This is a genomic window from Enterococcus sp. AN402, from assembly GCF_040719405.1.
Lineage (GTDB): Bacteria > Bacillota > Bacilli > Lactobacillales > Enterococcaceae > Enterococcus > Enterococcus faecalis.
This window is the reverse complement of record NZ_JBFDTM010000004.1, coordinates 817,672-1,048,357: the sequence shown is the minus strand read 5'-3', so window position 1 is coordinate 1,048,357 and position 230,686 is coordinate 817,672. Positions and strand designations below refer to the sequence as shown.

Sequence of the window (230,686 nt, the reverse complement as noted above, 5' to 3'; positions counted from 1 at the left end):
GCCAACTTTACTTGCGGTAATTTCTTGCCCTTTCAATCCGTCTTTTCTGGCTTGTTTCTCACTCTTGCTTATTCCTTGCACAACCTCCACAGCACCTGCCGCTATGTTTAATCCGGGAATAATTTTTCCTGCACCTTTTGCATTGATTAATGCTTTGGCATCTTTCACAACACCGTTAACGCCAAAAGAAACCCCTTTCTTTAACGATTTACCCATTGATTTTAGAGTTCCCTTTGCGACTCCTTTAATACTTGCTTTACTAAAAGCTTCACCAGATTCTCTTAGAATAGACTTCTTATCTACTAAATCTAATTTGCCTAATAATTTATCTCCTAGTTTAGTAAATTCCTTTGCGGTCCCCGATGCAGTGATACTTAATGACCGGTGACCTTTTGGCACATAATCCTCAATATCTGCTAATTGATCTAATTTTTTTAGCCAGCCTTTTGCTCGTCTCATTACCAATTTTCCATTTGGCAGACGTTTGATACGACTAGAAATGTATAATTTTTTCATATGGTTTATATATTTTTTTCCTGAAACAACACCTTTTGCTATCGCATGATTAATTAATTTATCTAGTTCGTCTAACTTTTCTTCTGTTAAATTACCATCCATAGCCATTAAAATTGGATGGTCTTTTTCAAAAGCAAGTCTATCTTTTTCTTCTTCCTGGACTTTTTTATGCGCTTTTTTTATTTCATTTTTAAATGTTTTATCCGTAAATATTTCCAATGATTTAGGATTGGTATAGCTTAATCCTCCGACGTTCGTGATTTGGCTGGATTGTTTGGCTAGTTTGTCTTTGACAGTACTGCCTGCTTTGCGTCCATTAAAAGTGTCCATGCCTTTCAGCGTTTCCGTCAAGACTTTCTTAGCCTCTTCCATTTTTTTATTAAATTGATTGGATGGTGCGGAAATAGGGACGATATGTGCCACAGAACTGTAGATGTTGCTAATTTTCTTATCTAATTTCGCAAAATTTGATAACGGTGTTGAAAATTTTCCTTTTGCTTCATTTAAGGCGTCTGTATCAATGATGGCTGAGTCACTATTTTCCTTCACACTAGCTTTAAAATCACTAATTGTTTTTTCCATTTCTTGTGCTATTGTATGTAAAAGATCATAATAATTGGTTAGCATCGGTAGTTGGTAATTACCAATTTCACCATTAATAGCTGTTTTGACTTTTCCAGATAAAGCATCACTTCCTTGGACTGTTTTCCAATCTCTTTTGGCACGATTGATTTCTGCTTGTAGTTTATTTCTGGAAGAAGTAATTTTGTTTTTAGCTTCCATTACTTCACGCATATTAATTTTCATTTGCCCACCTCCTCATTAGACATACGTACACGAATATTTTTCATCTTGCGCCAATTGTTTTCTCAAAACTTCAAAAGTAAACTTTTCCTCGTACGCATTAGTAGGCCCTTCTGAAATAACTCGTTTTACCATGACCGAGTTAAAATAAATTGGCTCCACCTCTGCTTGTAATCCAAATGGCCATAAAGTTCCTACGTAATCAATCATCATTTGCGTTTCTGGAATGGTTAATTTTCTCCCTTGAACAGAAACAAATAAACCTAATTCATCTGTAGTAAAAAGCGCTTTAACATCTTCGGTTAATAATTCTTCATCTAATTCGACAATGGTTCCAATTGGATAGATTTCTGTAAAAATTGTATCAACGAAACCCATAAATCGTTTAAATTGTGGCACGGTCAATACAACTTGTTTTTTTAACCAAGCAAAAGTGACTCTTTCCTCTTCATAATCAAAACTAATATGAATAATCGCGCCAATTCTTGGTTTATGTTCATAACTTGTGGTTTGATTGAGGAAACTTTGATAAATATTTTGAGCTAATTGGGGTTGACCGCCCAAAATTAAACCGAGTTCGTTTATAGTGTCCTTTGTTATTTCTCCAGTCAGGTTACTACTTTCTAAAGTAGCCACCCACAACTCCTTTTGTTGTTGATTCATTTTTCTTCACTCCTTATTGACTAATTTTCATAGTAGCAGCTCCCGCTTTATCATCATTGGCTTTATTTTTTCCGGCAGCAATCATTTTATTGGTGCTTCCTTTTGCAAATTCTTTGTAACTTTCTAGAGAAGAATTGATTTGCTCTATCATTGTTTTGAATTCTGTAAAAGGTCGAGCATTTGTTTGAGAAAAAGATACAGTTTTCATTTTGCCAATTCCCGAAATTGTGCTGTTTGCTTTATTGACAGATTGCATCCATTCCGATAAATTTACACCGCTTTTCATTATTTTTTTCACTCCTTTATTAAGAATCCAAACTCATTGCTATTGATAATAGTGCCGAAATTTGTGAATTTAATGAACTGATTGTCATGGCTTCACGTTGCGCTTCTTCTTGTAAGTTAGACAATTTCCGTTGAAACGTTTGTAAATTTTCTTGATTTTTTGTGGCATATTTTGATAAATCACTATCTACTTTTCTAACTTTTTCATTATACTTATTCCGTCGTGTGCCTTTAAAATTACTTCCAGAAATACTCTTTAACTGACTAGAAACGGTTGATTTCAATTGATGAATACTAAGAATCTCTCGACTTAATTCACGAATTGCTTTTTCTAATTCTCGAATTTTCTGATCAATTTGATTTTTGTTGGCTTGTGCCGTGTTGACCTGACTACTTAAATGACTGGCTTCAGCACGCTTTCCGGCTGCCAGTGCTCTTTTTTGCGCTTTTATTGCTTCATCACTCATGAGGTTCCTCCTTTACCGAATCCCTAAAATCGTTGAAATCACTTGAGCCAATACACCACTAGCGGTATTTAAAAATAGATTAGACGTAAAAATTTTCCGATTCATTTTAATGATTGTCTCAAATTGTTTTGCGTCTTTTTCTTCAACAGCTTTTAGCACTTGCCTGTTGACTTGTTTTGTTTCGTCTTCATTTTTCAATGAAGTGATGACTGCTTTAAAATTAGCTTCAAGTACCGGCCAATCATAAACAGGTTGTTCATTTTTTTGATGATTCTGGTTGCCAAATGTCGAATGATGAATAGTACTATCTGTGATATCCCCAACAGTAGTTGACGAATGTTCTTCATGATTATTCGAATGCATTGTATTGCCTTGTTGAATCCCTGTGTTTAGGTTGGCCTGGTTGCCATGAATCACATGGTGATTTCCTTGAATAATTTTTTGTTCCGCAATATTGATTTCTGAATACATATTTTTGTGATTGAATGCTGCTTCAACTGCATTACGGACTTTGTTTAAAAATTCAGCATCTTGAAAATAAAGGGAGTAATTATCTCCAGAATTTAGTTGAAAGATTAAATATTCTTTATTACTTTGATGTCTTTGATAAACCATATAGATATACAATCCTGTCAATCCCATAATAATTAAACTAATCCAACGTAATCCTTCAAACCGAATAGTTCCAAAAGCTAAAACAAAAATGCTTATCGCCATCACAGGAATTCTCATCCGCTTAGTTCCAGCATATATTCTGGAAATGTTACTTAATTGTAAAGTTAGATGATCAAACCTTAAAATGTTATCTTTGATAATAAAATTATTTGTTTCAATTTCTTCTTCGCTCTTTTTCATATCAATTAATTTTGACAATTCATTATTCATAATTCCACTCCTTTTTATTCACTTACTAACTTCACCCGCATTGCTGTTCGACCTTCAAAGAAATGAGATTCATCCAATTCCACGGCAGGTTCATTATAATCACTTTTCGTTTTAACAAAGCTTTGGTCTGCGAGTCTGGTACCAACCATACCCGCTGGGATATTAGCACGTAATAATTTATCGGCATCATTAAAACTGTTTTCCAATAATTTTTGATTGGTTTGGAAAATAAAATACATCGCGACTTGGCTACCTTTTTTCAGTAGGATATTTAGGTTTTCAGCACTAATAAAGGATTTTTCGACAAATTGTTGCGCTTCGGGAATATAAATCAACATCGGTTCATACTCACTAATCATTTGTCGTTGTTCAATTTCCTGTAATAATTCATTGACAAAGCTTCCATATTCAGTTCCTGCGATCACTGTATCAAAGCTATCTGCATAACCGCCAAAACGGTCACTATGGTTAAAGATAATCCGTTCGGCACGCCCTCTAAAATGCTTCATGTCTTCGATAATCACTTTTTCAACAGATTCATTTTGTTGTGGTGTATCATCACCAATCACAAAATAACCATGTTCCGTTGGTTTGAAGCCCACTATGTTAGTCGTTTCTTTATCAAAGGCAATAGGGAACTCCATATTTTCCAGCATTTGTTGAGCGTGTGGATGATTGTATAGATTCGCCATAGCGATTGTTTTCGGTAACATTGGAATTGGTAGTGGTCGTTCACCGCCCCATTTTTGGTTCATCTTTTCAATTTCTTGTTCTAAACGGTTTAAACGAGCGATATCATTTTCCCCTTCTGTTGGTAGATAGATTTGAATTTCTTGCGGCTGTTCCAATTTCACTTGTGCACGTCCCATAATTTCTTGTGGAATCAAAGCTTCTCGTCCAACAACATCACGAATCGCATCTTCTTCTACTAAATACAAACCGATATGTGTTGGGATATTACTTGTCATACTCATTTTAAAGCTATTTGTTCTTAAGACCGTAATAATGGTATACAAGCCAACACTTGCTCCTTCTCGTAGCAATTGATTTAAAACAGATTCAATTGGATCTTCTAATGGGCTTTCTTTGACTGCATCAAACCCATCTACAATCGTAACAATCACTGGTAATTTCTGTCCTGATTTTTCTTCGTATTGATTTAAACTAGCAACACCGTATTCAGTAAAGGCATCTTTACGCTCTTGAATTTCTTTACGAATTCGTTTTAAGAATTTAACCAATTTTTCCTCTTCTTCCAAACGGACTAAATCAGCAACGTGTGGTAATTTTTTCAATGGTAACAACCCATTTGTACCAAAATCAAACAAATTAAATTGAACTTGTTCTGGTGTATTTTTACGAGCAAGGTTCATTACTAGGGTTTGCAAAGCTGTTGATTTACCGAACCCCGGTGAACCATATAAGGCAGTATGATTTAATTCGTGCAAACCGAAATTGAAATTGACTTGTTCTTGTTTTGCTGGAATATCCATAAAACCAAAAGGAACAGAAAGTTCTCGTTGTTCTTGCCATTGCGTTTTAAAAAGTGGTGAAACAATTTCTGTTGCTAATGGAGGTAACCAAGGTTTCTCTGGTAAAGTTGCTTGACTTTCTTCCGCATGCTTGGCAATTTCTTCAACAATTGCGTCTAATTGTGTTAACTCTTCCTCCGTTTTAATAGAAATCTCTTCTTCTTCGGAAAGGTCGGCAGTTAATAATTCGTATTGTCCTAATTGATTAATTGACCAAATCCTTTCATCCACTTTTTCTTCCTTGGTAGCGAATGGATCATAGTTAGCACCACTCCAAGCAGATTGGAATAATTCGTAAATTTCATTATTCCCTACTTGCAAATAAGCACGACCCGGTTGAGTAATACTAGCAGCATCTGGGGTTTTAATAATCTCATTGGAATCATTGGCGTCAGCAACTTTTAATGCCAGCTTAAACCGTGAGTTTGACCAGATTTGGTCATCCACTACGCCGCTTGGTTTTTGTGTCGCTAAAATTAAATGTACACCTAACGAACGACCAATCCGTGCAGTAGAGACAAGTTCTGCCATAAAATCTGGTTCATTGGCTTTTAATTCAGCAAATTCATCACTGATTAAAAATAAATGGGGTAAGGGCTCACTTGGATAGTTTTTCTTTTCTTCTGGGTCAGTAATTTCTTTTCCTTGTTTATATAATTTCGTATAACCATTGATGTGGTTAACCCCGTATTCTCCAAATTTTCGTTGCCGTTTTTGTAGTTCTGCACGAATACTTTGTAATGCTCTAGCTGAACTAGCTCCATCTAAGTTAGTAATCGAACCCAACAAATGAGGTAATTTTGCAAATAAGTTAGCCATTCCGCCTCCTTTAAAATCAATAGGTAAAAAACCTACATCTTCTGGAGCAAAATTAACAGCTAATGACAACATATAACTTTGAACGATTTCAGACTTACCAGAGCCAGTCGTTCCTGCGACAAGTCCATGCGGTCCATGGGCACGTTCATGTAAGTTCAAGTAAACAATGTCATCTTTGCCACGAACGCCAAGAGGAACTGCTAAAGACTTAGAAGTATCGGCTCTTTGCCAACGGTCTGTTACATTTAAATCCTTTATTTCCTTTACATCATATAATTCTAAAAAGTCAATTGCTTCAGGAATAGCATTTTTCTCCACTTCCACATGCTGCAAATTCGCCAAGCGCTGAATCGCATAAGCAAGCGGATATGCACTCGGTAAATGATTAGGAACGAAGTTTTGGTTCACATATTTATTATTTTGATTAATTAAAGTCGCCGCTTCACTACTTTGATACTCAATCAGTGTAGTTGTCGTTTCTGGTAACATATTTAAAGCATCTTTTCCCCAAATAACTGTCACACCATATTGACTCATATCTTCAGCTAAAAATTCATTTAAGCCATGCCCTGACAACCAGCTTTCCTCTAAAATCGACAGAATATACTGTGGTTGAAAGTGAACTTTTTCATTGCCGGCTTCGCGCACTTGTTGTCGACGTTTCGTAATCATTTGATAGAAAGAATTTAAAACCATATCCCTTGTTTGAGGATCATGAACAATCCCACGCAAATTCAGGCTGCGGATTTTGACGTGTGGCAACCAACGCCAAGAATGCCAATCTTTCTGATAATCTTCCTCTGGTACTAAAGTAACAAACTCTACGTCACGATAGGAATGTAAAACAGACACTTGAAATAACAACGTTTGAATGGCTGTCCTTAAAACAGCAGGTGTTCCCGCCAATCCTAAGGTTTGTCCCATTAGTGGTACAACAATCGGCGCCTTTTCTAATTGTTTATATGGCCATACTAATTGTTCTTCAGCTTCTTGACTTAGTGAATCATCTTCCGTTGACTGATAATTTGTCGTAAAACTTGAAGAAATTTCACCAACCCCTAAGCGAACTGTCAAAAAATCTTCATTAGTCATCATGCGTTCATATATTCGCGCATGATACTCTTTTGTCATTAAGGCTAATTCGTTCATGGCAGGATTCATATATTCCAAGGCCTCTTTTTGTTCTTGTTGCAGTATACTTAAATGAGCTTTCTCTTGTATTAAATATTGTTCGTAGCTATTTGTCCGTTCGATATTCTTTTGCTTTGTTTCTTTTTTATTGGTGAAATAACTAGAGACTGAAAAACCAGCCGTCAATAAACTCGCTCCGCCCATACTAAGCATCATAATTGGATTGCCCCCACTTAAAAAGCTTGTTGCGCCACTCAAAACGACCATTCCTAAAGGTGGGACAATCGTCCGTAACAGTTCATTTTTACCTTCTGTTTGCTTGGCTTTTGGGGCAGCAATTTCTATTTGTTTTTTTGGCTCCTTCAAGTGAATCCGTGGACTTCGTCGAAATGACGGGAAATCGACAGGATATTCTGGAATAACCTCCTCTTCTACAATTTGCCAAGGATTCAGGGAATATGTAGCTCCTAGACTTGTTAACTTTAATTGTTTTTCCCGAACTTCAATGATTAAGCCATTGACAACTAATTGATCACCGACTGCAAAAGCATAGCTTCCTTTTTCAACTAAATAATGATTGTAGTAAATCGTATCTTCTCCGGGATAAATCGTTGCTGTATATTCCCCAGTTTCTGATGTTAGTGTAATATTGATGATGGCATCTGTTTCTAATGAAATCGCAGCATTTTTGGCAGAGGCAATTAAAAAATCTTTCTGTGGTTTATTGGTGGTGACAGTAATCAATTCTTCGTGGGGAAAAACAGAAAAATTTTCAGCAGAATCAAAGGTTTCACCATTACAGAATAATTCTTCATTTTCGTAAAAAAATAATTGTTGATTGATTGAAACACTTGGGTTTTTAGCCGTAATTTGACGGTGAAGAAGTTGGGGACCAAAATAAAAAATGTCAAAATAAATCATGCTAGATGTATGAATTTGATCATTCACAGAGACCAATTTTTTACTGATTTTCGTTGTCATCCGTTTTTCCTCCCAAGATTTTCATGTATTTATCAATGGCTTCTTCATATTTTTTTAACAATGCTTGTTTTTTCTCGCCGTTCATTTTGTTATTGGCTTTGGTTGCATCATATAATTTTGTATAGGCATGTAATATATATTGGTTATCGCCTAAATTTTGGGCAATATCTAATGATTTTTCAAAGTCTCCTTTGCCAATATAAATCCAATAAAGTAAGGTATTTTCACTAGATTTTTGAGATAAATTATTTAAAATTGCTGTTTTTTGTTCATTTGATAAATTATCTAGTTGGACAGAACTAACAGCAGCAACATACTTAGCTCCTATCGGTAATTCTTCTGGTGTATCTTCTTTTAATGTTTTTGTAACACTTGCATAGTCATTAGAAATATACTGCGCTTCTGCCAAACTCACTCGCTCTTGGGCTGGTAATTTTTTTAAGACATAAATCCCTGTTGTAGTTGCAAAAAGTAGCGTTAAAGCCAATAACACTAAGCTGGCCCATTTAAAGGTTAAATAACTTTTTTTACTCACTAATTTGGTTTCTGCTTCACGCTTGGCTTTTTGACGAATGATTTGTTCACCAATGATTTGCTCAATTTCATTGATTGTTTTCGCCTCTTGTAATTGTTTAGATAGCGTATCTTTCAGGGTGCCATTCCCTTGAATCAATTGTTCATACTCATACTTTGGATGTAAGATTGCTAAAATCAGCGCTCGATATTGTTTAAAAAATTCTCTTTCATCTGCTGAATAAGGCACAATGACCTGCATAAAACCACGATGAGCAATTAATAATTCTTCTCCCAAGATATAGATGTTTTCTGGATGAATAAAGGGTTGGACCGGCGTACCTAAGAAATCAACCAAATAATGAACTCTTTGCGCTAACAATAATCGCTCATATTGATCCATTTTTTTATCGCTTGTAAAATGGATTGCATATATTGATCCTTATGGTATTGAATCACTAACGCTTCTTCCGTTGCTTGTATTATTTTTCCCGATAAAAATCCACGACTTGATTTTAAAAATTGTTGAAACTGTTCTAGTCTTTCTAACTGATATTGATTTGCTTGTAATGTCACTTGAACATATTCTTTTGTTGCTTCTAACGTGATTGTCTCTGAAATATCCTTTAACTCGCTCATCCATGTGTCTCCTTTATAATTTCTTTTACTACTAGTTGGTCGCCATTCCCTAATGGATAATCTGCAATTAATTGATTATCAGCTAAATGAATTGGTTTATTCAAAACAACCAATTCAAATGATGCTGGCAAACGGTTTGGCAACAGCTCAAACGATTCGAGTAACAATTCTTTTAAACGTGCAACTGATACCTGATTAGGGATTTGCAAATCAATAATTTGATTCGACACATGTAAGCCGATACCAATCGATGTTCTTTTGTTCATGTTTCTTTCACTCCTTAATTTCCGCTTTGTGCACGATGATATGAAAAACGGTTTCCTAGAAAAACACCAACGAATAAAATAACTATACTTCCTAAAAAAATACCACTGTACAACCAAAAGTTTATGGATATTTCTCGGTGAACCTCAAGAGATTCAACGCTTTCAGGAGAAGTGACCGTTGCCGTCTCTTTGAACAGAAAAGGCCTTACCTTTTTATCAACTGCTAATGTTTTTGCATTCTGTTCTGTCCTAAATACATCATTTTTTGCTTCGTTGACAACCCTCGCTTTACTTTGATTGACTTCTTTTTCTTTCTCTTCTTTTATCGGCAAAAACAAATCTGGAATAATGAAATTCACTTCTACGTTTTTTTTCTGCTGATTGTCTTGGTAGATCACTTGATTATTTATTTTTAAAGCGCCTACTTCTTCTGCTTTTGTTTTTGTTGATGACAATGACAAATAGAGCATATTAACACTTAAAACAATCACTATTTTTATTAATTTTCTCATGGCTATTCCTCCGGTCGTACAAACAAGTTAAGGACAACACCTAAAACAAGTAAAACGATTAAAATAAGGTAACTAACCCAACTAATTTGTATCCCATTTACTAAAGCAGTAAAGCCATTTTGGATATTTTGAAGCGGCGATAAACGATAGAGCCAATTGCTTAATGAGCCTACCTTTGTTGCAATGCCTAATAAAGGTGTCAACATGAAAAATAACCCCAGCATAGCTCCATAAACATATAAAGTAAGTTTTTTAAATTGGCGCAAACAAGCACAAACCAAAAGTGCACCGCTAGCAAATACTAAGAAACTATAGATAAACCAAGCGAATCGATTTATTTGAGATACATTGAACACCAGTAGAAGTGAAAAGACACTTCCAAACAAAATAACCGTAATCAAGAGTAATAACAGATTTGGTATATTTTGCCAAACTCTGGTTGGTTCAACCAACGCATCCGCTACAGTAACTGTTCTTTTCTTCATAAAGCCTTGGAAAGTTAGCGCAATAACGAATGTTAAAATACTAACAATCAAGGTAGCGTAATAGGGAATTAAAGAGACTTGTCGTGTTTCGCCAAAGATTCCTTCTCCTTGAATTGGGCTCGCAAGGAAACTAAATACCCGTGGATTATCAGCACCGCCGTCTCTTGTATTAGCCAATACTTTTTCAAATGTTTTGGCATACTCTTCATTTTCTTTGGTTGTTTTCTTTGACTCATCAATTGAATCATTTAAGTTTGCTAAAATATTTTGCGCATGATCTTGAACTTTGGTTGTTGAGGCTTTCAATTCTTTGATAGTCGGGGCAACATCTTTGACTTTGGCTGCTGAATCAGCTGTTGTTAGACTAGTTTCTTTCGTTGTTTGCATTAACGTTTGCATCATTTTAACTAAATTTTCTGTTTCTACATCTAAAGTGCTGGTTTGATTTTCTTCTGGATGTGGATTTCTTTCATCAATTACAGAAGTAGCTCCCACTTTTCCAGCTTCTTGCCAAGTAGCATATGTCGCATTGACTTGTTTTGTTGCTTCATCAAACCATGTATTTAATTTCTCTGCTTCTCGTAATAATTTTTCAGGGACCGTCATTAAATTTAATGTTCCGTAAAGTGTTGTAGGTCGTCCGTCTGTATTTTGACCTGTCTCAGTACCAATTAATTGTTTTAATTGATTAATTTGTTCATCTGTTTCTCGATATAATTGATTTCCTGTTTTTTTATATTCGTCTAATAATTTATCTGTAATCATCATGGTTTGCTCGTTTTCAGTGATATTGTCGTACATCCAGTAAATGGATGTCTCACCTGCTAACTCTTCAATTGTTTTATCCTGATTTTCAGGAGCGGTTAACATTGCTGCATACTCTTGAATAGATAGACTTTGATTAGGCGTACCATATAAAGTCACAATTTGTTGTGATACAGTATCTAAAAGTTGAAATTGCTTCATAATTTCAGGAATATCGGTTACTAATGGTTGGTCCATTGCAATATACACAGCAAACGAACGTGCATTTTGAAGCTCATTATTTACCCGCCAAGAATAATTGATCTGATTAAATGCTGTTTTTTGTTGTTCTGGTGTCAGTTGCCAAACCATTGGTAAGTCAATTGTTAAAGAAAGTTTTTCTGGAAGTGGGGGCAAATCATTTGCTGGCTCAGTTACTTTTTCAGATTCATCTTCGGATTCTTCTGCCAACTCTTCTTGCGTATTTTCTTCGTCCACTTCATCATTCTCAGGAATCTCAGCTTGTATTTTCACTGGTTTGGTAATTGTTAGCTGTGTTGGGGTAATTGCTGAAATATCAATGCTGTAACCTGCACCTGCTAACTGCTGATTCAAAGATGTTTTAATTGTTTGAACTTTTGAATCATCTAAAATAAATGACAATTCGCAATTTTGTGTATTGGTTTGTCGTAATGAAATAACCGACTCTTGATTTGTCGCTAGTGAAAAAGTTACTTTTTCTTGTGGAATCGCTATAGTATCTTCATGAAGTTGTTTAGGTTCCAAATACATAAAGCGGCTTGAATTGGTGAAATCAAGTTCATGTTGTTCTGCATATCGCTGAATAATTTGTAACTCATCACGGAAAAGATTGCCTTGTTCAACTGAAATCCTATTATTCATTTCTAATTCACTAACGAGTCTTTCTAAACTTACAAAAGAAATTTCACTTAGTGATTCTTCCAATCTTTCCTGATAATTTTTATCTAAGTTAGGTATATTTTCTTTTTCGTTCGTAATTAACTGAATAATCGCTTGCTTAATTTGAGTGTCTGTTGCTATCTCAGGTGTTGCTTCAAGATCATTATAATATGTAGCCGCAATTTGCTTTTTTAACGCAGTTAATTGTTCTACTTGCATATGTAGTTCTGCGATTTCTTTTTGTAGTTCGCCAATGCGATTGCTTTGTGTTTCTTGAAATAATTTAGATTCTGATAAAAAGTCAGCATAAATCCCTGAGCCTCCTTGTTCACTTGGTGTGTAGAAGGAGCTAAACTGATTGATTACCGTTCCATTTAGTTGATCGAATTGTTGTTTGTATACTGTCGTGTCACTTTCCCATTGATTAGTCAATTCTTGTTTTTGTCTCTCAAACTGTTCATTAAATTGTGCAATTGATTTTTTTATTTTTTCATTTGCTTCTTTCGAATACTCACCCACTGATTTTTTCGTATCTTCCGTTGTCTTACTAGTTGATTCTAAGCTCTGATTATTGCTTTCTAATAAGGTTTGTACTGATTTTACAAACGCTTCTTGCTCGTTTGTAAATAATTTATTGTCCTCATCTAAAATACTAGCCGTACTTAATACTGTCGTATAATTCATGGGAATTTCTTTAAATGGTTGCTGAATTGTTTCTTCTAATTGATTTTGATACAGCAACTGCGTATCAGTAATTTGGTTAACGTTTTGTTGTGCGATAACTAAATTTCCAACAATACTGGAAAAATACATCTGAATTACGCGTTGGTTAAAATCTTTCAAAATAGTATTTACTTTGTCTTGAATTGCTTGATTGGTCAATTCATTTTGTCCGTCTCGCACTTGGTATTCAACAGAAGCCTGCTCTGGACTAACAGCTTGTAGTGACAATAATTTCTCCGAAAAATCTTGCGGAATAATAATTTGGGCATCGAATTGTCCATTTTCAACCCCAGATGTTGCGATATTCCGAGTCGTTGTTTCCCATCGATTAGCTGTATCTTTGTTAATTAATGTGACAAAATCAGAACCTAATGCATAACGTTTTCCTTCAAAACTTGCGCCTTTATCTTCATTAACTAATGCGTACTGCATCTTTGTTGTCTGATCTTTGCTACTTCGAGTCACGTTCTCATCTTTAAACCCTAAATGAATGAAAAAAAGTAATAACAAGAAAGTTGCTCCAATTGCTAAGGCAAAAGGGATACCTTTTTTTATTTTCCCTTCCATTATCTTCTCTCCTTTAGAAAAAGCGCTAGTGCAATTCATTGCGCTAGCGCTTCAATCTTTGATCAATTAAAAGCCAAATGATCCTGCATCTTGACGGTCACGTTCTGCGACAGTGTCTGCATATTTGTTTAATTGTTGATTAATACTAATCAATAATTCTTCCATCTGTTTGACATTACCTTCCAATTGATTGTACTGTTCCAGATACGCTTGAAATGCTTGCCCTTTCCATTGTTGTGAAATTTGTTGGTTCATTGAATTCACTTTACGAATTGCATCTTGAATTTGAGACGATGCTTGCGAATATACTTTCGCTTGTGATTTCAGTTGTTCTGGTGTTACAGCAATTGATCCTGCCATAAGTAATCCCTCCACATTTTTTATAGTTTTATTACCTGTTACAAATATTATAACTATATATAAAAAATATAGTCAACAACTATTTAAAAATATACGTATTCGCATAAAAATAATTATAACAATAAAATAAACAAATAAAAATACTTAAAAACAACATTTAAAAACCACCCAAATCAATATTTACCAAAATAAAAACAAAAATAACCAATAAATAAAAATTATTTAAAAAATATTTAAATAAAATTTTAAAAAATAAATAAATTCCACTAAATCGTTATTTTTTAACGTCAGATAAATTAATAAGTAAATATGCATTTTATTAAAAAAACAATTTATTTCTTTAGAAAAAAATTAAAAGATAGGAAAACTTATCACATTGATAAGTTTTCCTATCTTTTATTCATTCTTTTTCTCTACTTCTCTAAATAAAACTCAAATCGACTTCCTGCATACTGCGTACGAACATATTCAAAAGGTAGTCCGTTTTCAAAATAGGATACTTGGCGCACACGCAGAATCGCATCGCCTCGTTTAATCTCTAAATATTCTGCGATCTGTTCCGATGCTTGAACAGCAGAGATTGTTTGGTTAGAATGGCCAATTTTGTGGCCAGATTTGGCTTCAAGTGTTTTATAAAAAGAGTTCGTGATTTCAGATTTGCCATATTGCGAGACCAATGAATAAGGAATACTCGCCACCTCAAAACAAATCGGAATGTCATCCGCAAAACGAATTCTTTCCATTCGTAAAATTGAATCTTCTGGACCTAGTTGTAATTTTTCCATCTCACTAGAACTAGGTTTCGCTACAAAATAAGACACCGTCCGACTAGAAGGAACGCGATTTTGAGACAAGGTAATTTCTGTAAAACTAGTGGTACCTGTCATTGTTTCTTGAACTTTCTTACGTGCTACATATGTTCCTGAACCAATTTTTCGTTCTAAAATCCCTTCGTCTGCTAAAGTCTGGATGGCTTGGCGTAAGGTCATTCGACTAACATCAAATTTCAAGGCTAATTCTCGCTCAGAGGGCAAACGATCCCCGATACTCCAGACACCTTTTTCAATATCTTCTTTGATTTTATCGTGAATTTGAATATAAATTGGTATATTTTGAACCATTTACGCTTCCTCCTCTTCGTTCATCTCCTCTTCTATTATAACTGGTATAGACCGTGTAAACAACCAAAAAATGATAAATAAAAGAGGAATTGGAATTTTTATCAAAGTTGGTCTAGTTGCATGCTTTCTTTTTATAACAAAAACATTTGGCTTAGTCAGTAAAAAGTGACCAAGTCAAATGTTTTTAAACGAATTTCTATTAGTTATTATCTTTTTACATTTTCTTCTTTCAACAACTTGTTCGCTGTGGCCATCATCAAACGGATTCGGTTCAACTGATTAACCAAAGATACCCCTGGATCATAATCCACCGCCGCAATATTTGCTTGCGGATATTGACGTCGTAGCTCTTTCACGACCCCTTTTCCAACAATATGGTTTGGTAAACATCCAAACGGCTGCATACAAACGATGTTATTCACCTCATGTTTTAAGAGCTCAATCATTTCAGCTGTTAAAAACCAACCTTCACCCGTATGATTGCCAATTGATAAAATTTTACTTGCGTCTGCTGCCATATCATAAATGGAATGAATGCCATCAAAACGGACCGACTTTCTCAATGCCTTATCCATTGGTTTTTCTACCAATTCAATGATTTTTATCGCAAATTCTGCTAAACGTTTGCTTTGTTTTGACATGCCCATATTTTCGTATTTCCAAATTTGATTGTACAAAGAATAGTTCATAAAGCCAACAATATCTGGCACAACTGCTTCAGCACCTTCTTCTTCTAGCAAACGCACAATATCATTATTCGCTGTCGGCGAATATTTCACTAAAATTTCCCCGACCACACCGACTTTTGGTTTTTTTATCTCTTGTAAAGGAATTTCATCAAACGTCCGAATAATTTTTTTCATGAAGTGATTAAATTGTGTCAGCGAACCATTCCGGACATTGGCTTCCACTCTTTTTAGCCAATCTTGGTGCAGTTGATCCACCATTCCTTTTTCTGTTTCATAAGGTCTTGTTCGATAAACTACTCGTTCGAATAAGTCACCATATAAAAAGGCAACTACTAAGCGCTTGATCATTGGCAACGTAAATTTAAATCCTGGATTGGATTCGACTCCTTTATTGCCCATCGAAACTGAAACTACAGGAACTTGAGAAAAACCAGCATCATTTAAAGCTTTTCGTAATAAGGGAATGTAATTCGTTGCGCGACAACCGCCCCCTGTTTGCGTCATTAAGACACTGACATTATCCAAATCATATTGACCACTTTCCAAAGCTTCAACTAGTTGTCCGATGGAAATAATTGCTGGGTAACACGCATCATTATTGACATATTTTAACCCGACATTCACAGCTTCTTTGTCTTGCGCAGGCAAACAGACGACATGATAGCCAGAAGCTTGTAATGCTACATCGACTAATCCAGATTGATGAATCGGGCTAAGCATTGGTAACAGTAAGGTATGTGTTTTTTTCATTTGTTTTGTAAACACAATTTTCTCCGGCTCTTCCATTTGCATATGCGGAACAAACTGTTGCTTCTCCCGCTCATTGACAGCCGCTTTCAAGGAGCGCAACCGAATACGAATTGCGCCCAAATTCGCACCTTCATCGATTTTGAGGACTGTATAAATTTTGCCAGACCGATCCATGATTTCTTCTACTTGATCGGTTGTCACAGCATCTAAGCCGCAACCAAAGGAATTCAGTTGGACAAGTTCTAAATTTTTCGTCTTAGCCACTACTTTAGCCGCCGCATATAAGCGAGAATGATAGACCCATTGATTCACCACACGTAAATTCTGCACGTCTCCAAGATGCGAGATACTGTCTTCTGTCAAGACATGGAATCCTTCCTGTGTAATGACTTCGGCAATGCCGTGATTAATTTCTGGATCCAAGTGATACGGTCGTCCCGATAAGACAATTCCTCTCTGGCCTTTTTCAGTTAACATGGCTAACGTTTCTTCGCCTTTTTCTTGAATTTCTTTTTTAAAAGCTGCTAATTCTTGATAACCATGATGCAGCGCTGTTTGAATTTCTTCTAAGGAAATCCCTAAATCAGCAAAATTTTCAGCTAAAACTTTGGCAACTGCTGCTTCATTCGCTAAATTAAGATAGGGATTTCGATAATCTACTTGGCCCTCTCTGATGGCATCCACATTATTTCGAATGACATCTGGGTAGCTTTGCACAATTGGACAATTAAAATGATTATCCGCTTCCACTGTTTCTTGCTGTTCAAAAACGACACCAGGATAAAAGATGATTGGCACTTGCGCATCAATTAATGCTTGAATATGTCCATGTGCCATTTTCGCTGGGTAACAAACCGTATCACTTGGAATCGTTTCAAGGCCTTGTTCATAGATTTGCTTATTAGAACGTGGCGATAATTCGACCCGAAAGCCTAAATCAGTAAAAAATGTATGCCACAAAGGATAATTTTCATACATGTTTAGGACTCTAGGGATACCCAAGCGCCCACGAAACGCTTTATTTTCCCGCAAAGGTCGGTACTTAAATAACTTGCGGTACTTATAATCAACCAAATTCACTTTGCGTTCTTCTCGTTTAATTTTAATTCGTGCACCACGTTCACAGCGATTTCCCGTAATAAATTGGCGCCCATCCGAAAACACTGTGACCGTTAATTGACAATTGTTTTCACACAAGCCGCAATGAGTAAATTCCTTTTCAGAGGTAAATGCCGCTAACTCTCCTAAAGAAAGAAGCGTGGTTTCTTCCCCAATTTCATAAGCGTCCAAAGCAATCAGCGCTGCCCCATAGGCCCCCATCAAACCAGCAATAGATGGACGAACCACTTCACGACCGCTAATTTTTTCAAAAGCTCTCAAGACCGCTTCATTGTAAAATGTTCCTCCCTGGCAGACAATCTTTTCTCCCAACTCTTCAGGTCGGCGAACCTTAATGACTTTATAAATGGCATTTTTGATGACTGAATAAGATAGTCCAGCAGAAATATCGCCGACAGAGGCCCCTTCTTTTTGAACCTGTTTCACTTTTGAGTTCATAAAAACAGTACACCGAGAACCTAAATCAACCGGCGCTTGCGATTCTAAAGCCGCCAAAGCAAAATCCTTCACGTTATAGTTTAAGGATCGCGCAAAGGTTTCGATAAAAGAACCGCACCCAGAAGAACAAGCTTCATTTAATTGTATCGAGGAAAGCACGCCATTTTTAATGGTCATCGCTTTCATATCTTGTCCTCCGATATCCAAAATAAAATCCACACCTGGCTGAAAATGGTTGGCTGCTTTGTAATGGGCCATCGTTTCAACTTCACCAATATCGACTTTTAACGCATTTTTTATTAGCTGTTCTCCATATCCTGTAACAGCCGCTTTTCCGATAAAAACTTCTTCAGGCAGTTGTTGATAAAGTGATTTCAGTACTGTCATGGTGGTTTCTAAAGGTTGCCCTTGGTTATTACCATAAAAAGAAAACAACAAATGACCATCTTCATCAATCAATGTGACTTTTGTCGTTGTTGAGCCTGCATCAATCCCTAAAAAGGCCACGCCAGTATGTTGAGATAAAGGTTTCTCCGTTGCTTGGGCTTGCGCGTGTCTTTCTCGAAAATCTGCTAAATCTTCTGCGCTGTTAAATAACGGTGGTAACGTGTCGCTCGGCTGTAAATCAGTAGCCTGGCTGTTCACTAAGCGCTGAATTAATTCTTCCAATGTACATTCGGCTGCATCTTCTGAATAAAGTGCTGCACCCATTGCTACAAACAGTTGCGGTTGTTCTGGAAAAATAACATCTTCTGGCTGAATTGCTAAGGTTTCAATAAACCGTTTTCTCAATTCTGACATGAAAAATAAAGGTCCCCCTAAAAACGCTACTTTACCTTTAATTTTGCGACCAGCAGCTAACCCAGCAATTGTTTGATTAACTACCGCTTGAAAAATACTCGCCGCGATATCTTCTTTCGCTGCTCCTTCATTGATTAAAGGTTGAACATCCGTTTTGGCAAAAACCCCACAGCGGGAAGCAATCGGATAAATAGTTTGATAATTCTTCGCCAATTCATTCACTCCATTGGCATCCGTTTTAAGTAAAACAGCCATTTGATCGATGAAGGCGCCTGTCCCACCTGCACAACTACCATTCATTCGTTGCTCTAAAGCACCATCAAAAAAAGTGATTTTTGCATCTTCTCCGCCAAGTTCAATAGCAACATCCGTTTCTGGGATTATTGTTTCAACAGTTCGTGTACACGCGATAACCTCTTGAACAAAAGGAATCCCTAATACCTCAGCCAGCCCCATACCACCAGAGCCAGTTATGCTCATTGTCACAGGTTGGTCTGCACCGATCCTTGATAGTCCTTCTTTTAAAATGCGTTCCGTTGCTGCTTTGACATCTGAAAAATGGCGTTCATATTTTGTAAAAATAGGCTGATTTTGTTTATTTAAAAATACTAATTTTACTGTCGTTGACCCAACATCAATCCCTGCTCTCATAACCATCAATTAAAATACCCCTTCATTTCCCAACAGTTTGTTGATTATTATACAAACTGTTTGTTATAATAGATATACCTATTTTAGAAAGGTTCTAAATGATTTGCAACAAGCAATTTACCCTATTTTGTGAGATAAACAACAAAGTTTCCGCGAATGTTGACTATCTCGAAAGGAATTTATGATGGCAAAGAAAACAGACCTTAGAGTACAACGAACCAGAAAAATGATTATTGAAGCTTTTTTTAAACTTGTAGAAACGAAAGGCTACGAAGCGGTGACGATTCAGGATATTGCTGATGAAGCTATGATTAATCGTGCGACTTTTTATGCTCATTTTAAAGACAAACAGCATTTATATGATGCAATCTTCACCTTTACGCTTAGTGCTTTTACCGCTATTCTTGATTCGCAACAACTGGTTAATGGCAACCGTGTCCGCGTGAAGCACATTGAAGAACTTCTGACGCAACTCTACATCAACATTCAAGAGAACAAATCTTTCTTCTTAACTATCATGGACAATAATTTCAACGAACACTTTCGAAAACGCTTAGCTGAAATTATCGAAGAAAAATATGCGACGATTTTTTCGCAGTTGCGTATTACCGAAAATGATATTGATGTACCGATAGATTTTGTTATTGAATACATGACCTCTATCTTCATCGGTACCCTTCATTGGTGGATTACTAGCGAGACGGATATGACACCCAACCACTTAGCCCAATTAGTTATCAAATTAGTTGGTAATGGGCATTTAACTGTCTTAGGCATCGAATTAGAAAAATAAAAACACCGGAGTAGACAATAATGTTGTCTGCTCCGGTGTTTCTGTTAAAGACGAGTTAGTTTTTTGAACGCCATTTGATATTGTGGGCTGTATTTCTTGAAGAAGTGACTTTAACACCACTTTTGATGTTGCCTTTTTTACGAGGAATTAAGTCAACTTTGACATCATACTTACCATCGCGTGCTAAATCGTAAACATTTTCAACCATTTCTGTAATTTTTTCTTTAAAGTTCATTCTTATCAACTCCAGACTATTCTTTCTTAATACTTTAGCATATTCTTATATAAATGAAAACTTTTCTAGCCTGTACATGAGGAAAATCTTACCTCATTTTTGTTATATAATTATACAAAAAAAGAACATCTCTCTACCAGAAATGTTCTGAAAACTGGGGTAGCTGGATTCGAACCAACGCATGACGGAGTCAAAGTCCGTTGCCTTACCGCTTGGCTATACCCCAAAAAGAAAATGGAGGAAAGTGGATTCGAACCACTGAACCCTAAGGAACGGATTTACAGTCCGTCGCGTTTAGCCACTTCGCTATTCCTCCAAAAAGTCATTGTCGCTGTAACGACCTGACTTAGTTATAATACAATCTTTTCCAGAAAAAAGCAACCCTTTTTTTAAAAAAATTGTTATTTATTTTTTATTCACTTAAATTCCATTGACGAATAATTGTTTCAAAGGCTTCGTCCAGATTTTTTGCTGTACCTTCTTGCTTGCCATCAATTTCAATGATGAATTTTTTATCATTTTGCGGAATGACACGACCGATTTCTTTTTTACCAATAAATAATTTGTTCATTAAAACATTTGCTCCATTGTATTGGGCTTTTTCTTCTTCAACACGTACTTCAATATCTTTATTCTTTTTTGACATCTCTATCCCTCCAAGAACTCTATGTTATCAGAATCTTTGAAACAAAACAAGCACTCGCTATTTCTCTGTCAGATTGTTCGTTTATCGTTTCAATGCAGCATTAAGGAGTAACGAAATGCGATTCGCTACTCCTTAAAGGCTGATTTCTATTCTTTTTCTGAACCTTCTGCTGCATGATAGTTCACGCTATTTGAGGTACCTTTTTTAGAAAAGTTTTCAATTAGCTCTTTCACGTCGAGACCCGTTGTTTCTTTTAGTGTTTCTTGTGTACCAGCCAACAAGTTTGTTGCATAATTGGTAATACGGTTAGCGCCAGAATTTTCGCCACCTGCGCCTGTATCTACCACTGAAATCTTGTCGATGTTGCCCAATGGTTGTGCTGCTTCTTTCATTAATTGTGGTAACATTTCCATCACCATACTTAACACAGCTGCTTCACCATATTCTTTAAAGGCATCAGCAATCTTTTGTTTGGCTTCGGCTTCCGCTGCACCACGAGCTAAAATAGCTTCGGCTTGCGCTTGACCTGTTAAACGCGTTTTATTGGCTTCCGCTTCGGCTAATGCTTCAACTTTGAAGCGTTCTGCTTCGGCTTCTGCTACTTCGCGTGCTTTTTGAGCAAGAGCTTCTTGTTCGCGTGCGTAACGATCTGCATCGGCTTTTTTCTTCACTTCTGAGTCGTATTGTTTTTCACGACGCGTAATTTCTTTTTCTTCTAACTCAATTTGTTTTTGACGTTCAACGACTTTGACTTCCATTTCTTGTTCCACCACGTGTTGTTGTGCACGGGCGCTTTCCAAGTTATAGGCTTGGTCTGCTTTGGCTTTGGCAATGTCTTGTTCTTGTTTGTATAACGCTAATTTCAATTCTTTTTCTTTTGAAGCTTCTGCAATTTCTGTTTGACGTTGCAATTCCGCTTGTTGTGATTCTTTTTCTGCTTCCGCTTTTTTGATGCGGGTTTCTTTCAAGGCTTCTGCTTCAGCAATATCTGCATCACGTTTAACTTGAGCGATTCTTGGTTTCCCTAATGAATCCAAGTATCCATTTTTATCACGAACTTCTTTAATTGTGAACGACACAATAACTAAGCCCATTTTAGCTAAGTCAACACTGGCAACTTCTTGTACACTTTGGCTAAATTTATCACGGTTTTGGTAAATTTCTTCCACTGTCATTGAACCTAAAATCGAACGTAAATGTCCTTCTAATACTTCACGTGCTTCATTTTCTAATTCTTCTGTTGTTTTTCCTAAAAATTGTTCCGCTGCTGTCGCAATTTCTTCAACTGACGAACCAATTTTAATGATTGATGTCCCATCACACATCACAGGAACCCCTTGTTCTGTGTACACTTCTGGTGTAGAAACATCTAATTTACTTGAAAGCAAACTAATTCGATTTGAACGTTGGAACACTGGTAAGACAAACGCACCACCGCCACGAACGATTTTAATTTTGTTGCCACCTTCGTCTACATGAACATTTTTAGAGCCTAGATAGCTCCCGCTGATAATTAACGCTTCATCAGGTTTGGCTGTCTGATATTTAGAAACAAACACAATTAATAACATTAATAATACTAAAACTGCAATAATAATCGGTAACAAAATCCCCATTTTCTTCTCTCCTACTCTATATTTTTAGACTGCCTTCGTAAGGAATGACATAACAAACCCGTTCTTTCAATTCAATAATCAATACCTCACTACCTCTTGGCGCAGCCACTTCTTGTGGCACATAAAATGCTGCTGGTCGACTTAACGAACCTGTGACACTCTTCAATTGAATCTCGCCCATTCCTTGGACAGGAATTGGGGTAATCACAGTAGCAACACGACCCTCCATGTCTTTTTCCGAAATAGAAATTGTGGCCTCCGAATTTTTCAAAGGGACCAACACATAAAAATTTAGGAAGAAAACAATAATGGTTGAAAGAATACCACTGACAATTAAAATAAGCCAACTATTCACCGCTGTTAATTCTTCCCCAAGGTACCCAAACAGCGAGGTAAAAGCAATCCATGGAATAATCAGCATTGGGTCCACCGGTCCATCAAAATTAAAAACATCCCCAAAAATAATTAGTAAAAAAGCGAGGACCGCGCTCCCCACTAATGCATAAAAATAAACCGTTTCCAATGGTAGACCTTCTAACACTTTTCCCACACTCCTTTCTGTGCTATAACCTAGTAATAGTGTACCAATTTTTAAATAAAAAGAGTAGTAATTTCCAAATAAATCTCAAAAGATACATCTTAAGACCTATTTTTTCTTAATAAAAGAAGCAGCAATAAACGAGCAGTCCTAGAATTATCGAACTTCTACGGACTCCTCGTTTTTAAAATGTGCTATTCATTTGATTTTAACGCTTCAATCATATTGATTTTCTTCAATTTCCGATGCATAATGACCATCACAAACAACGTGAAACACATGGTGATGACTGCGGAATACAGATAACTTGGCCAATGAATAATTGGCGAAAACATAATTAAATCAACTTCAACGGTTGCTAAAATATACTGATGCAAAATTTTCCCAAAGAAGCAGCCAACAATAATACCAATGAACGTTAAAATAATGTTTTCACGGTAAACATAGGTGGTGACTTCACGATCGTAAAACCCTAAAACCTTAATCGTGGAAAGTTCTCGAATCCGTTCAGAAACATTAATGTTGGTTAAATTATATAACACAATTAACGCTAAAGAACCAGAAACAGCAATTAGTACCCAAATGACAATATCAAGGCTTTTCAGCATATCATCAAACGAACCTTTCATCGCAGTTAAAAACGTAACGTTCAACACTTTCGGCTGTTTTGTCAACGCCTCTCCGATTGAGGTTTCTTGTTTTGAGGATAACTTTTTGTCAAAAAGTAGGAATTCTGTATTATACTCCGGCTTCTGTTTCGTCATCGTCTGGTAGAGTTTCGGCGTCATATAGACAAAATGACCCGTGTAGTTCTCTGCAATCGCGGCAATTTTCACGTGATAGGTTTGATTATCACTATTTTCTAAATTTAATTGATCTCCGACTTTATAGCCAAATAATTTAGCTAATTTTTCATTAATGATTACACCGTCATCGTTGAGGGAATATTTTTCTCCAGTGACTCGATCATTAAATAATTGAAACTCAGCCATTTTCGAAGGATCTTGTGGCACATAAAGAGTAATATTTTGAGTTGGTGCGCCTTTGCCCTTCGTTTTAAAGATTTCTGAATATAACGGAATTGTTTTATTCAAACCATCCAGTTTGCGCAACGTTTCTTGATACTCTTTTGTCTCTTCAGCTGTTGTTTGCTCTTTAAAAGTCACGACTGCTTGGTAATGCCAGATTTTATTAAATTGAATTGTAGCGACATCCACAATTGAATCGCGTAAACCAAAACCAACAATTAACAGCCCCATACAACCAGCTATTCCGATAACGGTCATCAGCATCCGTCGTTTATAACGGAACAGATTTCTAGCGGTCACTTTTTGAATAAAGCTCATGCGTTGCCATAAAGGGCGGATTCGTTCTAATAAAATCCGTTGGCCTGCTTTCGGCGCTTTGGGTCTTAGCAAGGTAGCTGGGGTACTTAATAAATCGATTCTTAATGTCACTAAGGCCGCTCCCACAGTACAAGCTAAGGCTACAATGATGCCCCATAAACTGTAATTTAAGTACCACGGTGTAACTAAATCAGGAATATTGTACATTTGACCGTAGGCATCAAAAATTATTTTAGGGAATAGATAATAGCCAACTGCCAATCCTAATAATGCACCTGTTAGGCTAGCAACCGTTGCATAGGTAATAAAAATCGAAGCAATTTCACGATTACGATAACCTAAAGCTTTCAAACTACCAATTTCCATTCTTTTTTCTTCCACCATACGTGTCATGGTAGTTAAGCTGACTAATGCCGCAATTAGGAAAAAGAACAACGGGAACAGCGTGGCTAAAGAAGAAATCCGATCAGCGTTATCTTGATATTCAGAAAATCCTGGATTGTCTTCCCTGGTAAAATAATAATACGTTGGGGCTTTCAAATTGGCTAGCTCTGTTTCTTTTTCAGCCAACAGTTGTTCCTGTTTAGCCAATTCGTCTTTTTGCTTTTCAAGCATCTCAGCTGGAATTCCTGGCTGTTGCTCCAATTGCGCAAGCGCTTGTTTTCCCGTTTCCAGCGCTTGCCGACCTTGATTAATGTCCGGCTGAGCCGAATCACGCAGAGCCGCAATCTGTTCTTCTGGCCGATTTTTCAGTGCCTCTTTTACCTGATTTAAGGCCTGCTCTCTTTTCTTTTCATAATCAGAGGAATACGTATTTTGATGTTTTAATGAACGAAATGAGATTAGCAATTCTGGATACCGTTGACTGTCAAAGGCTTTTTCCGAGACCACGCCAAAAAAGTTTAACGTTCCAGACCCGACCGTTGTGGTTCCCCTGGATGTATTATCAATATATTCTGGTGAATTGATAAATCCAACAACAGTAAAATGAGTTTGTTTCAGCCCTTTTTCTTTAATCGCTGCATCGTTTAAAGTGATTTTATCACCCATTTTATAGTCATATCTAGTTTTCGCTAATGTATCTAATGCAATTTCATTTGTTTGTTTAGGTAACCGACCGTCAACTACTTGATAGTTAACCGATCCTGCTTGATTTTTTCGATAGCCAAACAATTTTACTGCATTATTTTGCGGCCCAATCGTGGCATCTATTGTATACCGCGGCACAACTGTTTCGACATCTTTTAAAGACTGTAGTGTTGTTAAATCTTTCTTTTCCAGTCCCATTGTAGAAATTATTCGCGCATCTGGAAGCTGCTCTTTCTGGTAATAATTATTCGCGGTTTTAATCATATCTGGTCCAGTAGCTTTCAAACCAACAAAGACCATTACACCAAGGAAAATAATCCCCATAATCGATAAAAATCGTGTAGTAGATTGTCTAATTTCACGTAAGCTTGTTTTAATTAGCGCTGTTTTCTTCATTTTAGGCACCTACCATTCAATTTCAGCAACCAATTTAGGCTGATCATTCACAGTCATTTCGCGAACTTTCGCATCATTAATTCGAATTACCCGATCGGCCATTTCTGCAATGGCTGAATTGTGGGTAATAATTAAGACGGTCGTTCCAGTTTCACGAGCAGTATTTTGCAAAATAGTTAAAATTTGTTTCCCTGTTTCATAATCCAGTGCTCCTGTCGGTTCATCACATAAAAGTAACTTGGGCTTTTTAGCAATCGCACGGGCGATGGTTACTCGTTGTTGTTCACCACCAGAAAGTTGCGCTGGAAAATTATCTAAACGTTCCCCTAAACCCACCGATTGTAAAACATTGGTCGAATCCAACGCATCCGCAACGATTTGCGAAGCCAATTCGACATTTTCTTTTGCCGTTAAATTTGGGACTAAATTGTAAAATTGGAAAACAAACCCGACATCATTGCGTCGATAAGTGGTTAATTGTTTCTCTGAAAACTGAGCGATATCTGTGCCATCAATAATAATTTCCCCTTCATCACAGCTGTCCATTCCACCAAGAATATTTAAAACAGTTGATTTTCCAGCACCGCTGGGGCCTAAAATAACCGCTACTTCTCCTTTTTCCACTTCAAAAGAAATGCCGTCATTCGCAGTAATAGTTGTCTCTCCCATTTGGTAACGCTTGTATTCATTTTTGACTTCAATATAGGCCATCCACTATCCCTTCCCTTCTACATTAAAATAGTAACATATCTGAGAAAACAAGTCTTTCAAAGAAAAGCCTTTTTTGATTTTTTAGCAAATTTACGTATAATAGAAAAGATGGTCCACTTAAATTTGGACTATTGCAAGTATAAAATTAGAGGAGCACGTTATGGCAAACAGAAAGAAGAAACCACCATTTAATTCAACCATCATGCTGATTGGCGCATTAATCATTTTAATTTTAGGCGCGGTTGGCGTTAAAGTTCCTGATGCTTTACAAGATTTATTTAATGTTCAACCACAAACAACCACCCCTTCAAGCACACCAGCACCAAAAGGAGATAATCCCGGACCAATTGAAAATGGTAAAGCCACATTTTCAGCAGAGGAATTAAAGGATAACTCAAACGGCTGGATTACTTATCATTCTCTAGATCGTCTAAAACGAGCGACAGGCGCTGATGCGCTATTAAAACCCGCAATGGTCAATACAGGAACTTCCGCTAATAAAGATATTCGACCAGCTGGTTTCATTTCAGGAAAAGCTAATCATTCGCGTGGCCACCTAATCGGCCGTCAAATGGGAGGCAGTGGTGATGATCCACGTAACTTAACCACCTTGTATCAGAATCCTGTCAACACTCCTTATATGACGAAATATGAAAATCAGATTCGGGCAGCTCTTGATCGCGGCGAAACCGTTCGTTATCGCGTGACACCTGTATATAACGGAAACGATTTGTTGGCTGAAAAAATCATCTTAGAAGCCAAAAGCCTTAAAACAAATTCACCCATTGATTTTTCAGTAACTATTTTAAACAAACAATAAGGAGGAACTTTCATTGGATTTTGAACAGCTAAAAGAAACATTACCCGATGCAAAACCACAAACATTTTTGCAAGCAATCCTCTCTCAACCTCAAGAAGAGGATGCTGAATTAACTTTCAGTGAAGAAATTGATGAACAGTTTGTCGAAAATTGTAAATTTTTAGCCTCTCCAGAAACCATTTCTGAAACAGATGTGGAACATTGGCGCAAACAAGAATTTTTAGTTGTCGCCCAAAGTTTAGATGGCGATTATCTAGCAGGTACTCTAGAGCAAACCTTTGTGATTCCTAGCTCCCTTTACAAAGAGGATATTGAGCAATTTGACAAGCAATTAATCGATTTTTTTATTGCCTACGAGAACAAAGAAATCACTTCTGCGATTTTACCAAAAGAATTATAAAAAAAGCTTGCGGATAAATTTCCGCAAGCTTTTTCTTGTGTCTTATGCTCGATAACGTTCAACGCCATCTAAATAAGTGGCTGCTAATTCCATGGTTGGTTCTAATACGATAAAGTCAGCATCGCGACCATTTGCAATCATGCCGCATTGATCATCAATTTTACAGCTGATCGCAGGAACTAATGAAGCCATCATAATTGCTTGTGCTGGTGTTGCAATACCCCAATCAACTACATTTTTAATTGCTTCTTTTAGTTTTAAAATACTACCTGCTAAGTTCCCAGTATCCAAACGAGCCGTTCCTTCTGCTACCACAACAGGAAATTCACCTAAATTGTAGTTGCCATCTGGCATACCGCCAGCCATCATGCAGTCTGTAATTAACGCAACGTGATCATGGCCCGCTTTTTCCATCAATACTTCAGCCGCTTGCGGATGTACATGGTGTCCATCACAAATTAATTCAGAGAAAACGTGTTGTAACGTTAATAATGCACCAACCATTCCTGGTTCACGGTGATTTAAGCCGCGCATCCCATTATATGCATGAACAAAAACGCTAGCGCCTGCTTCAATTGCCACATCAGCTTCTTCTAAGGTCGCATTACTATGGCCTAAAGCAACAACAACACCTTCATCTGTAACGGTTTCAACAAATTCTTTCACACCATTACGTTCTGGTGCCAACGCAATTTTCTTAATAATTCCGCCTGAAGCTTCTTGCCATTCGTGGAATGTATCAAGGTCTGGATCTCCAAAATAACTTGGATTTTGTGCGCCTTTATGTTCCTCAGTAAAGAAAGGTCCTTCAAAGTAAATCCCTTGAATTTTTGCACCAGGTACTTCTTGGTAGACTTGACCAATCGTACGTGCAACATCTGTTAAACGTTCTTTACTTGAAGTTAACGTTGTTGGTAAAAATGAAGTTACACCACAAGATAATAAGCCTTCAGACATCACTTTAATGCCTTCTGCATCGTTATCCATTACGTCATGATTCATGTAACCATGAATATGAGTATCCACTAAACCTGGGGCAATCCATTTGCCTTCCTCACGAATAATTTTTACGTCCCCTTGCGGTTCATCTTTTGTATAATTACCAAAGATACCATCCGTGATTTCTAAATAACCAGGTCCTTTAACATCGCTTTTTAAAAAGAACTTGTCTGCAAAGATAAATGTTTTCATCTTCATCCTTCTTTCTTTATTTTACTTACTTCAAAAGTACTCTTAATCAGTACAAAAGTCAAGAAATGGTGTAGACCTTTTAAGCAATTCTGAGGATTTTTTAAAGATTGCCACTTTCCACATTTTTCATTTGTTGTGCTAAGTTCAGATAACGTTCTGCTTCTTCATGTTTATTCTTTCTCATTAAAACTAAATATTTTAGATTTAATAATTCACTTAAATAATAATAACTATTTTTTTTGCGGGCCCAAGTAATTCCTTGATCCACATAAATTTCGGCATCTTTTTCTGTATAATTTTTAAATAAGAAATCAGCATAATTAAAAAATATTTTCGTTAACTCTGCATTACTGCGTTCATTTGGCAATTGATTAAAATAATGAATACTCAAACTTAAAAATCGTTCTGCTTCTACTCGATTGCCCATGTAACCATAAGTGGCACCTAGACAACTAATTAATTGAATCTCTAAATCAGAAACATTTAACTTATCGGCTTTATAGGTGAAAGATAATCCTTTACGCAAACTAGCAATAGCTTTTTCGTAATCATTTAGAACAAACAATTCACAACTACCTAAATAATAATAATATTTTTGCCAGTCCGTATCTAAATACAATTGTTCTTCAATACGATTTTCCTTTAAATAATTTAATAATAATTGATATTTTTTATGGCGAAAATATTCAGCCATTTTTTCAAATGAATACGTAACAACGTGCACATCACCAGATTTATAACGCATAATCTGGTCAACCGTCACACCTAAACGATCACAAAGTTGTTGCATTACGAGGACATTCGGCAACTCTTCATTGTTTTCAATGCGGCTTAAAACACTTTGCGAACAGATGTCTTCTGATAACATTTTCTGTGTCAATTTTCTATTTTTTCTAATTTCTTTAATAACTGCACCTAAAGAATTCATCACAATAGCTCCTATTTATATCGGCCATTTTCCTTGCAAAATGGGGATTTTGTCAAAATATGCGAATTCGCATTATGCTTTTATTGTACTTTATTGCATAATATACTGCAAGAACATTATCTAAGGTTTTCTTAGAAAATAAATAGGTTCATTTTTATTAAAAAGGAGTGTTATTGTATGGCCGAAGAGAAAAAGGTTCACTTCATTTGGGAAAAAACAAATTATTCAGGCTTTGTGGAGAAGGAGTATGAAAATTCTTATCTCATCGTAGTAGCAAATCCTAGTCCTGATATGGAAGAAAAATATACCAACCGAATGATTATTAGTAAAAAAGCATGTGAAACCGCAGAATAGTATTGTTGATAAAACAAGAACTACCAAAAAATAGCTTCGTTAGAGGCTATTTTTTGGTAGTTCTTTTATTTTTGTTTGTAGGTACTTAAAAATTCACGCATTTTATCTGCTGTAGTTTTTAAGTCTTCCATTTTCGGTAAATAAACAATACGGAAGTGATCTGGTTGTTGCCAGTTGAACCCACCACCATGGACTAATAAAATATGATGTTTGTGTAAGAAATCTAAAACAAATTTTTCATCATCATAAATGTCAAATTTGGCCGTATCAATTTTCGGGAAAATATAGAAAGCTGCTTTAGGCTTCACGGCTGATAAACCAGGAATATCATTTATCGCATTGTAAATAAATTCTCGTTGTTCGTAAATTCTGCCACCTGGTAAAAGTAAATCATCGACACTTTGATAGCCGCCTAATGCGGTTTGAATGATTTGTTGTGACAACACATTCGAGCATAACCGCATGGAAGCAAGCATATTTAGCCCTTCGATATACCCTTTTACTCGTGATTTATCTCCACTTAACACCATCCAACCGCATCGGAAGCCTGCCACTCGATGTGATTTTGACAAACCATTCAATGTTACGACAAATAAATCAGGAGCTAATGTAGCAATCGGTACATGAACCAAACCGTCCATGACCAAGCGATCATAAATTTCATCGGAGTAAATAATTAAATCATTTTGACGTGCCACTTCGACAATTTCTAGTAATAACTCTTTCGGATATAAAGCACCAGTCGGATTATTGGGATTGATAATAACGATTGCTTTTGTATTCGAAGTTATTTTTGATTTTATATCATCAATGTCTGGATACCATTCTGCTTGCTCATCACAAATATAATGAACGGGTGTACCGCCCGCCAAAGAAACAGAAGCAGTCCATAAAGGATAGTCTGGCATTGGCACAAGTACTTCATCGCCGTTATTTAACAAGCCTTGCATACACATGGTAATTAGTTCACTCACGCCATTACCAGTGTAAATATCATTAATCGTTACATTAGGAAATTTTTTTAATTGGCAATATTGTTCAATCGCTTTTCTTGCAGAAAAAATACCTTTTGAATCGGAATAACCTTCTGAATCGCGAACATTTACAATCATGTCGCGCACAATTTCATTTGGGGCATCAAAACCAAATGGCGCTGGATTCCCTGTATTTAATTTCAAAATACGTATGCCCTCTTCTTGCATGCGTTCTGCTTCTTCTAAAACAGGACCACGGACATCGTAACTTACGTTATTTAATTTATCGGATTTTTTAAAATTTCTCACACGGACTCCCTCGCTTCACAAATTTATACTCTAAAGTTACGCCAACTATAATGAAAAAGCAATAATAAATATCAGAATTTAATAAAAAATTGATGGTTTTTCCGTAATAAACAAGAGCGTGGGACAAAAATCACTTTGGATTTTTGCTCCACGCTCAAAAACTGATAAACGGCGGGAACAGAAGCAACTCCTTCTTATTTCTCGGAGTTAAACACTTCTGTCCCGACCTCTTGTTATACTAGTTGATGCAGATGATGGGACTCGAACCCACACGGACATCTGTCCACATGACCCTCAATCATGCTTGTCTGCCAATTCCAACACATCTGCATTTTAAGAGCACTTATTTATCCTAAAATAATTACTGGTCTTTGTCAAGATAACAAAGACCAGAATCGTTAGATTTGTTCTTTTTTCGCTTGCCAGGACAAACGCCCATGACATTTTCCGCAGACATATCGTGTCGTATCAATTCGTCGTTTTCTGAGGATGACTTCTCCACAAGACTGACATTGGTACTGATGGAAAACTGCTTTTTTCCGTTCTACTAGAGGCGGTGCATAACGGGCACCGCCAGTCTTAGCCAATAACTCTTTAAAGTCCTTATCTTTATGCTGATAGCCTTTGCCAGCTAAATGTAAATGATAGTGACATAACTCATGCTTAATGACTTTTTCCAGTTCCTCTTGTCCATACTTTAAAAAGACAGTTGGATTAAAATCCAGGTGATGCGAAGCTAAATGATAGCGACCGCCCGTAGTTTTTAACCGCCGATTAAATGTAGCTTGATGCAGAAAAGGTTTCTGAAAAAATACGATTGAAATTTTTTCCACTAGCGTTTGAAGCGCTTGATCTGTCATCAAGACTGGTTGAGACTCTTTCATTGCTACTCTTTTCTATCAGCCCGAGGCAACATAGTTAAACTAATACGCCCCTTTTTCAAGTCAACATCTTCTACCCAAACTGTGACTACATCACCCACCGCAACAACATCCGTTGGGTGCTTAACAAATTTAGTACTTAACTTAGAAATGTGGACTAAGCCATCTTGCTTCACACCAATATCGACAAACGCGCCAAAGTCAATTACGTTTCGAACAGTCCCTTGCATTTCCATTCCTGGTTTCAAATCTTCCATTGTCAACACGTCTTTACGTAAAAGTGGCGCGAACATCTCATCGCGCATATCACGACCTGGTTGGATTAAACTAGCAATAATATCTGTGAGTGTTTCTGAACCAACTTCTAACTCAGTAGCTAATTGATTCACTGGTAACTGTTTCAATTTTTCGATAGCTTCTGCTGTCCCTAATTCTTTAGAAGCAATCTCTGCTTTTTCTAAAATTGCTTGTGCTACTGGATAACTTTCTGGGTGAATGCCAGTGTTATCTAACACATTTTTGCCATTAGGAATTCGTAAAAAGCCAATTGCTTGTTCAAATGCTTTTGGTCCTAAACGAGGTACTTTTTTGACTTGATTTCGTGCTGTAAAGACACCATTTTCATCACGATAAGTGACTAAGTTTTGCGCCGTTGTTTTATTTAAGCCAGAAATATGTTGTAAAAGTTGAGCGCTCGCTGTATTCACATCGACACCAACTTGGTTTACTGCAGTTTCCACAACAAAATCCAATTGCTCGGCAAGACGTTTTTGCGATACGTCATGCTGATATTGACCGACCCCGACTGCTTTGGGATCAATTTTTACTAATTCTGCCAACGGATCTTGCAAACGACGTGCAATGCTGACCGCACTTCGTTCTTCGACTTGTAAATCAGGAAACTCTTTACGAGCCACTTCACTCGCAGAGTAAACGGAAGCCCCTGCTTCATTAACAATCACGTAAAAGACGTCCCGTTTCACCGCTTTTAATTGCTCTGCCACAAACAATTCAGATTCACGACTTGCCGTTCCGTTTCCAATAGCTACCGTGTCCACTTGATAGTCTTCAATGATCTTTTTAAAGGCTGGACCAGCGGCTTCACGTTTCGCAGCAGTCGCTGGTTTATGTGGATAAATCACTTGAATTGCTAAAACTTTACCAGTTTCATCGACAACTGCTAATTTACAGCCTGTCCGATAAGCCGGGTCAAATCCTAGAACAACTTTTCCTTTAAGTGGTGACTGTAATAATAAATTACGTAAATTTTCACCGAAAATTGCAATCGCTTGTTCATCAGCTTTTTCTGTTAATTCATTGCGAATCTCCCGTTCAATCGCTGGTCCAATGAATCGTTTATAGCTATCTAAATAAGCAGCCTCAATGTATGGAGCAGCTAAACTTGTTGCTTGTTTGCCAATTAGTTGACGTTGGAAATAGTCATTAATTTTTGTTTCATCAGCGACAAGGGAAACCTTTAAAATGTCTTCTTTTTCACCACGATTCGTTGCTAAGACACGGTGCGGCACCATTTTGCTAACTGGTTCTGCAAAATCGTAATACATTTCATAGGTCCGCTTTTCGTCTTTTTCTTCATCCTTAACTACGCTAACGTATTGCGCATGTTTAACCATATAATCACGTAACCATGTTCGGTATTTTGGTTCATCGCTAATACGTTCTGCTAAAATTTCATGAGCACCTTGCAAGGCTATCTCGGCGGTTGCAACTTCTTTTTCTTCATTAATAAAAGTAGCCGCTTTGGCTAAGATATCCGCGTTTTCAGGTAAAGAGAGCAACCAATCTGCTAATGGTTCCAACCCTTTTTCTTTCGCGATAGTCGCTTTGGTCCGACGTTTTTGTTTATATGGTCGATATAAATCTTCCACTTGTTGCATTTTTACTGCTTTTTGAATATCTGTTTTGAGTTCTTTTGTTAGTTTTCCTTGCTCTTCAATTAAACGGAGAACTTCTTCTTTCCGCTTTTTCAAGTTTTGTAAATAATGATAACGTTCTTCTATTTCACGGATTTGGACTTCATCTAAACTTCCAGTCATTTCTTTCCGGTAACGGGCAATAAAAGGAACTGTATTTCCTTCATTTAATAAAGTTAAAACCGTTGTTATTTGTTTTGAACGATACGTTGTCAATTCTTTTTGAAGTAGCGCTACTACTTCTTCGTTATAAGCTTCTGCCATTAACTAGATACCTCTTTTCTTATGCATACTTATCTATTTTAGCATATTTTTGCTTCTAAATATAGAAGTGAGGTAACTGATTCGTGCGATTAAGGAATCAAAATTCTGGTTGCCACGCAGGGGTGCGTTTTTGATATTCGATATCTTGGACAATGCCTTTTTCATTAAAAATCACACCATGCACAGAGCCGCCAAAAATAGCACCACCATCTATCCCAATTTTTCCATCACTTTGCCAAAGGTCCGTGGTCTGCATATCACCATGTAACATCGGGGTAATGGTATGACCAAAAACAATGGTCTTGCCTGTATTATTTTTCCCTTGATGAAAGGGTTCGCGAATCCACAAAAAATCCTTAGGGGCTGTTTGCCGCCAATCTTCCATCGTTAAATCAACCCCAGCATGCACAAATAAGTAATGCTGCCATTCAAAATAAAGCGGTCGTTTTGTTAAAAAATCAATTAACTCTGGATAGCGACTACGGATCATTAAGGCCATTTCTGTTGGTGAGTATTCTGCAGTAGCTCCTGGATGTAAGAGACTTTCAATTGTTTCCTTGCCACCATTGCGAACATATCCTGCAAACCAGTCCTCTGGATTTTGAAGAAACTGCAAAAAATATTCTTCATGATTGCCTCGTAAATAAACAGCGTCGTGTTGCTCGACAAGTTCTTTTCCTTTGAGAAAACAGGCTTTAGAATGCGGACCACGGTCGTTTAAATCACCAATTAAAACTAGCTGATGCTCGACTGGGTCATAGTCTGTGAGTAAGGCATCAAACAAATCTGCTTGTCCATGAATATCACTGATTACATAAACATATGGTTTCATAAATAAGCCCTCCTAACTTGCTTATATTAAGTATACGCTAAATTTTAAAATATTCTCGTAAAATGTTTGGAAATAAGAAACGAAAATAGGACATAAGTCAAAACGACTTATGTCCCACTCTCTAAATCTTAAGATAATCAATTGAACAAAAGCAGCACCTACAATTACTCGTTGCAATTTAGCCTTCGAGAGTGATGAACACTTGGAGCTAACTGCTTTTGTCTCTGACTCTTTTGGTTTATTTTTTCTTCTTACCGCCAAACGCATCTTTCATTTTATCAAAGAAGCCTTCTTCTTGTTGTTCAGTTACATTCTGTCCGCCAGCTTTTGCAAAAGCTCGTAGGGCATCCTTTTGTTCTTCATTAAGATTTTTTGGTGTTATTAATTTCACCTTCACGTGTTGATCACCATTGCCCCCACCACGTAAACGTGGCGCACCTTTACCTCTTAAGCGGAAGTTTGTGCCAGTTTGTGTTCCAGCCGGAATTTTTAATTTCACGTCACCATGAACAGTTGGGACAGTTACTTCGTCCCCTAGAGCCGCTTGGACAAAACTTACTGGTAAATCATAGTAGATTTCTGCGCCATCTCGGTCGAAAATGTCACTATCTTCAACACGAAAGACTACATATAAATCACCATATGGTCCACCATTGGTACCCGCTTCTCCTTGGTTAGCTAAGCGCATTTGTTGGCCGTCTTCTACTCCAGCAGGCACATTTACTTTGACAGTATGTGCTTTTTTCTCATGACCTGTGCCATGACAAGTTGGACATGGTTCTTTAATTTCTTTCCCTGTGCCATGACACACATCACAAGTTTGACGACTCATCATACGACCTAATGGCGTTTGCCGTTCAACATTGATTGTTCCAGAGCCATGACATTTATGACAAGTTTCTGGGTGTGTGCCTGGTTTGGCGCCATTACCGCCACAGGTTGCACAAGTATCTTCTCGATTGTACTTAATCTCTTTTTCGACACCGAAAATAGCTTCTTCAAATTTCAATTGAATTGTATATTGTAAATCGGCGCCTTGTCTTGGTGCATTTGGATCAACAGAACGGCCACCGCCGCCGCCAAAGAATGAATCGAAAATATCTTCGAATCCACCAAAACCACTACTGCTAAATCCGCCGCCACCGAAACCGCCAAAGCCACCAGCGCCGCCACCGTAATTAGGATCAGTTCCTGCATGGCCATATTGGTCATAGGCCGCTTTTTTCTGTGGATCACTTAATACTTCATACGCTTCAGAAACTTCTTTAAATTTTTCTTCCGCATCGGCTTCTTTGTTAATATCTGGATGGTACTTTTTGGAAAGTTTGCGGTATGCTTTTTTAATTTCATCATCTGAAGCACCTTTTGCTAATCCTAGCACTTCATAATAATCTCGTTTCGTCGCCATTGACTTCCCTCCAACTTTCTTCAAACTTTACAATGTGTTTAGAACCAGCCAAATTCATCGATTGCTTTCGGTCTCTCTGGTTGGATTATCTGTCACACCTTGAATCAGTGTTACTAGCTGTGAATAGGTATTTTCAGCTTGTTTAACATCGTTGTAATCATACCACAGTTCTTTCAAAACCTAAATAGTTTCTTGCTAACTTGATTGTGGTTGATTTTCTCACAAAAGACAAGGGACTGGGACATTAGTCATTGTACTAATGATCCAGTCCCTAAAATCAATTGTTATTGATTATTTGTCATCACCATTTACTTCTTCAAAATCAGCATCAACAACATCATCAGCGCCACCTTGGGCAGCTTCAGGATTTTCTTGTGCTTGTTGTTGCGCAGCTTGTTCGTAAAGTTTTACTGTTAAGTTTTGGACGATTTCATTCAATGAATCACGTTTTGCTTTCATTTGTTCGATATCGTTTGCTTCGATGGCTGCTTTTAATTCATCACGCGCATCTTCTGCTTTTTTCACTTCTTCAGCGTCTACTTTGCCTTCTAATTCTTTCAATGTTTTATCAACAGTGAATAATAAAGCATCTGCATCGTTACGTAAGTCAACTTCTTCTTTACGTTGTTTATCTGCTTCAGCGTTTGCTTCAGCATCTTTCACCATACGTTCGATTTCATCATCAGATAAACCTGAAGAAGATTTAATCGTGATTGTTTGTTCTTTTTGAGTGCCTAAGTCTTTCGCACGAACATTTACAATCCCGTTTTTATCAATGTCAAAGCTTACTTCAATTTGTGGCACACCACGAGGAGCCGCAGGAATATCTGTTAATTGGAAACGACCTAATGTTTTATTATCAGCGGCCATTGGACGTTCACCTTGTAAAACGTGAATATCAACAGCTGGTTGATTGTCAGCAGCAGTTGAGAAGACTTGTGATTTACTTGTTGGAATCGTAGTGTTACGATCAATTAATTTTGTAAATACGCCACCCATTGTTTCAATCCCTAATGACAACGGTGTTACGTCTAATAAGACAACGTCTTTAACATCACCAGTGATTACGCCACCTTGGATTGCAGCACCCATTGCTACTACTTCGTCAGGGTTAACTGATTTGTTTGGTTCTTTGTTTGTTTCTTTGCGAACAGCTTCAACTACAGCTGGAATACGTGTTGAACCACCAACTAGGATAACTTCGTCGATTTCAGAAGGATTTAAACCAGCATCTTTCAAGGCTTGACGTACTGGTACTTTTGTACGTTCAACTAAATCACTTGTTAATTCATCAAATTTTGCACGAGTTAAGTTCATTTCTAAGTGCAATGGTCCTGCTTCGCCAGCAGTAATAAATGGCAAGCTGATTTGTGTGCTTGTTACGCCTGATAAGTCTTTTTTCGCTTTTTCAGCAGCATCTTTCAAACGTTGTAACGCCATTTTATCGTTAGCTAAGTCAATGCCATTTTCTTTTTTAAATTCTGCAACCATGTAGTCAATGATTTTATTATCAAAGTCATCCCCACCTAGGTTGTTATCACCGGCTGTTGATAATACATCGAAAACGCCATCGCCTAATTCAAGGATTGACACGTCGAATGTACCACCACCAAGGTCAAAGACAAGAATTTTTTCATCTTTGTCTGTTTTATCTAAGCCATAAGCTAAAGCTGCTGCTGTTGGTTCGTTAACGATCCGTTCTACTTCTAAGCCAGCAATTTTACCAGCATCTTTTGTTGCTTGACGTTGCGCATCGTTGAAATATGCAGGAACTGTAATAACTGCTTTTTCAACTTTTTCACCTAAATAGTCTTCAGCAAAACCTTTTAAATATTGTAAGATCATTGCAGAAACTTCTTGTGGTGTATATGATTTCCCTTCAACATCAACTTTGTAGCCAGCTTCACCCATGTGACGTTTAATAGATGAAATCGTGTTAGGATTTGTAACAGCTTGACGTTTTGCTACTTCGCCCACTTGAATTTCACCGTTTTTGAATGAAACGACCGAAGGAGTTGTGCGGTTACCTTCTGGGTTTGCAATAATTTTTGCTTCGCCGCCTTCTAGCACTGCGACAGCTGAGTTTGTTGTTCCTAAGTCAATACCAATAATTTTACTCATAGTGAATATCTCCAATCTGTATTAGTTTTCTATAATAATATATTTTTAATTAACGTTTGTTATTGTGCGACAATGACCATTGATGGTCGTAACACACGATCTTGTAATTTGTACCCTTTTTGTAGAACTTCAACAATGGTATCTGCTGGGGTTTCTTCAGAAGCAGGGACTGTTTGAACGGCTTGATGTAAATTTGGATCAAAGGTTTCACCCATTGCCGGGATTTCTTCAATTCCTTCTTCTTTTAAAGCCACAGTAATACTTTCTAGCACCATCGAAATACCTTTTTTCAAGCTTTCGCCTTGTTCATCTGATACTTCAATAGCCATTGCTCGTTCTAAATTATCAATGGATGGTAAAATCTTTTTACCTAAATCTTGTGAGCGGTAACGAACTAATAATTCTCGTTCGTTTTTATTTCGATTGCTCATATTAGCAATTTCGGCTCTTGCCCGCAAGAACTTGTCTTCCATTTCGGAAAGCTCTGCTTTAAGATTTTCAATCTCTGTTGCTTCAACTTCTACTTCAGAAACGCCAGCAGCATCAACAGCTTCCATTTCTTCTTGTAATTCTTCTTGCTTCTCTTCTTTTTTACTCACTTCAGCAACTTCCTTTCTCTTTATGCATCTACTTCTTATCCTAACAAGGTTTGCTTAATTACCTAAAAAACGGTAATAGTCACCTAGTTGTGAAGCTAGCTCATGTCGAAACGTGTCTACCAAACCGAATATTTTTGAATACGGCATACTGGTTGGTCCTAGCAGGGCAATTGTTCCTTTGCCATGTCCTGATACTTCATACGTAGCAGTGATCATGCTCATATCTTCTAAGAGATTGTTGCCAATTTCTGAGCCGATACGAAAAACAATTGGATTTTCTGTTGTTGCAGAACCATTTAATAAATGCGTCAGCTCATCAGAATTTTGCATAAAGGAATAGACAGATTTCAATTGTTCAATATCTTGTTTGATGCCAAAATCTAACAAATTCATGCGACCACCGACAAAGACTTTTTCTTCAAAGGCATGTCCTAACATCTCATCGAATAAGTTCATCATTCCTTCTGGCGTTTGGAAATAGCGATGTAAAATCATCGGAATCTCCGTCCGCAAACGATGATAAACGGTCAACAAAGGTTGTCCAACCAACTTATCATTGATGATTTGTGTCATTTTTTCAAGATCTTGGCTAGAAACAGCGGCAGGAATGGCAAATACTTGGTTTTCAACATTGCCTTTATCTGTCACTATAATAGCAAGGACTTGCCGATCATTCAAAGGAACCATTCGAAAGCCGGTTAATTTCCGTTCTTTCACTTCAGGTCCTAATGAAAAAGCAGTATAACTTGTCAATTCTGATAGAATTTCAGCTGATTGTCGAATAATATCATTAATCTCATGAAATTCTTTTCCAAAAGATTGACGGATTCTTCTAAGTTCGTTCTCTTCTACTTGTGTTGGTTGTAAAAGATGATCCACGTAGTAACGATAACCAGCCATTGAGGGGATTCGCCCTGAAGAAGAATGGGTCTTAGCTAATAAGCCGTATTCTTCTAATGCTTTCATATCATTACGAATTGTGGCAGAACTAGAGGCAATGCCATCCTCCATCAATTTCTTAGAACCGACAGGTAAGCCCGTGTTCGTGTAATTTTGGATGATAAGTCTCAAGATATTTTGTTGTCTTTCTGTAATCATCGTTATTACCACCCTTCATTAGCACTCTTAACATCTAAGTGCTAACTACATATACTAATATAACAAGTCCTTACCTTTTTGTCAAGGGAAATACGCAACTTTTTAGCACTCTTAACGCAAGAGTGCTAATCGCTGCAAACCACCTTCAAAAACCATCAATACCAACTTTTGTAATAAAAAAATCATCGAAATGCTTTGTCACACTTCGATGATTTTTTTATTTTTTTACTCTTTTTCACTTAACAAAAATGCTTCAAAAACATTATTCCCCACAAATAGTCCTTTTTTCGTTAAACGTAAGATATCTGCTTCTTCAATTAATAATTCTTCTTTGATTAAGCGTTGAATGACCTCTCCATAAATCGCTTCAATTGGTTCATGAAATTTTTGTTGGAATTTTTGTTTAGAAATGCCTACTTTTTTACGTAAGCCTAAAAATAGCTCTTCTTCTATTTGATTTAGACGAGTTAATTCTTCAGTCTCCACAATTGGCAATTGATTTTCTCGCAAGGGTTTCAAATAATGTTGGATTGGACCGTGATTTTTGTAACGAGTTTGCCCAAGATAGCCGCTGGCACCTGCGCCAAATCCATAGTAGTGGTCATTATTCCAATAAGCCAGATTATGCTGGCTTTCTTTTCCTGTTAAAGCAAAATTACTGACTTCATATTGATGACGTCCTTTTTTCTCCATTGCTTCAATCGTTTCGTCAAACATTTGTGCTTCGATTTCTTCTTCAGGCAGCTGTAACCGTCCTTGACGAACCCAGTTCATGAACATTGTTTTATTTTCAAGAATTAATGAATAAAGCGAATAGTGCGGCAAGTCCAATGCTAAGGCTCTTGTCAAAGTATCGCGAAAACTTTCCAATGTTTGTCCAGGTAAAGCATAGATTAAGTCAATACTGACATTGGTAAAATTTTCTTTCTCTAAAAATTTCATTGTTTCATAAACATCTTCGGCGGTGTGCTTGCGGCCGATTTTTTTGAGCAAGCGATCATCAAATGTCTGAACGCCCATCGAAAGACGATTGACGCCATAGTTTTTCATGACTTGTAATTTTTCTTGGGTTAAATCACCAGGGTTTGCTTCCACCGTAAATTCATTTCGGTCATCAAACGTTAGCTGTTCGCGAACCCCTTTTAGTAGCACATCTAACTGTTTCGCTGATAATGAAGTTGGCGTGCCTCCGCCAATATAGATGGTTTTCATTTCTTGTTCTGGATACAATGCTTGCGTAAGTTGAATTTCTTTTAATAAACTCTGAATATATTCATCAACTGGTTGTCCTTCTAAAAAGACCTTGTTAAAATCGCAATAATAACAAATATGCTCACAAAATGGAATATGAATATAGGCCGACCGATCGAACATCGGCGTTGAAGTTGAAAGTTGGTTTGTTTTGGTCATTAGCTCGTTTTATCTCCTTATTACCAAAAAGCTCGTTCTTTTTGGAAAGTCTCTACTAGCCATACTAACTGTAAATGACAAATAAATCCATAAAAAAATTCGCGCAGCCACTTAAAACAACAACGAGGAGCTGTCATAAAAACCGACACCTCCTCAACCTTGAAAGAAAAGTAAAAAAATTTTTCTATATATAATAGTACAAATCAGTTACAGTAATTGACCGTAACGTTTGACGTATAAAACTTTAATGAACGCAACCAGTGCTAAATAAGCAACAATTGTCGGGATTAAATACAAGAAATAGCTTGGTGATAAACCGACAAATCCTAGTTCTGCTCCGAAAGCGGTAAAAGGTAAAACAGTTCCGAGAACAATCCCTGCTGTAGTGACTAACGTCATAATTCCAGAAGCACTACTTTGAAGGAAAGGCATTTTTTCTGTTCGTAGGAAATGCAAGACAAGCATTTGGGACCATAAGGACTCAATGAACCACCCTGCATGGAAAATACCAATAAAGAGCAATTGATCTGCTCCATTTAATTCAAAGAATGAGCCACCTAGGATAGCCGGGCACACAATGAAGTACATAAATAAATAGGTAACAATATCAAAAATAGAACTCGTTGGACCAAACCAACGCATAAAATTACCAATTGATTTTGGTTCCCATTTTTTTGGTTTTTCTACGTATTCTTCATCTACTTTGTCCCAAGGAACTGACATACACGAAGTATCGTAAATTAGATTTAATAATAGCGATTGAATCGGAGCAATCGGTAAAAATGGTAAAAAGATACTTGCTGGGATCACGGAAAAAACATTGCCAAAATTAGAACTTGCTGTTAATTTGACGTACTTCATCGTGTTCGTAAACACGCGCCGTCCAGATAAAATTCCTTTTTCCAAAACCATTAAATCTTTTCTCAATAAAATTACATCCGCCGATTCTTTCGCCACATCGACAGCTGTATCAACAGAGATTCCTACATCAGCAGCACGCATTGCTCCAGCATCATTTATTCCATCACCTAAAAAGCCAACAGTTTGACCATTTTCAGTTAACGCATTTACAATACGAACTTTTTGGTCAGGCGTAATTTTGGCGAAAATATTATACGCTTGAACGGTTTTTCTTAATTCTTCTTGGTTTAATTGTTGAAGTTCATTTCCTGTAATAATTTTTTCGCCAGCCAGACCAACTTCTTTACAAACAGAATGCGTCACATACTGATTGTCCCCCGTTAATACTTTCACAGCTACATTATGTTGATGCAAGGCGTGAATAGCTGCCGCTGCTGTTTCTTTTGGCGGATCCAAGAAGGCAAGATAACCTTGTAAAATCAACTCTGATTCATCTTTAGTTGTATACTCCCATTCAGCCGCTTCGACTTTTTTATCGGCAATTGCTAGAACGCGCAAACCATCTCGATTTAAAGCTTCAACGTCTTTGGTAATTTTTTGACGTAGCGTCTCTGTTAAGGGCACAATTTCGCCATTTAAAAGTACCTGTGTGCAGACCAAGAGCATTTCTTCAACCGCCCCTTTGGTAATTAAGCGTGTTTCTCGCGTTTTAAACTCTTTGATAATCACACTCATTCGACGTCGATTGAAATCGAAAGGAATTTCATCTACTTTATAAAAATCATCTGATTGTATATCACTTTCTTGCGTCGCCGCTTGAATAACGGCGTTATCCATTAAATTACGCAAGCCCGTTTGAAAATAACTGTTTAGAAATGCTAAATCCAAGACTTTTTGATCTTCTTGGCACCCAATATTATAGTGGTATTCTAAAATTACTTTATCTTGTGTTAAGGTACCTGTTTTATCCGTACAAAGTACATCCATCCCGCCAAAATTTTGAATGGCATTGACATTTTTCATAATCGTGCCTTCTTTAGCCATTTCTCGAGAACCTTTGACTAAATTGGTTGTTACAATCATAGGTAACATTTCTGGTGTCAAGCCGACAGCTGTGGCAATCGCGAACATTAATGCTTCCACCCAATCGCCTTTTGTTAACCCATTAATTAGAAAAACAGTCGGCGTAATGACCAACATAAAGCGAATCAGCACCCACGTTGTTTTATTAATTCCTGTTTCAAAACTCGTCTGCTGCTGCTCTTCTCCGTTATCAGAAGCCATCCGTCCGAATAAAGTTTGATTACCAACTTTAATGACAATGCCTAAACCAGTGCCACTAATTACATTTGTTCCTAAAAACAAAAGATTGTCGTATTCTGTATCAATTTGATCACTATCTTTTTGATGAGTCGCGTGTTTTTCAATGGGAAAACTCTCTCCAGTCAGGGATGATTGGGAAACAAATAAGTCCTTAGATTGGATTAAACGTAAATCGGCTGGAATCATATCGCCAGCGGATAGTTGGACTAAGTCGCCACACACAACTTCCTCAATAGGAATTTCCATTTGCTTCTTGTCACGAATGACTGTCGCTGTAACTTTAATCATATTTTGTAATTTTTCAACTGCATTGCTTGATTTGACTGATTGAACAAAACTCATCGTGCCGCTTAAGATGACCATCGCTAACATAATTAACACGCCAGTAACATCTTTTTCCTCTGGCGCAGCATAGACATATTCTGTAAAAAATGAAATCGTGGCTAGTGCTAATAACACCAAAGTAAACGGCGTGATATACGATTTTATAAAAAGTCGCAGCCGTGAAGCTTTTTTTTCATTCATAATTTTGTTGCGGCCATAACGTTCTTGTAATTCTTCAATATCTTGGTGTTTAATGCCATCCCAAGTTGAGCCGAAACGTTGTAAAACTTTTTCTACTTCTGAATGGGCAAACTTTTTGTAACTATAGTCATGGCCCAAGTGACGCATTTTCTTTTCCATTTTCTTTCACCTCATTTATCTGTTGTTGACTTGAATTGACGATCGGTTCATCTTCCATTTTCCTCACCCTTTCCACAAAAAAAGACACGCTGAAAACTCAACGTGTCAAAGAATAATCGTTCTTATCGTTGAGCTTTAGCACTATACAACGTAAAAAGCGATTGCTTTTAGCTACCTTAAGAAAAGCCTTCATTCGACAGTTCCTGTTCTACCCATTGGCGTCTCTCGACATTTTTGGGCAGTAGCCTATGTTTGTATAGGAGCCTCACCTAACAAATCTTATTTAATTACAACAGCAAGTATAATTCTTCCTTGAAAAAATAACGATATAGAAAAAGTTTTTAGCAGATAACTTTTTGTCCATTCAGTAACAAAAAGAAAAATAATCCGCTTATTTACTATGGTTTTCTGGTATGATTCGTATTTATTCATAGAATCATAACTGGTTAAATTAATCTAAAGACCGTCAGATAGCCTTGTCGAGAAGCTTTTCTTCTGCTATTTTTTGTATAGTTAAAGAAACGGCGGTGAGGAAAATGAAATTACAACAACTAGAATATTTTATGGCAGTTTCAAAGTATGCGAGTTTTACTTTAGCTTCTCAAAAGCTCCATACGAGTCAACCTTATTTAAGTACCCAGCTCAAGGAGTTGGAACGTGAATTAGGTGCTTCATTAATTTTAAGAGACAAGAAACATTGTCGGCTTTCTCCAGCAGGCGAAGTCGTCGCCAAGCGAACAGAAATGATTTTTGCACTCATTAAGGAAGCGCAAGAAGAGATTAATGAATTAGTGACCCAAGGATCGACAACGACCATTCGGATTGGAACAAACTTAATTGATATAGATAAAGCATTTGGAGAAGTCTTGTTGTTATTTAATCAATCCTATCCGTATGTAAGTATTGATTTTAAGTATTATTACGATCTTGAAACAGCCTTGGAAACAGATTTAATTGACATTGGGATTGGGATATTTTTGGATACCTCGATTCCATTAGAGAAAGAATTAATTTATACAGAAAGCTATCTCCTTTGTGTCAATAAAAATCATCCTTTAGCCCATGCCGATAGCGTAACGATTGACGAAATTCGTTCTTTACCTTTTGCTGCATATTCCGATCAAGTATATGAAAAAAAAGTGTTTAAACGTTGGGAACGTAAAATCAATTGGGAAAATCGGCAAATCGTCATCGAACTTCCTTCTCTTCATTTAGTCTTAGACATGGTCCAACGAGAAAAAGCCTGTAGCATCCTTCCCTATTCACTCACTGATGAACTAAACAGACGTAACTTAGTTGGTATTCCTCTGGAAGATAGTCCAGAACGAGCCATCTATTTAGTTCAGAATAATCATCACGGACATTGTGAAGCACACCGTTATTTATTTGAACAATTACGTTATTTATTCTAGGAATAGAAAAAGGAGGAATTCCCATGGAACTATTTCGTTTACATTATTTTTTAGAGTTATGCAAAGTGAAACAATTTACTAAAGCAGCCGAAAATTTAGCAATTTCTCAAGCTGCATTAAGTAAGCAAATAAAAATTCTTGAAGCAACGTTAGGCGCGGAACTTTTTAATCGCCAAGGTCAAACTACCACCTTAACACCAGCTGGATTAATTTTAGAAAAATATTGTTGGCGCATCACCAATGAGTTGGTCTCAATTGAAGAAGAGCTAAAAGAAATTAATCATTCTTCCAACCATATTTATGTAGCCACTTATCTCTGTGATTTAGAATATAAATTGAATGACTTACTAATGACAACATTAACGGATCGTTCATCCAACTTACAAGTCCATACTATTATTACAGAAAATATTCTTCAATCCTTGGAAACAATGGATGCAGATTTTGGTATTTCCTTTGCTGACTTACCATTACCTGAACATATTGGTAAAATTGATTTATTTACAGCAAATTATCAATTCATTTTAAGAAACGATCATCCAGCTTTGGCAAAAGCTACGACGGAAGAAATTTTAAAAGAACTAACAATGTACCCCTTCGTCCGTTTAAATACCGAATTTTCCGAGCAAAACAAATTAACCAATTGGCTAGATACTACGTTTTCTAATTTTTCTCCAGAGAAAGTCATTCAAGTGGATACTCTTTCACTTATTACTCACTTGGTGTCTCATTCCGATAGTTTCGCTATTGTCCCCGAATACACAAATATTCAACTTTTAGACAATTCGATCCATACACTAACTTACCAAGAACTACCTAAACGAAACATGGCAGTTTATTATTTAAAAGAACGTTACATGAGTCGACAACTTCAACAACTTTTGGCTGAATGCCAAAAACAATTTCAATAGTAAAAACCAAGACTAGAGCTTGTCGGCAAGCGAGTTCCAGTCTTGGTTTTTATTTGTGTTTTCAGGTAGTGGCTTCTCTTCCTTTGACAAATCCTAAAGAAGTGATAGCCATCACTAACGAAGTGCCTCCTTGACTTAAAAACGGAAGCGGAATACCTTTTAACGGCAACAGTCCAATCACCGCACCGATATTCTCCACCGTTTGAAAGACCAGCGAAAAAATAAGAGCGACACAGATGTACATACAGAAACGCGAATTGCTCCGCAAGCCAGCTACTAAAACTTGATAAAACAAGTAAAAATAGAGAAAAACAACGGTGGCACTGCCCACAAAGCCCCAGGCTTCCCCAATAAAAGTAAAAACCATATCAGACTCACGAACAGGAACATACACTTCAATCCCATGCACACCCTTGCCAAATAAACCACCCGAACCAATTGCCAATAAGCCTTGTACTTGTTGATAGGAGATTTTATCGACATAATCATAGGGATGAATCCATGCTAAAATTCGATCCAATTGATATTGTTTAAAATGTAAAAAGAAGAGTACTTTGTGCCCCCACTCTGTAAAGACTAACAGAATCAAGACCACGCCTAACGTTGCTAAAGCACTGAAAATAATGATTAAAATTTTGCGATCAATTCCTGAAATAACTAAAAGAGATAGAATAATCGTTACGAAAACAAGGGATGTCCCAAAATCTTTTTGTACCGCCATCAAGAAAAAAACAGGGACACTAACCGCAACGATTTTTTTTAGAAGTTGCTTGTCTGAACGCCATTTATCGGACCAGTCTTGTTGCTCATGTTGGACAATAATTTTTGCCAACATTAAAATAAACGCAATTTTCGCAATTTCTGATGGCTGAAATTTAATAAACCCTAAATCTAACCAGCGCTTTGTGCCCGTCAATAAATACATTCCTTTGTCATAGGAAAAATACAAAGCACTCATTAAGATTAATGAAAACCCATAGAAAAAAGGAGCTACTTTCCAAATAAACTTCTGTGACAGCCGACTAGCTAAAAACATGCCTGCATAGCCAACAAAAATAAAGAAGAGTTGTTTTAATGCTGGCACAGTTCCGTCTTTTCCTTCATTAACGGCAATCCAATATTGCACACCAGAAGATAAAAGTGTGAGTAAAAAAATGGGCAATAATAAATCATAATTAAGATGTAAGTTGAATTTTTTTGTATTGACCATTTAACTGCCGCCTTTCGTTTGCAATAATTTTAATGACGATTCCTAATACCACTGAAAAGATTAAATAACTTGTCCCACCGTAACTAACAAACGGTAAAGGAATTCCCGTCATTGGAATCAAACCCAAAACGCCACCAATGTTAATCGCCGTTTGAGCTAAAATCAAGGTCCCGACCCCTAACAAAAACAAGCCGTAACAATGATTTTTTATTACACAACTACTCCGCAAAATCGAGGCCGCTAAAAATAACAAAAGAAATAGCAATAGTAAGCCGCCAATCAAACCAAGTTCTTCCACAATCACCGCAAAGATAAAATCGGTTTGACCTTCTGGCAAGCCACCTTTTTTTACCATACCATTGGCTAGTCCGGTGCCCCAAAACCCACCGTTATACATCGCCAAATAGGCCATTGAAGGCTGAAATCCGCGATCATGAAAGGATAAAAACGGATTTTTCAAAACAACTAAGCGGTCATACACATGCGCAAAAAAATGTGGTAAGTACTGGTGATCCCCTAGAAAAATAATTATTTTAGAAAGAAGCGCCGCGCTAGCAACGACAATCCCCGCAGCAATTACACTAAATTTTGCATGAATACTTGCTGAGAAAATCAAGACACTGCCAATAACTAAAATAAGAATAGCCCCGCCAACTTTGGGTTGGATCAAAACTAAAAATGCAACGACCAAAACAAACAGCCATTGTTTCCTTAACTGCTTCGTTGTCAAGCCATTTTCTTTTTCACCTAAATAACAACTCAAGTAATAAATAATCGCAAAATTACAAAGCTCTGATGGCTGAAATTGGATTCCAAAGAGAGAAATCCAACGTTGTGCGCCATTCGCTGCTACACCAAAAAAAGGTAGTCGAACCATTAACAGTAATAGTACCGAAACTAAAAGCAGTCCAATCGCAATTTTCTTATTAAATAACACTTCTAGTCGAACTTTGTAGATCACGAACATTAGCACCCAGCTGAGACACATAATAATACCTTGTTTAATAAACACAGCAGTGGGCTTCACGCCTTGCATCAGCAAGTCATAGCTACTGGCGCTATAAATCATTAACGCGCCAATAATACTTAATATAATAAAGGTCAAAAGAATTTTTGTTAGACCTAAAGTACGTAGATTCATTCTCTCACCTCTATCTTTTTCTAATTAAATCAATCTTACCAGTCTGAGTTAGAAAACAAATAGAGAGTTTTTTATAGAACTATTACTAAGCTTACATAACAAAAAGTAGCTAGACTTGGTTCATTTCACCTAGTTTCGCTACTTTTAAAAAAAGACATTTATATAATTTTTGTGTGTTGCTCACATTTCTGATAAATTTTTCCAAACTTATCTCTTTCTAAATACTGATAATCTACTAAATACCGTCTCAAAAGTGCATAATCTTCATAGATTTCTCTAAGTCGCTGATTGACTTCTTTTTCCGTATATTCTTTCCCAAATTCAAATTGGTTGGCCACACGTTGAAACTCTTGGACTTTTTTCGCATTTTTCTTGGGAATAACCAGCAACTTTCCTTCTTTAAAAAAATTTTCAACCATGTTTATTCTCCTTTTTTTGTTTTGACTATTGTTTAGAAAATTGATGATTCAGTTTTTCTTTCTGTTTATCAATCCATTTGCCAGCGACTTCATTGACAATTGTTTCAGCAAAATCACCTACTTTTTCTCCCGTAATATTTTTGATAGGTGTTCCGTTAGCAGCTCCTTCTTCAAACAAATCAAGTAAATCAGTCAACGCATTGAACATATTGGCTCCGCTATGATCTGAAAAATGCCATGCATATTTTTCAATTTCTTGAAATACTTGTCGATACTCTGCTGGTAATGCTGCAATCCGTCGTTTATATTCTTTGTACTCTTTTTTATCCCCAACAACTTTTTTGATCAACGCTTTAAAATCTGACATGCTCTATCCCTCCATTTTTTTCATCTTGTTTACTTGTTTTGAAAGCAACGTCCACCGCTGCCAAAAATCAGCGAGTTCTGCTTCTCCTGATGAGGTTAAGCGATAGAACTTCCGCATTGGTCCTTTTTCTGAAGGCTTTTTTTCAGCTATAACCCATTGATTTTTTTCTAAACGCAGTAAAATCGTATAAACGGTTCCTTCAACAATTTCAGTAAACCCTTGGTCATTTAAAATTTTTGTAATTTCATAACCATATGTTTCTTTCCTTTGGATGATGGCTAAAACTAAACCTTCTAAAATGCCTTTTAGCAACTCTGTCTGCTTCACTGCTTTTCCTCCCTAAACTACTCTTTAGTACTATGTACCACTACATAATAATACTGAGTACCGGTTCTGTCAACTACTTTGTAATAAAAAGTAGTAAAGGAGCGTGGGACAAAAATCACTTTGGATTTTTGCTCCACGCTCAAAAACTAATAAACGGCGGGAACAGAAGCAACACTACGCGTTGCTCCGATCTCAACAACTTCTAAGGTGTTTTCTCGACATGCGTCTCGTCACAGTACAGCCTTCAAAAGAGCTACAGCTCTAAGAGTTGCGATGTTTCACTGTGAAGCATGAACAGATGAAATCATCGTACCTACTTGGTGAAGGTCCTTCGGAAATAAGCCGAAATTGTTGAGAATCACGAAGAACGTAGTGATTCGATGATGAACAATACCTACTTGGTCTCCAAAAATTATAGAACAATTTTCGGAAATTCCTTCTTATTTCTCGGAGTTAAACACTTCTGTCCCGACCTCCTTATTATTCTTTATTCATTTATTCCGAGTTCTGCTTCAAAGGCTTCTAATTCTACAAGGTGTGTTTCTGGATAAGCAAAGCATGTTGAAAAATGCCACTCCCCACCACTTGTGCTAAAATAACCTGGCAGTAATTCCAAAGCCAATAATGCTTCTGATGTTTCTTTTTCCGGTAACGTAATCTGAAAAGTAGTCGCTGGAACAAAACCGAACTTCGTATAGTAAGTTGGATGGCCCAGGATAATCAATCCGCCGACGCCTAATTCTTTGGCCTTCTGTACAGAATGCTTAATTAACGCTGAGCCTACGCCCGTGTTCTGTGCTTCTGGATGGACACTTAGCGGCCCAACGGTCAAAACAGCCTTTTCTGTATGATCAGGTAATCGTAGTTTGGCTTTCGAAGACATAATATGACCCGTTAATTTTCCTTGATCAGTTTCTGAAACTAAGGACAACTCCGGAATAAAGTCGGCACTTTCTCTTAATAAATGCACGATAAAATGCTCTGTGGGACGCCAGTTTTCGGTCAAGTTTAATTCCTTGAACGCTTGATACGTTAAACGTTCTACAGCTTGATACTCTGCAGGTTTTTCTTGACGAATCTTCATTATTTGTCCTCAGATTGTTGGAAATAGTCAGCCGTATCTCGTTCATCTTGTTTTAATTGGTCGATCAAGGCTTCAGCCCCATTGAATTTCACTTGGTCACGTAAATAATGATTCCAACGAACCACCACTTGCTCACCATAGATGTCTTGATGGAAGTCCAAAATATAGACTTCCACGGTTAAATCGCGTCCTTCTCCAAAGGTGTCATTATGACCAATTGAGCCCATGCCGACATACCATTTGCCACCGACTTCGATTTGCACAGCATAGACACCAATTCTTGGTAAGCGCACGGTGCTTTTCACTTTGACATTAGCGGTCGGGAAACCCAATAAACGGCCACGAGCATCGCCATGGACAACTGTTCCTTCTGTTTCATAAATATATCCTAACAACTCCGTGACCTCCTCCATTTCGCCGGCTTCCATTTTTTCGCGAATTCTTGTTGAGCTAATTTTGGCACCAGTCATTTCTTCTTTTGGTACTGTCACCACTTCAAAACGGCCTTGCGCATAAGTTGGTAACTGTTTGACTCCAGCGATTTCTTTAGGACCATACGTATAATCAAACCCAGAGACTGCCACTGCACTATTTAAATTAACGATATACTGATCGACAAAATCTTGCGGTTTTAATTGAGCAAACGCTGAAGTAAATTCGACAATATATAAAATATCAACGCCCAAGTTGGCCATTAGGCGTTCTTTTTGTTCCAAGCTAGTTAAATATTTCATATTTTCTGGTAAAACTTTTTGAAAAACGATTGATGGGTGTTGGTTGAAGGTCATCACAGCTAACTTCAAGCCTTTTTCCTCAGCAATCTTTTTACCTGTTTCAATTACTTTTTGGTGGCCTTTGTGAACACCGTCAAAGAAGCCTAGGACCATCACGACTTCTTCATTAGGAATTTGATTGGGTTCATAGGGATGATGTAGTTGAATAACTTGCATGTGCAAAAACTTCCTTCTTTTTTATTTAATTATTCCGTAGAACTTTACTTGGTTTCAATAATTTATCATGCGTTGGGTGTGGCATGTATAAACTAACCACTTGATTTTGGTAAAATAAGGCAACTAAGGATTCTGGCATTGCCTTTATTCCTAATTCTTTTTTGTGCAAACGCATGCCATTTTTTACTTTTTGATACAATTCATCTGATAAATCAATTCGTGGGAATTGTTCTACTACTGTCTCAATGGGCAACAGGCATTGATCAATTGTTTCAGCAGCCATTTGTTTGGCTACTTCTTCTAACGTTAAGCATTGCGCAGCTTGCAAACCGCCACTTGCCGTTCTCGTTAAATCCGACATATGGGCAGGATAGCCTAATTTTTTGCCAGTATCCACGGATAGTGTCCGCACATAGGTTCCTTTGCCACAGACCACTTTAAACCGCCAACTTTGTGTTTGAGCAGATTCATTAAAAATTGGTTCACTAGTACGTTCAAATGAATAAATCATAGCTTTTCGTTGGGGCCGTTCAACTTCTTCCCCGTTCCGGGCATATTCATATAAACGTTTACCATTGACTTTCACCGCAGAAAACATCGGTGGGATTTGTGTGATTTCACCTGTCATTTCGGCCATTGCTTGATCAATTTGTTCAGTTGACAAAGGTGCTGTAACTGGTTTTTTTTCAACAATTTCGCCACTAACATCTTCGGTTGTCGTAGCAAATCCAAGTGTAATTTCACCTTCATAGGTTTTGCCAGAATCTACCATGTATTCGATCACTTTCGTTCCTTTGCCAACGCAGATGGGTAAGACCCCTTCGACATCCGGATCTAACGTACCACCATGACCAATTTTTTTGGTATGTAAAATTTTTCTCAATTTAAATACGCAGTCATGACTTGTCATGCCACGTTCTTTCCATAACGGTAAAATGCCGTCCATTATAGTTCCTCCAGTTCCGATAATACTAACTTTGTCATTATAGCATAAAAGTACCTAGCTTCGCAGTCTCCGTTGCTTATTCCCTTTGGCAAAATCTCTGCTAAATGCACAAAAAGCCACAAACTCTGCTTTTATCAGAGTTTGTGGCTTTTTTTAGCTAGCAAATGATCCCCATGTATTCCGTGCGTTGCCATCGTTTGGTCCGATTGGCAAATAAATTCTCGCGCCTGTTGTATCTGTCCCACCAATAAAAACATACCCATCTGCAATATAAAACGTATCGTAATAAAAGCGAGTATTTTTGGGCCAGATACCATAAATGGGTGCTGACAAACTAGGTTGTCCTGCTCTTAAAACAATGCCTTCGTCCACACCAATTAGAAATGATTTCTTCGTTTGCGGGCGCCAAAGTTCAGCAATGTCGCCGTCGTTCACATAACCTAACAAATGTCCGCTATTTTCAATACGGTAAAGGTTTTGTCGGTCCGGTAATTTCGCTGTAATTGTTCCTACCTGTGTCCAAAGTGCCTCTGCTGATAGATGTTCATTGATTAAAGCATCTGGTGTTGGATAGATTGAAGTGAAACGAATTGCTTGTCCTACTTGATATTTTGGTGCATTAGGTTTACCCGGCTGAACAATGACAGTCTCACCTGTTTCAGAAACGCCCGTTTGTAAATCTTGTGCCAACTGCGCTTTACTAATCCCCCAACGCGCTAAATAACCATAAGGATCTGTATGATCTCCCCACCAATTTTTTGTAATCCAATCATGAGTGACTATTCCATAACCTGTTCCATCGTCCAGCGAAAAATCAGCACCAATGTTCTGAGCCAAATCACGGGCCAAATTAACATAGGCAGCATAATCTTTTTTAAATGTCGTCGCATTATTCGTTCGAGCCAATTCGATTTGCGCATAGGCTTTTTGATTAGCTAAAGAACCTGCGCCATATTGAATTTGGCCAGCAGGAGCTAATTGTTTCACTCGTCCACCAGATCCGACAAAATATGAGACATAAGCATTTGACCAATTTCGTTTCATATAGGCCACTTCATTGTCTAAACTGTGTGGTCCTAGGTTCCGCTCGTTTCCTGATTCATGTAAAACAATTAATTCATTGGTTGCAGAGCCGGGAAAATAAGTAAAGTTGATTGGATCCGCTTCGATGGTGTAAGCGCAAGCCGTCATCGGAATCGTTAAACTTAAGCCGATTACTAAAGCAAGTTGAATCATTAATTTTTTAAACATAGCATGCTCCTTTCTTAAAAAAGCCATGAAAAGAAAGTCAAAACAACTTCCCTTCCACGGCTTAAACCTGCAGATAAATGGCGGGACAGAAGTAATTTCTTCGGCAATCAGCCGAAAGTTCTACGTTTGTCCCGACCACTTCTACTTAATCATCTTTATTTTTTAACTGAATAAATAACTCTTTTAACTTTTTCGGCATAGGAATAAAGGTCGCAATGTTTTCAAAAAAAGAAAGTCCTTCGTTCGCAATGTAAAAAATCAGAACCATTTCCCGAATTGGCAAATTGTTCCCCACAACTTTTTCAACACGAACCGCTACAGCAACCACAAATAACATCGTCACTTTTTTCGCAATTCCGAGCATACCAATCCGACTGGACAATTCTTTTGTGGCGATTGCCTTAATCCAACCTGTGATGAAATCGACAATAATTAAAAAGAGGAAGACATCCAACAATTGATCTAATCCACCTAATAAACGTACGACAATCCCACCGAAAATGCTTAAAAGCATTGTTATTGTGTTGAGATAACGTTCCATCTAAATCACCCTATTTTGATTAGCGTAGCAGATTTAATTCCTGCACTGTTTACTTCACCCGTATAATTTGTCTCGATTAGTGCAGAAAGTTGGTCTCCTTTCTTAAAATTACGTATGACCATTCCAAGTCCATCTTGACGATTTTTCCAACTGGTACCTCCGAGTCCCCAAAAACGATCTGTTGGACCACCAGCTCGTACACCATTAATAGCAAAATTAAAGTACCAATAGCCATTTACCGTTGTTATAGGCTGTACCCAAAAGTGCACAATTAAAATATACATTCCATCTTCTTCAATAACTAAACGGTTGTTATTTTTATTTAAATTAGCAAGTTTTGCTCGTTCGTCAATGTAAGAAAAATCACTACCAAATCCTACTTCTTTATTATTCATATTTCCAATGACTTTTGTAAAACTACCTTCTGTTCCGTTTATACCTACGAGGTTAAATTTGCCTAGACTAACTAAGGGAAGATTTTTGAATAAAGGAGCTTCGGAAAAATTCTTCACCCCAGCAATCTCTTGATCACCTGTTTGTGTCACAGCTTGACCTTTAATCGCTTCCGCAACGTTTTTCGGGTGCATATATTTACTCGTTAAAGTTCCCGCGACTGCTTCGCTGTCTGATGCGAAGCCATAATTTTCTACATTGCCCAGCCCCACTTGTTCAGCGGTTACTTGGTGCGGATTATCCTGATTTTCCACATGGGTATTGAGTTGCTCTGCCTGAACAAAACCACTCTTCGCTAAAACCGCTTGGGCATCAACAGACAGACCAATATGAAGTCCCACGTAATCAACTTCTACGCTGGCTGGCGTCACCCCATTCGATGAATCTGTATAGCTCATTAAATAAATGAAACCTTCATCTGTGATAAAATTCTGATCATTGATTTGAATTGAAAAATCGCTGAACTCTTTTGCTGATTCTTGGATTTGAGTTACCCAATTATCCGTAGTTGGTAAATACGCAGCGATTTTAATCGTTTGATTATTGGGCGCAGCGGCTTTCACACGTTGATTAATCGTAAAAAATTGAACGTTCTGGCGAACAAATGCCACCGCCTCGTCAGTTGTGAATGTTTCAAACATTTGTGGAATTAATTTTTTTGCGGCTTCAACGAGATTGAAGGCCGCTAACTGTTGTGGAATTACACCACTTTGGGTGGAACCTGTTTTCACACCCTCATCATCACGGCTGGCCATTTTATTGTAGTCCGCTTGGGAAACTTCCTCCCAAACGTCTGTTGGCTTCTTAAGAATTTTAGCCGTAAAATCAGTGGAATAACTGTTTGCATTGGTGGCTGTATTGCCGGCCGTTTTACCGTTAAAGTCTAACTTCAATTTGACAGTGGTTGGCTTAGCCAATAAAGAAATACCATCTGCTTTTGTCATGCGGTCATTCAAATCAATTTGAAGACGATTCGCTAGAGTAGCTTGTTTGATGCCTTGTGTATCTGTGCGTGCTTGGACAATTTCTGGATTACTATCACCCGCTTCTGCTACTAATTGATCAAAATCATTTCGCAAAGTATCAAATTCTTGTTTATTATTATTTGCCGTTGAAACTGCATTTCCTGCAATCGTAATTGCTGTTTTGGCATTGTTCATCGCTTGGTTGGCTGTTTCATTTGCTTGATTGCCTGCATCGGTAGCAATTTGTACGGCTTCTTTGCCAGCTTCATCTGCGATGTTTTTCGCTTCAGAAATTCCATTCGTTAACTGGACTTGGTAAGCATCTACTTTCTCAGCTGATGCATTCGACTGATCCAAGATTGCATTGATTTTAAGGCGACCTTGATTCAGGGTATCTAATTCTTCAATATGTTCTACTGACATTTCGTCACACTCCTCTAGTTTTCATTATTTTATTAAAACTGGCCACCCAATTGAGATTGAATATACACACGACAGATGACCGAAGCATCCAACCATAGTGGCTGATGAGAGAAAAATTGAAGCGTGTGATTGCCGCGTTCGATTTTTCCATCTGTTGTTTTTCGTAAATAACTCAAAATGTTTAGCCGTTGTTGTTGCAATGATAGTTGGGGTAATTTTTTGCCATCCACTACCAAATCAATGTTCGTTACAGAATGCGAAGGTCCTTTAGCAGTTGCCTTGAACGTTAATTCTGCGGTGTTTATATAAAGAATGTCCTCGTCAAAGTATAAATTCAGCTCCACTGGCTGTGTCTTGCTAAGTTCTCCTTGTATTGAACGATTTAAAAGTGTCGTCGCCCCTTGTGCGTAAGTTTCGCTAATCTCTTGTTTCCGACTGAAAGCTGTCATGGTACTATGAATTGTTTCTTGCAGATTTCCCAACTCTAGCTGAATGTCTTGGGGGGCACCAAAGACATCTTTTTTACTTTCTTTTTTGATACGAAGGTTGACACTCCCAAATTCATTCGTATTAATCATGATAACCGTACCCAACCGCAAACGATCGATTGCCAAAGGTTGATCTGTTAATTTAATTAAATCAGCTGCAGTCACTACCCAAGAAACTTGTGGTTTGGTCCATTCTTCTAACATTCGCAAAGCATTTTCCTTTAATGCCTTGGGATCAGAAAAACGCTGTTCCACCCAAATTGACTCCAATAAACCATAGCGGTCAATTGCGGCCTTGTTCTCTAAATACGGAACCCCTTGATTGACCGAGCGAATATTGACTTTGTTAACACCTTCGCCTGAACCTAATGGATAAATCCGATTGATTAGCATCTTGGGATTACGTTCTATTTCAAATCCTTGCATGTTGTAACCTTCTTGAATTCGCGCAACTGGTTCTGTTGGCGGTTTGACTAATGAAAGTTCAAAAGGATAGACCTCTGTATTCCATTGCCAAAGATATTCCTCTTCGAAATCGGCTGGGATGCTAAATAAAGGCTCGACTAGCCCGTTTTCATTCTCCCATTTATAGGTTAATTTCCTTGAAAAATCACATTTTTTTAGGACCCAATGCTTTGTTTTTTGTTTATTCAATAGAAATTGAATGGCCTCTTTCGTTGTTTTGTTTTTAATTTCTTGACAACCAAAAAGGACAGTATCACCTAAGGTACATAATGCTTCTGTGGCAGAGTAGTGAATTTGATTATTGTTCGCATCTTTCTTAATTGTGGTTGGCATCACGCGATATAAACCAATATATTCATTCTCATTGTCGGTCAGTTCCACCCATTGCATTTCTTCAATAAATTCATTTTTAGGATCATCTAGTGGCATGGTAAAATCTAAACTCCCAATTTTGTTCTCTATTTTTTCATAACTGACTTGATAGGCATTATCCAAGATTGCCGTATATGTTCTTTTCAAATCCAGCGCCATTAACATTTAATCACCCTCCTACACAAATCGGTTAGGATAGCGAATCGTCAAGCGGAAGTCGCTATCTTTGGCTTGAATATACAGCGGTTCATTGGGATATAGATAAAAATCGTTCATTGGTCGAATCATCGGTGCACCATTTTTTGTCAGATAAAAATTTTCAGTATCAATGATAATTTCCGAACGATCAAAGTCTCCTAAGTTAATTGTATCGTTCCGTGTTTTAATCCAAACACCACGTCCGGTTCCTGTTAAAATAATGGTCGGTTTGACTTTTAATCCTTCGACCGTAGGATAAATTTCAATTGGCCGAACTTCTTTGCCTAAATCCCCCATCGTGTAAGCCCGATTTTGAAAGGTAATCATGGTTGATCCCCAATAAGCCCCGCCTTCAATTAAAATTGGAAAATCAACTGCACCTGAGCCTGTATTCCCCATTAAGTAATTCGCTTGAAATGTAATGGTTGGCGAATCCCACATCACACTAGTCGCATCACTCCGTGTGTATTTATACGGATCAGAAAGCAATAAAGTAAAGTTGCCTGTTACTTGGTTAACGCCTTCGGGTACATCACTCACTGAAGACTTACTGCCAAACCACAGCATTTCCGGTTCATCGTTAAACCAAATAGAAACGTCTTTTTCCGTAAACAAAGCAACGTTTAAATGATTAAATGCATCTCGAAACGCTTCATTATTCACAGCTGAAAGGCGATATTTGACTGTTAATTCTCGTTCTGGAATTCGCGCATAAACGTGACGTTTACCATCACGAATCCCTAATTGATAGCTTTCAATTTCGCTTGGAACTAATTCTCGTCCTGAAACTGATAATGTTTGATAGCCAGGGATGACTTTTTCTAAAAATTGGCCGTTAAAATTCAACGCTTCTGAAGGAAGAGGCGTTGAATGAGTTGCTTGATTGGTATCAACAAATTTATACATGTTATCCTCTCCTTCCTAAGCGGTTATTTTGTTTCACTTGTTGTCGTTGTAACTCTGTTGCTAAATAAGGCGCCGTAGTTGCTGCGACAACTTTTCCATCTAACGTTGACTCTACTGTCACAAATAATGGTCGATTGTATGCATCATTTTCTAAACGATGGTCAATCGTTGCCGTGAAGTTTCCTCGACCAGCTAAGTCCAAGGCAAAATCATTTAACAGCGGTAAGTCTAAAATAGAAGCCATTGCTCTACTAACGGCTGTTTCGCCTGCATAAATCCCCGTGGCAATCGTGCCGCCGAAATTCAATTTATGCAAATCAGATAAGGGACCTTCTTTTGCTGGTGAAAATGGTAAAAAGTTACGAATTTTACTGACGACCCCATCGATTGCTTCTTTGGCTTTTCCTATTGCGCCTGTAATTCCATCAGCAATCATGCCGACAATATTCGCACCGGCATCGGTGAATTTTGAAAACCAACCTTGGATTGCTTGCCAAGCACCTTCAATTACAGAACCAATGGCATTTTTTACCTGATCGGCTGCATTGGTAACCCCATTTTTGATATTTTCAACTAACTGTCCGCCCGAAGCTAACAGTTGACCAAAATAAGAACCAATCTTCGTGATCATTTGTGAGATTAATGTTCCTGCTGCGGACAGCAAGGCACCCAATAGACTGAGTACACCATTAATTAAGGCTTGAATCAGTTGAATCCCAGCACTTAACAACTGTGGCAACGCATTGATTAACGCACCCATTAAAGCGGTAATTAGCGTAATTGCTGCAGTAACCAGTTGCGGTAAAATTGAAATAATCCCTTGGATCAAAGCCATTAGCAATTTGACGCCTGCGCTGATGATTTGTGGCAAGGCACCAATTAAGGCATTTACCAATGTCAAAATTAAGGTAATAGCTGCCGCAACTAAGGTTGGTAAAATCGAAATAATTCCTTGAATTAACGCCATTAACAATTTGACACCTGCGCTGATAATCTGTGGTAAGGCACCTATCAACGCTGTCACTAACGCTAGAATAATCGTCAGCGCTGATTGAATTAACTGAGGTAAAATCGTCATAATCCCAGTGATTAATGCCATCAAAATTTGTAAACCAGCAGTCAAAATCAACGGTAACATAGTAACAAATGCATTGACTAAGGCCGTGATAATTGAAACACCTGCTGTAACTAGCATTGGTAACGCTGTGACAAAAGCTGTCACTAATGTAGTGATGATGTTAATCGCTGCAGTTGTAATTGTTGGCAAGGCGGTGACAATCGCATTAACTAAAGTCATTAATAAGCTCAAACCAACTTCTATCAACATTGGTAAGACTGTTGTAATCCCCTGAATCAACGTAGTAATAATTTGTGTTGCCGCTTCAATTAAGACTGGCAAATTGGCAACGATCGCACCAACAATTAACGTAATTAAACTAGATAACGCGGTTACGATGCTTGGAATAGCTTCTGTTATTTTCCCGAGAATACTGGTTAAGACTGTTGTAAAAAGTTGTATAACTTTCGGTAGATTAGCTGCCAGCATTGTTGTAACCGATGTAATCGTGTTACCTAAATTATCAAAGACTTGGGTAATACCACCCGCACTCAAATCACCGGTTTTCATCCAGGCCGTCACGAATGAAACAATCAAGGAAATAATTAGACCAAACGGCCCAGAAATTCCTAATGCAGCCAGTGCAACCTTTGTCAGAACTTTTACCAAAAGACCAACCGCTAAACCAGCTTTGTCAAAGGTGCCACCAAATTGCCCTAATAAGTTACTACCTAATTGCAAACCGCTGGCAAAAACGCCTGTTAGCACACGACCAATTGTTGAAAAAATAGTCGCCATTTTCTCTAAGCCTACTGCAAAAAATTGTTTAAAAACTGCCATTACTTGCTGAAAGGCCGGCTGGATCTGTTGTAGCAGTCCTACCAATTTGCCAAACGCTGCTACCGCTGCTAAAACGGCTGCTACAATTAAAATTAATGGTCCTCCACTTAAGGCACTAAAACTAGCACTTAGTTTTGATAAGCCACCACCTAACTTCCCAATGTTTCCTTTTACAAGAACCAAACCATCACTAAACTGTTGAAATTTTTGCTGAGCCATCGTTACCATAATCAACATGGGCCCAATGGCGGCTAAAATGCCCATAATGGCAACAATAAAAACTTGGACGGGTTTTGGTAATTTGATAAATAAATTCACCAAAGCTGTAATGCCTTTGACGACTGTGATAACCACTTGAACCAAAATTTCCATTCCTGGAGCCATCACGCTTTGAATCACTTGTGCTGCCGCTTCAAATGATTGATTCATCTGAGTCAATGCCCCTTGCAACTCGCCTTGCAATGAATCAGAAATCCCTCCTGCACTGGCCATAATCAGTCCTTGCATTCCTTGAAATTCGCCACTGACCCCAGCACCGACGCCCATAGCTGTTTTTAAAACGTTCAGCATAGGTAAGGAAACGGCACTAGTCATGGCCGTCCCAAAGCTCAGCATATTATTTTGTGCATTAGTAAAGCCATCAGAGGTTTCTTTCCCCGCTTTTTTAGCTGCTTCACCGGCTTGTTCAGCAGAATCTGTTAACGCTGTGTTCATTTGATCTGCTGCCTTTGCTGTTTCGTCTCCTGTTTTTTTCACTGTTTCTCCAGATTGTTGCATGACGGTTTTAAATGTGTTCATGACCGTGGCTGACTGATTGACACCCGCACTAATTTTCCCTAAATATCCACTTAATAAGGCATACTCACCGCTCATACTTTTTAATGCTTGTTGGACGCCTGCAAGGCTTTTCTTTGCCTCCGATAACGGCGTTTTTTCTTTGTCATTCTCCATCTACTCTCCTCCCTTCTCGATAGCGGTGTAGACGCTCTGCCACAGTAGCAAGTTGCGTTTTTTTCCGCTCATTTAATTTCGTTCGTTGTGGCTGGTTAGCTGCCAGAACTTCAGCAACTCGTTTTTCATAATCATAAAAACTTTTAAAGCTTTCAAAAACGGGTTTTCCTTTTTTGTTTGTCGCTTGCGCTTTAACATTTAAGTAGGCAAGCTCGTGCCTTTTCCGCTCTTCATCTACTTCTGCTAAATTAAAAGCAATCATTCGTAATTCAAATTCAGACATGGTCATCCGATCCACTTCTTCAAATGAACGACAGCCTAAGTAGCGAAAAGCAGAAAGAGCGATGTCGTGATACACGTCATCGCTCGTTTTAATTAGTTGGTCGCTTGCGCTTCTGCTTTCTTCGCTTCTTTGTTGAACTGATCGATCATTGGTTTTGTAAGAGGTTGCTTTCCCATTTCTTTAAGCAAATCATCTGAAAGTTTTTTGACATCTTGGGTCATTAACCATGCTTCAATTTCCGACTTACCTATTTTTAATTGCCCACTTTGTAAAGCTTCCATGATGTCAACTAAGATTACTGGATTGTATTGGCGTAAATAAATCATTGCTGAACTGATGCCCATGCCGAATTTGGCAGCGCCATTTTCAATTTGGTAACGTTTATCTAATTCGCGAATCGCGCCAATCGTAAATTTCACTTCAATTGTTTTTCCGTTAATCTCTAAATTCATTTTTTATCCTCCTAAAATTCAACACTTTTTTGATTATGCGCCAGGTTGTGGTGCTTTCTCTGGAACGGTATCTTGGAACCCATATTGTGCTTCCGCAATAATATCTGCTTCTACTGTTGCAAAACCATCTTGTGGTTTGCCATTAATAGAGGCTTCTGTTTCGATTTCTACTAATTCTTCTACATTGGCTGGTAAACTCCATGAATTTACATAACCTTGGGCATAAATTGCTGGATATTTACCTTCCGCATTTTTTTCACCTTTTAAATCAACATCCCAAAATTCCATTAAGATGCCATCTTCAACTGCGTCTTTCATGTATAAATTTTCATCATCTCGAGAGGCTAAACCGCTTAACGATAACGTAACTTCTAAACCAGAAACAGCATTCGCAACGCCATCTTTTGTTTGCGTACCGCTCGATTCACGTGAGAATTCCCATTCATGTTCAATTTGAAATAAGGGTTTCATTGCTTTCTTTGTCGCTGCTTCATCCAAGCGACGAACTAATAAAATACGGTCTTTTCCTTGCATAACTTCTCCCATTGATAATTCCTCCTAGTAAAATTGCATGTGTAATGGTAGTACAGCATGCCAAATTGTTTTTTTCATTTGTTTGGTATCTTTTACCATTTGTGCTTTGACTTCTTGATGTTTGATACCCCAATTAAAATGAGCCGTTCGTTTTAAGTTACTGGTTGCCTGCCGTAAAATCGTTCCTTTAATTGTAGAAATTTGTTGTCGTTCAGATAACGCACCATAAACATGCATTACTAATTCAATTTCTCCCAAAATAGCTGATTTAGTTGGCTTAGGTAATTCTTTACTATCACCTAAGTAAACAAATGGCTGATCTGGTAAATCTGTCGGCAGTTCCTCTAGCAACAAAAATCCTGACGTCTGGCAGATTGCAACAAGGGCTTCATATAACTCTTGTTCCGCTTCATTCATTTTTAGCGCCACCTTTCCATTCAAAAAATTCAGGATTGGTTAACAAATTGGCTCTCTTCTAGTCAAAATGAAGGATTTTGAAAGTAGCCGGCATTTTCTGCTCCTTCATAGCTGACACAAGAAAGCAGTCAAAATTATAGAATTACGTGTCTTCATTTTTTGGTTGCCTCACGTTTATCTATCTCTTTCGACACTATTAATTTACCATGTTGACACCTGAAAAAATTCCACGCTTTTTCCATGTTTACATCCCTAGTTCATCCGCCACCGCTTCAAAGAAATGATTTCTTAATTTATAGGCTTGGCTTTTACTAATAAATAATTGCTGGGCAAGTCCAATTAATGTTAAAGAGGGCCGTTTTTTCATATATAGTTCTTCAATAATCACGCGCGTTTGTTCATCCGCTTCAGCTAAACAATTTTTGATAATGTCTCGATTTCTCTCTAAGTTCCACAGACGACGATCCATAGCTATCGTAATCGCCATTCGTTCGGTCACTACAGAGTGAAGTCCTTGTCCTCTAATACCAGCATTTAAATCTGCTTCTTGATAAGGGTGCCGTAATTCTTCTTCCCGTTGACGGATATACTCATCTGTTTTATAAAAGTCTGCTAAAATATCTTTGATATAATTAAATGTTGACGTACGCATTGGTTAATCTCCTTTACTTTTATTCATTTAAAAGTGTTAATCGATAAATAAAATAACACTCTTTCGACATGTCTAAGCCGTGACGAATCGCTTCATCTGAATAACCGAGCCAAATTAAATAGAGATACTCGCTTTTTGTAAACGATGCGGCCTTGATGGATTGGATGGGTCTTGATTGATCCATCGACCAATTACCGATTGCTTGTCCTAATTCTTGAATTTCCTGCATAATAAGTTTATTTTTTTGACTTGCCCAATCGGGATATTGATTCATTAGTTGTAAGAGTCGTTTTCTTTTTTGTGCTTTTTCGCTTTGTTGCTTTGAAATATCTTTAAATACAACGCTTTTCATTTCAAATAAATCTTTTTTACGTTTTGTTAAATTACTCATGTTTACGGCCTTCTCTTTCACCAATTAGATAACCTAACATCAGTGTCATTGTCCAAAAGATAAACCCAATAATAATTGTTAACATATTTATTTCACACTCCTCATTCGTTTGTCTGTTGTGTCTTTATATTGGAAAACATAGCCACTGGCGTGCTTCATTAGACGAGAAATAATGCGTGTTCCATAGGCCTCCACCAGTTGTTTTCCAGAAAAATTAGTAGTAAAAATAGTTGCTTTATTCTGTCTAGCTTCTAAAATTCGGTTTAAGATATCATTATTAAAATCCGTACTAACTTTATTTTTAATTCCTAATTCAGCACCTAAATCATCTAAGACCAAAACGTCTGCTTTTTTCATTCTAGTAATATACGCTTGAGCCTTTGCTTGGCTTTTGGCCGATTCATTCATGGACATTTTTAGTTTTTCTAATAACTCAGAGTAGCTGACAAATAAACAATACTTTTGATATGCAGAGCGTTCTAAGACTTCAACTAAAATACTGATAGCCAAATGACTTTTACCGACACCAGGTTTCCCTGAAAAAATAACGTGAATTGGCTTTCCTTCAACAATCGCTGAAACTGCTGCTAAGGCCCGTTCTTTTGCTTGTCTTGTTTCTAATTCAGTGGTTTGGTAATTGGTTAAACGACATTGCCGTAGCGCATCATCAGCAATTAAGGACCCTTGATGAAAAAATTTTTGTGTACGCGCTATAAAACTCTCTTGAGCACGTTGTTGAGTGGCTTCTTGTTCATGTTTTTTTAGCATTTTATACCCACACGACCAACAAGTTGGGGCACAACGTTCTGTGCCATCTTTATTTTTTTGTTGCCAAACATATTGTTCACTGCCACATTCAGGACAACGGTCTTCAACTTTTTCTAACAATTGACTCAATAGTATTTGAAAAGTTTGATCTGTCGCATGCATACTGATTTCCTCCTTTCTTTAAAAACCTAACTCTTGATATTCTTCTGTCATTTGCGGCGCATGCTCCGACACTTGTTTTTTATCATTTACCAGAACTTCATGTACGGATAAATAATTTTGTTGCTCCCAACTTTTCAAAATAGCATTTACATAGCCGTAATTCCGTTTATTTCGATCGACGGCAATTCCTAAAGCATGCAAGATTAATTGGCATGCTTCCTCTTGGCTAGACCCTTTTTGTATAAAATCTTGCAACCAATACTTAAAATCTTGGCTTGTTTTTGAGGCCAGTGTACCAAAGCCGTTTTCCTCATAAAAATGATAAATCATCTTCAAACAATCGTTTTCTGAACTACTACCTTGACTCTGACCTAACTTAGACTGGACTATGCTTTCCTGCGGTAACCGTTGGTAGTCAGTTGGTTGACCACTGACAGACGATTCTGCTTTAAACGTATAAGCTTTGCTATTTTTTTCAACAATCTGATTTTTCTCTTCTTGATACAAGGTTGGTTTGTAACGATCACTGCGAATATAATTATGAATTTTCCAATGTTTGATAACGATCACACCACTTTCAAATACTAGAATAAATTTTTTAACCATTAGCAATTTTAGATCGTCTTCCCCACAACCAACCATTCGCTGCAATTTTTTGGGATTATTGATAAATCCATCATCATCGGCACGCATCGCTAAATGAAAATACAGAGCCTGACTTGATAAGGGCATATCTAAAAATGCATCACTATCAATAATCGTTTTTGCAAACATGCGTCGTTCTGCCAATCCTCTTCTCTCCTTTTGACTAAATTATTGTTACTCTGTTAGTAATTCCATGAGGCCAATCATACCAATCACGATGGCCCCAATTTTTATTGAGACACTGCTTATTAATAAAATAATTGCTAAAAGTAACATATCCGACAACGTTTTTTTATAGTTTTGACTCATTTCTTCACCCTTTCTACAAAAATACGGTTTTCCGAACAAAGTGTTCAAAAAAATAGTTCAGTTAACCGAACATTTGAATGGCTCTATCTTAGCATCAAATATTTTCACTGTCAACTCATAAGTTCGGTTTTGTGAACTGCTAATTTTAATTGCGATTGTTACTTGCCTTCTCTAAACAGGTATAGTATACTTTGAGGCAATAGGAGGTTCGGAAATATGAACATTTTTGCTGTCCGTTTAAAAGAGGCTTTAACAGCCAAGAACATCAAACCTAGTGATTTAGCGAAAAAAACTGGCATCGGTAAATCTTCGATCAGCGATTGGCTAGCTGGTCGTTACGAAGCAAAACAAGACAAAGTTTATCGCATTGCAGATGCATTAGACATTAATGAGGCTTGGTTGATGGGACAAGAGGTTCCCATGGAAAAAAATGCCTCAACTATCGACCGCATTTATAAAAAATTAGAACCCCAACGACAAGCCATCGTTTATCAATTTGCCGAACAACAATTACACGAACAACAAACGCAAGCAGAAATTCTCTCATTCCCTCGCCGTGACGAAATGACACTGGCTGCCCACGCTGGGGATCCAGAAAAGATATTTTCAAAAGAAGAAATCGAGAAAATTCACGATTACTTGGATGAAATTGATGCCAAATATCAACAATCGATTTCTTCTGACAAAAAAGAGGATTAACTTCCCATCTACTCTTTTTATTAAGTAATGGCAGGTGAATGGTAAAGTGAATGATTATGAAAAACTCGTCAGTTCCATTCAAAAGGATGTGACGGTTTTAGAAATTGATTTATACAATCAAACAGGTTGTTATGGGTTGTATCGAAATGGCAAAATTTATATTGAAAAAACATTGAGTACCCGTCAAAAGAAGAACATTTTAGCCGAGGAATACGGGCATTATCAAACATCCGTTGGCACTATTTTAAATCAAAATTGTACAGAAAATCGGAAGCAAGAGTTGAAAGCCCGCAATGTGGCCTTAGAGCAATTAGTTACATTAGACGATTTAATTCGTTGCTCTGAAGCTGGCTTAAGCAACCATTATTCTTGTGCTGAATTTTTGGAAATCGATGTTGAGACATTAAAAAATGTGATTACGTACTATCGACAAAAGTATGGCGCCACTTATCTTTATAAAGGACGGATTTTTGAATTTAGGGATTATTCTGTGATGGTATTAAATACTGGGTTAACTTAAAAAGCATGGAACAAAATCAATAAGGATTTTGTTCCATGCTTAAAAGTATTCTGGAAAATTCAAGAGCGATTTTTGTACCAATGGTTAATATGTCCGACGCCAATCATAAGATTTGGGACAAGTATGAGGACGAATATAAATGACGGCCAAAATCCGATGAACTGAATAATACGTTCCCGCATACTATGTAGTACAAAGAAGAAAAGAAAAAAGTACAGGGAACTCTTGCCTGAACCCATTTCTTTTAAATAACGATCTCCATTTTTATAGAAAGCAACAATTCTTTTCATCTTTGCACCTCCATGACTATTTTATCAAGAAATCATGAAAAGAAAAAGCACACCATTCGTCTGGTGTGCTTTTTCTTTTTAATTATTCACCTTGATTCAACTTACGAATCAACTCATCAATGTGATTTCCGTATTGGACAGATTCGTCTCTTTCAAAAATCAACTCTGGTGTTTTATACAAGGTTAACCGTTGTCCTAATTCTTTACGAATCAGTCCTTTGGCTTTGTCTAATCCTTGTTGAGCTTTTTGTTGTTCGGAAGCTAAATCAGATAACAAGCTGTAATAAATCGTTGCTTGTTGTAAATCACCGGTCACACGAACATCTGTAATAGTGATGCCTTGGACGCGTGGATCTCTGATGCGTTTGTTCAAGATATCATTCACTTCACGCATGATTTCTTGACCTACACGACGGTCACGATAATTTGCCATAGTGTCTTCCTCCAATTACTAAAATTATTGTTTAATTTCTTCCATAATGAAGCCTTCAATCGCATCATCTACACGTAAATCATTGAAATTTTCAATCATAGCGCCACATTCAAAACCAAGTTTGACTTCTTTCACGTCATCTTTAAAACGTTTCAAGCTTGCTAATTTACCTTCATAAATAACAATACCATCACGAATGACACGCACGCCACTATCGCGGCGAATAAAGCCTTCTGTAACATAACAGCCAGCGATTGTGCCAACTTTAGATACTTTGTACAATTCACGAACCGTCATTTGACCCGTAATTTTTTCTTCAAATTCTGGATCTAATAACCCTTTCATCGCTGTTTCGATTTCTTCTAGAGCTTTATAGATAATACGGTGTAAACGAATATCAACTTCTTCTTGTTCTGCTTGTTGTTTTGCTTGTGGTGTTGGGCGAACGTTAAAGCCGATAATAATCGCATTACTTGCTGCGGCTAAAGTTACGTCGCTTTCATTGATTGCCCCAACTGCCGCGTGAACAATTTTCACACGAACGCCTTCTACATCAATTTTTTGTAAACTTGCTGAAACGGCTTCGGCAGATCCTTGTACGTCTGCTTTGACAATGATATTAACTTCTTTTAATTCGCCTTCTTTTAGACTTTCAAATAAGTTATCCAATGTCACACGGCTACTTGCTGAACGTTGTTCAAGTAACGCACGTTTAGCCCGTTCTTCCCCTGCTTGACGTGCTGTTTTTTCATCTTCAAAGACCACAAAACGATCACCCGCTTGAGGAACATCATTTAATCCGGTAATTTCCACAGGAGTTGCGGGTCCTGCTTCTTTATCACGGCGGCCCATGTCATTGGTCATCACACGAACACGTCCGTAAGTATTACCAACAACGATTGGATCACCAACATGTAAAGTTCCTTGTTGAACGAGTAATGTCGCAACCGGACCTTTACCTTTATCTAAGCGCGCTTCAATCACTGTTCCAATTGCTTTTTGCGTTGGATCAGCTTTTAAGTCTTCTACTTCAGCAATCAGTAAAATATTTTCCAATAGTTCATCAATGTTTTGATTGAATTTCGCTGAAATATTGACGAAAATCGTATCTCCGCCCCATTCTTCAGGAATTAATTCATGTTCACTTAATTCTTGTTTCACATGATCAGGGTTCGCACCAGGCTTATCAATTTTGTTAACTGCTACAATAATCGGCACTTTTGCCGCTTTCGCATGGTTAATCGCCTCGATTGTTTGTGGCATTACTCCATCGTCCGCTGCAACAACTAAGATGGTAATATCAGTGATGCTGGCACCACGCGCGCGCATACTTGTAAAGGCCGCATGTCCTGGTGTATCTAAGAACGTAATTGGTTTGCCATCAATATCTAACTGATAGGCACCAATATGCTGCGTGATACCGCCCGCTTCACCTGAAGTCACACGAGAATGGCGCAATGTATCTAATAATGTCGTTTTCCCGTGGTCTACGTGTCCCATGATTGTGACAACAGGGGGACGTGTAGTTAAGTTTTCTTCAACAACTGCTTCTGGTTCGAAGAATTTATCAATGTCCGCAATGTCAACTTGGACTTTTTCTTGTGGTTCCATGCCATAGTCCACAGCTAATAATTCAATTGTATCTTTATCTAAGGCTTGGTTTTGGTTAACCATGACACCCATCATAAATAATTTTTTGATGATTTCCGCTGGTTCGCGGTGGATTTTTTTCGCAATATCCGCCACGTTCATACCTTCTGTATATTCTAAAACATCTGGTAATTCACGGAATTTACGTGCTGGTACTGCTGGCTTCGCTGATTCTTGTTGATGTTTGCCTTTTTTCCCTTTTTTATTGAAACGATTGCGGTTTTGGTTATTAAAGTTATTCCGGTTATTACGATTTTGACCGCCACCAAAATTGTTGTTACGGTTTTGGCCGCCACGGTTTTGGTTGTTCCCGCCATTGTTATTTTGGCTGGTCCGATTTTGATTCGTTGTAGAACCGTTATTGTTTTGGGTATTGCGGTTTTGATTGTTTGTATTTGTTTGATTGCTACGGTTTTGTGTGTTGCTTTGGCCGTGACGATTTTGGTTATTTCTTTGTTGTCCATTCGTTGATTGATTGTTTGGACGATTTTGGTTATTTCTTTGTTCACCAGGTTTATTGTTCATTGGTTTCTTATTGGCTGGTTTATTTTGTGTTGTTTGTTGCTTTTGGTTGTTTGTTGCTTTTGATTGAGTATTTACGGTACTTCCTCCTCCGAATGCTTGACGAAGCTTTGTTTCTTGCTCGGAACTAATTGCGCCCATATGGTTTTTAACATCCATACCTAATTGATGCGCTTTATCGACAACGTCTTTGCTTGCTTTATTCATTTCTTTTGCTAGTTCATAAATTCTTTTTTTTCCCATGCAATCACCTTCCTAACCTTTTAGTAATTCCTTGATTTTGGTGGCAAATCCTGCATCAGTTACTCCGATAACCATTCGTGGTCGCCCAATCGCTTGGCTGAGCTCGAATTGACTGAACAGTTCGCTAACAGGAACATTATAATAAGAACTTTTGTCCTTGATTTTCTTTCTAGTATTCTCACTGGCATCTTGCGCAACAAACACAAATTTCGCTTTGTTTGCACGAATATCTTTAAGGGTTAATTCCTCACCTGTGACTAATTTACCGGCGCGCATTGCTAAACCTAAAAGGTTCAAAATTTTGGTTTTATTTTCCATCGCCAAACAACTCTTTGCGGGCTTTTTGGTGTGTTACATAATCCAATAGTTCTTGATAAAATTCATCACTTAATTTTGTTTCTAAGACACGATCAAGAATTTTTTTATCCCAAGCTTTTTGGACTTCCGCAGGATCCAAATCAACGTAAGCGCCACGTCCAGGTAATTTACCAGTTGGATCTAAGGCCACTTCACCTTCTTTGGAGCGAGTAATTCTGACTAATTCTTTTTTCGGTTTCATTTCGCCTGAAACAACCGATTTACGCATTGGAATTTTTCTCTTTTTCATTTTTTCACCCTCCAAAAACGTTATTCTTGTTCAGGTAATTCTTCTGTAATTTCTGCTTCAACAACTGCTTCTTCAGCAGCCAAGTTTTCGTAATCATCTGCCGTCATATCTGAATGGACAATTGCTTCATCCATTTCTTCTGCCACTTCGGCAACTTCTTGATTGGCTTGTTGTTCATAAAATTCAGCCATATCAGATTCTGATTTGATATCAATTTTATGGCCCGTTAATTTAGCAGCTAAGCGCGCATTTTGACCACGTTTACCAATTGCTAATGACAATTGATAATCAGGTACAACAACTGTACATGCTTTGCTATTTTCTGGATCAAAAATAACATCTAATACTTGAGCTGGATTCAAGGCATTACTAATATAAATAGCTGGATCTTCGTTCCATTCCACAATATCCATATTTTCGCCTTTTAATTCATTCACAATCGCTTGGACACGTTGGCCTTTTGGACCAACACAGGTACCCACTGGGTCAATATTAGGATCTGTTGAACGAACGGCTACTTTTGAACGATCGCCAGCTTCACGAGCGACGCTTACGATTTCAACAATTCCATCATAAACTTCTGGAATTTCTTGTTCAAAAAGACGTTTTAGTAAATCTGGATGACTACGGCTTACAAAAACTTGTGGGCCTTTTGATGTGTTTTCAACACGTGATACGTAAACTTTAATCCGATCATGCGGTTGGTAAAATTCATTTGGCATTTGATCTTGTTTTGATAAGACTGCTTCGATTTTACCTAAGTTTACATAAATATAACGACGATCTTGACGTTCAACAATTCCTTGCATGATGTCATTTTCATATTCGCTAAATTCATTATAAATAATTGTTCTTTCCGCTTCACGGACACGTTGTAAAATTACTTGCTTTGCTGTTTGGGCAGCAATGCGGCCAAAGTCTTTTGGTGTAACTTCAAAACGAATTTTGTCGCCGATTTCATATGCACCATTTAATGCAACGGCATCTTTTAATGAAACTTCCAATTGTGAATCAAATACTTCTTCTGTTACTTCTTTGACAGCATACACGTGAATATTGCCTTTTTTTGGTTCAAATTCAACTTCGACGTTGCTTGCTTGTCCATAATGTCTTTTATATGCAGAAACTAAAGCTGCTTGTAACGCTTCAATCACCGTATCTTTAGGAATCCCTTTTTCAGCTTCTAATACGTCTAATGCATTTAACATTTCTTTGCTCATTGTTTTTCTTTTCCTCCTATGGATTCGTTAAAGCTGAACGAGTGGTTCTTCTTCCAAGGGAAAAACTTCTCGTTAAAACTTGTCACAGGCCTAGCTAAAAGTAAAACTTTTAGTGGACCCTTTTTTACATTCGAGTCTGTTGATTAAAATTGAATGGCTAAACGAGCTTTTGCGATATTTTTACGTTCAAAAGTCATTTCCTTCACTCTGGTTTTAATTTTTACACTTAATGTTAATTGTTCTGAATCAAGATGGACTAAGGTACCCTCAATCTGTTTTTCTCCATCAACTGCTTGATAAAGAGAAATATGAATGTACTTACCTACCGCTTGTTCATAATCGCTTTCTTTCTTTAACGGACGTTCTGCTCCCGGAGAAGAAACTTCCAGAAAGTACGCTTGCGGAATTGGATCTGGATCCATTGCATCTAGTTTTTCACTTAATTTTTCGCTGACAAAGGCACATTCCTCAATATCAATGCCACCTTCTTTATCGATAAATACTCGTAAAAACCAATTTTTTCCTTCCTTAACAAACTCTACTTCCACAAGTTCAAAATTTTGTTCTTCTAAGATTGGTGTGACTAACTTTGTTACAGTTTCCACAGCACTACTCAAAATTTTCGCCTCCTTCGAGATTGATGTAACGAACCGTGTCCTGATGACTTTTCCATCAAAAAGAGTGAGCAGAAATCCGCTCACTCCCAACTAGTATCATTACGCTAAAGATAGTATAGCACAGAACCATTCCAAACTCAAATGAACAAGCTAAATCTCTCGAAATTTGCACATTTTGTCTCGATTACTGAAACTATCTAAGCGATTATTTTTTCGTTTTAAAATAGATAAATACTCCTTGAATCAAAAGAAGGCTACCTAAGAAAAGAAACGCGTTTTCTTTTGTTTCTCCTGTTTTTGGCAATTCTTTATTACGAATCGCCTGTTTTTCAATGGTTATTGAAGTAGTTTCTGTGGTTGAATTCGTGGTAGTATCTGTTGTCCCACTCGTTGGTGGTGTGGTACCCTCTATAGGTTTTTCTGGCGTATAGTGATTAGTAAATACTTGACCTCCATCATACTGAGTAGTCGCCACAAGATTTCCTAAAAGCGCCTCGACGGTTACTTGAACTTGAAGGTTGTGCGTATCGTAGGAAACACCTGCCTGTTGCGTGTTTACTTCCCGAATGGTGTATTGATAGTTTCCAGGAGTTTCAAAGGTTAATGGTGAAAATTGAATTTTCCCTAAAGTATCGTTACTAACCGTTTCTAGTACTGTGCCTTTCTCATCTAACAATTCAAATTGAAATTCAGCATCCTTCAGTGGTTTTCCTAAAAGAACTTTTCCAGCTAAAAATGAAGCAGCGACTGGTTGATATGAAATCTTATGATTCACAACAGTTTTCAGTGCAACTAAGTTTTTACCAAAGTCTTCAGGCGTTATTGGAATCTTGTTTTGCGAAAGTTGGTAACCGGTAGGTGCTTTGGTTTCTTCTAAAGTATAGTTATCTTTTAACAAGCCTTTAACAATCGCTGTTCCGTTTTGATCTGTTGTGATTTTGGCCACTGTTTGATTGGTTGAGTTACGAATGAGTTCAAACTCTGCACCTGCTAAACGCTGGTCTGCTTCATCTTCTTTATGAATTTCAACAACATATTGTTCACCATTGGCTTCTCCACCACCCGTTTGTGAGACACGACTCACTTCGACTTCTTCCACCACCGTTTGATTTTCTGTTAATTTTGCATAATTTGTGAAGGTTTCACCTTTTTCGGGAAGATGATCGATTTTGGTTTTATAGGTGATACGATATTCGTTAGTCCCAATATTGCCAAAATGCACCGAAAAATTACGGTCATCAGGACCATACTGGACAGCCAACTGACCAGTTATATCTTCCTCTGGCGTGAACTGCCAAATAGCGTTTCCATCCAGTTTCCATTGTCCTCGTTCAATTTTCATAGTGTCTTTCATATAACTTAAACTTGCTGTTTTTAGCACATCTTCTACTTCTAAATCAGTATACGTTTGCCCTGTTGGATTAATCCGTAGCACATTGTAAATTTCGGTTGGATCGTCTTCGATAAACCACGAATACTTGCTAAATTTTTCGTTAACATCATCGCCTTCACCTTGGTAATCAAGATCGCCAGCAAATATTTTTTCCCCTTCAACCGTGACGTAAATAGGAATCTTGGATTCATTTTCGACATTTTCGAAATCAATCAAACTTGTAAAATATAAAGACCCACTAATATTAGCATGGTTTTCTACGTAATCTGTATACGTTAACGTGACCGTTTTATTTGCTACATCGGTCTGTGCGATTGCAACCACAGCACCTGTATCATCTACTACATTAAAGGTCATATTTTTCTCGAGACGTAGCTCTTCGGGTAAAGTGATCACACTCGTATCCCCACTATTAACGGTATTATCCGGTAAGTTGAACTCAATTCGGAGGTAGATGTCTGTATATTGATTAATGGTCCCAAGCGGGTTTCCCTCTTTGTCCGTTAGTTGAATCGCTGTCACAATGTTGCCCACTTGCTTACGCGGTACTACGTTTGGCGTAGCAGAAATTTGATTGGTTTCACTGGTACTAGTTGGTTCCGTTTGTGCATATCCTGTTTCAAGTTTCAGAAAAGGCGTTATCAGCATCGACAAAAGAATGAAAAACATTCCCCAATAGACAAAACTTCTTTTTTTCATTTTTATTCAATCCTTCCTACCTAAAATAATTGGTTAGGTTTATACTATCAAGGATTAACTAGGTACAAGTGTTTTTATTTTTCCCAACAATAAAAAACAAAAAACACCGAACCAAAATAATTTGGCTCGGTGTTTTGCTCCTAATGTCTTTTCTTATAAAACCATAATTGAACTTTTTCAGAAATGGTTGATAAATGTTGGAAAGTTGAGTCTGCTGCAAAGAAAAGAATGGCTAAAAGTAACAAGGCTGTTGGCGATACCGAAGTTAACGAGAACAAGTTTTTCATGGAAATACTTGTAATAACCATTCCGATTAAACAGCCAATCATTACGCGCTTGCGGTAACGATTCATTGGTGAACTAATTTTATAAAGAACCATAAAGCCGACTGAAACTAGCAACAATGTTGCAGTCGTTGAAATGTCCGTTTTTTGAAGTGCAAGAATATCACCACAAATTAGTAAGGCACCGACTACTAACATATCCGTTAACCCACCAGGAATTGCTTTTGATAACACATTGAAAAGAAATTTCCCTTCAATGCGACGATGATTTGGTTCCAAAGCTAGAAATGTCGAAGGAATCCCAATTGTAAATAAACTAATCAATGTGACTTGTGTCGGTTGTAAAGGATATGTCACGGCAAAAATCATAGCAAAGACAGACATCAGCAAGGAGAAAATATTTTTTACAAGGAATAAACTTGAAGAGCGTTCAATGTTATTAACTACTTGGCGGCCTTCAAAGACAACCTCCGGCATCGTTGAAAAATCAGAATCTAACAACACAACTTGCGAGGCTTGTGCTGTAGCTTGATTTCCTGAAGCCATGGCAATACTACAATCTGCTTCTTTCATGGCTAAAATATCATTGACTCCATCCCCTGTCATCGCCACTGTATGATCTAATTTTTTCAACAATAGTACAAATTGTTTCTTTTGTTCTGGCGTGACACGACCAAAAACGGTGTATTTTTCTAAAGCTTCTGTCTGGGCTTCCATTGTAGTTAATGTTCGCGCGTCCACATAATTTTCAGCACCAATAATGCCTGCCGCTTGTGCTACATTGGATACTGTTAAAGGATTATCACCAGAAATGACCTTAATAGCCACATTTTGTTCAGCGAAATATTCAAAAGTTGCTTTGGCTTCTTTACGAATCGGATTCCAAAGAAGAATGTAGCCTAGAGGTTGAACCTCTGCTGCCAACGTTTCCTGAAATTCTCCTAAATACTTTCCGAACACCAATAAGCGATAGCCTTGACTTGTATAATGTTCCACTTCAGATTGATACATTTCATAATTGTCTCTCAAAATCATCTCTGGCGCCCCAAGAATATACGTCGCTTCTGGGAAAGTCACGCTACTAAATTTTTCGACAGACGAAAACGAGGTGTAGCTAACGGCTTCCCTCTGATTATTAGTAACAAAAAATTCTTTCATCGCTTTCATCGTATCGTTGTCAGCTGACATTGTTCGGCAAAAATCGCCAATTAATTTTTCGACATTGGTTAAGTCTGTACCATCATTTTCGATACTCACCACAGGAACCAACTCTTGGACTTCCATCGTGTTTTCAGTAATTGTTCCTGTTTTATCTACACATAACACATCAACACGTGCTAAGGATTCGATACTTTTCATGTTGTGCAATAAAACGCCGCGCTTCGCTAAGCGCATTGTGCTGGCAGCTAATGCAACGGTTGTTAAAAGGTACAACCCTTCCGGAATCATCCCAATCAAGGCAGCTTCCATGGAGACAATGCTGTCATGAAGCCCTTGATGGTTGATGAAATAACTTTGGAAAAATAGAACACAGCCGATCGGGATAATAATAATTCCTACCCATTTCACCAAACGGTTAATGGAACCGACCATCTCTGATTGTTCCCCTTTTTTAATTGACTTCGCTTCAAGCGTTAATTGATGAACATAGGCCTCAGCACCAATTTTATCAATTCTTGCATAACAAGAACCTGACACAATAAAGCTACCTGACAAAAGTTGACTATCTGCTACTTTGGTAATCTCATCAGATTCCCCAGTTAACAAGGATTCATTCACACGGACTTCACCAGATAAGACAATTGCATCCCCAGAAATCTGTTCACCCGATTTAAAGAGCACCACATCATCCAAAACCAGTTCATCTGGCGAAATTTCTTGTTCTTGGCCATCCCTTACAACGGTTACTTTTGTAGCGTTTAGAATATTTAAGCTATCTAATACTTTCTTCGACTTAATTTCTTGGTAAATTCCAATGACCGTATTAATGATTACTACTGGCAAAAAGGTCATATTTTTATAAGATTGTACCAGCATTAATAACACACCTAGTACCACAAAAATTAAGTTGAAATACGTAAATACGTTATTAATAACAATCTGTTTCGTGGTGATAAACTCTGTATCGACGGCGGCATTGACTAAGCCTTTTCGCTGTCTTTCTTCAACTTGTGCGGCCGTCAAGCCTTGTTTATCTTCTGGATAATAGCGTTCCGCGTTAGCAGTCACTGCTATTGGTTCATTTTCTTGCATTTCTTTTTTTCTTCTCAAACACATCACCCCTTGTTCTAGTCGACTCTTTCATCGTCTCCTTCTCTCCCACAGTATAGCACTGAATAAAAATTTAGATAACAACTAGCGCCCAACTATAGAAAAAAATTATACATTTCCTAAACATTATCATTTTCAGGAACAAGCTAACGCAAAACCTTTTCATTTACTTGTTTTTCCTTTACTATAGTAAAGAAGAAATATCAAGAAATGAGGAACAATTGATGGCACAGAATCACGTAATTAAAGTTAGTAAAAAAACATTAGCAGAGATGACCACTGTTTATCAACCCAATCGTTTAAATAAAACGGTCCCTTATACTGTCTTTGTGGCCAAGGTTGGTACCACTACCATCACTGCTTATCAATCAGGTAAAGTCATGTTTCAGGGACCTCAAGCTGAAAAAGAGGCCGCTCGTTGGGAAGGAACGAATACCACACCAAAGAAAAAAATTTCTCCCCAGACTACTACACTGCCTGCTGATTTTGGCAACTGGTCTGTGATAGGTTCCGATGAAGTCGGTAATGGTAGCTATTTTGGTCCAGTAACTGTCTGTGCTGCCTATGTTGACAAAAGCATGATTAGCAAACTAAAAGCATTGGGTGTTCGTGATTCCAAAGAATTAACCGACCCACAAATTATTCAATTGTCACATGTCATTAAAGAACTGATTCCTTACAAGTTATTAATCGTTGAACCAAAAAAATACAATGAGATTCAACCAAACTACAATGCTGTACACATGAAAGTCGCTTTGCATAACCAAGCGATTTATCTGTTGCTACAAGAATTGGCTCCCACAAAGCCAGAAGGGATTTTAATTGACCAGTTCACCCCTGAAAATAATTATCGGAAATATGTTCGTAATGAAAAAAATCAAGTCACTGAAAAATTGTTCTTCGTCACTAAAGGAGAGCAGTATCATGTTGCCGTTGCTGCCGCCTCTATTATTAGCCGCGCTGCTTTTTTAGAAGAGTTAGATAAAGAATCTGCAGAATTGGGTTTCTCTGTGCCCTCTGGTGCTGGCAGCAAATCAGACCAAGTAGCCGCCCGTATTTTGAAAAAAGGCGGCCTAGACTTATTAGCAAACTACGCGAAGCTGCATTTTGCAAACACTCAAAAAGCCCAAAAGTTACTATAAAATAAACACCAAGCAAAAGTCCCAATACCGATTAGCGGCGCTGGGACTTTTGCTTGGTGTAAAAAATTATTTTTCAATTTCGATAAACAGGACTTTTAAGTAATTACCTTCTGGAAAATTAGGATTCACTTGAAAGTCTGCCGGTAATTGATACGTGTCCGTAATCTTGTAACGGACATTTTTCTCTTGCAAGGCAGTAATCACCATTTTTTGATATTTGGCTAAGGATAAATTTGCCGCATTGGTTGAGGCAATAAGCGTTCCCTTATCCGTTAAAATATCAATAGAATCTTTCACTAGCTCCCCATAATTTTTAGCAACGGAAAAAACTTTCTTTTTGTTGCGAGCAAAACTTGGCGGATCCAAAATGATCATGTCATAACTCAAGCCTTTACGTGAAGCATATTTAAAGTAGTCAAAAACATCCATGACAATAATCTTTTGCGCGGCAAGATTTAAATGATTGACTTCAAATTGCTCAGTCGTTTTCGGTAAGCTTCGTTTAGCTAAATCCACACTAGTGGTGGCCACGGCACCTCCCATAGCGGCAGCTACTGAAAAAGCACCTGTATAACTAAACATATTTAAGACTGTTTTACCTACTGCAAAACCATCTACTAATCGACCACGAACTTCTTTTTGATCTAAAAAGATGCCTGTCATTAATCCTTCGTTTAAATAGGTAGCAAATTGAACGCCATTTTCAGTGACAAGTAATGGCTCGGGTGCTTGTTCGCCATACAAAAACTGTGATTCGGGTAAATTTTTTGTGGAAAAGCGAATCTTTTCGTAGGTACCAATAATGTCAGGGTAAACTGTGCGAAACGCCGTCAAAAGTTCGGCTTTTTTCTGATAAAGGGTTTCATTATACCATGAAAAAACGGCGTAATCTGCATAGCGATCGATGATTAGACCCCCAATGCCATCTCCTTCTCCATTAAATAATCGATAAGCGGTTGTCAGCGAATCCTTTTCAAAAGACGTCCGCTTCTCACGACTTATTTCAAAGAGTTGTTGAAAAAAAAATTGATTAATTGGTCCATGCCATGACAGCAACCAACCAATGCCTTTATTTTGTTCGCCTAAATATCCTTCAGCTAAGCGCTGGCCTTTACTATCAATCAAAGTAAGCCAATCTGTTGGCAACGGCGCCGGCACTTGTTGCAAATCTTCTTTCTGAATTAAAGGATATCCTTTTTTAAATTTATGTTCTGCTTTTTTAGTTACTTGAAGTTTCATTCTGTACACCTACTTTTCAAAGTCCTATCTAGTATAGCAAAAAAAGGCCCATCTGTCTTTAAAGGATTCAAGCTTCACGTCATTTAACGAACTAAAAAGTTTAAGGAAATAGTAAGTTTTCTTTAACATCATCATTCCTCACTTCGGTAAGAATTGACATAAAATTTGTGAAAGAGTAAAATTAAAGTGATATTGTAAAATACGAAATTTACCTAATTTTACTTTTATAGAATCATCGTTTAGAAAGGACGTTTATTTTGAAAAAATTATTTAAAACAAATATTTTGAACACGCGACTGGGGTTATTCTCGCTAATCGCCATCTTACTGTGGCTAAAAAACCTCTTTGCGTACGCCGTTGATTTCCATTTACGTTTGGAAAATATTAACGAGTATTTCATACTCTTAATTAATCCAATTGCCACAACGGTCTTTTTATTAGCCATCGCTTTGTATGTTCGCCGTAAAAAAGCTTCTTATATTACAATGATGATTATTTACTTCTTGATGAGTTTACTGCTCTTCTCAAATGTCGTGTATTATCGAGAATTTACTGACTTCATCACAGTTAATACGATGCTTGGTGCTGGCAAAGTAGCTAGCGGTCTTGGCGAAAGTGCCTTACGTCTCTTTAGACCTTATGACGTCATTTATTTCTTAGACTTCATTATTATTGGCGTATTATTATTAACGAAAAAAATTAAAACAGATGCGCGTCCAGTCCGCGCACGTGTAGCAGTCTCTGTCACACTCCTTTCTGTTGTCTTTTTCTTATTCAATCTATTTATGGCTGAAACAGAACGTCCCCAATTATTAGGACGTCAATTCTCTCGTGACTATATCGTGAAATTCTTAGGCTTAAATGCCTTTACCGTATACGATGGCATTACAACTTACCAAACAAACCAAGTCCGTGCCGAAGCCAGTGCTAACGATATGAAACAAGTTGAAGATTACGTGAAACAACAATATGCGGCACCCGATGATAGTAAGTTTGGTATTGCAAAAGGCAAAAATGTAATTTATATCCATTTAGAAAGTTTCCAACAATTTTTAGTTAATTACAAATTAAAAGATGAAAATGGCGTAGAACACGAAGTCACACCATTTATCAATAGTCTTTACAATAGTAAAAGTACCTTTAGCTTTGATAACTTCTTCCACCAAGTTGGTCAAGGAAAAACAAGTGATGCCGAAACGTTACTTGAAAATTCACTATTTGGTTTAGACCAAGGTTCACTTTTTACACAAGTTGGTGGGAAAAATACGTTTGAAGCAGCACCCGATATTTTAAAACAAACGCAAGGTTACACTAGCGCTGCTTTCCACGGAAATGCCGGTAACTTCTGGAATCGGAATGAAACCTATAAACGTTTAGGCTATGACTATTTCTTTGATGCTAGTTATTATGATGTTAATTCAGATAACTCATTCCAATATGGGTTACACGATAAACCATTCTTTAATCAATCCGTTCAATATTTAGAACATTTACAACAACCCTTCTATTCTAAATTTATTGCTGTATCCAATCATTATCCTTATTCTCAATTTACAAACGATGAAGCAGGATTCCCAATTGCAAAAACCTCTGACGAAACAATTAATGGTTATTTCGCAACAGCGAATTATTTAGACAAAGCGGTAGAAGAATTCTTTAACTACTTGAAATCTTCAGGTCTCTATGAAAACTCAGTCATTGTTCTTTATGGCGATCACTATGGGGTTTCTAATTCAAGAAACCAAAACTTAGCAGAATTAGTAGGTAAAACCAAAGCAGATTGGAACGATTTTGACAACGCCAATATGCAACGTGTTCCTTATATGATTCACGTTCCTGGTCAAGAAAATGGCGGTGTGAACCATACGTATGGCGGCCAAGTTGATGCCTTACCAACCCTTCTACACTTGCTTGGTGTCGATACGAAAAACTACATTCAGTTAGGCCAAGATTTATTCTCTAAACAACACAATCAAATCGTTGCTTTCCGCAACGGCAATGTTGTAACACCTAAATATACTATTTTAGGTTCTAGCATTTACGATACTAAAACAGGCACTTTAATTACAGAGCCAACCGAAGAAGTTAAGAAAGAAGTCGCTGATTTAAAAGCCAAAGCGACGAAACAATTAGAAACGTCTGACCAAATTACTAACGGTGACTTGCTTCGTTTCTATACCAATAGCGGCTTAAAACCAGTTAACCCAGAAGACTATGATTACAAGAACCAATTGCAACAACTGGAAGCAATTGAAAAAGAAAAAGGTGAAAAATCAACGAGTGTTTACAGTAAAAACAATAATAAATCAACCGTTGATGAATATCACACTGACAGTTATCAAGGCTATCAAAAAACTGGTAAATAAATCTTCAAAAAGCTTGAGCAATTTGCTCAAGCTTTTTTGCTACTTTTTCATAATTAATTCATATTATTTCACTATACTAAAGATAGTTTAGAGAGGTGAAAGTTGATGAGAAGTGTCCGTTACGCTACAGCTAGTAGTTTTTATCATAAAAAAATCACGTTAATCACTGCACTCTTCTTCTTCCTGTTCTCTTTCTTATTGACTGGGCTGTTTAACTTGATTGATTTTGAAAAAGAGTTTTTACGAACGATGCCAGACTTTGTCGATATTGAAAAACAAACTAGTTACCATTACCAACTGATTCAATACTATTGGCACCTCTATCTAGGTAGTGTCATTTTCTTTGGTGTTACTTTTCTTCTGTTGATGTATGTGACATTACGCATAAAAAAGGAAGAAATACATACATGGTATCACATGCACTTTTCAAATATGTATGTCACCAAACAGCTCTTACTAGAGTTATGTTTACCGGCTCTATTAGGAATTTTCAGTTTTTTACTTTTCACTTTAATGTTTCAAGAAACGTATAATACTGTTCTTTGGGCTGCTCGTGATGCTATTTTACAGTGGTCTCATTTGGAAACTCCAGCATTTTTAGCTAAAAGTACCGACCAGGATGTCACGATTACAAATATCCAGCATTTAGGGATTCAAACGATCCAAGCATTTTCTTTTGATTTTAAAAGTATGCAGTCGCTTTATACAATCCGTAATTGCTTTGTTAACTGCTTAATCTTGCTTGGCATTCCTCTTGTTTGCGGGACTCCTTTCACGTTGATTTATTTACGCACACATAAGAAATAAGGGAGGGATTTTCTATGAATGTCACACCATCATTCAAAAAAATAACCGAAAAAAAATCCTCATTCGACGCGTTAGCTTTGCGAGAAGTTTATGGAATCATTTATTCTGCTCCAGAACAAGAACTCGCATTGGCCGATTTTTTTCAAACAAATCAACTAACCATTACTAGGCTTTCTTCTAGTGAAACCTTTCTGCCCTACTTGCCATTAGAAGAAAATTTATTTATCGCTAGTACAATCAAAGAACGGGATCGAAAAGTAGTTCTAGCCGAAGCTTTCCAGATGTTCCAATTAGAACCTGCCTTACTTGGTCGTTCCTTTACTTCTTTTACGACTTTTGAAAAAATTAAAATGCGGATAATACAACTTTTGCTTTCAAAAACAAGTACGTTAGTGATTGATGACATCTTTTCTTCATTAACGATTGGACAACGTCAAGAAATTTTACCTCAATTAAAAATAGCAGTTCAAAAAAGAAACAAGCGCTTGCTATTTCTGACAAAAGATCCACAAATTATTGATAGTCCCTATGTGCACCCCCTGTCTCTACATGCGTTATTAAATTAAAGAAAACGTCTGGCACTGATTGTGACCAGACGTTTTCTTTAGTTTTCAGTAATTTCAACATCAGGAAATGAAATAATAAACGTGGTGCCTTTACCAGGTTCACTCTCAACATTGATTTTCCCTTTATGCAAGCGGACCAATTGTTGAACGATTGGTAAGCCTAATCCTGATTCTCCATATTTAGTATTTTTACGGGATGGATCTACTTTGTAATAACGATCCCAGATATTCAAAATTTGTTCTTCCGTCATGCCGATTCCTGTATCAGAAATACGGACAATAGTTTCTAAATAGCCTTTTTCTAAAGCAATATGAATTTCGCCATTTTCAGTAAATTGGATAGCATTTTGAACAATATTGACAACTACTTGAACGAAACGATCATAATCGGCATACACATCAATTGGTTCGGTGGTGTCTAAATACAATTGATTACCGGCGGCTTCAGCTTTGGCCGTTAGTTGAGTCACAATATTTTCTAAAGCTTCTGTTCCGTTGAACTTCTTCACAACAATTTGAATCTGGTTGGTCCGAATTTTTTCATAATCAAGATTTTCATTGACTAAGCGAATCAAGCGAGCGGTCTCATTTTGCATCAGTTTAATCGCATTCTCTTTTTGATTTTCAGGAATAGCATTATACTGCAATCCCTCTAACAAGCCATTAATAGTTGTTAAAGGCGTCCGCATTTCATGAGAGGCATCCGCCATAAATTGACGACGGCGCTCTTCTTGACGATTGATTTCTTCTTGTGATTCTTTTAAAGACGCGGCCATTTTATTAAAATCTTCTGCTAGGTCATCAAATTCATCTTTGTCATGGACTGGTAATTGAATATCAAAATTTCCACTAGTAATTTCTTTGGTGGCTTTACGCATCCGATTAATTCGTTTCACTTGGAAAGTCGCAAATAGATAACTTAGTAACAAGGCAATCACACCAGAAAAAATAAAGCCTTTAATCAAGTTTTGTGTCACGGACTGGACACTTCGGTCAACGTTTTTGGCAGGTTGTGTAATAACTATTGCACCAAGCAGATTATTAGTATTTTTATCACGCACAGGCAGCATCACATAAGCTGAAGTATTCTTTTCCCCATAGATATCAATATTTTCTGTTGCATAAACACGATTACCTTTCATGATTTGATCCCAATTTTTATCGATTAAGGAAAAGTCTAATTTTTTTGTGCTATCAACTGGTGGGTACTGCACTACGCGGTCCTTGTTAATAAACACAAATTGCACATCTTGCTTCTGGAGTACGCGCTCAGTCAACTGAAATGAATAGGATAAAACATCTCGATCTGAAACACCTGCAACATTAATAAAAAAGTCACGTGTTTCTAAAGCCGATTCTGCATAACCATACAGCTGTTCATAGTTATTTTCTTGCATTGTGCGCTTGGTCAATTGTGTGAAAGACGTTCCGACAATGAGAATAATCAGAGCGATCACACCTATAAAAGCAAGTAATTGTTGATACAAATACTTCATTAAGCAACACCTGAATCGTCGAATTTATACCCTACGCCCCAAACCGTTTGGATGACTTGAGGACCCACTTTTTCAATTTTTTGTCGTAATTTTTTGATATGGGCATCAACTGTCCGTTCATCGCCAAAGTATTGATAGTCCCAAACCAATTCTAGTAGTTGTTCGCGTGAAAAGACTTGGCGTGGTTTTTTTGCTAAAGTGTATAGCAAATCAAATTCTTTAGGTGTTAAGCCTTCGATTAATTGATTATCTAAATATGTTTCTCGTGTTTTCGTATTCATTTTAAAATGATCCGTAATCACATCAAACGTTTCATCTGTATTCTCAGACGTATCATGCGCAGCCTCTGCCACCTCGGCACGACGATGTAGAGCTTTCATCCGTGCAATCAAAGTTAATGGACTAAATGGTTTTGTCACATAATCATCCGCACCCATTTCAAGGCCAATTACTTGGTCACTTTCAGAATCACGAGCGGTCAACATAATAATGGGAACATTGGCTGAAACTTTGCGAATTTCACGACAAACAGCCATCCCATCCATACTAGGTAAGTTTAAGTCTAACGTAATCATGTCCCATTTTTCTGGCGAAGCAAGAAAAGTCGCCAATCCTTCTTTGCCATCATCTTTAAAGGTAGCTTCCCACCCTTCATTTAAGAAAAACATTTGCATCATTTCTGAGACGGATTCATTGTCTTCAATCATTAATATATTCATTTCATTCACTCCTTATTCACTTTTCATAAAACTGCTCTATTGTAGTATACTCTAAAATTGAATTTGTACCAACCGATTCTATATTTCTTCAAAAATCCTTTACAGAACCATCAAAAATCACTTTTTTTCCTGCTCTTTTAAAGAAAACGAAGGGAACCCATTGTCTTTTCAGAAAAGTTTGTTAAAATAACAAGCGTAGAGAGGATGTTAGGGTATGGATAAAATGAAAGCTATTACTTTTTTTGATTTAGATGGAACTTTGTTAGATGGAACATCGCAAATTACTCCTGAGATTACCGCAGCAGTGGCGGCCTTGAAAGACAATCAAATTTTACCTTTAATTGCGACAGGACGGACCTTGTGTGAGATTCAGCCAATCATGAAAGCCAGTGGTATTGATTCTGCGATTGTAATGAACGGGCAATTTATTCATTATGAAGGAAAAACGATTTATTCAGATGAATTTACAACAGAGGAATGTGTTTCACTGCATGAACATGTCAAACATCGTGGTCATGAATTGGCTTTTTACAATGAGCGCCGTATTTTTTGTACAGGGCATACTGGCACAGTGAAACAAGCCTATGATTATATTCATTCAGCTGTTCCAGAAATTGATCCCACAGGTTATGAGAATGATGCCGTCAACATGATGTTGGTCTTAAGTCAACATGGCGATGATGATGAATATTACTATGAGCGGTTTCCTGAATTGACCTTTTATCGCAATGGTCCTTTTTCAATTGATATTGTTCGTAAAGGGGTCTCTAAAGGCTCTGGTGTCAAAAATCTTTTTAACACCTTGGGATTAAACGGCATTCCCACTTATGCCTTTGGTGATGGCATCAATGATTTGGCGCTGTTTGAGGCCTGTGATTATGGAATTGCCATGGGTAATGCGCGAGAAGAACTAAAAGAAAAAGCCACCTTTATTTCAACTAAAAATACTGAGAATGGCATTGTTAATGGCTTGAAAAAATTTGATTTACTATAAGAGAAAACTACCTTCTTCTATTGATGTACTTTAGAAGAAGGTAGTTCTTTTGTATGTTCATTTTTCTTTTTCTGCTGAGCACAGAGAGCTACTCCCACTACTTGAATCAGCAAAATCGCTCCCAACAAACAACTTAATACGATGTTTCCTGATAGGATTGTTCTTCTGATTAAAATAATTAATACGACACTGCTAATTCCGTAGAGTAACCATTGGTTGTCCATTTTTATTGACCCCTTTGTTTTTCTATGTTTAGGATAGGATGTTTCCTACTAAAATGCAAGGAAAGATCCTAGATTCTTACAACTAACCCATAATTTTTACTAATTCCTTATTTGTTTTCATTTATTCTTAAGATTCGTTTCATTTTTGTAAAAAATCACACTTTTTTTCTATCTCTGTTTTAAATTGCGTACAGTTCTTAAAAAAAATGATACACTAAAAGTGAACTCGAAATGAAAGGAGCCATTCCTTTGGTTAATAGCGAAAAAAGAAAACAATTAATTATTGATACATGCATTTTAGCTGGAAAAATTATGCTGGAAAGCGGATCTGAAGTATATAGAACCGAAGATACAATTACTCGGATTGCAGCAAATGCTGGTGAGCCAGAGAGCGTTTGTTACACGACGGCTACAGGGATTTTCGTGGGTTTTCGTTCCAGTAATTATACGCAATTAGAAAACATCCCCCAGCGCTCGATTAATTTGGAAAAAGTTAGCCTTGTCAATCAGTTATCAAGAGAATTTGCGCAAAAAGAGATTACTCTACCAGAGCTTTATCAGCGCTTAACTCTATTAGAAACAGATACCCCCACTTTTTCAATTTCGTTACGCTTGTTAGCAGCCGGAATTGTTAGTTGTACGTTAATGTACATTTTTGGTGGCACTTGGCAAGATTTTATTGCAACTTTTTTTGTTGGCGGGATTGGCTATGCCAGTTATCTTTTTACCCAAAAGTTATTCCAAGTTCCTTACCTCGATTCATTCGCAGCCGCTTTTGTCATTGGTTTGTTGGCCTATTTGGCTGTGCATTTTCGCTTAGCAGTCAACATCGATAATATTATTATTGGTGCGGTGATGCCGTTAGTTCCAGGTGTGGCGATTACGAACTCTTTTCGCGACATTTTAGCCGGCCACCTCATCAGCGGGACGGCGCGAGGGACAGAAGCTATTTTTATTGCTGGGTCTGTTGGCCTGGGAATTGCCTTGATTTTTAAATTATTTATGTAAGGAGTGTTCAAATGGAACTAATTTTTCATCTTCTCTTTAGTTTTTTAGCGACTGTGACGTTTGGTATTATCACGAACATTCCTCGTAAAGCACTGGTGGCTTGTGGCATTACTGGCATGACAGGCTGGATGATTTATTATCTCTTAACGCAAACTTTTGATGCTAGTCAAACCTTTGCAAACTTTTTAGGAACGGTCGGATTAGGAATCGCTAGTATCTTTTTTTCCCGTTACAAAAAAATGCCGATGATTATTTTTTATATTCCAAGTTTGGTTCCTTTAGTGCCAGGAGGCCCTGCCTATCAAGCGGTTCGGAGCATTTTATTAGGAAATATTGATGACGGTTTGCAGTTGATTTTAAAAGTTGTCTTTACTGCTGCAGCTATCGCAGCGGGCTTTATGGTGACCTCGCTACTGGAACGAATTGTCAAACGTTTTTTCCCCAAGCGACTCTTCCGATTGGTCAAAAAATAAAAAAACAAGCTCATTTTCTGAGCTTGTTTTTTTATTCTACTTCTTCAAAGAACAGCAACAAATCTTGTAGCGTTAATTGTGCTTTTTCAGCAGCGTTTAAATCTTGAACAATTTTACCTTTTTGTAAAACAATTAAACGATTGCCATATCGTAAAGCATCTTCCATTCGATGGGTAATCATTAAACAAGTTAAGTGCCCTTCTTCAATCCGTTGTTCCGTTAAGTGCATCAACTGCTTGGATGTTTTGGGATCTAAGGCAGCAGTATGTTCATCTAAAAGTAATAATTCTGGTTTTGTGATAGTGGCCATTAATAAACTTAAGGCTTGGCGTTGACCGCCAGAAAGGTTACCTGTCGGTGTATCCAGATGATTTTCCAAGCCATTGCCAACTTCTTGACAGATTTTTGTAAACAAGGCGCGTTGCTCATTTATCTTCCGTAATGTTAAGGGACGTTTTTGTCCGCGTTTCATGGCAAGCAATAAATTTTCTGCCACAGTCATTCTTGGTGCTGTCCCCATTTTAGGATCTTGAAAAACACGCGCTAGAGATTTGGCCCGTTTGACTTCAGAAAGATTGGTGCGATTGACTCCTTCAATTAAAAATTGTCCTTCTGTTAGTGTCAAAGTTCCTGCTAAACTATTGAATAGCGTACTCTTGCCTGCGCCATTTCCACCTAAAACAGTAATGAAGTCCCCAGGATAAATGGCTAAGTTCACATGATCCAAAATCACTTTTTTTTCATTCATCCCATTATCAATGATTTTTGTCGCATTTTTTAATTCAACAACTGGTTTCATTTCGTTTCCCCCTTATCAGAAAAGCCGTGTAGTCGTAATGCTTTTTTTAATTGCGGGATCATTAAACAGATTGCTAAAATCACTGCTGAGAAGATTTTCAAATACGTTGTATCAAAGCCTAATTTAATCACTAATAAAATCAATAGTTGATAAATAATACTGCCTACAACAATCGCCATCAACCGTTCACCAAACGTTAATTCTCCAAACAGTACTTCACCAATAATGAGTGAAGCTAAGCCAATTACAATGACACCGGTTCCTTTACTTACATCCGCATATCCATCATTTTGGGCAATCAAAGCGCCAGATAAGCCAATCAAGCCATTTGATAAAACCAATCCTAAAATTTTCATGCGATCCGTTTGAATGCCAATCGAGCGAGCCATTTCTTCATTGTCGCCTGTCGCAATATAGGCTTGTCCTAAACTAGTATTAAAGAAAAATAACAGTAAAATCATTACCACAGCCAAAACACTAATCCCTAAAAAAATAGTATCATAATAATCTGGTAAGGCCATTTTTTGAAAAACATCTTGAATCTTCGGTTGGTTTAGTAAAGACTTATTTGGCGATTTCATCACAAATAAAATCACGGAATTTAAACCAGACATCACTAAAATTCCTGCTAAAATAATTGGAATTTTTCCTTTTGTAAATAGTAAACCAGTCACTAAACCGGCAAGCATTCCTGCGCCGACCCCTAAAAGAGTCGCTACAAATGGTGAAACCCCTGTTGTAATGGCAGTTACACAAACCGCCCCTCCTAACGGAAATGAACCTTCTGTGGTCATATCTGGAAAATTTAAAATACGATAAGTCATAAAGATACCTAGACCTAACAAGGCCCATAACATTCCTTGTCCAATTGCTGAAACAATCATCGCTTCTCCTACTTTCTTTGATAATTAGTTAATCAATTTCGATTTTTTTGCTAACTCTGCGGGAATCGTAATTCCTAACTTTTGCGCTTGTTTTTCATTGATAATTGTGTCGCCTGTATTAAAGGTATAAATGGGTGTAGTTGCTGGTTGACTTTTTCCAGACAGAACCTCTGCTGCCATTTTGCCGGCTTGTACCCCCAACGCATGTTGATTAATCCCAACAGTTGCTAAACCGCCTTGTTCTACCATTGTATCCACCGAAGGAATAATCGGCGTCTTAGTTCGATTTGCTTCTCCGACTACCGTTTGCATGGCATTAGCAATCGTATTATCAGTTGGTATATAAATCACATCTGTTTCCTTAGTCATCACTTGAACCGTTTGTGCAATTTCATTACTTGATGGCACAGCATATGTTTTCACTGTCAATCCTTTGGCTTCAGCTGCTTTCTGCGCTTCAGCTACTTGGTATCGAGAGTTTTCTTCTGAGGAAGCATAGAGAATACCTATTTTTTTGGCAGCTGGTATCAATTCTTTTAGTAAATCCATCTGGGCTGACAAAGGAGATTGATCACTAACACCCGTAATATTACCGCCTGGCTTTTGATTGTCTTTCACCAATCCTGCACTAACAGGGTCCGTAATGGCGCCTAAAATGATCGGGATTTCTTGGGTAGTGTTGGCTAACGCTTGCGCAGCTGGCGTGGCGATGCCAATTAAAACGTCTGCCTTTTTTTGTACTAATTGTTGACTCATGATTGCTAACTTACTCTGGTCGGCTTGACCATTTTGAAAAATAATTTCTAAGTTTTTGCCTTTGTCATAGCCATTTTCCTTTAACCCTTCCTCAACACCTTTATAAATTTCATCCAATGCGGGGTGACTGACAAACTGCAAAACCCCTACAGTAACTATGTCTTTCTTTGAATTCGTCACTTTTTGATTCACAAAAAAAGCACCAATTAAATAAATAGCTAATAAAGACACGACAAACGTTAAACGTTTATTTTTCATTTTGCATTCTCCTAACTGCCCTTTTGTTTGGCAACTTTTTCTTTTTAATAATAAAACCATTATCTATAGGGCGTTTCTTCCGTTGAAAGTGAAACTGAGATTCATAATCCTCTGCTTAGTCAAAATCCTAGGAACACTTTTTTACAAATGTCAGGATTTAGCTGCGACGAGGATCGCAATTTTGGTGAGAATCGCAGGAGCACTTTTCTACGATTGTGACAACGTTCTCTTCGCTCACCTTGTACTACTCATCACTCTTGAAGGCCAAACTGCGGCGAGTATACGCAGCCTGCATCTACTCTGTCACTTCGTGTCAATCGTAGTGCTTGTCAGGATTTAACTGCGACGAGGATCGCAGGAGCACTTTTTCTACGATTGGGACAACGTTCTCTTCGCTCACCTTGTACTACTCATCATCTACTCTGTCACTTCGTGCCAATCGTAGTGATTCGTAGCAAAAAAACAACGACTTATCCTAAGTGTTTAGGAGTGGTCGTTGTTTTTTTGCAAAACAAAAACCACATAGATGGGTCCTCTATGTGGTCGTTTTTTCTTCTTGAATATAACCAGCATAGATACACTTTTTAGAATAAGTCTTCTAAAGTTGTATCTATGAAAGAATCATACATACAACTATCTACGCCAGTTTTGCCATGATTGGTGCATTTCTTTTACGTTAGATAATTGTGTCATGTATTTTCCCTCCTAGTTATGTTGTTAAAGGTAGTCTACACTATATTGATTTTGTTCGTCAAGAAAAAGTTTTTATTTTCTTGCATTTCTTTTACTTCTAAAAAACGAGCCACTCTTATGAGAGGCTCGTTTTTCTTTATTTCAGCATATTTACCACTTAATTGTTTCGGTTTCTTTCAATTTTCACGGGAACTTTAACTGCTTGTTTTTGCGATTGAATCAGCCATAAACTTACTAAAATCGTCATTGAAATTACTAATGCCATCGAAAATCCCCTCTTTCTAATTCCTTAAAACTTTCTACAATCTAAGTTTAACATAGCTAGCTATTATTCACCAGTTTCTGGTACTGTATCAGTGCTTTCTGTCGTCGTTTCAGTAGATTGAGCAACGCCAGTCGTGCTGGTCGTCGTCTGTGTTTCAGCGGTCTTTGCTGCTTCTTTTTCAGCTTCTTGCGCCGCTTTTTGCTGGTCTTTCAAAACGCCAGCCATTGGTAATCGATTTAATTCTGGTATTAATTGTGTTTTTAAATCCATAGATTTTTCGACAACCGTCCGTGTCTTTTCTTTGCCATTTTCAAAGAAAACAAGCGTAATCTCATCGCTGCTAACATTGTATTGCTCTTGTGCTTTGCCAGCATTATAAATTAACGGATAGATATACAGCGAACGATGAAATTCATTCATTTTATCTGAATTAAACAGCTTCACCATTTGATCGTATTGCTTGCCAGATGGTTTAGCAAACATGACTGACATGGCTCCTGTTTCTTGGATTTTCTTGTCTGCTGTTTTGTAATCTAAGACACTGACTTTCTCTGATTTGATGGGTCCTGCGACTAACGATTCAACTTGAGCAGCTCGAATATTTTTTTGCATCGTTGGAATAAAAATGATTGAGCCAATTATTAATACTAATGCTACAATAGCGGTAATCATTAACAGTTTTCTTTGTCTTAATTCATAAAGTGCCTCTTTTAGTTCTTCCATAAAATTATTCAACTTCTAATCGCTCCTCGCTTTTAGTTCTTATCTATTATACTAATCATTTTCTTTCTTGCCTACCCTTGCGCTTTAATTACTAAAAAAACCAGCAAACTTCCCCAGCTTTCTAAGGAAAACCCAACTCCTTTTTAACAAGCTTCTTTCTTAAATTCAAAAACTCCGCTATAATAAAGCTATTAGTCGGAAAGAAACGAGGGATTTATTATGTCATTTGATGGCGTATTTACTCATAGCATGGTTCATGAGTTGACAGAAACACTCGTAAGTGGCCGGATTTCAAAAATCCATCAGCCTTATGAAAACGAAGTCGTTTTAGTCATTCGTGCGAAAGGTAAAAACCATAAATTATTATTATCAGCACATCCTAGTTATGCGCGCATACAACTATCTACAATTACCTATAGCAATCCAGAAACACCTCCTAATTTTGTGATGATGTTACGAAAATTTCTAGACGGTGCCATTTTAGAAACGATTCAACAAATAGAAAATGATCGCGTGATTCACTTCACCTTTTCAAAAAGAGATGAACTAGGTGACTTACAAAATATTGTTTTGATTGTTGAATTAATGGGACGTCACAGTACTATCGTTTTAGTTAACCAATCTTCTGGAAAAATCTTAGATGCGATAAAACACATTGGAATGAGCCAAAATAGTTATCGTTCGTTGCTTCCTGGAGCAACTTATATTGAACCGCCAAAACCAATGGGACTTAATCCGCTCACGGCCTCAAAAGAAGAAGTCTTTGCGCTTCTTTCTACAGCTCCTGAATTAAACGGACACTATTTACAACAACATTTCCAAGGTCTAGGCAAAGATACAGCAGACGAATTAAGTGCCCGTTTACTTGCACAACCAAATGAAAAAATGGCCATCTGGACGGAATTTTGGTCCTCAGTCACTGAAGCTGTTGTACCGACATTAACAGTTACTGAAAAAAAAGAATATTTTACGCCCATTCCTTATCAATCATTAGTTGGTGAACAAACAACGTATGCGACACTCAGTGAATTACTAGATGCCTTTTATTCTGGTAAAGCAGAGAAAGACCGTGTCAAACAACAAGGCGGCGAACTAATTCGCAAAATTGAAAATGAACTAAAAAGAAATCAAAAGAAACTTAAAAAATTACAACAAACCTTAGCCGATACAGAAAACGCTGAAAATTACCGTCGCGACGGAGAACTATTAACAACCTTCATGGCACAAGTCCCAAAAGGAGCCACCGAGGTGGAATTACCAAATTATTATGAAGAAAATGCACCGTTGCGTATCTCGCTAAATCCTGCACTTTCACCTAATCAAAATGCACAAAAATATTTTCAAAAATACCAAAAATTGAAAAATGCTGTCCGAGTTGTTAAGACACAAATTCAGCAAACACAACAAGAAATTTCTTATTTAGAGTCAGTTGTGGCACAACTTGAAATTGCGACACCAATGGACATTGAAGTGATTCGTGAAGAACTGATTGAACAAGGCTATTTAAAACGTAAAAAAAATAAAAAACAAAAACAGCCGAAAAAAAGCCAACCCGATCTTTTTTATGCCACAGATGGCACACCTATTCTCGTTGGAAAAAACAATTTGCAAAATGATCAATTGACTTTACGAACCGCTAAAAAAACTGATTATTGGCTCCATGCCAAAGATATTCCTGGATCTCATGTAATTATTCGTGACGCACATCCTAGCGAAGAAACCCTTACTGAAGCCGCACTTCTAGCAGCTTATTTTTCAAAATATCGACTTTCTTCACAAGTGCCTGTTGACTATGTCCAAGTAAAACATGTGCATAAACCCAATGGAGCAAAACCAGGTTATGTGATTTATGAAAACCAACGAACGTTATATGTGACGCCAACAGAAGAATCGATCAAAAAAATCCAGCAAAATAAGGTTTCTGCTTCCTAATTATATTAAACTAAAAAACAACGTACTGCCGATTGATCGTACGTTGTTTTTTTGCATTGGTAAAAACATTTATCAAGTGATAAATAACACAAGTAAGCTCAATTAGTTTACAAACTAGCTATTTCTCTCTATACTGACTGTTGGAGGTGAAATTCATGGTCTTTTTACACATTATTTTTGGGATGTTTGCCTTTATTGGCGCTTTAGGTTTAGGTGTCGCCTTCCGCGATAGCTTTACAGAACTTTCAACACCAAAGAAAGCAGCGATTATTTTATCTTACGTAGGTGCGATTGGTTCAACAGTCCTAGGGTTCACATCAGCAACAAAAAATCCATTTGTTTTAGCTGCAACAGTTGTCTTAGTTGTCGCCTTTTCTATTGCTCTTTTCAAAAAAAGCAGTAAAGAAACAAGCAAATAACAAAACCTTTGAAGAGCGGCATAGCGACAAGCTACCCTCTTCCTTTTACATACTATTTAAAGGAGTGAGGCAAATGTCTCTGACTATTTCTGAAGAAGTAAAACAACGTTTAGCCCCTTTCTTAACTGAAACGAACACCTTCTTGTTGGTAGCAAATGACGGCTCTAATCCTTATTCTTCCGCAGAAGGTTGTTGTATGATTGGCGATCGTTTCATTATCGTTCCTGTTGATCAAGCAGAAGCGCCTTATACTGAAACAATTGCTAATGATTCTTTTCACGTCTATACTTCGACGTATGACCAAATGTTTTTAACAGGGCATTTACAGCTAGTGATTCATCCGAATGCGGGAACCATTACTTTAAAAAATGAAAGTGGCATATTAGATAGTAATGTGGACATTTATCAACACTAAAAAAGCAAACAAAACGTTTACGCGTTTTGTTTGCTTTTTTAGTGTTGAAAGGCTTGAAAGGTAGTAATGATTACGTACATCATCCCCGATGCAATAATCGGACCAGCTGCAATTCCTTTTAAAAAAACGACGCCAAGAATCGTTCCAAAAACTAAGGCCACCGTAATCTCAGGCGATTGATTAATTAAACCTACTCCTTTTGAGGATAAAACAGCTACCAGAATTCCACAAAGTATCCCCAGCCATCCCATCGGTGTTTTGAATGATTGGATTAAATCCTTTAAGCCAATTTGTCCTGTAGCAATCGGGACTAAAATGGTAATTGAAATAATTGTGACACCTAAATTAATGCCTTTATCTGACAACCACGACATGATTTTCGCACTATTTGGTAAAGCTTTTAAAGCAAGCACAACAACTGACGCAATTAATAAACTTTGATTTTTTGCAACAAACGCAATCAAGGCAATCAGTAGTAAAAAAAGCCAACTTTCCACTGGTTGTCCTCCTTTCTGATTTGGTTCTTTCGTTAACCAAACTTTCTTGTCTTTCCTATTTTAGCAAAGAACCTCTTTAATTACCATTCAGCTTCAGTAATTATTGTCTTTTTCACCCGAATCTTGCTTAGAAAAAACGAGTTAAAAATTAATTTTTTCTCATAACAAGCCTTTTTCTCTTTGAAAAATTATTTTATGAAGTATACTAATATTAACTATAAAGTAGTTTACTTGCATTTATACTGGATATTCGATATCCTATTTAAGGCTCTTCAATTGAGCGAGCATCACAAAAGACATTTTAGTAGCAATTCTTGGGGAAGTAGTGCTACTAAGATGTCTTTCCTTTTTTTATTTTTACTAACAATATACGTTTCTTATATTAAAATTCACAATTCTTTATAAATAAAAGCGCCTGCCCCACAGTTGTCTGGACTGTGGGTCAGGCGCTTTTCAAGTCATTTAAATACGCTTTAGTTTTCTTTCAAACGATAAACACTTGGACTTGGGTTAAGGAAACCAGCTTCTAAAATTTCGATGTTAGTTAATGCTTGCTCTTTAGTTACTAGTTGCGGTGCACCATTTTTCAACGTTTCATAGACGGCATCATAATAACGACCGTAATCACCTACAGGCGTTTTAATTTGTTTTTTAATCCAGTCGCCATTGCCATTACGGTAAGTCACTTCTCCATAATACATTGGTGAATCTTCTCCAAAGCCTGGTGCATCCGGCATGATTCCGGCTTTTAAATCATTTTCTTGTTGATCTTCGCCATATTTGATGAACGAGCCATTGCTACCATGAACAATAAAACGTGGATACGGACTAGCGACAGAATGATTCGTTTTAACTTTTACTTTTAATTTTGAACCATAATGTAAATCGACGTCAAAATAATTATCGACTGCCTCACTCACTTCATTATTACGAATATCATAAGTGACTTGATCTGGACGCCCGAAAAGAGCAATCATGCGATCCATTAAATGAATGCCTAGTCCGTAAAACGAACCATTTTCTTTAGGTCCTTGTTCCGTGATACTTCCTGGTCGATAATAATCAATATGTGTTTCCACTTCATTGATTTCTCCTAAAAAGCCTTGCTCTACTACTTGCTTCATCGCTAGGTAATCGCCGTCGAAACGTCGATTTTGATAAGGCATCACTACTACCCCTTTTTCTTGCCCTAAAGCAAATAATTCCTCTGCGTGTTCTAACGTATCACAAAATGGTTTTTCCACAATCACTGATTTACCAGCTAAAATGGCTTGTTTGGCTAAATCATAATGTGTATGCGCAGGCGTACAGATTGTGATCAATTCAATTTCTGGATCCGTTAATAATTCATTAAGGTCAGTGGTAAAATTTACGCCTTTTTCTTTAAAGGGCGCTGCTGCTTTTTCATTAACATGTAAATCGAAAATTGTTTTCACTTCTAGTGTTTCTCGAATCATTACGTAAGGTAAATGGTAGCGGTTGGCACTTTTACCAAATCCAATAAACCCCATTTTTACTGTCATATTTTCCACACTCTTTTCTTATAATTAGATAAGTCCATTTGTTTCAATGACTTTTTGATACCAATAATAACTGTCTTTCGGGATTCTTTCTAAGGAACCTTTTTGTGTTTCATCTTGATCCACATAGACAAAACCATAACGCTTTTGATAGCCGTTGAGCCACGACAGTAAATCGGTGTAACTCCATGTACAATAACCAATAACTGAAACACCATCCGTAATCGCCTCTTGAATCGCTTGGATATGGCTTCGTAAATAATCAATGCGATACGTATCATGAATTTGTTTATCTTCTGTTAAGGTATCATATTCGCCTAACCCATTTTCAGTAATTAAAATAGGCACTTGATAGCGACTAGCTAATCGTCGTAAGGCAATTCTCAAACCTTGCGGGTCAATGGCCCAATCCCAGTTCGTCCGTTCAACATATGGATTATTTACTTTTTTAAATAAACCCGGTACCCCAGATTCCGTTTCAGAACCCTTTTCACCCGTTGTGTTCATCTTCCCTATTCCGACGCCATCTAATGGATTAGCAGCAACCGTATCCGTCCGATAATAATTAATACCTAGAAAATCAGGTTTGGCTGAACGTAGTAACGCTAAATCGCCCTCTTTTATCGTTGGGGCCACACCTTGCTCCTGTAAGTAATTTAATGCGGCAATTGGGTATTCTCCCCAAAGATAGACATCTAACCAAAAATGCGACAACAAATCTTCTGCATTTTCAGCCGCTAAAACATTGGCAGGATGCGCATCAACGGCATAAACAGGCGTATAAGCAAAGCTAGGGCCAATTTTGCCAGGCATTTCTAATTCATGAAACGCATTAATCACTGCTGCATTGGCTAAATTAGCAATATGATTGGCCTCATACATCCGTTTATTATCTGTTACGCCGGGAGGATGCACGGCTAATTGATAACCTAACGAAGTAAACACATTTTGTTCGTTTAAACTAATCCAATAGCGAACTTTGCCACGGAAAGCGTCAAATAAAATTTTCGCATAGGCCACAAAATCAGCAATAATTTTTCTTGATTCCCAGCCACCATATTCTTTTTGCAAAACAGCTGGCAAATCCCAATGATATAAAGTTACCATTGGTTCAATTCCTGCCGCTAACAACTCATCAATTAAATCTGAATAAAATTTCAGTCCCGCTTGATTTACTTGACCACGTCCTTCAGGTAAAATTCGTGTCCATGCTATCGAGAAACGATATGCTTTTAAACCTTGTTGTTTCATTAAAGCCACATCTTCTTTGAAACGATGATAATGATCGACGGCTAAATCACCAGTTGTCTCTTTGAACGTTTTTCCTGGTAGCCGAACAAATTCATCCCAAACAGATGCGCCTTTGCCGTCTTCACTCCAAGCACCTTCTACTTGATAAGCTGCCGAAGCAGAGCCCCATAAAAAATCTTGCGGAAATGCTTTTAGTTGATGATGTTCCATTGTCATACCTCCCTCTTTTCTGTGCTGCCCTTTTATTGTAAAAGGTTTTCACAAAAAGTACCAATCAGATCAATAAGTTCTTCTGTTTACTTTTAAAACTATATAGTTTTAAAAAGAATAAGTCAACTACTTTTATTTAAGTACTTGATTATTAAGTGGTTACGTTAAAAATAAATATATAGTTTTAACATGTTAAATTCATGGTATAATGAGAGAAATACTGGTGATAAAGGAGGACTCTGATGCGGACAAATACACGTTATAAAGAAATTTATGCAGCTATAAAACAGGATATCGAAGCAGGTGTTTATCCCATTAATCAAAAGTTACCCCAAGGTCGTCTTCTTGCAGAAAAATATCAGGTCAGCGAACTAACCATTACAAAAGCCTTACATTTGCTTGTGCAAGAAGGTTATGTTGTCAGACGACGTGGCTCGGGCAGCTTTGTTCAAGACTTTCAAAATCGAACCATTACTAAATTTTCTCCGTTAACCGGCACTTACTCAACCTACGATGGAAAAGTTGAATCCGTGGTTTTAGGCTTTGCAACAGAAGTACCTGAGCCTTGGGTGACTGAAAAATTAAGTATCACAGAAGAAGAGTTAGTCTACAAAATTATTCGTTTACGGATTATCGAAGATGTGCCCTCAATTATTGAATACACTTGGATGCCCGTTGCTTTAATTCCGAACTTGACAATGAAAGAATTGAAAGTCTCCATTTATCAATATATTTCGGAACAATTGCATCAAAAAATTCAAAGTGCGCGGGTCAGCATTTCTGGGATCCGTCCTTCTGCGTTGGAAAAAAAATATTTAAACTTAACCGATAATGATTTCCTGATGCGTGCAGAACAAATTGCTTACCTAGGCAATGGACATATTTTTGAATACTCAATTGCGAATCATATTCCTAGTGAATTCACTTTTGAAACTGTCTTAATTGCAGAAAAATAGAAAACTTTTATGTTGCCATTTCTCATTTCTAACAAAACGATCTCTTTACTTTGAGCCAATACTTTTTGTTAGAAATGTTTTTCTGCTAGTTAAAAATATTTTTCAAATTATATTTCCAAACATGAATTTTGATAAAAGTATTGCTATTTACTAGAACTACGATTAAAATATTGCTTGTAGCACTCTTTTTTATATAGATACAAGCAATTTGTTTTTTACATAGTCAATCAACCAAAGTGAGGACTTTATATGAGGAAACCCTACATTTTAATGAGCTTACTCGTTCTAAGTACCTTATTAAGTGCTTGTTCAACTGTAAGTGGCAGCCCAGCAAGTCAAAGTGCGCCCGCACCTGATGAAGTCTTGGCGACAAGTATTGGGACGTATGAAAATCGAACATTGTTGGTTCCAGATGGGCGTTTATCCTTAACTACCTTGCATAAAGGAAAAGATTATCAAGGCAAACCCATGTTTTATGTCCTGTTTGAATTAACCAATACAACCGAAAAAACACAAAATATTCAGCTAATGATTCAAAGTTTTATGGAAGTTAGTCAAACTGTCCACGGAAAAGCCCAAAATTTACAATATGCAGTCTTAACAGATTCACCTTTCCAAGACAAACTAGATCGTTTAGCAGATGAAATCAATCCTGGTGAAACAATCCAAGGTGCTTACCCGTATGAATTTATTAATGAGAACAAGCCGGTCCATTTTAAATTTAGAGATCGCCTTCTCAGTCTGGATGAACCCATTGCATCAGAAGAAATTACCATTACAGAAAAAAGTTTGGTCCGCTAGCTTAGCTAGCATTGGACCAAACTTTTTATTTATTATTCAGATGGAAAAGATTCTCCTTCTATAAAACGTGTGTAAATGTGTTCGCTCTCAGCAGCTTCTCCCCGCATTAAATGAATAATTTTCTCTGCAGCCACCATGCCCCATCGATGTTTAGAATAGGCAATTGTTGCTAATCGCGGTTGCACAAACGCACCTAGTTCAGAATTATCAAAACCAATCATCCGAATGTCTTTCCCCATTTGGTAATTTGTTTCTGCAACATATTTATAGACACCGATCGCCATTTCATCATTAAAAGCAAAAACATCGACTGGTTCTGTCTGTGGTTGACTCAAAATTTTTTTAGCAGCCGCATAGCCAGAAGGTTCGGTAAAATCGCCTTGGATAATTTCATAAGGTATCCCAAAACGAGTTAATTCTCGTGTACTAACAGCCAATCGTTCTTGGCTATCATAACCTTTTTCTGGTCCAGAAAGCAGAAGAACCTTTTTTGAACCCACATTGACAAATTGCTCAATTGCCTGCGTGGCACCGCCACGATTATCCAAGAGAACTTGCCGAATATTCCTATGCTCAGTGGTTCGATCAAGGACAACGATCGAATGGCCTCGTTCAGCAAATTTTTCAATTTCTTTTGTTGGAAATGTCCAATCTAAAATAATTGCCCCATCCACCATTTTTTCAGGAATGAAAAGATGTGACTTTTTACCGCTGCAGACAATCATCTCATAATCAAACAGTGCTAAGCCTTTCTTAATCCCCTCCAACAATTCACCATAAAAACTACCGCCATAATCGGCCAAATAGACACCAATAATATTAGTTTGACGACGTTTTAATGTGCGAGCGGCCATGTTAGGAACATAGTTTAGCTCTTCAGCAATTGCTTGGATGCGCGTTCGTGTTTCTTCAGTTACCTTTGAACTACCATTCAATGCGTAAGAAACGGTCGAGATTGATACGCCTGCTTTTTTTGCAATATCTTTAATTCCTACCATGGACTACTCTCCTTTCTAATGGTAAATTTCAATAACACTTGCTTCATTTAATAATGAAAGCACCTCGTCTTTTTGAACTTCCATTCCCCCTTCTCGATAAGGGTTTTCTTCAAATTTAAACGGAACTTCTTGACCATCGATAACTATTTTCGCTGACTGATTTGGATAAAATTTATATGTGACAGGTTTATCAAACAATTGGTAAGTTAGTGCTAAACCAGACAATTTTTCTGGTAACACGGGATCAAAAACCACACTTTGGGCCTTTTGCCGAATCCCTAAAACAGCTGTAATTAATTGATTTAAATAAATTCCCGGCCCGCTTGAATAAATTCGCCAACCACCTTTTACCCCAATACTTCCATCTTTTAGTTTACCAAAATTTTCTTGTGATTCATACCTTGTTTTAAAATCGCCATCGGAACTACTAAAATAGGCATTGGCTTGACGTAACTCTGCATTGTGAACCACTTCTTTTAATTGAACTGGATTGATTTGCATTAATGCTTGCCAGGTTTTGTCTCGCTGACCAATTTTCGCCATCGCTTCTGTATAGCGAATGTGCGCATGAACATACTGTAAGCCAATTTCGCGACCAAAATTAGCCGCCTGTTCTGCTCGTTTAAAATTAGTGCTCACACCGCCTCGATAGTTCGCTGGTTTGTTCATTAAACGCACGCCATCAGGAAACGTTAATTCTTTTTCAATAATTTCTAAATGATGACTTACTTGTTCCGGTGTTAATAATTCAGCTAACATACTACGAGTCATTGGCAATAATCGATATTGAATCCCTGTTTTTTGGTCATTTGGGTGAATCATTTGTTCAAAAGTTTCTGGCGTTTCCATATAAATAAACCCTGGAATCGTTTCATCCGCCAACATATATTTTTGAAAATCGTTCTTTATTCCTGCGACTAAAATTGCTAAGTGCTGACTATAAGTAGCATCGATTTCCGTAATTAAAGCCGCAAATTTTTTCAATACTTGATACGTTAAGGCAACGGTCCAACTACTAGCCATTTGCTCTTTAAGACGATTATCATAAGGTTGTAACGTGTCATCCCAATCGCCGTCACCGTAACAGGATAGAAAAGTTTCTGGTAAAAAATGTTGTTCAATATAATTTATTTCTTTTTTCAAATGTTCAAATAAAGATGCTGTTTCTTTTGTTTTGTGATTATCTTTGCGACTTGTATAAGGGATTTCCGTAGCTAAGATTGAATAATCTGCGGTTTGTTCCAAATAATCAGTCACTACTTTCAATGGCCAGACGATAATATCGCCATGGCTTTCACTGGCTTTTTGTTCTTCGTATCGGTCAAACATAAACCATTGCGGCCAGTTGCCATCGTCCTCAAATTGATTTTCAAATAGATGCTGAATAATGGAGGCCACGATCTTAGGCTGTTGCGTCGCAAAGAAAAATTCTGTCGGTCCTTGCGACACATCTCGTGTGCCCCAAGCTGCTCCACCATACTGTTCTAAGCCATGTGGCGACAAATAATGAACGAGCATATTATGAGTATACCAACGAGTTAATTGATTCATTTGCTGCACACTTGAGTCTGTGTGTGTTAACTCAAAATGATGTAACAAGCCATTAATGAATGCTAAATATTGACTTTCTGCTTTTTCAAAATCTAATGGTGTATTGACTAATGCTTGGTCCTCTATACTGCCCGTAATAAGTAGTGAAAATTTTTGGGTCTTTTCGATTGCCAAGACTAATAAGTCCGCTTCAGCTCCACCAAATAATGTGCTATCGGTTACTTGAAATGATTTATCAACTGTCAATGCATAGGTTAGTTCTGGGTAATAATTTTCTGTAGCAGAATGATTTCCCGTCACTCGAAGCATTTTGCCAGTTTGTTCTAATTGATAGGTTGGTACTTCTTCAGGTCCTAATAACAAATGGTTAGAAACAGCCCACATATACGCATCCTTTTGACTGGTCACTTCCAATTGAATCACTCTTGAATCAGGCGAAGTGAAGGTGCGTACACGAATTGTATCCTTTGGCAACTTATAATACCACGTAGCAGAGTTCAACCCCATTTCAAAAGCAGAAGGCATTGTTAGTAAGCGCCATAAGCCATTCTCTAAAATGTAGATTCGTTGACCAGAGCGTTTCATAACGTTTAAAGCGTTTCGGCTATTACTCATTAATTTGTTCATGGTTGTATTTCCTAAAACCACTTGTGAATTGAAAATGCCATACATATACACTGTCGTACTAAGCAAAGGTTCGTCAACCGTTAAGTCTTTACCACTTAATAAAATGTGGCCATGCGCTCTTTCCATGGCAATTTCTTTTTCTTGAAGAACAACATGATGGTAATTTTCCGTGAAAAAGGAATACGTCCGACCTGCTACTTTTTCAATTTGTGTCTGAAGGGGATAAAGTGCGGCCAACTCTTCTTCTGTTAATGGATTTCCTGTGATAGGTTCTCCTAAAAGTTTTGGAGGAAAGTCCTGTGTTTCTTTTAATGAATCGAATGTCACAGTTTCATAAATAGCTTGTAAGTCTTCTTTCGATAAAAAAGGTTCAGCTAATGCTTGCGGATGTGTTTCTGTTACCGCACCATAAAAAACAAATTCCTTACTTTCATTCGTTAATTGGACGGTTTCCGTTTGTAAAGCGGTGTAAGCAAATTCATATTGATAGACTTCATTTGCTAAATATCTTTTCCCCAATGCATCTGGTGTGTTTGTTTGTTTAAATGAACGGCCAAAAAATTGATAGCCATCCGTTGAGTAGCCTACTAATTTTTGAAAACTCCCTTGAATAAGGGCTGGAAACTTCTCATTTTGCGGTTGATTTTGTCTCGATAAAACAACAAGCTCTTCGCCCTCTTGCCAAATGTGATGATCAAGATACTGCGACACATACGCTTCATTTGACTGAACGGTTCCTTTTGTCGCTAAGCCAATATCTTGACCATAAACAATATCTACTAAGCCAGTTCCAGTGACATTAACCCGCCAGAACCATTGATTGCTTGGCCCCAAACGAAAGTCAACTTGGTAACGAACCGCTTCAAATTCACCCCGCCATGTCAATTGGTTATCTGAAAGATAAAAATCACTTTGACTGTTGGAACCAATCATTGGTCGATAATTAATTGTGTCCCCTGTAATTATCCGCAAATAGAGTTGGTTCATACTCCCGTCTAAAGGATTGCCTTCTAATTGATTAATCATCATGCCACAGCTATTCAATTCTTTTAAATCACCTGTCTCTAGAAATGTAGCGACTGTGTCTGCTTGCTTAAGCTTCTTTATCTGCATAACTTATCCTTCCCATCTTATTCATTTAACGTGACTGTTGTGGTTTGTACATCGCGACTATTTCCACCAATCATTACGATAAATTCACCTGCATCACTGGTTACCTGATTATCTGAATGAACATAGCGCACCATATCCTCTGAAAGAAGAAACTGAACTTCTTTTTCTTCCTTTGGTTCCAGCCAAACTTTTTGGAAATCTTTTAACTCTTTAATTGGGCGAACCACTTGTCCCACCAAATCACGTACATAAAATTGCACGGTTTCCTCTCCAGCGATTGGACTGTCATTTTTTACTAAAACAGAGACCGTGACTGGTTGTTCTTTGGTAAATGTTAATGCACTTAGTTGAATTGGTTGATAAGAGAAATGACTATAACTTAAGCCAAATCCAAAGGGATATTTAGCGTAATTAGAGACATCTAAATATTTAGAAACATATTTTTCTTCTGGTGCTGACTCATAAGGACGCCCAGTATTGTCGACATTGTAAAAAATTGGCACTTGACCAACCGTTTCTGGGAACGACATACTTAAACGACCACTTGGATTGTACTCTCCCCACAAAATTTCTGCTAGCGCATTGCCCCCTTCTGTTCCAGGTTGCCAAGCTTGCACAATTCCTTTTGCAACATCTATCCCTTGTAAATCTAAGGGCCGGCCACTGTAGACCGTGACAACAACATTGGGATTTTTCTCAATAATTTGTGCCACTACTGCTAATTGTTTTTCGGGTAGACGAATATCACTGCGACTGGCAGCTTCCCCACTCATCCAATCTGTTTCGCCTAGTGCCACTACTACTTTATCTGCTTGACTAGCTAACGTTAAAGCCTCTTCAATGGCCGCCGCGGTCGGTTCAAAGTAATCAAAAGGTTCTTGGGCAACTAGGAGATTTGTGGTTAATTTTTGGGCCCCAGCCACGAGGGAAATGGCTTCTTCTTTCTTTCCTTGCCATGACCAAGCCCCTAAAATATCTTGTGATTTGGCCCCTGGGCCGACAAGCGCGATTTTTTCTTGCGGTGTAAAAGGCAAAATATTTTCATTTTTTAAAAGAACCATTGATTTTTGAGCAATCTTTTTAGCTATTTCTCGATGTTCTTTGCTTAAAATCACTTCTGCTTCCGCTTGTTCATCCGCACCACGATAGGGATTTTCAAATAAGCCTAGCTCATTTTTTAGTTTTAAAATTCGCATAACTGCTTCATCAATAAGTGTTTCAGCAATCCGGCCTTCTTCAAGTAATTCTTTTAAATAATCTGGATAACACGTGGTCATCATTTCAATATCTACACCAGCTTTGATAGCCAATTCTGCTGCCTGTTTTTCATCTTTGGCAACGCCATGAGGAATTAATTCTTTAATCGCTCCCCAGTCTGAAATCACAACTCCTTCAAAGCCAAATTCATTTCGTAATACGTCTCTAAACAGCCATTGGTTGCCTGTAGCAGGAATCCCATCCACTGTATTGAAGGACGTCATGACAAGTTTTGCACCCGCATCTAATCCAGCTTTATAGCCAGGTAAATACATTTCTCTTAGCTGCCGTTCAGACATATCTACCGTATTATAATCCCGACCAGCTAAGGCACCACCATATGCCGCAAAGTGCTTCACGCACGCGGCTACTCGCCAATTGTCTTCTTTTAAATTTTCTCCTTGGTAACCTCTAACCATTGCAGCAGCTAAGCGGCTGTTGAGTAATGGATCTTCACCTGTTGACTCCATGACACGTCCCCAACGTGGATCGCGCACTAAATCAACCATTGGCGAAAAGGTTACATGTAATCCTGAAACAGCAGCTTCTTTTGCTGAAATCTCCGCCATTTTTTCAACTGCTGCTTCATCCCAAGTGCTTCCTAAAGCCAAAGGAATCGGAAAGATGGTTCTGAAACCATGAATAATATCCGCCATTAAAAGTGTTGGAATATTTAAGCGATGATTTTGCATATATTCTTTTTGAACACGTTTCGCTTCATTTGCACCGGAAACACCCAGTGTTGTCCCCGCCGTATCAATCGTTTCTTGACTTAGTCCTAGCTCTGACATAGGGCCGGTCTTTTCTTCTGCTTTATCTGAATAAAACGCTGCTGCTAATTGTAATAATTGATTAATTTTCTCATCAATTGTCATTTCTTCGACTAATTGAATCAGTTGATTTTCTTTCATACTCTTACCTTTCTTCAATACATACTTCTGCTTCTAAAGGAAAATGGTCGGAGGGAAAACGTCCATCGATACTATCTGTTAAACTTGCGGTTTGCTGTACTTGCCAACCTTTTACATAAATATAATCAATTTCTTCTAATTCCGCCCAAGGTTTTGTGTAAGTAAAATTTTGAAATGTTCCTCTTGGGCCATAATGAGTAGCTAAATTTTTGCTATCTTGAAATTTTTTTTGAACAAGTTGATGAACTGCTTCCTCCGACTCTGCATTAAAATCGCCCATTAATAAAGTTGGATACTGTGCAATTTTGTCATGTAACTCCTCTAAGATAACGGTCATTCCTGCTAAACGAGCATGAGCTGAAATATGATCCAAATGAACATTGATGACTAAAAAAGGCGTATTTTGAGTCGTTTCCTTAAATAGTCCCCACAAAGCAATTCTTGGACAGCCAGCTTCAGGATGGATACTTGGCTGCTGAGGTGTTTCAGATAACCAAAAATACCCTGTATCAATAGCCTGAACTTTTTGTTCGTTATAGAGAATCGCTAGTCCTTCTCCTTGACCATCCCCTTCTCTTTCCGCAGAAAGACAGGTGAATGTTGTATACGCCTTTAAATCCCTGACTTGATTCGGTCGTACTTCTTGAATACAACAAAGGCTCCAATCATGAAAATTGATTAACTGACAAACAGCCTCTTTACGAAAAGACCATTGCCAATCTTGGTCATACTCTGTATCTACCCGGACATTATACGTAGCTATTTTCATTTTTAACCTCCTGCAATAGTTGTTGAATTTGACGCATCTCACGACGGATCTGGGTTGTTTCACCGCCACCATGGCCTTTTTTCCAATACACTCTGACTGCTTTTCTTGCCTTTATCTGATGATAAGAAGGGAAAAAATCTTTCATTGGACATATCGGATCGTGACTCCCAACAGAAGCAAAGACTGGATTTTTAATTTGCGAAACAAAGTGGCGACTATCAAAATAAGGAAGAACCGCGGCAATTTTTTCATGCGCTTGAGGATGCTCTTGTAAGTACTGATGAATAATTTGATACGAACCTGTTCCTTCTGCTACTCGATTTTCTAAACAAGAATGACTTGGAACATCTGCAAAAGTAGCTAAAATCGGGAAGTCGACTAAACTGTTCACCATTAACACTACGCCACCCCCTTGGGAACCACCACGAAGAATGATTTGGTCCTGATTAATTTCAGTAAAGGTCCGTACCACTTCTATGCTACGTAAATGGTCGGCAAACAAGCGGCGTTGGTACCAATCTTCTTTGTCTAGAAATCCTCGTCCCATTGGTGCTTCATGCCAAATTGTTTGATATGGCACGCGATCTTTGGTTAATCCCCCTTGACCTCGATTATCAATGACAAAACAAGCACAACCAATTTGTGTCCAATGAGCAAATTGCCAAGGTTCTTGAATATGATTCATATAGCCTAAACAGTCAATCACTATTGGCTGTTTCCCCGCCGTTTTAGGAAGTAACAAATAGCCAAAGATGCGCTCACCTAGGAAACTTAAAAAGTCGACCTGTTCCACTTGAACATTTTCCAATGGATAGTCAATGACCCGCCGATGGATATCTAGCGGTATTTTTTGAAGTTCTTCCTTAGTCTTTTCCCAAAACTCAAAATACTCATTCATGTTCCACACCTAACACTTTCTGAAAAAACGCAACTTGAAGAAAAGCCGTTGTCCCGAATCCTAACGCAATATATAAAAACAAATTAAGCTTATAGAAAAAAACAAACGTTAAAAGAGGTAAAATAAACAAAATAATCGCATTGGCACTATTACTTAAGACCACATAAACCGTCTCACCTAGTGTCTTTTTAGCGGACCAATTAAAAACGGAAAAGAGAAAAAGAAAACTCGTCAAAAATAATGCAACAAAACTTAATAGAAAAATAGCTAAGAAACCTAAACTAGTGGCTATTTTAAATAAACTTGTTACGACAATACCGCCCAGTAAAAAAGCAACGAACAAGACACCTGTTAAAATAAAACCTCGCATGATATTATTTTTTAACGCTGTCCAAAACGTTCGCAAAACAGGAATATCTTTTTCACGATACAAACGATAGATCGTTCGATACAACGCAATTAAGCCGACACCGCTAAAGATGCCTGTTATACAGGTAATTAAAAAGAGAAAATTAATAATGATCAAGTTGGCAATAAAAGAAAAAATCCGATAATACCAACCTTCATATGCAAATAGCTTATTCATATTAAAAGAGAAAAGCGGATTTCTCGTTGCTTTATCCGCTTTTCTCTCCTCCTCTCTTACTTAAGTTTGTCTCTGTTTTCTGCCATTTTCTCAGATTTTATTTTTTCAATTGCATCCCATTTATTTGATTTTAAGAATGCTTTGTAGTCTTCTAAAGATTTGTCAAAGGCTTTATCATCTTTCGCACGAATCATTGAAATAACGGTTGTATTTAGTTTGGTTTCAATCGCTTCATTCGCCCGAGCTTCCGGCGTTCCCGCATCTGGATTAATATTTTCAATTACGAAATGTGGGACTAATTTTCCTTTGCCCCATTCTTGCATTTGCGTTAAAGCACTTTCCATTGGCACTTTTAGTTTATTAACACGGTCATTGTTAAAGTATAGGAAACGACTAATGCCATATTTTTTGTTGTAGGCATCATTGTCTGTTTGTTCTAATTTTTTCACTTCTGGTAAATAATCAATTTTCCCTTGATCATTGTACGCATAAGTAACTCCTTCAACGCCATATTTTGTTAAAATTTGTCCCGGTTCATCAATTAAATATGTGAATAGTTGAGTGACTTTCGCTGGATCTTTCGCATCTTTCGTAATGTAATTACTTAACCAACCTGAAATGCCGGTTTGATTTAATGTTGGTTTTCGGCCAGAAGTACTACTTGGTCCATCAATGGCTATATAACGTGTGCCAGATTTTTTCATAAATTCTGTAAAGTTTCCACCTTGACCACTAGTTCCAGCAACGAGCATGGTTGCATAATTTCCTTGTTTCACTTTTTCATCAAACGTTGCTCCATCATCTGTGAAGCTATCATCACTAATATTGCCTGCTCGGTAAACATCATTAAATGTTTTTAACCATTCTAAGTATTCTTTATCTAAATTTCGATCATAGTATTTACCATTTTTATCCTCTAAAGGAACACCTAAGAAGTCTTGTAATTTGTCTAAAAATGGTCCTGCACCATCGCCCACTGTGGTGAAGCCCATTGGGGTCATCTCAGGATATTTTTCTTTAATCTGTTGCATGACTTTTTCAAAATTTTCTGGTGTTGAAACGTCTGGCTTGCCTAATGCATTATAGACATCTTCACGAATAACAAAATTATCATTTACTGGGATATTTCCACTTTCATAATCCGCTTTTGTATTAGAGTAATTAGGATAACCATATGTTTTTCCATCCTCTAAGGCATACCATTTAAACGTATCTTGGTTAACAACTTTCATTAAATAGGGGTCATATTTTTTAGCTAAATCGTTTAAAGAATAGGCCCAAGAATCTGCTTTCAATGCTGCTTGTCCAGTTTTTTCAGTTAATGTCACGATATCAGGCATATCTCCACTTGAAATCATGGCATTTAATTTTGAATCATCGCCGGAAATAAATTCAATATCCACATTTAAATCTTTTTTAATCTGCGCAGTGGTCACATCTTTTCCAAAAGGCAATGCCGTCCAATCTGAGTTAATATACCATTTAATCTTGGTCGGTTCTTTCTTCTTATCTAACTTCCAAGCAGGCGTCTTTTCATCTAATTCATACCGATCCTTAATTGAGACATCTGAGCTAGCTTTCTTTTCCCCACCGCTACAGGCCGCTAAACTAACGACCGCCGTTGCCACCAATAAACCGCCTAAAACTTTTTTCATATTGTTCCCTACTTTCTTTATTCTTTTACTGCACCGGCCATCATACCGCCGATAAAGTGTTTTTGTAGTAATGGATAAATGATTAAAATTGGTATCGTTGTAATGACAATTGTTGCCAGCTGAACACCACGTGTCGTTGCCTGCACCACCATATCTGTACTGCCGCTCTCTGTCATGGTACTCAAGTTTGATTGAACAATAATTTCATAAATTTTCATCTGCAATGGATACAGATATTCTTTGGTAATATATAATTTCGTGGTCATAAAGTCATTCCATTGACCTACCCCATTAAATAAAATAATGGTGGCTAATGCCGGTTTTGTTAAAGGTAAAAAGATTTTATAAAAAATTTGAAACTCACTGGCGCCGTCTATTTTGGCGGATTCTTCTAAAGATGGTGGAATTTCTCGGAAAAAGTTCATTAAGATAACTACATCATAATAGCTAAATAAAGCTGGAATGATATATACCCAGAAGGTATCTAAGAGTCCTAATGACTTAATCAAAAGATACGTGGGAATCATGCCCCCACCAAAGTACATTGTAATGACACCCATCGTTGTATAAATGTTACGCCCGACTAGTCTAGATTTACTAAGTCCATAGGCGACAATTGCACAGAACAGCGTATGCGTCGACGCACCGATGACTGTTTTTAAAACAGAAATCAAAAACGCTCGCGGAATGCTACTATCCGAAAAAACTTTCCGATAATTTTCTAGCGTAAATCCTTTCGGCCATAAAACCAAGCCTTTACCGGCTAAACCCGAACTTGACGAAACTGAGGAAACTAAAATATTCCAAATTGGCACGATAATTAATAAAGAAAACAACACAAGAATTAACGTATTGAAAAAGTAAAACCATTTGTTTTCTTTTGATTTTCTTTTAATCACAGCTGTTGCCTCCTTTATAAAATAACCGACCGACCATTGTTCATTTTTCTAGTAATGCGATCTGTAATGACTAATAAAACAATTGAAATAACAGAAATCCCTAAACCAACTGCCGTCGCATAAGAAAAGTCCCCTTGCGTTAGCCCCATACGATAAACAAATGAATTAATTACTTCTGATTTGTTTTGGTTTTGAGCATTCATTAAAACCAACGTTTGATCTAAGTTCGATCCCAATAAACCGCTAACATTTAGAATTAAGTTCAACGAAATAATCGGCGCTAATAAGGGCAAAGTAATCGTTCGGATTTGTGTTAATTTTGAAGCACCATCAATTCTCGCGGCTTCATAAAACGTTGGATCAATGCGAGACATGCCAGCAAGATAGAGAATCGTTCCCCAACCTACTTCTTTCCACAAATCAGAAAGAACAGCAATCCACCAATACTTATCAGGATCTAACAAATGATTGACGCCCTGATTCATTAAGCCTAACGACATCATGACTTGGTTGATAAAGCCATTTGTTGAAAGCCACGAAATCAACATCCCACCTAAAACGATCCAAGAAAAAAAGTGCGGAATATAAGAAATCGTCTGAATCACTTTTTTCAAATGTCCATCTCTCATTTCAAAAATCATTACCGCTAAGATAATCGGAATAGCGAATCCTAAAAAAAGTTTCATTAAACTAATCGCTAAGGTATTACGAACTGCTTCCCAAAAAAAACTATCTTCCATAATGATTCGAAAATTTTCAAGTCCAACCCATGGTGCAGAAGAAACCGTATCAACAATCGTATAATTTTTAAAAGCAATGATAATTCCATAAATTGGAATGTAGTTAAAGACAATCATGAATGCTACACCCGGAAGTACCATCCAATGCAATTGCCGCTGATCATAAAACTTTTTTAGTTTTTTCATAAGCAGGGTTCCTTTCTTTTTAGTGAAACGTTTCTACAAACAGATTATACATTCACTTCAAACGGTTGTAAACCCTTACATTATGGTTTTGTTTAAAAATAACAGCATTAAAAAGCGCTATAGACCATTTATAAAGAAATTATTTTCCCTGCTTCTTTTTCCATAAAAATACTCTTTTCTAGATATTTTAAAGCATTTTATAGAAACGTTTCACCAAAATATGAGCATCTTTTTCTTAAAAATAATTCTGTTAAATAACAGAAAAAAGTCTGGTCGGATTGACCAGACTTTTTAAATATAGATAGTAAAATGTGTAATTTCAGGGATCACCCCAAAACGGGCATGAATGGCGGTCGTCCCTAAGCCTGTATTAACATATAGTTGCGTTTCTTGGTCCAACTGATACAATCCTCTGGTATATTTTTCTGCTAAAACATTTGTGATTGGATAAAAAGGAATCCAAATTTGTCCGCCATGGCTATGTCCTGCTAAAACTAACTGTGTACCCGTACCAACAAATGCATCCGCGACATCTGGTTCATGGGTCATTAATAACGCATAGTCATACGTTTCTCGATAGGACAATGTTTCTGAAACGGAAGGATTTCCTAATAACGAGTCATCTAAACCACCAATAAAAAGACGGCGTCCATCTGCTAAGGTTACTGTTTCTCCTTGGTTTTTCATAACGGTAAAGCCACTGGCCTCCATGACTTCATCATACACCGCAGAAGCACCGCCACCGTAATCATGATTTCCCCAAACTGCATATTTTCCAATTGTCGCTTGCAACTGTTTTAATTTTTCAATCATCGGTTCTTTTTGTTGCGGATTTTTGGCATAATTGTCAAATAAATCACCTGTAAAAACGATAATATCTGGTTTTTCACGATTGACTTTTTTTATGACTTTATCTAACCGCTTCGTCTCATAAAATTCTGAAACTTGTATATCCGAAAGTTGCACAACATTCAATGGTTCTCGTTGATTTTTCTTTCCCAAAGTCACCTGATTAACGTGAACTAAATTCGGCTCAATCTTCCACGCATAGATTGGGAGTGCGATAATTAAGAAAAAAAATAAGAGCATTATACTTAAACCAATTTTTTTAACCACATCACTCGCTCCTTTCTTTTCTTTGATTTCCGAAAACTTAGTATAGAGAAAAATCTTCTTAACCACAATCTAAAACAAAGGAAATTAAGGCTTTGTTAAACAACCTAAAGAATTTCCACAATCTCTTATCCTTTTCTTAGCTTTTTTATAAAAAAAAGCTAGATAATTTCATCTGTCGATGAAATTATCTAGCTAGAACATTCTTCTCTTAATGATGATGTTTTCGAAACGTTTGATAACCAATTAAGCAAAATAAAATCCCCAATAAAATCATTCCAGTTACTGAAAATAAGCCTGCTAACATCTTTCGCATCCTCTCTGTTGCTAAACTTCCTTATTTGTAGTCACTATTTCTTGTTTTAAAATTGGTTGAAATAGACGACGTTCTGCTAATTTTCTTGCTAAAATTGCTTCACTTTTTTCCGTAAAGATACCTAAGTTATGGCGCTTGCCTTTCAAAGAGATATAAGCCAGCCATTTCCCAGAAGCGGTCTGGCTCACTCCTTTGTGTCCGCTGCTATTATTTTTAGGGCGTTTACTTTGCAACTTCCCTGGAATTACGCCAGCAACTCTTTGTCGGTAATCCTTCTTTTTACGATGACCGCAACTTTTGGTATGACCATTCAACAAATTTTCACAGCGAACCCAGCAAGATTGTCCGCATGAACACAGACAATACGCTTTCATTGTCTGATGAATACTTTCGATCCGTACCACGACTAATTCATGATAGTTTTTTTTCAACATTGTTTGATAGCGATGGTGCGCACATTTGGTTCGATATCCACGAATTAGTTGTCTTCTTGAAGCTTCTGTATAGCTCCCACAAGAACAGCGACAGGCCCAAACAATTAGCCCTTCTTTTCTTTTTGCCGTTGGTGCTACTACTGTCAACTCACCAAACTTTTGACCAGTTAAGTCTTTATAGTTACCTGCTTGTCTCAATTGACTATCCTTCGTATTCTTGTTCTCGCCACATCTCGATTGGGTTTCTCTCATAGTGCTCATTTTTCTGAGTCTCTCCCTTTCTTAGTTCTCTGACCACCTCAGCAAATACTTGCCAATCTTTTGTTTCCGGCAAATGACGCCATGTCAATTGACGACACCGTACTTTCGAACTATAAAAATCGGACAAATACAAATCGGTTTCTAAGGTTAATTTGTGATCAATCATGACATCCATATAATTGAAAGAAGCAATAATTTTTGCAATAAAGCGGTTATAATCCTCCCCACCAGAAAAATCAACAAATACATGAATCGTTTTTTCAATTGCGCAAAAAGACCGATCATTTAACAAACAAAACATAAAATCATAATATAGATGCACGCGTTCATACATTAAAAATCGTTTTTGATGCAGCGACTCTGTCTTTTGTATAAAACCATCTAAGGCGCGATGAATTTGAGGAAACCGCTCTTCAAAGAAACTGCTCTGCTTGGCGGGAATAAATGCAGCCACTGAAAAATATAGGCGGTCCCAGCGATAACAAATCAACTTTAATTTTTCTTTTGTTTCCACCGTAATTCGCTTTTCAAAGAAAGGAATAACACTATTCATATGATCAATAAATTCGTCTAACATGGTTAACTTATCTGGAAAAACAATCGGACTATCAATGTATTCATTTAAACTTAAAAAAAGAAAAATATATGAAGTCTCTTTGCCAAAATCCTCTTTAAAAAGAGGTGTTTCGCTTGTATAGATTTTTTCAAACGCGTGCTGTAAACAGCTAGGCACATGAACTTCCGTAAAAGAGTCCACTACATGATCAGAAAACACACGAAAACGTTGGATCGTTAAAAGAATAAATAGTTGTGCGCTTTGATTAAGACTAAACGTTTTTTGATACATCAGTTGTAAATCGTTTATAAATCGTTTAATGCCAGGACTATTTTCCATCAAAATGTTAGGCAGCCTTTCTTGATTACTTCCATAAAAATAATACAAGCATTGAAAACAAAAACTTCGGATATTTTTCTCTTCTCCAACCAAGCCTGTTGACTTTAATTTAATACGCCAATTAGCTAAAATCAGATTTAGCTTATACGAGAAGGCATAAATTTTGCTTTTGCTCATAAAATGAATTTGAGAAAATTCTTGAATCGTGTGCTTTTGATAGAGGCCCACATCAAGAAGCAACTTGGCCATTAGTGATTGATCAAAATAATATTTTCTTAAGGCTTGATAATCAATTTGCGATAATTTTTGCGCACTAATCAGTCCTTTAGCTGGAAAAAGAATTTGACTTCTTGAAGAAATCTGTGTACATTCATAATTTATTTGACGGCACAACGATTCTAACTTTTGAGTGGATAAATCAAAATATCCATAAAATTCTTCTTTTAATAATGGACCTTCACTATTCATAAAAGTTTGATAAATAAGTAATTTATCTCGGAATTCTTGGTCTAATAATTCATCTAACAAAGTAGTCACATTTTCAACTCCAAACTATCACGCCTTAAGTATCTATTTTTTTAACAAGACGTGAGTGTCAATCTTGCTTATTTTTTCCACAAATTTAAAAATGATTCTTTCGATATTTAGGAATCTTCATAGAAAAGTATTATTTTAACCAAAAAAAGCCCCCTTGCGTCACCAAGGAGGCTTTTTTTGTTATTTTTTTACTTTAAATTTAAAGAAAAGCTGATTTGTTTGACTAATTTTCTGTTTCTTTTCTAGCCTATTCGTCAAAAATGATTGAAACTTTTGGTTCGTCTTCTATACTATCTTCCTATAAAGTTCTTACTCTTTTAAGTATCAGCTTCTGTCAATAAAAGTCCTCATTTGGCATTGCTAATCTGAATACAGTATGACTACTTGTTGCCGCTATTTTTTGCTGTTATTTTACTCTTTAATCGAAGCACTGGAAACGCTGTCAACTGTTGGCTTTTCGGTCGCTGACTCTTCTTCATGGACTGATGCACTTGAGACACTATCTGCCGTTTCTGGCGCTTCTTTTTTGGAGGCACCACTGACTGCATCGACGTTTTTTCCACCGACTAATTCTTGCCCAGTTTGTTTTAAATACCAATCAACAATTGGTTTAAAGTCTAAAATATACTCATTAATTCCCGCGTAATTTCCATTATCATCATACATCGCTTGATAGTTATGCACTACATAGGTATCTGGTCCGTGCATTGGAACATGAACGCGAATAGCATCTGTTTTTCCTGACCGTAATTGTTGAATCACCCATTCTACATTTTTCAATGCTTTTGGTGGATGGCAATTCGCTAATGGATTACCAACTTGTCCTGGTTGCCGTTTAGCAAACATTTCTTCAGCAGCCATTTTTTTATTGTAATATAAAAATTGATTGTTACTGTCTGCATAAGTCAATTCCATTGGCATTGATTTTAAGAAATAATTTAGCTGATCTACGGTTAAAATGCCTCGATCTAATTTTACGTATGTGTCGCCTTCCACAGCCTGAACCGCTTCTGCTGCTTGTTCTACCCAATCATCTGCTGCCATATCAACCCCTTCGATCGTTGTTTCAATGGTTCCTTTTGCATGTAAATCTTCAGGTAAGTCTTTTGGCTTAGCCCCTTCTAATTTTGAAATCACATCAATGAATTCCACGAATTTTTGTAATGTGCTTTCTAAAAATTGACGTGTTCCCTCCGCAATTAAGTTGCCGTTTTCATCAAATGCTTCTTTCGCTTTCCCTAATAAAAACTCGTTCCCAGGCATCACGATTGCATTGACACCAGGTGCATCAAGAATTTGACGGAGATGTAATTGCGCACGCGAGGTTCCTTGATCATAATAAGAGCAACCAACAATCATTACTGGTTTATTTTCCAGCGGATGAATTTTGAAAGATAACCATTCTAACACACTTTTCAAACCGGCAGGAATGGTATGGTTATGTTCGGGCGTCGCAATAATTACGCCGTCTGCTTGTAAAATTTTGCGATTCATATTCTGAATCAAGACACTGTTCGTTTGATCCTTACTTTGATTAAACATTGGAATATCTTTAATTTCTAGAATTTCCAAGTCGAACATTTTATAAAACTCTTTGCCAATATATTGCAGTAGTAACCGATTATAAGAAGAATCAGCGTTTGATCCGACAATCCCAATTAATTTCATTTTATTCACTCCATTTCGTTAAATCGTTTCCCATGAGAAATTTTCTGCTTCTTTTTTATTTTGCGCATGCGCATGTTTCAGCTGTTCTGTAATTTCAATAAATACACAAAAATCTGCAAACAAACCAGCTAGTTTATCTATTTGTTCTGAATCTTTTAACGCATTGTTTTCATCAAAAGCTTGTAAGGAATGCGCTAATAGAAATTCAGAGCTTGGCATAATTCGTGCTTTCAATTCAGGAGCATCTAAAATTTGACGCAGATGCGCTTGTGCTCTAGAGGAACCTAACGTGCCATAGGATGCACCAGTAATCATAACTGGTTTATCAACAAACGGAAAAATCCCGTAAGATAACCAACTTAGGGCATTCATCAAAGAAGCCGGCACCGCATGGTCATATTCAGGCGTACTGATAATGACGCCATCTGCTGCTTCAATTTTTTCAGCAACCGTTTTAACTATTTCTGGCAAAACTTTGTCTTCTGGCTTGTTAAACATAGGAAAGTCAACAATTTCAACTAGTTCAATGTCAGCCTCCTGCGCAAAATAGTGTTGCATAAATTGCAAAAGTTGACGATTGGTTGATTGCTCTGAGTTCGTTCCTACTAAGCCGATAATTTTTTTCATAATGAGCTGTCCTTCCTTTTTCGGTTCTATGAATTGATAATGTGAAGAGTATCTGCTAACCCACTGCTATATAAAATTTGCTGGTCTTGTGTAATGATGACTCCTTCAATCCCATCTAGTTGATTGAGGATTTCAAGCGCTTCTGGAATTGGATAACCAAATAAACGCGTTGTCCAAATCTCACCATCCACTGAAGCATCCGAGATAATTGTGAGGCTGGCCATTTCAGTTTCCAATGGGTAACCGGTTGTCGGATCCAACAAATGGTGATAGACTCGCCCAGCTTCGGTTAAACTTCTTTCATAAATACCCGACGTCACAACCGATTGATTAGCCACTTCGACAAGTAAGCTGATTGTTTCTCTGGATTCTTGCGGATTGCGAATACCAATTCGCCATTTTTTGTTTTGATGCGTAGAGGGCCCCAACGTCACAATATTGCCGCCCAGATTAATCAAAGCAGACGTCACATGGACTTCTTTCAAATAGGCAATTAGTAAATCAGCGATATAGCCTTTTGCTAAAGCCCCCAGATCTAATTTCATTCCTTCTTCTTCCAAAAAAACCGTTTGTTTTAAGGGATTTAAGTGAATCTTTTCTGGATTAATTTTTTTCAAACAGGCTTTAATTTCCTCTTCTGACGGGACACGGGCATCTTTAAAACCGATTCGCCACGTTTGAACTAACGGGCCAATGGTAACATTCAAATGACTAGCTGGATCACAACTATGTTTTTTCCCTAATGCAATTAATTGATACAACTCTGGATGAACGCTGACTGGTTTTTTCCCAGCTTGTTGATTGACAGCCATCAGTTCCGAAGTTGAATCATTTGCACTAAAGCGTTGTTCATAAGTGATCAATCGTTGATGCACTTCTTCTAGAATTTTTTCAGGTTCTTCATGGTCTACAAATACATCTATTACTGTGCCCATCAAATAAATAGTTTGACTTTGTTGCACCTCAAGACTTCCTCTCCACGAAAGATTGTGCTTTATTTCACATTTATTCACAAATGAATCATACGCCTTTATTTGATGTCAGTCAAGTCGTTTATATATTTTTTTATATAAAATAACGACCTTAAAATTTTCATTTAAGGTCGTAATGTGTCTTGAACTCTTTTAAAAAACGCTTTTTTTATTATATTTTTAAAATAAATATATAATTTTCTATATAAACTAATTCCCCTTAGATAAAATTGTTTCTTTCAATGTTTGAATTGCTTCCAACAAGATGCGATTTTTATTGATTTTTGCATACGCGCGGGCATCTTGTAGTAGTTCTAAAATTTGCTCTTGCGGCTTTTCTTCAGCTAAGGCATTTTTCGCAAGCTGGAAAGCTGCTCTTGCCAAGTAATACGTGACGTGATTATCAGAACAGATGGAAATCGCATACTCTAACAAAGCATCACTTGTTTCTAAATCGCCTTTTTCTGCATAAAAAACACCACAGTGAAAGACAACATTTAATACTCGCCAAGTATCTTCCATTGATTGAATAGTATAAAGATAAATTTCCTTGAAGACCTTATTGAAATAAAATTCGGCTTTCTCAATTTCGCCTTCTTTGGCATAGGCCATGCCAATTCCAGTAAAAGCTAACAAACGGTAAATATCGCTCGTGTATTTTTGCTCTTCAAATAGAAGTTTTTCAAAGGTAAATAAGCAATCCATCAACGAAGCATTTTGAAAAATCATGACAAAGCCTTGTAAATAATAATATTCTAATAACAGTTGGGAATCTTTGATTTCATCAAAAGGAATATTTTTTAAAATTGTTTGCAATTGGTCATGTTCGCTGGTAATCAAGAAGAATTCTGCTTCTTCCATTTTTTCAAGAATTTCAGGTTGTTTAATCCCTACGCGCGGGAAGAGTTCCCCCAAAGGTAGCTCTAAACGATTACATAGTTGGATCAATATTTTTAAAGTTGGGACTTGACCATTCTTTTCAAAGCGACTAACCGTAACTTGCGTACAAATCCCTTTAGCCAATTCACTTTGCGACAAACCACGTGCTTTGCGTTTTTCTATAAACCGTTGTATATTCATTGCTTTTCCTCTCATTCTCATCTTCTCAAACTTACTATAATACAACTTACCTTAAAAATATATATAGAAAAAGAAAAATGTTTATAACAAAAAAGAACACAGACAACTCTTTCATTAAAAGTTTGTCTGCGCTCTATTAGAACCTGAATCACTAAACGTCAATCCAGCGTTATTTAATCAATCCGATACGTCATACTTGCTTTGTTTAGAGAGCAGCTCTTTTTTTAGCTTCTTTCACAAACGTATTCATGGCCTGATATAATTTTTCCTTGATTTCTTTGAGATTAGCTTGTTGTAATTCTTTATTGGCAACTAACTGTTGACCGTTCACCCAAACGGCTTCAACATTGCTAGCATTTGCTGAATAAACCAACGCTGAATAGGCATCAAAAATCGGAAACATATTAACTGATTGCGTTTCAATTAATGTTATATCCGCTTTTTTGCCCACTTCCAATGAACCGACTTGCTCCGCCAAGCCTAACGTTTTAGCGCCCCCCATCGTTGCCAGATAAACAATTTCTTTCGCAGGAAACAAAGAGCGATCTTGGTGTGCTGTCTTATGAAAATTCGCAACCATGCGCATTTGGGTGAATAAATCTAATGTATTCCCACTACTAGGTCCATCCGTGCCTAAACCGACAATAATCCCTTGATCAAGCATTTGCTTAATCGGCGCTACGCCTTTGGCTGATTTAGTATTCGCACCGATACAATGAGCGACACGCGCTTTTCCATTAGTAGCAGCTAAACTCGCAAGATCTTCATCTGTTGCCAAAATACAATGAGCTAAAATAAACGGCTCGCTCAAATAACCCAGTTCTTCTAAGAAAGCAATTGGTGTTTTTTGATAGGCTTTTTCAAACTCAGCCATTTCGTAAGTCATTTCAGCAACGTGCATGGTCACAGGAACTTGGTATCGCCGACTAAGTTCAATAATTTTTGCCAACACTTCTGGTGAGTTGGTATTCGGTGCATGTGGCGCAAGTATAGGCGTAATCAACGGATGGCCTTGCCACTTGCGAATAAAGGTTTCCGCGTAAAAAAGACCGCCTGAAGGCTCCGGACTATCACAAGTGGGCATATCAATGATCGTCTCTCCGAGCAAAGCACGAACACTCATTTTTTCACAACTTTTAGCAATTTCATCTTCAAAATAATACATATCACAGAAGCTCGTAATACCACTCAGTAACATTTCGGCAATTGCATAATCACTACTGCATCCTACTAATTCTTTTGTCATGAATTGTTCTAATGGAAAAAGAAAACGCCGGAGTCGATCTGGCACATCGTCTCCTAACGAACGAAACGGAATCATGCCTACATGGGTATGGGTGTTAATCATCCCAGGCATTAAAATTCCATTTTGACCATCGATTACTTGATTTGCAGCCATTCGCTTTTCATCAAGTGTGGTCATTGGTGCTAATTCAACAATTGTGTCTTCTTCAATCACTAAATAGCCGGCTTTGATTTCTGAAAATTGCTCATCCATTGTTAGTATATGCACATTTTTAATGAGTGTTTTCATGCAAAAGAACTCCATCCTCTGGAAAAACTAATGGATAGAAACGTTGTGACTTCGTATCCATCATCCCAAAATCTGTCACTTTAATGGCTGGCGAGACAGGCAATGATAGTGTAGAAAAGGACATGATTTCATTCATATTTTGATAGCCTAACGCTTGCATAGCTTGTCGGACTTTTTGTAAAGAAGCGCCTAATTGTTCAATCGGTGCTTGCGATAAAATCCCACCAATTGGTAAAGGACAAGTTGCCATCACTTGCTGATCCGAAGCAACCAAATAGCCGCCTTGCATCGCTAATAATTCATTCTGCGCTAATAAAATATCCTCAATCGTATTACCCATCACCATTAAATTATGATGATCATGGGCCCAGGTTGTCGCAATGGCTCCTTTCTCGGAAAGGGGTTGATCCATTAAAGAAAAAGAAATATTGCCATTTTTTCCGTAACGTTCCATCACAATTAATAAGGCACAGTTGGCTTTTTGCCATTGCAACAATCCATTTTCAACAGGAATTTCTTTTGTAATTCGCTCTGTAAATGTGCCAATTTCTTGTTTTTGAATCACATTACAACGAACTGTTTCTTTTGTTGTAGCCACCTTTAAAAGTAGATCTTCTTCTGTTAACTTTTTACATTGGATGGTTTGTTGATAAGTGGCTGGAAACTCTTCGATTTTTTCTGGATAATGGAAGGGCTCGCCTTTTTCAAAAACGACCTTTCCAGATTTATAAACCGTATTAATATCAAAACTTTCTAAGTCATTTAATAACAAAAAGTCAGCTTTTTTACCAGGTGCAATTTCGCCACGATCATGGAGACCCATTCGTTTGGCCGGCGTATAAGTTGCCATATAAATGGCTTTTTCGATAGGCAACCCTGCTTGAACGGCTTTTTTGACATTTTCATTTAGATGACCTTTTAGCAAATCATCAGCCATCACGTCATCCGTGATAATACTTGCATAATTGTAGAAGTCATTGTCTACTATCACCTGAATGTTTTCAGGAGTGATTGATTTATTTTGAAATTGAATAAAGACGCCCGCTTCAATTTTTTCTTTTAACGTTTTAGGAAATTGATGGGTATGATCTGAAGTGATACCGCTATATAGAAAATCTGCTAACTCTTGATCTTCGATTTTAGGGCAGTGGCCTTCTAAAGGCATGGTTGGTCGTTGTTTTTGGCACAAATCGATAATTTGACGAATTAAAGAATCTGGCTCATAGGAAATCCCTTTAAAATTCATGGCTTCCCCTAAACAAATCACTTTTGGTTCTTTGAGTAATTCTGCTACTTCTGCTAAGCCGATAATCCCACCAGTTGTTTCTAATTCGGGAGTGGTCGAAGGAACCGAGGAAGGAATTGCGTGAAAGATATCTAGTTCTGTTTCAGCGGCCATAAAAGCTTTTAAGCCTTCTAAGCCAAATACATTAGCCATTTCATGGGCATCGGCAATCACCGTTGTCACACCGTAACGCACTACTGCTTTGGAAAAAATAGTAGGTGTCGTCATGGAACTTTCAATATGCATGTGTGCATCAATTAAGCCGGGAATCATCCATTGATTCTCGGCATTAATTGTTTTTTTGGGCTGCAAATTGACGTTCTCTTCTTCATAAACGTAATAAAATTTATCATTTTTAATCGCAACATTTCGTTGAACGAATGTTTGAGTAACTGTTTGATACAGCCACACATTTTTTAGTAGTACATCGACGTTCATTTTGTCCCTCTTTTCTAAAACTATTGATTCATCGTCCGGTTCCATTGATCAATCCAATCCGCTAGTTGACTATTAATAAAATTAAAATCGACTGTTTTGGCACGTTCGGCAATGGCACCATATGTTTTATTTTTCGCTTCTTTTTCGCTTAGCGTTACTTGTTGATTTGTAGGTCCTTCATTTAATGAAATCGCTTTGGCCTTTTGTGATTCTTCACTAATCCGTGCGTTAACAAATTTAAAGGCGGTTTCTTTGTTTTGTGCTTTTTTAGGAATATTGACTGTATTATAGTTGGCATACGTGCCGCTTTCTGGGACGACATACATCACGTTTTCTGCTGCGCCTTGAATAATATCAACCGCAAAATCAGCAACCACAGCTGCTTCAATTTCACCAGATTGGAACATATTAGCTAAGTCTGACGATTTTGAATACGTTTTAACAACGTTTGGTTTTAATTCTTTCATCGCTTCAAAAGCGGCCTTCCCGTTATCTTTTGTAATATCTTGACCAACATGTTCACTAGCAACGTATAACATTAAAGGACCTGCCGTCGTGGCAACGTCTGGAACAGAAATTTTACCTTTCAAATCAGCTGACCATAAGTCATCCCAGTTCTTAATTTCTTTGCCTAATTTTTCTTTGTTGTAAACAATCCCGATACTGTTTACAGCGATTGGTACGCCAGCACCACTTTCAAAAACCTCTTTTGCTCCTGGTGTTAACTGACTTAAATTAGGTACTTCTTTTTCTGTAATTTTTTCAAATAACCCTTCTTTTCCACCTTGTGCAGCATTTGCTTGTGCTAATTCAATGACATCAATTCCCGCATTGGGATTATTTTTTAATTTCGTAAAGCGGTCTGCGCTATTGCCTACTTCTAAGGTAACTTTCGCTTCATTCTCTTTTTCAAACGGAGTGATAATATCTTTTTTGACAATATCTTCACTTAATCCGAAAGTTGAAACGACTAAAGCATTACTTCCACCTTTGCTCTCGCTTTTCGTAGTTGCTTCGCTGTTTCCACAAGCAGTCATTAATAACGTTGCAGCGACTAATGTCCCTAAAATTACGCGTTTTTTCATTTTTAAATCTTCCTCCAAAATGGTTTTTATTTTTCTAAAATAACTAATTTCTCAGCTGGAAAAGCCAAGTGAATGGTTTCGTTTGTTTCATATAACTGTTCACTTGTTCCATTAACCAGCAATGTACCTAACGCTGTTTCCACTTCATATTGATAGCTTTTCCCTAAAAATGTTCGGACAGCGACAGTACCTGCGACAGTATTAGTAGCAGCTTCTGAAACAATCTCAATGTCCTCTGGACGAATCGTTGCCACCGTCGTTGTAACATTTGGTTCAGGATTAGTCGTTTTCACTATTTGATTTGTTTGTGTCCGATAATGACCGGCTTCCATTTTTTCGACAGAGAAAAAGTTTTCAAAACCGATAAATTCAGCGACAAACTTAGTACGAGGCAAACGATAAATCGTTTCTGGTGAATCATATTGTTCAATCACGCCATTATTCATAATGGCCACTTTATCTGAAATAGAAAAACATTCTTCTTGGTCATGTGTGACAAAAACTGTCGTAATGCCTAATTGTTGTTGAATCCGTTTGATTTCAATCCTCATTGCTACTCGCAATTTTGCATCTAAATTACTCAACGGTTCATCTAGTAGTAATAGTTTAGGTTCAATAATCAGAGCACGTGCTAGCGCAACCCGCTGTCTTTGACCACCAGATAATTGTTTTGGATAACGGTCGCCCAAGCTTTCTAAACCGCATACTTTTAGCATTTCCGTGACTTTTTGGTCCATGGTTTGTTTGCTTTCTTTGCGTAATTTCAACCCAAAAGCGACATTTTCTGCAATCGTTAAATGAGGGAATAACGCATAACTTTGAAAAACCATCCCGAAGTTTCTTTTATGGACAGGAACCTTTGTTAGTTCTTCTTGATCAACGAAAAACTGTCCGTCGTTTGGCTTAATTAATCCAGCAATCACTCTTAGCGTAGTCGTTTTACCACAACCACTCGGTCCTAATAAAGAAACTAACTCTCCTTTTTCCATTGAAATATTTAAATCTTTTAAAATATCTTGTTTTCCGTCATAGCTGACGCGAATATCTTTTAAATCCACAAAAGTCAAAATTTTCTCCTCTTTCTATCTCGTGCTTCTTCCATGTTTTAGGCAATGGAAGCTAGTCCCAACGTTTTTTCAATTAAAAACATTAAGCCCATTGTTAGTAGCATCAACAATACAGAAATTGCTGAAACAGTTGGATCATAATTGTATTCCATATAACTTAATAAAGAAGTAGGCAGCATCGTCACACCGGGACCTGATAAAAACATCGATACAGGAACATTGTTAAACGAATTGACAAATGCTAACATAAAGGCTGCAAAAATTCCTGAAGACACATTGGGTAAAACAATTTGAATGAAAGCTCGCAATCTTGTACAACCTAATGTCCAAGCTACTTCTTCCATTGAATAATCTAGTTGTTCCATACTTGACCCAACCACTCGAATAATATAAGGCAAACTAATTAAAAAATGCCCCATTAATAATCCTTGAAAGACAGGCAAACCTAATTTAATAACAATATATTGAAATAACGTATACCCGACCACAATTCCTGGAATCACAGTTGGGGATAAGAAAAAGCTTTTAATAAAGTTGCGCCCACGAACGGAATAACGAGCCAGCGCATAGGAAGCAGGAATCCCTACTATTAATGCTAAAACAGTCGCTAATACCCCAATTAACAAGCTTAACTTAAAACTGTCCATAAACGTTTCCGATTGTAATGCTTTGGCGTACCAATCTAAAGTAAAACCTTTAATCGGAAATTGAATCGCTGCGGCTGTTCCAAAAGAAGTCACCACAATCAAACATAATGGTAAAAATAAAAACAGAAAAACTAGAATTGCAATAACAGATAGTCCTTTTTGCTTACGCATGATTTGCTTCTCTCCGATCTACTTTCTTAGCGACCATGTCTAGGCCTTTCATCACAATTAATGTTGTTAAAATCATAATAAATGCAAGAACACTCGCCGATTGCCAATCACCTAAAGTATTAGCCTTTTGATATAAGAAGGTCGACATCATCATTTTTTGGTTACCGCCTAACAGCTGTGGCGTCGTATAAGCCGTTAAAGTTCCTGTAAACACTAATATACTTCCTACGATGGTGCCTGGAATTGATAAAGGTAAAACAATTTTCCGAAAAGCCGTCATTGGATTGGCGCCTAGCGTCTCAGCCGCTTCTAGCATTTCTCCTTCAATGTTTTCCATGACCCCAACTAAGGTCATAATCATTGTTGGTAAAAATAAATACACTGAACCGATAATAATTGCAAATTCTGTATACAATAAATTCAGCGGTTGCTCAATTAAGCCTGTTTTTAATAACAACGTATTCACTACACCGTTTTTTCCTAAAATGTTAATCCAAGCAAAACTTCGAATAACTGAATTGGTTAATAGTGGAAACAAGGTCATAGCCATTAAAAAGCCACGCCATTTTTTGGAAACTCCAGCAATAAAGTATGCCGTTGGAATGCCCAACACAATTGAAATACCCGTCACAATTAACGAAACTCTTATCGTTCGCCAGAAAATTGAAACATTATAGTCATCTTTAAAAAAAGTAACATACTGATTTAGTGTCAAGCCATGATCAGTAAAAATGGTTGGCAAAATGCTAGTAATTAATGGAATCATTAAGAAAAATAATAATAGTACTAGCCCCGGTGCCACAATTAAATAAGGAACTTTCTTGTTCATTCGTACACTCCTCGTTCGTTTTTTCACTTCATCAGTATACGCAAGGAAAACGTATATTTCAACACATTTTCATCTTTTTGTTCGTTTTTAAACCCGAACGTTCGTATATTTTTTCGAAAAAGGTTATTAAAAAATAAAACACGAACATTAAACAAAAAACACAAACAAGACTGTTTGTGTTTTTTGTCAACTTTTTTATTTATCACTTAATTTTCTTGGAACGTTTGATCCTTTTCCATCATTTTCACTATAATACCATCTTGATACACCTGATAATATCCGAACAATTCATTCTCTTTTGAGACACTATTCTTTTCAGATCTAATTTGAACAACATAACTTCCTTTATTTGACTGCTTAAACGTATAATGAAACGCCGAGTCATTCGTTGGTATCCCTAAACCATTTTGTAAAAATTCAATCGCTTCCTGTTTAGTATAAGATTCTGCTTCTAATTGCGTTCCTAAATGCGGATTTTTTTGATCAACAAATTGTCTTGCTTTGTCATTATTAGCAGACTTTTCTATAACGACTTCCTGTTGCGAATTCCTACTTCCTGAACAGCCAGTTAATACAAATAAAATCACCAACAACCCCAAACACTTACTCAAAGTTTTCTCCTCCTCTCCCTTTTCATTAGTGATACCTGATGATTTCTTTTATATTTTAGCATGCTTGATATAACGAATGGTGCTCAAAAAAGACAGAATCAACAAGTAAAAATTGTCGACTCACCTTTCTCAACTAATATTAAAAACCATCTGTCTCAATATTTTCGAATTTCCTGTAAATTACTGATAAATAAAAACAGCTCCTTTTGCGTATACTTATATTATCAGCACCTAAAGGAGGAACTTTCTTGAAGCAAAAAAATCTACTCACTTATCAATCACTTGCAGCCTTGTTGCTAGTATTCAGTCTCTTTAGTTTTGACCCATCGGTTTCTTTTGCCACCCGTTCTGGAAAAACGCCTGTTTCAGTTGAACTAGAACTTGGAGGGCTGCCTGGTGATGAATCGGTTGACGATGCCATTGATCCTGATTTAGAAAATCCTAACACTAGTTTTGACTTGCTCTTTATTCCGAAAGAATTTACTTTTGAAACCCAAGCGATTTCTGGTGATTTAACGGCAGTTCCTATACGACCTTCTGAAGGCAATACTCATACAATGAGACACTTCGGGATGGGGGATGTTCGCGGAGCCTTAACTGGTTGGCATGTCACTGCTGAAATCCCACACATGCGAAACGAAGCTCATTCTTTACTAGGCATCATTACGTTTCAATTAACAGGCGGCTATGCTCGCTATGACAAAACGTTAAGGCGTTTCTTTATGACAAATACAATGTATGGACTGGATTTTTCAGAAGATCCTGCTGCACCCGACTTCCCGACCAACCCAATTATTATCGGTAACGGTGCCATTTTAATGAGTAACGCTGGTGATAGAAAAGGACAAGGAATGTGGAGCGGCCGCATGACCGATATTTCTCTTGCAATCCAAACCCCTGTTTCACAATTATTTCCTGGCGCATATACAGGTTCGATTATCTGGAATTTAATCTCTGGACCTGCATAAAATAAAAAAAACGCTTAGAAAACTAGCGGAATCACTACTCTTCTAAGCGTTTTTTTATATCATAAGGACTATTTGCTCCTTCTATTTGTCTAAGCATGCTTTACCACTTTTCGTTTAACGAATCACTTGGCCCCAACGGTAATCAAACTGATACTCTTGATTACCATTATTTAGGTTAATTTTGTATAAATAACGCGGGACTTTAATGAATAACGCATCCTCTACTTGAAAAGCTTCAATAGGTACATTTTCTTTAGTTAAAAGCAACGGTGTTTGCCACTCGTATGTTTTTTTCTGCCAATTGTATAAGCCAACTATCGCTTGATTACTTTGTCTTTTCTTGTATGACAGAACATAATAATTTGCTTCATCTTTCTTGCCTAATAAAACTGGTGCTATTAGTTGCTCTTCTAGTTTTCCTTGCACTGTTGTACGCTCTTCCGATGACAGCTCTTGACCAATTTGACTCTCATTTGAATCTACCGTCCATTTAGGCGCTTCTTGTGTTTGAAAGACTTCTTTGAAAGTTGGGTCTTGTTTTAACTGCCAATTTTTCAAATCTAATTGATAATATCGATTGTTTAATCCATAAATATAGAGATAGCGATTATCCATAAAACGATAATCAACGAAATCAGAGCTTAAATAGTCTTTTAATTCAGGGAATTTCTTCACTAAATCCGCTTCAGAAAACTGTTTTTTCCCTGTTTTTGTATCGAGTAAGTAAATGGCCTCGTTATCAGCATTATTCAAAACCACATATTGATCTGTTTGACCAATTAAATAATCACGCCAACCTAAACGTTTACTCCACATTCGTTCGCCCGTCTGACTATTAACAGAAATCACTTGGAACAATGAGTTACTGGTGCTAATGCCATTCGTTCGTCCATTTGGAATAATCATTCGCTCGATTGAAGTTAAGCCTTTCGTTTTTTCAGAATAAAACGTCGCACTTTTCTCTTCAATCGTTACTGAACGAAACATTCCGAAAAATATCAAACCAGCAAAATGTACCACTGCAAGATAAACCAATAAAATTAACGCATAGGGAACCAGTCTCCTTGTACTCCGCCTTCTTATTAAGGAAATAACCAAAATACCACTAATTACTATAAAAATAATTGCTACAATGATGACAAAAATATCATGATAGAGCCAACCAGATAATTGCCAACTTCTATAAAGTGTGTCCATTACGCCATCCTTTCCAATTGTTATTTGCTTATTATAAAAAGGATACTATTTTTTTTTGAAAAATAACAACAAAAAACGACGAACAGCAATAAGCCCATTCAAGTTGACTAACTAGGTCAACTTGAATGGGCGTGGAGAAATGTGCCTTGTTATTCAGTTATTCCGCTTCTTCAATTGCAGACAAAGCTTTTGCAATATCAATTTCTTTATTCCGATAATCAGCATCATGAACTGGAAAATGCTGCCGCAATTCTGCTATTTCCATCCACGAAACAGTCCCTTGTTTAATGCCAAAATCAAGAATGTGCCCACCAAATTGGTGATCCTCACTGATAAAGTGCAAATGAAACCCTGCGGCAGAGGCACCATGAAATAATTTAGGTGTAAAGAACCCTACAACTGTTCCCTGAATATTCTCCGCTGTAAATTCAGGTTGATTGCGTGCGGCTTCTACAAATGGTGGATACGGTTTTTCTTGTTTAGGTGCCACACGGACATGCATCTTCGCAAAAAGACCGCTAATTTTAATTGCCGCAAAAAAATTAGGACTAATTTTTTCTAAAATTTGTGCTTTAATATTTTCATCGGTTTCCGTTGATACAGGGAATGCGCCATCTTCTTGAAAACGAGTAACTGCGGCATATGGCGTTAATTCTTCGCCTTCTAGAATAGTAATTTCGCCAGTTTGATTTGCATGATATAATGTACCGTCCAATAAAATAATTTCGCCATTTGAGCCTTCTAATGTCCCAATTCCAAAATCACCTTGCGTGAGTAACGTACCAATTTCTGCCGTTCCTGCCATCAAACTTTCCATTAAACCGCCTAGCGTACCATGTTGATAAACATATTGTTCGCTCATTTTTCCATCTCCTAATAAAGTTGATCTGGTAACAATGTTTTACCTAATTCTTGATTATCTGAATAATCCACAGGAACATCAATAATCACTGGGCCTTCTGTTTGCATTCCTTCTTCTAAAGCTGCGGCAAATTCTGCTTGTGAATGCACTCGAACCCCTTTGGCTCCAAAAGCTTCAGCATATTTCACAAAATCAACTGGACCAAAATCTACGCCAGAGGATCGATTATATTTCATTTCTTCTTGGAATTTAACCATATCATAACTACCATCATTCCAAATAATATGCACGATATTTTGCTTTAAACGAACCGCGGTTTCTAATTCTTGCGCTGAAAATAGGAAACCGCCGTCCCCAGAAACAGAGATAATTTGTGTATTCGGACGAACCAGCGCAGCCGAGATTGCCCAAGGCAAAGCGACACCTAATGTTTGCATACCGTTACTAAATAATAAATGACGCGGTTCATAACTTCTAAAGTGGCGAGCCATCCAAATATAGTGACTCCCTACATCAACAGTAACTGTCATTTCATTCGTGGTTTTTTCTTGAAGCGTTTGAACAATTTCTAATGGATGTAATCGATTTTCAATTGTACTTGCTTTTACTTCTTTAATCGTTAATTTTTCTTGAAGCGTTTCTAAATAATCTTGCGCATCTTCTGTTAGTATTGGTTCACTAAATGCTTCTGATAATTTCAAAATATTTTTAGACATATCACCAATTAGCTCTTCTTCCGGTTGCATATATTGGTCAATTTCCATTTGAACTTCATCAATAACAATAACGCGCGCATCTTTTTCTGCGTTCCAATTACGTGCTTCATATTCAATGGGGTCATAACCAATCGCAATCACTAAATCACTTCTTTTTAACAAACGATCCCCAGGTTGGTTTCGAAATAAACCAACACGCCCAAAGAAATGTTCTTCTAATTCTTTTGAAATAATTCCTGCTCCTTGGAACGTTTCCACGACTGGCAAACCAGTTATAGCAACCAATTCACGAATGGCTGCGGTAACTTTTCGTGCAGAGGCCCGCATTCCTAAAAGTAAAACAGGTAACTTCGCTTGCTTGATTCGTTCAGCTAAAGCTGCGATTGTTTCTGCTGATGCATGGCCCAGTTTCGGAGCCGACAAAGGCTTAATTGCTTCGCCTGTCACCGGACTATCTGTGACATCTTGTGGGATCGATAAGAATGTTGCACCTTTTTTCGCTGTTTTGGCGATACGGTAAGCATTGGCAATATTTTCAGATAATGTTTCTGGATCTTGAATTTCTGTACTGAATTTTGTTATTGGGCTAAATAATGCAGCATTATTCATGCTTTGGTGAGTTAATTTTGACAAATCGGACCGTTTCACCTGTCCAGCCAATGCTAAAACAGGATCCCCTTCTGCAGTCGCAGTTACTAACCCAGTGGCTAAATTGCTGGCACCAGGTCCACTAGTTGCAATAACTAAGCCAGGCTCTCCCGTCAAACGACCAATCCCTTGTGCCATAAAGGCAGCGTTTTGTTCATGTCGAGCTAAAATTAATTCTGGACCTTTGTCAACTAATGCATCAAAAACCCCATCAATTTTTGCACCGGGAATCCCAAAAATATAGGGCACTTCGTGATTGATTAAACTTTCTACTATGATATCTGATCCTTTTTTACTCACTGTTATACCTCCAATTAAAATCTGTACTAATTACAAATACAAAAATACCACTAAAATTCTAATTAATCAACAATGAAACACCTTGAAAACGTGTAATATACTAATTCGCATATTTTAATAGAATTGAGATATTTCAAAAGATTAAGCAAAAATAATGCAAAATACCTTAAAGTTTTATAGTCTTTCAACAATTATTATATACTTCTTCACTAAAAATTAGTAAGATTAACCTATAAGAAAAAAATCACAACCTGTGATAAATTATTGGAGGAAAAATATGTCAAAAGGGAAGAAAATTTTTGCCATTATCTTTGGAATTATCTTGGTTCTATTTCTTGCAGTTGTTGGAATGGGAGCAAAACTTTATTGGGATGTTTCTAAATCAATGGATAAAACCTATGAAACAGTAGAACGATCTAAAAAAAGTCAGGTCAATTTAAACAATAAGGAGCCTTTTTCTGTTTTATTATTAGGGATTGATACAGGCGATGATGGGCGTGTCGAGCAAGGTCGTTCGGATACAACAATTGTTGCAACAGTTAATCCTCGTGACAAGCAAACAACCTTAGTCAGTCTTGCTCGCGATACCTATGTTGATATTCCAGGTCAAGGAAAACAAGATAAATTGAATCACGCCTATGCTTTTGGTGGGGCATCTTTAGCAATGGATACAGTTGAAAACTATTTAAACATACCTATTAATCATTATGTTTCAATTAATATGGCTGGTTTAAAAGAATTAGTCAACGCGGTTGGCGGAATCGAAGTGAACAATAATCTGACTTTTTCACAAGACGGATATGATTTTACGATTGGTAAAATTTCATTGGATGGTGAACAAGCACTCTCCTATTCAAGAATGCGTTACGAAGATCCTAATGGTGACTACGGCCGCCAAGAACGTCAAAGAAAAGTGATTGAAGGCATCGTCCAAAAAGTCTTAAGTCTTAATAGCGTGAGCAACTATCAAGAAATTTTAACAGCTGTTTCTGATAATATGAAGACAGATTTAAGTTTTGATGACATGAAAAAAATTGCCTTAGATTATCGTAGTGCCTTTGGTAAAGTGAAACAAGACCAACTTCAAGGTACTGGTTTTATGCAAGATGGAGTTTCCTACCAACGTGTGGATGAACAAGAATTAAATCGTGTCCAACAAGAGTTGAAAAATCAATTGAATACAAAATAAAAATAAAACCCACGAGTACTATAAATACTCATGGGTTTTATTTTCTCTTCTATTAACGTTCTTGTTTCACCGCTTCTAAAGCCGCTGTATTAATAATGTTCCAAGGTTTGTCAAACGCTGGTTGGAAGAAGAAGTCCGCATAGGCTAAGTCTTCAATCGTCATTTTGGCTTGAATCGCTAATGAAATAGCATTAATGTTTGCAGTTAAATCTGCTTTCGACATTAATTGAGCGCCTAAAATTTGTGTTGTTTCAGGATCATACACTAATTTAAACCAAGCTTTTTGTTTGTCTGGATTGAAGTCCATCAAGTAGTCTTCTACTACTGTCACCGCTTTTGTTTCTTTTCCTAATTTTTGAGCCATGACTTCATTAATCCCTGTTGAAGCAAATTTATAATCAAAGACAGCCAAGCCAGAAGATCCTTGAACACCAGGGAAAGGTTTAACTGGTTCTTCTAGGTTTTTCACAGCAAAGCGACCTTGTTTACGAGCATTCGTTGCTAAGGCAATATTTACTTCTGTGTCTGCAGGATTGTATTTAATTAACGTAGCATCCCCTACTGCAAATACATCAGGCTCACTTGTCCGCATGTATTCATCCGTCTTGATTAGGCCATTCGGATGTAATTCCAAGGTACCTTTTAACCAAGCAGTGTTTGGACGGACACCAACCGCTACAACGACCAAATCAGCATCGTACGCATTTTTATCTGTAACGACTTTTTGCACACGACCGTCGCCTTTATAACGTTCAACTGTTTCACCAGTTGCAATGGTAATGTTATTGGCTTCCATCTCTTCTGTTAAAACATCTGTAAATTCTTTATCTAGATATACCCCTAATGGACGATCTAAAATGTCAATAACAGTAACCTTTTTGCCGGCTTTTGCAAATGCTTCGGCAGCTTCAATCCCAATATAACCACTACCAATCACAACCACATTATTGACTTCTGGATCTACTGTTTTTTGTTTTAATTTAATGGCCCATTGACGACCACGCATCAAGTAAATATTATCCAAATCTTTACCTGGAATATCTAATTCAAATGGGACAGCTCCGGGACTGATGATTAATTTATCATAATTTTCAACACGTTCTTCACCTGACACTAAATCTTTCACTGTCACTTGATGTTCTTTTGGTTGAATCGCTGTAATTTCAGTATTAGAAAAGACATTTACACCACGGCTCTCCATTTTTTCGCCAGTCATATAGCGAACAGAATTAACATCTTTCACTTTTCCTTCTAGGTACAACTGCATGCCACAAGACAAGAATGAGATAAAATCACCTTTCTCATACCATTGAATTTCTGCATCAGGATGAAGATTTAGTAATTCCTCTACCGCTTCATAACCTCCATGTGATGATCCTAAAACAATAACTTTCATCGCTCGTTCCTCCCATATAATATTATTTCTTACATAATAAAGAATATCATATATTCTCAAAAAATAACAAATAATATCCTCTTTTCCATTCTCAATTAAGTTCTTTAAATGAGAATAAAAAGGAGTATCCTCTGTATTTCACCACTTTTCAATTACTTTTTAATTTACTAAAAAATAAAAAATACTAAATTCTCCGATACGATTGATAGGGACGCCCCACTTTTAAATAGCTATTTTTACTTTCTAAAAGGTTATTTTTTTCTAGAAACAACACATATTTACGAACAGAAACATGTGAAAGCTGACTCGCTTCTGATAATTCTTGAATCGTAAAATAGTCGGTAAATTCGTCTATTTTTTTTAACAATAATTGTAATGTTGCTTGTGTTAGTCCTTTTTCTAAGGACAGGTTTTGAAGAACTTGTTCATTTTTACGTGCGTTCGTCTGTGAAGAATGAAACAATTGGTCCACTTTTGTTTGCGAAAGCTCCTTCGTTTCCAGCGTGAATTGAGCAGCTTTTTTCTGATAGTTTTCGATACTTTGTTGAAATCGTTCAAAAGAGAAGGGTTTAACTAAATAGTCTAAAACGCCTAAATGTAAGCTTCGTTTAACGTTTTCCAACTCGTTGGCAGCCGTAATCAGGATGACTTCTGTGTCAATTTTTTCATCTCTAATTGTTGCCAGATAGGTCAAGCCGTTGCCATCTTTCAAATGAACGTCTAATAAAACAAGTGCTGGTTGTTTTTCTTCCGTTAGTTGTAGACCTTCAGCAATTGTTGCCGCCGTAAAAATAGTCGGTTGGTGAATTAATTTTTCAAGATATTTTTGATGTATATATGCAACCATAGGATCGTCTTCAATAATCAATAGGTTCATTTTCCTCTGCTCCTTCGTAATGAACATTTATGCGAATGACAAGCCAATTGTTTTGTTGGTTTTCCCAAGTCAATGTCGCTTCCGCATTCTCTAATAATCTTGCCAAATAAGAAGTGAAAAACTCTTGCTCAAAGCGTTCCAGTTGTTCTTTTGGATAAGCAAACGAATAAGTCGTCGTCAAACTTCCTGGCTGATAATCAATGGTTTCAATGATCTCTTCTGGCAACGTTTGCTCCATCAGGAAACGATGAATATAACGGTAGATAGCAATCAAATTTTGCGTATCTTCATCTCGTTTATTTGGTGGAATTTCTGGATAAATTTCAATAGCTAATTGTGTTTTAATTTCTGCAAACTTGATTCTTTCCCCACTTAAAAAACCTGCTAAAATAGGATTCCTAACCAAAATAGCTAAGCGCTGTGCAAATTCCTTTTCTGGTTTCAATAAATCGGCCAGATAATGTTTTAGCGCCTCATAATCTTCTAAATCGACTAACCCATAAATAACATGCATCTTATTCATAAATTCATGTGATTGACTTTGTAATGCCGAAGCATATGTCGTTGTGCTGACAAGCTGTTCTGCGACAATAAACGTTTCCGTCGCATTTTTCAGAAAGATAACATGCCCAATTGTTTTTTTACGGACATTAATCGGGGCGATTGAGACGAAATAATCCTGGCCATTTTGACGATAGAATTGCTCTGTTTTTGAATGTACGACTAATTTTTCAGGAGATAAAACCAATGCTGAAAGTTTCTTTCCTAGTAAATTTTCTTCACTATTTGTTATATTATGATACATTTTAGTTGCTTCAATATTTGCTAATAAAATATTTTGATCGGTATCAATCACAAGGATTGCGTCTTTCGTTTCCTCAAGCATGGCGTTTCGCTCTTCTAATAGACGAGCAATTTCTCTTGGCTCTAAATCGTGAAGTTGTTTTTTTAAATAATAAGAAACCACGATGGCTAATATAAAGCCAAAACCAACACTTAAAAGGACACTCACTGTGTAATCATTTTTTGTTCGTTCAATCAATTGTGAAAGCGAGGTCATTTTAATGCCCATTGCCACAACCCCAATTTGTTTTCCTTGATCATAGACTGGGACAAAACCTCGTAATGATTCTCCTAAACTCCCTTGACTAACAGACAAATGTTCCTCCCCTTTTAATGCTCGCACTTCATCGCCACCTTCAAAATGCTTACCTATTTTTTGGCGATCAGGATGTGTTAAACGAATCCCCTGCATATTCATAATCACGATAAAATCCAACTGATGGATTTCACCTAAACGAACCGTATACGCTTCCAATTCATCTGAATAGTGATCATTCTTTAAGGCTTCAATAACATTCGGTTCAATAGCCAACTGTTCCCCGACGGCTAAAAGTGCTTGCTCTTGGTTTTTACGAACTTCTTTAATTGTTTGAACCGTCGTTACTCCGTAAAAGAAAGTAATCATAATAATTAATGTTGCAATAAAAATCACTGATAAGAAGCACCATAATTTCCCGCCACGCTTCATTCCATCCCTCTTTTCTCTTCAAATAAAGTATAGCATAGGAAGATTTGGTTAAAAAACTTTTCTTTAGTTAAATTAATTAAATAATCTACTCCAGAGAAAACGTTTACATTATGATGAATATAGATTAAAGTTATAGGAGGAAATAGCATGGAAAAGAAATTGCACGCAACAGCTGCTAATGAAACAGATTGGCGCAACAAATTAACCAAAACGAGGATTGGTTCGGTTACGTTACCTGTTTATCTTGTAACAGCTAGCATTATTCTTGTTACAGCTCTATTAGAACAACTACCAGTCAATATGTTAGGTGGTTTTGCCGTAATTTTAACAATGGGTTGGTTACTTGGAACAATTGGTGGAAATATTCCTATTTTGAAACATTTTGGCGGTCCCGCAATTTTATCTTTATTAGTACCATCAATTATGGTCTTTTTCAATTTACTCAACCAAAATGTCTTAGACTCAACAGATATTTTAATGAAACAAGCAAACTTTCTCTATTTCTATATTGCATGTTTGGTCTGTGGAAGTATCCTTGGAATGAACCGCAAAATTTTAGTCCAAGGTTTAATGCGCATGATTGTCCCGATGGCATTAGGAATGATTTTAGCAATGGGGGTTGGGACCCTTGTTGGAACGCTGTTAGGTCTCGGTTGGAAACATAGCCTTTTCTATATTGTCACTCCTGTTTTAGCTGGTGGAATCGGTGAAGGCATTCTTCCTTTATCCCTTGGTTATAGTGCCATTACTGGATTGCCAAGTGAACAATTAGTGGGGCAATTAATTCCCGCAACCATTATTGGTAATTTTTTTGCTATTATGTGTTCTGGTTTACTTAGTCGTTTAGGAGAAAAACGCCCTGAACTTTCTGGACAAGGTCAGTTGATCAAAATTACCAATTCAGATGATTTAAGTGATGCTTTAGAAGAAGACAAAGCACCAATTGATGTAAAATTAATGGGCGCTGGTGTTTTAATTGCGTGTACCTTATTTATTACAGGCGGTTTATTGCAACACTTAACAGGCTTTCCTGGTCCTGTTTTGATGATTGTTGTCGCAGCCTTTTTAAAATACTTAAATGTAGTACCGAAAGAAACCCAACGCGGATCAAAACAGCTTTATAAATTTATCTCTGGCAATTTTACGTTCCCGTTAATGGTCGGCTTAGGTATGTTATATATCCCTTTAAAAGATGTCGTAGGAATGCTTAGCTGGCAATATTTTGTTGTGGTAATTAGTGTCGTTTTCACTGTTATTGCTACAGGATTTTTCGTTTCACGCTTCATGAATATGAATCCCGTCGAGGCTGCCATTGTCTCCGCTTGTCAGAGTGGTATGGGTGGGACTGGCGATGTGGCTATTTTAAGTACAGCCAATCGAATGAACTTAATGCCGTTTGCACAAGTTGCGACACGTTTAGGCGGTGCCATTACAGTAATAACAATGACTGCTATTTTTAGAATGCTTTTTTAACTATAAGTGAATTATTTAGGAGGAAAATGATATGTCAACAAAAGATGTAAAAGAATTAGCGATTGAGCAAGCAAAAAAATTTGGGGGGAAATTAGAAGTCTGCCCTAAAGTTCCGATTGAAACAAAAGCAGATTTAGGAATTGCCTACACACCAGGTGTTGCGGCTGTTTCTTCTGCCATACATGAAAAAAAAGAACGCGCTTACGAATTAACGACAAAGAAAAACACCGTCGCCGTTATCAGTGATGGTTCAGCAGTTTTAGGTTTAGGTAACATTGGTCCTGAAGCAGCGATGCCTGTCATGGAAGGAAAAGCTGCATTGTTTAAACGCTTTGCTGGTGTGGATTCGATTCCCCTTGTTTTAGATACACAAGATACCGAAGAAATTATTCAAACAGTGAAGTTTTTGGCTCCAACCTTTGGGGGAATTAACTTGGAAGATATCAGCGCTCCTCGTTGTTTTGAAATTGAACAGCGTTTAATCGATGAACTAGATATTCCCGTTTTCCATGATGATCAACACGGGACAGCGATTGTTGTTCTAGCGGCTTTGTACAACAGCTTAAAATTAATCAAAAAGAAAATAGAGGACATTCATGTGGTAATCAACGGCGGTGGCTCCGCTGGTCTTTCGATCACAAGAAAATTTTTAGCTGCTGGTGTAAAACATATTATCATTGTTGACCGTGCAGGGATTCTGAACGAAACAGATACAGCTCTGCCACCACACCACGCAGAAATTGCGAAGCTAACCAATCGGGAACACCGTACCGGTGATTTAGCTACTGCTCTTGAAGGCGCTGATGTCTTTGTTGGTGTTTCAGCACCAGATGTTTTAAAACCCCAGTGGATTCAACAGATGAATGAGCAGCCAGTTATTTTTGCAATGGCTAACCCAATTCCTGAAATTTTTCCTGATGAAGCTTTAGCGGCAGGCGCTTATATTGTCGGAACTGGTCGTAGTGACTTTCCGAATCAAATTAATAATGTGTTGGCCTTCCCTGGTATCTTCCGCGGTGCCTTAGATGCTCGGGCGAAAAAGATTACGATTGAAATGCAAATTGCCGCTGCCAAAGGTATTGCAAAATTGATTCCCGATAATGAACTCACGCCGACCAATATTATTCCCGATCCATTCCAAGAAGGAGTCGCAAAAGTCGTCGCCGAAAGCGTCCGTAACGCTGTCAAAGAAACAAATTAAAAAGAGAAAAAGAACAACCTAACTCCTCTTGAGTTAGGTTGTTCCTTTTTAAAATCTGAAAGGATAATCTATTATTTAAAACTGATGTTAAACTCTTGCATATCTTTTTCAATATAAGCAAGTAATTTTTTATTTTCAAAGAAACGTGTAAAGTAGTACGCAATACGATAATCTTCAACAGCATCTAGTCCTAGCATTTGTTTATTAAACGCTTTTTCGTATAATAAGCAATCTAAAGAGTAAATAGAACTGTGTGTCCGATTAATTTCGATTCCTTTATCACTTAATTCAATGCTCTTTGCATAGTCTTTAATTAATGAATAGAATTTTGCGGTATTATAATAAATACGGCATTGCTCTAATGGATAATCTAATTTGAATTCGCTTAGCAATTGTAAAGATTTATCGTAATAAACTTTTGCTTTTTCAATATCATCTTCTAATTCATATAAAATACCGATCGCATTCATACTCAAAATATTATAAATATTAATATCACGACTAATTTCAGAACCACGATGTAAATAGAACAATGCTTCGCTATTATTTTTCTTACCTAATAAACTCGTAATTCCTTTATAATAGAAAAATTTTGTTTCTAAAATTCTGTTTGAACTTTCGATATCATCTGGATAGTCTTTCAACAAATCATAAGCTTCATCGTGCTTAAAGTAAAAGCATAATTCTTCTACTTTATTTAATAAGCTTTCGAGTTTTTTCTCACTAGAACCTTCGATACATTCTTCCACTTGTAAGTCTAAACGTAGACATACAGATGAGAAAATGTCTAAACTGTCACACACATTTTTGTTTTCAATGTTACTAATTGTTGCTTGTGTACAAATTCCTTTTGCCAATTCAGCTTGCGATAATTTTTTCTTTTTACGCGCTGTTTTGATTTTTTCTCCCGCTACTCTCACAGTCAAAACTCCAATCTTTCTATTTTTTTTGTATTAAACATACCATCATTTTACAGATAATGTTATAATGAAGCTATCATAATAAAGGAGGTGAAATATATGTTTGATTTACTTGCTTTATTAACTGGAATTTCAGTTCGTGGCAATGCACCACACCAATAATTACGTGTTTGTTTAACTGAATTTCTGACGGCTCTACCTATGCCAGTAGGTGGAGCCATTTTTTTATTTAATATTATAAAATTAACAGTATTTCTAAAACCTCACACTTAGTATAACACAAATTATAAATTATGCTAGATAGTTACCAAATTAACGTCATTACAAGGATGTTACGTTTTTACAACATCTTGTAAAACTAGATAATGCTGTCCTTCTTTATCCACCACACTCAATGATAGCGATAGTATCTTATGATAGAAACAACATGTACATTATAACAATTATTATTAAGAAAGCTACTTCTCAATAGGAGAAGTAGCGCTTCTCTCGTTACAGTTTTACTCTTCTTCTTCAGCCATGAATGTATTGAAAACTTCTTCAATCATATCCCATTCAGCGTCTGTTTCGATTTGCTGTAAATCGCCTTCTGTACCTTCTGCGTTTTCCACATATGAGTAAGCTTGCAATTCAACATCTTCATCCTCAGGAATTCCTGCTGGATATAATAAAACATAATTTTTACCGAATTCTTCTTGACCGTCAACAGTTAGTAAGATCTCGTATAATGTTTCATTTCCTTGTTCGTCTACTAAAGTAATGTGTTCATGTCCTTCGTGATCATGATCGTGGTTGTGTTCTGTCATTCTTCTTCTCTCCCTTGATGTATTCAAAGCTCGATAATTATCGGCTATGTGCATCTAAATAATTTTGTAGAATCATTACTGCCGCTAGTTTATCAATGACTTTTTTTCTTTTGGCTCTGGAAGCATCTGCTTGCTCCACCAAGAAACGCTCTGCTTGGACAGTTGTTAATCGTTCATCTTGATAGTCAACAGGTAATTGAAATAATTCTTGAATCTTATCACCATATGCCATAGATGCTTCAGCTCTAGGACCGATGGAATTATTCATGTTTTTCGGTAAACCTACGACAAATTTCGTGACTTCGTATTCTTTCACCAATTCACCTAATCGCTCAAAGCCGAAGTTCTCTTCCTCTTCGTTGATGCGAATAATTTCGATGCCTTGCGCTGTCCAACCTAATAAATCACTAACAGCCACACCGACTGTCCGTGAACCTACATCTAGCCCCATGATCCTCATTTGATATCGATTCCGTGGTTCGCTAAGTAATATTTGGTTAATTCTTCCATGATTTCATCACGTTCATGACGACGAATTAAGTTTCGAGCATCTTGATAACGAGGAATGTAAGCCGGGTCCCCAGAAAGTAAATACCCTACTATTTGGTTAATAGGATTGTATCCCTTTTCTTCTAATGCCCGATATACGGTTTCTAACGTTTCACTGATTGCTTTTTTTCGATTATCATCAAAATCAAAGCGTACTGTTTCGTCTGTAAAACCCATTTTACTACACCTCACTTCTACTTTTATACAATTTCATTTTACTAGAAAAGAACCGAAACTACAAACAAAATTTCTTCTCCTTCTCTCTTTTTTGTTATTTCTTAGTCTTTTATTAATAAAGGCTTCGTAAAAAAATGACAGCCATCGATAATTTTAAAATTATAAAAACAAATACACAACTTTATAAAACAAGAATAAAGCTCTGCTAAATCGCCAGAATATCACCTTTCCCTTCAATTCATTTTGCGAAAAAATCGACGTTTCTCTTTTGAAAACTTTTAAATATCTATGATTAAATAATATCAGCCTTTTAATGTTACAATTCGCTAACAATCTGTTTACGATGTAAATTTTCGATTGCAGCTGTTATTTATTTCCTCTTTTTGGTTCGTTTGTAGTACACTAGAAGAAAATACATAAAGTGAGGCTTGCTCAATGACTCCTGCTCATTTGGATTTACTTTTAGAAACCTGTTTGTTAGCTGGTAAAATTATGATAGAAAGCGATGCAGAAATGTACCGTGTTGAAGATACAATGAGCCGAATTGCGCTTGCTTCTGGCAACTATCGAATGGTTAGCTATGTGACACAAACCGGGTTATTTGTTGGCATAGATGGAACCTCCACGATTCGTATGGTTCAAGTAATGAAACGTGGCATTGATTTAGAAAAAATCTCTCGTGTGAATCAGCTGTCTCGTGCTTATGTGGCTGGTGATTTTTCTTTAGAGGAATTACTGAATAAACTAAAAGTGATTGATAGTGAACACCGACATTTTCCAATTAGCGCACGCATTGTTAGTGCGGCCGTTGTCAGCGCTACAATTATGATTCTTTTTGGTGGCGTCTGGTCCGATTTATTCTTGACTTTTCTGATTGGTGGTTGCGGCTATAGTCTTTATTATTTTAGTTTAAAGTTTCTCAAGATTAAATTTTTATCTGAATTTTTAGCTTCGCTGTTCATTGGTGCAGCCGCTATTCTTTCAGTCAAATTGGGACTCGGACAATCACAAGATTTAATCATCATTGGTTGTGTCATGCCTTTAGTGCCTGGTGTGCAAATTACCAATGCTCTTCGCGATTTGCTAGCTGGACACTACTTATCGGGTGTTTCTCGTGGGACTGAAGCATTAATGACTTCAGGAATGATTGGTTTTGGCATTGCTTTTGTCTTTCAACTTTTCTATTAAAAGGAGTGACTTACTTGCTAGGAATCGTTTTGGTACAATTTATCTTTAGTTTTTTAGCTTCTGCGGCGTTTGCAATTATTATTAATGTTCCCCGACGATCACTGGTGGCTTGTGGTCTAACTGGTAGTGTAAGCTGGATGCTTTATTGGGTAATCGTTGAAGTTTTTAGTGGAAATGCAGCATTAGGTTCCCTCATCGGTGCTGTCGGTGTTGCGGCAGTAAGCTACCTATTCTCAAAAATATTGAAAATGCCTGTCACGATTTTTAATATTCCTGGTATTGTTCCATTGGTACCTGGTGGCTTAGCTTATCAAGCTGTTCGGAATATCGTAATTGGCAATTATGAAAAAGGCGCCTATTTTACCGTGCAAGCTGTAATGATTGCTGGGGCAATTGCGTTAGGCTTAGTCGCTTCTGAGGTTTTCAATCAAAATATCCGCAGCTTTCGGGAAAAAAGAGAATCTTTGGGTTTTATTCGTCGTAAGCGCAACAAAATTAAAAAATAGACAGCAAAAAAGTTGGTTGCTTCCATTTGATAAGGAAGCAACCAACTTTTTTTAAAAGGAACGATAGACATATTGATTTTTTGGTGCTTGATCTGCTTTGACTTTCTCCACTTGCACAGTTGGTATTTGTCGTTTAAATGGTGGATAATAGGACAACTCAACGGTTCCGGTAATCGTTACCCAATCATTGTTTTGAAATTGCGTATGTTCAGGAAAATGAACCAACAAGCCAAAAACGCCAGAATCAGCGACACAATGAATAATTCCAAAACGGAAGACAAACTGGTCAACACTTTCTTCTCGTTTTGAATTATAGACAAAGCCTTTATAAGAAATCCTTTTCCCTGCAAATTGACTTGGATAATTATAGATTAGTTCCATAATTTCCAAATAGTTTTCATCCGTAATTGAAATCACAGATTGGCCATCATATTGTTTCATGGCTTTTGCCATCTGCTTGTCATAATCCGTCTTATTGAAATACATACTTGTATCAGGTTTCAAATATTGCGTTTGCATATCAGGATCCCCTACTGATTCTTTACTTACTGGAAAGTTAAATCCTTTTGCTTCAACAATTGTTGTGTCTAAACTAACTGTCGGAAATAATAAGCCAACAATCAATGGTAAAGAAAGTAGTAAATAGGCAAGCCCTCTTTGGCTGGGTTTTTCCAAATTATGCTGATGGCCATGATGTTCATGTCCCCCATGTTGGTGCATGTCTTCATGTTTTTTTTGCATTGATGGATCTGCTTGGTTCCACAAAATCAATTGGACAATCGCCATAATAAAAGCTAAAACCATTGATAAAACAGCTAAGTAATTATAATGAATATTGATATATTGGTTCAGTTCACCTGAAATTTGAAGATACATCATCAACCCCATATATCCAATTAAAATAATAAATCGTATCATCGATTGTAGGCCTCCTTTCTAAACTACTGCCGCATAAATAGTTACGACAAGCGCCACTATCAAAACAAATTGTACAATGAATGACATTTTAAAATAACGTTTCATCATCAATAAATTTTTAATATCTACCATTGGACCAAAAACTAAGAAGGCGACAATTGGTCCTGTGCCAAATAAACTCAAAAGAGAAGAACCAATAAATGCATCTGCTTCTGAACAAAGTGATAGAGTGGCAGCGATGACTAGCATGACTAGAATCGCTAAAATCTTTGAATGGCCCAATTGCATAAGCGCACCAGTTGGGATATAGGTTTGCATGATTGCTGCTAACAAAGAACCAAAAATTAAATAACGACCCGTATCAAAAAATTCATCAATACTATGGGTTAACGCTGACCAGCCGTTTTTCCAAAATGAACGAGATTCATCAACGTGTTCATGCGTATGAGCAACCTGCTCTTCTTTAATCTGCGCCAACTCTTTTTCTGTTAAAATTGATTCTTTTCGAAAATAAGCTAACCAAATGCCGATAACCCACGCGACAATCATACTGCCTAAAACTCGCCAAATCACAAATTTTGTTGCGCCACTAAAGGCTACGTATGTTGAGAATAGCACAATTGGATTAATGATTGGCGCCGTTAACATAAAAGCAAAAGCGGTATATGTTGGTACATCTTTTTTAACAAATTGATGCACAATGGGTACGATCCCACATTCACAAGAAGGGAAGAAAAACCCTAGGAAACTCCCTACACAAATTGATAAAAATTTATTTTTAGGTAACACTTTTTTTACTCGTTCTGGTGTTAAAAAAACATGTAAAGCGCCTGAAATCAAGCAACCTAACATGACAAAAGGCAATGCTTCGATAATAATCGAAAGAAAAATAGTGCTCATCTGTAAAACAGAGTTTGGTAAAAATTGAAACATTATAGACCTCCCACTAGTAAAAATCTAGTTAACTATACTCCTAACACCAGACAAACACAAGTATTTGTCAAAAAATTAACTAAGAGTTTAAAAGTATTATCACCGATGTATCAGTCAAACCAACTAGATAAAAGAACAAAAAATGAGCATGGGACAAAAATCACTTTGGATTTTTGCTCCACGCTCAAAAACTGATAAACCACCATTATTCTAAATTTGAAATAACTCTGAGGCTGAATCGGGGTCTGTATCATATACCTTAAATGCTTCACCGACGCCTAAATCCTTTTGCTTCAAAGTAGACTCCATGGCCATTCGCGCATGAAGTTTCGTATTATTTTCTTTACTAAGATGACCTAAATAAATGCGTTTTGTTTTATCACCTAGCACATCCGCCATCACAAGAGCACCATCGTCATTGGATAAATGGCCTTTATCTCCTAAAATCCGTTGTTTAAGACTCCATGGATAAGGTCCTGCTCGCAAAATTTCAATTTCATGATTGCTTTCGACTAAATAAGCATCTGCATTTTCAATCGTACCACGAATATGATCGCTACAATAACCTGTATCCGTTAGAACAACAAAGGAACGATTATTGCGATGAAAACGATAAAATTGAGGCGCAATCGCATCATGTGAGACACCAAAACTTTCAATGTCCATATCTCCCAAGGTCAAAACTTTGCCCATTTCAAAAATATGTTTTTGAGCGACATCGACTTTGCCAATCATGGGATCCATCGCTTGCCACGTTTTTTCATTGGCATAGACATCTAACTTATATTTTCGCGCTAACACGCCAACGCCATGAATGTGATCCCGATGTTCATGTGTAACTAAAATCGCATCTAAATCTTCTGGTTTGCGATTGACTTCTGCTAACAGTGAAGTGATTTTTTTGCCACTTAAACCCGCATCTACTAATACTTTCTTTTGGTTGGTTTCAATAAAAAGGGAATTGCCTGTACTGCCACTGGCAAGAACACTGATATTAAAAGCAAACTCTGAATCCATTTAAAACTCTTCCCTTCTACATTACAACATTAACGTGTTTCATTATACAACGGACCTTAATGTTTTTCCACCTTTGGCACAGTATTATTTGTGATGATGGTATTACTTACGGCATTCACCTGTTCAATTTCAACTGAATCTTCACCAGTAGAAATTCCTACAAACCAGACTGGAACGTATACATTTTTCTCACGAATTTTATAAATTCTTGAATAGGCCAATTTAATGAATGTTATTTTGGAATTACTAGGAATCCGGTTATTCATATAGAGCGTGTCTATCGCATCACGATTGGAATATAAATCCGTTTTGTCTCGTAACTCTTCAATATTTTCAATGTGCGTTTGCGAATATTTACTAATTTTCCATAATTCACCTGACGTATCTGCTAAAATACTTAATTTTGCCGTGTCGTCTCTAAAAGGAATTCCTTTATACGATTGTGCAGCCACAATTTCTGCCGTCGGCTCTTTTAAATGAGAAAATTCTGGTAAGTATTGATATTCGTCTCCGAATAATAAAGCATTTTTTTCATTTAAAAAGGTACTTAAATCTTTATCAATTTTCTTAGGATCAATAAAATAGTTTTTACTAGGTACACTCGTTAAAGTATTATCCGCAATTTGCAGCCCATTTCTCAAAAAATTTTTATTCTTTTCACGTTGGATTTTTAAAGCAGCAGAAAAATTGGTTTGTTCGCCACTTAAATAATAGCCTTCCAATCGTTCTGAAGAAAGTGTCCCTTTATACGAGATGTTATCTTTTTCCAACCGACTTTCAATCGATTCTGTTTGGCTGGAAGAAGAGACGTTGCTCTCCTCTTGTTGACCTTCCCGATAAATTCCAAATAAAAAGATATTTAATCCTAAAAACGCTAAGAAGAAAATCCACTCAATTCGTTTAAAATCCATTAGCCCACCTCCAAGCTTGGTAATTGTTTTACCAAGTCCGTTGCAGTGTACCAATTGTTGTTATAAAGGACATACCATTCCGGACTTAAATCAACGACTTGTTTGACTTCTTCAATTGTCTGCCACGTATAACCGATAACAGCCGATTGGATTTTTTCCTTTTTAGCACCAGCCGTTTCTAAACGCTTAATTAATTTTTCCGTGCTTTCCAGCGTCACTTCTTCTTCTGAAGGAATCGGTACTTGGATTGTATTCACACTTGTGTTAATGGTTACGCTTGGCGCAGCACCATCATTGTTCGTGATGCGAATATCCACTTGGCCTTTTAAATCATTACTGAACACTGGGAAACCTTCCACAAAAGTCCGATAATTGACACTATCTTTCGTTCGATCAAAGTAACGTAAATTCCCCATATTGGTTCCTAAACGTTTTACATAAGAAAAGCTTTGATTATAGATTGAATCCCGTTTATTCTCTTCTGGCAAGGTCCCTTTAAAATCGATTTTCCCCAGTTTTTCTTCTGCAAACAATCGTTCTTCTTTACTCGTGTAGGTTAAGTCTTGACTGTCTTCATTGGTTTGGATATCTTCCGTTTCATTGAAAAAAGCATTCCTAAAACGAGTAACTGGTTGCGAAGCTAAAATATAACTGTACTTTTTCAACTTCATATCATTGGTTAAATAACATTGCCCTTGTTTGGTTAGCGTATTTTCGGAAACGTCTTGATATTGCAATCCCTCTTTATTGATAATTTCCATTAAGCGCGCCTTATTGACAGTCATGGGTGCTTCATAGACGTTGGCTTGGTCATAATCTAAAAAACGTATCTTATTTTCGTTAAAATCCAATTGAATTTTCGTAAAATACTGGTCCGTCAACTCATTAAAGTTAGTAAAATTAATGGATAGATTATAAATCGAAGCATAGTCCGAGATTAAAAAGGGACCTTGATAAAGAAGTTCAATGCCTTGTTCCATTTGGTTGTAGCGCTTAAGTTGCTCTGCATTTTTTGTCACAACTTGTGTCAATTTACCAAACGTAGCCATTTTAATATCATTTTGAACATTACTAATTAATGTTTCACGATTACTTTGCATCGCTTTTCCATCAGTTATTCGAATCAATTGCAAAGGTAAATAGACATCGCCAATGGCTTTTTCATTGACAGCTGTTGTGACTTGGCTTCCCGACTTCATTTCTGGTATTTTTTTGGCAGAATTCAGCCAGATATTGACTGAAAAATATATACTTAAAATGACCATTAAAATCAAGCCAATTCTTGTAATCCATTCTGATAATTTCATCATTCCCACCAATCCTCTTCATAAGGTTCATATGGTAGTGAAATATAGAAAGTCGATCCTTCACCTTCTGTACTTTCCACCCAAATACTCCCGTTATGGGCCCGAATTACTTCTTTAGAAATTGCTAAACCTAAACCAGTCCCACCTTGTGCTCGTGCACGTGCTTTATCCACACGATAAAAACGCTCGAAGACTTTCCCGAGATCTTTTTTAGGGATGCCCAAACCTTGGTCCGAGATACTAAAGACGACATTATTATGTGTTTCAACTAGTCGGCAGGTAATGACGCCGCCATCTGGCGAATACTTAATCGCATTGTTCAAGATGTTGTCTAAAACCTGAATTACTTTGTCTGTATCTAACTCTACCCATAAATCGCGTTTAGTAAATTCACGGCGAATTTTGTAATTTTTTTGCTCATTTTCAATCATCATATCAAAGCGATCCAAGACAAAATTAATCAATTCGTTAAAATTCACATACTCTAATTGAAGATGTGTATTCCCAGAGTCCATCCGAGATAAATTTAACAAATCATTAATCATACGAATCATCCGGTCGGTTTCTTCTAACGTGACTTTTAAGAAGTTCGGCGCAATCTCAGGGTTTTCCCAAGCTCCTTCACTCAAAGCCTCTATATAACTACGCATACTTGTCAAAGGCGTTCGCAACTCATGAGAAACGTTGGAAACAAATTCCCGTCTTTCCCGTTCGTTTTTTTCCTGTTCTGTGACGTCATGAAGTACGCAAACTAAGCCAGTAATAAATCCTGATTCCCGACGAATCATCGTAAAGTCTACCCGGATAATCATTTGGTCTTCTTCACGATCAGACGTTGAGCGATCAATCAGCAGTTCATCTGGCTCTTCTAACAGCTTCCGCAATGTGTAGTCTTCTTCAATATCTAACAACTCTAATAACGAGGTCCCAATCACATTTTCATTTTTTACATTTAATAATGAAAGGGCCATCTCATTAATTGTAATCACCTTTCCGCGGCGATCCGTCGCAATGACACCATCTGTCATATGCGTTAAGACACTATCTAAACGATTTCTTTCTGCTTCCATTGTTTCTTGTGCTTCTTCAATCCGTTCTGATAATTGATTAAATGTTTCTGCTAATTGGCCTAATTCATCTTTTCCATGGACTTCTACTTTTCCAGCGTAATCACCACGAGCGATTCGAATGGCTTGCTCGCGCATTTCCCCAATCGGCTTCGTGATTGATCGTGCAATCAGTAAGGTCACAATAATCGAGATTGCTGCGGCAATAATAGAAGCAGTGAAAAAGATACTTGCTGTGTTGGTAATTTCTTGGTATTTATTTTCTAAATTACTTTTCACATAAAGGACACCAATCACTGTTTCTCCAGTAGGCGATTGAATCGGCTGAACATTCACATACACGCGTTTATCATTATCTAAAGCTTGATATTTTTTACTCGTAAAGTCATTTAAATCACGATAATCATTCTTTTTCCCAATAATATTTTGTTGATTTAAATCATTGGTTGCCCGAATAATCCCTTTATCATCGACAATTCTCGCTTCAGAAATGTCTGCATTTGAAAAATCAGATAATGCTTTTTTTAAATTTGCATCAACGTCACTACGTTCGAGATCTTTGTTGCTCATCTGCGTACTTAACGTATTTGACAATTGGACAACCTGGGAATCCATATTTTTCTTAAAATCGGAAATTGTAGTGGCTTCCAGTTCACGAATAAAATAGCCACCAATGATTTGAATCGCAATCAGTAACAGCAGAATAAATGATAAAGCAATCTTAAAATTAACAGATTGAAAAAAGTGAACTTTTTTCTTCATACCTGATTACTCCTGTTCAGGATTTCTTAGATAATAACCAACCCCACGACGAGTAACTAAATACGTTGGATGACTTGGACTATCTTCAATTTTTTCTCTTAAACGACGCACGGTTACGTCCACTGTCCGCACATCCCCAAAATAATCATAACCCCAAACGGTTTGTAATAAATGTTCACGAGTCATCACTTGTCCGATATGTTTTGCTAAGTAATAAAGTAACTCAAATTCACGGTGGGTTAATTCAATTTTTTCACCCCGTTTTGAGACCATGTATGCATCAGGATGAATGGTTAAATCACCAATCGTTAATTCAGATTGTGTTGTCACCTCGGCTTCTTTCGCATTGGTTGCACCTCGCCGTAAATTGGCTTTGACACGAGCAACTAATTCACGATTTGAAAATGGTTTCGTTACATAGTCATCGGCTCCTAATTCTAATCCTAAAACCTTATCAATTTCAGAATCTTTGGCAGTCACCATAATGATTGGCATATCATGTGTTTTGCGCACTTCTCGCGCGACTTCTAAGCCATCCATTTTAGGGAGCATTAAGTCTAAAATAATTAAGTCTGGTTCCACTTCTTCCACTTTTTCAAGTGCTTCTTCTCCATCATAAGCAGTAAATACTTCATATCCTTCTTTAACCAAATTATATTTAACGATCTCTGAAATTGGCTTCTCGTCATCAACTACTAAAATTTTCTTCACAAAGAGACACCTCTTTTTCCTTCTAATCTTATTTGATACTTTCCTATTATACCTTATTTTGATGATGTTTTCATCTTTGGTTAAAAATGCGCCTTTAGGTTCTCCTAGTATAACAAAAAAAGAATCTCTGACAACAATTGACGCTTGTTATCAAAGATTCTTCTTTCGCTAATCTATTCTTCCGTATCTAAGACGAATTTTGCTACAAGAGCGGCTAATAATCCACCAATTAATGGCGCAACGATAAAAATCCACAACTCAGATAACGCTGAACCACCCGCAAAAACGGCTGGCGCGATGCTACGAGCTGGGTTGACAGAAGTTCCTGTCAAAGGAATGCCGACTAAGTGAATCATTGTTAGTGTTAACCCAATTACGATTCCTGCTAATGAAGCATTGCCTTTCTTAGCACTTGTAACTGTCATGACAACTAAAACAAAAATAAATGTTAAAATAATTTCGACTGTCAATGCACCAGCAACACTTAATTCCCCCACGCCATTTTGACCTAAGTTCTCAATACTTTTACCAGCACCTTTTAGAATGCTTAATAATGCAAATGAGGCAATCAAGCCACCAACAATTTGTCCCACTACATAGTAGATTAGTTCCATTGTTGTCATTCGTTTATTAAGCCACATTCCTATAGAAACAGCTGGGTTTAGATGTGCACCTGAAATTGTGCCAATACTATAGGCAGCAGCAACGATTGTTAACCCAAATGCTAAGGCAATCCCCGTTGTTCCAATCCCTTCCATACCATTTCCTAGAACGGCTGTTCCTGTCCCAAAAAAGACAAGAATAAATGTTCCTAAACATTCTGCTATTGCTTTTTTCACAAAAAATTCCCCCTTTGTAGACAAATTGTAACACATTTGTGAAATTTTCAATATAATTTTCGTTGTTTTTCCAGCAAAATGATATTTCTATGAAAAAGAGAAATCTTAAATGAAAAATCCCCTCAAAAAAATTTGAGGAGATTTTTCATTTAATTAATCATTTAATAACTGTATACCAACACCTAAAAGTCCTGGTCCTGTATGAACAACTAATGCCGGACTAATCGTTCCAAAGTAAATTTCTTCTGCTTGTGGAAAAGCTGCTTTCAAGCGTTCCATCATTGCTTTTGCTTCTTCCTCTGCCGCACCGTGAGCGACTGCCAAACGAAAACGGGGTGCCTCACCTATAAAGTTCGTCACCAACTCAAACGTTTTATCAAGACTTTTTTTACGGCCGCGAGACTTAGCCACCGTATAGTAAATGCCTTCTTCATTACAAGAAATAATGGGGTTTAATTTTAGCGCATTGCCTAAAATAGAAGTGACTAAACCAATTCGTCCACCTTTTTGTAAATATTCTAAAGTGGCTACATTAAAAAATACTTTTGCGTTGGCTACTTCTTCTGTTAATTTTTGTTGTAATTCTTGCCATCCTAATCCTGTTTCAATTAATTCTGCTGCTCGTATCGCCTGAATGCCAGCCCCGATACCAATGTTCTTTGTATCTAAAACAAATACATCTAGTCCTTCGGTTTGTTCTCCAAGCAAGCGAACCACATTATACGTTCCACTTAAGCCACTAGAAATGGTCACCGCTAAGACTTTTTCGTAACCCGCTTCTTTAATTTTGTCAAAAATAGCTTGAATTGTTGCACCATCAGGTAATGAAGTACTAGGGATTTCTTTCTCTAAACGTTGATACACTTCTTCTGGTGTAATATCTACCTTATCTGTATAGGTTTTTTCAGGATAAATAATCTGTAAGGGCAAGACATACATGCCGTATTGTTTGACTAATGCCTCTGGAACATCTGTCCCAGAATCAACTAGTAGTGCGATTTTTTCTTTATTCATGTGTCATCTCATCCATTTCTTTTAAGTATTCTTGTTCCAATTCAATCACTTTTTCACTAAACATTTTAGTAGCAAAAGACATTGTCGCTGCTTTTACAGCCAAATATTCAATCCCCATAGGTTCTTGTGATTTGGTCTGAACTTCTTTTTCTTGCGCTTGAGCAGCAATCACATAAATCGCTCGTTCCTGTTCTTGACAAAATAAATTGTACGCTTCACGAATACCAACCGTAGCTCCTTGGAATAAAATGCCTTGCTTAATTTCTGGCAATGTTAACACTTGTTTCAACAACGTAATCGCAATTAAAAACGCTAAATGCTTTTGATTGTAGCGCTTTTTCACTGGGGCCGGGATTAACCCGTGTTTGACATAATTATTAACCATTGAGGACGTTAACAAAGTATGTTTTTCCAGTGTAATCAATGGGGATAAGTATTTTTCTATCAGAGTAATCACTTGATCCATATATAATTCAATATCTGGTAACTCATGCCATCTTGGCAAATGAACGTTTTCCAATTGTTGGCCCCAATTTTGTAGTGATTTTTCTATCTCGTCCATAAAAACCCTCCTAACCATTTCTAAAAAAGAATATCATACTTTTGACAATTATTCAATCTAGTTTCTAAAACTAGATTGAATAAAAAAGAAAAGCGAGCAATTTTGGAATTGTTCACTTTTCTCTCTTTATTTTTTTAAAGAACGTTTTCCGATTAAAATACCTATCAAAAACAGGCCTTCTAATAAAACAAAAAACAAGATAAAACAATGCATAAAGTAGGCTTCAGGTAAGGCATTGATAATCGGATCAGTCAGCGGATTAAATAACCAAGCATCGTTGTTAAAAAATAATCCATGAAACGCAATAAAAAATTGATCAAAGCCAATCAGCATGAAAAAGCCAAAAAGCACAGGCAAAAACATTCCCCACTGAAATGGCCGTATCAATGTCCATAAACGCTGATTTTTTACCAAATATTTTAAATAAAGGACACTAGGCAACAACGTAACTAATAATACGCCGTAGCACAATAAAAACAATTTTTTCACTTCATAAAAATGAAAAGCCGCGCTATCAGACATTGGGAAATCAGGAAATACTAATGTTTTTTCAAAAGGATTGTTTAAGTACATCATTAAATGATCGTAATTTTTAATCAAGGTCACACGATCAACCTCTACGTCTTTTAAAATATTTAAGTGTTGGATATCAAAAAGATACAATGGACGAAAATTAATCGTGATCGTGATACTTAAAGCCACAATCGTTAAAAACAAACAAATGAGTCCAAGTGTTTCCCTTAAACGCAATTTCGACCTCATCATACTCAAAAAGTCCATTCATCTAAGGAATCAACAACATAGGTTGGTGGCGTTGGCAAAGTTGGAACAGCTGACTTAGGGGTAAAACCTGATGTAACTAACAAGCTATCAATACCATTTTGAATCCCTGATTGAATATCGGTTTCATAATTATCTCCAACCATAATTACTTGCTCTTTTTCCACGCCTAAATGCGCAATCGCTCGTTCCATGATAATCGCTTTTGGTTTGCCAATATAAACTGGTTTTGTTTGAGTAGCTGTCTCCACAAACGTCACAACTGAACCTGCACCAGGTAATAAGCCTCTTTCTGTCGGAATGTTCTTATCTGGATTGGTCCCAATAAACAACGCCCCTTTTTGAATGGCTAAGGTAGCTAAAACCACTTTTTCGTAAGATAATTCTGTATCAAGTCCCACGACAACATAATCAGGATTTGTTTCATCCCATTCAAAACCTGCTTCTAAAATTAAGTCAATTAAACCAGCCTCGCCGATGACAAAGACTTTCTTGCCTCGATTGGTTTCTTTCATGTAATCAATCGTCGCTAAAGTCGCTGTATAAACAAGGGATGCTGGGACATGAATATCAAATTCATTTGCTAAACGTTGTGCCACTGTTTCAGGAGATTTAGTGGTATTATTCGTTACAAATAAAAAAGGCAAATCTTTTTCCTGTAACTGCTCGACAAAACGTTTTCCGGCTGGAATTGGTTCTTTTCCTAAATAAATCGTTCCATCTAAATCAATTAAATATCCTTGATAGTCTTTTTTCACTCTGTTTACTCCTCACGTTGACGAATCGTAAAGCCTTTGCCAGATTTTTTGGGACTAGGCTGTTTGGGTGTAGTCGTTTTTTTATTTTCTTCTTTTCGCGTACGAATCACTGGCTTGCTATTTTTATTAGCGGGCGCACTCTTTTCCTCGACAAACGCGTTAGAACGATTATTCTTTTTATGGCGACGACGACGATGCGTTGTTTTTTCTTTACGTTCCCCTGTACGTTCAATTACAAAATAGGCACAGCCAAAATTACAATATTCATACAAATAGTCTTCTAGTGTATCAATGCGTTGATCCGGCGCTGCCCGACGATTAGAAGTATCAAAAAAGCCACGCAAGCGTAACTGTTCATAGCCCCAGTCTCCTACGATATAATCATAACGCGCTAATACTTCACTAAACCGTTCACCTAAGCGTTCAGGATCAAAGGCATCACGATGATTTTTAACAATTCGGTACTCTCTTTCACCAATTTGAATATCTGTTTCATTCACAATGGTGACAATTTCCCCTTTTTTCTTTTCTTTTACAGGTTCTTCTTTTATTTCTTCAAGAACTGCTGTTAGTTCTTCTGTAAAGGTTGCAGCAGTTTCTGTTTCTTTTTTTTCGGTTGTCTTTTTGTCTGTCATTTTTTCACCACCTAGTTTTTATTATACCTTGTTTTTATTTGATTGGATAGTGGACATGCAGATAGTTCGCCACGACAGTTCTTAAAACGTCTGGAAATAAAAATTCGACTTCTCCAACTAACTCAATCGTTGGGAAAAACGGAACAAATTGAAAGTGATCCACTGTTGTCAGCGTATATTTCTGCTCTGGCTGAATAGGTTTCCCTTGCCAAAAAACGGTCTGGCTATTTCGCTCAAAACGAATCCCATCATAACATAATTCGCCAAAAATTTTCCCGCGGAAGCCCATCCCGCGAATCGGAAATTTCCGCAGAAATTGACGACTTTTTTCCATTTCACGAATCAAACGGCTCATGTCTGACCCTTTCAAGGTAACCTTGATTAAATGCATTGGATGAGGCAAGGCCTCATGTAATTGGTCTGCATTGATTATTCCTTCTGGTAAATCTGCTAAAAATAACCCGTTGTTTAACACAGCCGCTTCGGTCTGCCCAGCTTCTTTTAACGCCTTCAAGGCAACAGTTATAAAGGCATGCGGTTGCCGTAAGTCCGTTGACAAGGTTTCAGGGATTTGTGCAATTTGCTGCGCTTGCAATAGTCGATGACCTTCCGTTAAGTAACCCGCAATTTCCTTGGCATCAGTTGCTTGCTCTTCTAAACTTGCTGTTTCAATCGTTTTTGCATAACTTGTGACTTGCTTCGTGTCGGCATCCACAAACAGATGCACTTCACCAATATACTGTCCATATTTGCCAGCAGCTGCTAGTTGCACATGATTAATTTTTTCACCATCTTTAAATAAATGATGTGTATGGGAACCTAAAATCACTTGAATTTCAGGATAATTCGCCGCAATCATAAAATCAGTATCTATCCCCAAGTGACTAAGCAAAATGAGAACATCACATTGAGGCGCAACTTCTGTAATCAGTTGAGGAAGGACTGCTTCCACTTGTTTGATTGTCCAGCCATTGGGATTATACGTTAAAGTAAATGGTGCGGTTAAGCCAATAAACCCTAACTTTGTGCCTTCTTTAGTTGTCATAATTTTATATGCTTGACAAAAATCTGGTAACGTTTGGGTTTTTGGATCTTCTAAATTAGCTAAGACCACTTCAAATGTTGCCTGATCATATAAATGCTCTAATTGTTTCTTTGAATTGCCGATTCCTTCGTTATTTCCAATTGTAACCAGATCATACGCTAATGTATTCATTATAGCTACATTTGCTCGACCATCTGTTGCTTCGGTCAAAGGATGACACCGATCTGAAAAGTCACCTAAATCAATGGTTACGACTGTTTTGCCCTCTTTTTGGTACAGCGAACGTTTGGCTTTAACCAGACGCCGTATTTTGGGCCAATTTTCAAAGTGAGAATGAAGATCATTGGTATGGAACAACACAATCTCTTCCACTAAAATCGCCTCCTTTATTCAGCGCTCTGATTAATAGTACCATATTTATAGAAGAAAGTTACAAAAAAGAACAGATGACTTTAGAAGAATTTCTCCTAAAATCACCTGCTTTTATCAGGACGAACTATGCGTTATTTTTGGGACGCTTGCGTTGCGTCGCTTCCATGATAACTGGTAAGATCACAGGACGACGTTTGGTTTGTTCAAATAAATAACGGCTTAAGTTTTCGCGGATTTCTTGTTTCAGTTTGCTCCATTCAAAATCGTCACTTTCTAAATGTTTTTCAACAATTTCTGTAACAATATTGCTACTTTCTTTCATTAGGTCTTTACTTGTTTTAACGTAAACAAAACCTCTAGAAGTAATTTTAGCTGGTGAAACAATTCGTTTTTCTCGGCGATTAATTGTCACAACAGCCACAAAAATACCATCTTCGGAAAGAATACGACGATCCCGTAAAACGATATTACCAATATCACCGACACCAATCCCGTCAATCATAATATTTTCGGCCGTTGTGCTGCCAGCTACCGACATTCTACCTTTTGTATACTCTAGAATGTCCCCACGACCTGTAATAAAGATATCTTTATAAGGCATGCCAATTTCGTGTGCTAAGTCCGCATGCGCAGCTAACTGGCGGTATTCACCTTGGACAGGAATGAAATATTTTGGTTTCATTAAGTTCAGCATCAATTGCAAGTCATTCGGATTAGCGTGACCAGACACACGTAAATTGTCGGAAATTTGCTTCACCGTAGCACCGGCCCGATAGACAATATCCTCTGTTTTGGCAACCGTTGTTTCCATGGCCGTTGTCGGCGTTGTCGTAATATAAACTAAATCGCCTTCTTCAATTCGAACGACACCATGTGTATTATTAGCCATTTTTTGAAGTGACTTAATCGGTTCTCCCATCCGGCCTGTTTCTAAAATTAATAACTGTTCGGGTGCATATTTTTTCATTTCTTTTGGTTTCACTAATAGATCTTCGCTTGGCAATTGTAATTTTTCCAATTTCATCGCCGTCCGAATAATCCGTTCAAAATCTTGGCCTGTCAAAACGACTTTACGACCAGAACGATCCGCTGCATTCAATACTTGTTGGACCCGTTGCAAATTACTTGCCACACATGCCACGATGATTCGTCCTTCCCAATAGCGAATCGTGTCGAACACCTCATCAGCGATTTGGGCTTCCGATGCAACTTGGGCTGGGTTTTCAGCATTTGATGAATCACTAAGTAGCGCCAAGACGCCTTCTTTCCCAATTTCAGCCAAGCGGCCATAATCGGTTTGATACATCTCAATCGCACTTTGATCAAATTTAAAATCACCAGTATAAACAATGTTGCCTTCTTTTGTTTTGATGCTAACACCAATCGAATCTGGAATGGTGTGCGTTGTTTTAAAGAAGCTCACCGTTGCTTGACCAAAATCAATTTCTGTATGCGGGTCAATCACATGGAAATCTTTAAATTTCTTCGTTTCCGCATGACTGTTGACACTTAGTTTTGCTAATTCAATCGTTAATTCTGTCCCAAAAACAGGCACTTGAATTTTTGAAAGCAAATACGGTAAGGCCCCAATTGCATCTGCATGGCCATGTGTTAAAAAGACCCCTGCAATTCGTTCACTATTTTCTTCTAAATACGTAAAATCCGGAATGACAACGTCAATTCCTAAAAGTTCGTTCTCTGGATATTGTAATCCACAATCCAGTACAAAAATTTCATCTTCCACTTCAGCAACGTACATATTTTTTCCATTTTCACGAACGCCGCCTAATGGAACGATTTTTATTGTACTCACTCTTTTCACCTCTCTATGATTACACGTTCTTTAAATCTCTAACGTGCGAATAATTCTTTGCTCTTCTTCTGGTGTACAAGCAACTAGAGGTAAACGTAAATTTCCAACAGGAATACCTAAATGATTTAAGGCCGCTTTCACGGGTGCCGGCGAAGGCACTGAAAACAAGGCGTTCATTTTTGGTAATAACTGTCGTTGAATTTTAGCCGCTTCCGGCAAGTTCCCCTGCTCCAGCGCTTGATACATCTCATACATTGACGAACCGAAGACATGACTGGCTACCGAAATAACCCCTTGTCCGCCAAGTGCCTTGGTGGCAAAAGCCAACCCGTCTTCTCCAGTATACACTAGAAAGTCTTTTGGCGCTCTTTCAATCAACTCAGTAATTGCATCTAACCCTGCACATTCTTTAATTGCCACAATTTTTTCCAATTGTGCTAAGCGCAAAGTAGTTTTCACTTCTAGACATGCAGCCGTTCTACCAGGAACATTGTACAAAATAATTGGTAGTTCACTTGCTTCTGCGATGGTTTTAAAATGTTGATACATACCTTCTTGATTTGGTTTATTATAATAAGGAACAACCGCCAAAACAGCATCGATACCAGCGATTGTCGCTAACTCTTTCACAAAAGCGACTGAGTCACGTGTATCATTCGTACCTACACCACAAATAATCGGAATACGTCCATCGATCAGTTCAATAATTCGCTGGAATAATTGTAATTCTTCTTCATGAGTTAACGTGGGTGATTCACCAGTTGTTCCTGCTAAAATAACGCCTTCTGTATGATTGGCCAATAAATAGTCTACCAATTGCGGTAGTTTATCAAAATCTATTTCTCCCGATTCTTGAAACGGCGTAACCATTGCCGTAATAATTGTTGCATTCGTTAAATCCATCCTATTCCCTCCCGAGTATACAATACAAACCTTCTAGTCGTTTTCAGGTACACGAAGCAAATTCATTTCGTGTAGCGTTTCAGCAATTTGGACCGAGTTCCAAGCAGCTCCTTTTAATAGGTTGTCTGACACAATCCATAAATGGAAACCGTTCTTCACGTCAACGTCTTGACGAATACGGCCGACAAATGTTTCTTTCTGGTTGACGCTATTTAGCGCTTGTGGATATAGTTGTTCACTTGGCTCATCTTGCAAAATTACACCTGGAGCTTGCGCCATTAATTCTTGGATGGCTGAGACCGATGCATCTGCTTGTTTCACTTCTATATAAACAGACTCAGAATGTCCTGAAATTACCGGAATACGGACACAGGTGGCAACGACTTTTAGCTTGTTGTCTCCCATGATTTTTTTTGTTTCATTCATCATTTTCCATTCTTCGTAGGTATACCCTGCTTCTGAAAAAACATCAATTTGAGGCAACGCATTAAAAGCAATTGGATAATGTTTTTTATCACTGCCAGCTGGTAAAATTTCAGCTGACCATTCGCTGACAGGTTTTCCCTCTAAAAAATCTTCAGCTTGTTCTTTTAGCTCATTAATTGCACGGATACCTGCGCCACTCACAGCTTGATACGTTGAAACGATGATTCGTTCTAAGCCAAACGCTTGCCGAATTGGTTCTAAGGCCACCATCATTTGAATCGTAGAACAATTGGGATTTGCGATGATTCCCTGATGATTTTTCAAGGCTTCCGGGTTCACTTCTGGAACAACTAAAGGAACATCTTTTGCCATTCTAAAATGGCTAGTGTTATCAACAACAACAGCTCCGCGCTTAACTGCTTCTGGTGCAAACTTTTCGGAAATACTCCCACCAGCACTAAATAATGCTAAATCGATTCCTTCAAATGATTCCGGGACTAATTCTTCCACGATAAGAGGTTGTCCTTTAAACTGAATCTCTTGTCCAGCAGAACGCTTAGACGCCAATAACCTCACACTGGCAATTGGCAAACTTGTTTCTGCTAACAATTCAATCATTCTTGTCCCGACAGCACCTGTTGCTCCTACCACGGCAACATGATATTCTTTTCCCATATTTTCATACTCCCCTCTTACCTTCTTGTAAAAGCTACTTGTCCTATTTTACCATAGTATTGAAAAAACCTACATAGTCAAAAAAATGATTTTTTTATTTTCCCATGATATTTTAAAACTATTACCCATCAAAGGACTATCCATTGACTTTTGACTTAAATTTGTTATAGTTAAAACGAATTTAATTATAAAGGGAGCGAAATTTCATGGCACGCGTAGAAAGTTTTGAATTAGATCACAACACAGTAAAAGCACCATATGTTCGCCTTGCTGGCACAGAACAAAATGGTGATGCGTTAGTCGAAAAATATGACTTACGTTTCTTACAACCAAACAAAGATGCCCTACCAACAGGCGCATTACACACGTTGGAACATTTATTAGCAGTTAACATGCGTGATGAATTAAAAGGAATCATTGACATTTCGCCAATGGGTTGCCGCACTGGTTTTTATATGATTATGTGGGATCAACATTCACCACAAGAAATCCGTGATGCATTAGTCAACGTTTTAAACAAAGTAATCAATACAGAAGTTGTTCCAGCAGTCTCTGCAAAAGAGTGTGGAAACTACAAAGATCATTCTTTATTTGCAGCGAAAGAATACGCAAAAATCGTCTTAGACCAAGGAATTAGTTTAGATCCATTTGAACGTATTCTGTAATCTTTAGCAATTAACGACAGAGAAACCCACTATTAAGCTGTGGGTTTTTCTGTTCTCTTTCTTAATTTAAACGGAGGTTTTTTATGAATCAAACAATCGAACAATTACTAAGTCACCGTTCCGTTCGTCATTTTAAAAAGCAAGCGTTAACGGACAAGCAGAAACAACAGTTAATTACTGCAGCTCAAGCAGGATCAAGCTCCAATTTTTTACAAGCTTATACAATTATAGAAATCAAAGATCCTGAGCTACGCAGAGAATTGGGACGTTTAGCGAATTGTGAAGACTATGTCGTTAACACTGGTGTGTTCTATGTTTTTGTTGCTGATTTGTATCGTCATGCAACGATTTTGTCAAAAGAGGGGCAATCATTAGAACCCTTAAAGACACCAGAATCATTATTAGTAGCTGCCGTTGATACAACGATTGCTGCGCAAAACATGGCCATTGCGGCTGAATCTATGGATTTAGGGATTTGTTATATTGGCGGCATTCGAAATGACTTAGACACAGTAGCCAAACGCTTATCTTTGCCTGAATTAACTGTACCACTTTTCGGATTAACAATCGGTGTACCAGAAACGTTAAATGGTGTAAAACCACGGATGCCTTTTGAAAATATTTTAAGCGAAAATCACTACCAATCAGACAAATTGACAGATATGCACACATATGATGAATTATTAAAAGATTATTATGCCAGCCGCTCAAGTAACGCCCAAACAGCGGATTGGTCACAGAAATCTTTGTCCTATTTTTCTTATAATCGTCGCCCAGAAGTAAAAATTTTCTTGCAAAAACAAGGATTTGATGTCTAAACAAAAGAGCGTGGGCTTACGTTGAAATAACGTAAGCCCACGCTCTTTTGTTAATTTTTATTTATCTTTACTAAATTTGTCTTTTAAGTCTTCAAAGCCTTCTTTAACTTTATCAGTTAATTTTTCAGCGCCTTCTTTAAGGTCGTCGCCGGCATCACGTGCTTTGTCTTTTACGTCAGCAAAGGTTGATTGAGCTTTTCCTTCAAGTTCTTTGCCTTTATCATCCGTAACTTTGCCTTGCGCTTCTTTTGCAGTACCTTCTACTTTATCTTTTGCATCGTCAAAACGTCCTTTTAAATCTGCCATGCTAATCCCTCCTAAATAATTAATTACATAATAAGAGTATCATTCTTAGCCATTTCCTTCAAATATAATGCATGAACTGCGAATAAATGGTTATTTTTGAGTCATTAAAGCTTTTTTTGCCAAGGCAAAGCAACCAATTGTTCCTGGATTATCTTCTAAAAGAGGCGTCACCAAGTATTTTTCTAAAGGCGGTGTTTCCACATATCCATTGACTAATTCAGCAAATTTTTCACGAACTTTCGGCATCAAATGGCGTTGTTTCATGACGCCGCCACCTAAAATGATCACTTCTGGCGCTAATAATAAAGTAGTATTGTACGCTGCTTGTGCTAAATAATAAGCTTCTAGTTCCCAAGTTTTATGATCCTCTTCCAATAAATGACCTTTTTTACCAGAACGACCTTCAACTGCTGGTCCTGCTGCAATCCCTTCTAAACAATCTCCATGATAAGGACAATTTCCTGCATACGTATCTTCAGGATGACGACGGACTAACGCATGCCCCATTTCTGGGTGGCTAAAGCCTTCAATAAACTCACCGTTTTGAATCGCTCCAGCGCCAACACCAGTTCCAATTGTATAATATACACAACTAGATGTATGTTGCCCATTTCCAGCAACATACTCACCATATGCCGCAGCATTCACATCCGTTGTCCAAGCCATTGGCACATCAAAATGTTGTTTCATAGTTCCTAACAAGTCAAAGTTACGCCAAGCTAATTTTGGTGTAGAAGTGATATAACCATACGTAGGAGAATCAACGTGAATATCAATCGGACCAAACGAACCAATCCCAATCGCTTTTAAAGGATATTGTTGGAAAAATTCTATTACTTTTTTCATTGTTTCTTCTGGGGTTGTTGTGGGAAAACTGACACGTTCCACAATGGTCAAATCATCTGTCCCAACGCCACATACAAATTTTGTGCCACCGGCTTCGATACTTCCTAAAAGTTTTTCTGTCATTGCAATATGCTCCTTCGTTTCCATTTTATAAGTAAGCGGATACATTACTTTTGATTAAATAACTAACATACACGTTTAGTTTACCACTTTTTTGTCGTTTCGACAGAACAATTTAACAATTTCAGTCAGGTTGCCCAATGAAATCTGGCAAGTTGCTAAAGAGCATTTTCCTAAAACAAAAAAACGAGCATTCACGGTTATCTAACATTGAATGCTCGTTTTTTGTTTATTGATTCTTTAGCGAAAAATATAACAATAGTCCTATTGTAATCCACCCACCACTAAGTAAAAGCATTAACCAACTTAAAAGCGTTTCTTTTAGAATACTTCTGGGTTCTTTTGCATGCTGAATAAAACTCATACTAGTCAACAAAGAAAAGAGGAAAAACATAAAACAAATGACCGCTAAACCGCCAGACAACCAAAACCAACTAGCCATTATTCTCACTCTCCTTTTCGCTTGTTTTTTGATAATTATTGCGCCAAATGACACTATAAATTGCCCCAATTGTGATTACTAACAACGTGTAGAAAGTCGGTAACCACCATGTAGGTAGGACCCATTTGACCGTAGCTTCTTGATTCAATTTTTTTGCTTCACGAGTGTTAATCGTAAATTCTTGTTGAAAAGGCCAAGACTGTTGTTCATCTTGTTGTAAAATAGCACGTCCTGTAAATATATAAGTCCCAGCATCTAGCGGTTGTTTGCCCAAATCAAGATGAAAATTCATGGAACTATTTGGGGCAAAGCGAACATTTTTTAGTGTCCGTTGTGCAATTTTTTTAGAGGATCCTTTTTTTATCACTTGACCTTCTAAACGAACTTCTGGAAAAATAGCAGCATACGGATTTTGAATGACCGCCTTTAGCGATTTGGCCCCTAAAGCAATTGTAGGTGTTACTTTCGCTAATTTCAGTTGGTTCACCTCTGTTAAAGGAGCATTCTCAGCACTCCTCATGGCAATCGCAACATTAAACCCGTAGCGACTGGTTAATCCCGTTGTTTGGTTCTCTTCCTCTGTTTTTTCATCTTTGAGATGCGCATAAACCCCGCCTAACACAACTCCTTTGATAGGCTGATCAAGTCCCTTCACCTTCATCTTTGCTGATACTGTTTGATGAGGCGGCACACTCACTTCCTCATTTTCTAAAGTAACCAAGTCTGTCAGCGGAACCTTTAACGATGAATCAAGTGATTTATCAAAATCATTGTACACAATCAACCCATTATCATTTGTTGATGCATTTGCTAGAGTCAATACAATGGACAATTTTTCGTCTGTCTTATTTTTTATGTCTAAGACAATAGTGGAAGATTGCTTTGGTGCCAGAATTAAATCATAATAACTAGATGTTCCTGACACTTGATTTTCTGGTAAAACAGGCGTTACTGTAAATTTAGTCTTCATTTCTTCTGTAGCTTCTACTTTTGGAACAATAATAAAAAATGTGAAAAACAGAAATAGACAGAAAACACCGACTTTTTTTCTACTCATTTCTTCAAGATCTCCTTTATAAAGCTGAATGTACTTACTAGTCTAACAAATCAGCGAAACAATGCTGATCAATCTTTGACTTTTGGGAAGGATAATCTTGAAAAGAAAGAAGAAAAGATTGGTAAGTTGCTTTATTTCTTTTCTCTGAATTAAAACTACATATTTAACGCAAAAATAGAGGTTTCCCACCACAGTGGAAAACCTCTATAAACCTTGTCATAACAATGTTTTGAAAGACTATGCGTCTGGATTTGCGTTTTCGTCTTTGAGACCGTATTTTTTGTTGAAACGGTCCACACGTCCGTCGGCTTGTGTGAATTTTTGACGACCAGTGTAGAATGGGTGTGAGTCTGAAGTAACCTCAACACGTAATAATGGATAAGTGTTGCCATCTTCCCATTCAACAGTTTCTGAAGATCCTTTAGTTGAACCTGAAAGGAATTTGAAACCTGTTGTTGAATCCATGAATACTACTGGTTGGTAATTTGGATGGATATCTTGTTTCATACGTTTTTTTCGCTCCTTTGCCCTGATCCATTTGCTGTATCAGAGTTATTTTGTCGGTATACAACAATGCTATCTTACCATGTTTTCAGTTGGTATGCAATTATCTTTTTGGATTTCTTTTAATTTGTTTGCCAAACGAAACATCATGGAAAACTTCAAATAATTGTTGATTATTTTGGGTTCGTTTTAACATTTTTATGAATTGATCCGTATATTCCAGCGAGTCTCCTGACATATTATTTCTCAATTTCCACGTTTCTTCTAGTTGTTCTGGTGTCATTAACAACTCTTCTTTTCGCGTACTTGATTTTTTAATATCAATTGCTGGGAAAATACGGCGCTCTGCTAATTCACGAGATAAATGGAGCTCCATGTTGCCTGTGCCTTTAAATTCTTCATAGATGACATCATCCATTCGGCTACCTGTATCCACCAATGCCGTGGCTAAAATAGTCAGACTGCCCCCTTCTTCGATATTTCTGGCAGCACCAAAAAATCGTTTAGGTTTGAAAAACGCAGCCGGATCTATTCCGCCACTTAAGGTTCGACCACTAGGCGGGACCACTAAATTATAGGCCCTTGCTAAACGAGTGATGCTGTCCATTAAAATAACTACGTCCCGTTTGTCTTCAACTAAGCGCATTGCTCGATCCAGAACCAATTCAGCAACTCGCGTATGATTTTGTGGTTGTTGATCAAAAGTTGAAGAAACCACATCTCCTTTAACGCTTCGCTCTAAATCAGTCACTTCTTCAGGACGCTCGTCAATTAACAACAGAATCAATTCCACATCAGGATGATTTTCTGTAATCCCATTAGCAATTTCCTTTAAAACACTTGTTTTTCCCGCTTTTGGCGGCGCTACAATTAAACCACGTTGCCCAAAACCAATTGGTGCAAATACATCAATCATTCGTGTTGATAATCTGCCAGCCGTTGTTTCTAACGTTAATTGTTTTTCAGGATACAACGGCGTTAGCGCTGGAAAATGTGGCCGCTCTTTCGCTTCTTCAGGATCTTTCCCATTGACACTTTCAACATGCATGAGTCCATAGTAACGTTCTGATTCCTTTGGCGGACGCGCCTTGCCAGCTACTTTGTCCCCATTTCTCAATCCGAAACGACGAATTTGAGAAGAAGAAATATAAATGTCTTCTGCACTTGGTCCATAATTAATTGGCCGCAAAAAGCCATAACCATCCTGAGAAACAATATCTAAAATTCCTTCCATGAAGAAAAACCCTTGCTTCTCAGCTTGTGCACGAATCACAGCTAAAGACAATTCTTTTTTGTTCATTTGGCTATAATAAGGAATTTTAAACTCTTTCGCGTACGCATAAATATCTTTTAACGTACTGTTTTCCAATTCAGCCATTGTTAAATAGTCGCTCATTGATCCACCTCAAACGGACCTTCTTGTTCTTCGGTTTCTAGCATTTGAATATCAGCGCCTAAAGCAGTTAACTTTTCGATAATGTGGTCGTACCCACGTAAAATATATTCTACATTATAAATTGTGGTCGTACCTTCAGCCATCAAGCCGGCAGTGACTAAGCAAGCGCCTGCCCGTAAATCAGAGGCGACTACTTCTGCACCGTGCAATTGATTTGGGCCATTTAAGATAATCATATTGCCTTCAACCGAAGCATCGGCCCCCATCCTCACCAACTCAGGGATATGCTTATTTCGTTGAGCATAAATCGTATCAATAATTTCACCAGTTCCTTGCGCTTTTAAAAGTAATGGCGTTAACGGTTGTTGCAAGTCTGTGGCAAACCCAGGATACGGATAGGTTTTCACCGTCGTCATTTTCAGATCATGTGACGGATGAACTTCAATCATGTCTTCTTCAATTGTCATCTTAACGCCCATTTCTTGTAATTTCGCAATGAAGCTTTCTAAATGCTCATAAATAACATTTCGAACCTTGATTCCTTCACCCATAGCTGCTGCCATAGCTAAATAAGTCCCAGCTTCAATTCGATCTGGAATAATCGAGTGACGACAACCATGTAATTCTTCGACACCTTCAATCCGAATAACGTCCGTTCCAGCTCCTCGGACTTTTGCACCCATGTTATTTAATAATGTAGCAATATCAATAATTTCTGGCTCACGCGCAGCATTTTCAATAATCGTTTTGCCTTTGGCTTTAACTGCGGCTAACATGACATTGATTGTAGCGCCAATAGATACCATATCCATAAAAATTCGGGTTCCTTGTAAGCCAGCTTCGTCTGTTCTCAAGTACATCGCCCCATGTTCGTTGGTTACATGAGCGCCTAATGCTTCAAATCCTTTGATATGTAAATCAATTGGACGAGGTCCTAAGTAACAACCGCCAGGTAAGCCGACAACGCCTTCCCCAAATCGACCAAGAAGTGAGCCCATAAAATAATAGGACGCACGTAAGCTATTGATTTTTCCTTTTGGCATTGGCACAGAAACAACTTCTGTTGGATCAATAATTAATGTATTATTTTCAAAAGTAATTTTAGCACCCATAATTTCTAAAATTTCAATTAATGAGTGAACATCCTGAATATCAGGAACGCCATCTAAAGTCACGGGCGAATCTGCTAAAATAGCAGCTGGAATTAAAGCGACCACACTATTTTTAGCGCCGCTAATGGTTACTTCGCCCTTTAATGGACGATTCCCATTGATTACGATTTTTTTCATTTATATTCTCACCTATCTGTAATATACGTTTTCTAAATAAACTACCCAATCATTCTATCATAATCAAGCTTAAGAAAAAAGAAAACTTCTCAGGTATTTTAATAGAATGAAAAAATAACAAAAAATAAAAAAGACAGCCACGTGCTGTGGCTGTCTTTAACGTAACTAGTTGATTAAGCTTTGTTAGCTGAACCGAACCAATCAATGTGTTCTTCTGCATCTTTGATGATTGCAGCTTTACCTGGTGCTAATAATTTACGAGGGTCAAATCCTTTACCTTCTAAATCTTTACCAGCTTCAATATATTCGCGCGTTGCTTTAGCGAATGATAATTGGAATTCTGTATTTACGTTAACTTTTGAGATACCCATTGAAATTGCTTTTTCAATTTGTTCTTGAGGAATACCAGAACCTCCGTGTAATACTAGAGGTACATCAGAACCGACAGCTTCAGCAATCGCTTGTAAGTGATCAAATGCTAAACCTTTCCAGTTTTCTGGATATTGACCATGGATGTTACCGATACCACATGCTAAGTAGTCAATACCTGTAGCAACCATTTGTTTACATTCTTCGATATCAGCTAATTCGCCAGTACCGATGATTCCGTCTTCTTCACCACCGATTGAACCAACTTCACATTCGACAGAAATACCTTTAGCGTGCGCTTTTTCAACTACATCTTTCGCTAATTTTAAGTTTTCTTCGAATGGTAAGTGAGAACCATCAAACATGATTGAAGTATAGCCAACTTCGATACATTCTAAAGCAGCTTCGTAGTCACCGTGGTCTAAGTGAATTGCTACTGGAACTGTGATATTCATTGAGTCTACTAAATTAGTAATCATGTCTTTAGCTACTTTGTAGCCGCCCATGTATTTAGCAGCGCCCATTGATGTTTGGATTAGAACTGGTGCTTTTTTAGCTTCTGCTGCTTCTAAAATCGCTTGTGTCCATTCTAAGTTATTTGTGTTATAGCCACCTACTGCATAGCCGCCTTTACGTGCTGCTTTTAAGAATTCTGCTCCTGATACTACTGGCATAAAAAATTCCTCCTAAGTTTTTAAAAACTTTATTTGTTAGGTGTTCCCTAACCAACGGTTCTATTTTAGCAGAATTCCTGACACTTTTCTAGTAAAATTCCCTTTTTCAGAAAATTTTTGTCTATTCTTTCACATAACCTTCATTTTTATAAAAAAACCTCCAGTTTTCCCGTTAAGACTTTGGGACCTGAAGGCCGACTTGCTATTTTAATTTTTTCTTTGGCGGATAACGTTTCACCTTGTAAGATTGAAGCTCAGGAAATGTTCCTGTACTATGAAAAATCCGTTGTTCATCTTCATTGGCAAAACGCCCTAAAACCGATTGTGTTGGTAAAATATTTACAAAGGCATTCTCATCGATACTGTAAACTGCTTGTTCTAAATCATAGAGTTCGTAGCGAGTAATGACCATCATAATCATCCGACCTTCTGCACCTGAATAGCCGCCGATTGAAGGCAACAAGGTCATGCCACGAGCGATTTGTTGAGAAACTTCTAAGGCAACGGCTTCTGGTCTCGTGGTGACAATCATTGCTGTGACTTTTTGGTGACTGGTATGAATCATGTCGACCACCTGACTCAAACAGTAAATGGAAATAATAGTATACAACGCACTTTCCCAGTTAAATACAAAACCAGCCAACAGCACAATAATACCATTTAATAAGAACATAAAATTACCAACGGTTTTCCCTGTTGTTTTTGAAAGAATCAGTGAAATAATATCCATGCCGCCAGTGTTAAAGCCCATTTTCAATGAAAGCCCTGCGCCAACGCCGACTAAGACACCACCCATAATTGCGTTCATCAAAGGATTCGTTGTGACTGTTACGATTGGCACAAACATAGTGACAACGGAAATACCAATAACATTGATGAAACTAAGAATCGTTGATTGTTTCCCTAATTTTACAAACCCTAGAATGAAGACGGGAATGTTTAAAAATAAAATGAAGATCCCTGTATTAATATGGATTCCTAAATTTGTATATAATAATGTAGCAATGATTTGCGCAATTCCGTTCATCCCTGCCGAAAAAACTTTTGCCGGAATCAAAAAGAAATTCAAACCGACCGCAGAAGTCAAAGCGGTTATCGCCATCACTGCTATTTTTTTTATCGATTCATTCCTTTGGTAAGTACTAACCAATCGACTCATTTTTCTTCGCTCCTTCGCTATTCTTCTGACTTAGAATAACAGGTTCTATCCTAAAAGAAAAGGGGCTAAAAGCGAACATTAAAATTTTTTTTGCAACGTTTCCATGAAAGAATGCGAGAAGATATCCCTAAAAATTGATCTTCTTATTTCTCTATTCAAAATGATTCTAGCCTAACCTTTTTTACTATTTCATGATATGATGAAGCAAAGAATATTTTAGGAGGTTTTTACATGGCTGCAAAAGAAGCAAGTTTTGATGTAGTTTCAGAGGTCAATATGGAGGAAGTCAAAAACGCAATTCAAATTGCCTTGAAAGAATTGAAAAATCGTTTTGACTTTAAAGGGTCAATTGCTGATATTAAATTGGAAAACGATAAACTAGTAGTCGTAGCTGAAGATGATTATAAAGTCGAGCAAGTGAAGGATATTTTATTTGGAAAATTAGTCAAACGCAATGTTCCGATTAAAAATATTCATTTCTCAGAAAGTGAAAAAGCCTTAGGCGGTACTGCTCGCCAATATGGTGATTTAATCAGTGGTATTGATAAAGAAAATGCGAAAAAAATCAACACAGCTATCAAAAACTCTGGGATTAAAGTTAAGTCACAAATCCAAGAAGACAAAATTCGGGTAACTGGAAAAAGTCGGGATGATTTACAAAAAGTCATGGCTCTTTTACGAGAATTAGACTTACCAATGGCTCTTGAGTTTAACAATTATCGCTAAAAAAATCCTTCAACTGTTAATGAATAGTTGAAGGATTTTTTTGTTTTGGTACTGGCCATTCTTGATTATTCAATAAAACGATTGGTCGGCGTTGGATTTTTTCTGAAAAAGCGGCAATTGCTTTGAAGACCTTTGGCATAAAATAAAACGCATTTAATTCTTCTAAATCCAGTTCTTCTTCTGCCGTAAATGAGACACAAACCTCTTGTTCTGAAAGCATAATTTCAATTTTCTTTAAAAATTGAAATTGCCGCATTCCCGGTACAAAATAACCAGCCTTTGCAACACGAGAGGTTGTAATATCTAATTTATCACTAATGATTAGCGCTAGCGTCATTAACTCTTCCGAATCAAAGCCGTTACTATGATTTTCTATAGAAGATAAAATTTCTTCTTGATAAGGCAAACAAATCTTTTGCTTACGAAAATATGCTTCTGCAAATTGTTTCCCACGAAGTGCATGTCCTGCTTTTCCTTGTAGCGCACCCACATCATGGAGCAGTGCCGCAATTTTTGCCGCTTCTAAATACTCCTCTGAAACAGCAAGTTGTTTCAAAATCATTTCCGTCATGGCTACGACATTGTTTACATGAAGCCAATTATGGTATGCCCACCTAGCTTCTTCATCTTCCATTTGACCAATTGCATCATAAATTTGTCGAATTTCAGTATCTTGATGAATGCGTTCAAACAGCTTCATTTATTTTCTCCTTAAAATTAGTTACTGTTCCAAAAATTCTTTTAACTCTGCAGGATTTTTTTCGCTGTTTAAACCAACAATTAAACGAATCCGCGCTTTCGGTCCGTTTAAACCACGGGCAAAAACGACCCCCATTTTTTTCAAGCCAACGCCACCACCAGCATAATCATAGATATCTTCAGCAATGCCATTGGAACAACGAGAAACTAAAACGACTGGAATCCCGTTGTCTAGCATTTTTTGTAATGCTGGGAGCGTTTCTGGCGGTAAATTGCCCGCACCTAACGCTTCAATTACTAACCCATCCGTTTCTGGGGTGTTTAATAATTCAAACATCCGTTCACCCATCCCCGCATAGGCCTTCACTACGTGAACATTTCCTTTCACAGAAGAAACATCGCAAACTTCTTGCGGTAAGACCTCTTTCGCAAAAAAAGCACGTTCTTTCGCAATGGTTCCAATTGGTCCAAAAGTTGGCGTCCGAAACGTCGCTACGTTCGTTGTATGTGTTTTTGTCACATAACGCGCCGTATGAATTTCATCATTCATCACGACTAAAACACCTTTATCGTACGATTCGTCTGAACAAGCAGTCCAAATAGCACTGATGAAATTATACAAGCCATCACTACCGATTTCGTTACTTGACCGCATTGCTCCTGTTAAAACAATGGGGATTTTTTTCTCTAAGGTTATATCTAAAAAATAAGCAGTTTCTTCTAATGTATCTGTTCCATGCGTAATAACCACGCCATCAATTGGTTCAGAATAAGCTTCTTGAATCCGTTCTTTTAATTGAAACATCCGTTCTAAGGTCATGTGTGGTGAGGGAATATTAAAAATATCTTCGACAACTAAATGAACCTTGCCAGAAAATAATGCTTCTTGTTCCATCAACGGATTTTTTTCATTCGGGGCAACACTTCCTCCTGCTACTTTCGACATGGAAATGGTCCCACCTGTATGAAGGACTAAAATGGTCTTCATTTGTTTCCTCCTTTGTTTTCTTTATTTTTTAACCAAAATTGTTTCACTTGTTGAATGAGTTGTTCATTGGTGTTTGCCTTTCGATGCGCCAACCAATGCGGCGGAAAGAAACGCTGGACACTTGGTAATTCAAATCGTTCGTCTAATAACAACACAAAGCCTTTATCTCGCGCATCTCGAATGACACGTCCAGCCGCTTGCAAGACTTTATTCATACCAGGAATTTGATACGCAAATTGAAACCCTTGCCCTCGCTCTTCTTGATAAAACGTGCGAATCAGTTCTTGCTCCGGATTCATTTGTGGTAGCCCGACACTAACAATTATCGTACCAATCAATCGGGTACCTTTCAAGTCAATTCCTTCTGAAAATATACCACCTAAAACACAAAAACCGATGAAAGTTTCTTGAGGATTCTCTTTAAATTCAGCTAAAAATGCTTCTCGCTCTTTTTCGTTTAAGTCCGTTCCCTGAATTTGAGTTTTTACTTGCGGGTAGCGTTGGCTAAATACTTGATAGACATCATCCATATAGGCATAAGAAGGGAAGAAAATTAAATAATTACCTGTTTTTGTTTCACTTAACTTCCCTAAAAGTTCACTAATCTGTGGATAACTTTTTTCACGGTTTTTATAGGTTGTTTGAAGATGACTACCGATCATCAACAATTGATTTTCTTCTGGAAAAGGATACGGAATCCGATAACGTAGGCTTTCTTCACCTCCACCAAGCACTTCTTGATAATAATTCAGAGGTGTTAAACTTGCCGAAAATAAGATACTCGCTTTCCCTTTATCTAATCGTTGTGACAATAAATAAGCCGGATCGACACAAAATTGTTTCACAACGCAGTCATAGTTTCGCAAAGAAATAGACGTATAAAAGCCGTTGTCGTAGTACTCGCTGATTCGAAGATAACTTAAACAATCAAAATAAAAACTGAGAATCGACGCCAATTCCTCAATGTGTTGATTTTCTGGCAACCATTCTGCAATTACTTCTGTTAATCGATGTATCTGTTTAACTAATGAATCAATTGGCGCACGTTGGGCAAAAAAATCCGTGTCTTTTTCTTCACAGATTGCTTCAATATCATCAAACGTAGTTAAGACTTTTTGACAAGCTCTTTTTAATTGAACAGATTCTTTTTGCAATCTTTTTTGAATTTGCAAAACCGCATTCCTAGAAATAGCGGCCGAATACATCTCCCGTGAACGATTAACCAAATTATGGGTTTCATCCACTAAAAAAATATTCTCTTCTGCACTTTGGGGTTCTTCAAAGAAGCGCCGTAAATAAACCGTTGGATCAAATAGATAATTGTAATCGCCAATAATTAAATCACACCAAAGACTTGCATCTAGCGACAACTCGAATGGACACAATTGGTGCTTTTGTGCATACCGTTCAATAACCTCTCTCGTTAAATGATTTTCATGTTGCAATAAATCCCACAGTCCCTCATTTAAACGATCATAATAGCCGTCAGCAAACGGGCAATATTCTGGTGTACAATTTCGTTCAGTTAAAAAACAAATTTTATCTTTTGCTGTTAACGTAATACTCTTAGTTTGCGCTTGTTTTTCGGACAGCGCTTTGACGGCATCTTCAGCCACTTGACGCGTAATTGTCTTAGCTGTTAAATAAAAAATCCGTTCACCTTCTTCTTCACCAATTGCTTTCATCGCTGGAAAAAGAGTGGACATTGTCTTGCCTGTTCCAGTTGGTGCTTCCACGAAGAGCCGCTGTTTACTAAGAATTGTTTTATAGACGGCTACCGCCAATTCTCGTTGCCCTTTGCGATACTCCCCGTAAGGAAAACTAAGATTTTTTAATGATTTATTTCTCAAAATACGCCACTCTTCTTTAAAAATTACCCACTGTTCATAGCGCTTCATCAAATCAGTAAAAAACTCCGCTAATGCAGCTTCTGTAAAATGGCGTTCTTGTCGTGTGATTTGTTTTGTGGTGGTCTGATAATAAGTGAGTTGCAGCGTTATTTCAGAAAGTTGTTCTTGTTGGCAATACATGTGACCATAACACATCGCTTGATACCAAAACAATTCGACCTTTTCTGGCGGCAATTCTTCAAACGCTGGCTCGGATGTTTTAATTTCATCAATGACCACTTGCCCAGTTTCTTTCACAAAAATGCCGTCTGCACGACCTTCTACACAATAATTATGTCCATTTAAAGGCACCTCAATTTTTAAAGATACTTCCTTTTGATAAAGGCTCCCCGCTTCCTTTTGCAGCATTCGATGAAGGCGACTACCTTCTTGTGGTGTATGTTCACTTACATGGCGAGAATCAATACTTCCCCGCCTTAAAATAAATTCGACCACTTGACGAACCGCAATTTTTCTCGTTGATTTCACGTAATCCCACCTATCTGCCTCCCTATTATAGAACATACATTCGCTAAACAAAAGCAAAAAATCCAAAACGAACACAATCATGCGTTCATTCTGGATTTCTCTTTAGATCATCAACAATTAAAAACAACTCGTTTCTTCTAACTGTTTGGTTTCTTTTCCATTTGCTTTTGCCACGACCAATTGCGCCATTTGTTTAAACGAATTATTTAAACCAATGCCGCCCTTTTTGGGCATCTTCACAATCGGTACTTGCTGATAATAGTGACTAACTGCTGGATTTTCTTCTGCCATCGCTGCAATTGCAGGAATGCTCGCAGCATTAAACTTACAAGCTAGATGAGCGGCCATTTCTCCAAAATTAGGATAATGCATGGCAGGTCCGCAAAGAACCGCATCGGCATGAAACTTTTTTGCAAAGCCAATAAATTTCTTTGCTACCTCTTCCTCGTTTTCCAAATAATATTGGTCACCACAATAAAGTGTCGCAACAATTTCCGCTCCTTGCTTCTGTAAAAATGGTAGCAATGTTACCCCTGGACCTAAGGGAGCTTTTTTACCACTTGGTTTCAGCTGAGCTTGTTCATCACTGCCAAATCCTGCTAAACTGTGGTTTAAGACTAAAAGGATTTTTTTCATGCCTATTTCCTCCTTATTTATAAATCATCGAAGTCAAAGGAATCAAAATCAATTTCTTCACTCTCTTCTTCTTGTGCTTTCCATTCTTCACGTAAATATTGGTCATCCATAACTCGAATAAAAGGATAATAAATGAACATTCCTAGTACCAATAACAGAGCTTGCAGAATTGATCCTTGCCAACCGCTGACTAAAAATCCTGAGATAATTGGCGGAGTCGTCCACGGCAATTGAATACCGTTCGTCAATGGAACTAAGCCCCAATCCATAGCAAAATAGGCAATAATAATATTAATCGCAGGTACTAAGACAAATGGAATTAAAAGGATTGGATTTAAAACAATTGGTAACCCAAAAATGATTGGTTCGTTAATCCCAAAAACACCAGGAATTAGTGAAAGTTGCGAAAGCTTTTTAATTCGTTGACTTTTACAGAATAAGACCATCACAATGATTAATGAGAGTGTGGAACCGGCGCCACCAAATGTTGCAAACATATCTTGAAATTGTCCAGTGATGATGTTGGGAATTTCATGACCGTCTTTAAATGCTTGTAAATTTTCAACAGACAATGCCCGCAAAACAGGATTAAAGACTGCGCCAACCACACTACCTCCGTTAATGCCAAAGAACCAAAAGAAGTGTAAAAATAAATAAGCAATGCTCATTGCACCTAAGGTATTACCAAGACTCAATAAGGGCGTTTGTAGAAATTCAAAAATAACATCTTGTAAATTACCATAAGGAGTTAAAGCAGCCAGCCAATTGACTAAAAACATGAGAGTAACAACTAAAAAGCTCGGAATCAAGGCCTCAAAAGACTTAACCACTGTTGGTGGCACTCCTTCTGGCATTTTTATTGTCCACCCTTTACGAACAATGGCCACAAATAAACGAGTCGCAATTAATGCGACAATCATTCCTAAAAACAAGCCACTGGAACCCATCCATTTTAAAGGTAAACTAGTAACTTCATAGACCTTTGAACTATTTTCCGGTGTAAATAATGTTTGATAAGGCGTTACAATAAAAAATGAAACCAATGCGATAATTCCTGCTTGCATTGCATCCACATTGAATTGTTTCCCTAAACTATAGGCAATACCGACAACGGCCAGAATAGTCATTACATCAAAACTAGCACTAGCTGGAACAGACATCATTGTCGCCCAGTCTTTACCAAGCAAATGAGACATCCAAGTATCCCATTGCGGCAAAGGAAAATTAGCAATTAATAAGAAGACCGAACCAACAATCAACAAGGGCGTTGATAAAAGGAAGCCATCACGAATCGCTACTAAATACTTATTTTCTCCTATCACTTTTGCCAAAGGGGTCAATACGCGCTCTAACCAATCCAAAAATTTTTGCACGGTCGTCACTCCTATCTATTATTTTTTATTTTGCTTAATTAACCGTAGCGCTTCTTTCAATGCTTTTTCGCCATCCATCATGCCATAAATTTCTGGCGCAATTGCAGCGACAGGAATCCCTTGAGGAGCAAATTGTTCTTTTGTTTTTTCTAATAAAAAACGGACTTGTGGTCCTAATAAAATAGCAACAGGCTTCTCTGCTTCAACCACTTCTTGTGCTCTTGCAATAGGAAAAGCAGTAATCATTAAAGGCATTTGATGTTTTTCCACCACTTCCATCATTTTATTCACCATAATACTTGTAGACATCCCTGCATCACAAAAAAGATAAATTTGTTTTTTACTCATGTTCCTTCACTCTCCTCATTTATTCAATTGGTGCTTTGATTCTTTTTTCATAGGCCGCTAACCATTCTTGTGAAATCGGCTGAATCTCTGTGGTATGATTCTTGCCTGGATTTGCAATATAGATTTCTGGTTGCTGCATATCAGTACCAACCGTAAAAGTAAATTCCACATTCGTAGCTACGCCCCAGTCTCCCTGTTTGTTCATGGCCACTAGTGAAAAAGCTCCTGCTTTCCCATAACGTTGGGTCAATTTTTCGTGAAAAGCATAGACGGCTTGATCACATGCTTGTTGTGGCGAGCACCCTTCCCCCATTAAACGGACGATTTCATAAGAAAGACAGCCTTTCATTAAATCTTCACCTAATCCTGTAGCCGCAGCACCACCAATTTCGCTATCAACATAAAAACCAGAACCTGACAGTGGTGAATCACCAACACGTCCTGCTTTTTTCATGAAGAGTCCCGAACTGGAAGTGCCAGCTGCCATTGATCCTGTTTGGTCTAACGTAATAGCGCCGACAGTATCATGCCCATCATAGGGGTTCAACTGATTTTCCTGAATTTCTTTTAAACGCTTTTGCCACCATTGATTAGCGCGTTCTGTCAACATATTCTTTCTTTCAAAACCGTGCAACATTGAATATTTCGTTGCACCTGCGCCAACACGAAAACTATTAAACTTCTCTTTACTTAATGCTTTAGCCACTGAAATCGGATTTTTAACATCTGTAATTCCTGCCACAGCACCAATTGCAAATGTGTCTCCATCCATATAGGCAGCATCCATTTCTAAAATCCCTTCCTCATTAGGTAAACCGCCGTAGCCCACTGACTTATAAAAAGGATAGTCTTCTACTTCTTTAATTAATTGTTCCACGGCCGTGCCTGCAGCACCTCCTTGTTGTAATTCTTCTGTAGCTTTTAGTAACCCATCATGTGCCATCCGCCATGTCGCAATTGCACCCCAAGTCATTTTCCATCCGCCCTTTCGTTAACGCTTACATTTCTCCACCATTATAAACTAGTATATACTGTTTTGTATATACTGAAAATGAAATTTTATACAGAAAAATAGAAGATACACGTATGCGACCTCTACGAAACACATTGGCTTCTTCTCATACGTGTATCTTCTATTGGTTTTATGCTTCTGTTAATGCAATCATCGCTTGCATATAGATTTCCAGATTAAGCAGTAAATCTTTTTCATCCATATATTCATCTTGGTTATGCGCAATGCCTTTTTGACCAGGAAATGATGGACCAAAAGCAACGATATTCGGCATAAAGCGAGCATACGTAGCACCTGTAGTTGTGACTGGCGTCCCATCTAAGCCAGTAATTTGTTCATAAACCTTGGTTAATTTTTGAACATTGCGCTCATCTTTTGGAAACAGCGTACTAGGGAGGCGGCGGATGACGGTCACTTCACTTTCTGGAAATAGTGCCTTCGTTAGCTGCGTGGTTACTTCGTTTTCTGTAATAGAAACAGGATAACGCACGGCCAATGATAACACCAATTGCTGTCCTCGTTTTTCCAACGCATAGGGCGTTAAAATCAATTGCCCACTATCCTGATCCTTAAAGTCCAGAGCTACTCCTTCGCCATAGTGCTTTTCGTGAAAACTAGCGGTTAACCAGTCGAAATACTGTAATAAATTTCCTTTGACTAACTGTTCCTCGCTAATTTTCTGTGCCAATAAAGTAATCGCGTTCTTGCCTAGTTCTGGCGCATTGGAAGGAGCACGTTTTCCCGTGATTGCTGTTGTTTTTCCCGCAATCACCACACTTAATTGATCAGGTACGTGGTCTTTTGCTTGATCACCCATAATCTGACCAATTTGTTCACTTGAATCATCTGGGATGGTCGTTGTGATTTCATAATTAACAATCCCTCGCTCCCCATAAACTACTGGATATTTACAATCTGGAGTAAATCCAAAAACGGGTGCGTTTTCCTTCTCTAAATATAAGGGGATATCTCCACTCCCACTTTCTTCATCCGTGCCAAACATTAAGCGAATGGTTTTCTTTGGTTGGTAACCAAGTTCTTTCAGTAATTTCATTCCATACAGGCAAGCCAAGATAGGACCTTTATTATCTAGAATTCCTCTACCATACAAACGTTGATTTTTTTTCGTTAATTGAAAGGGCGGCACTGACCAGCCAGAACCTTCTGGTACTACATCTAAATGACCAATAATTCCCAGATATTCTTCCGCTGTTCCCCATTGCGCATAGCCAACTGCGTCATTGACAATCCCAGTTTGAAAACCATAACGCTCTGCCAGTTTCAGCGTTTCTTCCAAGGCTCTTTTCGGTCCTTCGCCAAAAGGTGCCTCTTTTTTAGGCGACCCTTTCACACTTCGAATCGCCATAATTTTGTTTAAGTCTTCATAAAATAAATCTTTTTGAGCGGCTATTTCTTCTTTGATCTTCATTCGTTCCAAGAACCTCCTAGCTCCACTTGGTTGTTTTCAGACGGGCTATAGCGGGTCAGTGTGTTTTTAAACGTGTACCGATCTGCTCGATATAAAGAGACATCATATAAAATAGGGGTTGCATCAAGCGCATAGGTGATAGAGTGGACTTGTAAAAGTGGCTGGCCCACAGGAACATTCAATAATTCGGAAATTTCCGCTTCAACTAAGATTGCTTCAATTTCTTGATGCGAATAAGCAATCTCGACGTTCTTCTCGATTAAGCAGAAAAGAGAGCCCTCGAAGTCTTGCTTCGTATGGCCTTGTACGTATGCCTGTGGCAAATAAATTTTTTCAACTGTCATTGGCTCGCCATCTAACATTCGGCGGCGAATCAGTTCATAAATCGCCTCATTTTTTCCTACTTGGAGCGCCTCCCGAATTTTCTCAGCGGGATGTACTACTTCTTCAAAGGAAATGACTTCTGTCTGGCTTTTTTTCCCGTAAGCTTTGGCTGCCTCAGTAAAACCTTGTAAGCCAGCGCGGCCACTTTGAATTTTCGCTTGCGACATCACATAACTACCTTTACCATGTCGTTTTACCAAAATATTTTTGCGAATCAAATCATCAATCGCTTTACGGATGGTCAAGCGACTGCAGTTATATTCTTTAGCTAAATCATATTCTGAAGGTAATTTTTGTGCACTTACATACAGACCGTCTCGAATCTTCTTTTCAATTTCTGCAGAAATTTGCTTAAATTTGGGTGCATTTTCTGTCATTTCATCGCCTATCTTTCTTCAAAAAAATAAATTTTCTAGTATATACCACACTGTCTATACTAAATCAATTTTTAAGAAACCGCAATCATTTGTTGCGTTTCTTAAAAATCAAAAAAAGAAAGCGAGCCACAAGTCGGTTGGACTTGTGGCTCGCTTTCTTAGGAAAAAATGTGTTATTTCCCTTTCATCCGTTCTTTGCCTTCTTGACACATATAGAGTAGCGGACAGGCTTCACATTTAGGCGCTCTTGCTAGGCAGTGATAACGCCCAAAGAAAATCATGGTATGGTGCGTTTTCACCCAGAGTTCTTTCGGAACTTTACGCATTAAGGTCTGCTCAACTTCAGTAACATTCGCATTTAGCTTACAAATTCTAAGGCGCTTGGACACTCGTTCCACATGTGTATCTACTGCAAAAGCCGGTTCGCCGAAAGCATCTCCCATTACTACATTGGCTGTTTTTCTCCCCACGCCAGGTAAACTGACCAGTTCATCTCTGGTTTGCGGAACTTCTCCATTGAAACGTTCTAAAAGTTGTTGTGCGCACGCTTTAATATTTTTTGCTTTATTGCGATATAAGCCAATGGTTTTTATTTTAGCAATAATCTCCTCCACCGGCGCAGCTGCTAAAGCTTCTGGTGTTGGAAAAGCTGCGAATAAACCAGGAGTCGCTTTATTTACCGATACATCGGTTGCTTGCGCACTTAAAATCACAGCAATTAATAATTCAAAAGGATTCTTATGTTTTAATTCACATTCTGCATTTGGAAACATCTCATACATAATTTCAATAGCTTCCATCGTTTTCTCTTTTGATAGCATGGCCCACCTCCTTTTTATTCACTGTCTTCTGGATTTAACCAATTGTGTAATGTAACCTTTGGTAGCGCTTCTTGTGTCTGACCTTGTTGTTCAATCTCATTTTGAATCATAGAATCTTTTCGTTTTTTCTGATCAGCAGCCACTTGTTCTTTGGTGGTAATATTTTTACGCTCCCACGCAAGTAAAATACGATCAATATATTTCAAACTATAAGCCTGATTTAAAACGGCTTCTCGCAACGCTAACCGGATTAATTCAGGGGAATAATGGTCCGTGTTCAACCACTGACCAATCATTTCTAATTCAATTGGTGAAAGTGGACGTCCGAATTCTTTTTCAAAGCCTTGGTAAAGCTGTTTAATTTCATCTTCGTGGTTTGCGACAACTTGTTTTTCTTTGCTCGTTTGTAAAAATAATTGAATCTTTTGAAAAACAGGCAGTAAATCATACGTATCCATCATTTGACCTTTTTGGTTTTGTTGTGTTTCAATTCGAATAAAACCGCGAGAAACCAATTGATTTAATAACTTATAAATCGTATCTGGCGTTTTACCCATCGTCTCTGCAATCGCCATTAAGTCTGGAAATAAATCGCCTGCATTTTGCGAACGAAAAAGTTGCAGTAAAAAGAGAAATTCATCATCTTTCAAACCAATTTTTTGGTAATGATCAAATAGTAAGTTTGAGATTGTTGTTTCACCAGCTTCTAAATATTCACGAATTGATAACATTGTTGTTGTCCACTTCCCCTTGCTTGTTTCACTTATTGCACTTGATAAACATCAAAATAAATAGCTTTCATATAATCAATTAAATAACTAGGATTCAATTCTTCCCCCGTTGCATCATAAATTAATTGATTTGGTTTACGTGAAGCGCCGTACTGATGAATATGTTGTGTTAACCATTTACGGATATCAGAATAATCCTCCGAAGCTAAAATTTCATCAACAGATAATTCTTGTTTCATTGCGTGAAATAGTTGCGCGGCGTACATATAACCCAAGGCATAAGATGGGAAATAACCAAAGCTACCTCCAGACCAATGAACATCTTGAAGGACACCTTCTAAATCATTTTCAGGTGATACGCCTAAGTACTCTTGGTATTTTTCGTTCCACACTTTTGGCAAATCAGCGACTTCCAAAGAACCATTAAACAACATTTTTTCAATTTCATAACGAATAATGATATGCAAAGGATAGGTGAGACTATCGGAATCAATCCGAATCAAACTTGCTTTCGTTTCTTTTAAAGAAGCATAGAAATCTTCAAAAGCAATATCATCAAAAGTACCTTCTGCGCATTCTTGGAAAAACGGGTATTGTTTTTGCCAAAAAGCCCGGTTGCTACCAATGATAATTTCATTAAAGAGCGATTGTGATTCGTGAATCCCCATAGAGGCACCTTCGCTTAGCGGCGTAAAGTCAAATTTAGGATCAAAATTTTGTTCGTACATCCCATGACCCGCTTCATGAATCACACCAAATGTTGCCATTGAGAAATTATTTTCTTCCCAGCGCGTAGTAATCCGCGCATCATTTCGATTTAGAGCTGTCATAAATGGATGAACTGTATCATCTAATCGGCCTTTTGAAAAATCATAGCCTAATTGCTCAACCACACCAATCACAAAACGGCGTTGTTGTTCTTTGGTCATTTTTCTAGATAAAAAGTCAGTTCTAGGCGGCGTACCTTTTTCTGCTAAAACGGTCCGAATCTCTTGAATCCCTTGTTTTACTTGGTCGAATACTTGGTCTAGCTTCTCAACCGTCATCCCTGGTTCAAATTGATTTAATAACACATCGTACGGTGTTTTTTCTTCTTTTTGCCAATAAGGAATGAACTCTTTTTGGAACGCAACGACCTTCGTTAAGGTTTCTTCTAACAAGCCGAAATCTTGTGCAGCGCGTGCTTTTAGCCAATCTGTATGTGCTTGGTTTAATATTTTAACATACTCTTGCATACGTTCAGCTGGAACATTTTTATTCAAAGCATATTCTTCTTTTACTTTTTCAAAAACCAGTTTCCCTAATTCAGATAATTCTTCAGGGCGTGTCTCAAAATAGGCCAATGCTTCTTGAATAACTGGGCCAATACTTCGTTCAAAATATAATCCGGTTAAATACCCTTCTACTTCTCCTCGAAAAGGACTACTTTTTTCTGGCATCCCAGTTGATGAATCCCAGTCTAATAATGTCAAGGCATTTTTTAGTAATTGAATTTCTTTCACTTCTTGTAAAAATACAGCTTCCTTCATTTTTTTACACCAGCTTTCTTAGTCTTCCCGTGGTTTTCTTGGTGGACGTGTTCCCCAGTATTGGAATAAATCTGTTCGTAAGGCTCCGTTGTAAAGCTTCCGTTTTTTAGTAGCTTTGGCACCATAATATTCTTCAAAAGCAAGATCACTCGTCAGTATATACTTGCTCCAAGTAGTTAACGGACGGAAAACATGGCCCATTTCTTTATACAAACGACGAACACTTTCCTCTTCTCCTAAACGCTCACCATAAGGCGGGTTAGCTACCATTACACCATATTCCTTCTCGGTTGTAAAATCTTTTAATGCCAATTGTTTAAAAGTAATTGAATCACCTAAACCAACTTCCTCAGCATTCGCTCGTGCGACTTCAATCATTCGCCCATCAACATCTGAGCCACAGATATCTAATTCAACATCGTAGTCTGCCTTTGCCTCGGCTTCGTTACGTACTTTTTCAAAAATTGCTGGATCAACCCAATCCCATGTTTCACAAGTGAAACTACGATTAAAGCCAGGGGCAATGTTATGGCCAATTAATGCTGCTTCAATACAAATTGTTCCAGAACCACAAACTGGATCATAAAAAGGACGATCTTTGCGCCAATTGGTCAACATCACTAAAGCAGCTGCCATGTTTTCCTTAAGAGGTGCGCCCCCCTTTTCAATGCGATAGCCTCGTTTAAATAAACTTGGTCCAGTCGTGTCCAACGTCAACGTCACTTTATCTTTTAGAAGAGCCACTTCTAATTTAAACAAAGCTCCTGTTTCGGTTAAAGGCACCGTCGCTGGACGATGGTAAACTTCTCTTAAACGGTTAACAATGGCTTTTTTGGTGATGGCTTGGCAATCAGGAACACTATACAATTTTGACTTAATTGATTTACCTGCAACTGGAAATTCTGCATCTAAAGGCAAATAATCTTCCCAAGGAAGTGCTTTAACTTTTTCAAATAATTCATCAAAACTATAGGCGTTAAATTCGCCAACGACGATTTTAATCCGATCTGCTGTTCGTAGCCATAAATTGGCAGTAGCAATTGTTTCAACTGTTCCTTCAAAGACGGCCCGGCCATTTTCTACTTCACAGGGAATCCCTAAATCACGCAATTCTTTTCCAACTAATGCTTCTAAGCCACTAGCAGCCGTTGCAACAAGTTTGAATGTTTTTTCTTTCGTCATAAAAACTCCTTCTTGACTCTTTTTTATTGTCTGGAGCTAACAGTCCTGCCGACTACTGCTCCGCTTGTTTTTTATAATTGTCCGCTTTCTCTGAACTAAACGGTCCTGTCTCGGCCTCTTTAGAACAGACAGCTTACTACTTTTATCTCAGTTTCTTTATTTTAACATTTTTTTATTCTTTTCGTAAAAAAAGCCTTCACAACTACGTTGGAAGGTCTTCCTGAATTACTTGTAATTTTCTATAAGCCATGTTCTGTATCACCAATTCTTCAGGAAAAATTGGTGACGGTCATCATCTATCTGCAGAGTAAACTCTGCCTCTTCTACTCGTTCATTTCCTTTAGAAGAGCGCCCCTACCATTGTTTGGGTTGCTCGCTCGAGGGGTTTACCGCGTTCCACCGATGGAGTTTCCCACATCGCTTCGTCACTGTGGCACTTTCAAGGATACTTTGACATAGTCGAAACCTTAGTCATTTTTCCTGCCGTTACTCTAAAAGAGTACCTTAGCTTATGATTTCGCTAAGCACGAACACTACAAGCATCTCAGCTTGTGCGAGCATGGACTTTCCTCAGCTTGCAAAAGCAAACCGCGATCACCCGAAAATTACAAATCTGTTTAGACGAACAGCAAAAATTTACACACTACAACAAGTGTCCGCTATTCTAACAAATGCTTTTTGTTCCTCGTGAAAACTTGACTTAAATTGTCTTGTTAAAATTGACGTGTTTGTGCATTATCAACATCATGGTTCGCTGGTTCTGCAGTCATTGACGGTGCAGAAGGCGTTACAGGTGTTGAAGGTGTTTCATCTAACTTTTTACCAAAAACTTCACGCTCTAAGTTTGATAAACGTTTTAAAATATCAAAGTTGGTCACTGCTGCACTTTTTGGTACTTCTTGAGCAACACGAGGCGTTGGTTGGGCTTTTGATAATTGGTCTAATTTTGCCATTAAGCGGCTGTTTTCTTCTTGCAAGCTTAATAATTCTTTATTATAAGCTTCGTAGTCTTTAATAACATTGTCTAAAAATTCGTCTACTTCAATTGGGTCATACCCGTTCATCATTTTCGTTTTAAATTCTTTTTGTAAAATGTCTTTAGGACTATATACTAAATTTGCCATGTTTACACCTCATTTGTTTATTTACGATAGAAAATTTCATAGTTCCACAAATACTATTGTAACGAAAAATAGCTAGAAAATCAAACAGATTCTCTAATCAATCACCGAGTTTTGTAAATCATCCATTGTAATTAAGCGAATATCATAGGGTTCTCGTTCCGAAAAATGTTGTGCGTCCTTTAAAAAATACTCCGTTTTGCCAGGGTACTCTTTGTCATAAATAAGTAAGCTGCCCCCAGAATGTTCCAAAAGAAATTTTGTATGCATTTTTAATTGTGCTGGCGATTGATAGGGCTGGTGACTTACTGAGTTGATATAATCAGCCAAACTTTCCGCTTTCGTTAACAGTTCTCCATTTTGTTCATTCCAATTATTGCCAAAGTCTTTAAATGGATAAAGCAAACCTAGCTGGACTTCTGGATATTCCGTTTTTAATTCCCCAACTACTTCAGCTGTCCAAAGTTCAACACCTAAATTGCCAGAAATCAAAATCCATTCTACTCCCGCTTCAATATAACTGGCTAACTCTTTTTTTAAGACATTTTTAATAACTGTGATTTTCGGGTCTTTTCCTTGAAATATCCCCAATTCAAAGCTGCGATAACCGGTGACATAGAGGGTTTTTATCATTTCCATAAGTCATCCCTTTTCTTTCAGGTCTTTTTTTTGGTATAATACAGGCTAGGAGTGTGATAAACGTGACGTTCCATTATCCTAACGGAATACCTTATAATCATCATGAAGCACAATCACCAAAAAAACAAGTAAAAAAGAAACGCCCCGTTGAATTTGGTAATCGTGGGATGGATTTCGAAGAAGCGATCAATCAAAGCAATCAATATTATCTATTGAATAAGCAAGCAGTCGTTCATAAGAAACCCACTCCTGTTCAAATTGTTAAAGTAGATTATCCCAAACGAAGTGCGGCTGTTATTAAGGAGGCCTACTTTAGACAAGCTTCAACGACTGATTATAACGGTGTATATCAAGGCCGTTACATAGATTTTGAAGCGAAAGAAACGAAAAATACCACGTCCTTTCCCTTTAAAAATTTTCATCAACATCAAATTGATCATATGGAACAATGTATAGCACAACAAGGGATTTGTTTTGTGCTATTATGGTTTTCAAGCTTAAAACGCTGCTTCTTTTTTAGTGGTGAAAATCTAATAACGCATTGGAAAAACCAAGCAGTTACTGGAAAAAAATCTATGCCGCTTGCACTCATCGAGAAAGAAGGAATTGAATTATCTTTTGGAATCGCACCGCGAATCCCTTATCTCGACGCAGTGGAACAATATATTCAGACACACTAGATTCATAAAGTTTTGAAAGTATAACAAAGGAGTTGCTATTTATGCCAACCGCAAATTCAGGCTCGCGAGCTGCTAGACATGCATCCAACACCTCATCGAAGTCGAGTTACAAGAAAAAGACACAACCGCCGAAAAAGAAAAAACGGCTTGTTTTAAAAATCTTTCTTGGCTTACTTATCGCTGGGATGGTCGCTTTTTTAGCAGGCGTTGGTCTTTTTTGGTTCTATGCACGACAAGCCCCAAAATTAGAAGATGACAAACTGAATGCGACAGTTTCATCGAAGCTTTACGATATTAATAATGAAATTTTTGAGGATTTAGGCGCAGAAAAGCGTGAATTAATTCAACCAAATGATGTGCCTCAATTATTAAAAGATGCCATTGTTTCTGTCGAAGACCGTCGTTTCTATAAACACATTGGTGTGGATCCGATTCGGATTATCGGTTCTGCCCTTTCAAATGTCAAAAATGGTGGATTACAAGGCGGAAGTACCTTAACCCAACAATTAATTAAATTGTCCTACTTCTCTACAAAAGAATCTGACCAAACCTTGAAACGGAAAGCACAAGAAGCATGGATGGCTGTTCGTTTAGAACGTGAAAAATCAAAAGAAGAAATTTTAACTTACTACATTAACAAAGTCTACATGGCGAATGGTTTTTATGGAATGGAAACAGCGGCTGAAAATTATTATGGTAAACATTTATCTGAACTTGATTTACCACAAACGGCCCTACTGGCAGGAATGCCACAAGCGCCAAACTCATACGATCCCTATACAAAACCAGATACTGCTAAAGAACGCCGGGATGTTGTACTCTACACAATGTACGACAATAAAAAAATCTCGAAAGCAGAGTACGAAAAAGCCAAAGCTACCCCAATCGATGAAGGCTTAGTGCCATTAAAAGCCAGTGATGACAATCGAAAAGTCGTAGATAATTACGTCAAAGAAGTAATCAATGAAGTGAAAGCAAAAACTGGTAAAAATGTTTACACAGACGGACTAGATATCTACACAAACTTAGATATGAATGCCCAAAAACAACTTTACGATATTGTCAACAGTGATCAATACGTTGCGTTTCCAGATGATAAAATGCAAGTGGCTTCAACCGTTATTGATGTTGCCTCTGGACAAGTCCGAGCACAAATTGGTGGTCGTCACATTCCTGATGATGTGCAATTAGGAAACAATTTAGCTGTTAACACCCAACGTGATGTTGGTTCAACCGTGAAACCAATCATGGATTATGGTCCCGCAATTGAGAATTTAAATTATTCGACAGGTCGCCTCATGGTGGATAAACCAACGAAATATCCTGGTACCGACATTGATGTCTTCAACTCTGATTTAACATATCAAGGCGTCATTACTATGCGCCGTGCGATTATGGGTTCTCGTAACACAACCGCGGTCCAGACGTTTGATGAAGTTGGTAAAGAAAACATCATGCCTTTCATTAAAGGACTAGGAATTGACTATAAAAACTTAGAAGCGTCAAATGCCATTTCAAGTAACACAAGCGATGTAGATGGCGATAAATACGGGATTTCCTCATTGAAATTAGCAGCAGCTTATGCGGCTTTCGCCAATAACGGGATTTACAACAAACCGTATTACGTAAACAAAGTCGTTTTCAATGATGGAACTAGCGTTGATTATCAACCTGATGGTAAACGTGCGATGAAAGACTCTACCGCCTATATGATGACGGATATGTTAAAAGATGTTTTAAACGGCGGAACAGGATTTAACGGCGCCATTCCAGGCTTAATCCAAGCGGCCAAAACAGGGACTTCTAACTATACTGATGAAGATTTAGCGCGAATGGGCACAACAGAAAAAGGAATTGCCCCGGATAGTACCTTTGTTGGTTATACAACACACTATGCCGTTTCTGTTTGGACTGGATACAATGATCGAAATACACCAATCTATCAAGAATACTATGGAATTGCCTCGGATGTTTATCGTGAAATAATGAGTTACTTGTCTCAAAATGTTTCAAACGATGACTGGGTGCAGCCAGACAGTGTTGTGCGGGTAGGTAATGAACTCTACGTGAAAGATGCCTATGAGGTACCAAATGTACAAGTTTTACCAAGTACTACCTCTTCAGCACCACAGCCGGAATCTAGCAGTACGGTGGAATCCTCTTCCACAAAAGAAGCGGAAAGTTCATCAAGTTCTAGTTCAGAAAGTGCGCCTTCTTCCTCTGAAGCGCCACCATCTACCGAACAACCGGCAAGCTCTTCCTCAGCAGAGCAACCGGCAACATCGGAACAACCACCTGAACCATCAAGTTCTAGTTCACAAGAACCGCCGCAACCACCTGAAAGTAGTTCTAAACCAGATGAAAATAAAGCAGCATAAAAAGTACGGGGCTCATGATGAGCCCCGTACTTTTTTAGATTAAAAATGGACGAAGTGAACTGAATCACTTCGTCCATTTTTGCTTATTTACTTTCTTTATTTGCCAAAGCTGCACCAACAAATCCTTTGATTAAGCGTTGTGGGCGATTTGGACGAGAAATTAATTCTGGGTGGAATTGACAAGCCACAAAGAATTGTTTTTCAGGAATTTCAACAATCTCAACTAAACGATTATCTGGTGAAACTCCAGAGAAAACTAAGCCATTTTCTTCAAATAATTGACGATATTTATTGTTAAATTCATAACGATGACGGTGACGTTCTTGGACAACATCTTCATTTCCGTATGCTGCCGCAGTTTTCGTTCCTTTTTTCAATTTACATGGATATAAACCTAAACGTAGTGTGCCACCTAAATTCTCGATATTTTCTTGATCTGCCATTAAATCAATAATGTTATTTGTCACGTCAGGATTAGTTTCTGCAGAACCAGCATCTTCTAAGCCCACAACGTTACGACCAAATTCTACACAGGCCATTTGCATACCTAAACAAATACCAAGGAATGGTACGTCATTTTCTCGAGCAAAACGAATCGCTTCAATTTTTCCTTCAATTCCACGATCACCAAAACCACCAGGAACCAAAATACCATTTGCTGAGCCAATTCTTTCAGCGACATTTTCAGCAGTTAATTCTTGTGAATCAACCCAATCAATTTCGATATCTGAATCAAAATCAAACCCAGCATGTTTTAATGCTTCTACAACAGAAATATAGGCATCTGGTAATTCAACATATTTACCAACCAGCGCAATTTTTGTTTTCTTTTTCAAGTTAAGAACTTTTTCTTCTAATGCACGCCACTCAGTCATGTCTGCAGCCGGTGCATCCAATTTTAAATGATCACAAACAATTTGATCCATGTTTTGTGCTTGAAGTGCTAATGGAATGGAGTACAATGTTTCAACATCACGAGATTCAATTACCGCTTCTGGATTAACATCACAGAATTGTGCTAATTTGTTTTTAGTGTTTTGAGAAACAGGTAATTCCGTACGGACCACTAAAATATTTGGTTGAATCCCTAAACTTCTTAATTCTTTGACACTATGTTGTGTTGGTTTAGTTTTCATTTCGCCAGCCGCTTTTAAGTAAGGAATCAAGGTTGTATGGATGTACATTACGTTGTCACTACCCATATCAGCTTTCATTTGACGCAATGCTTCTAGGAAAGGTAATGATTCGATGTCGCCGACAGTACCACCTACTTCTGTGATAATCACATCGGCATCCGTCATTTTCGCTGCACGCATGATTTTTTCTTTGATTTCATTGGTAATGTGTGGAATAACTTGCACTGTTGCACCTAAGTATTCCCCTTTACGTTCTTTACGTAAGACTTCTGAATAAATTTTTCCAGTGGTTACGTTTGAGTATTTATTTAAGTTAATATCAATAAAACGTTCATAGTGACCTAAGTCCAAATCTGTTTCGGCACCATCATCTGTGACAAAAACCTCTCCATGTTGGTAAGGACTCATTGTCCCCGGATCCACATTAATATATGGATCGAATTTTTGAATAGTTACTTTTAATCCACGATTTTTTAATAATCGTCCTAAAGATGCTGCGACAATCCCTTTTCCGATAGAAGAAACCACGCCACCTGTAACAAAGATGTATTTTGTCATAATAGTTAAAAACCCTTTCTTTGATAATATTTTGTAGAGAGAAGTAAAACAACTTTGAGACTCTTACGTTTCTCCAAATAAAAAAGAAACAAAAATAGAAAAGCTCCCTATCCATTACGAATAGGGAGCTTGTAAGTTCGTTCAAACTTCTGACCTTCTTAAAGGTGCCCAAGTAGTATAATACAAGCAAACGGACATCAGGTCAAGTACTTCTATTCAAGAAAATAATTTTTTCTATTTTCTCATTTTTCTTGGGCATTCAACTAAAAAGCTTGACTCCTTCTTAGGAATCAAGCTTTTTGGTTTCTTACTCTTCAGAATATTCGTCATCAAAATCGTCTTCATCTTCAACATCATCGTCATCAATGATTGTTAAATCTTCTTCGATTTGCGGAATGTCTTCTTCATCATCGTCTGAATCTGCACCAATCTCTTGTAAGTCAGAGTTGTATGCTTTGATTTCTTCATCTTCATCTTCTTCATCATCGTACAAGATGTCTTCTTCATCATCATTTGTTAATTCAGCATCTTCTGGATCGTCATCGTTATAGTCAATTACATCTTCATCGTTTGGATTAGTGATGAAGGCATTTACTTTTTTACGTTTTCTACGACGTGGTGCATCTTCTTCGTCTTCTTCCAAGCCATGTGTAACTTCTTCATCGATTGAATCGATTGGATACCATGAACGTAAGCCCCAACGATTGTCTCCCAATGAGATAAAGCTACCGTCGATGTTTAAATCTGTATAAAATTGTGCTAATTGGTCACGAATTTCACTATCAGACTTGCCAAGATAATTTTGGATTTGGTTAACTAAATCAGAAAAATCCATCACATCTGCATGTTGTTCTAAAATAGCGTGTGCTACTTCAATCATGGATAATTCTTTTTTGTTTAACCCTTCAAATACATTAATTTCCAAGAGGTACACGTCCTTTCACAGTCTACTCCTTATCATACAAAAACATTGAAAAAAAATCAATTCTATTCTGCAATATTTATGCAGTAAATTCTAATTCTAAATGATATTCTCCGATTCGCTCTGTTTGAGAGTATAAATCATAATCAACTAAAATCTTACCAGACATTGGTTGGTCTTTTAAACTAACACGCAAATTATGTGTAAACGTACTAATCTGTAGCAAGCCATAAGGAGTTCGATAACTTGTATCTAATTTTTCCTGATAGCCAAATCTTAAACGCATCCGTAATTCGCCAGCACGAATCAGCTGAACATGCCCGTCTGGTTCAATTTTAATGGTTACGGGGGTTGGTTCTGTATCCTCTAATAATTCTTCTTTGTAACGAATGTATAATGTATCACCCATTTTTACTAATTGACCTTCTAAGTCAAAGAAAAAATCTTTTTGTTCGTTGCCTTGTTGGACAATCGTTTTTAGTTGAATCGATACAGGAACGCCTGTTGATAAATCCATAATGGTCACTCCTTTTCCAAAATATAACTTTCTTATTGTTGACTTTTTCAATGTATTTGTCAACTAAAGTCAATTTTTCCTTGCTTATGTACCTTTTCTTATTGTATAAGCTCTTTTCACGGGTTGCAAGCATTTGTTTCATCTATTTAATAAGAAAACCGTTTACTATTTTAGAGAATTCCTTCAGAATTCGTTTATATAACATGCTTTTTTGCGTTTTTTGTATATAATATAAGAGAGAGTAAGAAAATAAACGTATTAAATGACGTAATTATAAATAGACAGGACGTTTTTTATGAGCACAACTTTTCCCCTTCACACCGAATCATTTATGCTCCTTGATTCAGGTTGTTTAACAAACAGTGACTATTTTTTACCTTTTGCCTTGACCGATGTTTTAACCACTTTTTCAGGAATGCAGCACCAACCAATCATTCATTTCTGGCAATTGGATCAAGCAATGATTCTTGGCATGAAAGATACCCGTGTACCACATCTAAAAGAAGGCATCACTTCTCTGCAAGAAAACGATTATTCTGTAGTCGTTCGCAATGCCGGCGGTTTAGGGGTGATTGCCGATTCGGGTATTTTAAATGTTTCACTTATTTTACCAAATAATTCTGAACACAAATTAAGTATCGATGCGGCTTATGAATTAATGTGGGCTTGGCTCCGTCAGAGTTTTCCAGAGAAAGAGATTGACGCCTTTGAAATTACTACATCCTATTGTCCTGGTACTTATGATTTAAGTATTGGCGGTCAAAAGTTTGCTGGGATTGCCCAACGACGCGTCAAAGACGGTATTTCTGTCATGATTTACATCAGCGTTAACGGCAATCAACTTGCTCGTGGAGAAGTGGTTCGAGACTTTTACCTTGCTGGCTTACAAGAACAATTTGGTGAAAATGGTTATCCACCCGTTGATCCAGCAGTGATGGCAAATTTAGAAACCCTGATTGAGACTCCATTAACAATAGACGCCGTAAAAACCCGTTTAATCGAAGCATTACCTCAACAATTTGAAAAATCTATTGATCCAAACTTAACCGAACCAATTATAACCTCAGAATGGTTCCAAACAAATTTAACTGTCCAGCTGGAAAAAATGGCGCAACGAAACGCCTTAATTAAAGGAGAGATCGTATGACGATTCCGTATAAAGAGCAACGATTACCAATCGAAAAAGTTTTTCGTGATCCCGTCCATAATTATATTCATGTCCAACATCAAGTGATTTTAGACCTTATTAATTCTGCTGAAGTGCAACGATTACGTCGCATTAAGCAACTAGGCACTTCTTCTTTTACGTTTCACGGTGCCGAACATAGTCGTTTTTCCCATTCTTTGGGTGTTTACGAAATTACACGTCGGATTTGTGAGATTTTCCAACGTAACTACTCTGTGGAACGATTAGGTGAAAACGGCTGGAATGACGACGAGCGCCTGATTACACTTTGCGCAGCTTTATTACATGATGTCGGTCATGGTCCTTATTCACATACATTCGAGCATATTTTTGATACAAACCATGAAGCAATCACGGTCCAAATCATCACCTCACCAGAAACGGAAGTCTATCAAATTTTAAACCGTGTTTCGGCAGATTTTCCTGAAAAAGTCGCCAGCGTTATTACTAAACAATACCCAAATCCTCAAGTGGTGCAAATGATTTCTAGTCAAATTGATGCCGATCGCATGGACTATCTGTTACGTGATGCTTACTTTACAGGGACGGAATACGGAACCTTCGATTTAACTAGAATCTTACGTGTGATTCGACCCTACAAAGGAGGCATTGCCTTTGCTATGAATGGGATGCATGCGGTGGAAGACTATATCGTTAGTCGTTACCAAATGTATGTCCAAGTCTATTTCCACCCTGTTTCTCGAGGGATGGAAGTGATTCTTGATCATTTATTGCATCGGGCGAAAGAATTATTTGAAAACCCTGAATTTGACTATGATTTACAAGCCCCTCTGCTTGTACCATTCTTTAAAGGGGACTTCACCTTACAAGAATATTTAAAATTAGATGATGGCGTCCTCTCTACGTACTTTACACAATGGATGGATGTGCCTGATTCAATTCTAGGTGATTTAGCCAAACGTTTCCTTATGCGTAAGCCTCTGAAGTCAGCCACCTTTACGAACGAAAAAGAGAGCGCAGCAACGATTGCTTATTTAAGGGAATTGATTGAAAAAGTTGGTTTCAACCCTAAATATTATACTGCCATTAATTCAAGCTATGATTTACCTTACGATTTTTATCGTCCAAATAAAGACCGTCATCGTACACAAATTGAATTAATGCAAAAAGATGGCTCATTAGTGGAATTGGCAACGGTTAGTCCCCTAGTTGCAGCACTTGCTGGTCAAAGTCAAGGAGATGAACGTTTCTATTTCCCTAAAGAAATGCTTGACCAAGGAAATAAAAAACATTACGATTTATTTGATGAGACGTATCGTGAGTTTTCAAGTTACATTCATAATGGTGCGTTAGTTTTAAAAAAATAGGTTTTCTAGGAGGATTCTATGTCAATTAAGTTAGTTGCTATTGATATCGACGGAACATTGCTAAATTCACAACACAAGATTACCCCACGGGTCAAAGAAGCGCTCCAAAAAGCAAATGAGCAAGGCGTTCGTATTGTTTTATGTACAGGCCGTCCTTTGCCAGGCGTGAAAGAACAATTGGATGAATTAGCCTTATATGGTGAAAATGATTTCGTGATTACCTACAACGGTTCGCTTGTCCAAGCAACCAAAGATAATACGATTATTTCACGCTATACCTTGAGTTATGAGGATTTTTTAGAAATTGAAATGTATTCTCGTAAAGTCGGCGCTCACTTGCACACAATTGATGATTCCGCTATTTACACTGCCAATCGCAATATTGGTAAATATACGATTCACGAAGCATCTTTAGTGAACATGCCTTTGAAATATCGTACGGTGGATGAAATGACACCAGAGATGAACATTATTAAAATGATGATGATTGATGAGCCGGAAGTTTTAGATCCTGCCATTGCAAAATTACCATTACATTTTACCGAAAAATATACGACTGTTAAAAGTACGCCTTTTTACTATGAAATCATGAATAAAAATGCTAGCAAAGGCAATGCTCTAGCAAAATTGGCAGACCATTTAGGCTTAAATAAAGACGAAGTGATGGCCATTGGTGACAATGAAAATGACTTATCCATGATTGATTACGCTGGGATTGGTGTTGCGATGGGCAATGCGACAGAAAATGTTAAAACAATTGCCGATGTGCATACCACTAGTAATGACGAAGATGGTGTCGCTCAAATTATTGAAAAAATGGTTTTAATTTAAACATTCTTTTCAATAACAATAACCCTCAATCTAATCAACATAGATTGAGGGTTATTCGTTATTTTATGATGATGCCGCTAGCCATTTTTCAACGGCCCAGCGGTGGCTTCCTCTTTTTAATAAACGGACTGCTTCTTCTGGTGCAACCCAATGTAAAGTATTGGTCCTTTCTAAGGGTTCGCTAAGTTGCCGCCAAGTATTCGCTACATAAAAATAGCCAGGATTATAATAGGCAGTTTGGCGATGGTTCGAATAAAAATATTCATCAGCTTCCCCTAAATAACGGCCAATTTCTACACTAATTCCTAATTCTTCTAGCACTTCTCGGTGGATCGCTTCTTCTTTCGTTTCGGTGCCTTCAATTTCGCCTCCTGGTAAAAAATAAGCTCCATTTGGCGCTTGTACCAGAACCATTGTGTTATTTTCTGGCTTTGAAACAATAATGTATGCAGCATATCTTGTTTGATAGGTCAATGTCTCTTCTCTTTTTCCAAACGTTGGCGTTTTCATTGGCGCACCTCTTCTCTTTTCATCTATTTTACCTGAGAAATTCCTTTAGAACAAGTCAGAAACCAAGCGTTTTTCTCTACATTTCACGTTTATCTATGCTACTATTAACGTTGGAAATATAATTAAGTTTGAAAGGGAGTTTTTAACTATGAAAATGGCTCATACATGTGTGCGTGTAAAAGATTTAGAGGCATCATTAGATTTCTATCAAAAAGCCTTCAATTTTGAAGAAAGTCGCCGTCGTGATTTTCCAGAAAATAAATTTACTTTGGTTTATTTAACTTTACCAGGAGACGACTACGAACTAGAACTAACTTATAATTATGATCATGAAGCATACGATTTAGGAAACGGTTATGGTCATATCGCCATCAGTACAGATGATTTAGAAGGATTACACGAAAAACATCAAGCGGCTGGCTTTACTGTCACTGACTTAAAAGGCTTACCTGGAACTGCACCATCTTATTACTTTGTTGTCGACCCAGATGGTTATAAAATCGAAGTCATTCGTGAACGTTAAAAAGTTTCACTTGTTCACTTACTGAGCTTTTTGTGTTTGAGAGCTGTCCGAGACAAAACTTGTCTCGACTTCTTCTCAAACACTTTTTTCAAAAAAAGTGCTACAATAGAACGTATGAATTTATTGAGGATGTGATGTTATTATGACAAAAAAAATTATTGGAATCGCTGGCAATCAACTTTTGCAGGCAGCTGAAGTGTTTCACGGTAACCAAGTGACTTACACCCCACAAGGTTTTGTCAGCGCTGTTCAAGCTGCAGGTGGCGTTCCTCTCGTTTTGCCAATTGGCCCCAAAGAATTAGCCGCTACGTATATACAACAAATTGATAAACTACTTTTAGCAGGCGGTCAAGATGTTGCCCCTGAATTTTACGGACAAGAACCCCATATAAAATTAGAAGAAACGAATCGTGATCGTGACGAGTTTGAGTTAGCCCTAATTGAAGAAGCCTTAAAACAAAACAAACCTATTTTTGCGGTTTGCCGTGGAATGCAATTAGTCAATGTTGCTTTAGGTGGCACATTATATCAAGATTTATCGATGTATCCTCAATGGTCAGTTAAGCACGGACAACAACCCACTCAACCAATCTTTGCGACGCATCGTATTGATGTTGAACCAGACAGTCAATTATCAAACATATATGGTACAACTGGTCAAGTCAACTCGTACCATCACCAAGCACTACATACTTTAGGAAAAGATTTACGCGTTACTGCTTGGTCCTCTGATGGCCTTGCAGAAGCAGTGGAATCAACAAATGAACAGCAGCCTTTATTAGCTGTTCAATGGCATCCTGAACTAATGTACGCACGTGATGCCAAATCCCAAGCACTCTTTAACTACTTTGTTCAAAAATTATAGTAAAAACGGAGGGACGTCTTTCGCCCCTCCGTTTTTACTTGCTATCATACTTAAAAATCAAAATTATCTGGATCTGCACCAAAACGATGATCCTTATTTAACTGATTAATTGCGGTTATTTCTTCTGGTGTTAATTCAAAATCAAAGACAGCAAAATTTTCCTGAATTCTTTTTTCGTGAACAGATTTAGGAATCACGATAATATCATTTTGTAAGTGCCAACGAATAATCACTTGGGCTGCTGATTTGCCATATTTTTCACCAATTTTCACTAGTACTGGCTCAGATAATAAATTACCTTGTCCTAGAGGAGACCAAGCCTCCACGGCAATCTTATTTTCGGCTAAATATTTTCGTAGCGGTTCTTGTGTTAACGTAGGATGTAATTCAATTTGATCCACCATTGGCACAACATTTGCTTCTGTTAATAAATCTTCCAAATGATGTTGATGAAAATTGGAAACACCAATTGCTTTGGCACGACCACTTGCGTAAATTTCTTCTAATGCTTTCCATGATTCTTTATATTTATCAGCAACAGGCCAGTGAATTAAATATAAATCAATATAGTCTAACCCTAATTTTTCTAAGCTTTTATCAAACGCTTTAATCGCATTTTCATAGCCTTGATCTTCATTCCATAATTTCGTCGTCACGAAAATTTCTTCGCGGGGAATACCCGATTGACGAATGCCTTCGCCCACCCCTGCTTCGTTTTTATAAACGGCTGCCGTATCAATCAAGCGATAACCCGCTTCTAAAGCCCATTTTACTGAATTTGTTGCTTCTGAGCCATCTTCTACACGCCAAACACCTAAACCTAGGCGTGGCATTTCATTGCCGTTTGCTAATTTTTTTGTTTTATCCAAAGTCATGTGTTTCTTCAGTCCCTTCATTTTCATTACTTTTAGTATACTACGCATTCTTCTTTCACGAAACAATCACGACTCGTCATGTCATTTTCTTTATTTTTAATAAATAACGACGCCAATAGGTCAGCACTCCGATTAGTGCCACAACTACAATTGTTCGACCGCTAACGCTTCCAATCCACAGTTTAACTGCAAGTAACCAGATACAAAAGAGATAAACACAGGACCAATTAAAGGAAACTTTCAATGTACATGATTCCGCAATTTCGATTATCTGACTACTAAAAAAACGACTCCCTAATCGTAAAGCGACTGGATTATGGAAGATGAATGTTCGTCGCTTGTCAGCCGTCAAGCGAGTAGCACATCGTTCATCAATAAAAATTGTTACAGGTAATTTAGAAAGTAAATCATTTTTTGCCCATTCAATTGAAACTTTCACGCAGCACTCACAACCTTTAACAAAATTATAAAATATATTATTTATTTACAAAATTATAACATTCCTAAAAAAACATGTTAAGTCTTTAAAAAAACTTTCTATTTTCTTCCCCTTTCGCCGAGAGATTTAGTATACTAAAAGAAGAAATTTTAGAGAAAGTTGGATTTTTATGTTGATACTTGGGTTAGCCAGTACTGAAACAGTCGATTCTTCTGCTCCTGATTTAGCAGAAGCGACCGTAAAAAAAGTGAGCGCGCTACAACGCTTTTGGAACAATATTAATTGGGATGCCATTGTCGCTACCTTAATTGAAAAAAGTTTATCAATTTTATTTTTAATTTTTCTATTTTTTATTATTCAGCGAATCGGGAAATATTTAATTGATCGCACCTATGCAAATTATAGTAAAAAGCAACATTTTAGTGAAAGCCGTTTAAAAACGTTACACACTTTAATTATTAATGCATTTCAATATACGCTGTTCTTTTTCTTCATCTATTCTCTTTTGACCATTGTCGGTGTGCCTGTTGGCTCATTATTAGCCGGAGCGGGAATTGCCGGTGTTGCCATTGGTTTAGGGGCTCAAGGATTCATGAATGACTTAATTACCGGATTTTTCATTATTTTAGAACAACAAATGGATGTAGGCGATTATATTCGCTTATTGGCGTTAAATATTGAAGGAACAGTTACTTCTGTCGGATTACGAACCACTCAAATTAAAGCGGTTGATGGAACTGTACATTTTATTCCAAACCGAAACATCACCACAATCAGTAACCTGTCTCGTGCCAATATGCAAGTGTTAATTGATGTCCGCATCAATCCTGAAGAAGGTTATGAAAAAATTTGTGAAGTGATTACAGAAGTCAATGAAACATTAAAAGAAAAGTATATCGAAAGTATTCAAACTGGGCCAGATATTTTTGGTATGGTCGATTTAGGCAATGGCAACTTTGCGGTGCGAACGACCATGTATGTACTAAACGGCAAACAATTTGCGGTCAAAGAAGAATTTCTAGCTCAATATATCAAAGCATTAACAGAGGCCGGCTTTACGATTCCCAATACGCCCATTATTGCAAAATAAAAAACAGCCACCAGATATTTATTAGTTATCTGGTGGCTGTTTTTCTAATTGTCCAATGATTTTAAAAACCCACTAACTGCCTCCACTCCAAACAATAACGCCTCTTCGTTCGGTTCAAACTTGGCAGAATGAAGGCTATAAGGACTTGCCACGCCTAACCAAAACATCGTGCCTGGGACTTTAGACAATAGATAGCCAAAATCTTCACCTGTCATTGCAACCGGTGCTTGTTGAAATTGAACTGTTGCTTGTTTGCTCATGTATTCAATCAAATTCGTGGTACATGCGGGCTCATTCACTACAGGTAAATACCCTTTCTGATCAAGATGAACAGTTACTTCACATTGAAAAGATTGCGCAATACCTTCACTAATTTCGCGAATTCTTCGCTGCGTTTGTTCATTCGTTTCTGCTGTCAATGTGCGAATTGTACCAGATAAAGTTGCTTCTTCGGCAATCACATTGCAGGCAGTCCCTGCATGAAAAGTCCCAAAAGTAACGACTGCCCCAACCACAGGATCAACATTTCGACTAACGATCGTTTGCGCTTGCTGAATTAAATTTGTGGCCGCCAAGACCATATCATTTGCTTGATGCGGAAAAGCCGCATGTCCACCTTTTCCTTTTAAGGTAATGTTCACTTCACAAGTGGCAGCAAACAATGTCCCTACTCTGGTACTAATAGTTCCGACTGGCAAATCAGGATTAACATGAAGCGCATAAAATTCATCAGGTAACCACTCACCAAACGCGTGGTCTTCATACATCAACATCCCCCCTGCTTCATTTTCTTCAGCAGGTTGAAATAAAAATAAAAAGTTATTGTCTGGTTGCTGTTGACTTAATTCTTTCAAAACCCCTAAACCGATTGTCATGTGAAAATCGTGCCCACAGGCATGCATAAACCCTGGTCGTTTTGATTGAAAAGCAGAAACCACTTCCTCTTGAATAGGTAAACCATCAATATCAGCACGCCAGCCGATGGTTTTCTGAGGATTTTTGCCTTCTATGAAGACTAAAATCCCCGTTTGCCATGTTCGAACTTGCAGATAAGGTTGCTTCATTTTATCAATTTCATTAAGTAAAAAGGCTTGTGTTTCCTTTTCTTCTAGACCGATTTCAGGTATTTGATGTAGTTGCCGTCTAATCGCAATTAATTCTTCTTGCTCCACAAAAGCCACTCCTTCATTTTTGGGGTAATCGAAAGCCGCCATGAAGAAGTTTCTTCATCGCGACTGACTAATTTATTTTTAGAGTTTACGTAATTCTTCTAAAATCTCTGTTTTACTCTTGGTTTTATCATCAATTTGTTTAATTACTTTTGCTGGCACGCCTGCAACAACGGTATGCGCTGGAACGTCTTCCACAACTACCGCCCCAGCAGCCACAACGGCACCTTCACCAACACGAACCCCTTCTAGTACGACCGCATTCGCTCCAATGACAACCTCGTTTTCAATAACCACAGGTGCGGCACTTGGTGGTTCAATGACACCAGCTAAAACCGTTCCTGCGCCAATATGACAATGCTTCCCTACAGTTGCACGACCGCCTAAAACAGCGCCCATATCAATCATAGTCCCTGCACCAACGACGGCGCCAATATTTAGAATAGCCCCCATCATAATCACCGCTTGATCGCCAATTTCAACTTTTTCGCGAATCAAAGCACCTGGTTCAATCCGAGCATTAATGTCTTTCAGATCAAGAAAAGGAATTGCTGAGTTACGTGCATCGTTTTCTACAACATAATCCTCAATTTTTTCTTTGTTTGCTTCTAAAAAAGGTTTTACGTCAGCCCAATCGCCAAACAATGTCCCAGTTTTACAATTATTAAAGACCTTAATTGTTTCCGGAAACGTGACTTCTTTTAATTGCCCTTTCAGTGTTACTTTAACAGGCGTTTGCTTTTTGGCATCGCCAATATACTGAATAATCTCATATGCGTCCACTCACAGCACTCCTTTACTTCGTGTTATCATACAGAATAACGCATTTATGAGAAAAAAGTAAAGAGTTTCTTGCGTTTTATTTAAATTACTTTCATTTCTTCTTCTGATTTAGGCAGAACAAGATGATGTTTTTCTAATTCATGCGCCATATGATTGACCGCTTTTAAAATTTCTTTGCGTGTAATGATACCTTTAAAGCGTTGATTATCATCAACCACTGGTAAAAAAGAAGCATCTACTAATAAATGTAACACTTCTTCTAAATCCCACGATTCACCAATTACAGGAACATTGACTTCCATTACATCGGCCACAGTAAATTCATTCAATTTTTCAAAATCCACTGAAGTCAAATCAAACATTTTATCTACAACGTCTGTCAAGCCGATTAAGCCAACAAAGCGATCTCCCTTATCTAACACAGGAATCTTGGAATAGCGAACTTGCGATAAGACTAATGCCGCATGACTTAACGGATTTAAACACATTACATTGGCGACATTTTCGGCGGGTACTAAAAACGTTTCTTGTTTTTCTAATAATAATTCTTTTACAGCAGTCCCTATCATGATTGGGTTGCCTCCATTTCTAATTCTTTAACACGTAACTTATTGTACCTAATTCTGCGGAAAAAGTCTTGGAATTCGCAAATTCTTCATAACTTAACAAACGAAAATTAACGTTTTGTTCTATCCTCCCCAAAAAAAGAGAACGCTTTCTTAAAAAAATAAAAACTTAGTTGTCCCATAACAGACAACTAAGTTTTTATAAAAGACCAATTAATCAGTCAATTATCCTTCTTTTTCACACGTTTCATCACAGCCATCACTGACCATAATAAGCGGAAATCCCATGTTTTCTAAAATAGTGTTTATCCAATAAAAAATGATCAATTGGTTCAACAGCTGGATTAATTATTTCCGTCAAACGGGCCATTGAACAGATTTCATCTAAAATCAAGCTATTTTCAACTGCTTTTTCCGGAGTCATTCCCCAAGTAAATGGGCCATGTCCATAAACTAACACTCCTGGAACTGCTAAAGGATCTAGTTCTTGTTCATGAAATGTTTCAACAATGACTTTGCCAGTCTCTTCTTCATAGTTTTCTTTAATTTCACTTTCAGAGAGCGCTCTTGTGCAAGGTACAGCGCCATAAAAAGCATCCGCATGGGTGGTACCGTAAGGAGGTAAGGCTCGCCCTGCTTGAGCCCATATAACACTATTCAGGGAGTGCGTGTGCGCAATCGCTCCAATTTCTGGCATTTTTTGATAAAGATAAAGATGTGTGGGTAAATCAGAAGACGGCTTTAATGCATTGGTTTCCAATAGTTGTCCGTTTAAATCAGTCACTACCATCTGTTCCTTGGTCATTTCTTGATACTTGACGCCGCTTGGTTTAATTACGATAATCCCTAATGACCGATTGATTTCACTAACATTGCCCCACGTTAATTTGACTAAGCCCAGTTTTGGCAAAGCCAGATTCGCTTCATAAACACGTTGTTTCATTGCTTGGATGATCGCTTTATTGTTCATAATAACCCACCTCTGCTAATTTGGGATAGAGATACTGCTGCGCGGCTTGAATTTTTTCTTGAAAATTCAAATCCGTTTCATTCCACATTTCAATTAAAAAAGGACCACTATAGTTTAACCGCTTGAGTGTTTTCAATAAGCCTGTAAAATCAACACAGCCTTCTCCAAAAGTAACTTCCCGAAACTTCCCTTCAAATGTGTCTGTTACAGCGAAGGTATCTTTTAAGTGAATAGCAGCGATTTCAGCAATTCCCTTTTCAAGCTCAACCGCCGGATTATTTTCCGGCCAAGCAGACAAATTACCTAAATCAGGATAAACATGCAAAAAAGGAGACGGAATTTGTTCCTTAATTTCTAGAAATTTTTGTATGCTATTCATAAAAGGGTCATCCATAATCTCAACAGCCAGAATGACACCGTATTGTGCAGCTTCCTCAACGCCCTTTTTCAGACCTTGAAGAAAAAATTCCCTTGTTTCGGCAGTTTTTTCTTCGTAAAAGACATCATAGCCAGCTATTTGAATTACCCGTATGTTTAATTGATGAGCCAAACGAATCGCTTGAGATAAAATTTTCCGCCCTTTTTCACGTGTTTCTTTATTTAAAGAGCCTAAAGGAAACCGCCGATGACCACTTAAACACAAAGAATGGATAAAAAAATCTTCTTTCACCATTAATTGAGAAAGTTCTTGTAACTGGCTTGGTGTCCAAGCCAATCGTGCTAAACGTTCATCGGATTCATCAATTGACATTTCTAAAAAATCAAACCCTAACTTTTTGGCCCATGTGAATCGTTCTGCCCAAGTTAAATTTTGCGGGAGTGCTTTTTCATACAGTCCAATTCGTGCCATTTTATCACTTCCAAATCTGATCGATTTTTTTTTGAAAATCTTTGGCTGCTTGTTCAGGATTTTTTGATTCAGTAATCCCACGGCCCGCAATAAATGTTGCAACTGCCATTGCTTGAAACAATTCAAGCGTTTCGACAGTTAAACCACCTGTGACGGACACTTCAAAGCCTAAGTCAATTAGTTCTTGAACTTTATTCAAATCTTTCTCTCCCCAGCTGCCGCCAGCTAAAAGAGCATCTCTACTTTGATGATAAATCACCTGATTAATCCCTAATTCTCGCCATTGTCGAGCTTGTTGCATTGTCCAATTTCCATATAGTTCTACTTGTAATTCTCGGACTTCTTTTTGAGCTGCAGCCATCGTTGGCAAGGTGGCGCAACAAATGACCGTCATGAAATCAGCGCCTGCTTGTGCGACATTACGAGCAACTGTACCGCCCGCATCAGCACATTTTGTATCAGCAACAATCGTTTTATTAGGAAACATGCGTTTTAAACAACGAATTGCTTTTTGGCCTTCTTGTAAACACAAAATAGTGCCAACTTCGATAATATCGACAATTTCTCCGACTTTCATACAATCTGCTAAAGCGTCTTCTAATCTATTATGATCTAAAGCGATTTGTAAGTTTGGTCTTTTCATCTTTCCCATCCTTTTATTCAGATTTTTGATAACGATCTGAAGCCATATATTTTTCTTGAATTTCTTTTGCAGACATTACATTTTTAATGCCAATCACTGTGACTCCACGTTTTTCTGCTTGCTGAAACATTTGTAAAAAATTGACTGGAGTAAAAACAACGTCGTATTGGCTAGCAGAGCTTTTCCCTTCTGAAATGGCGCAATGATGAATTTTTGTAATCGGTACACCTAGTTCTTTCATTGCTTTTTCAACACTCCGCATCATCATTAGACTCGTGCCAGAACCATTGGCACAGGAAACAAGTATTCTCATTTTAAATTCCTCCTTTAATTCTCTTGAAATTTTTTAGCATATTGTTCATAATCATTGACAATCATAAAGTAACCTTCTGGATTTCTCCGATACTGAAGTTGCGGAATTATTAGTAACCCAATCACCACCACTGCTACGCCAACATAGCCTAGAACTTTCATAATGATTGTAAATAACGGCCAAGCTGTTGCCCAATCGAACATACCCAAATAACCGCCATATTGAGATAATCCAATCCATGTAGCAAATAAAGCTGAGCCACCTACTTGGATTAAACCTGAAAGGAATGGGAATAAACAAGCAGCTTTTACTCCGCCACGATTATTTGCATAAACAGCTATGACAGCGTTATCAAAAAACAATGGGATAAAACCCGCAATAACGATTGTCGGAGACTTTAATAGAATCAGTAAGCCAATCATTAAAAACTGGCCTAATGCGCCAAAGAGAAACCCAATTGTTACTGCGTTGGGCGAGCCAAATCCGAAAGTCGCTGCTACGTCAATCCCAGGAACAGCGCCTGGTAAAATGGTATTTGAAATCCCTTGGAATGACTGCGTCAACTCGTCGACAAAGGTTCTAACGCCTAATTGTAAGATAGCTAAATAGACAGCAAAATTTAATGAAGTGGTCATGATATAAAAGAAGAAACTCTGCCCTTCTTGCATAAATTTAGCTTGAATTAAATAATCTTGTCCCAAAACAAGCAAGATAATGCCAAAGAAAAAGAGCATCAAAATGGACGTAGCAACCATATTTTCATTAAAAATGGATAGAAATCCTGGTAATTCGATATCTTCCAATTTTTTATCGACCTTCTCTGAACGATGTTTCTTTTGATCACGTTTTTTCAACCATTCTGCTAATTTTGCAAAAATAAATATGCCAAACATTTGTTGATGGGCTACCGCAAAACCAGCACCTTCTGTTAATTCCTGCGTAATCCCTACCGTTAAATTTGAAGCAACTGCCCAATAACACCCAAGAATTAAGCCCATAAAAATTAGTACTTCGATTCTACCTAAGTTAGGAAAACAAAAGAGTAAAATCCAGAAAGCGGTAGCTGCTTGTTGAATCTGAACATTCCCTGTTGTAAAAACGGCTCTCAATTTTGTATATTTTTGAAAACGAACCAACAAAATATTCATAATAAATGCGATCAATAACAAAATCATCACATCACCAAAGGTTCGTCCAAAGGTTTTCATCAAGCCTGCATCGACTGCATTTTGCCCGAAATATGGATCGGTAACCATTGCCTGTAAATTAAATCGCTCTTTCAAGCCTACTAGAATAGGGCGAAAATTATTAACCAAACCACCAGAACCAACACTCAAAATAAAATAACCAACTGTCGCTTTCAGAAAACCTGCTAAACATTCATAAAAGGGCCTCCGTAACAAGAGATAACCTAATAACACAATGAAACCAATCAAATATGCTGGTTGTGTTAAAACGTTCGTAGCAAAATAAGTCCAACTATTTAACAAGAACTCCCCCATTGATTTTTCCCCCTATAATTGATATTTCTCCATAACTTCTTTAAAATCCATTGGCGTGTTTGTTTCTAACAAGTCAGCAATCACGCCATCCGTCATCAATAAATCCATCAATTGCTGAATATTTTCAAGATGTTCGGCGGGATTTTGGGCTGCCAATGTAAAAAATAAGGTTGCTGTTTTTGCTTCTTGATCGCCAGTAAAAGTGACTGCTTGCTTAAATTTTGTAAAAGAAATGGCCGTTCCAAAAACGCCTGCGCTTTCCTCTGATGAATGTGGCATGGCTACTTCAGGAGCAATGATGATATAAGGTCCAAACGTTTCGACACACTGGATAATCTCATCGACGTAACTCTGATCGATGATGTGTTTTTGGAGTAAAATCAAACAACTTTCCTGAATCGCCTCTTGCCAACTAACCGGTTCTTTATCAGGGTAATGAATAAGCTCTTGCTCCCAAAAATAAGTTAACATTGTACATCCAGCCTTTCTTACAAGAATGAAGGAAATGGTGTATCATTTTCTTTAACAAAAACATCATCAAAGCCACGATCAAAGTTAAATTCTAAGTTGTCTTTGTCATCTGGATAAACAAATTTGCCACCCACTTGCCAAATATATGGTTTAAATTGATAATGTAAACGATCTTTTTTAAATTTCCAAATTTCCATGATTTCTTTTGGATCCGCCATAAAATTAGACCAAATATCATAATGAACGGGAATGACTACTTTCGCATTTAAAGATTCTGCCATTCTCAACATATCAACAGAAGTTATTTTATCTGTGATACCGCGAGGATTTTCGCCATATGCTCCTAAGCAAACATCAATTGCATATTGATTACCATGTTTCGCAAACAAGTTAGAATAATGAGAGTCTCCGGCGTGATATACCGTACCACCTGAGGTTTCAAATAGATAATTGACAGCTAGTTCATTCATGTCCTGAGGCATTTTACCTTTAAATGTATTTTCAGAATCATCAGAAGTAATTAGCGCGGTTCGATCAAAAGCTTCCAAGGCCACTACATTCACATCATTCACTTTTATTTCTTGACCAGGCTCTATAACCCGTGTTTTTTCTGCCGGAACACCCCAACGCTGCCATGTTTTCACTACTTCTTTTGGACCAATAAATAGAGCCTTAGGACAATTTTGCTGAACAGCAGCAGCTGTGTGAATATCCAAATGGTCTGAATGAATATGTGTGACAACTAAAGCATCTACCTCTTTTATTTCAAAAGGATCAATCACAAAAGGTTGTGTTCTTAAATTAGGTTGCATTTTTTGGCAACCACTCATGCGCATCATTTGATGGCCATTTTTCATTAAGCCGTTCCCGTGCGTTTGTTTTCCTGTTCCACACCATAAATCACATAAAATATTCGTGTTCTCATGCGTTTTCAGCCAAATGCCTGTACAACCAAGCCACCAGAGTGCAACCGTTCCTTGAAGCACATTTGTCTGATTAATTTCTTCGTTTAAATAAGTGCCCCATTCTGGAAATGTCGCCTTCAACCAACTTTCTTTTGTAATTTCATGAATCGATTTGCTCATGCTACCACTCCTCTTCTCAAATGATTGTGTTATGCTTTATAAGAAAATCATAGCCGCAAAAAATCACAATGAAAACCCTTTTATATGATTGTTTGCACTTTTAATGATTCTTTTACGTGTTTTGTTTTCCTATGAGTTATACTATTTCATGGGGGACCGTGTCCAAAGAAATAACTAAAGGAGGTTGTATTACTTGAAAAGTTCATTAGAAACCATTGAAAAAAGGCAACAAAATATTCTCGCGCTGCTGCAAAAAAACAAACAAATGACTACCTATAAATTAGCAGATGCTTTAAATGTTTCCTTAAGCACAATTCGTCGTGATTTAAATGTCTTAGAAACTAAGAATGACATCATTCGAAAATATGGGTATTGTATTTACAACGACCAAAATCAGAAAGACTTTGATCAATCAGGACCGGAGTTATTAAAACAAGCCATTGCTCGTGTTGCTTGTAGCTATCTAAGTGATTATGATACCGTTTTCATTAATTCGAGTTCCACTGCTTTGAATATTCTCCATTATTTAAAGGCCGACCATCTGACCATCGTAACGAATAATTTAAAAATTGCCACCAAGCCTCATGTTTCTCAATACAATTATATTTTGACCGGAGGCGAATTACGTTTTCCCAAAGAAGTTCTGGTAGGAGATATTGCCATTAACACAATCACCGCAACGCATGCCGATGTTTGCGTAATTGGCTGTAGCGGGGTCAGTTTAGAACATGGCGTCACTACAAAAATTTTCAATGAAGCAAAAATTAATGAGCTTATGATAAAACAAACAACAAAAGTAAAAATTCTGGTCGCGGACCATCGAAAAATCGGCTTGACTTCTAAATTTAAAATTGCTGATATTACCGCTTTTGATTGTTTGATTACAGACAAACATTGCTCATCAACTTTAATTACAGAACTTCGTAAGACCGGCTTAAAGGTTATCCAAGTCGACTAAAAAAAGAGCGTAGGACAAAAATCTCTTTTGGATTTTTGTCCTACGCTCAAAATCTGATAAATAAAAAAGTAGCACTTATTTCTTAACATTCACTTACTTCGTAAACGTTGCCTTTAATCGTTCCAACGGTTGGTGCTCTTTGTTATAATACTGAACGAGATATTGTTCAGGTGTACTTTCAATTATGGCATATGTTTTCTCTTGAACTGGTCCACGAGGTAAACGAATACTTCCCGGATTAACAAAGAGAATGTTATTGTGTCGCTCTGCACCGAGTACATGAGTGTGACCAAATAAGGCAATTGTCGCTCCTGCTTCTTCCGCTTGTAAAGCAAGTGTCGTGAGACCCATTCTAACATTGGCCAAATGACCATGTGTCATATAAATAACTTGATCCCCCACTTTTTTAGTCACAGTTTTGGGAAATTCATCATAAAAATCACAATTTCCTTGCACTACAATGAATTTTTGCCAAAGTTCATCTGTCGGTTCTAATTCAGAATCACCACAGTGAAAGAGTGCATCGACTTGTCCTTCATAATGATTCACTAAGTCAACCAAACAGTCGCGATCGCCATGGTTATCGCTTACTACCAAGATTTTCATACGTTTCAACTCCTATTTTTTTAGCCATTCTTCCCATTGTTCTTTTAATTTTGCCACTGCTTGTCCACGATGACTGACTTTATTTTTCTCTTCTCCAGACAATTCAGCTGCCGTCTTACCAAGCTCTGGAACATAGAAAAGTGAATCGTACCCAAAGCCTCCTTCACCACGAGGAATCGTACCGACTTCTCCTGGCCATTCAGCTTCGACCACCAGACTTTCTTTCTTTGGTTCAGCAAAAACCAATGTACAATGGAAACGCGCTTGTCTTTTTTCTTTTGGCACGCCCGTTAACTCGTGCAATAGTTTCGCATTATTTGAAGCATCGTTAGTTGGTTCACCAGCAAAACGAGCAGAATAGATTCCTGGCATTCCCCCTAACGCATCAACAATTAATCCTGAATCATCTGCTAATACTGGTTTCTGTAAAATTTCTGCAATTGTTTCAGCTTTTAGACGAGCATTTTCTTCAAATGTTTGACCAGTTTCTTCTACATCTGGCAAATTCGGATAATCTAATAACGTCTTAACTGTATATCCTTTTTCACCAAAAATTGAACTAAACTCTTTCGCTTTACCAGGATTTCTAGTTGCAATGACAATCACTTTCTCTTCTGAATCTTGCGAAGGGACTTCTTCAGAGGCTAAAGCATAAAGCGCTTCTTTCTGATACGCAATTAATTCCTCAATCCCTGTTTTTCCATAAAAGAGCATAGCATTTAACTCATCTCCTGAGAAGGTAGCTTCTTCACCCGTTCCTTGAATTTCCACAAATTCACCAGACTCGGTCATCACGATGTTCATATCCACTGCAGCATTCGAGTCCTCTGCGTAATCTAAGTCCAGCACACAATAACCATCGGGTAAAATGCCCACGCTGACAGCTGCTAAATGCTCTTTAATCGGGTCTTCCGCTAGCGCACCAGTCATCAATAAATGATTGACTGCTAAGCGTAGAGCAACAAAAGCGCCTGTAATACTAGCTGTACGGGTTCCCCCATCTGCTTGAATCACATCACAATCGACAACAATGCTCCGTTCCCCTAACTTTTCTAAGTCAACAACAGCTCGCAATGACCGCCCAATCAAACGTTGAATCTCCATTGTTCGCCCTGTTAATTTTCCTTTCGCACTTTCCCGAATATTTCTTGTGTTCGTCGCTCGAGGGAGCATGCTATATTCAGCTGCTACCCAACCTGTTCCCGCGCCTCTTAAAAATGGGGGAACCTTTTCTTCGACAGTGGCTGAGCAAATTACTTTTGTATCACCAAACGAAATAACCACCGAACCTTCTGGATGTTTAAAAACATTGGTTTCAATAGTGATCTTTCGCAATTCTTTTGGTGCACGACTATCATGTCTAATCATTTTCGTTTCCTCCTAAGTGAATCTGTTGTGCTTTTAAGTTCTCTATACCAAGCCAACTGCTTGCAATCTCTTCAAACATTTTTGCAGAACCAGTTGTATAAAATTCATGGGGCTGTGTAGGCGCTTCAGGCGTATGGGCAATGTCAAAATAATCGAGAAGCATGCTAACTTCGCCAACTGTTTCGGCTCCTGAGTCAATTAATGTCACATGACTCCCCATCACATTTTGAATCACCGGACGTAACAACGGGTAATGGGTACAACCTAAAATCAACGTATCAAGTCCTTTTAATTGTAATGCTTGAAGTGTTTCTGCCACAATTTTTTTTGCTACGGAAGAACGATATTGATTACTTTCAACAATGGGGACAAATTTAGGGCAAGCTAAACTAGTCACCTCAATTGCTGGTGCCTTACTTTTAATGGCGATTTCATAGGAAGCACTTTTGATTGTCCCTAAGGTACCTATGACACCAATTTTGTTATTTTTTGTGACTTTAACGGCTGCTCGTGCGCCAGGTAAAATAACACCGACAACTGGAATTGGCAAGGCAGCTTTAATTTCTTCTAATGCGACAGCCGTCGCGGTATTACACGCGATTACTAGCATTTTTATTCGTTTTTTCAATAAAAAATCGGCCATTTCCCAAGTAAACTGAACGACTTGTTCGGCTGGTCGTGGACCATATGGGCAACGGGCTGTATCTCCTAAATAAATTAATCGTTCATTTGGTAATTGTTTTAGCGCTTCCTTTAAAACAGTTAATCCACCAACGCCAGAATCAATTAATCCAATGGCTTCTTGATTGCTCATTCTCATCCTACCTTTGCCTTTTATTCACTGCCTTTATTTTCTACTTTTTAAGGACTATTGTCAATTTTTCCTGTTTTGCTCTCATTTATTTCTTTTTTTGAAGGAAATCTTTTTCGATTAAAAAACTAGTAATTCATTTTTTTGTATGTTATAATTCCTAACATTGAGAATACAATTAGAAATACATTTGGTTAATTTAATTTAAATAACACGTTTCTCACCGAATCCTCTGTTATCTTTTCTACCAAATGATTGCAAAGGAGACTGCCTATGATTTCTTTAGAACATGTAAATAAGTATTTTGGGGAGCATCACGTTTTAAAAGATATTACTTTGAATGTAGAACAAGGAGAAAAAATTGTCATTATCGGACCCTCTGGCTCTGGCAAAAGTACATTAATTCGGTGTATGAACCAATTGGAAAAAGTCAATGATGGTTCCGTCGTAATTGATAACATTGACATCACCAAACCGAAAGCACCGATTCAAAAGGTTCGCCAGAAAGTTGCCATGGTCTTTCAAAATTTTAACTTATATGCTCACAAAACGATTATTGATAATTTAACGTTAGCACCGATTAAAGTGATGGGCGTTTCCAAAGAAGAAGCGGTTCGTACTGGCATGGAGTATTTAGAACGAGTCGGTTTGGCTGATAAAGCTTCTGCTTATCCTTCGCAGCTTTCTGGCGGGCAGCAACAACGGGTCGCTATTGCTCGTGCCTTAAATATGCATCCTGAGATTATCCTTTTTGATGAACCGACTTCGGCACTTGATCCAGAAATGATTCAAGAAGTTTTAGATGTAATGGTCGATCTTTCCAAACAAAATATTACCATGGTTTGTGTCACACATGAGATGGGCTTTGCTCGTCAAGTGGCTGACCGTGTAATCTTCATGGACCAAGGACAGATTATTGAACAAGGAACGCCTGAACATTTCTTTACAAGCACTGAAAACCCTCGTGCAAAAGAATTTCTAAGTAAAATTATTCATAACGGGTAATGAATAAAAAACAAAAAATTGGAGGAATGAAGGAATGAAAAAACAAAATAAATGGCTGGCTGGACTCTCCCTACTTGTATTAGCAGGCATCATTGTGGGCTGTGGTAGCGGCAACAATGACTCAACTTCCAAAAGTGCTTCATCAAACAAAACGGTCACAGTAGAACAATTAAAAAAAGCAGGGAAAATTAAAGTAGGTGTCAAAGAAGACATTCCTAATTTTGGCTATATGAATCCTGATACAAACAAAAATGAAGGAATGGAACCAGATATTGCACGCTTGATTGCGAAAGAAATTACCGACAGTGAAGAGAATGTGGAATTTGTGGGCGTGACAGCGAAAACGCGCGGTCCCCTTTTAGACAATGGTGAACTAGATATGGTAATTGCTACATTTACAATTACTGATGAACGTAAAAAGACTTATAATTTTACAACTCCTTATTATACAGATGAGATTGGTTTCCTTGTGCGCAAAGAGGATAACTTCTCCAGCATGAAAGATTTAGACGGAAAAACAATTGGCGTTGCACAATCTGCTACGACAAAAGAAAACTTAGAGAAAAAAGCGCAAGAGGAAGGAATCAAATTTACTTATCAAGAATTAGGTTCCTATCCAGAATTAAAAACAGCGTTAACTTCTAAACGAATTGATGCATTTTCAGTGGATAAATCAATCCTATCTGGCTATGTGGATGGCAAGACAGAAATTTTAAAAGATGGTTTTTCGCCACAAGAATATGGAATTACCACAAAGAAAGCAAATACTGAATTAAATGATTATCTAAATGGTTTAATTGAAAAATGGGAAAAAGATGGCACACTAGAAAAAATTTATCAAGACTGGGGCTTAAAAAATTAATCATTCCTAAGACTTGAAGAATCAAAAATTTTAGGAGGGATTTTTATGTTTTTGTTAGCCAATATTTCCTGGCTGGAAGAAGGGCCATTTGCCTTATATCGTTGGGAAGCTTTATTTCAAGATTGGCGAATTTTTGGTCAGGCATTTCTCTATACTATTCTGCTTTCTTTAGGAGCGATCTTAGTTGCCTTTGCTTTAGGCATTTTCTTTGGCAGTTTATCAGCGACCAAAAGTAAACTTTTACACGCAATTAGTCGTGTCTATGTAGAATTTTTTCAAAACACACCTTTGTTGATTCAATTTATCGTAGTCTATTATGGTTTTCCTCTGCTAAGCCCGCTGCTTTCATTTTCTATTACTACGATTGCCATTCTGTGTGTAGGCCTCTATCATGGCGCCTACATTTCTGAAGTGGTTCGCTCAGGAATCGGAGCTGTCCCAAGAGGGCAATTTGAAGCGGCTTACTCCCAAGGATTAACGTATGGTCAAACGATGCGGTATGTGATTTTACCACAAGCATGGCGGATTATGTTACCGCCTTTAACCAATCAAGTAGTGAACCTAATTAAAAATACGTCAACAGTTGCCATTATTTCTGGCGCTGACGTAATGTTTGCTGCCAATAGTTGGTCGTCTGTCAACTTGAACTACATTCCCGCCTTTGCGCTTGCTGGTTTCTTATATTTCATTCTTTGCTTCCCATTAGCGAATTTGGCTAGAAAAATGGAAGAAAAAAATAAGAAAGCATATAGTAGATAGGAGGAAAACAGATGCCTTTTTCAGAAGAAATGCGTCAATTACTGACAGCAAATAATTTTCAATTTCTATTTAACGGCTTAAAATTGACGCTCTATATTTCCTTCGTCTCAATTATTTTGAGTACGATTTTTGGCACCATTCTAGCCGTTTTGCGAAATCAAACCAATGGACCACTGAAGTTACTTGCCAGTATTTATGTAGAAGTAGTGCGTAATATTCCAAACTTATTGTGGATTTATGTTATTTTTTTAATTTTCAAAATCAAATCCACACCTGCTGGAATTGTGAGTTTTACTGTGTTTACCACCGCTGCTTTAGCGGAAATTATTCGTGGTGGTTTAAATGGTGTTGATAAAGGACAAATTGAAGCGGCACGTTCTCAAGGGTTTTCAAATTGGCAAATTCTTTATCATATTGTTTTGCCTCAAGCCATTCGCAATGTTTTACCAGCGATCGTTTCTCAGTTTGTTACTGTCATCAAGGATACAAGTTTCTTGTATTCCGTGATTGCTTTGCAAGAACTCTTTGGCAAATCTTATATCTTAATGGGGCGCTACGCACAAACAGGACAAGTATTCACTATTTACGGAATCGTCGCCCTAATTTATTTCATTATTAACTTTAGTATCTCACAATTTTCACGTTGGCTTTCACGAAATTGGGCGAAAAGTTATTAATGTAGTTAAAAACAGGAGGCTGAGACAAAAGTGTTTAGCTCCAAGAAATAAGAAGGAATTTCCGAAAATTGTTCTTTAATTTTTGGAGAATTTCGGCTTATTTCCGAAGGAGCTGCTTTTGTTCAGCTGATTATCTTAAGATTTAGAAAGTGGGGCATAAGTCATTTCGACTTATGCCCCACTTTCCTGTTTTTATTTTATCTTACTTCTACTTGATGTTTTTCAATTAGCGCTTTTTCAACTTTTTCCATTGAACGGTTAATTTCTTCATCCACTAATGTCGCTTCTGCATTAACGAAAGTTAAACTATACGCCATTGATTTTTTGCCAGCGCCTAGTTTTTCACCTTGATATACATCAAATAAATGAATCTCTTTCAAATATTTACCTGCGTTATCTGAAATAGTTTTAACTAGTTCTTGATTGGTAACTGTTTCATCGACTAATAAAGCAATATCTCGAGAAACTGCTGGGAATTTAGAAACTGCTTCATAAGTAACCCCGCCTGCTTCTGTGGCTACTAATTGTTGCAAGTTTAATTCAGCAACATATGTTTCAGGAATATCGTACGCTTTCGCTGTCGTTGGGTGAACTTGTCCGACAAAACCAACCACTTCATCTTCTAAATAAATCCATGCTGTCCGGCCTGGATGCATTTCTGGAATCGCCGTTGTCGCTTGATAACTGATTTTTTCTGTTAATCCTAAAACAGCTACAATACTTTCCACTAAGCCTTTTACTGTATAAAAATCAACGGCTGTTGCTTTTGTTTGCCAATCTTTAACCATTGTATTACCAGTTAAAGCAAGTGCTAAGTGATTTTCTTCTGTAGGTAAATTTTTTGTTGGATCTTCTGTTTGGTAGAAAACGCGTCCTACTTCGTAGAAGGCGATATTATTATTTTTACGTGCCACATTGTATGCGACATCATCTAATAAACCAGAAATTAAGTTCATACGTAACACAGAACGCTCTTCACTCATTGGCCATTGCAACCGTGTTGTTTGACTTTCTTTCATCATAAATTGACGGGATTTTTCTTCTGTTGTCAACGCATAGCTGATGGCTTCACTCGTACCATGACCTTCCAGTAAGCTCTTTAATTGGCGCGTAACATGTTGTGCTTTGGTTAGACTTCCAGCAACTGTTTCTCCACTTGGCAATGTTGAAGGTAAATGATCATATCCATAAATGCGCGCCACTTCTTCAATAATATCTGCTTCAATCGCAATATCCCAACGTCTTGGTGGAATCGTAATTTCATAGGCGCCTTGATTTACTTCATAAGCAAAACCGAGTGCTTCAAAAATTTCATTCACCGTTGCTTCATCTAATGCAGTGCCTAAATATTGGTTGATTCGTTCTAAAGTCACAGCTACCTGCGCTTCTTTAACGGCCACTTCAGAACCAATTGCAGTGCCTGAGACTACTGTTCCGTCGGCTAACTCTGCAATCATCGCGGCTGCCACATCACAAGCTAGCCCAACTGTCGCTTGGTTGATGCCTTTTTCAAATCTACTTGAAGATTCACTCCGTAAATTGAATTGTTTAGACGTTTTGCGAATAGACAATGGATTGAACAATGCCGCTTCTAAAGCCACAGTTGTTGTTTCTTGACTGATTTCAGAATTAGCCCCACCCATTACACCGGCTAAGCCGACAGGCGTTTTTCCATTCGTAATGACGATATTTTCTTCTGTTAATTGACGTGTTTCACCATCTAATGTAATTAGTTCTTCTGCTGCTGTTGCTCGACGAACCAAGATTTCTTTACTATCTAATTTTTGATAATCAAATGCATGCAATGGTTGACCAAATAATAATAAAATATAATTTGTCACGTCCACCACATTGTTAATCGGACGGATTCCTTCATTCATCAATCGGTTTTGCAACCACTGAGGACTTTCTGCAATCGTCACATCTTTAATGACACGAATTTGATACGCTGGTGCATCTTGTGAATCTTCAACAGTCACTGTTACGTAATTTTCCACGTTATCTGAAGCATCTTCTTTGAGTTTGGGATCATTAAACTGAGGCGTTTGACGATAAATTGCGCCAACTTCATAGGCTACCCCTCTCATACTTAATGCATCTGCACGGTTTGGTGTAATTGATAATTCAATAATCGCATCATCCATGTCTAAATAAGGGAAAACAGGTGTCCCATTCACTGCTTCTTGAGGTAAATAATAAATCCCTTCAGCGTAGGCTTTTGGTACGACATTATCTGAATATCCTAGCTCTTCTAACGAACAAATCATTCCGTTAGAGACTTCGCCACGCATTTTACCTTTTTTAATTTTTTGATTTCCTGCAATTCTTGAACCAGGTAACGCCACGATGACTTTAATTCCGGCTTTCACATTTGGTGCTCCACAAACAATTTGTGACAACTCTTCTTCACCGATGTCTACTTGGCAAATTGATAAGTGGTCAGAGTTTGGATGAGGAACACATTCTTTTACTTCACCGACAACAATTTTCTTTAATCCTTCTTCAGGTACAGCAACGCCCTCAACTTCGATACCTGTCACAGACATTTTGTCCGCTAATTCTTGCGGAGTAACGTTTGAAAGATTAACATATTCATTTAACCATTTATAAGAAACTAACATTTTTCAACTACTCCTTTACCTTGAATTGATTTAAGAAACGTAAATCATTTTGATAAAAATTACGGATATCATTTACACCATAACGTAACATAGCAACGCGATCTGGTCCTAAGCCAAAGGCAAAGCCTGAGTACTCTGTTGGATCAATCCCTGACATTTGTAACACATCTGGATGAACCATCCCCGCACCTAAAATTTCAATCCAACCTGTATGTTTGCAGACGTTACAACCTGCGCCGCCACATTTAAAACAGCTAACATCTACTTCGACTGAAGGTTCTGTAAAAGGGAAATAGCTAGGACGTAAACGAATTTTACGATCTTCACCAAACATTTTTTTCATCATGACTTCTAACGTCCCTTTTAAATCACCCATTGTGACATTTTTATCGACAACAAGGCCTTCAATCTGATGGAATTGGTGACTATGTGTCGCATCATCTGTATCACGACGGAATACTTTCCCAGGAGAAATCATTCGTAATGCACCTTTTGAAAAATCGTGTTTTTCCATTGTTCGAGCTTGAACTGGTGAAGTATGCGTACGAATTAACATCTCATCTGAAATATAAAACGTATCTTGCATGTCGCGTGCTGGATGATCTTTTGGTAGATTCATGCGTTCGAAATTATAGTGATCCGATTCTACTTCGTATCCTTCCACTACTTGATAACCCATGCCTAAGAAAATATCTTCAATCTCTTCCATAACTTGTGTCAAAATATGACGTGTGCCTTGAGGCATTTGTTTTCCAGGTAAAGTTACATCTAAACTTTCTTCTTTTAGTGCCGCATTTAACGCTTCGTTTTCTAAAACAACTTTGCGCGCTTCAATTGCTTCTGTTAATAAATCACGAATTTCATTTGCAAAGCCCCCCACCACTGGTCGTTCTTCTGGTGAAAGGTTTTTCATGCCTCTTAATACTTCGGTGATTGGCCCTTTTTTCCCTAATGTTTCTACGCGAATTTGGTTTAATTCTTTTAAAGTAGCAACTTGTGCGATTTCTTTGAGCGTATTGTCTCTAAGAGCTTCTAATTGCGCTTGTAATGTCATTATGCGTTCCCCTCTATCTTTTATTTAAACTAAAAAAAACGATAACCCATTCCTTTCAAAGGAACGAGCTATCGTGTTACCATCCTAATTCATAACAAATTGTTGTCATGCACTCATTTCATTTAACGGCAATTACCGGTTTGCTTTCTTCTTGAAAACAAACAAACTCAGGAAGTGAATTTCGCTTGGTGACTGTGTAAATCAGCTTCCAGTCTCTGGCTGACTCTCCCTAAAACACGTCAATTCAAACTACTTGTTTCCATCACTGTTTTTTTAGTTATTTAATTACGTTTAGTTTACAAGAAGTTTTGCTTGCGGTCAACTGCATTCTTCGTCTTTTACCCATTTTTCTGCCCAATGTTGAATTTGTTCCATTGCTAATTGCAAGTCTTCGCCTTTTTCGGTTAGGAAATATTCTAAGCGATTTCCTTCACCGCAACGAACAGCTTTGGTGATAATTCCTTCAGCTTCTAGTTCCTTCAATCGCTCTACTAAGACACGATCACTTAACATTGGAATTTTTTCTTTTAATTCGCCAAAACGTTGAGGACCTCGTTCTAATAAAACATCAATAATTAAACCATTCCATTTTTTACCAAGTATTGAAAATGATTTTTCAAATTTGGGACAAAGTACAAACGATTCTGTTTTTACTTTTTCCATCTTCCTCACCTCTTCAATGAGTATAGCACATTCCTTACAAAATGTAAGTGTTTCTGCTTCTAATTTTTTCTACTTTATAAAATCTACAACATTTCCTGTCTGCATGTCAATAATTACTCCTCCATTTAATAAAATTAAATAGACGTGCGACACCTCTTTATGCGTTGCCTCTTGTAGCGCTCTACGATAAAGATTCATCTGTCCGCGATACCGTTCGACAATTTCAGAAATCGCTTGGGGAGAGGTGCTTTTTACATGATCGGTTTTATAGTCATACAAAATGCATTGATTGTCTAATTCGATATAGCCATCAATAATCCCATGAATTAATAAATCATCTTGTGTCGTTTCTGGATAATTTTGAATGAGCTCTTCTGCTTCAATCAGCATAGAAAAAGGTTGTTCCCTTCTAACGGTTTGATGGTGTTGAATCAATTGTTTTCCTAAGGCGGTGTCAAAGAAGGCCACGATTTGTTCCAGATTCATTTTTTCAGCAATTGCTGGTAAAATCAATTTATTTTCCACTAAGCGTTCTTGAACAGCTCGCACTTCCTCGTAAGAAGGTTGCTTACTTAAATCAATTAGTTGTAATAAATAATGGGTTGCTGTCCCAATTTCAGCTGCTGAGGGCGCTTGAACCGTATCTAAAAATTTAGGCTTACTTAAATCTCCTTCAATCATTCGATTGACAATCAACGGTTGCGCTTGAATAGTATTGTCTTCTCGAACCTCAATTTTACCAATTTCTTTGTTATCGGGGTCATCAAATACTCGCTTGATTTCAGAAACAGACTGATAACTGGTGGTCCGAGTAGCCACTTCAAACGGATAATTGAAACTTAACCGTGCAAGGCCACGATTGATTTTGTCAGCAGATAATTGCGATTTTTCGGCTAAATCCTCTGCTTGTCTTTCTGGCAATTGTAATTGCTGAATGGCTGCTCGTAGTTGTTCTTCGTTGAACCACTGAATATGAAAGTTAGCTGGGTGCTTTTTGACTTGGGGAACGTTACTTACTACTACTTCTTGCTGATATTCATCGGCTTTTTGATGGCGTACCAATGTCATCCCAACCCAATTCATTAAACTACTTTTACTTTGCAAGCGATTTTCAGCTGGTAGCACCAGTGTTTCTACATCGCCAACTTTCAGCCACTCTTTCCACATCGCCGCTTGGTCTTTATAGGAGCCTACCAGAAAAAGTTTCTGTTCTGCACGTGTCAACGCCACATATAACTTCCGCATTTCTTCGGATAGTAATTTTCTTAATCGTACTTGTTTAATCGCCAAAAATGGTAAAGTATCGTACATAACTCGTTCTTCAGGTTGTAAATAACGAATGCCTACCCCTAAATTTTCTTCAAAGATATAGCGTTCATTCAAATCACTGACATTAAATTCTTTGGTCATATCTAAAACGAATACCACCGGAAATTCTAACCCTTTACTAGCGTGAATCGTCATGACGCGTACGGCATTCTCTTCACTTAAAACGACTGGTTCCGCTAAATCTTTGTCTTTTTCTTGCATTTTTTCGATGAAGCGAACAAATTGAAATAATCCTCGGAAGGTTGTTTTTTCATACGCCGCGGCCCGATCGACCAACGCATATAAATTGGCTTGGCGTTGTTTGCCAACAGGCAACCCGCCAACATAATCAAGATAGGCCGTTTCCCGATAAATCGTCCACAGCAAGGTGCTAAGCTGGTTGCGTCGAGCCTGTTCCCGCCATTTTTCTAATGATTCAGCAAAACGTATAGTTTTTTCCTGAACAACTGCTTCCTCCATGGTTGGTTCCATTTTTTGATTAAACGTTAAAAATGCTTCGTAGTAACTGGTTTCCTTATTAGCCAAACGAATAAGCACTAATTCATTTTCTTTTAATCCAACAATTGGTGAACGTAACACAGCTGCCAAAGGAATGTCTTGATAGGGATTATCAATCAATTGAAGCAAGGCAATCATTGTACGAATTTCCGTTGCTTGGAAATAATTTTGAGCATCATTGACTTGAACTGGAATTTCTAATGATTTAAAAACATCTAAAATAGTTAAATTATTTTTCTTCGTAGGCGTTAATAAGACAATATCTTGATAAGTAATCGGTCGATCCGTTTTCAGCTTTTTATCATAAATCAAGAAATTTTGGTCAATTAATTCACGAATTTTCAAAGCAGTAACGTAAAGTTCCCCTTCTGTCTTATCTTCAATCAACAACTCAGGGGATTGTAATTCTGGAAATTCAACTGATTCTGTTGCTTTTTTTTCATAAATTAGCAATTCAGTTGAATAATCAGCCGCCTCCGAAAATTGATCAAAGCCATGAACCAAAGCGGCTGACTCATCGTAAGCAATTTGGCCCACTCGCTCATCCATTAATTGACTAAATACTAAATTCGTAAAGTCTAAAACGTCTTTGCGGGAACGAAAATTTTCAGCTAGGATAATTCGTTTACCCTCTTCGCCTTGCCCATACTGATTGTATTTTTCAATAAACAATGTAGGATCTGCCAAGCGGAAAGAATAAATAGACTGTTTCACATCCCCTACCATAAAAAGGTTTCCTTCTGTGCTAAGCGGACGGCGCAACCAATACAAAATAGATTCTTGTAATTGATTGATATCTTGGTATTCATCGACTAACACTTCATCAAATTTTTCGCGATAGTAAAGAGAGGCTTCTGATGCTTGCCAGCCATCTGCCTGATTTTTCGCTAAAATAGCTAACGTATAATGTTCTAAATCGTTAAAATCCACTAAATTTTTAAGCCGTTTTTCTGCGCCATAGGCCTCCATAAATTGTTTCCCCACGTGAGCCATTTCTTGAACAATGGGTGTGGCCTCTTTCAAGACTTGTTTCATGGCATCTGGAGAAAGTGTAAACAGTTGCTTTTTCAAATCATTTAACGCTTTTTTATTTTGTTCTCGTAACTGTTTGGCTTGTTCCGCGGTTGGTTTCAACTCTTCGGCACGAACCGTTGGGTAGCGGTCAAAGCTCAACAATTCAGTCAAATTATAGGCGCTTTCTAAATCATTTCTCTCTAAAAATTGTAAAAATTGTTTTGTTTGTTCCTTTTCATTTTGAGCTAAATACCAAATCTTTTGAAGTTTCTCTTCGCCCTCTGTTAAGGTCACCATTTCTTCGTAACGCTGAAGAGTTCGTTGTAACGTCTCAACGGCTAGCGGTTTTAAATACGTCTGAAATAACGTTGATTCGCCTAGCTGATCCCCTACTTCGTAGGCTTGTGTTAAGCCATTAATCCACGCTTCTGGATCAGGATTGGCTTTGGCAAATTCATAAAAAGAAAAAATTAAGTTAGTGAGTCCGTCATCACTACGATCATTGGAAAAATTCGCTGTTAATTGGTAAAATTCTTCTTGATTTTCCGCATAAAATTGTTCACGTAATGCATCCCAAACATCTTCTTTTAATAACAATGTTTCTGTTTCATCTGTTAACATCCGAAAAACTGGATCTATGTCAATTAAATAATAAAAACGACGAATAACAGTTAAACAAAAGGCATGTAACGTGCTGATATTGGCTGTTGGCAAAAGAGCAATTTGACGAGAAAAATGCCGTCTTCTTTCTGGATCTTGTTCTTCATTCATTGCCTTTTGTAAAGCCACTTGGATACGTTCTTTCATCTCACGGGCGGCGGCTTCAGTGTACGTCACAATCAAGAGACGATCGATATCGACGCCGCTTTTGACTTTTTCAATGACACGGCGGACTAAAACAGTGGTTTTTCCTGAGCCAGCCGAAGCAGAAACTAAGATATTTTCATCGCCATCAAACACCGCTTGCCATTGACTGTCGGTGAATTGCTCATTGGCTGGACGTAGTGGAATTGTTTTACTCATCTTCGGTTGCTCCTTCCTCATCTTTGTTTAACAAGCGCGCCATAATTTCCTCTTTGGATAAATTCTCAATACGATGATAATTATTTTCTTTTAACATCACATCAAAATCACAGACACTTCGAAACGGACAATAGCGACAAGCAATCCGTTCCTTGCCTTGATAAGCGGGATTAAGTTGAACTTCGCCGCCAATAATTTGATTCCCCGCTTCAATAAATTTATTTCGGTTATGGGAAAGCAACGCGCCTAGTTCTGGTTCTGTCACAAATTTATCTTCTTGGCGACGACCAGGTTTAATTTGTTCTTTGGCGGATTCTTCAATCGGAAACAGCAACGAACTTTGTTTAGCTTGCAGACTCGTATCTAAATGATCCAATAAATCTGGGTCTTTCATCAAAAGACCATCAAACTGATATTTTTTAAGCATTTGTTGTTCAATGTCGTCTTTGCCTTCATAAGATAATGTAGGATTGTGTACATGCAGATAAAGTGAGCCAGCAGGTTTAGCTTCTTGACCAACTAATTGCACAGCATCCATTAAAGCCACATCCAAGTACGTCAGCATTTGCATGGCTAAGCCGTAATACGCTTCTGTCATATTAAATTTACGGTGACTCGATTTATAATCAATCACACCTAAATAGGTTGATTCGGGTGTAACCAATTGATCAATCCGGTCGATTTTCCCCCGAACATGAATTTTCCCTTGATTTTTTAATGGTAATTCCAAACCAGAAATTCCTTTTTTAGCGGCAATTTGGCCAAATAACACTTCCGTTTGAACAGTCGTCATGCCACTTCGTTGGCTTTGGCGTTTCAGCGCCCAACTGACTTTTTTAATTGTTTGACTCAATTGATAGCGAATATAGTTCATGCGACTAGAGGTCGTTAATACAGAAAAACGTGCATCCCCTAAAATACTATTTAGTACTTCCTCCGCCAATAAATTGACTTCCTGATCGGTTAATTCAGATAAGTTCCGTTGATTCATAATCAATAATTTAAAGAACTGATCCAATGCTTCATGGAAAAATTCCCCTGTAGCTGCTGGTGAAAGCCCAAAGACATCTCTTTCTTTCAAACGTAAGCCATAGCGAGAAAAGTATTGATATTGACACCGATAAAAACTCTCCATCCGAGAAACGGATGTATAAATATCTTTACCATATAAAGGTTCTGCTAAGACCTCATCAATCTTTTCAGGAATATTTTGATGCGTTAAACTTTCGAAAACTTGCTTGGCTAGCGGCGCAATTGATTGGTTCATTAGCGCTTTTTCCATATTTAACCAGAAAGGCAACAATCCTTCTTGTGTTTCTTTCCGTTGTCTTTTCAAACGCGTTAATTCACCGATTAACGTCCGATACGTACTAATATGGGCTAAACTGGTCGTTTCATCATCGAAAATGGTTGTTTCATTTTTTTCAAAAACGGGCAAGTTTAAATCTTTTTGGATATTTTTAAAATAAGGAGACGGTTTGACTTCTTGAGCGGTATCTTTAACACTTGGATAGGTTAAATATAACCGTTCTCGCGCTGAAGAAAAGACAAGATACGCAACATAAGGTTCTTGCGCAATTTTGCGTCCGGTTGTCCCACGTAAATATTGGTTTTCCGTTAACGTATCATTGATTGTCTGACGTTCTTCATCAGACAATAGTGTTTTATTTTCAATCTTTTGTGGAAAAATTTCTTCCGTCATCCCAATAGCAAAAGTAACCTTGGCAGCGCCAGGTCGAGTTAAATCCATTGCGCGAACTTGTACTTGGTCAATCGCTGTCGGCACTTTACTATAGTGCAAACCTTCCAAGCCACTAACAAATATTTCTTGAAACGTTGTAAAATCAAACGAACTTTCTCCGTAAACAGTGACGTATTCATCTAGTAACGACATCAATGCATCCCAAGTCTGTTCATGGTTACGAGCTGTTTCTAGTTGACCTGCTTCGATAGCTTGTAAGCGCCACATTTTTAATTGTGTTGCCACACCACTTTGCAGTAAAAAGTGATAGAAGACGGTCGCTGCTTCCAAACCAGTTTTGGCACTTATCATTGCTTGAAAGTAACTAGGTAACAGCCGTTGAAGCGATTGACGAATCGCATTTGACTCTTCTTCCATCGTAGCGACATCTTCTTGCTCTTCCGCTTCAAAATCATACCGAATAAATTCCCAATCTTTTTCTTGCGACCAATAATAACCTTCATAGCCGTATGCCAGGACTACATTTTCGGTAATATCAACTTTTCTGCGCCAAGCGTTCCGTTGGTTTAACCAATCAGTCAAGCTTTCTTCAGAAGTAGCGTGTTGATTCATTGGCATAAATAATTCCGTTCTCAAAAAACGGAGCACATCGCGATAACGATAATTGTACGAATGAATAGCAAATAAAGATTCAATCCATTCGACTAAAGGATGCCGATCCATAGCCATATCTCGGTCGACATAAACAGGAATCTCGTGTTCCGCAAAAATCGGTTCTAATAAATTTTCATAACAATCTAAATCACGAGTCAACACCTGAATTTCTTTGTACCGATACCCTTCTTCCACCACTAAACGGCGAATTTCGGTTGCAACATGTGTTAATTCTTCTTTAACGTTTTCAGCACGCCACAGAAATAAGCCATCGCCACTCCAGTCAGTTGTGCTTAATGGAGGCAGGTGTTCTTGCGATTGAATCCAATAATCATTTAATCCTTGCAAGTCTGGGTTTGTAATTAATACCTCTTTCTTTTCCACATAATCTGAAAGAATCGGGATTTGCTTCTGTCTTGCTAGTTGATAAAGCTGATGATAGGTTTGTCCCGCTTCATAAAATAACGACCGCGGATCAGGTAAGTCATGCGGATATTGTTTGTCCAATACGAGGGCTACTTTCACAGAACCTGCTTGCGCCATTAGCACTTCAATCAACTTTAATTCTCTGGCAGTAAACTGCTGATAGCCTGAAATAACGAATTGGACATTCGACAAATCAACCGTTTGTAAATACTCGCTTAAATGTTGAATAATCTCCGCTGATTCATAGCCATACTGACTCATTTGTAATTGGAATCGTGTAAAAATTAACGTTAAATCTTGAAACTTAAGTTGTAAATCTTGTCCTTTAGGGTTCTCCGTTTGTTTTTCTAAAAATGGATAAAGCTCCGCAATCTCAATATTGCCTTCGCGCATTTCTTGATAAAGCTGAAATAGTTGCTGAATAAAGCCAGGCTTGTTAATTT

General features: G+C 37.5%; 213 protein-coding genes, 3 tRNA genes, 1 other RNA gene, 1 pseudogene, 1 riboswitch and 1 other annotated feature (2 of these 220 running past the window's edge). Of the genes and pseudogenes, 42 read left to right on the top strand and 176 right to left on the bottom strand.

Features of this window, described 5'->3' with window-relative positions:
• From AB1I62_RS06455 to AB1I62_RS06395, 13 genes and pseudogenes are all read right to left on the bottom strand, one after another.
• A protein-coding gene (locus tag AB1I62_RS06455) for a T7SS effector LXG polymorphic toxin (protein WP_367019136.1) crosses the window boundary here: on the bottom strand, nucleotides 1–1,323 show its 5' portion. Its footprint begins 222 nt before the window's first position; the window shows 1,323 of its 1,545 coding nt (coding positions 1–1,323); the start codon lies at nucleotides 1,321–1,323; its stop codon lies beyond the left edge, outside the window.
• Nucleotides 1,324–1,338: 15 nt separating this feature from the next.
• Nucleotides 1,339–1,983 (bottom strand): DUF4176 domain-containing protein, encoded by a 645-nt coding sequence (locus AB1I62_RS06450; protein ID WP_141407808.1) that lies wholly within the window; start codon nucleotides 1,981–1,983, stop codon nucleotides 1,339–1,341.
• Between the two features lie 13 nt (nucleotides 1,984–1,996).
• Nucleotides 1,997–2,269, bottom strand: a complete 273-nt coding sequence (locus tag AB1I62_RS06445; RefSeq protein ID WP_002407019.1) for a hypothetical protein — start codon at nucleotides 2,267–2,269, stop codon at nucleotides 1,997–1,999.
• A gap of 19 nt (nucleotides 2,270–2,288) precedes the next feature.
• Nucleotides 2,289–2,735 carry a DUF5082 family protein gene (locus AB1I62_RS06440; RefSeq protein ID WP_002361714.1) on the bottom strand — a complete coding sequence of 149 codons (447 nt, stop codon included), beginning with the start codon at nucleotides 2,733–2,735 and terminating at the stop codon, nucleotides 2,289–2,291.
• Nucleotides 2,736–2,747: 12 nt separating this feature from the next.
• On the bottom strand, nucleotides 2,748–3,620 hold the full coding sequence (locus tag AB1I62_RS06435) for a DUF6232 family protein (protein ID WP_048736901.1): 873 nt from the start codon (nucleotides 3,618–3,620) through the stop codon (nucleotides 2,748–2,750).
• Nucleotides 3,621–3,634: 14 nt separating this feature from the next.
• The gene (gene essC, locus AB1I62_RS06430) at nucleotides 3,635–8,083 is read right to left on the bottom strand and encodes a type VII secretion protein EssC (RefSeq protein WP_141407807.1); all 4,449 of its coding nucleotides are present in this window, start codon (nucleotides 8,081–8,083) and stop codon (nucleotides 3,635–3,637) included.
• Nucleotides 8,064–9,235, bottom strand: a pseudogene (gene essB / locus AB1I62_RS06425) (type VII secretion protein EssB). The gene essC and the pseudogene essB overlap by 20 nt, the downstream one beginning before the upstream one ends.
• Complete coding sequence (locus tag AB1I62_RS06420; RefSeq protein WP_010712367.1) at nucleotides 9,232–9,501, bottom strand: EsaB/YukD family protein; 270 nt, start codon at nucleotides 9,499–9,501, stop codon at nucleotides 9,232–9,234. The pseudogene essB and the gene AB1I62_RS06420 overlap by 4 nt, the downstream one beginning before the upstream one ends.
• A 14-nt stretch (nucleotides 9,502–9,515) precedes the next feature.
• Nucleotides 9,516–10,013 (bottom strand): hypothetical protein, encoded by a 498-nt coding sequence (locus AB1I62_RS06415; protein ID WP_016617250.1) that lies wholly within the window; start codon nucleotides 10,011–10,013, stop codon nucleotides 9,516–9,518.
• 2 nt (nucleotides 10,014–10,015) lie between these two features.
• Nucleotides 10,016–13,492 carry a type VII secretion protein EsaA gene (esaA, locus tag AB1I62_RS06410; RefSeq protein ID WP_048736907.1) on the bottom strand — a complete coding sequence of 1,159 codons (3,477 nt, stop codon included), beginning with the start codon at nucleotides 13,490–13,492 and terminating at the stop codon, nucleotides 10,016–10,018.
• A gap of 27 nt (nucleotides 13,493–13,519) precedes the next feature.
• Nucleotides 13,520–13,813, bottom strand: a complete 294-nt coding sequence (locus AB1I62_RS06405) for a WXG100 family type VII secretion target (RefSeq protein WP_002357798.1) — start codon at nucleotides 13,811–13,813, stop codon at nucleotides 13,520–13,522.
• Nucleotides 13,814–14,226: 413 nt separating this feature from the next.
• On the bottom strand, nucleotides 14,227–14,934 hold the full coding sequence (locus tag AB1I62_RS06400; protein ID WP_002357800.1) for a GntR family transcriptional regulator: 708 nt from the start codon (nucleotides 14,932–14,934) through the stop codon (nucleotides 14,227–14,229).
• 206 nt (nucleotides 14,935–15,140) lie between these two features.
• Nucleotides 15,141–19,388, bottom strand: coding sequence for a 2-hydroxyacyl-CoA dehydratase (locus AB1I62_RS06395; RefSeq protein WP_104874918.1), 4,248 nt, complete (start codon nucleotides 19,386–19,388; stop codon nucleotides 15,141–15,143).
• Between the two features lie 175 nt (nucleotides 19,389–19,563).
• Here AB1I62_RS06395 and AB1I62_RS06390 point away from each other — a divergent pair, with 175 nt between their 5' ends.
• Nucleotides 19,564–20,175, top strand: coding sequence for a TetR/AcrR family transcriptional regulator (locus AB1I62_RS06390; protein ID WP_002357803.1), 612 nt, complete (start codon nucleotides 19,564–19,566; stop codon nucleotides 20,173–20,175).
• A gap of 55 nt (nucleotides 20,176–20,230) precedes the next feature.
• Here the strand turns inward: AB1I62_RS06390 and AB1I62_RS06385 are convergent, their stop codons facing one another.
• The 8 genes from AB1I62_RS06385 to AB1I62_RS06350 form a co-directional block, all read right to left on the bottom strand.
• The gene (locus tag AB1I62_RS06385) at nucleotides 20,231–20,410 is read right to left on the bottom strand and encodes a hypothetical protein (RefSeq protein ID WP_002357804.1); all 180 of its coding nucleotides are present in this window, start codon (nucleotides 20,408–20,410) and stop codon (nucleotides 20,231–20,233) included.
• Between the two features lie 154 nt (nucleotides 20,411–20,564).
• Nucleotides 20,565–20,636 (bottom strand) — tRNA-Gln (locus AB1I62_RS06380).
• Between the two features lie 9 nt (nucleotides 20,637–20,645).
• Nucleotides 20,646–20,726: transfer RNA gene (locus AB1I62_RS06375), tRNA-Tyr, on the bottom strand.
• Nucleotides 20,727–20,822: 96 nt separating this feature from the next.
• Nucleotides 20,823–21,056, bottom strand: a complete 234-nt coding sequence (locus AB1I62_RS06370; RefSeq protein WP_002357806.1) for a DUF2969 domain-containing protein — start codon at nucleotides 21,054–21,056, stop codon at nucleotides 20,823–20,825.
• 146 nt (nucleotides 21,057–21,202) lie between these two features.
• Nucleotides 21,203–22,672 (bottom strand): flotillin family protein, encoded by a 1,470-nt coding sequence (locus tag AB1I62_RS06365; protein ID WP_002365565.1) that lies wholly within the window; start codon nucleotides 22,670–22,672, stop codon nucleotides 21,203–21,205.
• Between the two features lie 16 nt (nucleotides 22,673–22,688).
• Nucleotides 22,689–23,222, bottom strand: a complete 534-nt coding sequence (locus AB1I62_RS06360) for a hypothetical protein (RefSeq protein WP_002369505.1) — start codon at nucleotides 23,220–23,222, stop codon at nucleotides 22,689–22,691.
• Nucleotides 23,223–23,404: 182 nt separating this feature from the next.
• On the bottom strand, nucleotides 23,405–26,041 hold the full coding sequence (locus tag AB1I62_RS06355) for an FtsX-like permease family protein (protein ID WP_048736894.1): 2,637 nt from the start codon (nucleotides 26,039–26,041) through the stop codon (nucleotides 23,405–23,407).
• A 9-nt stretch (nucleotides 26,042–26,050) separates the two neighbouring features.
• The gene (locus AB1I62_RS06350; RefSeq protein ID WP_002363831.1) at nucleotides 26,051–26,752 is read right to left on the bottom strand and encodes an ABC transporter ATP-binding protein; all 702 of its coding nucleotides are present in this window, start codon (nucleotides 26,750–26,752) and stop codon (nucleotides 26,051–26,053) included.
• Nucleotides 26,753–26,912: 160 nt separating this feature from the next.
• Here AB1I62_RS06350 and AB1I62_RS06345 point away from each other — a divergent pair, with 160 nt between their 5' ends.
• Nucleotides 26,913–27,572 carry a DNA/RNA non-specific endonuclease gene (locus AB1I62_RS06345; protein ID WP_002357812.1) on the top strand — a complete coding sequence of 220 codons (660 nt, stop codon included), beginning with the start codon at nucleotides 26,913–26,915 and terminating at the stop codon, nucleotides 27,570–27,572.
• 13 nt (nucleotides 27,573–27,585) lie between these two features.
• Complete coding sequence (locus AB1I62_RS06340; protein WP_002360464.1) at nucleotides 27,586–27,972, top strand: hypothetical protein; 387 nt, start codon at nucleotides 27,586–27,588, stop codon at nucleotides 27,970–27,972.
• Nucleotides 27,973–28,014: 42 nt separating this feature from the next.
• Here the strand turns inward: AB1I62_RS06340 and nagA are convergent, their stop codons facing one another.
• Both nagA and AB1I62_RS06330 read right to left on the bottom strand, forming a co-directional pair.
• Nucleotides 28,015–29,163: an N-acetylglucosamine-6-phosphate deacetylase gene (gene nagA / locus AB1I62_RS06335; protein WP_048736896.1), complete on the bottom strand. Its 1,149-nt coding sequence runs from the start codon at nucleotides 29,161–29,163 to the stop codon at nucleotides 28,015–28,017.
• 100 nt (nucleotides 29,164–29,263) lie between these two features.
• Nucleotides 29,264–30,091: a helix-turn-helix transcriptional regulator gene (locus tag AB1I62_RS06330; protein WP_002381942.1), complete on the bottom strand. Its 828-nt coding sequence runs from the start codon at nucleotides 30,089–30,091 to the stop codon at nucleotides 29,264–29,266.
• 177 nt (nucleotides 30,092–30,268) lie between these two features.
• On the opposite strand from AB1I62_RS06330, the gene AB1I62_RS06325 reads away from it, so the two are divergent.
• Nucleotides 30,269–30,445: a hypothetical protein gene (locus AB1I62_RS06325; RefSeq protein ID WP_002357816.1), complete on the top strand. Its 177-nt coding sequence runs from the start codon at nucleotides 30,269–30,271 to the stop codon at nucleotides 30,443–30,445.
• 65 nt (nucleotides 30,446–30,510) lie between these two features.
• Here AB1I62_RS06325 and AB1I62_RS06320 read toward each other — a convergent pair whose 3' ends face one another.
• The 12 genes from AB1I62_RS06320 to mgtA all read right to left on the bottom strand — a co-directional run bounded on the left by AB1I62_RS06320 (nucleotide 30,511) and on the right by mgtA (nucleotide 45,143).
• Nucleotides 30,511–31,728, bottom strand: coding sequence for a pyridoxal phosphate-dependent aminotransferase (locus tag AB1I62_RS06320; RefSeq protein ID WP_002357817.1), 1,218 nt, complete (start codon nucleotides 31,726–31,728; stop codon nucleotides 30,511–30,513).
• A 246-nt stretch (nucleotides 31,729–31,974) separates the two neighbouring features.
• Nucleotides 31,975–32,058: transfer RNA gene (locus AB1I62_RS06315), tRNA-Leu, on the bottom strand.
• 68 nt (nucleotides 32,059–32,126) lie between these two features.
• Complete coding sequence (locus tag AB1I62_RS06310; protein ID WP_002365561.1) at nucleotides 32,127–32,588, bottom strand: SprT family protein; 462 nt, start codon at nucleotides 32,586–32,588, stop codon at nucleotides 32,127–32,129.
• A gap of 26 nt (nucleotides 32,589–32,614) precedes the next feature.
• The gene (locus AB1I62_RS06305; RefSeq protein WP_104859696.1) at nucleotides 32,615–34,807 is read right to left on the bottom strand and encodes a Tex family protein; all 2,193 of its coding nucleotides are present in this window, start codon (nucleotides 34,805–34,807) and stop codon (nucleotides 32,615–32,617) included.
• Nucleotides 34,808–34,904: 97 nt separating this feature from the next.
• Nucleotides 34,905–35,639: a metallophosphoesterase family protein gene (locus AB1I62_RS06300; RefSeq protein ID WP_002369513.1), complete on the bottom strand. Its 735-nt coding sequence runs from the start codon at nucleotides 35,637–35,639 to the stop codon at nucleotides 34,905–34,907.
• Between the two features lie 238 nt (nucleotides 35,640–35,877).
• Complete coding sequence (dnaJ, locus tag AB1I62_RS06295; protein ID WP_002357822.1) at nucleotides 35,878–37,047, bottom strand: molecular chaperone DnaJ; 1,170 nt, start codon at nucleotides 37,045–37,047, stop codon at nucleotides 35,878–35,880.
• 54 nt (nucleotides 37,048–37,101) lie between these two features.
• On the bottom strand, nucleotides 37,102–37,224 hold the full coding sequence (locus tag AB1I62_RS06290) for a hypothetical protein (protein ID WP_002357824.1): 123 nt from the start codon (nucleotides 37,222–37,224) through the stop codon (nucleotides 37,102–37,104).
• A 114-nt stretch (nucleotides 37,225–37,338) separates the two neighbouring features.
• Nucleotides 37,339–39,168, bottom strand: coding sequence for a molecular chaperone DnaK (gene dnaK / locus AB1I62_RS06285; protein WP_002357825.1), 1,830 nt, complete (start codon nucleotides 39,166–39,168; stop codon nucleotides 37,339–37,341).
• A gap of 59 nt (nucleotides 39,169–39,227) precedes the next feature.
• The gene (gene grpE / locus AB1I62_RS06280) at nucleotides 39,228–39,767 is read right to left on the bottom strand and encodes a nucleotide exchange factor GrpE (RefSeq protein ID WP_002357827.1); all 540 of its coding nucleotides are present in this window, start codon (nucleotides 39,765–39,767) and stop codon (nucleotides 39,228–39,230) included.
• A gap of 54 nt (nucleotides 39,768–39,821) precedes the next feature.
• Complete coding sequence (gene hrcA, locus AB1I62_RS06275; protein ID WP_002357828.1) at nucleotides 39,822–40,865, bottom strand: heat-inducible transcriptional repressor HrcA; 1,044 nt, start codon at nucleotides 40,863–40,865, stop codon at nucleotides 39,822–39,824.
• 225 nt (nucleotides 40,866–41,090) lie between these two features.
• A complete protein-coding gene (gene hemW / locus AB1I62_RS06270; RefSeq protein WP_164978377.1) occupies nucleotides 41,091–42,239 on the bottom strand; it encodes a radical SAM family heme chaperone HemW in 1,149 nt (382 codons plus the stop codon).
• Between the two features lie 243 nt (nucleotides 42,240–42,482).
• Nucleotides 42,483–45,143, bottom strand: a complete 2,661-nt coding sequence (gene mgtA / locus AB1I62_RS06265; RefSeq protein ID WP_002363817.1) for a magnesium-translocating P-type ATPase — start codon at nucleotides 45,141–45,143, stop codon at nucleotides 42,483–42,485.
• Nucleotides 45,144–45,256: 113 nt separating this feature from the next.
• Nucleotides 45,257–45,427: riboswitch (M-box (ykoK) riboswitch) on the bottom strand.
• A gap of 252 nt (nucleotides 45,428–45,679) precedes the next feature.
• Here mgtA and AB1I62_RS06260 point away from each other — a divergent pair.
• Both AB1I62_RS06260 and AB1I62_RS06255 read left to right on the top strand, forming a co-directional pair.
• The gene (locus AB1I62_RS06260; RefSeq protein ID WP_002382245.1) at nucleotides 45,680–46,555 is read left to right on the top strand and encodes a LysR family transcriptional regulator; all 876 of its coding nucleotides are present in this window, start codon (nucleotides 45,680–45,682) and stop codon (nucleotides 46,553–46,555) included.
• A gap of 23 nt (nucleotides 46,556–46,578) precedes the next feature.
• Nucleotides 46,579–47,466: a LysR family transcriptional regulator gene (locus AB1I62_RS06255; RefSeq protein ID WP_002357832.1), complete on the top strand. Its 888-nt coding sequence runs from the start codon at nucleotides 46,579–46,581 to the stop codon at nucleotides 47,464–47,466.
• A 61-nt stretch (nucleotides 47,467–47,527) separates the two neighbouring features.
• Here AB1I62_RS06255 and AB1I62_RS06250 read toward each other — a convergent pair whose 3' ends face one another.
• The 23 genes from AB1I62_RS06250 to AB1I62_RS06140 all read right to left on the bottom strand — a co-directional run bounded on the left by AB1I62_RS06250 (nucleotide 47,528) and on the right by AB1I62_RS06140 (nucleotide 67,481).
• Nucleotides 47,528–48,676: an FtsW/RodA/SpoVE family cell cycle protein gene (locus tag AB1I62_RS06250; RefSeq protein WP_104859697.1), complete on the bottom strand. Its 1,149-nt coding sequence runs from the start codon at nucleotides 48,674–48,676 to the stop codon at nucleotides 47,528–47,530.
• Entirely contained in the window at nucleotides 48,642–49,817 is a 1,176-nt protein-coding gene (locus AB1I62_RS06245; protein ID WP_104859698.1) for an FtsW/RodA/SpoVE family cell cycle protein, read from the bottom strand. Before AB1I62_RS06245 ends, AB1I62_RS06250 begins: the two co-directional genes overlap by 35 nt.
• Nucleotides 49,818–49,975: 158 nt before the next feature.
• On the bottom strand, nucleotides 49,976–50,236 hold the full coding sequence (locus AB1I62_RS06240; RefSeq protein WP_104859699.1) for a DUF2087 domain-containing protein: 261 nt from the start codon (nucleotides 50,234–50,236) through the stop codon (nucleotides 49,976–49,978).
• Nucleotides 50,237–50,261: 25 nt separating this feature from the next.
• A complete protein-coding gene (locus AB1I62_RS06235; RefSeq protein WP_104859700.1) occupies nucleotides 50,262–50,603 on the bottom strand; it encodes a DUF1048 domain-containing protein in 342 nt (113 codons plus the stop codon).
• 3 nt (nucleotides 50,604–50,606) lie between these two features.
• On the bottom strand, nucleotides 50,607–50,930 hold the full coding sequence (locus AB1I62_RS06230) for a PadR family transcriptional regulator (RefSeq protein WP_002357837.1): 324 nt from the start codon (nucleotides 50,928–50,930) through the stop codon (nucleotides 50,607–50,609).
• Nucleotides 50,931–51,417: 487 nt separating this feature from the next.
• Nucleotides 51,418–52,014: a GNAT family N-acetyltransferase gene (locus tag AB1I62_RS06225; RefSeq protein WP_104859360.1), complete on the bottom strand. Its 597-nt coding sequence runs from the start codon at nucleotides 52,012–52,014 to the stop codon at nucleotides 51,418–51,420.
• A complete protein-coding gene (ribF, locus tag AB1I62_RS06220; RefSeq protein WP_002363808.1) occupies nucleotides 52,014–52,964 on the bottom strand; it encodes a riboflavin biosynthesis protein RibF in 951 nt (316 codons plus the stop codon). Before ribF ends, AB1I62_RS06225 begins: the two co-directional genes overlap by 1 nt.
• A 25-nt stretch (nucleotides 52,965–52,989) precedes the next feature.
• Entirely contained in the window at nucleotides 52,990–53,910 is a 921-nt protein-coding gene (truB, locus tag AB1I62_RS06215) for a tRNA pseudouridine(55) synthase TruB (protein WP_367019135.1), read from the bottom strand.
• A gap of 153 nt (nucleotides 53,911–54,063) precedes the next feature.
• Entirely contained in the window at nucleotides 54,064–55,188 is a 1,125-nt protein-coding gene (locus tag AB1I62_RS06210) for an SH3 domain-containing protein (RefSeq protein WP_164978371.1), read from the bottom strand.
• 118 nt (nucleotides 55,189–55,306) lie between these two features.
• Complete coding sequence (locus AB1I62_RS06205) at nucleotides 55,307–55,702, bottom strand: holin family protein (protein WP_002357842.1); 396 nt, start codon at nucleotides 55,700–55,702, stop codon at nucleotides 55,307–55,309.
• 5 nt (nucleotides 55,703–55,707) lie between these two features.
• Nucleotides 55,708–57,543, bottom strand: a complete 1,836-nt coding sequence (locus AB1I62_RS06200; protein ID WP_367019134.1) for a hypothetical protein — start codon at nucleotides 57,541–57,543, stop codon at nucleotides 55,708–55,710.
• Nucleotides 57,544–57,575: 32 nt separating this feature from the next.
• Nucleotides 57,576–59,033 (bottom strand): phage tail protein, encoded by a 1,458-nt coding sequence (locus AB1I62_RS06195; protein ID WP_104859364.1) that lies wholly within the window; start codon nucleotides 59,031–59,033, stop codon nucleotides 57,576–57,578.
• A 12-nt stretch (nucleotides 59,034–59,045) separates the two neighbouring features.
• Nucleotides 59,046–59,972 (bottom strand): distal tail protein Dit, encoded by a 927-nt coding sequence (locus AB1I62_RS06190; RefSeq protein ID WP_104859365.1) that lies wholly within the window; start codon nucleotides 59,970–59,972, stop codon nucleotides 59,046–59,048.
• Between the two features lies 1 nt (nucleotide 59,973).
• Nucleotides 59,974–62,820 carry a hypothetical protein gene (locus AB1I62_RS06185; RefSeq protein ID WP_367019133.1) on the bottom strand — a complete coding sequence of 949 codons (2,847 nt, stop codon included), beginning with the start codon at nucleotides 62,818–62,820 and terminating at the stop codon, nucleotides 59,974–59,976.
• The gene (locus AB1I62_RS06180; RefSeq protein WP_367019132.1) at nucleotides 62,810–63,178 is read right to left on the bottom strand and encodes a hypothetical protein; all 369 of its coding nucleotides are present in this window, start codon (nucleotides 63,176–63,178) and stop codon (nucleotides 62,810–62,812) included. Before AB1I62_RS06180 ends, AB1I62_RS06185 begins: the two co-directional genes overlap by 11 nt.
• 17 nt (nucleotides 63,179–63,195) lie before the next feature.
• Nucleotides 63,196–63,555, bottom strand: a complete 360-nt coding sequence (locus AB1I62_RS06175) for a tail assembly chaperone (RefSeq protein ID WP_002395084.1) — start codon at nucleotides 63,553–63,555, stop codon at nucleotides 63,196–63,198.
• 33 nt (nucleotides 63,556–63,588) lie between these two features.
• Nucleotides 63,589–64,101 (bottom strand): phage major tail protein, TP901-1 family, encoded by a 513-nt coding sequence (locus AB1I62_RS06170; protein ID WP_104859367.1) that lies wholly within the window; start codon nucleotides 64,099–64,101, stop codon nucleotides 63,589–63,591.
• Nucleotides 64,102–64,113: 12 nt separating this feature from the next.
• On the bottom strand, nucleotides 64,114–64,530 hold the full coding sequence (locus tag AB1I62_RS06165; RefSeq protein WP_002395083.1) for a hypothetical protein: 417 nt from the start codon (nucleotides 64,528–64,530) through the stop codon (nucleotides 64,114–64,116).
• A 220-nt stretch (nucleotides 64,531–64,750) separates the two neighbouring features.
• Nucleotides 64,751–65,158: a RinA family phage transcriptional activator gene (locus tag AB1I62_RS06160; protein WP_002360491.1), complete on the bottom strand. Its 408-nt coding sequence runs from the start codon at nucleotides 65,156–65,158 to the stop codon at nucleotides 64,751–64,753.
• Nucleotides 65,159–65,177: 19 nt separating this feature from the next.
• Complete coding sequence (locus AB1I62_RS06155; protein ID WP_002360492.1) at nucleotides 65,178–65,570, bottom strand: hypothetical protein; 393 nt, start codon at nucleotides 65,568–65,570, stop codon at nucleotides 65,178–65,180.
• A gap of 66 nt (nucleotides 65,571–65,636) precedes the next feature.
• Nucleotides 65,637–66,479 (bottom strand): ATP-binding protein, encoded by an 843-nt coding sequence (locus AB1I62_RS06150; protein WP_104859368.1) that lies wholly within the window; start codon nucleotides 66,477–66,479, stop codon nucleotides 65,637–65,639.
• Nucleotides 66,480–66,497: 18 nt separating this feature from the next.
• Nucleotides 66,498–67,253 (bottom strand): DnaD domain protein, encoded by a 756-nt coding sequence (locus AB1I62_RS06145; RefSeq protein ID WP_164978378.1) that lies wholly within the window; start codon nucleotides 67,251–67,253, stop codon nucleotides 66,498–66,500.
• Between the two features lie 45 nt (nucleotides 67,254–67,298).
• Nucleotides 67,299–67,481, bottom strand: a complete 183-nt coding sequence (locus AB1I62_RS06140) for a hypothetical protein (protein ID WP_078127098.1) — start codon at nucleotides 67,479–67,481, stop codon at nucleotides 67,299–67,301.
• 168 nt (nucleotides 67,482–67,649) lie between these two features.
• Between AB1I62_RS06140 and AB1I62_RS06135 the strand changes: the two genes are divergently transcribed.
• Together AB1I62_RS06135 and AB1I62_RS06130 are read left to right on the top strand one after the other, a co-directional pair.
• The gene (locus AB1I62_RS06135) at nucleotides 67,650–68,132 is read left to right on the top strand and encodes a helix-turn-helix domain-containing protein (RefSeq protein WP_002360496.1); all 483 of its coding nucleotides are present in this window, start codon (nucleotides 67,650–67,652) and stop codon (nucleotides 68,130–68,132) included.
• Nucleotides 68,133–68,166: 34 nt separating this feature from the next.
• Nucleotides 68,167–68,652 (top strand): toxin, encoded by a 486-nt coding sequence (locus tag AB1I62_RS06130; protein WP_002382232.1) that lies wholly within the window; start codon nucleotides 68,167–68,169, stop codon nucleotides 68,650–68,652.
• Nucleotides 68,653–69,024: 372 nt separating this feature from the next.
• On the opposite strand, the gene rbfA is transcribed toward AB1I62_RS06130, so the two are convergent.
• The 8 genes from rbfA to AB1I62_RS06090 form a co-directional block, all read right to left on the bottom strand.
• Nucleotides 69,025–69,375 (bottom strand): 30S ribosome-binding factor RbfA, encoded by a 351-nt coding sequence (gene rbfA, locus AB1I62_RS06125; protein ID WP_002360497.1) that lies wholly within the window; start codon nucleotides 69,373–69,375, stop codon nucleotides 69,025–69,027.
• Nucleotides 69,376–69,399: 24 nt separating this feature from the next.
• Nucleotides 69,400–71,790: a translation initiation factor IF-2 gene (gene infB, locus AB1I62_RS06120; RefSeq protein WP_016617232.1), complete on the bottom strand. Its 2,391-nt coding sequence runs from the start codon at nucleotides 71,788–71,790 to the stop codon at nucleotides 69,400–69,402.
• A 12-nt stretch (nucleotides 71,791–71,802) separates the two neighbouring features.
• Nucleotides 71,803–72,108: a YlxQ-related RNA-binding protein gene (locus AB1I62_RS06115; RefSeq protein WP_002357860.1), complete on the bottom strand. Its 306-nt coding sequence runs from the start codon at nucleotides 72,106–72,108 to the stop codon at nucleotides 71,803–71,805.
• Nucleotides 72,098–72,397 (bottom strand): YlxR family protein, encoded by a 300-nt coding sequence (locus tag AB1I62_RS06110; RefSeq protein WP_002363794.1) that lies wholly within the window; start codon nucleotides 72,395–72,397, stop codon nucleotides 72,098–72,100. The genes AB1I62_RS06115 and AB1I62_RS06110 overlap by 11 nt, the downstream gene beginning before the upstream one ends.
• A gap of 20 nt (nucleotides 72,398–72,417) precedes the next feature.
• Nucleotides 72,418–73,617, bottom strand: coding sequence for a transcription termination factor NusA (gene nusA / locus AB1I62_RS06105; RefSeq protein WP_104874903.1), 1,200 nt, complete (start codon nucleotides 73,615–73,617; stop codon nucleotides 72,418–72,420).
• Between the two features lie 143 nt (nucleotides 73,618–73,760).
• Nucleotides 73,761–74,234 carry a ribosome maturation factor RimP gene (gene rimP / locus AB1I62_RS06100; protein ID WP_002357863.1) on the bottom strand — a complete coding sequence of 158 codons (474 nt, stop codon included), beginning with the start codon at nucleotides 74,232–74,234 and terminating at the stop codon, nucleotides 73,761–73,763.
• 205 nt (nucleotides 74,235–74,439) lie between these two features.
• On the bottom strand, nucleotides 74,440–76,326 hold the full coding sequence (locus tag AB1I62_RS06095; protein ID WP_104859576.1) for an Ig-like domain-containing protein: 1,887 nt from the start codon (nucleotides 76,324–76,326) through the stop codon (nucleotides 74,440–74,442).
• A 140-nt stretch (nucleotides 76,327–76,466) separates the two neighbouring features.
• Nucleotides 76,467–78,887 (bottom strand): cation-translocating P-type ATPase, encoded by a 2,421-nt coding sequence (locus AB1I62_RS06090; protein WP_002384650.1) that lies wholly within the window; start codon nucleotides 78,885–78,887, stop codon nucleotides 76,467–76,469.
• Nucleotides 78,888–79,105: 218 nt separating this feature from the next.
• Between AB1I62_RS06090 and rnhC the strand changes: the two genes are divergently transcribed.
• Nucleotides 79,106–80,023 (top strand): ribonuclease HIII, encoded by a 918-nt coding sequence (gene rnhC, locus AB1I62_RS06085; protein ID WP_202250923.1) that lies wholly within the window; start codon nucleotides 79,106–79,108, stop codon nucleotides 80,021–80,023.
• Between the two features lie 66 nt (nucleotides 80,024–80,089).
• On the opposite strand, the gene AB1I62_RS06080 is transcribed toward rnhC, so the two are convergent.
• Complete coding sequence (locus AB1I62_RS06080) at nucleotides 80,090–81,262, bottom strand: class I SAM-dependent methyltransferase (protein ID WP_202250922.1); 1,173 nt, start codon at nucleotides 81,260–81,262, stop codon at nucleotides 80,090–80,092.
• 257 nt (nucleotides 81,263–81,519) lie between these two features.
• On the opposite strand from AB1I62_RS06080, the gene AB1I62_RS06075 reads away from it, so the two are divergent.
• The 3 genes from AB1I62_RS06075 to AB1I62_RS06065 all read left to right on the top strand — a co-directional run bounded on the left by AB1I62_RS06075 (nucleotide 81,520) and on the right by AB1I62_RS06065 (nucleotide 85,001).
• Nucleotides 81,520–83,628 carry an LTA synthase family protein gene (locus AB1I62_RS06075; protein ID WP_002357869.1) on the top strand — a complete coding sequence of 703 codons (2,109 nt, stop codon included), beginning with the start codon at nucleotides 81,520–81,522 and terminating at the stop codon, nucleotides 83,626–83,628.
• Between the two features lie 105 nt (nucleotides 83,629–83,733).
• A complete protein-coding gene (locus AB1I62_RS06070; RefSeq protein WP_002360505.1) occupies nucleotides 83,734–84,435 on the top strand; it encodes a hypothetical protein in 702 nt (233 codons plus the stop codon).
• A gap of 14 nt (nucleotides 84,436–84,449) precedes the next feature.
• The gene (locus tag AB1I62_RS06065) at nucleotides 84,450–85,001 is read left to right on the top strand and encodes a hypothetical protein (protein ID WP_033594967.1); all 552 of its coding nucleotides are present in this window, start codon (nucleotides 84,450–84,452) and stop codon (nucleotides 84,999–85,001) included.
• Between the two features lie 38 nt (nucleotides 85,002–85,039).
• Here AB1I62_RS06065 and AB1I62_RS06060 read toward each other — a convergent pair whose 3' ends face one another.
• Both AB1I62_RS06060 and AB1I62_RS06055 read right to left on the bottom strand, forming a co-directional pair.
• Nucleotides 85,040–86,497 (bottom strand): sensor histidine kinase, encoded by a 1,458-nt coding sequence (locus tag AB1I62_RS06060; protein WP_002377728.1) that lies wholly within the window; start codon nucleotides 86,495–86,497, stop codon nucleotides 85,040–85,042.
• A complete protein-coding gene (locus AB1I62_RS06055) occupies nucleotides 86,497–87,216 on the bottom strand; it encodes a response regulator transcription factor (RefSeq protein WP_002381953.1) in 720 nt (239 codons plus the stop codon). The genes AB1I62_RS06060 and AB1I62_RS06055 overlap by 1 nt, the downstream gene beginning before the upstream one ends.
• 214 nt (nucleotides 87,217–87,430) lie before the next feature.
• On the opposite strand from AB1I62_RS06055, the gene AB1I62_RS06050 reads away from it, so the two are divergent.
• Nucleotides 87,431–88,210: a Cof-type HAD-IIB family hydrolase gene (locus AB1I62_RS06050; protein ID WP_002369540.1), complete on the top strand. Its 780-nt coding sequence runs from the start codon at nucleotides 87,431–87,433 to the stop codon at nucleotides 88,208–88,210.
• Nucleotides 88,211–88,227: 17 nt separating this feature from the next.
• Here AB1I62_RS06050 and AB1I62_RS06045 read toward each other — a convergent pair whose 3' ends face one another.
• Entirely contained in the window at nucleotides 88,228–88,434 is a 207-nt protein-coding gene (locus AB1I62_RS06045; RefSeq protein ID WP_002357875.1) for a hypothetical protein, read from the bottom strand.
• A 231-nt stretch (nucleotides 88,435–88,665) separates the two neighbouring features.
• Here AB1I62_RS06045 and AB1I62_RS06040 point away from each other — a divergent pair, with 231 nt between their 5' ends.
• Together AB1I62_RS06040 and AB1I62_RS06035 are read left to right on the top strand one after the other, a co-directional pair.
• Nucleotides 88,666–89,442, top strand: a complete 777-nt coding sequence (locus tag AB1I62_RS06040; protein WP_025187328.1) for a threonine/serine exporter family protein — start codon at nucleotides 88,666–88,668, stop codon at nucleotides 89,440–89,442.
• A gap of 11 nt (nucleotides 89,443–89,453) precedes the next feature.
• On the top strand, nucleotides 89,454–89,915 hold the full coding sequence (locus tag AB1I62_RS06035) for a threonine/serine exporter family protein (RefSeq protein WP_002377734.1): 462 nt from the start codon (nucleotides 89,454–89,456) through the stop codon (nucleotides 89,913–89,915).
• A 31-nt stretch (nucleotides 89,916–89,946) separates the two neighbouring features.
• On the opposite strand, the gene AB1I62_RS06030 is transcribed toward AB1I62_RS06035, so the two are convergent.
• From AB1I62_RS06030 to AB1I62_RS06015, 4 genes are all read right to left on the bottom strand, one after another.
• Nucleotides 89,947–90,714 carry an ABC transporter ATP-binding protein gene (locus AB1I62_RS06030; RefSeq protein WP_048737804.1) on the bottom strand — a complete coding sequence of 256 codons (768 nt, stop codon included), beginning with the start codon at nucleotides 90,712–90,714 and terminating at the stop codon, nucleotides 89,947–89,949.
• Nucleotides 90,711–91,598, bottom strand: coding sequence for an ABC transporter permease (locus tag AB1I62_RS06025; RefSeq protein ID WP_002357879.1), 888 nt, complete (start codon nucleotides 91,596–91,598; stop codon nucleotides 90,711–90,713). Before AB1I62_RS06025 ends, AB1I62_RS06030 begins: the two co-directional genes overlap by 4 nt.
• A 24-nt stretch (nucleotides 91,599–91,622) precedes the next feature.
• Nucleotides 91,623–92,612, bottom strand: coding sequence for a tryptophan ABC transporter substrate-binding protein (gene trpX / locus AB1I62_RS06020; RefSeq protein ID WP_010712341.1), 990 nt, complete (start codon nucleotides 92,610–92,612; stop codon nucleotides 91,623–91,625).
• A gap of 1,021 nt (nucleotides 92,613–93,633) precedes the next feature.
• Entirely contained in the window at nucleotides 93,634–94,293 is a 660-nt protein-coding gene (locus AB1I62_RS06015) for a hypothetical protein (protein ID WP_048737831.1), read from the bottom strand.
• 219 nt (nucleotides 94,294–94,512) lie between these two features.
• Here AB1I62_RS06015 and efbA point away from each other — a divergent pair, with 219 nt between their 5' ends.
• From efbA to AB1I62_RS06000, 3 genes are all read left to right on the top strand, one after another.
• The gene (gene efbA, locus AB1I62_RS06010; RefSeq protein WP_048737802.1) at nucleotides 94,513–96,225 is read left to right on the top strand and encodes a fibronectin-binding protein EfbA; all 1,713 of its coding nucleotides are present in this window, start codon (nucleotides 94,513–94,515) and stop codon (nucleotides 96,223–96,225) included.
• A gap of 155 nt (nucleotides 96,226–96,380) precedes the next feature.
• Entirely contained in the window at nucleotides 96,381–96,644 is a 264-nt protein-coding gene (locus AB1I62_RS06005) for a hypothetical protein (RefSeq protein WP_002381957.1), read from the top strand.
• 73 nt (nucleotides 96,645–96,717) lie between these two features.
• Complete coding sequence (locus tag AB1I62_RS06000) at nucleotides 96,718–97,059, top strand: iron-sulfur cluster biosynthesis family protein (RefSeq protein WP_002391631.1); 342 nt, start codon at nucleotides 96,718–96,720, stop codon at nucleotides 97,057–97,059.
• 38 nt (nucleotides 97,060–97,097) lie between these two features.
• Here the strand turns inward: AB1I62_RS06000 and AB1I62_RS05995 are convergent, their stop codons facing one another.
• From AB1I62_RS05995 to AB1I62_RS05985, 3 genes are all read right to left on the bottom strand, one after another.
• Nucleotides 97,098–97,556, bottom strand: coding sequence for a DUF441 domain-containing protein (locus tag AB1I62_RS05995; RefSeq protein ID WP_002357887.1), 459 nt, complete (start codon nucleotides 97,554–97,556; stop codon nucleotides 97,098–97,100).
• A gap of 473 nt (nucleotides 97,557–98,029) precedes the next feature.
• Nucleotides 98,030–99,079, bottom strand: coding sequence for an oxidoreductase (locus AB1I62_RS05990; protein WP_010712336.1), 1,050 nt, complete (start codon nucleotides 99,077–99,079; stop codon nucleotides 98,030–98,032).
• Nucleotides 99,080–99,103: 24 nt separating this feature from the next.
• Complete coding sequence (locus AB1I62_RS05985; RefSeq protein WP_010825178.1) at nucleotides 99,104–100,537, bottom strand: glycoside hydrolase family 1 protein; 1,434 nt, start codon at nucleotides 100,535–100,537, stop codon at nucleotides 99,104–99,106.
• Nucleotides 100,538–100,779: 242 nt separating this feature from the next.
• Between AB1I62_RS05985 and AB1I62_RS05980 the strand changes: the two genes are divergently transcribed.
• Together AB1I62_RS05980 and AB1I62_RS05975 are read left to right on the top strand one after the other, a co-directional pair.
• A complete protein-coding gene (locus AB1I62_RS05980; RefSeq protein WP_002366529.1) occupies nucleotides 100,780–101,493 on the top strand; it encodes a GntR family transcriptional regulator in 714 nt (237 codons plus the stop codon).
• Between the two features lie 270 nt (nucleotides 101,494–101,763).
• Nucleotides 101,764–102,294, top strand: coding sequence for a DUF5067 domain-containing protein (locus AB1I62_RS05975; RefSeq protein WP_033595033.1), 531 nt, complete (start codon nucleotides 101,764–101,766; stop codon nucleotides 102,292–102,294).
• A 32-nt stretch (nucleotides 102,295–102,326) separates the two neighbouring features.
• Here the strand turns inward: AB1I62_RS05975 and AB1I62_RS05970 are convergent, their stop codons facing one another.
• The 23 genes from AB1I62_RS05970 to AB1I62_RS05860 form a co-directional block, all read right to left on the bottom strand.
• Nucleotides 102,327–103,292, bottom strand: coding sequence for a LacI family DNA-binding transcriptional regulator (locus AB1I62_RS05970; protein ID WP_002382203.1), 966 nt, complete (start codon nucleotides 103,290–103,292; stop codon nucleotides 102,327–102,329).
• A 15-nt stretch (nucleotides 103,293–103,307) separates the two neighbouring features.
• Nucleotides 103,308–106,583: a cellobiose phosphorylase gene (locus AB1I62_RS05965; protein WP_048737800.1), complete on the bottom strand. Its 3,276-nt coding sequence runs from the start codon at nucleotides 106,581–106,583 to the stop codon at nucleotides 103,308–103,310.
• Between the two features lie 17 nt (nucleotides 106,584–106,600).
• Nucleotides 106,601–108,751 (bottom strand): glycoside hydrolase family 3 N-terminal domain-containing protein, encoded by a 2,151-nt coding sequence (locus AB1I62_RS05960; protein ID WP_048737798.1) that lies wholly within the window; start codon nucleotides 108,749–108,751, stop codon nucleotides 106,601–106,603.
• 4 nt (nucleotides 108,752–108,755) lie between these two features.
• The gene (locus AB1I62_RS05955) at nucleotides 108,756–109,520 is read right to left on the bottom strand and encodes an endonuclease/exonuclease/phosphatase family protein (RefSeq protein ID WP_010822724.1); all 765 of its coding nucleotides are present in this window, start codon (nucleotides 109,518–109,520) and stop codon (nucleotides 108,756–108,758) included.
• Nucleotides 109,501–110,418 carry an acetylxylan esterase gene (locus AB1I62_RS05950; RefSeq protein ID WP_048737793.1) on the bottom strand — a complete coding sequence of 306 codons (918 nt, stop codon included), beginning with the start codon at nucleotides 110,416–110,418 and terminating at the stop codon, nucleotides 109,501–109,503. Before AB1I62_RS05950 ends, AB1I62_RS05955 begins: the two co-directional genes overlap by 20 nt.
• Nucleotides 110,411–111,004: a DUF624 domain-containing protein gene (locus AB1I62_RS05945; protein WP_048737792.1), complete on the bottom strand. Its 594-nt coding sequence runs from the start codon at nucleotides 111,002–111,004 to the stop codon at nucleotides 110,411–110,413. Before AB1I62_RS05945 ends, AB1I62_RS05950 begins: the two co-directional genes overlap by 8 nt.
• Nucleotides 111,005–111,060: 56 nt before the next feature.
• Entirely contained in the window at nucleotides 111,061–112,659 is a 1,599-nt protein-coding gene (locus AB1I62_RS05940) for an ABC transporter substrate-binding protein (protein WP_002357899.1), read from the bottom strand.
• Nucleotides 112,660–112,676: 17 nt separating this feature from the next.
• Nucleotides 112,677–113,558 (bottom strand): carbohydrate ABC transporter permease, encoded by an 882-nt coding sequence (locus AB1I62_RS05935; protein WP_002357901.1) that lies wholly within the window; start codon nucleotides 113,556–113,558, stop codon nucleotides 112,677–112,679.
• Between the two features lie 14 nt (nucleotides 113,559–113,572).
• A complete protein-coding gene (locus tag AB1I62_RS05930; RefSeq protein WP_002382199.1) occupies nucleotides 113,573–114,484 on the bottom strand; it encodes a sugar ABC transporter permease in 912 nt (303 codons plus the stop codon).
• Between the two features lie 291 nt (nucleotides 114,485–114,775).
• Nucleotides 114,776–115,666 carry a metallophosphoesterase gene (locus tag AB1I62_RS05925; protein WP_025189357.1) on the bottom strand — a complete coding sequence of 297 codons (891 nt, stop codon included), beginning with the start codon at nucleotides 115,664–115,666 and terminating at the stop codon, nucleotides 114,776–114,778.
• Between the two features lie 258 nt (nucleotides 115,667–115,924).
• Nucleotides 115,925–116,599 (bottom strand): AP2 domain-containing protein, encoded by a 675-nt coding sequence (locus AB1I62_RS05920; protein ID WP_029655997.1) that lies wholly within the window; start codon nucleotides 116,597–116,599, stop codon nucleotides 115,925–115,927.
• Nucleotides 116,550–118,040 carry a helix-turn-helix domain-containing protein gene (locus AB1I62_RS05915; RefSeq protein ID WP_010712333.1) on the bottom strand — a complete coding sequence of 497 codons (1,491 nt, stop codon included), beginning with the start codon at nucleotides 118,038–118,040 and terminating at the stop codon, nucleotides 116,550–116,552. The genes AB1I62_RS05920 and AB1I62_RS05915 overlap by 50 nt, the downstream gene beginning before the upstream one ends.
• Nucleotides 118,041–118,451: 411 nt before the next feature.
• Complete coding sequence (locus AB1I62_RS05910) at nucleotides 118,452–119,708, bottom strand: NADPH-dependent oxidoreductase (RefSeq protein ID WP_002360528.1); 1,257 nt, start codon at nucleotides 119,706–119,708, stop codon at nucleotides 118,452–118,454.
• A gap of 18 nt (nucleotides 119,709–119,726) precedes the next feature.
• Nucleotides 119,727–120,335, bottom strand: coding sequence for an NADPH-dependent FMN reductase (locus AB1I62_RS05905; protein WP_002357907.1), 609 nt, complete (start codon nucleotides 120,333–120,335; stop codon nucleotides 119,727–119,729).
• Between the two features lie 26 nt (nucleotides 120,336–120,361).
• The gene (locus tag AB1I62_RS05900) at nucleotides 120,362–121,297 is read right to left on the bottom strand and encodes an FAD:protein FMN transferase (protein ID WP_053084806.1); all 936 of its coding nucleotides are present in this window, start codon (nucleotides 121,295–121,297) and stop codon (nucleotides 120,362–120,364) included.
• Between the two features lie 219 nt (nucleotides 121,298–121,516).
• The gene (locus AB1I62_RS05895; RefSeq protein WP_002399965.1) at nucleotides 121,517–122,407 is read right to left on the bottom strand and encodes a helix-turn-helix transcriptional regulator; all 891 of its coding nucleotides are present in this window, start codon (nucleotides 122,405–122,407) and stop codon (nucleotides 121,517–121,519) included.
• 184 nt (nucleotides 122,408–122,591) lie between these two features.
• Nucleotides 122,592–123,920 carry an amidohydrolase gene (locus tag AB1I62_RS05890; RefSeq protein ID WP_002403222.1) on the bottom strand — a complete coding sequence of 443 codons (1,329 nt, stop codon included), beginning with the start codon at nucleotides 123,918–123,920 and terminating at the stop codon, nucleotides 122,592–122,594.
• Nucleotides 123,904–125,688 (bottom strand): adenine deaminase C-terminal domain-containing protein, encoded by a 1,785-nt coding sequence (locus AB1I62_RS05885; RefSeq protein WP_048737789.1) that lies wholly within the window; start codon nucleotides 125,686–125,688, stop codon nucleotides 123,904–123,906. Before AB1I62_RS05885 ends, AB1I62_RS05890 begins: the two co-directional genes overlap by 17 nt.
• The gene (locus AB1I62_RS05880) at nucleotides 125,664–126,728 is read right to left on the bottom strand and encodes an ABC transporter substrate-binding protein (protein WP_048737787.1); all 1,065 of its coding nucleotides are present in this window, start codon (nucleotides 126,726–126,728) and stop codon (nucleotides 125,664–125,666) included. Before AB1I62_RS05880 ends, AB1I62_RS05885 begins: the two co-directional genes overlap by 25 nt.
• A 26-nt stretch (nucleotides 126,729–126,754) precedes the next feature.
• A complete protein-coding gene (locus tag AB1I62_RS05875; protein ID WP_002384674.1) occupies nucleotides 126,755–127,795 on the bottom strand; it encodes an ABC transporter ATP-binding protein in 1,041 nt (346 codons plus the stop codon).
• A gap of 38 nt (nucleotides 127,796–127,833) precedes the next feature.
• On the bottom strand, nucleotides 127,834–128,613 hold the full coding sequence (locus AB1I62_RS05870; protein ID WP_002357916.1) for an ABC transporter permease: 780 nt from the start codon (nucleotides 128,611–128,613) through the stop codon (nucleotides 127,834–127,836).
• Complete coding sequence (locus AB1I62_RS05865; protein WP_002382189.1) at nucleotides 128,606–129,442, bottom strand: ABC transporter permease; 837 nt, start codon at nucleotides 129,440–129,442, stop codon at nucleotides 128,606–128,608. The genes AB1I62_RS05870 and AB1I62_RS05865 overlap by 8 nt, the downstream gene beginning before the upstream one ends.
• A 206-nt stretch (nucleotides 129,443–129,648) precedes the next feature.
• A complete protein-coding gene (locus tag AB1I62_RS05860; protein ID WP_082153363.1) occupies nucleotides 129,649–130,053 on the bottom strand; it encodes a hypothetical protein in 405 nt (134 codons plus the stop codon).
• Between the two features lie 206 nt (nucleotides 130,054–130,259).
• Between AB1I62_RS05860 and AB1I62_RS05855 the strand changes: the two genes are divergently transcribed.
• On the top strand, nucleotides 130,260–131,021 hold the full coding sequence (locus AB1I62_RS05855; protein ID WP_048737785.1) for a WxL domain-containing protein: 762 nt from the start codon (nucleotides 130,260–130,262) through the stop codon (nucleotides 131,019–131,021).
• Nucleotides 131,022–131,135: 114 nt separating this feature from the next.
• Here AB1I62_RS05855 and AB1I62_RS05850 read toward each other — a convergent pair whose 3' ends face one another.
• The 3 genes from AB1I62_RS05850 to alsS form a co-directional block, all read right to left on the bottom strand.
• Nucleotides 131,136–132,218, bottom strand: a complete 1,083-nt coding sequence (locus AB1I62_RS05850; RefSeq protein WP_002357921.1) for a PA2928 family protein — start codon at nucleotides 132,216–132,218, stop codon at nucleotides 131,136–131,138.
• Between the two features lie 157 nt (nucleotides 132,219–132,375).
• A complete protein-coding gene (gene budA, locus AB1I62_RS05845; protein ID WP_367019131.1) occupies nucleotides 132,376–133,080 on the bottom strand; it encodes an acetolactate decarboxylase in 705 nt (234 codons plus the stop codon).
• An 11-nt stretch (nucleotides 133,081–133,091) separates the two neighbouring features.
• Nucleotides 133,092–134,744: an acetolactate synthase AlsS gene (alsS, locus tag AB1I62_RS05840; protein WP_367019130.1), complete on the bottom strand. Its 1,653-nt coding sequence runs from the start codon at nucleotides 134,742–134,744 to the stop codon at nucleotides 133,092–133,094.
• Between the two features lie 277 nt (nucleotides 134,745–135,021).
• Between alsS and AB1I62_RS05835 the strand changes: the two genes are divergently transcribed.
• Nucleotides 135,022–135,933 carry an LCP family protein gene (locus tag AB1I62_RS05835; RefSeq protein WP_002404487.1) on the top strand — a complete coding sequence of 304 codons (912 nt, stop codon included), beginning with the start codon at nucleotides 135,022–135,024 and terminating at the stop codon, nucleotides 135,931–135,933.
• A 52-nt stretch (nucleotides 135,934–135,985) separates the two neighbouring features.
• Here the strand turns inward: AB1I62_RS05835 and AB1I62_RS05830 are convergent, their stop codons facing one another.
• The 3 genes from AB1I62_RS05830 to AB1I62_RS05820 all read right to left on the bottom strand — a co-directional run bounded on the left by AB1I62_RS05830 (nucleotide 135,986) and on the right by AB1I62_RS05820 (nucleotide 139,737).
• A complete protein-coding gene (locus tag AB1I62_RS05830; protein ID WP_048737782.1) occupies nucleotides 135,986–137,329 on the bottom strand; it encodes an NADH peroxidase in 1,344 nt (447 codons plus the stop codon).
• Between the two features lie 184 nt (nucleotides 137,330–137,513).
• Nucleotides 137,514–138,206: a response regulator gene (locus tag AB1I62_RS05825; RefSeq protein ID WP_048737780.1), complete on the bottom strand. Its 693-nt coding sequence runs from the start codon at nucleotides 138,204–138,206 to the stop codon at nucleotides 137,514–137,516.
• Entirely contained in the window at nucleotides 138,187–139,737 is a 1,551-nt protein-coding gene (locus AB1I62_RS05820; protein ID WP_048737778.1) for a sensor histidine kinase, read from the bottom strand. The genes AB1I62_RS05825 and AB1I62_RS05820 overlap by 20 nt, the downstream gene beginning before the upstream one ends.
• 147 nt (nucleotides 139,738–139,884) lie before the next feature.
• Here AB1I62_RS05820 and AB1I62_RS05815 point away from each other — a divergent pair, with 147 nt between their 5' ends.
• Nucleotides 139,885–141,210, top strand: coding sequence for a 2-hydroxycarboxylate transporter family protein (locus AB1I62_RS05815; protein ID WP_002357930.1), 1,326 nt, complete (start codon nucleotides 139,885–139,887; stop codon nucleotides 141,208–141,210).
• Between the two features lie 31 nt (nucleotides 141,211–141,241).
• Entirely contained in the window at nucleotides 141,242–142,411 is a 1,170-nt protein-coding gene (locus tag AB1I62_RS05810) for an NADP-dependent malic enzyme (protein ID WP_104859336.1), read from the top strand.
• Nucleotides 142,412–142,482: 71 nt separating this feature from the next.
• Here AB1I62_RS05810 and AB1I62_RS05805 read toward each other — a convergent pair whose 3' ends face one another.
• From AB1I62_RS05805 to ireB, 4 genes are all read right to left on the bottom strand, one after another.
• Nucleotides 142,483–143,331 carry a helix-turn-helix domain-containing protein gene (locus tag AB1I62_RS05805; protein ID WP_002382173.1) on the bottom strand — a complete coding sequence of 283 codons (849 nt, stop codon included), beginning with the start codon at nucleotides 143,329–143,331 and terminating at the stop codon, nucleotides 142,483–142,485.
• A gap of 500 nt (nucleotides 143,332–143,831) precedes the next feature.
• Nucleotides 143,832–144,137 (bottom strand): DUF1292 domain-containing protein, encoded by a 306-nt coding sequence (locus tag AB1I62_RS05800; RefSeq protein ID WP_002357933.1) that lies wholly within the window; start codon nucleotides 144,135–144,137, stop codon nucleotides 143,832–143,834.
• A 37-nt stretch (nucleotides 144,138–144,174) separates the two neighbouring features.
• The gene (ruvX, locus tag AB1I62_RS05795) at nucleotides 144,175–144,597 is read right to left on the bottom strand and encodes a Holliday junction resolvase RuvX (RefSeq protein WP_002357936.1); all 423 of its coding nucleotides are present in this window, start codon (nucleotides 144,595–144,597) and stop codon (nucleotides 144,175–144,177) included.
• On the bottom strand, nucleotides 144,594–144,863 hold the full coding sequence (gene ireB, locus AB1I62_RS05790) for a regulatory phosphoprotein IreB (protein WP_002357937.1): 270 nt from the start codon (nucleotides 144,861–144,863) through the stop codon (nucleotides 144,594–144,596). The genes ruvX and ireB overlap by 4 nt, the downstream gene beginning before the upstream one ends.
• A gap of 435 nt (nucleotides 144,864–145,298) precedes the next feature.
• Here ireB and AB1I62_RS05785 point away from each other — a divergent pair, with 435 nt between their 5' ends.
• Entirely contained in the window at nucleotides 145,299–146,051 is a 753-nt protein-coding gene (locus AB1I62_RS05785; protein ID WP_002357938.1) for a threonine/serine exporter family protein, read from the top strand.
• 5 nt (nucleotides 146,052–146,056) lie between these two features.
• Nucleotides 146,057–146,557 carry a threonine/serine exporter family protein gene (locus AB1I62_RS05780; RefSeq protein WP_002382172.1) on the top strand — a complete coding sequence of 167 codons (501 nt, stop codon included), beginning with the start codon at nucleotides 146,057–146,059 and terminating at the stop codon, nucleotides 146,555–146,557.
• Between the two features lie 51 nt (nucleotides 146,558–146,608).
• On the opposite strand, the gene AB1I62_RS05775 is transcribed toward AB1I62_RS05780, so the two are convergent.
• From AB1I62_RS05775 to AB1I62_RS05695, 17 genes are all read right to left on the bottom strand, one after another.
• Entirely contained in the window at nucleotides 146,609–147,475 is an 867-nt protein-coding gene (locus tag AB1I62_RS05775; protein WP_002357940.1) for a TIGR03943 family protein, read from the bottom strand.
• 18 nt (nucleotides 147,476–147,493) lie between these two features.
• Nucleotides 147,494–148,408 (bottom strand): permease, encoded by a 915-nt coding sequence (locus AB1I62_RS05770; protein WP_104859337.1) that lies wholly within the window; start codon nucleotides 148,406–148,408, stop codon nucleotides 147,494–147,496.
• A 210-nt stretch (nucleotides 148,409–148,618) separates the two neighbouring features.
• Nucleotides 148,619–149,425, bottom strand: a complete 807-nt coding sequence (locus AB1I62_RS05765; RefSeq protein WP_002357943.1) for an MBL fold metallo-hydrolase — start codon at nucleotides 149,423–149,425, stop codon at nucleotides 148,619–148,621.
• A gap of 56 nt (nucleotides 149,426–149,481) precedes the next feature.
• A complete protein-coding gene (locus AB1I62_RS05760; RefSeq protein WP_002365516.1) occupies nucleotides 149,482–150,336 on the bottom strand; it encodes a two-component system regulatory protein YycI in 855 nt (284 codons plus the stop codon).
• The gene (locus AB1I62_RS05755) at nucleotides 150,336–151,646 is read right to left on the bottom strand and encodes a YycH family regulatory protein (RefSeq protein WP_104874800.1); all 1,311 of its coding nucleotides are present in this window, start codon (nucleotides 151,644–151,646) and stop codon (nucleotides 150,336–150,338) included. Before AB1I62_RS05755 ends, AB1I62_RS05760 begins: the two co-directional genes overlap by 1 nt.
• Nucleotides 151,643–153,472, bottom strand: a complete 1,830-nt coding sequence (gene walK / locus AB1I62_RS05750; RefSeq protein ID WP_002357946.1) for a cell wall metabolism sensor histidine kinase WalK — start codon at nucleotides 153,470–153,472, stop codon at nucleotides 151,643–151,645. Before walK ends, AB1I62_RS05755 begins: the two co-directional genes overlap by 4 nt.
• 6 nt (nucleotides 153,473–153,478) lie before the next feature.
• Nucleotides 153,479–154,183 (bottom strand): response regulator YycF, encoded by a 705-nt coding sequence (yycF, locus tag AB1I62_RS05745; protein WP_002357947.1) that lies wholly within the window; start codon nucleotides 154,181–154,183, stop codon nucleotides 153,479–153,481.
• A gap of 173 nt (nucleotides 154,184–154,356) precedes the next feature.
• Nucleotides 154,357–155,058: an MIP/aquaporin family protein gene (locus tag AB1I62_RS05740; RefSeq protein WP_002408099.1), complete on the bottom strand. Its 702-nt coding sequence runs from the start codon at nucleotides 155,056–155,058 to the stop codon at nucleotides 154,357–154,359.
• A 117-nt stretch (nucleotides 155,059–155,175) separates the two neighbouring features.
• Entirely contained in the window at nucleotides 155,176–156,036 is an 861-nt protein-coding gene (locus AB1I62_RS05735; RefSeq protein ID WP_002357950.1) for a DegV family protein, read from the bottom strand.
• A complete protein-coding gene (locus AB1I62_RS05730; RefSeq protein ID WP_104859339.1) occupies nucleotides 156,029–156,598 on the bottom strand; it encodes a DUF1836 domain-containing protein in 570 nt (189 codons plus the stop codon). Before AB1I62_RS05730 ends, AB1I62_RS05735 begins: the two co-directional genes overlap by 8 nt.
• 126 nt (nucleotides 156,599–156,724) lie before the next feature.
• Nucleotides 156,725–157,378: a TIGR01906 family membrane protein gene (locus AB1I62_RS05725; RefSeq protein ID WP_002382167.1), complete on the bottom strand. Its 654-nt coding sequence runs from the start codon at nucleotides 157,376–157,378 to the stop codon at nucleotides 156,725–156,727.
• Complete coding sequence (locus AB1I62_RS05720) at nucleotides 157,366–158,136, bottom strand: TIGR01457 family HAD-type hydrolase (protein ID WP_002357953.1); 771 nt, start codon at nucleotides 158,134–158,136, stop codon at nucleotides 157,366–157,368. Before AB1I62_RS05720 ends, AB1I62_RS05725 begins: the two co-directional genes overlap by 13 nt.
• Nucleotides 158,137–158,141: 5 nt before the next feature.
• Nucleotides 158,142–158,771 carry a YutD family protein gene (locus tag AB1I62_RS05715; RefSeq protein WP_002357954.1) on the bottom strand — a complete coding sequence of 210 codons (630 nt, stop codon included), beginning with the start codon at nucleotides 158,769–158,771 and terminating at the stop codon, nucleotides 158,142–158,144.
• 34 nt (nucleotides 158,772–158,805) lie between these two features.
• Nucleotides 158,806–160,188, bottom strand: coding sequence for a bifunctional metallophosphatase/5'-nucleotidase (locus tag AB1I62_RS05710; RefSeq protein ID WP_104859340.1), 1,383 nt, complete (start codon nucleotides 160,186–160,188; stop codon nucleotides 158,806–158,808).
• Between the two features lie 124 nt (nucleotides 160,189–160,312).
• Nucleotides 160,313–162,001: a ribonuclease J gene (locus tag AB1I62_RS05705; protein WP_002357956.1), complete on the bottom strand. Its 1,689-nt coding sequence runs from the start codon at nucleotides 161,999–162,001 to the stop codon at nucleotides 160,313–160,315.
• A gap of 30 nt (nucleotides 162,002–162,031) precedes the next feature.
• Nucleotides 162,032–162,904: a 4-hydroxy-tetrahydrodipicolinate synthase gene (gene dapA, locus AB1I62_RS05700; protein ID WP_048737771.1), complete on the bottom strand. Its 873-nt coding sequence runs from the start codon at nucleotides 162,902–162,904 to the stop codon at nucleotides 162,032–162,034.
• A gap of 33 nt (nucleotides 162,905–162,937) precedes the next feature.
• The gene (locus AB1I62_RS05695) at nucleotides 162,938–164,005 is read right to left on the bottom strand and encodes an aspartate-semialdehyde dehydrogenase (protein ID WP_002403231.1); all 1,068 of its coding nucleotides are present in this window, start codon (nucleotides 164,003–164,005) and stop codon (nucleotides 162,938–162,940) included.
• Between the two features lie 206 nt (nucleotides 164,006–164,211).
• Here AB1I62_RS05695 and AB1I62_RS05690 point away from each other — a divergent pair, with 206 nt between their 5' ends.
• Together AB1I62_RS05690 and nfsA are read left to right on the top strand one after the other, a co-directional pair.
• Nucleotides 164,212–164,670 carry an S-ribosylhomocysteine lyase gene (locus AB1I62_RS05690; protein WP_002357960.1) on the top strand — a complete coding sequence of 153 codons (459 nt, stop codon included), beginning with the start codon at nucleotides 164,212–164,214 and terminating at the stop codon, nucleotides 164,668–164,670.
• An 83-nt stretch (nucleotides 164,671–164,753) separates the two neighbouring features.
• A complete protein-coding gene (gene nfsA, locus AB1I62_RS05685; protein ID WP_002360554.1) occupies nucleotides 164,754–165,488 on the top strand; it encodes an oxygen-insensitive NADPH nitroreductase in 735 nt (244 codons plus the stop codon).
• A 57-nt stretch (nucleotides 165,489–165,545) separates the two neighbouring features.
• Here nfsA and AB1I62_RS05680 read toward each other — a convergent pair whose 3' ends face one another.
• The 9 genes from AB1I62_RS05680 to AB1I62_RS05640 all read right to left on the bottom strand — a co-directional run bounded on the left by AB1I62_RS05680 (nucleotide 165,546) and on the right by AB1I62_RS05640 (nucleotide 173,650).
• The gene (locus tag AB1I62_RS05680; protein WP_002357962.1) at nucleotides 165,546–165,794 is read right to left on the bottom strand and encodes a YtxH domain-containing protein; all 249 of its coding nucleotides are present in this window, start codon (nucleotides 165,792–165,794) and stop codon (nucleotides 165,546–165,548) included.
• A 90-nt stretch (nucleotides 165,795–165,884) separates the two neighbouring features.
• Nucleotides 165,885–166,763: a fructokinase ScrK gene (gene scrK, locus AB1I62_RS05675; protein WP_002363736.1), complete on the bottom strand. Its 879-nt coding sequence runs from the start codon at nucleotides 166,761–166,763 to the stop codon at nucleotides 165,885–165,887.
• 226 nt (nucleotides 166,764–166,989) lie between these two features.
• Nucleotides 166,990–167,202, bottom strand: coding sequence for a hypothetical protein (locus AB1I62_RS05670; RefSeq protein WP_002357965.1), 213 nt, complete (start codon nucleotides 167,200–167,202; stop codon nucleotides 166,990–166,992).
• Nucleotides 167,195–168,259, bottom strand: a complete 1,065-nt coding sequence (locus AB1I62_RS05665; protein ID WP_048737768.1) for a DUF916 and DUF3324 domain-containing protein — start codon at nucleotides 168,257–168,259, stop codon at nucleotides 167,195–167,197. The genes AB1I62_RS05670 and AB1I62_RS05665 overlap by 8 nt, the downstream gene beginning before the upstream one ends.
• Before the next feature lie 237 nt (nucleotides 168,260–168,496).
• Nucleotides 168,497–168,766, bottom strand: a complete 270-nt coding sequence (locus tag AB1I62_RS05660) for a type B 50S ribosomal protein L31 (protein ID WP_002357967.1) — start codon at nucleotides 168,764–168,766, stop codon at nucleotides 168,497–168,499.
• Nucleotides 168,767–168,866: 100 nt separating this feature from the next.
• Nucleotides 168,867–170,159, bottom strand: coding sequence for a transcription termination factor Rho (gene rho / locus AB1I62_RS05655; RefSeq protein WP_002357968.1), 1,293 nt, complete (start codon nucleotides 170,157–170,159; stop codon nucleotides 168,867–168,869).
• Nucleotides 170,156–171,448, bottom strand: a complete 1,293-nt coding sequence (locus tag AB1I62_RS05650) for a UDP-N-acetylglucosamine 1-carboxyvinyltransferase (protein ID WP_002357969.1) — start codon at nucleotides 171,446–171,448, stop codon at nucleotides 170,156–170,158. The genes rho and AB1I62_RS05650 overlap by 4 nt, the downstream gene beginning before the upstream one ends.
• Before the next feature lie 173 nt (nucleotides 171,449–171,621).
• Entirely contained in the window at nucleotides 171,622–172,491 is an 870-nt protein-coding gene (locus tag AB1I62_RS05645) for a class II fructose-bisphosphate aldolase (RefSeq protein WP_002357972.1), read from the bottom strand.
• A 202-nt stretch (nucleotides 172,492–172,693) separates the two neighbouring features.
• Complete coding sequence (locus AB1I62_RS05640; protein WP_002381974.1) at nucleotides 172,694–173,650, bottom strand: YitT family protein; 957 nt, start codon at nucleotides 173,648–173,650, stop codon at nucleotides 172,694–172,696.
• Between the two features lie 231 nt (nucleotides 173,651–173,881).
• Here AB1I62_RS05640 and AB1I62_RS05635 point away from each other — a divergent pair, with 231 nt between their 5' ends.
• Complete coding sequence (locus tag AB1I62_RS05635; RefSeq protein WP_002357974.1) at nucleotides 173,882–174,376, top strand: YajQ family cyclic di-GMP-binding protein; 495 nt, start codon at nucleotides 173,882–173,884, stop codon at nucleotides 174,374–174,376.
• Nucleotides 174,377–174,392: 16 nt separating this feature from the next.
• On the opposite strand, the gene AB1I62_RS05630 is transcribed toward AB1I62_RS05635, so the two are convergent.
• The 16 genes from AB1I62_RS05630 to AB1I62_RS05555 all read right to left on the bottom strand — a co-directional run bounded on the left by AB1I62_RS05630 (nucleotide 174,393) and on the right by AB1I62_RS05555 (nucleotide 190,023).
• On the bottom strand, nucleotides 174,393–175,076 hold the full coding sequence (locus AB1I62_RS05630) for an HD domain-containing protein (RefSeq protein ID WP_104859249.1): 684 nt from the start codon (nucleotides 175,074–175,076) through the stop codon (nucleotides 174,393–174,395).
• A gap of 21 nt (nucleotides 175,077–175,097) precedes the next feature.
• Nucleotides 175,098–176,063 (bottom strand): asparaginase, encoded by a 966-nt coding sequence (locus AB1I62_RS05625; RefSeq protein WP_010710474.1) that lies wholly within the window; start codon nucleotides 176,061–176,063, stop codon nucleotides 175,098–175,100.
• A complete protein-coding gene (locus tag AB1I62_RS05620) occupies nucleotides 176,060–178,522 on the bottom strand; it encodes a helicase C-terminal domain-containing protein (protein WP_202250918.1) in 2,463 nt (820 codons plus the stop codon). Before AB1I62_RS05620 ends, AB1I62_RS05625 begins: the two co-directional genes overlap by 4 nt.
• A gap of 36 nt (nucleotides 178,523–178,558) precedes the next feature.
• Nucleotides 178,559–179,077, bottom strand: coding sequence for a GrdB-related putative oxidoreductase (locus tag AB1I62_RS05615; RefSeq protein WP_002377822.1), 519 nt, complete (start codon nucleotides 179,075–179,077; stop codon nucleotides 178,559–178,561).
• A gap of 17 nt (nucleotides 179,078–179,094) precedes the next feature.
• Nucleotides 179,095–180,450 (bottom strand): PTS cellobiose transporter subunit IIC, encoded by a 1,356-nt coding sequence (gene celB, locus AB1I62_RS05610; protein ID WP_002384702.1) that lies wholly within the window; start codon nucleotides 180,448–180,450, stop codon nucleotides 179,095–179,097.
• 18 nt (nucleotides 180,451–180,468) lie between these two features.
• Nucleotides 180,469–180,798, bottom strand: coding sequence for a PTS sugar transporter subunit IIB (locus AB1I62_RS05605; RefSeq protein ID WP_002357981.1), 330 nt, complete (start codon nucleotides 180,796–180,798; stop codon nucleotides 180,469–180,471).
• Nucleotides 180,799–180,817: 19 nt separating this feature from the next.
• Complete coding sequence (locus tag AB1I62_RS05600) at nucleotides 180,818–181,771, bottom strand: N(4)-(beta-N-acetylglucosaminyl)-L-asparaginase (protein WP_002380170.1); 954 nt, start codon at nucleotides 181,769–181,771, stop codon at nucleotides 180,818–180,820.
• Nucleotides 181,772–181,940: 169 nt separating this feature from the next.
• A complete protein-coding gene (locus tag AB1I62_RS05595; RefSeq protein WP_002396912.1) occupies nucleotides 181,941–183,239 on the bottom strand; it encodes a Sapep family Mn(2+)-dependent dipeptidase in 1,299 nt (432 codons plus the stop codon).
• On the bottom strand, nucleotides 183,236–184,000 hold the full coding sequence (locus tag AB1I62_RS05590; protein ID WP_002357984.1) for a GntR family transcriptional regulator, LSA1692 subfamily: 765 nt from the start codon (nucleotides 183,998–184,000) through the stop codon (nucleotides 183,236–183,238). Before AB1I62_RS05590 ends, AB1I62_RS05595 begins: the two co-directional genes overlap by 4 nt.
• 173 nt (nucleotides 184,001–184,173) lie before the next feature.
• Nucleotides 184,174–184,821, bottom strand: a complete 648-nt coding sequence (gene nth / locus AB1I62_RS05585; protein WP_002357985.1) for an endonuclease III — start codon at nucleotides 184,819–184,821, stop codon at nucleotides 184,174–184,176.
• Between the two features lie 14 nt (nucleotides 184,822–184,835).
• Entirely contained in the window at nucleotides 184,836–185,552 is a 717-nt protein-coding gene (locus tag AB1I62_RS05580) for a DnaD domain protein (RefSeq protein ID WP_002361632.1), read from the bottom strand.
• A gap of 32 nt (nucleotides 185,553–185,584) precedes the next feature.
• Complete coding sequence (locus AB1I62_RS05575; RefSeq protein WP_202250917.1) at nucleotides 185,585–187,081, bottom strand: carboxypeptidase M32; 1,497 nt, start codon at nucleotides 187,079–187,081, stop codon at nucleotides 185,585–185,587.
• An 18-nt stretch (nucleotides 187,082–187,099) separates the two neighbouring features.
• Nucleotides 187,100–188,263, bottom strand: a complete 1,164-nt coding sequence (locus AB1I62_RS05570; RefSeq protein ID WP_002357989.1) for a class I SAM-dependent RNA methyltransferase — start codon at nucleotides 188,261–188,263, stop codon at nucleotides 187,100–187,102.
• Between the two features lie 237 nt (nucleotides 188,264–188,500).
• Nucleotides 188,501–188,869, bottom strand: an RNA gene (gene rnpB, locus AB1I62_RS05565) — RNase P RNA component class B.
• Nucleotides 188,870–188,976: 107 nt separating this feature from the next.
• Entirely contained in the window at nucleotides 188,977–189,387 is a 411-nt protein-coding gene (gene gpsB, locus AB1I62_RS05560; protein WP_002357990.1) for a cell division regulator GpsB, read from the bottom strand.
• Between the two features lie 93 nt (nucleotides 189,388–189,480).
• The gene (locus AB1I62_RS05555) at nucleotides 189,481–190,023 is read right to left on the bottom strand and encodes a DUF1273 domain-containing protein (RefSeq protein ID WP_010822702.1); all 543 of its coding nucleotides are present in this window, start codon (nucleotides 190,021–190,023) and stop codon (nucleotides 189,481–189,483) included.
• A 62-nt stretch (nucleotides 190,024–190,085) separates the two neighbouring features.
• Between AB1I62_RS05555 and recU the strand changes: the two genes are divergently transcribed.
• Both recU and AB1I62_RS05545 read left to right on the top strand, forming a co-directional pair.
• Nucleotides 190,086–190,703, top strand: a complete 618-nt coding sequence (gene recU, locus AB1I62_RS05550) for a Holliday junction resolvase RecU (protein ID WP_002388848.1) — start codon at nucleotides 190,086–190,088, stop codon at nucleotides 190,701–190,703.
• Nucleotides 190,704–190,744: 41 nt separating this feature from the next.
• Entirely contained in the window at nucleotides 190,745–193,081 is a 2,337-nt protein-coding gene (locus AB1I62_RS05545) for a PBP1A family penicillin-binding protein (RefSeq protein ID WP_002360569.1), read from the top strand.
• An 83-nt stretch (nucleotides 193,082–193,164) separates the two neighbouring features.
• On the opposite strand, the gene AB1I62_RS05540 is transcribed toward AB1I62_RS05545, so the two are convergent.
• The 3 genes from AB1I62_RS05540 to AB1I62_RS05530 form a co-directional block, all read right to left on the bottom strand.
• Nucleotides 193,165–194,775, bottom strand: a complete 1,611-nt coding sequence (locus tag AB1I62_RS05540; RefSeq protein WP_192177227.1) for a CTP synthase — start codon at nucleotides 194,773–194,775, stop codon at nucleotides 193,165–193,167.
• A gap of 307 nt (nucleotides 194,776–195,082) precedes the next feature.
• Entirely contained in the window at nucleotides 195,083–195,700 is a 618-nt protein-coding gene (rpoE, locus tag AB1I62_RS05535; RefSeq protein WP_002357996.1) for a DNA-directed RNA polymerase subunit delta, read from the bottom strand.
• A gap of 76 nt (nucleotides 195,701–195,776) precedes the next feature.
• Nucleotides 195,777–196,214 (bottom strand): DUF1934 domain-containing protein, encoded by a 438-nt coding sequence (locus AB1I62_RS05530; RefSeq protein ID WP_002382132.1) that lies wholly within the window; start codon nucleotides 196,212–196,214, stop codon nucleotides 195,777–195,779.
• 331 nt (nucleotides 196,215–196,545) lie between these two features.
• Here AB1I62_RS05530 and AB1I62_RS05525 point away from each other — a divergent pair, with 331 nt between their 5' ends.
• Genes AB1I62_RS05525 through yidA form a run of 3 tightly spaced genes read left to right on the top strand, consistent with a single transcriptional unit; the run spans nucleotide 196,546 to nucleotide 199,559 of the window.
• Nucleotides 196,546–197,361 (top strand): lipoate--protein ligase family protein, encoded by an 816-nt coding sequence (locus AB1I62_RS05525; RefSeq protein WP_016629983.1) that lies wholly within the window; start codon nucleotides 196,546–196,548, stop codon nucleotides 197,359–197,361.
• A complete protein-coding gene (locus AB1I62_RS05520; RefSeq protein WP_202250916.1) occupies nucleotides 197,358–198,728 on the top strand; it encodes a dNTPase in 1,371 nt (456 codons plus the stop codon). Before AB1I62_RS05525 ends, AB1I62_RS05520 begins: the two co-directional genes overlap by 4 nt.
• An 18-nt stretch (nucleotides 198,729–198,746) precedes the next feature.
• Nucleotides 198,747–199,559 (top strand): sugar-phosphatase, encoded by an 813-nt coding sequence (gene yidA / locus AB1I62_RS05515; protein ID WP_002377829.1) that lies wholly within the window; start codon nucleotides 198,747–198,749, stop codon nucleotides 199,557–199,559.
• A gap of 63 nt (nucleotides 199,560–199,622) precedes the next feature.
• Here yidA and AB1I62_RS05510 read toward each other — a convergent pair whose 3' ends face one another.
• Complete coding sequence (locus AB1I62_RS05510) at nucleotides 199,623–200,069, bottom strand: NUDIX hydrolase (protein WP_002397797.1); 447 nt, start codon at nucleotides 200,067–200,069, stop codon at nucleotides 199,623–199,625.
• Nucleotides 200,070–200,217: 148 nt separating this feature from the next.
• Between AB1I62_RS05510 and AB1I62_RS05505 the strand changes: the two genes are divergently transcribed.
• Together AB1I62_RS05505 and AB1I62_RS05500 are read left to right on the top strand one after the other, a co-directional pair.
• On the top strand, nucleotides 200,218–200,592 hold the full coding sequence (locus tag AB1I62_RS05505) for a VOC family protein (protein ID WP_002369612.1): 375 nt from the start codon (nucleotides 200,218–200,220) through the stop codon (nucleotides 200,590–200,592).
• Between the two features lie 142 nt (nucleotides 200,593–200,734).
• The gene (locus tag AB1I62_RS05500; RefSeq protein ID WP_002358005.1) at nucleotides 200,735–201,457 is read left to right on the top strand and encodes a gamma-glutamyl-gamma-aminobutyrate hydrolase family protein; all 723 of its coding nucleotides are present in this window, start codon (nucleotides 200,735–200,737) and stop codon (nucleotides 201,455–201,457) included.
• 50 nt (nucleotides 201,458–201,507) lie between these two features.
• Here AB1I62_RS05500 and AB1I62_RS05495 read toward each other — a convergent pair whose 3' ends face one another.
• Together AB1I62_RS05495 and AB1I62_RS05490 are read right to left on the bottom strand one after the other, a co-directional pair.
• A complete protein-coding gene (locus AB1I62_RS05495) occupies nucleotides 201,508–202,332 on the bottom strand; it encodes an aldo/keto reductase (RefSeq protein WP_202250914.1) in 825 nt (274 codons plus the stop codon).
• A gap of 76 nt (nucleotides 202,333–202,408) precedes the next feature.
• Entirely contained in the window at nucleotides 202,409–202,771 is a 363-nt protein-coding gene (locus AB1I62_RS05490; RefSeq protein ID WP_002358008.1) for a hypothetical protein, read from the bottom strand.
• 169 nt (nucleotides 202,772–202,940) lie between these two features.
• Between AB1I62_RS05490 and AB1I62_RS05485 the strand changes: the two genes are divergently transcribed.
• Entirely contained in the window at nucleotides 202,941–203,861 is a 921-nt protein-coding gene (locus AB1I62_RS05485) for a mechanosensitive ion channel family protein (protein WP_002382128.1), read from the top strand.
• A 44-nt stretch (nucleotides 203,862–203,905) separates the two neighbouring features.
• Here the strand turns inward: AB1I62_RS05485 and AB1I62_RS05480 are convergent, their stop codons facing one another.
• From AB1I62_RS05480 to ulaG, 10 genes are all read right to left on the bottom strand, one after another.
• A complete protein-coding gene (locus AB1I62_RS05480; RefSeq protein ID WP_002388919.1) occupies nucleotides 203,906–205,075 on the bottom strand; it encodes an N-acetyldiaminopimelate deacetylase in 1,170 nt (389 codons plus the stop codon).
• A gap of 36 nt (nucleotides 205,076–205,111) precedes the next feature.
• Entirely contained in the window at nucleotides 205,112–205,813 is a 702-nt protein-coding gene (gene dapD / locus AB1I62_RS05475) for a 2,3,4,5-tetrahydropyridine-2,6-dicarboxylate N-acetyltransferase (RefSeq protein ID WP_002358012.1), read from the bottom strand.
• Between the two features lie 80 nt (nucleotides 205,814–205,893).
• Complete coding sequence (cbpB, locus tag AB1I62_RS05470) at nucleotides 205,894–206,382, bottom strand: cyclic-di-AMP-binding protein CbpB (RefSeq protein WP_002358013.1); 489 nt, start codon at nucleotides 206,380–206,382, stop codon at nucleotides 205,894–205,896.
• 256 nt (nucleotides 206,383–206,638) lie between these two features.
• The gene (locus AB1I62_RS05465; RefSeq protein WP_104845562.1) at nucleotides 206,639–207,349 is read right to left on the bottom strand and encodes an L-ribulose-5-phosphate 4-epimerase; all 711 of its coding nucleotides are present in this window, start codon (nucleotides 207,347–207,349) and stop codon (nucleotides 206,639–206,641) included.
• The gene (locus AB1I62_RS05460) at nucleotides 207,339–208,199 is read right to left on the bottom strand and encodes an L-ribulose-5-phosphate 3-epimerase (RefSeq protein WP_010777536.1); all 861 of its coding nucleotides are present in this window, start codon (nucleotides 208,197–208,199) and stop codon (nucleotides 207,339–207,341) included. The genes AB1I62_RS05465 and AB1I62_RS05460 overlap by 11 nt, the downstream gene beginning before the upstream one ends.
• 4 nt (nucleotides 208,200–208,203) lie before the next feature.
• Nucleotides 208,204–208,842 carry a 3-keto-L-gulonate-6-phosphate decarboxylase UlaD gene (locus tag AB1I62_RS05455; protein ID WP_010819916.1) on the bottom strand — a complete coding sequence of 213 codons (639 nt, stop codon included), beginning with the start codon at nucleotides 208,840–208,842 and terminating at the stop codon, nucleotides 208,204–208,206.
• 13 nt (nucleotides 208,843–208,855) lie between these two features.
• Entirely contained in the window at nucleotides 208,856–209,155 is a 300-nt protein-coding gene (locus AB1I62_RS05450) for a PTS sugar transporter subunit IIB (protein WP_002358018.1), read from the bottom strand.
• 14 nt (nucleotides 209,156–209,169) lie between these two features.
• Nucleotides 209,170–210,657: a PTS ascorbate transporter subunit IIC gene (locus AB1I62_RS05445; protein ID WP_002361608.1), complete on the bottom strand. Its 1,488-nt coding sequence runs from the start codon at nucleotides 210,655–210,657 to the stop codon at nucleotides 209,170–209,172.
• 12 nt (nucleotides 210,658–210,669) lie between these two features.
• Nucleotides 210,670–211,128 (bottom strand): PTS sugar transporter subunit IIA, encoded by a 459-nt coding sequence (locus AB1I62_RS05440; protein WP_002360581.1) that lies wholly within the window; start codon nucleotides 211,126–211,128, stop codon nucleotides 210,670–210,672.
• Between the two features lie 17 nt (nucleotides 211,129–211,145).
• Nucleotides 211,146–212,213, bottom strand: coding sequence for an L-ascorbate 6-phosphate lactonase (gene ulaG / locus AB1I62_RS05435; RefSeq protein ID WP_010827300.1), 1,068 nt, complete (start codon nucleotides 212,211–212,213; stop codon nucleotides 211,146–211,148).
• A gap of 193 nt (nucleotides 212,214–212,406) precedes the next feature.
• Between ulaG and AB1I62_RS05430 the strand changes: the two genes are divergently transcribed.
• Nucleotides 212,407–213,171 carry a DeoR/GlpR family DNA-binding transcription regulator gene (locus AB1I62_RS05430; RefSeq protein ID WP_002382117.1) on the top strand — a complete coding sequence of 255 codons (765 nt, stop codon included), beginning with the start codon at nucleotides 212,407–212,409 and terminating at the stop codon, nucleotides 213,169–213,171.
• Nucleotides 213,172–213,264: 93 nt separating this feature from the next.
• Here the strand turns inward: AB1I62_RS05430 and AB1I62_RS05425 are convergent, their stop codons facing one another.
• The 3 genes from AB1I62_RS05425 to racE are packed head-to-tail and all read right to left on the bottom strand — an operon-like array spanning nucleotide 213,265 to nucleotide 215,965.
• Nucleotides 213,265–213,777 (bottom strand): metallophosphoesterase, encoded by a 513-nt coding sequence (locus AB1I62_RS05425; RefSeq protein ID WP_002386618.1) that lies wholly within the window; start codon nucleotides 213,775–213,777, stop codon nucleotides 213,265–213,267.
• A gap of 12 nt (nucleotides 213,778–213,789) precedes the next feature.
• The gene (rph, locus tag AB1I62_RS05420; protein ID WP_016629989.1) at nucleotides 213,790–215,145 is read right to left on the bottom strand and encodes a ribonuclease PH; all 1,356 of its coding nucleotides are present in this window, start codon (nucleotides 215,143–215,145) and stop codon (nucleotides 213,790–213,792) included.
• Entirely contained in the window at nucleotides 215,138–215,965 is an 828-nt protein-coding gene (gene racE, locus AB1I62_RS05415) for a glutamate racemase (protein WP_002358027.1), read from the bottom strand. The genes rph and racE overlap by 8 nt, the downstream gene beginning before the upstream one ends.
• A gap of 264 nt (nucleotides 215,966–216,229) precedes the next feature.
• Here racE and AB1I62_RS05410 point away from each other — a divergent pair, with 264 nt between their 5' ends.
• From AB1I62_RS05410 to AB1I62_RS05395, 4 genes are read left to right on the top strand one after another with little or no spacing between them, the layout of a single operon-like run.
• Nucleotides 216,230–216,961 (top strand): amino acid ABC transporter ATP-binding protein, encoded by a 732-nt coding sequence (locus tag AB1I62_RS05410; RefSeq protein ID WP_002361604.1) that lies wholly within the window; start codon nucleotides 216,230–216,232, stop codon nucleotides 216,959–216,961.
• Nucleotides 216,962–216,995: 34 nt separating this feature from the next.
• A complete protein-coding gene (locus tag AB1I62_RS05405) occupies nucleotides 216,996–217,823 on the top strand; it encodes a transporter substrate-binding domain-containing protein (protein ID WP_251846772.1) in 828 nt (275 codons plus the stop codon).
• Between the two features lie 45 nt (nucleotides 217,824–217,868).
• Nucleotides 217,869–218,582 (top strand): amino acid ABC transporter permease, encoded by a 714-nt coding sequence (locus AB1I62_RS05400; protein WP_002363695.1) that lies wholly within the window; start codon nucleotides 217,869–217,871, stop codon nucleotides 218,580–218,582.
• A gap of 11 nt (nucleotides 218,583–218,593) precedes the next feature.
• Nucleotides 218,594–219,259 (top strand): amino acid ABC transporter permease, encoded by a 666-nt coding sequence (locus AB1I62_RS05395; protein WP_002384721.1) that lies wholly within the window; start codon nucleotides 218,594–218,596, stop codon nucleotides 219,257–219,259.
• Nucleotides 219,260–219,456: 197 nt separating this feature from the next.
• On the opposite strand, the gene pheT is transcribed toward AB1I62_RS05395, so the two are convergent.
• The 5 genes from pheT to AB1I62_RS05370 form a co-directional block, all read right to left on the bottom strand.
• Nucleotides 219,457–221,880, bottom strand: a complete 2,424-nt coding sequence (gene pheT, locus AB1I62_RS05390) for a phenylalanine--tRNA ligase subunit beta (protein ID WP_048737753.1) — start codon at nucleotides 221,878–221,880, stop codon at nucleotides 219,457–219,459.
• 7 nt (nucleotides 221,881–221,887) lie between these two features.
• Complete coding sequence (gene pheS, locus AB1I62_RS05385; protein WP_002358034.1) at nucleotides 221,888–222,934, bottom strand: phenylalanine--tRNA ligase subunit alpha; 1,047 nt, start codon at nucleotides 222,932–222,934, stop codon at nucleotides 221,888–221,890.
• A gap of 56 nt (nucleotides 222,935–222,990) precedes the next feature.
• Nucleotides 222,991–223,209, bottom strand: a binding site (T-box leader).
• Between the two features lie 43 nt (nucleotides 223,210–223,252).
• Nucleotides 223,253–223,597: a helix-turn-helix domain-containing protein gene (locus tag AB1I62_RS05380; protein WP_002358035.1), complete on the bottom strand. Its 345-nt coding sequence runs from the start codon at nucleotides 223,595–223,597 to the stop codon at nucleotides 223,253–223,255.
• Nucleotides 223,598–223,666: 69 nt separating this feature from the next.
• Nucleotides 223,667–227,461 carry a helicase-exonuclease AddAB subunit AddA gene (gene addA, locus AB1I62_RS05375; protein ID WP_048737752.1) on the bottom strand — a complete coding sequence of 1,265 codons (3,795 nt, stop codon included), beginning with the start codon at nucleotides 227,459–227,461 and terminating at the stop codon, nucleotides 223,667–223,669.
• On the bottom strand, nucleotides 227,454–230,686 hold the 3' portion of the coding sequence (locus AB1I62_RS05370) for a PD-(D/E)XK nuclease family protein (protein ID WP_048737750.1). It continues 358 nt past the right edge of the window; the window shows 3,233 of its 3,591 coding nt (coding positions 359–3,591); its start codon lies beyond the right edge, outside the window; its stop codon occupies nucleotides 227,454–227,456. The genes addA and AB1I62_RS05370 overlap by 8 nt, the downstream gene beginning before the upstream one ends.

Excerpts from the sequence above, each read along its gene's own strand:
- AB1I62_RS06450 (WP_141407808.1), bottom strand. The coding sequence starts at position 1,983 with ATGAATCAACAACAAAAGGAGTTGTGGGTGGCTACTTTAGAAAGTAGT.
- AB1I62_RS06445 (WP_002407019.1), bottom strand. The coding sequence starts at position 2,269 with ATGAAAAGCGGTGTAAATTTATCGGAATGGATGCAATCTGTCAATAAA.
- AB1I62_RS06440 (WP_002361714.1), bottom strand. The coding sequence starts at position 2,735 with ATGAGTGATGAAGCAATAAAAGCGCAAAAAAGAGCACTGGCAGCCGGA.
- AB1I62_RS06435 (WP_048736901.1), bottom strand. The coding sequence starts at position 3,620 with ATGAATAATGAATTGTCAAAATTAATTGATATGAAAAAGAGCGAAGAA.
- essC (WP_141407807.1), bottom strand. The coding sequence starts at position 8,083 with ATGACAACGAAAATCAGTAAAAAATTGGTCTCTGTGAATGATCAAATT.
- AB1I62_RS06420 (WP_010712367.1), bottom strand. The coding sequence starts at position 9,501 with ATGAACAAAAGAACATCGATTGGTATCGGCTTACATGTGTCGAATCAA.
- AB1I62_RS06415 (WP_016617250.1), bottom strand. The coding sequence starts at position 10,013 with ATGAGAAAATTAATAAAAATAGTGATTGTTTTAAGTGTTAATATGCTC.
- esaA (WP_048736907.1), bottom strand. The coding sequence starts at position 13,492 with ATGAATTGCACTAGCGCTTTTTCTAAAGGAGAGAAGATAATGGAAGGG.
- AB1I62_RS06405 (WP_002357798.1), bottom strand. The coding sequence starts at position 13,813 with ATGGCAGGATCAATTGCTGTAACACCAGAACAACTGAAATCACAAGCG.
- AB1I62_RS06400 (WP_002357800.1), bottom strand. The coding sequence starts at position 14,934 with ATGGTTCAAAATATACCAATTTATATTCAAATTCACGATAAAATCAAA.
- AB1I62_RS06395 (WP_104874918.1), bottom strand. The coding sequence starts at position 19,388 with ATGGTTATGAGAGCAGGGATTGATGTTGGGTCAACGACAGTAAAATTA.
- AB1I62_RS06390 (WP_002357803.1), top strand. The coding sequence starts at position 19,564 with ATGATGGCAAAGAAAACAGACCTTAGAGTACAACGAACCAGAAAAATG.
- AB1I62_RS06385 (WP_002357804.1), bottom strand. The coding sequence starts at position 20,410 with ATGAACTTTAAAGAAAAAATTACAGAAATGGTTGAAAATGTTTACGAT.
- AB1I62_RS06370 (WP_002357806.1), bottom strand. The coding sequence starts at position 21,056 with ATGTCAAAAAAGAATAAAGATATTGAAGTACGTGTTGAAGAAGAAAAA.
- AB1I62_RS06365 (WP_002365565.1), bottom strand. The coding sequence starts at position 22,672 with ATGGGGATTTTGTTACCGATTATTATTGCAGTTTTAGTATTATTAATG.
- AB1I62_RS06355 (WP_048736894.1), bottom strand. The coding sequence starts at position 26,041 with ATGAAGAAAACAGCGCTAATTAAAACAAGCTTACGTGAAATTAGACAA.
- AB1I62_RS06350 (WP_002363831.1), bottom strand. The coding sequence starts at position 26,752 with ATGGCCTATATTGAAGTCAAAAATGAATACAAGCGTTACCAAATGGGA.
- AB1I62_RS06345 (WP_002357812.1), top strand. The coding sequence starts at position 26,913 with ATGGCAAACAGAAAGAAGAAACCACCATTTAATTCAACCATCATGCTG.
- nagA (WP_048736896.1), bottom strand. The coding sequence starts at position 29,163 with ATGAAAACATTTATCTTTGCAGACAAGTTCTTTTTAAAAAGCGATGTT.
- AB1I62_RS06330 (WP_002381942.1), bottom strand. The coding sequence starts at position 30,091 with ATGAATTCTTTAGGTGCAGTTATTAAAGAAATTAGAAAAAATAGAAAA.
- AB1I62_RS06325 (WP_002357816.1), top strand. The coding sequence starts at position 30,269 with ATGGCCGAAGAGAAAAAGGTTCACTTCATTTGGGAAAAAACAAATTAT.
- AB1I62_RS06310 (WP_002365561.1), bottom strand. The coding sequence starts at position 32,588 with ATGACAGATCAAGCGCTTCAAACGCTAGTGGAAAAAATTTCAATCGTA.
- AB1I62_RS06305 (WP_104859696.1), bottom strand. The coding sequence starts at position 34,807 with ATGGCAGAAGCTTATAACGAAGAAGTAGTAGCGCTACTTCAAAAAGAA.
- AB1I62_RS06300 (WP_002369513.1), bottom strand. The coding sequence starts at position 35,639 with ATGAAACCATATGTTTATGTAATCAGTGATATTCATGGACAAGCAGAT.
- dnaJ (WP_002357822.1), bottom strand. The coding sequence starts at position 37,047 with ATGGCGACGAAACGAGATTATTATGAAGTGCTAGGATTAGCAAAAGGT.
- dnaK (WP_002357825.1), bottom strand. The coding sequence starts at position 39,168 with ATGAGTAAAATTATTGGTATTGACTTAGGAACAACAAACTCAGCTGTC.
- hrcA (WP_002357828.1), bottom strand. The coding sequence starts at position 40,865 with ATGATTACAGAAAGACAACAAAATATCTTGAGACTTATCATCCAAAAT.
- hemW (WP_164978377.1), bottom strand. The coding sequence starts at position 42,239 with ATGTTCGATCGGTCGGCCTATATTCATATTCCATTTTGTGAGCATATT.
- mgtA (WP_002363817.1), bottom strand. The coding sequence starts at position 45,143 with ATGGAAAAGAAAATGCGTCACTTGGGCCATGACTATAGTTACAAAAAG.
- AB1I62_RS06260 (WP_002382245.1), top strand. The coding sequence starts at position 45,680 with ATGAAATTACAACAACTAGAATATTTTATGGCAGTTTCAAAGTATGCG.
- AB1I62_RS06255 (WP_002357832.1), top strand. The coding sequence starts at position 46,579 with ATGGAACTATTTCGTTTACATTATTTTTTAGAGTTATGCAAAGTGAAA.
- AB1I62_RS06250 (WP_104859697.1), bottom strand. The coding sequence starts at position 48,676 with ATGGTCAATACAAAAAAATTCAACTTACATCTTAATTATGATTTATTA.
- AB1I62_RS06245 (WP_104859698.1), bottom strand. The coding sequence starts at position 49,817 with ATGAATCTACGTACTTTAGGTCTAACAAAAATTCTTTTGACCTTTATT.
- AB1I62_RS06240 (WP_104859699.1), bottom strand. The coding sequence starts at position 50,236 with ATGGTTGAAAATTTTTTTAAAGAAGGAAAGTTGCTGGTTATTCCCAAG.
- AB1I62_RS06235 (WP_104859700.1), bottom strand. The coding sequence starts at position 50,603 with ATGTCAGATTTTAAAGCGTTGATCAAAAAAGTTGTTGGGGATAAAAAA.
- AB1I62_RS06225 (WP_104859360.1), bottom strand. The coding sequence starts at position 52,014 with ATGAAGATTCGTCAAGAAAAACCTGCAGAGTATCAAGCTGTAGAACGT.
- ribF (WP_002363808.1), bottom strand. The coding sequence starts at position 52,964 with ATGCAAGTTATTCAACTACATCATCCCTATGAACCCAATCAAATTCCT.
- truB (WP_367019135.1), bottom strand. The coding sequence starts at position 53,910 with ATGGACGGCATTTTACCGTTATGGAAAGAACGTGGCATGACAAGTCAT.
- AB1I62_RS06210 (WP_164978371.1), bottom strand. The coding sequence starts at position 55,188 with ATGGCTTTTTTAAGAAAGGAGCATGCTATGTTTAAAAAATTAATGATT.
- AB1I62_RS06205 (WP_002357842.1), bottom strand. The coding sequence starts at position 55,702 with ATGGAACGTTATCTCAACACAATAACAATGCTTTTAAGCATTTTCGGT.
- AB1I62_RS06200 (WP_367019134.1), bottom strand. The coding sequence starts at position 57,543 with ATGTCAGTAGAACATATTGAAGAATTAGATACCCTGAATCAAGGTCGC.
- AB1I62_RS06195 (WP_104859364.1), bottom strand. The coding sequence starts at position 59,033 with ATGTTAATGGCGCTGGATTTGAAAAGAACATATACGGCAATCTTGGAT.
- AB1I62_RS06190 (WP_104859365.1), bottom strand. The coding sequence starts at position 59,972 with ATGTATAAATTTGTTGATACCAATCAAGCAACTCATTCAACGCCTCTT.
- AB1I62_RS06185 (WP_367019133.1), bottom strand. The coding sequence starts at position 62,820 with ATGGAGAATGACAAAGAAAAAACGCCGTTATCGGAGGCAAAGAAAAGC.
- AB1I62_RS06175 (WP_002395084.1), bottom strand. The coding sequence starts at position 63,555 with ATGAATTTAGAGATTAACGGAAAAACAATTGAAGTGAAATTTACGATT.
- AB1I62_RS06170 (WP_104859367.1), bottom strand. The coding sequence starts at position 64,101 with ATGGGAGAAGTTATGCAAGGAAAAGACCGTATTTTATTAGTTCGTCGC.
- AB1I62_RS06160 (WP_002360491.1), bottom strand. The coding sequence starts at position 65,158 with ATGCGTACGTCAACATTTAATTATATCAAAGATATTTTAGCAGACTTT.
- AB1I62_RS06150 (WP_104859368.1), bottom strand. The coding sequence starts at position 66,479 with ATGCATGCGACAGATCAAACTTTTCAAATACTATTGAGTCAATTGTTA.
- AB1I62_RS06145 (WP_164978378.1), bottom strand. The coding sequence starts at position 67,253 with ATGTTTGCAAAAACGATTATTGATAGTGATGCATTTTTAGATATGCCC.
- AB1I62_RS06135 (WP_002360496.1), top strand. The coding sequence starts at position 67,650 with ATGAACATTTTTGCTGTCCGTTTAAAAGAGGCTTTAACAGCCAAGAAC.
- rbfA (WP_002360497.1), bottom strand. The coding sequence starts at position 69,375 with ATGGCAAATTATCGTGACCGTCGTGTAGGTCAAGAAATCATGCGTGAA.
- infB (WP_016617232.1), bottom strand. The coding sequence starts at position 71,790 with ATGGGAAAAAAAAGAATTTATGAACTAGCAAAAGAAATGAATAAAGCA.
- AB1I62_RS06115 (WP_002357860.1), bottom strand. The coding sequence starts at position 72,108 with ATGGAAAATAAAACCAAAATTTTGAACCTTTTAGGTTTAGCAATGCGC.
- AB1I62_RS06110 (WP_002363794.1), bottom strand. The coding sequence starts at position 72,397 with ATGAAAAAGAGAAAAATTCCAATGCGTAAATCGGTTGTTTCAGGCGAA.
- nusA (WP_104874903.1), bottom strand. The coding sequence starts at position 73,617 with ATGAGCAAAGAAATGTTAAATGCATTAGACGTATTAGAAGCTGAAAAA.
- AB1I62_RS06095 (WP_104859576.1), bottom strand. The coding sequence starts at position 76,326 with ATGAAAAAAAGAAGTTTTGTCTATTGGGGAATGTTTTTCATTCTTTTG.
- AB1I62_RS06090 (WP_002384650.1), bottom strand. The coding sequence starts at position 78,887 with ATGTGTTTGAGAAGAAAAAAAGAAATGCAAGAAAATGAACCAATAGCA.
- rnhC (WP_202250923.1), top strand. The coding sequence starts at position 79,106 with ATGGCACAGAATCACGTAATTAAAGTTAGTAAAAAAACATTAGCAGAG.
- AB1I62_RS06080 (WP_202250922.1), bottom strand. The coding sequence starts at position 81,262 with ATGAAACTTCAAGTAACTAAAAAAGCAGAACATAAATTTAAAAAAGGA.
- AB1I62_RS06070 (WP_002360505.1), top strand. The coding sequence starts at position 83,734 with ATGAGAAGTGTCCGTTACGCTACAGCTAGTAGTTTTTATCATAAAAAA.
- AB1I62_RS06065 (WP_033594967.1), top strand. The coding sequence starts at position 84,450 with ATGAATGTCACACCATCATTCAAAAAAATAACCGAAAAAAAATCCTCA.
- AB1I62_RS06060 (WP_002377728.1), bottom strand. The coding sequence starts at position 86,497 with ATGAAGTATTTGTATCAACAATTACTTGCTTTTATAGGTGTGATCGCT.
- AB1I62_RS06055 (WP_002381953.1), bottom strand. The coding sequence starts at position 87,216 with ATGAATATATTAATGATTGAAGACAATGAATCCGTCTCAGAAATGATG.
- AB1I62_RS06050 (WP_002369540.1), top strand. The coding sequence starts at position 87,431 with ATGGATAAAATGAAAGCTATTACTTTTTTTGATTTAGATGGAACTTTG.
- AB1I62_RS06045 (WP_002357875.1), bottom strand. The coding sequence starts at position 88,434 with ATGGACAACCAATGGTTACTCTACGGAATTAGCAGTGTCGTATTAATT.
- AB1I62_RS06040 (WP_025187328.1), top strand. The coding sequence starts at position 88,666 with ATGAAAGGAGCCATTCCTTTGGTTAATAGCGAAAAAAGAAAACAATTA.
- AB1I62_RS06035 (WP_002377734.1), top strand. The coding sequence starts at position 89,454 with ATGGAACTAATTTTTCATCTTCTCTTTAGTTTTTTAGCGACTGTGACG.
- AB1I62_RS06030 (WP_048737804.1), bottom strand. The coding sequence starts at position 90,714 with ATGAAACCAGTTGTTGAATTAAAAAATGCGACAAAAATCATTGATAAT.
- AB1I62_RS06025 (WP_002357879.1), bottom strand. The coding sequence starts at position 91,598 with ATGATTGTTTCAGCAATTGGACAAGGAATGTTATGGGCCTTGTTAGGT.
- trpX (WP_010712341.1), bottom strand. The coding sequence starts at position 92,612 with ATGAAAAATAAACGTTTAACGTTTGTCGTGTCTTTATTAGCTATTTAT.
- AB1I62_RS06015 (WP_048737831.1), bottom strand. The coding sequence starts at position 94,293 with ATGGAAGAACTAAAAGAGGCACTTTATGAATTAAGACAAAGAAAACTG.
- efbA (WP_048737802.1), top strand. The coding sequence starts at position 94,513 with ATGTCATTTGATGGCGTATTTACTCATAGCATGGTTCATGAGTTGACA.
- AB1I62_RS06005 (WP_002381957.1), top strand. The coding sequence starts at position 96,381 with ATGGTCTTTTTACACATTATTTTTGGGATGTTTGCCTTTATTGGCGCT.
- AB1I62_RS06000 (WP_002391631.1), top strand. The coding sequence starts at position 96,718 with ATGTCTCTGACTATTTCTGAAGAAGTAAAACAACGTTTAGCCCCTTTC.
- AB1I62_RS05990 (WP_010712336.1), bottom strand. The coding sequence starts at position 99,079 with ATGACAGTAAAAATGGGGTTTATTGGATTTGGTAAAAGTGCCAACCGC.
- AB1I62_RS05985 (WP_010825178.1), bottom strand. The coding sequence starts at position 100,537 with ATGGAACATCATCAACTAAAAGCATTTCCGCAAGATTTTTTATGGGGC.
- AB1I62_RS05980 (WP_002366529.1), top strand. The coding sequence starts at position 100,780 with ATGCGGACAAATACACGTTATAAAGAAATTTATGCAGCTATAAAACAG.
- AB1I62_RS05975 (WP_033595033.1), top strand. The coding sequence starts at position 101,764 with ATGAGCTTACTCGTTCTAAGTACCTTATTAAGTGCTTGTTCAACTGTA.
- AB1I62_RS05970 (WP_002382203.1), bottom strand. The coding sequence starts at position 103,292 with ATGGTAGGAATTAAAGATATTGCAAAAAAAGCAGGCGTATCAATCTCG.
- AB1I62_RS05965 (WP_048737800.1), bottom strand. The coding sequence starts at position 106,583 with ATGCAGATAAAGAAGCTTAAGCAAGCAGACACAGTCGCTACATTTCTA.
- AB1I62_RS05960 (WP_048737798.1), bottom strand. The coding sequence starts at position 108,751 with ATGAAAGAAAATCAACTGATTCAATTAGTCGAAGAAATGACAATTGAT.
- AB1I62_RS05955 (WP_010822724.1), bottom strand. The coding sequence starts at position 109,520 with ATGAAAATAGCTACGTATAATGTCCGGGTAGATACAGAGTATGACCAA.
- AB1I62_RS05950 (WP_048737793.1), bottom strand. The coding sequence starts at position 110,418 with ATGAATGAGTATTTTGAGTTTTGGGAAAAGACTAAGGAAGAACTTCAA.
- AB1I62_RS05945 (WP_048737792.1), bottom strand. The coding sequence starts at position 111,004 with ATGAATAAGCTATTTGCATATGAAGGTTGGTATTATCGGATTTTTTCT.
- AB1I62_RS05940 (WP_002357899.1), bottom strand. The coding sequence starts at position 112,659 with ATGAAAAAAGTTTTAGGCGGTTTATTGGTGGCAACGGCGGTCGTTAGT.
- AB1I62_RS05930 (WP_002382199.1), bottom strand. The coding sequence starts at position 114,484 with ATGAAAAAACTAAAAAAGTTTTATGATCAGCGGCAATTGCATTGGATG.
- AB1I62_RS05920 (WP_029655997.1), bottom strand. The coding sequence starts at position 116,599 with ATGAGAGAAACCCAATCGAGATGTGGCGAGAACAAGAATACGAAGGAT.
- AB1I62_RS05910 (WP_002360528.1), bottom strand. The coding sequence starts at position 119,708 with ATGAAATTAATTGGGATTGTCGGATCAAACGCTGATTCTTCTTATAAT.
- AB1I62_RS05905 (WP_002357907.1), bottom strand. The coding sequence starts at position 120,335 with ATGAAAAAAATTATCGGCTTAGTAGGAACGAACTCAGAGCAATCAACC.
- AB1I62_RS05895 (WP_002399965.1), bottom strand. The coding sequence starts at position 122,407 with ATGAGAATGAGAGGAAAAGCAATGAATATACAACGGTTTATAGAAAAA.
- AB1I62_RS05890 (WP_002403222.1), bottom strand. The coding sequence starts at position 123,920 with ATGAAAACACTCATTAAAAATGTGCATATACTAACAATGGATGAGCAA.
- AB1I62_RS05885 (WP_048737789.1), bottom strand. The coding sequence starts at position 125,688 with ATGGAACCGGACGATGAATCAATAGTTTTAGAAAAGAGGGACAAAATG.
- AB1I62_RS05880 (WP_048737787.1), bottom strand. The coding sequence starts at position 126,728 with ATGAAAAAACGCGTAATTTTAGGGACATTAGTCGCTGCAACGTTATTA.
- AB1I62_RS05870 (WP_002357916.1), bottom strand. The coding sequence starts at position 128,613 with ATGCGTAAGCAAAAAGGACTATCTGTTATTGCAATTCTAGTTTTTCTG.
- AB1I62_RS05865 (WP_002382189.1), bottom strand. The coding sequence starts at position 129,442 with ATGAACAAGAAAGTTCCTTATTTAATTGTGGCACCGGGGCTAGTACTA.
- AB1I62_RS05850 (WP_002357921.1), bottom strand. The coding sequence starts at position 132,218 with ATGGACACACTTTATAGAAGTTGGCAATTATCTGGTTGGCTCTATCAT.
- budA (WP_367019131.1), bottom strand. The coding sequence starts at position 133,080 with ATGAGCGAACAATATGTTTATCAACATGGTACGCTAGGCGGTTTAATG.
- AB1I62_RS05835 (WP_002404487.1), top strand. The coding sequence starts at position 135,022 with ATGTCAAAAGGGAAGAAAATTTTTGCCATTATCTTTGGAATTATCTTG.
- AB1I62_RS05830 (WP_048737782.1), bottom strand. The coding sequence starts at position 137,329 with ATGAAAGTTATTGTTTTAGGATCATCACATGGAGGTTATGAAGCGGTA.
- AB1I62_RS05825 (WP_048737780.1), bottom strand. The coding sequence starts at position 138,206 with ATGAACCTATTGATTATTGAAGACGATCCTATGGTTGCATATATACAT.
- AB1I62_RS05820 (WP_048737778.1), bottom strand. The coding sequence starts at position 139,737 with ATGAAGCGTGGCGGGAAATTATGGTGCTTCTTATCAGTGATTTTTATT.
- AB1I62_RS05815 (WP_002357930.1), top strand. The coding sequence starts at position 139,885 with ATGGAAAAGAAATTGCACGCAACAGCTGCTAATGAAACAGATTGGCGC.
- AB1I62_RS05810 (WP_104859336.1), top strand. The coding sequence starts at position 141,242 with ATGTCAACAAAAGATGTAAAAGAATTAGCGATTGAGCAAGCAAAAAAA.
- AB1I62_RS05800 (WP_002357933.1), bottom strand. The coding sequence starts at position 144,137 with ATGACAGAACACAACCACGATCATGATCACGAAGGACATGAACACATT.
- ruvX (WP_002357936.1), bottom strand. The coding sequence starts at position 144,597 with ATGAGGATCATGGGGCTAGATGTAGGTTCACGGACAGTCGGTGTGGCT.
- ireB (WP_002357937.1), bottom strand. The coding sequence starts at position 144,863 with ATGGGTTTTACAGACGAAACAGTACGCTTTGATTTTGATGATAATCGA.
- AB1I62_RS05785 (WP_002357938.1), top strand. The coding sequence starts at position 145,299 with ATGACTCCTGCTCATTTGGATTTACTTTTAGAAACCTGTTTGTTAGCT.
- AB1I62_RS05775 (WP_002357940.1), bottom strand. The coding sequence starts at position 147,475 with ATGATACGATTTATTATTTTAATTGGATATATGGGGTTGATGATGTAT.
- AB1I62_RS05770 (WP_104859337.1), bottom strand. The coding sequence starts at position 148,408 with ATGTTTCAATTTTTACCAAACTCTGTTTTACAGATGAGCACTATTTTT.
- AB1I62_RS05765 (WP_002357943.1), bottom strand. The coding sequence starts at position 149,425 with ATGGATTCAGAGTTTGCTTTTAATATCAGTGTTCTTGCCAGTGGCAGT.
- AB1I62_RS05760 (WP_002365516.1), bottom strand. The coding sequence starts at position 150,336 with ATGGATTTTAAACGAATTGAGTGGATTTTCTTCTTAGCGTTTTTAGGA.
- AB1I62_RS05755 (WP_104874800.1), bottom strand. The coding sequence starts at position 151,646 with ATGATGAAATTATCAGAATGGATTACAAGAATTGGCTTGATTTTAATG.
- walK (WP_002357946.1), bottom strand. The coding sequence starts at position 153,472 with ATGAAGAAAAAAGTTCACTTTTTTCAATCTGTTAATTTTAAGATTGCT.
- AB1I62_RS05740 (WP_002408099.1), bottom strand. The coding sequence starts at position 155,058 with ATGTGTTACAATTTGTCTACAAAGGGGGAATTTTTTGTGAAAAAAGCA.
- AB1I62_RS05735 (WP_002357950.1), bottom strand. The coding sequence starts at position 156,036 with ATGAATAAAGAAAAAATCGCACTACTAGTTGATTCTGGGACAGATGTT.
- AB1I62_RS05730 (WP_104859339.1), bottom strand. The coding sequence starts at position 156,598 with ATGGACGAGATAGAAAAATCACTACAAAATTGGGGCCAACAATTGGAA.
- AB1I62_RS05725 (WP_002382167.1), bottom strand. The coding sequence starts at position 157,378 with ATGGACTTTTTGAGTATGATGAGGTCGAAATTGCGTTTAAGGGAAACA.
- AB1I62_RS05715 (WP_002357954.1), bottom strand. The coding sequence starts at position 158,771 with ATGACAGACAAAAAGACAACCGAAAAAAAAGAAACAGAAACTGCTGCA.
- dapA (WP_048737771.1), bottom strand. The coding sequence starts at position 162,904 with ATGGATTTAACGAATGCAACAATTATTACGGCAATGGTTACGCCGTTT.
- AB1I62_RS05695 (WP_002403231.1), bottom strand. The coding sequence starts at position 164,005 with ATGGGAAAAGAATATCATGTTGCCGTGGTAGGAGCAACAGGTGCTGTC.
- AB1I62_RS05690 (WP_002357960.1), top strand. The coding sequence starts at position 164,212 with ATGGCACGCGTAGAAAGTTTTGAATTAGATCACAACACAGTAAAAGCA.
- nfsA (WP_002360554.1), top strand. The coding sequence starts at position 164,754 with ATGAATCAAACAATCGAACAATTACTAAGTCACCGTTCCGTTCGTCAT.
- AB1I62_RS05680 (WP_002357962.1), bottom strand. The coding sequence starts at position 165,794 with ATGGCAGATTTAAAAGGACGTTTTGACGATGCAAAAGATAAAGTAGAA.
- scrK (WP_002363736.1), bottom strand. The coding sequence starts at position 166,763 with ATGACAGAAAAACTTTTAGGAAGTATCGAAGCCGGTGGCACAAAATTT.
- AB1I62_RS05670 (WP_002357965.1), bottom strand. The coding sequence starts at position 167,202 with ATGGCTAGTTGGTTTTGGTTGTCTGGCGGTTTAGCGGTCATTTGTTTT.
- AB1I62_RS05665 (WP_048737768.1), bottom strand. The coding sequence starts at position 168,259 with ATGAGTAGAAAAAAAGTCGGTGTTTTCTGTCTATTTCTGTTTTTCACA.
- AB1I62_RS05660 (WP_002357967.1), bottom strand. The coding sequence starts at position 168,766 with ATGAAACAAGATATCCATCCAAATTACCAACCAGTAGTATTCATGGAT.
- rho (WP_002357968.1), bottom strand. The coding sequence starts at position 170,159 with ATGAGCGACTATTTAACAATGGCTGAATTGGAAAACAGTACGTTAAAA.
- AB1I62_RS05650 (WP_002357969.1), bottom strand. The coding sequence starts at position 171,448 with ATGAAAAAAATCGTAATCAATGGGAATCGTCCATTAAAGGGCGAAGTA.
- AB1I62_RS05645 (WP_002357972.1), bottom strand. The coding sequence starts at position 172,491 with ATGCCAGTAGTATCAGGAGCAGAATTCTTAAAAGCAGCACGTAAAGGC.
- AB1I62_RS05640 (WP_002381974.1), bottom strand. The coding sequence starts at position 173,650 with ATGAGTCGATTGGTTAGTACTTACCAAAGGAATGAATCGATAAAAAAA.
- AB1I62_RS05635 (WP_002357974.1), top strand. The coding sequence starts at position 173,882 with ATGGCTGCAAAAGAAGCAAGTTTTGATGTAGTTTCAGAGGTCAATATG.
- AB1I62_RS05630 (WP_104859249.1), bottom strand. The coding sequence starts at position 175,076 with ATGAAGCTGTTTGAACGCATTCATCAAGATACTGAAATTCGACAAATT.
- AB1I62_RS05625 (WP_010710474.1), bottom strand. The coding sequence starts at position 176,063 with ATGAAGACCATTTTAGTCCTTCATACAGGTGGGACCATTTCCATGTCG.
- AB1I62_RS05620 (WP_202250918.1), bottom strand. The coding sequence starts at position 178,522 with ATGATTGTGTTCGTTTTGGATTTTTTGCTTTTGTTTAGCGAATGTATG.
- AB1I62_RS05615 (WP_002377822.1), bottom strand. The coding sequence starts at position 179,077 with ATGAAAAAAATCCTTTTAGTCTTAAACCACAGTTTAGCAGGATTTGGC.
- AB1I62_RS05605 (WP_002357981.1), bottom strand. The coding sequence starts at position 180,798 with ATGAGTAAAAAACAAATTTATCTTTTTTGTGATGCAGGGATGTCTACA.
- AB1I62_RS05600 (WP_002380170.1), bottom strand. The coding sequence starts at position 181,771 with ATGACTTGGGGTGCAATTGCGACATGGCGGATGGCACATGATGGGTTA.
- AB1I62_RS05595 (WP_002396912.1), bottom strand. The coding sequence starts at position 183,239 with ATGAAGATCAAAGAAGAAATAGCCGCTCAAAAAGATTTATTTTATGAA.
- AB1I62_RS05590 (WP_002357984.1), bottom strand. The coding sequence starts at position 184,000 with ATGACAGAAAATGCACCCAAATTTAAGCAAATTTCTGCAGAAATTGAA.
- nth (WP_002357985.1), bottom strand. The coding sequence starts at position 184,821 with ATGCTATCAAAAGAGAAAACGATGGAAGCTATTGAAATTATGTATGAG.
- AB1I62_RS05580 (WP_002361632.1), bottom strand. The coding sequence starts at position 185,552 with ATGTTATCAATTCGTGAATATTTAGAAGCTGGTGAAACAACAATCTCA.
- AB1I62_RS05575 (WP_202250917.1), bottom strand. The coding sequence starts at position 187,081 with ATGAAGGAAGCTGTATTTTTACAAGAAGTGAAAGAAATTCAATTACTA.
- AB1I62_RS05570 (WP_002357989.1), bottom strand. The coding sequence starts at position 188,263 with ATGACGAAAGAAAAAACATTCAAACTTGTTGCAACGGCTGCTAGTGGC.
- gpsB (WP_002357990.1), bottom strand. The coding sequence starts at position 189,387 with ATGGCAAATTTAGTATATAGTCCTAAAGACATTTTACAAAAAGAATTT.
- AB1I62_RS05555 (WP_010822702.1), bottom strand. The coding sequence starts at position 190,023 with ATGGAAATGATAAAAACCCTCTATGTCACCGGTTATCGCAGCTTTGAA.
- AB1I62_RS05545 (WP_002360569.1), top strand. The coding sequence starts at position 190,745 with ATGCCAACCGCAAATTCAGGCTCGCGAGCTGCTAGACATGCATCCAAC.
- AB1I62_RS05540 (WP_192177227.1), bottom strand. The coding sequence starts at position 194,775 with ATGACAAAATACATCTTTGTTACAGGTGGCGTGGTTTCTTCTATCGGA.
- AB1I62_RS05530 (WP_002382132.1), bottom strand. The coding sequence starts at position 196,214 with ATGGATTTATCAACAGGCGTTCCTGTATCGATTCAACTAAAAACGATT.
- AB1I62_RS05525 (WP_016629983.1), top strand. The coding sequence starts at position 196,546 with ATGCTCCTTGATTCAGGTTGTTTAACAAACAGTGACTATTTTTTACCT.
- AB1I62_RS05520 (WP_202250916.1), top strand. The coding sequence starts at position 197,358 with ATGACGATTCCGTATAAAGAGCAACGATTACCAATCGAAAAAGTTTTT.
- yidA (WP_002377829.1), top strand. The coding sequence starts at position 198,747 with ATGTCAATTAAGTTAGTTGCTATTGATATCGACGGAACATTGCTAAAT.
- AB1I62_RS05510 (WP_002397797.1), bottom strand. The coding sequence starts at position 200,069 with ATGAAAACGCCAACGTTTGGAAAAAGAGAAGAGACATTGACCTATCAA.
- AB1I62_RS05505 (WP_002369612.1), top strand. The coding sequence starts at position 200,218 with ATGAAAATGGCTCATACATGTGTGCGTGTAAAAGATTTAGAGGCATCA.
- AB1I62_RS05500 (WP_002358005.1), top strand. The coding sequence starts at position 200,735 with ATGACAAAAAAAATTATTGGAATCGCTGGCAATCAACTTTTGCAGGCA.
- AB1I62_RS05495 (WP_202250914.1), bottom strand. The coding sequence starts at position 202,332 with ATGACTTTGGATAAAACAAAAAAATTAGCAAACGGCAATGAAATGCCA.
- AB1I62_RS05485 (WP_002382128.1), top strand. The coding sequence starts at position 202,941 with ATGTTGATACTTGGGTTAGCCAGTACTGAAACAGTCGATTCTTCTGCT.
- AB1I62_RS05480 (WP_002388919.1), bottom strand. The coding sequence starts at position 205,075 with ATGGCGGCTTTCGATTACCCCAAAAATGAAGGAGTGGCTTTTGTGGAG.
- cbpB (WP_002358013.1), bottom strand. The coding sequence starts at position 206,382 with ATGATAGGGACTGCTGTAAAAGAATTATTATTAGAAAAACAAGAAACG.
- AB1I62_RS05465 (WP_104845562.1), bottom strand. The coding sequence starts at position 207,349 with ATGAACAATAAAGCGATCATCCAAGCAATGAAACAACGTGTTTATGAA.
- AB1I62_RS05460 (WP_010777536.1), bottom strand. The coding sequence starts at position 208,199 with ATGGCACGAATTGGACTGTATGAAAAAGCACTCCCGCAAAATTTAACT.
- AB1I62_RS05455 (WP_010819916.1), bottom strand. The coding sequence starts at position 208,842 with ATGAAAAGACCAAACTTACAAATCGCTTTAGATCATAATAGATTAGAA.
- AB1I62_RS05450 (WP_002358018.1), bottom strand. The coding sequence starts at position 209,155 with ATGAGAATACTTGTTTCCTGTGCCAATGGTTCTGGCACGAGTCTAATG.
- AB1I62_RS05445 (WP_002361608.1), bottom strand. The coding sequence starts at position 210,657 with ATGGGGGAGTTCTTGTTAAATAGTTGGACTTATTTTGCTACGAACGTT.
- AB1I62_RS05440 (WP_002360581.1), bottom strand. The coding sequence starts at position 211,128 with ATGTTAACTTATTTTTGGGAGCAAGAGCTTATTCATTACCCTGATAAA.
- ulaG (WP_010827300.1), bottom strand. The coding sequence starts at position 212,213 with ATGAGCAAATCGATTCATGAAATTACAAAAGAAAGTTGGTTGAAGGCG.
- AB1I62_RS05425 (WP_002386618.1), bottom strand. The coding sequence starts at position 213,777 with ATGAAAATCTTGGTAGTAAGCGATAACCATGGCGATCGCGACTGTTTG.
- rph (WP_016629989.1), bottom strand. The coding sequence starts at position 215,145 with ATGATTAGACATGATAGTCGTGCACCAAAAGAATTGCGAAAGATCACT.
- racE (WP_002358027.1), bottom strand. The coding sequence starts at position 215,965 with ATGAGAATGAGCAATCAAGAAGCCATTGGATTAATTGATTCTGGCGTT.
- AB1I62_RS05410 (WP_002361604.1), top strand. The coding sequence starts at position 216,230 with ATGATTTCTTTAGAACATGTAAATAAGTATTTTGGGGAGCATCACGTT.
- AB1I62_RS05405 (WP_251846772.1), top strand. The coding sequence starts at position 216,996 with ATGAAAAAACAAAATAAATGGCTGGCTGGACTCTCCCTACTTGTATTA.
- AB1I62_RS05400 (WP_002363695.1), top strand. The coding sequence starts at position 217,869 with ATGTTTTTGTTAGCCAATATTTCCTGGCTGGAAGAAGGGCCATTTGCC.
- AB1I62_RS05395 (WP_002384721.1), top strand. The coding sequence starts at position 218,594 with ATGCCTTTTTCAGAAGAAATGCGTCAATTACTGACAGCAAATAATTTT.
- pheT (WP_048737753.1), bottom strand. The coding sequence starts at position 221,880 with ATGTTAGTTTCTTATAAATGGTTAAATGAATATGTTAATCTTTCAAAC.
- pheS (WP_002358034.1), bottom strand. The coding sequence starts at position 222,934 with ATGACATTACAAGCGCAATTAGAAGCTCTTAGAGACAATACGCTCAAA.
- AB1I62_RS05380 (WP_002358035.1), bottom strand. The coding sequence starts at position 223,597 with ATGGAAAAAGTAAAAACAGAATCGTTTGTACTTTGTCCCAAATTTGAA.
- addA (WP_048737752.1), bottom strand. The coding sequence starts at position 227,461 with ATGAGTAAAACAATTCCACTACGTCCAGCCAATGAGCAATTCACCGAC.